General features: G+C 66.8%; 200 protein-coding genes and 1 CRISPR repeat array (1 of these 201 running past the window's edge). Of the genes, 137 read left to right on the top strand and 63 right to left on the bottom strand.

All coding sequences use genetic code 11. The features are described 5' to 3' along the window. Positions 1-688, bottom strand: partial view of a 3-hydroxybutyryl-CoA dehydrogenase gene (locus ACF8LI_RS01280; protein WP_016446551.1) — the 5' portion only. It extends 161 nt beyond the left edge of the window; only the first 688 of its 849 coding nucleotides appear in the window; it begins with the start codon at positions 686-688; the stop codon falls past the left edge of the window. A 157-nt stretch (positions 689-845) separates the two neighbouring features. Between ACF8LI_RS01280 and ACF8LI_RS01275 the strand changes: the two genes are divergently transcribed. After that, complete coding sequence (locus ACF8LI_RS01275; protein ID WP_392411765.1) at positions 846-2,438, top strand: GMC family oxidoreductase; 1,593 nt, start codon at positions 846-848, stop codon at positions 2,436-2,438. 14 nt (positions 2,439-2,452) lie between these two features. On the opposite strand, the gene ACF8LI_RS01270 is transcribed toward ACF8LI_RS01275, so the two are convergent. The 8 genes from ACF8LI_RS01270 to ACF8LI_RS01235 form a co-directional block, all read right to left on the bottom strand. Then, the gene (locus ACF8LI_RS01270; protein ID WP_016446549.1) at positions 2,453-3,274 is read right to left on the bottom strand and encodes an ABC transporter permease; all 822 of its coding nucleotides are present in this window, start codon (positions 3,272-3,274) and stop codon (positions 2,453-2,455) included. Between the two features lie 6 nt (positions 3,275-3,280). Further along, entirely contained in the window at positions 3,281-4,222 is a 942-nt protein-coding gene (locus tag ACF8LI_RS01265; protein ID WP_016446548.1) for an ATP-binding cassette domain-containing protein, read from the bottom strand. 24 nt (positions 4,223-4,246) lie between these two features. Continuing rightward, complete coding sequence (locus tag ACF8LI_RS01260) at positions 4,247-5,530, bottom strand: GGDEF domain-containing protein (RefSeq protein ID WP_392411762.1); 1,284 nt, start codon at positions 5,528-5,530, stop codon at positions 4,247-4,249. Positions 5,531-5,592: 62 nt separating this feature from the next. Continuing rightward, positions 5,593-7,089 (bottom strand): AMP nucleosidase, encoded by a 1,497-nt coding sequence (locus ACF8LI_RS01255; RefSeq protein WP_016446546.1) that lies wholly within the window; start codon positions 7,087-7,089, stop codon positions 5,593-5,595. A 3-nt stretch (positions 7,090-7,092) separates the two neighbouring features. Next, entirely contained in the window at positions 7,093-9,165 is a 2,073-nt protein-coding gene (locus ACF8LI_RS01250; RefSeq protein WP_392411759.1) for a putative bifunctional diguanylate cyclase/phosphodiesterase, read from the bottom strand. A 210-nt stretch (positions 9,166-9,375) separates the two neighbouring features. Next, positions 9,376-9,879 carry a heme-binding protein gene (locus ACF8LI_RS01245; RefSeq protein ID WP_392411756.1) on the bottom strand — a complete coding sequence of 168 codons (504 nt, stop codon included), beginning with the start codon at positions 9,877-9,879 and terminating at the stop codon, positions 9,376-9,378. Positions 9,880-10,039: 160 nt separating this feature from the next. Next, positions 10,040-10,681 (bottom strand): response regulator transcription factor, encoded by a 642-nt coding sequence (locus tag ACF8LI_RS01240; RefSeq protein WP_013804314.1) that lies wholly within the window; start codon positions 10,679-10,681, stop codon positions 10,040-10,042. Beyond that, positions 10,678-12,243, bottom strand: a complete 1,566-nt coding sequence (locus ACF8LI_RS01235) for a sensor histidine kinase (protein ID WP_392411754.1) — start codon at positions 12,241-12,243, stop codon at positions 10,678-10,680. Before ACF8LI_RS01235 ends, ACF8LI_RS01240 begins: the two co-directional genes overlap by 4 nt. Positions 12,244-12,316: 73 nt before the next feature. Between ACF8LI_RS01235 and ACF8LI_RS01230 the strand changes: the two genes are divergently transcribed. The 5 genes from ACF8LI_RS01230 to cas3f all read left to right on the top strand — a co-directional run bounded on the left by ACF8LI_RS01230 (position 12,317) and on the right by cas3f (position 20,345). Further along, positions 12,317-13,309, top strand: a complete 993-nt coding sequence (locus ACF8LI_RS01230) for a cation diffusion facilitator family transporter (protein WP_392411752.1) — start codon at positions 12,317-12,319, stop codon at positions 13,307-13,309. Next, the gene (gene dtd / locus ACF8LI_RS01225; RefSeq protein WP_392411750.1) at positions 13,306-13,776 is read left to right on the top strand and encodes a D-aminoacyl-tRNA deacylase; all 471 of its coding nucleotides are present in this window, start codon (positions 13,306-13,308) and stop codon (positions 13,774-13,776) included. Before ACF8LI_RS01230 ends, dtd begins: the two co-directional genes overlap by 4 nt. A gap of 122 nt (positions 13,777-13,898) precedes the next feature. Continuing rightward, on the top strand, positions 13,899-15,722 hold the full coding sequence (locus tag ACF8LI_RS01220) for a dipeptidase (RefSeq protein ID WP_392411748.1): 1,824 nt from the start codon (positions 13,899-13,901) through the stop codon (positions 15,720-15,722). 115 nt (positions 15,723-15,837) lie between these two features. Then, on the top strand, positions 15,838-16,860 hold the full coding sequence (gene cas1f, locus ACF8LI_RS01215; RefSeq protein ID WP_392411745.1) for a type I-F CRISPR-associated endonuclease Cas1f: 1,023 nt from the start codon (positions 15,838-15,840) through the stop codon (positions 16,858-16,860). Then, the gene (gene cas3f, locus ACF8LI_RS01210) at positions 16,857-20,345 is read left to right on the top strand and encodes a type I-F CRISPR-associated helicase Cas3f (RefSeq protein WP_392411743.1); all 3,489 of its coding nucleotides are present in this window, start codon (positions 16,857-16,859) and stop codon (positions 20,343-20,345) included. The genes cas1f and cas3f overlap by 4 nt, the downstream gene beginning before the upstream one ends. A gap of 3 nt (positions 20,346-20,348) precedes the next feature. Here cas3f and ACF8LI_RS01205 read toward each other — a convergent pair whose 3' ends face one another. Continuing rightward, positions 20,349-20,660: a HigA family addiction module antitoxin gene (locus tag ACF8LI_RS01205; protein ID WP_016451884.1), complete on the bottom strand. Its 312-nt coding sequence runs from the start codon at positions 20,658-20,660 to the stop codon at positions 20,349-20,351. 503 nt (positions 20,661-21,163) lie between these two features. Here ACF8LI_RS01205 and csy1 point away from each other — a divergent pair. Genes csy1 through cas6f form a run of 4 tightly spaced genes read left to right on the top strand, consistent with a single transcriptional unit; the run spans position 21,164 to position 25,340 of the window. After that, positions 21,164-22,570, top strand: a complete 1,407-nt coding sequence (gene csy1, locus ACF8LI_RS01200; RefSeq protein ID WP_392411741.1) for a type I-F CRISPR-associated protein Csy1 — start codon at positions 21,164-21,166, stop codon at positions 22,568-22,570. Beyond that, positions 22,567-23,685, top strand: a complete 1,119-nt coding sequence (csy2, locus tag ACF8LI_RS01195; protein ID WP_392411739.1) for a type I-F CRISPR-associated protein Csy2 — start codon at positions 22,567-22,569, stop codon at positions 23,683-23,685. Before csy1 ends, csy2 begins: the two co-directional genes overlap by 4 nt. 54 nt (positions 23,686-23,739) lie before the next feature. Continuing rightward, entirely contained in the window at positions 23,740-24,768 is a 1,029-nt protein-coding gene (gene csy3, locus ACF8LI_RS01190) for a type I-F CRISPR-associated protein Csy3 (protein ID WP_071954293.1), read from the top strand. Positions 24,769-24,773: 5 nt separating this feature from the next. Then, positions 24,774-25,340: a type I-F CRISPR-associated endoribonuclease Cas6/Csy4 gene (cas6f, locus tag ACF8LI_RS01185; RefSeq protein ID WP_034366869.1), complete on the top strand. Its 567-nt coding sequence runs from the start codon at positions 24,774-24,776 to the stop codon at positions 25,338-25,340. Positions 25,341-25,469: 129 nt separating this feature from the next. Continuing rightward, positions 25,470-29,880: a CRISPR direct-repeat array (repeat unit 28 nt; unit sequence GTTCGCTGCCGCGTAGGCAGCTCAGAAA). 194 nt (positions 29,881-30,074) lie between these two features. Here the strand turns inward: cas6f and ACF8LI_RS01180 are convergent. Then, the gene (locus tag ACF8LI_RS01180) at positions 30,075-30,497 is read right to left on the bottom strand and encodes a hypothetical protein (protein ID WP_373807528.1); all 423 of its coding nucleotides are present in this window, start codon (positions 30,495-30,497) and stop codon (positions 30,075-30,077) included. A gap of 162 nt (positions 30,498-30,659) precedes the next feature. Between ACF8LI_RS01180 and ACF8LI_RS01175 the strand changes: the two genes are divergently transcribed. Beyond that, the gene (locus ACF8LI_RS01175) at positions 30,660-31,142 is read left to right on the top strand and encodes a helix-turn-helix domain-containing protein (RefSeq protein WP_392411735.1); all 483 of its coding nucleotides are present in this window, start codon (positions 30,660-30,662) and stop codon (positions 31,140-31,142) included. Between the two features lie 212 nt (positions 31,143-31,354). Here the strand turns inward: ACF8LI_RS01175 and ACF8LI_RS01170 are convergent, their stop codons facing one another. Both ACF8LI_RS01170 and ACF8LI_RS01165 read right to left on the bottom strand, forming a co-directional pair. Beyond that, complete coding sequence (locus tag ACF8LI_RS01170; protein ID WP_392411733.1) at positions 31,355-32,113, bottom strand: sulfite exporter TauE/SafE family protein; 759 nt, start codon at positions 32,111-32,113, stop codon at positions 31,355-31,357. A gap of 190 nt (positions 32,114-32,303) precedes the next feature. Then, a complete protein-coding gene (locus tag ACF8LI_RS01165; RefSeq protein WP_034390154.1) occupies positions 32,304-33,248 on the bottom strand; it encodes a LysR family transcriptional regulator in 945 nt (314 codons plus the stop codon). Positions 33,249-33,366: 118 nt separating this feature from the next. On the opposite strand from ACF8LI_RS01165, the gene ACF8LI_RS01160 reads away from it, so the two are divergent. Genes ACF8LI_RS01160 through ACF8LI_RS01150 form a run of 3 tightly spaced genes read left to right on the top strand, consistent with a single transcriptional unit; the run spans position 33,367 to position 36,645 of the window. Beyond that, the gene (locus ACF8LI_RS01160; protein WP_392411731.1) at positions 33,367-34,338 is read left to right on the top strand and encodes a Bug family tripartite tricarboxylate transporter substrate binding protein; all 972 of its coding nucleotides are present in this window, start codon (positions 33,367-33,369) and stop codon (positions 34,336-34,338) included. Positions 34,339-34,360: 22 nt separating this feature from the next. Continuing rightward, positions 34,361-35,617, top strand: a complete 1,257-nt coding sequence (locus tag ACF8LI_RS01155; protein WP_392411728.1) for a CaiB/BaiF CoA transferase family protein — start codon at positions 34,361-34,363, stop codon at positions 35,615-35,617. Between the two features lie 41 nt (positions 35,618-35,658). Next, positions 35,659-36,645, top strand: coding sequence for an MDR family oxidoreductase (locus tag ACF8LI_RS01150; RefSeq protein ID WP_392411726.1), 987 nt, complete (start codon positions 35,659-35,661; stop codon positions 36,643-36,645). A 14-nt stretch (positions 36,646-36,659) separates the two neighbouring features. Here the strand turns inward: ACF8LI_RS01150 and ybeY are convergent, their stop codons facing one another. Together ybeY and ACF8LI_RS01140 are read right to left on the bottom strand one after the other, a co-directional pair. After that, positions 36,660-37,118 carry an rRNA maturation RNase YbeY gene (ybeY, locus tag ACF8LI_RS01145; RefSeq protein ID WP_016446534.1) on the bottom strand — a complete coding sequence of 153 codons (459 nt, stop codon included), beginning with the start codon at positions 37,116-37,118 and terminating at the stop codon, positions 36,660-36,662. A gap of 70 nt (positions 37,119-37,188) precedes the next feature. After that, positions 37,189-38,160, bottom strand: a complete 972-nt coding sequence (locus ACF8LI_RS01140; RefSeq protein ID WP_016446533.1) for a PhoH family protein — start codon at positions 38,158-38,160, stop codon at positions 37,189-37,191. A gap of 125 nt (positions 38,161-38,285) precedes the next feature. Between ACF8LI_RS01140 and ruvA the strand changes: the two genes are divergently transcribed. Then, positions 38,286-38,858: a Holliday junction branch migration protein RuvA gene (gene ruvA / locus ACF8LI_RS01135; protein ID WP_016446532.1), complete on the top strand. Its 573-nt coding sequence runs from the start codon at positions 38,286-38,288 to the stop codon at positions 38,856-38,858. Positions 38,859-38,865: 7 nt separating this feature from the next. Continuing rightward, positions 38,866-39,951, top strand: a complete 1,086-nt coding sequence (ruvB, locus tag ACF8LI_RS01130; RefSeq protein ID WP_016451874.1) for a Holliday junction branch migration DNA helicase RuvB — start codon at positions 38,866-38,868, stop codon at positions 39,949-39,951. Between the two features lie 7 nt (positions 39,952-39,958). Here the strand turns inward: ruvB and ACF8LI_RS01125 are convergent, their stop codons facing one another. From ACF8LI_RS01125 to ACF8LI_RS01105, 5 genes are all read right to left on the bottom strand, one after another. Next, positions 39,959-40,675, bottom strand: a complete 717-nt coding sequence (locus ACF8LI_RS01125; protein ID WP_012203158.1) for an MgtC/SapB family protein — start codon at positions 40,673-40,675, stop codon at positions 39,959-39,961. A gap of 40 nt (positions 40,676-40,715) precedes the next feature. Beyond that, positions 40,716-43,475, bottom strand: coding sequence for a magnesium-translocating P-type ATPase (mgtA, locus tag ACF8LI_RS01120; RefSeq protein WP_392411724.1), 2,760 nt, complete (start codon positions 43,473-43,475; stop codon positions 40,716-40,718). Between the two features lie 18 nt (positions 43,476-43,493). Then, positions 43,494-43,904, bottom strand: a complete 411-nt coding sequence (locus ACF8LI_RS01115) for a hypothetical protein (protein WP_392411722.1) — start codon at positions 43,902-43,904, stop codon at positions 43,494-43,496. A 215-nt stretch (positions 43,905-44,119) separates the two neighbouring features. Then, positions 44,120-44,356 (bottom strand): hypothetical protein, encoded by a 237-nt coding sequence (locus ACF8LI_RS01110; RefSeq protein WP_016446528.1) that lies wholly within the window; start codon positions 44,354-44,356, stop codon positions 44,120-44,122. A 290-nt stretch (positions 44,357-44,646) separates the two neighbouring features. Then, entirely contained in the window at positions 44,647-46,482 is a 1,836-nt protein-coding gene (locus ACF8LI_RS01105) for a lysoplasmalogenase family protein (protein ID WP_392411721.1), read from the bottom strand. A 236-nt stretch (positions 46,483-46,718) separates the two neighbouring features. On the opposite strand from ACF8LI_RS01105, the gene ACF8LI_RS01100 reads away from it, so the two are divergent. After that, positions 46,719-47,723, top strand: a complete 1,005-nt coding sequence (locus ACF8LI_RS01100) for a Bug family tripartite tricarboxylate transporter substrate binding protein (protein WP_392411719.1) — start codon at positions 46,719-46,721, stop codon at positions 47,721-47,723. 24 nt (positions 47,724-47,747) lie between these two features. Here ACF8LI_RS01100 and ACF8LI_RS01095 read toward each other — a convergent pair whose 3' ends face one another. Then, a complete protein-coding gene (locus tag ACF8LI_RS01095) occupies positions 47,748-48,389 on the bottom strand; it encodes a histidine phosphatase family protein (protein ID WP_016446525.1) in 642 nt (213 codons plus the stop codon). A gap of 147 nt (positions 48,390-48,536) precedes the next feature. After that, positions 48,537-49,028, bottom strand: coding sequence for a DUF2501 domain-containing protein (locus tag ACF8LI_RS01090; protein WP_016446524.1), 492 nt, complete (start codon positions 49,026-49,028; stop codon positions 48,537-48,539). Between the two features lie 354 nt (positions 49,029-49,382). Between ACF8LI_RS01090 and ACF8LI_RS01085 the strand changes: the two genes are divergently transcribed. The 4 genes from ACF8LI_RS01085 to ACF8LI_RS01070 are packed head-to-tail and all read left to right on the top strand — an operon-like array spanning position 49,383 to position 54,606. Beyond that, a complete protein-coding gene (locus ACF8LI_RS01085) occupies positions 49,383-50,975 on the top strand; it encodes an ABC transporter substrate-binding protein (protein ID WP_046238591.1) in 1,593 nt (530 codons plus the stop codon). 6 nt (positions 50,976-50,981) lie between these two features. Further along, positions 50,982-51,947 (top strand): ABC transporter permease, encoded by a 966-nt coding sequence (locus ACF8LI_RS01080; protein WP_016446522.1) that lies wholly within the window; start codon positions 50,982-50,984, stop codon positions 51,945-51,947. Next, a complete protein-coding gene (locus ACF8LI_RS01075; RefSeq protein ID WP_012203172.1) occupies positions 51,944-52,882 on the top strand; it encodes an ABC transporter permease in 939 nt (312 codons plus the stop codon). The genes ACF8LI_RS01080 and ACF8LI_RS01075 overlap by 4 nt, the downstream gene beginning before the upstream one ends. Beyond that, positions 52,879-54,606, top strand: a complete 1,728-nt coding sequence (locus tag ACF8LI_RS01070) for a dipeptide ABC transporter ATP-binding protein (RefSeq protein WP_392411715.1) — start codon at positions 52,879-52,881, stop codon at positions 54,604-54,606. Before ACF8LI_RS01075 ends, ACF8LI_RS01070 begins: the two co-directional genes overlap by 4 nt. A 27-nt stretch (positions 54,607-54,633) precedes the next feature. On the opposite strand, the gene ACF8LI_RS01065 is transcribed toward ACF8LI_RS01070, so the two are convergent. The 6 genes from ACF8LI_RS01065 to ACF8LI_RS01040 all read right to left on the bottom strand — a co-directional run bounded on the left by ACF8LI_RS01065 (position 54,634) and on the right by ACF8LI_RS01040 (position 58,418). After that, positions 54,634-54,957 (bottom strand): DNA-binding protein, encoded by a 324-nt coding sequence (locus ACF8LI_RS01065; RefSeq protein WP_012203174.1) that lies wholly within the window; start codon positions 54,955-54,957, stop codon positions 54,634-54,636. Beyond that, a complete protein-coding gene (locus ACF8LI_RS01060; RefSeq protein ID WP_392411713.1) occupies positions 54,954-55,313 on the bottom strand; it encodes a type II toxin-antitoxin system RelE/ParE family toxin in 360 nt (119 codons plus the stop codon). Before ACF8LI_RS01060 ends, ACF8LI_RS01065 begins: the two co-directional genes overlap by 4 nt. 146 nt (positions 55,314-55,459) lie before the next feature. Further along, on the bottom strand, positions 55,460-56,155 hold the full coding sequence (locus ACF8LI_RS01055; protein ID WP_013804283.1) for a DUF4136 domain-containing protein: 696 nt from the start codon (positions 56,153-56,155) through the stop codon (positions 55,460-55,462). Between the two features lie 77 nt (positions 56,156-56,232). Further along, positions 56,233-57,225, bottom strand: a complete 993-nt coding sequence (gene ttcA / locus ACF8LI_RS01050; RefSeq protein WP_043825704.1) for a tRNA 2-thiocytidine(32) synthetase TtcA — start codon at positions 57,223-57,225, stop codon at positions 56,233-56,235. After that, the gene (locus ACF8LI_RS01045; RefSeq protein ID WP_013804281.1) at positions 57,219-57,590 is read right to left on the bottom strand and encodes a dihydroneopterin aldolase; all 372 of its coding nucleotides are present in this window, start codon (positions 57,588-57,590) and stop codon (positions 57,219-57,221) included. The genes ttcA and ACF8LI_RS01045 overlap by 7 nt, the downstream gene beginning before the upstream one ends. 42 nt (positions 57,591-57,632) lie before the next feature. After that, positions 57,633-58,418: an SDR family oxidoreductase gene (locus tag ACF8LI_RS01040; RefSeq protein WP_012203180.1), complete on the bottom strand. Its 786-nt coding sequence runs from the start codon at positions 58,416-58,418 to the stop codon at positions 57,633-57,635. A gap of 116 nt (positions 58,419-58,534) precedes the next feature. On the opposite strand from ACF8LI_RS01040, the gene ACF8LI_RS01035 reads away from it, so the two are divergent. Then, positions 58,535-59,548, top strand: coding sequence for a class I SAM-dependent methyltransferase (locus ACF8LI_RS01035; protein ID WP_392411710.1), 1,014 nt, complete (start codon positions 58,535-58,537; stop codon positions 59,546-59,548). 27 nt (positions 59,549-59,575) lie between these two features. Here ACF8LI_RS01035 and ACF8LI_RS01030 read toward each other — a convergent pair whose 3' ends face one another. Next, positions 59,576-60,472: a hypothetical protein gene (locus tag ACF8LI_RS01030; RefSeq protein WP_238003706.1), complete on the bottom strand. Its 897-nt coding sequence runs from the start codon at positions 60,470-60,472 to the stop codon at positions 59,576-59,578. A 145-nt stretch (positions 60,473-60,617) separates the two neighbouring features. Here ACF8LI_RS01030 and ACF8LI_RS01025 point away from each other — a divergent pair, with 145 nt between their 5' ends. Next, on the top strand, positions 60,618-60,812 hold the full coding sequence (locus tag ACF8LI_RS01025) for a DUF2905 domain-containing protein (protein WP_012203183.1): 195 nt from the start codon (positions 60,618-60,620) through the stop codon (positions 60,810-60,812). A gap of 74 nt (positions 60,813-60,886) precedes the next feature. Next, positions 60,887-61,321, top strand: a complete 435-nt coding sequence (gene trxC, locus ACF8LI_RS01020; RefSeq protein WP_349335504.1) for a thioredoxin TrxC — start codon at positions 60,887-60,889, stop codon at positions 61,319-61,321. 42 nt (positions 61,322-61,363) lie between these two features. Here trxC and ACF8LI_RS01015 read toward each other — a convergent pair whose 3' ends face one another. After that, on the bottom strand, positions 61,364-62,047 hold the full coding sequence (locus tag ACF8LI_RS01015) for a response regulator transcription factor (protein WP_016446511.1): 684 nt from the start codon (positions 62,045-62,047) through the stop codon (positions 61,364-61,366). Between the two features lie 73 nt (positions 62,048-62,120). Between ACF8LI_RS01015 and ACF8LI_RS01010 the strand changes: the two genes are divergently transcribed. Continuing rightward, the gene (locus ACF8LI_RS01010) at positions 62,121-64,073 is read left to right on the top strand and encodes a 7TM diverse intracellular signaling domain-containing protein (protein WP_392411707.1); all 1,953 of its coding nucleotides are present in this window, start codon (positions 62,121-62,123) and stop codon (positions 64,071-64,073) included. Positions 64,074-64,098: 25 nt separating this feature from the next. On the opposite strand, the gene ACF8LI_RS01005 is transcribed toward ACF8LI_RS01010, so the two are convergent. Beyond that, on the bottom strand, positions 64,099-65,352 hold the full coding sequence (locus ACF8LI_RS01005; protein WP_392411705.1) for a multifunctional CCA addition/repair protein: 1,254 nt from the start codon (positions 65,350-65,352) through the stop codon (positions 64,099-64,101). Between the two features lie 212 nt (positions 65,353-65,564). After that, positions 65,565-66,257 (bottom strand): glutathione S-transferase family protein, encoded by a 693-nt coding sequence (locus ACF8LI_RS01000; RefSeq protein ID WP_016446508.1) that lies wholly within the window; start codon positions 66,255-66,257, stop codon positions 65,565-65,567. Between the two features lie 88 nt (positions 66,258-66,345). On the opposite strand from ACF8LI_RS01000, the gene queC reads away from it, so the two are divergent. Further along, complete coding sequence (gene queC, locus ACF8LI_RS00995; protein WP_061287150.1) at positions 66,346-67,104, top strand: 7-cyano-7-deazaguanine synthase QueC; 759 nt, start codon at positions 66,346-66,348, stop codon at positions 67,102-67,104. Between the two features lie 141 nt (positions 67,105-67,245). Here the strand turns inward: queC and ACF8LI_RS00990 are convergent, their stop codons facing one another. Next, complete coding sequence (locus tag ACF8LI_RS00990; RefSeq protein WP_016446506.1) at positions 67,246-67,818, bottom strand: 5-formyltetrahydrofolate cyclo-ligase; 573 nt, start codon at positions 67,816-67,818, stop codon at positions 67,246-67,248. 15 nt (positions 67,819-67,833) lie between these two features. Here ACF8LI_RS00990 and ACF8LI_RS00985 point away from each other — a divergent pair, with 15 nt between their 5' ends. Together ACF8LI_RS00985 and ACF8LI_RS00980 are read left to right on the top strand one after the other, a co-directional pair. Continuing rightward, positions 67,834-69,813, top strand: coding sequence for a lytic transglycosylase domain-containing protein (locus ACF8LI_RS00985; protein ID WP_016446505.1), 1,980 nt, complete (start codon positions 67,834-67,836; stop codon positions 69,811-69,813). A 108-nt stretch (positions 69,814-69,921) separates the two neighbouring features. Further along, entirely contained in the window at positions 69,922-70,485 is a 564-nt protein-coding gene (locus ACF8LI_RS00980; RefSeq protein ID WP_047326228.1) for a DUF4124 domain-containing protein, read from the top strand. Between the two features lie 14 nt (positions 70,486-70,499). Here the strand turns inward: ACF8LI_RS00980 and ACF8LI_RS00975 are convergent, their stop codons facing one another. From ACF8LI_RS00975 to ACF8LI_RS00960, 4 genes are all read right to left on the bottom strand, one after another. Further along, entirely contained in the window at positions 70,500-71,180 is a 681-nt protein-coding gene (locus ACF8LI_RS00975; protein WP_016446503.1) for a Fe2+-dependent dioxygenase, read from the bottom strand. A 110-nt stretch (positions 71,181-71,290) separates the two neighbouring features. Beyond that, complete coding sequence (locus ACF8LI_RS00970) at positions 71,291-73,591, bottom strand: catecholate siderophore receptor Fiu (RefSeq protein WP_392411703.1); 2,301 nt, start codon at positions 73,589-73,591, stop codon at positions 71,291-71,293. Between the two features lie 663 nt (positions 73,592-74,254). Beyond that, positions 74,255-75,214, bottom strand: coding sequence for an MBL fold metallo-hydrolase (locus ACF8LI_RS00965; protein WP_392411701.1), 960 nt, complete (start codon positions 75,212-75,214; stop codon positions 74,255-74,257). Positions 75,215-75,299: 85 nt separating this feature from the next. After that, positions 75,300-77,000 (bottom strand): AMP-binding protein, encoded by a 1,701-nt coding sequence (locus tag ACF8LI_RS00960; protein ID WP_126311293.1) that lies wholly within the window; start codon positions 76,998-77,000, stop codon positions 75,300-75,302. A 200-nt stretch (positions 77,001-77,200) separates the two neighbouring features. On the opposite strand from ACF8LI_RS00960, the gene ACF8LI_RS00955 reads away from it, so the two are divergent. Next, positions 77,201-78,190 carry a triacylglycerol lipase gene (locus ACF8LI_RS00955; protein WP_047217748.1) on the top strand — a complete coding sequence of 330 codons (990 nt, stop codon included), beginning with the start codon at positions 77,201-77,203 and terminating at the stop codon, positions 78,188-78,190. On the opposite strand, the gene phhA is transcribed toward ACF8LI_RS00955, so the two are convergent. Together phhA and ACF8LI_RS00945 are read right to left on the bottom strand one after the other, a co-directional pair. Then, a complete protein-coding gene (gene phhA, locus ACF8LI_RS00950; RefSeq protein WP_016446498.1) occupies positions 78,124-79,035 on the bottom strand; it encodes a phenylalanine 4-monooxygenase in 912 nt (303 codons plus the stop codon). The two genes, ACF8LI_RS00955 and phhA, sit on opposite strands and share 67 nt — an antisense overlap. A gap of 64 nt (positions 79,036-79,099) precedes the next feature. Then, positions 79,100-80,227 (bottom strand): Bug family tripartite tricarboxylate transporter substrate binding protein, encoded by a 1,128-nt coding sequence (locus tag ACF8LI_RS00945; protein ID WP_392411699.1) that lies wholly within the window; start codon positions 80,225-80,227, stop codon positions 79,100-79,102. A gap of 374 nt (positions 80,228-80,601) precedes the next feature. Between ACF8LI_RS00945 and ACF8LI_RS00940 the strand changes: the two genes are divergently transcribed. The 10 genes from ACF8LI_RS00940 (at position 80,602) to rfbC (ending at position 90,166) form a co-directional block, all read left to right on the top strand. Next, complete coding sequence (locus ACF8LI_RS00940) at positions 80,602-81,084, top strand: Lrp/AsnC family transcriptional regulator (protein ID WP_016446496.1); 483 nt, start codon at positions 80,602-80,604, stop codon at positions 81,082-81,084. 135 nt (positions 81,085-81,219) lie between these two features. After that, positions 81,220-81,945 (top strand): GNAT family N-acetyltransferase, encoded by a 726-nt coding sequence (locus ACF8LI_RS00935; RefSeq protein WP_016446495.1) that lies wholly within the window; start codon positions 81,220-81,222, stop codon positions 81,943-81,945. A 106-nt stretch (positions 81,946-82,051) separates the two neighbouring features. Beyond that, positions 82,052-82,933, top strand: a complete 882-nt coding sequence (locus tag ACF8LI_RS00930; RefSeq protein ID WP_016446494.1) for an HlyC/CorC family transporter — start codon at positions 82,052-82,054, stop codon at positions 82,931-82,933. Between the two features lie 91 nt (positions 82,934-83,024). Continuing rightward, on the top strand, positions 83,025-84,632 hold the full coding sequence (lnt, locus tag ACF8LI_RS00925) for an apolipoprotein N-acyltransferase (protein WP_392411697.1): 1,608 nt from the start codon (positions 83,025-83,027) through the stop codon (positions 84,630-84,632). Positions 84,633-84,810: 178 nt separating this feature from the next. After that, the gene (gene fabA / locus ACF8LI_RS00920) at positions 84,811-85,335 is read left to right on the top strand and encodes a bifunctional 3-hydroxydecanoyl-ACP dehydratase/trans-2-decenoyl-ACP isomerase (RefSeq protein WP_016446492.1); all 525 of its coding nucleotides are present in this window, start codon (positions 84,811-84,813) and stop codon (positions 85,333-85,335) included. Beyond that, entirely contained in the window at positions 85,332-86,555 is a 1,224-nt protein-coding gene (gene fabB / locus ACF8LI_RS00915) for a beta-ketoacyl-ACP synthase I (protein ID WP_016446491.1), read from the top strand. The genes fabA and fabB overlap by 4 nt, the downstream gene beginning before the upstream one ends. Positions 86,556-86,719: 164 nt before the next feature. Continuing rightward, entirely contained in the window at positions 86,720-87,790 is a 1,071-nt protein-coding gene (gene rfbB / locus ACF8LI_RS00910; RefSeq protein WP_016446490.1) for a dTDP-glucose 4,6-dehydratase, read from the top strand. Then, complete coding sequence (rfbD, locus tag ACF8LI_RS00905; RefSeq protein ID WP_374006164.1) at positions 87,787-88,689, top strand: dTDP-4-dehydrorhamnose reductase; 903 nt, start codon at positions 87,787-87,789, stop codon at positions 88,687-88,689. Before rfbB ends, rfbD begins: the two co-directional genes overlap by 4 nt. A 41-nt stretch (positions 88,690-88,730) precedes the next feature. After that, positions 88,731-89,621 carry a glucose-1-phosphate thymidylyltransferase RfbA gene (gene rfbA / locus ACF8LI_RS00900; protein WP_088166014.1) on the top strand — a complete coding sequence of 297 codons (891 nt, stop codon included), beginning with the start codon at positions 88,731-88,733 and terminating at the stop codon, positions 89,619-89,621. Further along, entirely contained in the window at positions 89,618-90,166 is a 549-nt protein-coding gene (gene rfbC / locus ACF8LI_RS00895) for a dTDP-4-dehydrorhamnose 3,5-epimerase (RefSeq protein ID WP_392411695.1), read from the top strand. Before rfbA ends, rfbC begins: the two co-directional genes overlap by 4 nt. A gap of 6 nt (positions 90,167-90,172) precedes the next feature. Here rfbC and ACF8LI_RS00890 read toward each other — a convergent pair whose 3' ends face one another. Next, positions 90,173-91,054, bottom strand: coding sequence for a LysR substrate-binding domain-containing protein (locus ACF8LI_RS00890; protein ID WP_034398134.1), 882 nt, complete (start codon positions 91,052-91,054; stop codon positions 90,173-90,175). Positions 91,055-91,263: 209 nt separating this feature from the next. Between ACF8LI_RS00890 and ACF8LI_RS00885 the strand changes: the two genes are divergently transcribed. The 6 genes from ACF8LI_RS00885 to ACF8LI_RS00860 all read left to right on the top strand — a co-directional run bounded on the left by ACF8LI_RS00885 (position 91,264) and on the right by ACF8LI_RS00860 (position 98,688). Further along, on the top strand, positions 91,264-92,715 hold the full coding sequence (locus ACF8LI_RS00885; RefSeq protein ID WP_392411694.1) for an NCS1 family nucleobase:cation symporter-1: 1,452 nt from the start codon (positions 91,264-91,266) through the stop codon (positions 92,713-92,715). A 10-nt stretch (positions 92,716-92,725) separates the two neighbouring features. After that, positions 92,726-93,466 carry a GntR family transcriptional regulator gene (locus ACF8LI_RS00880; protein ID WP_392411692.1) on the top strand — a complete coding sequence of 247 codons (741 nt, stop codon included), beginning with the start codon at positions 92,726-92,728 and terminating at the stop codon, positions 93,464-93,466. A 178-nt stretch (positions 93,467-93,644) separates the two neighbouring features. Further along, positions 93,645-94,688: a putative 2-aminoethylphosphonate ABC transporter substrate-binding protein gene (locus ACF8LI_RS00875; RefSeq protein ID WP_126311299.1), complete on the top strand. Its 1,044-nt coding sequence runs from the start codon at positions 93,645-93,647 to the stop codon at positions 94,686-94,688. Between the two features lie 14 nt (positions 94,689-94,702). Continuing rightward, entirely contained in the window at positions 94,703-95,776 is a 1,074-nt protein-coding gene (locus ACF8LI_RS00870; protein WP_016446482.1) for an ABC transporter ATP-binding protein, read from the top strand. After that, positions 95,773-97,539, top strand: coding sequence for a putative 2-aminoethylphosphonate ABC transporter permease subunit (locus tag ACF8LI_RS00865; RefSeq protein WP_374006161.1), 1,767 nt, complete (start codon positions 95,773-95,775; stop codon positions 97,537-97,539). Before ACF8LI_RS00870 ends, ACF8LI_RS00865 begins: the two co-directional genes overlap by 4 nt. A gap of 33 nt (positions 97,540-97,572) precedes the next feature. Further along, on the top strand, positions 97,573-98,688 hold the full coding sequence (locus ACF8LI_RS00860; protein ID WP_046985768.1) for a TIGR03364 family FAD-dependent oxidoreductase: 1,116 nt from the start codon (positions 97,573-97,575) through the stop codon (positions 98,686-98,688). 16 nt (positions 98,689-98,704) lie between these two features. Here ACF8LI_RS00860 and ACF8LI_RS00855 read toward each other — a convergent pair whose 3' ends face one another. Both ACF8LI_RS00855 and ACF8LI_RS00850 read right to left on the bottom strand, forming a co-directional pair. Further along, positions 98,705-99,880 (bottom strand): zinc ribbon domain-containing protein, encoded by a 1,176-nt coding sequence (locus ACF8LI_RS00855; protein WP_392411689.1) that lies wholly within the window; start codon positions 99,878-99,880, stop codon positions 98,705-98,707. Positions 99,881-99,953: 73 nt separating this feature from the next. Then, entirely contained in the window at positions 99,954-101,066 is a 1,113-nt protein-coding gene (locus ACF8LI_RS00850; protein WP_016446478.1) for an SPFH and helix-turn-helix domain-containing protein, read from the bottom strand. A 357-nt stretch (positions 101,067-101,423) separates the two neighbouring features. Between ACF8LI_RS00850 and glyQ the strand changes: the two genes are divergently transcribed. The 6 genes from glyQ to ACF8LI_RS00820 all read left to right on the top strand — a co-directional run bounded on the left by glyQ (position 101,424) and on the right by ACF8LI_RS00820 (position 107,627). Beyond that, the gene (gene glyQ / locus ACF8LI_RS00845; RefSeq protein WP_016446477.1) at positions 101,424-102,362 is read left to right on the top strand and encodes a glycine--tRNA ligase subunit alpha; all 939 of its coding nucleotides are present in this window, start codon (positions 101,424-101,426) and stop codon (positions 102,360-102,362) included. 34 nt (positions 102,363-102,396) lie between these two features. Next, entirely contained in the window at positions 102,397-104,508 is a 2,112-nt protein-coding gene (gene glyS, locus ACF8LI_RS00840; protein ID WP_392411687.1) for a glycine--tRNA ligase subunit beta, read from the top strand. 181 nt (positions 104,509-104,689) lie between these two features. Next, positions 104,690-105,259 (top strand): HAD-IIIA family hydrolase, encoded by a 570-nt coding sequence (locus ACF8LI_RS00835; protein ID WP_016451836.1) that lies wholly within the window; start codon positions 104,690-104,692, stop codon positions 105,257-105,259. 150 nt (positions 105,260-105,409) lie between these two features. Next, complete coding sequence (locus ACF8LI_RS00830; RefSeq protein ID WP_016451835.1) at positions 105,410-106,150, top strand: 1-acyl-sn-glycerol-3-phosphate acyltransferase; 741 nt, start codon at positions 105,410-105,412, stop codon at positions 106,148-106,150. A 13-nt stretch (positions 106,151-106,163) separates the two neighbouring features. Next, the gene (locus ACF8LI_RS00825) at positions 106,164-107,096 is read left to right on the top strand and encodes a M48 family metallopeptidase (RefSeq protein ID WP_392411684.1); all 933 of its coding nucleotides are present in this window, start codon (positions 106,164-106,166) and stop codon (positions 107,094-107,096) included. A gap of 90 nt (positions 107,097-107,186) precedes the next feature. Continuing rightward, the gene (locus ACF8LI_RS00820) at positions 107,187-107,627 is read left to right on the top strand and encodes a rhodanese-like domain-containing protein (protein ID WP_016446472.1); all 441 of its coding nucleotides are present in this window, start codon (positions 107,187-107,189) and stop codon (positions 107,625-107,627) included. A 22-nt stretch (positions 107,628-107,649) separates the two neighbouring features. On the opposite strand, the gene ACF8LI_RS00815 is transcribed toward ACF8LI_RS00820, so the two are convergent. Continuing rightward, positions 107,650-108,585, bottom strand: coding sequence for a LysR family transcriptional regulator (locus ACF8LI_RS00815; protein WP_016451833.1), 936 nt, complete (start codon positions 108,583-108,585; stop codon positions 107,650-107,652). A gap of 105 nt (positions 108,586-108,690) precedes the next feature. Here ACF8LI_RS00815 and ACF8LI_RS00810 point away from each other — a divergent pair, with 105 nt between their 5' ends. Continuing rightward, complete coding sequence (locus tag ACF8LI_RS00810; protein ID WP_016446471.1) at positions 108,691-109,665, top strand: tripartite tricarboxylate transporter substrate binding protein; 975 nt, start codon at positions 108,691-108,693, stop codon at positions 109,663-109,665. A gap of 1 nt (position 109,666) precedes the next feature. Then, positions 109,667-110,425, top strand: a complete 759-nt coding sequence (locus ACF8LI_RS00805; protein ID WP_016451831.1) for a maleate isomerase — start codon at positions 109,667-109,669, stop codon at positions 110,423-110,425. Between the two features lie 169 nt (positions 110,426-110,594). Here ACF8LI_RS00805 and lysM read toward each other — a convergent pair whose 3' ends face one another. After that, positions 110,595-111,065: a peptidoglycan-binding protein LysM gene (gene lysM, locus ACF8LI_RS00800; protein WP_012203227.1), complete on the bottom strand. Its 471-nt coding sequence runs from the start codon at positions 111,063-111,065 to the stop codon at positions 110,595-110,597. Between the two features lie 185 nt (positions 111,066-111,250). Here lysM and ACF8LI_RS00795 point away from each other — a divergent pair, with 185 nt between their 5' ends. The 21 genes from ACF8LI_RS00795 to ACF8LI_RS00695 all read left to right on the top strand — a co-directional run bounded on the left by ACF8LI_RS00795 (position 111,251) and on the right by ACF8LI_RS00695 (position 132,629). Continuing rightward, positions 111,251-112,063, top strand: coding sequence for a type III pantothenate kinase (locus ACF8LI_RS00795; RefSeq protein ID WP_016446468.1), 813 nt, complete (start codon positions 111,251-111,253; stop codon positions 112,061-112,063). A gap of 190 nt (positions 112,064-112,253) precedes the next feature. Further along, positions 112,254-113,960, top strand: coding sequence for a type II secretion system ATPase GspE (gene gspE, locus ACF8LI_RS00790; protein WP_016446467.1), 1,707 nt, complete (start codon positions 112,254-112,256; stop codon positions 113,958-113,960). Next, positions 113,953-115,170 (top strand): type II secretion system F family protein, encoded by a 1,218-nt coding sequence (locus ACF8LI_RS00785; protein WP_016446466.1) that lies wholly within the window; start codon positions 113,953-113,955, stop codon positions 115,168-115,170. Before gspE ends, ACF8LI_RS00785 begins: the two co-directional genes overlap by 8 nt. A 32-nt stretch (positions 115,171-115,202) precedes the next feature. Beyond that, positions 115,203-115,643: a type II secretion system major pseudopilin GspG gene (gene gspG / locus ACF8LI_RS00780; RefSeq protein ID WP_392411681.1), complete on the top strand. Its 441-nt coding sequence runs from the start codon at positions 115,203-115,205 to the stop codon at positions 115,641-115,643. Between the two features lie 52 nt (positions 115,644-115,695). Then, positions 115,696-116,142, top strand: coding sequence for a GspH/FimT family pseudopilin (locus tag ACF8LI_RS00775; RefSeq protein WP_252651506.1), 447 nt, complete (start codon positions 115,696-115,698; stop codon positions 116,140-116,142). Then, positions 116,142-116,546: a type II secretion system protein gene (locus ACF8LI_RS00770; RefSeq protein ID WP_043789915.1), complete on the top strand. Its 405-nt coding sequence runs from the start codon at positions 116,142-116,144 to the stop codon at positions 116,544-116,546. The genes ACF8LI_RS00775 and ACF8LI_RS00770 overlap by 1 nt, the downstream gene beginning before the upstream one ends. After that, complete coding sequence (locus ACF8LI_RS00765; RefSeq protein WP_052013879.1) at positions 116,546-117,217, top strand: prepilin-type N-terminal cleavage/methylation domain-containing protein; 672 nt, start codon at positions 116,546-116,548, stop codon at positions 117,215-117,217. Before ACF8LI_RS00770 ends, ACF8LI_RS00765 begins: the two co-directional genes overlap by 1 nt. Further along, entirely contained in the window at positions 117,214-117,984 is a 771-nt protein-coding gene (locus tag ACF8LI_RS00760; RefSeq protein ID WP_392411678.1) for a type II secretion system minor pseudopilin GspK, read from the top strand. Before ACF8LI_RS00765 ends, ACF8LI_RS00760 begins: the two co-directional genes overlap by 4 nt. A gap of 117 nt (positions 117,985-118,101) precedes the next feature. Continuing rightward, entirely contained in the window at positions 118,102-119,220 is a 1,119-nt protein-coding gene (locus tag ACF8LI_RS00755; RefSeq protein ID WP_392453847.1) for a PilN domain-containing protein, read from the top strand. Then, the gene (gene gspM, locus ACF8LI_RS00750) at positions 119,217-119,810 is read left to right on the top strand and encodes a type II secretion system protein GspM (protein WP_353178769.1); all 594 of its coding nucleotides are present in this window, start codon (positions 119,217-119,219) and stop codon (positions 119,808-119,810) included. Before ACF8LI_RS00755 ends, gspM begins: the two co-directional genes overlap by 4 nt. After that, positions 119,807-120,469 carry a hypothetical protein gene (locus tag ACF8LI_RS00745; RefSeq protein ID WP_198820487.1) on the top strand — a complete coding sequence of 221 codons (663 nt, stop codon included), beginning with the start codon at positions 119,807-119,809 and terminating at the stop codon, positions 120,467-120,469. The genes gspM and ACF8LI_RS00745 overlap by 4 nt, the downstream gene beginning before the upstream one ends. 20 nt (positions 120,470-120,489) lie before the next feature. Then, positions 120,490-122,946 (top strand): type II secretion system secretin GspD, encoded by a 2,457-nt coding sequence (gene gspD / locus ACF8LI_RS00740; RefSeq protein ID WP_392411674.1) that lies wholly within the window; start codon positions 120,490-120,492, stop codon positions 122,944-122,946. 66 nt (positions 122,947-123,012) lie between these two features. Then, positions 123,013-123,441 carry a hypothetical protein gene (locus ACF8LI_RS00735; protein ID WP_392411672.1) on the top strand — a complete coding sequence of 143 codons (429 nt, stop codon included), beginning with the start codon at positions 123,013-123,015 and terminating at the stop codon, positions 123,439-123,441. Between the two features lie 284 nt (positions 123,442-123,725). Beyond that, complete coding sequence (locus ACF8LI_RS00730; protein WP_198820484.1) at positions 123,726-125,237, top strand: cell surface protein; 1,512 nt, start codon at positions 123,726-123,728, stop codon at positions 125,235-125,237. A 106-nt stretch (positions 125,238-125,343) separates the two neighbouring features. Beyond that, entirely contained in the window at positions 125,344-126,273 is a 930-nt protein-coding gene (locus tag ACF8LI_RS00725; RefSeq protein ID WP_233094563.1) for a peptidylprolyl isomerase, read from the top strand. Positions 126,274-126,492: 219 nt separating this feature from the next. Beyond that, the gene (locus ACF8LI_RS00720) at positions 126,493-127,293 is read left to right on the top strand and encodes an ABC transporter permease (RefSeq protein WP_198820483.1); all 801 of its coding nucleotides are present in this window, start codon (positions 126,493-126,495) and stop codon (positions 127,291-127,293) included. After that, positions 127,290-128,570, top strand: a complete 1,281-nt coding sequence (locus ACF8LI_RS00715; protein ID WP_392411671.1) for an ABC transporter ATP-binding protein — start codon at positions 127,290-127,292, stop codon at positions 128,568-128,570. The genes ACF8LI_RS00720 and ACF8LI_RS00715 overlap by 4 nt, the downstream gene beginning before the upstream one ends. Before the next feature lie 54 nt (positions 128,571-128,624). Beyond that, on the top strand, positions 128,625-129,521 hold the full coding sequence (locus ACF8LI_RS00710; protein ID WP_392411669.1) for a class I SAM-dependent methyltransferase: 897 nt from the start codon (positions 128,625-128,627) through the stop codon (positions 129,519-129,521). 42 nt (positions 129,522-129,563) lie between these two features. Beyond that, positions 129,564-130,424, top strand: coding sequence for a bifunctional 2-polyprenyl-6-hydroxyphenol methylase/3-demethylubiquinol 3-O-methyltransferase UbiG (locus ACF8LI_RS00705; protein WP_043789924.1), 861 nt, complete (start codon positions 129,564-129,566; stop codon positions 130,422-130,424). 7 nt (positions 130,425-130,431) lie between these two features. Further along, positions 130,432-131,475 (top strand): acyltransferase family protein, encoded by a 1,044-nt coding sequence (locus tag ACF8LI_RS00700; RefSeq protein ID WP_392411667.1) that lies wholly within the window; start codon positions 130,432-130,434, stop codon positions 131,473-131,475. Between the two features lie 11 nt (positions 131,476-131,486). Beyond that, the gene (locus tag ACF8LI_RS00695; RefSeq protein WP_017405932.1) at positions 131,487-132,629 is read left to right on the top strand and encodes an acyltransferase; all 1,143 of its coding nucleotides are present in this window, start codon (positions 131,487-131,489) and stop codon (positions 132,627-132,629) included. Here the strand turns inward: ACF8LI_RS00695 and ACF8LI_RS00690 are convergent. Next, a complete protein-coding gene (locus ACF8LI_RS00690) occupies positions 132,552-136,343 on the bottom strand; it encodes a methyltransferase domain-containing protein (RefSeq protein ID WP_392411665.1) in 3,792 nt (1,263 codons plus the stop codon). The genes ACF8LI_RS00695 and ACF8LI_RS00690 overlap by 78 nt on opposite strands. Positions 136,344-136,691: 348 nt before the next feature. On the opposite strand from ACF8LI_RS00690, the gene ACF8LI_RS00685 reads away from it, so the two are divergent. From ACF8LI_RS00685 to slmA, 6 genes are all read left to right on the top strand, one after another. After that, positions 136,692-137,465 carry a glycosyltransferase family 2 protein gene (locus tag ACF8LI_RS00685; protein ID WP_392411663.1) on the top strand — a complete coding sequence of 258 codons (774 nt, stop codon included), beginning with the start codon at positions 136,692-136,694 and terminating at the stop codon, positions 137,463-137,465. A 5-nt stretch (positions 137,466-137,470) separates the two neighbouring features. Further along, complete coding sequence (locus ACF8LI_RS00680) at positions 137,471-138,574, top strand: glycosyltransferase family 4 protein (RefSeq protein WP_126311348.1); 1,104 nt, start codon at positions 137,471-137,473, stop codon at positions 138,572-138,574. Between the two features lie 109 nt (positions 138,575-138,683). After that, the gene (gene argB, locus ACF8LI_RS00675) at positions 138,684-139,574 is read left to right on the top strand and encodes an acetylglutamate kinase (RefSeq protein WP_012203251.1); all 891 of its coding nucleotides are present in this window, start codon (positions 138,684-138,686) and stop codon (positions 139,572-139,574) included. 121 nt (positions 139,575-139,695) lie between these two features. Beyond that, positions 139,696-140,415: a response regulator transcription factor gene (locus ACF8LI_RS00670; protein ID WP_016446445.1), complete on the top strand. Its 720-nt coding sequence runs from the start codon at positions 139,696-139,698 to the stop codon at positions 140,413-140,415. 37 nt (positions 140,416-140,452) lie between these two features. Next, entirely contained in the window at positions 140,453-141,940 is a 1,488-nt protein-coding gene (locus ACF8LI_RS00665) for a sensor histidine kinase (RefSeq protein ID WP_016446444.1), read from the top strand. A gap of 82 nt (positions 141,941-142,022) precedes the next feature. Next, positions 142,023-142,718 carry a nucleoid occlusion factor SlmA gene (gene slmA / locus ACF8LI_RS00660; RefSeq protein WP_012203254.1) on the top strand — a complete coding sequence of 232 codons (696 nt, stop codon included), beginning with the start codon at positions 142,023-142,025 and terminating at the stop codon, positions 142,716-142,718. A 102-nt stretch (positions 142,719-142,820) separates the two neighbouring features. Here the strand turns inward: slmA and ACF8LI_RS00655 are convergent, their stop codons facing one another. Further along, complete coding sequence (locus ACF8LI_RS00655; RefSeq protein ID WP_047217721.1) at positions 142,821-143,333, bottom strand: Mor transcription activator family protein; 513 nt, start codon at positions 143,331-143,333, stop codon at positions 142,821-142,823. A 146-nt stretch (positions 143,334-143,479) separates the two neighbouring features. On the opposite strand from ACF8LI_RS00655, the gene ACF8LI_RS00650 reads away from it, so the two are divergent. The 19 genes from ACF8LI_RS00650 (at position 143,480) to ACF8LI_RS00560 (ending at position 165,028) form a co-directional block, all read left to right on the top strand. Further along, the gene (locus tag ACF8LI_RS00650; RefSeq protein ID WP_026062523.1) at positions 143,480-144,094 is read left to right on the top strand and encodes a S24 family peptidase; all 615 of its coding nucleotides are present in this window, start codon (positions 143,480-143,482) and stop codon (positions 144,092-144,094) included. Positions 144,095-144,535: 441 nt separating this feature from the next. Continuing rightward, complete coding sequence (locus ACF8LI_RS00645) at positions 144,536-145,021, top strand: hypothetical protein (protein WP_017405922.1); 486 nt, start codon at positions 144,536-144,538, stop codon at positions 145,019-145,021. Positions 145,022-145,151: 130 nt separating this feature from the next. Further along, positions 145,152-146,078 carry a phage tail tube protein gene (locus tag ACF8LI_RS00640; protein ID WP_047474647.1) on the top strand — a complete coding sequence of 309 codons (927 nt, stop codon included), beginning with the start codon at positions 145,152-145,154 and terminating at the stop codon, positions 146,076-146,078. Positions 146,079-146,121: 43 nt separating this feature from the next. Next, entirely contained in the window at positions 146,122-146,577 is a 456-nt protein-coding gene (locus ACF8LI_RS00635; protein WP_012203259.1) for a hypothetical protein, read from the top strand. Between the two features lie 29 nt (positions 146,578-146,606). After that, a complete protein-coding gene (locus ACF8LI_RS00630; RefSeq protein ID WP_392411660.1) occupies positions 146,607-146,897 on the top strand; it encodes a DUF1799 domain-containing protein in 291 nt (96 codons plus the stop codon). A gap of 70 nt (positions 146,898-146,967) precedes the next feature. After that, positions 146,968-151,524 carry a tape measure protein gene (locus tag ACF8LI_RS00625; protein WP_392411659.1) on the top strand — a complete coding sequence of 1,519 codons (4,557 nt, stop codon included), beginning with the start codon at positions 146,968-146,970 and terminating at the stop codon, positions 151,522-151,524. Continuing rightward, complete coding sequence (locus tag ACF8LI_RS00620; protein ID WP_392411657.1) at positions 151,521-152,462, top strand: hypothetical protein; 942 nt, start codon at positions 151,521-151,523, stop codon at positions 152,460-152,462. The genes ACF8LI_RS00625 and ACF8LI_RS00620 overlap by 4 nt, the downstream gene beginning before the upstream one ends. Then, positions 152,440-153,141 carry a hypothetical protein gene (locus tag ACF8LI_RS00615; protein ID WP_016446436.1) on the top strand — a complete coding sequence of 234 codons (702 nt, stop codon included), beginning with the start codon at positions 152,440-152,442 and terminating at the stop codon, positions 153,139-153,141. Before ACF8LI_RS00620 ends, ACF8LI_RS00615 begins: the two co-directional genes overlap by 23 nt. After that, on the top strand, positions 153,141-154,241 hold the full coding sequence (locus ACF8LI_RS00610) for a hypothetical protein (RefSeq protein ID WP_392411655.1): 1,101 nt from the start codon (positions 153,141-153,143) through the stop codon (positions 154,239-154,241). Before ACF8LI_RS00615 ends, ACF8LI_RS00610 begins: the two co-directional genes overlap by 1 nt. Beyond that, positions 154,238-154,780, top strand: coding sequence for a hypothetical protein (locus ACF8LI_RS00605; protein ID WP_392411653.1), 543 nt, complete (start codon positions 154,238-154,240; stop codon positions 154,778-154,780). The genes ACF8LI_RS00610 and ACF8LI_RS00605 overlap by 4 nt, the downstream gene beginning before the upstream one ends. Positions 154,781-154,929: 149 nt before the next feature. Beyond that, on the top strand, positions 154,930-155,637 hold the full coding sequence (locus ACF8LI_RS00600; protein ID WP_047217715.1) for a TetR/AcrR family transcriptional regulator: 708 nt from the start codon (positions 154,930-154,932) through the stop codon (positions 155,635-155,637). A 62-nt stretch (positions 155,638-155,699) separates the two neighbouring features. After that, on the top strand, positions 155,700-157,505 hold the full coding sequence (locus tag ACF8LI_RS00595) for an acyl-CoA dehydrogenase C-terminal domain-containing protein (RefSeq protein WP_017405915.1): 1,806 nt from the start codon (positions 155,700-155,702) through the stop codon (positions 157,503-157,505). 80 nt (positions 157,506-157,585) lie between these two features. Next, positions 157,586-158,026 (top strand): DUF2147 domain-containing protein, encoded by a 441-nt coding sequence (locus tag ACF8LI_RS00590; protein ID WP_016446431.1) that lies wholly within the window; start codon positions 157,586-157,588, stop codon positions 158,024-158,026. Between the two features lie 54 nt (positions 158,027-158,080). Continuing rightward, the gene (locus ACF8LI_RS00585; RefSeq protein ID WP_392411650.1) at positions 158,081-160,483 is read left to right on the top strand and encodes a 3-hydroxyacyl-CoA dehydrogenase NAD-binding domain-containing protein; all 2,403 of its coding nucleotides are present in this window, start codon (positions 158,081-158,083) and stop codon (positions 160,481-160,483) included. Between the two features lie 168 nt (positions 160,484-160,651). Beyond that, the gene (locus ACF8LI_RS00580; protein ID WP_017405913.1) at positions 160,652-161,848 is read left to right on the top strand and encodes an acetyl-CoA C-acyltransferase; all 1,197 of its coding nucleotides are present in this window, start codon (positions 160,652-160,654) and stop codon (positions 161,846-161,848) included. A 104-nt stretch (positions 161,849-161,952) separates the two neighbouring features. Then, positions 161,953-162,855 carry an alpha/beta fold hydrolase gene (locus ACF8LI_RS00575; RefSeq protein ID WP_016451807.1) on the top strand — a complete coding sequence of 301 codons (903 nt, stop codon included), beginning with the start codon at positions 161,953-161,955 and terminating at the stop codon, positions 162,853-162,855. A gap of 37 nt (positions 162,856-162,892) precedes the next feature. Then, positions 162,893-163,723, top strand: a complete 831-nt coding sequence (locus tag ACF8LI_RS00570) for an acyl-CoA thioesterase II (RefSeq protein ID WP_016446427.1) — start codon at positions 162,893-162,895, stop codon at positions 163,721-163,723. A 16-nt stretch (positions 163,724-163,739) separates the two neighbouring features. Next, complete coding sequence (locus ACF8LI_RS00565; RefSeq protein ID WP_392411645.1) at positions 163,740-164,534, top strand: enoyl-CoA hydratase; 795 nt, start codon at positions 163,740-163,742, stop codon at positions 164,532-164,534. Continuing rightward, a complete protein-coding gene (locus ACF8LI_RS00560; RefSeq protein WP_012203274.1) occupies positions 164,528-165,028 on the top strand; it encodes a thioesterase family protein in 501 nt (166 codons plus the stop codon). The genes ACF8LI_RS00565 and ACF8LI_RS00560 overlap by 7 nt, the downstream gene beginning before the upstream one ends. A 41-nt stretch (positions 165,029-165,069) precedes the next feature. On the opposite strand, the gene ACF8LI_RS00555 is transcribed toward ACF8LI_RS00560, so the two are convergent. Then, on the bottom strand, positions 165,070-166,449 hold the full coding sequence (locus ACF8LI_RS00555; RefSeq protein WP_392411643.1) for an MATE family efflux transporter: 1,380 nt from the start codon (positions 166,447-166,449) through the stop codon (positions 165,070-165,072). After that, entirely contained in the window at positions 166,446-166,913 is a 468-nt protein-coding gene (locus ACF8LI_RS00550) for a MarR family winged helix-turn-helix transcriptional regulator (protein WP_013804191.1), read from the bottom strand. The genes ACF8LI_RS00555 and ACF8LI_RS00550 overlap by 4 nt, the downstream gene beginning before the upstream one ends. Positions 166,914-167,131: 218 nt before the next feature. Between ACF8LI_RS00550 and ACF8LI_RS00545 the strand changes: the two genes are divergently transcribed. Next, on the top strand, positions 167,132-167,797 hold the full coding sequence (locus tag ACF8LI_RS00545) for a polymer-forming cytoskeletal protein (protein WP_047217710.1): 666 nt from the start codon (positions 167,132-167,134) through the stop codon (positions 167,795-167,797). Between the two features lie 75 nt (positions 167,798-167,872). Here ACF8LI_RS00545 and ACF8LI_RS00540 read toward each other — a convergent pair whose 3' ends face one another. Then, positions 167,873-168,349: an acyl-CoA thioesterase gene (locus ACF8LI_RS00540; protein WP_012203278.1), complete on the bottom strand. Its 477-nt coding sequence runs from the start codon at positions 168,347-168,349 to the stop codon at positions 167,873-167,875. Positions 168,350-168,390: 41 nt separating this feature from the next. Between ACF8LI_RS00540 and ACF8LI_RS00535 the strand changes: the two genes are divergently transcribed. Beyond that, positions 168,391-170,217, top strand: coding sequence for an ABCB family ABC transporter ATP-binding protein/permease (locus tag ACF8LI_RS00535; RefSeq protein WP_392411641.1), 1,827 nt, complete (start codon positions 168,391-168,393; stop codon positions 170,215-170,217). A gap of 52 nt (positions 170,218-170,269) precedes the next feature. On the opposite strand, the gene ACF8LI_RS00530 is transcribed toward ACF8LI_RS00535, so the two are convergent. After that, a complete protein-coding gene (locus tag ACF8LI_RS00530) occupies positions 170,270-172,162 on the bottom strand; it encodes a S9 family peptidase (protein ID WP_126311349.1) in 1,893 nt (630 codons plus the stop codon). A gap of 229 nt (positions 172,163-172,391) precedes the next feature. Here ACF8LI_RS00530 and ACF8LI_RS00525 point away from each other — a divergent pair, with 229 nt between their 5' ends. From ACF8LI_RS00525 to ACF8LI_RS00495, 7 genes are all read left to right on the top strand, one after another. Continuing rightward, positions 172,392-173,150 (top strand): GntR family transcriptional regulator, encoded by a 759-nt coding sequence (locus ACF8LI_RS00525; RefSeq protein ID WP_016446420.1) that lies wholly within the window; start codon positions 172,392-172,394, stop codon positions 173,148-173,150. 126 nt (positions 173,151-173,276) lie between these two features. After that, the gene (locus tag ACF8LI_RS00520; protein ID WP_012203282.1) at positions 173,277-174,368 is read left to right on the top strand and encodes an aromatic ring-hydroxylating dioxygenase subunit alpha; all 1,092 of its coding nucleotides are present in this window, start codon (positions 173,277-173,279) and stop codon (positions 174,366-174,368) included. A gap of 96 nt (positions 174,369-174,464) precedes the next feature. Next, complete coding sequence (locus ACF8LI_RS00515) at positions 174,465-174,938, top strand: MarR family winged helix-turn-helix transcriptional regulator (protein WP_016446419.1); 474 nt, start codon at positions 174,465-174,467, stop codon at positions 174,936-174,938. Between the two features lie 254 nt (positions 174,939-175,192). Then, positions 175,193-176,545: an MFS transporter gene (locus tag ACF8LI_RS00510; protein WP_016451801.1), complete on the top strand. Its 1,353-nt coding sequence runs from the start codon at positions 175,193-175,195 to the stop codon at positions 176,543-176,545. Positions 176,546-176,575: 30 nt separating this feature from the next. Further along, the gene (locus ACF8LI_RS00505; protein ID WP_212645062.1) at positions 176,576-177,652 is read left to right on the top strand and encodes an aromatic ring-hydroxylating dioxygenase subunit alpha; all 1,077 of its coding nucleotides are present in this window, start codon (positions 176,576-176,578) and stop codon (positions 177,650-177,652) included. Between the two features lie 36 nt (positions 177,653-177,688). Then, positions 177,689-178,651, top strand: a complete 963-nt coding sequence (locus ACF8LI_RS00500; protein WP_046986253.1) for a PDR/VanB family oxidoreductase — start codon at positions 177,689-177,691, stop codon at positions 178,649-178,651. Between the two features lie 79 nt (positions 178,652-178,730). After that, positions 178,731-179,678, top strand: coding sequence for a 2-hydroxyacid dehydrogenase (locus ACF8LI_RS00495; RefSeq protein ID WP_016451798.1), 948 nt, complete (start codon positions 178,731-178,733; stop codon positions 179,676-179,678). 8 nt (positions 179,679-179,686) lie between these two features. On the opposite strand, the gene ACF8LI_RS00490 is transcribed toward ACF8LI_RS00495, so the two are convergent. Further along, on the bottom strand, positions 179,687-180,127 hold the full coding sequence (locus tag ACF8LI_RS00490) for a hypothetical protein (RefSeq protein WP_392411637.1): 441 nt from the start codon (positions 180,125-180,127) through the stop codon (positions 179,687-179,689). A 116-nt stretch (positions 180,128-180,243) separates the two neighbouring features. Between ACF8LI_RS00490 and ACF8LI_RS00485 the strand changes: the two genes are divergently transcribed. Next, complete coding sequence (locus ACF8LI_RS00485) at positions 180,244-180,900, top strand: TetR/AcrR family transcriptional regulator (RefSeq protein WP_192367238.1); 657 nt, start codon at positions 180,244-180,246, stop codon at positions 180,898-180,900. A 157-nt stretch (positions 180,901-181,057) separates the two neighbouring features. Here the strand turns inward: ACF8LI_RS00485 and ACF8LI_RS00480 are convergent, their stop codons facing one another. Genes ACF8LI_RS00480 through ACF8LI_RS00470 form a run of 3 tightly spaced genes read right to left on the bottom strand, consistent with a single transcriptional unit; the run spans position 181,058 to position 183,968 of the window. Beyond that, positions 181,058-182,101 (bottom strand): DctP family TRAP transporter solute-binding subunit, encoded by a 1,044-nt coding sequence (locus ACF8LI_RS00480; RefSeq protein ID WP_392411635.1) that lies wholly within the window; start codon positions 182,099-182,101, stop codon positions 181,058-181,060. 32 nt (positions 182,102-182,133) lie between these two features. Further along, positions 182,134-183,432, bottom strand: a complete 1,299-nt coding sequence (locus ACF8LI_RS00475) for a TRAP transporter large permease (protein ID WP_016451794.1) — start codon at positions 183,430-183,432, stop codon at positions 182,134-182,136. Continuing rightward, the gene (locus ACF8LI_RS00470; protein ID WP_016450270.1) at positions 183,429-183,968 is read right to left on the bottom strand and encodes a TRAP transporter small permease; all 540 of its coding nucleotides are present in this window, start codon (positions 183,966-183,968) and stop codon (positions 183,429-183,431) included. Before ACF8LI_RS00470 ends, ACF8LI_RS00475 begins: the two co-directional genes overlap by 4 nt. A gap of 327 nt (positions 183,969-184,295) precedes the next feature. Here ACF8LI_RS00470 and ACF8LI_RS00465 point away from each other — a divergent pair, with 327 nt between their 5' ends. The 8 genes from ACF8LI_RS00465 to ACF8LI_RS00430 all read left to right on the top strand — a co-directional run bounded on the left by ACF8LI_RS00465 (position 184,296) and on the right by ACF8LI_RS00430 (position 193,494). Then, positions 184,296-185,231 carry a LysR substrate-binding domain-containing protein gene (locus tag ACF8LI_RS00465; protein WP_193615942.1) on the top strand — a complete coding sequence of 312 codons (936 nt, stop codon included), beginning with the start codon at positions 184,296-184,298 and terminating at the stop codon, positions 185,229-185,231. A 441-nt stretch (positions 185,232-185,672) separates the two neighbouring features. Beyond that, positions 185,673-186,572, top strand: a complete 900-nt coding sequence (locus ACF8LI_RS00460) for a transporter substrate-binding domain-containing protein (protein WP_016450272.1) — start codon at positions 185,673-185,675, stop codon at positions 186,570-186,572. A gap of 113 nt (positions 186,573-186,685) precedes the next feature. After that, the gene (locus tag ACF8LI_RS00455; protein ID WP_016450273.1) at positions 186,686-187,438 is read left to right on the top strand and encodes an amino acid ABC transporter permease; all 753 of its coding nucleotides are present in this window, start codon (positions 186,686-186,688) and stop codon (positions 187,436-187,438) included. A 1-nt stretch (position 187,439) separates the two neighbouring features. Beyond that, the gene (locus ACF8LI_RS00450; protein ID WP_016450274.1) at positions 187,440-188,111 is read left to right on the top strand and encodes an amino acid ABC transporter permease; all 672 of its coding nucleotides are present in this window, start codon (positions 187,440-187,442) and stop codon (positions 188,109-188,111) included. A gap of 25 nt (positions 188,112-188,136) precedes the next feature. Continuing rightward, positions 188,137-188,874 (top strand): amino acid ABC transporter ATP-binding protein, encoded by a 738-nt coding sequence (locus ACF8LI_RS00445; protein ID WP_016450275.1) that lies wholly within the window; start codon positions 188,137-188,139, stop codon positions 188,872-188,874. A 181-nt stretch (positions 188,875-189,055) separates the two neighbouring features. Then, positions 189,056-189,676, top strand: coding sequence for an RNA polymerase sigma factor (locus ACF8LI_RS00440; protein ID WP_016450276.1), 621 nt, complete (start codon positions 189,056-189,058; stop codon positions 189,674-189,676). Further along, positions 189,673-190,719 carry a FecR domain-containing protein gene (locus ACF8LI_RS00435; RefSeq protein ID WP_046987577.1) on the top strand — a complete coding sequence of 349 codons (1,047 nt, stop codon included), beginning with the start codon at positions 189,673-189,675 and terminating at the stop codon, positions 190,717-190,719. The genes ACF8LI_RS00440 and ACF8LI_RS00435 overlap by 4 nt, the downstream gene beginning before the upstream one ends. A 360-nt stretch (positions 190,720-191,079) precedes the next feature. Further along, positions 191,080-193,494 carry a TonB-dependent siderophore receptor gene (locus tag ACF8LI_RS00430; RefSeq protein ID WP_392411633.1) on the top strand — a complete coding sequence of 805 codons (2,415 nt, stop codon included), beginning with the start codon at positions 191,080-191,082 and terminating at the stop codon, positions 193,492-193,494. On the opposite strand, the gene ACF8LI_RS00425 is transcribed toward ACF8LI_RS00430, so the two are convergent. Then, entirely contained in the window at positions 193,487-194,434 is a 948-nt protein-coding gene (locus tag ACF8LI_RS00425; protein ID WP_016450279.1) for a MurR/RpiR family transcriptional regulator, read from the bottom strand. The genes ACF8LI_RS00430 and ACF8LI_RS00425 overlap by 8 nt on opposite strands. Before the next feature lie 77 nt (positions 194,435-194,511). Here ACF8LI_RS00425 and ACF8LI_RS00420 point away from each other — a divergent pair, with 77 nt between their 5' ends. From ACF8LI_RS00420 to ACF8LI_RS00410, 3 genes are all read left to right on the top strand, one after another. Beyond that, positions 194,512-195,681: a M20 family metallopeptidase gene (locus tag ACF8LI_RS00420; protein ID WP_392411632.1), complete on the top strand. Its 1,170-nt coding sequence runs from the start codon at positions 194,512-194,514 to the stop codon at positions 195,679-195,681. Between the two features lie 14 nt (positions 195,682-195,695). Beyond that, entirely contained in the window at positions 195,696-196,712 is a 1,017-nt protein-coding gene (locus ACF8LI_RS00415) for a Bug family tripartite tricarboxylate transporter substrate binding protein (protein WP_392411630.1), read from the top strand. A gap of 76 nt (positions 196,713-196,788) precedes the next feature. Beyond that, positions 196,789-197,817 (top strand): Bug family tripartite tricarboxylate transporter substrate binding protein, encoded by a 1,029-nt coding sequence (locus ACF8LI_RS00410; RefSeq protein WP_392411628.1) that lies wholly within the window; start codon positions 196,789-196,791, stop codon positions 197,815-197,817. A gap of 4 nt (positions 197,818-197,821) precedes the next feature. On the opposite strand, the gene ACF8LI_RS00405 is transcribed toward ACF8LI_RS00410, so the two are convergent. The 7 genes from ACF8LI_RS00405 to ACF8LI_RS00375 are packed head-to-tail and all read right to left on the bottom strand — an operon-like array spanning position 197,822 to position 207,107. Beyond that, positions 197,822-198,811 carry a Bug family tripartite tricarboxylate transporter substrate binding protein gene (locus ACF8LI_RS00405; RefSeq protein WP_392411627.1) on the bottom strand — a complete coding sequence of 330 codons (990 nt, stop codon included), beginning with the start codon at positions 198,809-198,811 and terminating at the stop codon, positions 197,822-197,824. 51 nt (positions 198,812-198,862) lie between these two features. Next, on the bottom strand, positions 198,863-200,116 hold the full coding sequence (locus ACF8LI_RS00400; RefSeq protein WP_392411625.1) for an alkyl sulfatase dimerization domain-containing protein: 1,254 nt from the start codon (positions 200,114-200,116) through the stop codon (positions 198,863-198,865). Continuing rightward, positions 200,113-201,468, bottom strand: coding sequence for a DUF1254 domain-containing protein (locus ACF8LI_RS00395; protein ID WP_392411622.1), 1,356 nt, complete (start codon positions 201,466-201,468; stop codon positions 200,113-200,115). The genes ACF8LI_RS00400 and ACF8LI_RS00395 overlap by 4 nt, the downstream gene beginning before the upstream one ends. 8 nt (positions 201,469-201,476) lie before the next feature. Next, positions 201,477-202,862: a DUF1254 domain-containing protein gene (locus tag ACF8LI_RS00390; protein ID WP_126311322.1), complete on the bottom strand. Its 1,386-nt coding sequence runs from the start codon at positions 202,860-202,862 to the stop codon at positions 201,477-201,479. 25 nt (positions 202,863-202,887) lie between these two features. After that, positions 202,888-203,910 (bottom strand): Bug family tripartite tricarboxylate transporter substrate binding protein, encoded by a 1,023-nt coding sequence (locus tag ACF8LI_RS00385; protein WP_392411619.1) that lies wholly within the window; start codon positions 203,908-203,910, stop codon positions 202,888-202,890. Then, positions 203,907-206,033 carry an acetate--CoA ligase family protein gene (locus ACF8LI_RS00380; protein ID WP_392411617.1) on the bottom strand — a complete coding sequence of 709 codons (2,127 nt, stop codon included), beginning with the start codon at positions 206,031-206,033 and terminating at the stop codon, positions 203,907-203,909. The genes ACF8LI_RS00385 and ACF8LI_RS00380 overlap by 4 nt, the downstream gene beginning before the upstream one ends. Before the next feature lie 9 nt (positions 206,034-206,042). Next, complete coding sequence (locus ACF8LI_RS00375; protein WP_154835735.1) at positions 206,043-207,107, bottom strand: porin; 1,065 nt, start codon at positions 207,105-207,107, stop codon at positions 206,043-206,045. Positions 207,108-207,260: 153 nt separating this feature from the next. Between ACF8LI_RS00375 and ACF8LI_RS00370 the strand changes: the two genes are divergently transcribed. From ACF8LI_RS00370 to ACF8LI_RS00335, 8 genes are all read left to right on the top strand, one after another. Next, positions 207,261-207,998, top strand: a complete 738-nt coding sequence (locus tag ACF8LI_RS00370; protein WP_310035855.1) for a Crp/Fnr family transcriptional regulator — start codon at positions 207,261-207,263, stop codon at positions 207,996-207,998. 6 nt (positions 207,999-208,004) lie between these two features. Continuing rightward, the gene (pyrC, locus tag ACF8LI_RS00365; protein ID WP_047469741.1) at positions 208,005-209,045 is read left to right on the top strand and encodes a dihydroorotase; all 1,041 of its coding nucleotides are present in this window, start codon (positions 208,005-208,007) and stop codon (positions 209,043-209,045) included. 33 nt (positions 209,046-209,078) lie between these two features. Continuing rightward, positions 209,079-209,987 (top strand): NYN domain-containing protein, encoded by a 909-nt coding sequence (locus ACF8LI_RS00360; RefSeq protein ID WP_043789946.1) that lies wholly within the window; start codon positions 209,079-209,081, stop codon positions 209,985-209,987. Then, on the top strand, positions 209,984-210,793 hold the full coding sequence (locus ACF8LI_RS00355; protein WP_313282783.1) for a DUF3025 domain-containing protein: 810 nt from the start codon (positions 209,984-209,986) through the stop codon (positions 210,791-210,793). Before ACF8LI_RS00360 ends, ACF8LI_RS00355 begins: the two co-directional genes overlap by 4 nt. 82 nt (positions 210,794-210,875) lie before the next feature. Then, on the top strand, positions 210,876-211,754 hold the full coding sequence (gene htpX / locus ACF8LI_RS00350) for a protease HtpX (protein WP_013804154.1): 879 nt from the start codon (positions 210,876-210,878) through the stop codon (positions 211,752-211,754). 153 nt (positions 211,755-211,907) lie between these two features. Then, positions 211,908-212,165: a type II toxin-antitoxin system Phd/YefM family antitoxin gene (locus ACF8LI_RS00345; RefSeq protein ID WP_034365031.1), complete on the top strand. Its 258-nt coding sequence runs from the start codon at positions 211,908-211,910 to the stop codon at positions 212,163-212,165. Then, entirely contained in the window at positions 212,165-212,590 is a 426-nt protein-coding gene (locus ACF8LI_RS00340) for a type II toxin-antitoxin system VapC family toxin (RefSeq protein WP_392411611.1), read from the top strand. The genes ACF8LI_RS00345 and ACF8LI_RS00340 overlap by 1 nt, the downstream gene beginning before the upstream one ends. 128 nt (positions 212,591-212,718) lie before the next feature. Next, positions 212,719-213,078, top strand: coding sequence for a YXWGXW repeat-containing protein (locus ACF8LI_RS00335; protein ID WP_151020250.1), 360 nt, complete (start codon positions 212,719-212,721; stop codon positions 213,076-213,078). 1 nt (position 213,079) lies between these two features. Here the strand turns inward: ACF8LI_RS00335 and ACF8LI_RS00330 are convergent, their stop codons facing one another. Further along, a complete protein-coding gene (locus tag ACF8LI_RS00330) occupies positions 213,080-213,991 on the bottom strand; it encodes a LysR family transcriptional regulator (protein WP_267178189.1) in 912 nt (303 codons plus the stop codon). A 289-nt stretch (positions 213,992-214,280) separates the two neighbouring features. Between ACF8LI_RS00330 and ACF8LI_RS00325 the strand changes: the two genes are divergently transcribed. The 9 genes from ACF8LI_RS00325 to ACF8LI_RS00285 all read left to right on the top strand — a co-directional run bounded on the left by ACF8LI_RS00325 (position 214,281) and on the right by ACF8LI_RS00285 (position 225,458). Beyond that, entirely contained in the window at positions 214,281-216,410 is a 2,130-nt protein-coding gene (locus ACF8LI_RS00325) for a 3-hydroxyacyl-CoA dehydrogenase NAD-binding domain-containing protein (protein ID WP_392411607.1), read from the top strand. Positions 216,411-216,582: 172 nt separating this feature from the next. Further along, on the top strand, positions 216,583-217,779 hold the full coding sequence (locus ACF8LI_RS00320) for an acetyl-CoA C-acyltransferase (RefSeq protein ID WP_012203324.1): 1,197 nt from the start codon (positions 216,583-216,585) through the stop codon (positions 217,777-217,779). 10 nt (positions 217,780-217,789) lie between these two features. Further along, entirely contained in the window at positions 217,790-218,986 is a 1,197-nt protein-coding gene (locus ACF8LI_RS00315; RefSeq protein WP_016450299.1) for an acyl-CoA dehydrogenase family protein, read from the top strand. A 20-nt stretch (positions 218,987-219,006) separates the two neighbouring features. Continuing rightward, on the top strand, positions 219,007-220,143 hold the full coding sequence (locus ACF8LI_RS00310) for an acyl-CoA dehydrogenase family protein (protein ID WP_046240841.1): 1,137 nt from the start codon (positions 219,007-219,009) through the stop codon (positions 220,141-220,143). 16 nt (positions 220,144-220,159) lie between these two features. Beyond that, the gene (locus ACF8LI_RS00305) at positions 220,160-220,960 is read left to right on the top strand and encodes an oxepin-CoA hydrolase, alternative type (RefSeq protein ID WP_013804147.1); all 801 of its coding nucleotides are present in this window, start codon (positions 220,160-220,162) and stop codon (positions 220,958-220,960) included. A 42-nt stretch (positions 220,961-221,002) separates the two neighbouring features. Next, positions 221,003-222,259 carry a CaiB/BaiF CoA-transferase family protein gene (locus ACF8LI_RS00300; protein ID WP_016451775.1) on the top strand — a complete coding sequence of 419 codons (1,257 nt, stop codon included), beginning with the start codon at positions 221,003-221,005 and terminating at the stop codon, positions 222,257-222,259. Positions 222,260-222,377: 118 nt separating this feature from the next. Then, positions 222,378-223,397, top strand: a complete 1,020-nt coding sequence (locus ACF8LI_RS00295; RefSeq protein WP_016450303.1) for a tripartite tricarboxylate transporter substrate binding protein — start codon at positions 222,378-222,380, stop codon at positions 223,395-223,397. Positions 223,398-223,462: 65 nt separating this feature from the next. Next, the gene (locus tag ACF8LI_RS00290) at positions 223,463-224,476 is read left to right on the top strand and encodes a Bug family tripartite tricarboxylate transporter substrate binding protein (RefSeq protein ID WP_392411603.1); all 1,014 of its coding nucleotides are present in this window, start codon (positions 223,463-223,465) and stop codon (positions 224,474-224,476) included. Positions 224,477-224,483: 7 nt separating this feature from the next. Further along, positions 224,484-225,458, top strand: coding sequence for a nitronate monooxygenase family protein (locus ACF8LI_RS00285; RefSeq protein ID WP_013804143.1), 975 nt, complete (start codon positions 224,484-224,486; stop codon positions 225,456-225,458). The last annotated feature ends 150 nt before the right edge of the window (positions 225,459-225,608 follow it).

Here is a 225,608-nt window from a genome sequence, read left to right as displayed (position 1 = left end):
CCAGCGGGCCGATGGGCTGGTTGCAGCCCAGCTTCATGCCGGCGTCAATGTCCTCGGCCGATGCCAGGCCTTCGGCCAGCACGAAGAAGGCCTCGTTGATCATGGGCACCAGGATGCGGTTGACCACGAAGCCGGGGGCATTCTTCACGGTGATGGGGCTCTTGCCCAGGCGCTCGGACAGTTCCTTGACCGTGGCGTGCGTCTCGTCGCTGGTCTGCAGGCCGACGATGATCTCCACCAGCGCCATCATGGGCACGGGGTTGAAGAAGTGCATGCCGATGAACTTGTCGGCACGGCCCGTCACGGCGGCCAGCTGGGTGATGGAGATGGACGAGGTGTTGGTGGCGACGATGACGTCGGCATCCAGCAGGGCGTCCAGCTGCTTGAGGATCTTGACCTTGAGCTCGTAGTTCTCGGTGGCGGCCTCGATGACCAGCTGCGCGCCCTTGAGCGCCGCGTAGTCGGTCGATGTCTTGATGCGGGCCAGGGCGGCGGCCTTGTCGGCCTCGGTCAGCTTTTCCTTCTTGATCAGGCGGTCCAGGCTGCCCGAGACGGTGGCCACGCCCTTCTGGACGGCGGCATCGGAGATGTCCACCATGACCACGTCGATGCCCGATACCGCGCAGGCCTGCGCGATGCCGTTGCCCATGGTGCCTGCGCCGATGATGCCTACGGTTTGAATTGCCATGACTGTCAGTCTCCTCAAACGAACAAAGTGAATGCGAACGTGAATGCGATCCAGCGATCGTAGCGGGATTCGGAGCATCCACCGGGTTTGCCCCGGCTTGCGGCGCCGCGCAGGCGACTGCAACAGTGGATGGCTACACCGCAGGGGAGGGGGAGGCATGCTGGACTACATCGTGATCGGAGGCGGCTCGGCGGGCTCGGTGCTGGCCGGGCGGCTCAGCGAGGATGCGCAGACGCAGGTGGCGCTGCTGGAGGCCGGGCCGGCCGACTCCAGCGTGCTCATCCACTGTCCGGCGGGCATGGCCGCCATGGCCAAGGGCGGGCGCCACAGCTGGGGCCTGTCCACCGTGCCCCAGCCGGGCCTGGGCGGGCGGCGTGGCCACCAGCCGCGCGGCAAGGTGCTGGGCGGCTCCAGCGCGGTCAACGCCATGGTCTATGTGCGCGGCCAGCCGGCCGACTACGACCACTGGGCGGCCCAGGGCAACCCGGGCTGGAGCTGGAGCGAGGTGCTGCCCTATTTCCTGCGCGCCGAACACAACGAACGCGGCGCCGATGCCTGGCACGGCACGGGCGGGCCGCTGAACGTGGCCGAGCTGCGCGATCCCAACCCGTTGTCCCGGGCCTTCGTGCAGGCGGGCGTGCAGGCCGGCCATGCGCACAACGCGGATTTCAACGGCCAGGCGCAGGAGGGCGTGGGCCTGTACCAGGTCACCCAGCGCGACGGCGAGCGCCACCACGTCGCCAAGGCCTATCTGGCGCCGCACCGTGCCAGGCCCAATCTGCGCGTGGAAACGGGTGCCCAGGTGCTGCGCATTCTGTTCGAGGGCCGGCGCGCCGTGGGCGTGGAGTACCTGCAGGGCGGTACGGTGCAGCAACTGCACTGCCGGCGCGAGGTGCTGCTTTGCGGCGGCGCACTGCTGTCGCCGCAGCTGCTGATGCTGTCTGGCGTGGGGCCGGGCGATCACCTGCGTTCGCTGGGCATCGATGTGGTCCACCACCTGCCCGGCGTGGGCGCCCATCTGCATGACCACCCGGATGTGGTGCTGGTGGTCGATGGCGCGCAGCTGACCGACAGCTTCGGCCTGTCACTGGGCGGTGCGCGCAGATTGCTGGCCGCCGTGGGCCAATGGCGCAGCCAGCGGCGCGGCATGCTGACCACCAACTTTGCCGAGGCGGGCGGCTTCATCCGCAGCAGCCCTGGCGAGGCTGCGCCCGACCTGCAGCTGCACTTCGTGGTGGCCAAGCTGGTGGACCATGGGCGCAAGACGGTCTGGGGCCACGGCTATTCCCTGCATGTCTGCGTGCTGCAGCCGGCCAGCCGGGGCAGCCTGCGCCTGGCCAGTGCCGACCCGCTGGCCCTGCCGCTGGTGGATCCGGCCTTTTTCTCCGACGCGCAGGACCTGCGGCGCATGGTGAACGGCGTGCGCCGCGCCCGCGAGATCCTGGCCCAGCCGGCGCTGGCGGCCCTGGGCGGGCGCGAGATGCCGGCCTCGGCCGGCGCGCAGGACGATGCGGGCATCGAGGCCTTCATCCGCAGCCATGCCGACACCATCTACCACCCCGTGGGCAGCTGCCGCATGGGGCCGGGGCCCATGGACGTGGTCGATGCGCAGCTGCGTGTCTACGGCCTCAAGGGCCTGCGCGTGGTCGATGCCTCGGTCATGCCGCGCATCGTCAGCGGCAACACCAATGCGCCCACGGTGATGATCGCGGAGAAGGCGGTGGAAATGATCCGCGCCGCAGCGCGCTGAAGAACGGCCGGATCTCAGGCCCTGAAGCGCCTGCGCGTCATCGCCAGCGCAAACCAGTAGGCCGCCACCGTGGTGGCGGCCAGCACCAGGCCGTGGCGCAGCGGGTGGGCCGGCCACTCGTCCATGAACAGCGGGCGCACCAGCTCCACGGCATTGGTCAGCGGCAGCCAGTCCGAGGCCAGGCGCACGGCCTCGGGCAGCTGCTCGCGCGGGAAGAACACGCCGGACAGGAACATCATGGGCGTGAGCACCAGGGTGAAGTAGTAGGTGAAGAAGTCATAGCCCTTGGCCAGGGCGTTGAAGATCAGCGCGATGCTGGAGAACATGATGCCCACGCACAGCAGCACGGGCCAGGCCACCAGCAGCCTGGGCGAATGGCTGATGCCCAGCGCCAGCATCACGCCCAGGATGGCGGTGACCGTGAACAGCGCCTTGAAGGCGGCCCAGAGCATCTCGGCCAGCAGCACGCTGTCCAGGCTGATGGGCGCGTTCATGATGCCGTCCCAGGTCTTTTGCACATGCATGCGCGAGAAGGCCGAGTACAGCGCCTCGAAGCTGGCGGCATTCATGGCGCTCATGCAGATGGAGCCGCTGGCCAGGAACAGGATGTAGGGCACCTGCCGGCCCGTGGTGCCCACGGTGACCTCGCCCACCAAGGCGCCCATGCCGTAGCCGAAGGCCACCAGCCACATCAGCGGCTCGGCGATGTTGCCGATCAGGCTGGGCAGGGCCAGCTTGCGCCACACCAGCAGGTTGCGCAGGAACACCGGCCACCAGCGCAGCGACAGGTCGGGGGGGCGCCAGATGCTGGGGGTGTCCGATGCGGGTTCGGTCATGGTGGTTCAGCCGTCGGTTCTGATCTGTCGGCCGGTGAGCTTGAGGAACAGGTCCTCCAGGTTGGCCGGGCGGTGCAGGGTGCGCAGGTGGCTGTGCGCGGCCAGCGCCTGCAGCAGCGGGCGCGCGTCGTGCGTATAGAAGAAGACGGTGTCGCCACTGACCTCGGTGCGCCCGGCCAGGGGGCGCAGTGCCGTGTCATGCGCCAGGCCCAGGGCGCCGTTGCCGTAGGCCTCGACCACTTCGGGCTCCAGGTGCTCGGCGATGAGTTCGCGCGGGCGGCCTTCGGCGATCTTGCGGCCGTGGTCCAGCACCAGCAGCCGGGAGCACAGGCGCTCGGCCTCGTCCATGAAATGCGTGGTCAGCAAGATGGCCTTGCCCTGCTGCAGCAGCCACTGCAGACGCTCCCAGATCAGGTGGCGTGCCTGCGGGTCCAGGCCCGTGGTGGGTTCGTCCAGCAGCAGCAGGCGCGGGTCGTTGACCAGGGCGCGCGCCAGGGACAGGCGCCGTTTCATGCCGCCGGACAACTCGCCCGGCCTGGCCGCGGCCTTGTGCGACAGCGCCGCGAAGTCCAGCAGCTGCGGTATGCGGTCACGCATCTGCGCCGTACCCAGTCCGAAGTAGCGCGCGTAGACGCCCAGGTTTTCCGCGCAGCTGAAGTCGGGGTCCAGCGTGTCGTTCTGCGAGACCACGCCCAGCCGCGCCTTGATGGCCAGTGCATCGGCAGGCATGTGCAGCGGCGGCGAGCCGTCTTCGGGGTGGTAGAGAACATGGCCCGCATCGGGTGCCGTCAGGCCCAGGCAGATGCGCAGCGTGGTGGTCTTGCCCGCGCCATTGGGGCCGATCACGCCCAGGCATTCGCCGGGAGCGATGGAAAAGGACAGGTCATCGACCACCGTGGTGTCGCCGTAGCGCTTGCGCAGGTTCAGGGCGTCGAAGAGCGCGGGCATGGAGCGTTTTCCTGGGGTCCGGGGCTAGCGCGCAGGCTTGGCGGCCAGTGCGGGCCTGGCCGGCGCATCCGGCGTCTCCGGCGTCTCCGATACAGCTGGCGCATCGGCGCAGGCCTGCTGCTGCGGCGGGCTCAGCCGCACCTGCGTCCAGCAGTCACGCCCGCGGCGCTTGGCAGCGTAGAGGGCGGCATCGGCGGCGGGCAGCAGCATTTCCAGGCGCAGGCCGTCCCAGACCTGGGGCGCGTGGGCGCAGCCGGCACTGAAGCGGACTTCGAAGCCCAGCGTCTGCGTCGAGGCCTGCAGCAGCGCGGACTGCAGCCGGGTGCACAGGGTGTCCACACCGTCGTCCGTGGTGTAGAGCAGCAGGCAGAACTCCTCGCCGCCCCAGCGCGCAGCGATTTCGTCACTGCGCAATTGCTGCTGCAGCAGGCGGGCGAAGAGGCACAGCGTACGGTCGCCCGTGGCATGGCCGTATTCGTCGTTGACATGCTTGAAGTGGTCCAGGTCCAGCATCACCAGGGCCAGGGCCTGCCGGTGGCGCTGGGCATGCGCCAGCATGGCGGGGGCGCGCTCCAGCAGGGCGCGGCGGTTGGGCAGGCCGGTGAGCATGTCCTGCAAGGCCATGTCGCGCAGCTGCTGGTTGGTCTCGTCGCGCCAGGCCACCAGCACGGCCACCATCAGCAGCGTGCTGCTCAACGTGACCAGCAGGGCGAATATCTGGTTGGCGCCGCTGTCGGCCGTGAAGCTGGGCAGGAAGGGCGTGGCCAGGGCCAGGTAGCTGCGCACCAGAAGTACCAGCCCCATGAAGACGGCCACGCCGCACATCAGATAGCGCCAGCTGCGTGCCACGGGGCGGCGTGGCGCCAGGCACAGGCCGGCCAGCGCCAGCAGGCTCAGTCCGTGGGCGGCGCTGAACCAGCCGGTGCGCAAGGACAAGTGGGGCAGCAGCAGGGTGAAGCCCAGCGGCCCCAGAAAGCACAGCGCGATCAGGCCGCGTTCCAGCCAGGGCGGCCGGGTCCCCAGCCATTCGCGCAAGGCGCGCGCCATCTGCCACTGTGCCGATGCCGCGCAGGCTGCTGCGCCCAGCGACAGCAGTTCGCGCGAGAGCAGGCCTTGCGGCAGGCGGCTGGCGATGAGGATGAAGATCCAGGCCCCGGCCTGGATCAGGAAGAAATGCTGGGCATGGCGCGCGGCACCGCTGACGCGCCGCCCCATGGCCAGCGGCAGGGCGGCCGACATGGCCATCATGTTGAGGGCCACGACCGAGGTCATGGAGAAAAAATCCAGGGTGGGCAGCGTGGATGGCATGTGCGTCCCTGGATGGCGGTGCGAAGCGGGGCCCTTGGAAGAAGGTGGCCGGTGGCGGGGCGCTACTGGAACGCCACCTCCGCGAAGCTGCGCAGCTTGCGGCTGTGCAGGCGCTGGGTGCCGCCCTCGCGCAGGATGTCGATGGCGCGCATGCCGATGCGCAGATGCTGGTCCACGCGCTCGCGGTAGAAGTGGTTGGCCATGCCGGGCAGCTTGATCTCGCCGTGCAGCGGCTTGTCGGACACGCACAGCAGCGTTCCATAGGGCACGCGGAAGCGGAAGCCGTTGGCCGCGATGGTGGCGCTTTCCATGTCCAGCGCCACGGCGCGGCTCTGGCTGAAGCGCAGCTGGGGCAGGTTGTTGGGCAGCAGCTCCCAGTTGCGGTTGTCGGTGCTGGCCACGGTGCCGGTGCGCATGATGCGCTTGAGGTCGGGCCCGTCCATCTGCGTGACGTCGGCCACGGCCTGCTGCAGGGCCAGCTGGATCTCGGCCAGCGCGGGAATGGGCACCCACAGCGGCAGCTCCTCGTCCAGCACATGGTCCTCGCGCACATAGGCGTGGGCCAGCACGTAGTCGCCCAGCTGCTGGCTGTTGCGCAGGCCCGCGCAGTGGCCCAGCATCATCCAGGCGTGCGGGCGCAGCACGGCAATGTGGTCGGTGATGGTCTTGGCATTGGCCGGCCCCACGCCGATGTTGACCATGGTGATGCCGCTGTGGTCGGCGCGCACCAGGTGGTAGGCCGGCATCTGCGGCAGGCGCGGCGGCGGCGTGCCCAGCTCGTCATTGGGCTGGGCCGGCAGGCCGGTGCGGCGCGTGACCACGTTGCCGGGCTCGATGAAGGCCACGTACTCGCTGTCCTCCCGGGCCATCTCGGCGTGGCCCAGGCGGATGAACTCGTCGATGTAGAACTGGTAGTTGGTGAACAGCACGAAGTTCTGGAACCACTCCGGCTGGGTGCCCGTGTAGTGGCGCAGCCGGTGCAGCGAATAGTCCACGCGCGGGGCCGTGAACAGCGACAGCGGCAGGGCCTCGCCCGGCTGGGGGCGCCAGGTGCCGTTGGCGATGCCGTCGTCCATGGCCTCGAGGTCGGGCAGGTCGAACACATCGCGCATCAGCTGCCGGCGCTCGCGCGACAGCGTGCCTTCGATGTGGTCGTTCTCGGCAAACGAGAAGTGGATGGGGATGGGCTTGTCGCTCAGGCCCACTTCCAGCGGCACGCCGTGGCTCTTGATCAGCAGGCGGAACTGCTCGGCGTAGTAGCGCGAGAACAGGTCGGGCCGCGTGAGCGTGGCCTCGTGCGTGCCCGGCCCCTCGACAAAGCCGTAGGCCAGCTGCGTGTCCGCGCGTGACACGGTGGCCGTATGCATGCGCACGAAGGGGTAGTAGGCGTGGACGGGGGCGGCCGGGGTTTCACCGGAGACGAAGCGCTGCATGTTCGTGCGCAGGTGCTCTATCTGCTCGCGGTAGATCTGCTGTACATGCTCCAGGGCCCGCTGGGGGTCGGTGTGCAAGGTGGCTGCGGCCCTTGAGGCCTGCGAGGGGTTGTGAAGCGAAACCATGGGCTATTGTCGTTGGACTGGATGACTGTTGTGCAACTGCCAGGCGCGCGCTCTGTCGGCCGGCATGGGCGGCGCCACAAGGTACCCCTGCATCATGCCGCAGCCCAGGTCGCGCAAAAGCTCCAATTGGGCAGGTGTTTCCACGCCTTCAGCGACGATGTCCAGATGCAGGCTGTGGCCCATCTGCACGATGGCGGTGACGATGGCCGTGTCGTCCTCGCTATCGGGCACGTCGGCGATGAAGGACCGGTCTATCTTGAGCTGGTTGATGGGGTGGCGGCGCAGATAGGCCAGCGAGGAATAGCCGGTGCCGAAGTCGTCGATGGCCAGGCCCACGCCCAGGGCCTGCAGCGCCTGCAAGGTGTCCTGCACCTGGCCGCTGGTGTGCATCAGCGTGGACTCTGTCAGCTCGATGTGCAGCCAGCGCGCTTCCAGGCCGGTTTCCTCCAGCACCAGGGCCACCTCGCGCGCCATGTTGCGCTGGCGAAATTCCAGCGCGGAGACATTCACGGACAGGGGTACGGGCCGCAGCCCCTCGTCCTGCCACTGGCGAGCCTGGCGGCAGGCCTCGCGCAGCACCCAGTGGTCTATGGCCGAGATCAGGCCGCGCGCCTCGGCAAAGCCGATGAACTCGCCGGGCAGCACCAGGCCGCGCTGCGGGTGGCGCCAGCGCACCAGGGCCTCGAAGCCCGCCAGCCGGCCATCGGCCGTGAAGGTCTGGGGCTGGTAGTGCAGCTCGAACTCGCCGCGCTCCAGCGCGCCGCGCAGTTGCTGCTCCTGCATCAGCATCTGGGTGGCCTGGCCGCCGTGGGCGGGTGCGTAGAACTGCAGGTTGCGCCGGCCGCTGTCCTTGGCCGTGTGCGTGGCGCTTTCGGCGCGGTTGAGCAGTTCCTCGGCGCTTTTTCCGTCGCCCGGGTACATGGCGATGCCCATGCATGGCGAGACCACCAGCGGCGTGCCGTCGATGGTGCAGGGTGCCTCGATGATGCGTTGCAGGTGCCTGGCCTGGGTCTCGGTCTCCTGCGGATCGGGATCATCGGTGAGCACGACCACGAATTCGTCGCCGCCCACGCGCGCCACCAGATCATGGGCGCGCACGCTGCCGCGCAGGCGCTGGGCGACCTCGCACAGCAGCAGGTCGCCGGCCTGGTGGCCCAGCGAGTCGTTGATGGTCTTGAAATGGTCCAGGTCGATGAGGAGCACGGCCAGCGTGCGCTGCTTGACCGAGGCCAGCGACAGCGCCTGGCGCAGCATCTGGATCAGGCGCACCCGGTTGGGCAACTGGGTCAGCTGGTCGTGCTGGGCCAGGAAGTCCATGCGCTCCTGGGCCAGCTGGCGCAGCGTGATGTCGCGCACCAGCACGATGCGGTAGGGCCCGCCCTCGGCCGGCATGGTCTTGGCCTCTATCTCCACGGGGATGCGGTGGCCGTCCTTGTGCTGGATGGCGCCGTCGAAACGGTCCTCGCGGCCGCTGCGCATGTACTGCAGCGCGTAGAGGCGGAATTCCGGGCAGATGTAGTCGAGGATGGGGCGGCCGATCAGCTCGTCCAGCGTGTAGCCGGCCAGGCGGGACAGGGCCTCGTTGCCGTCGATGATGAGGCCGTCGCGGTGCATGACGATGGCCTCGGTCGTGACCTCGGTGAACTTGCGCATGCGCTCTTCGCTGTCACGCACCTTCTGCGCCACATGGTGGTGGTGGCTCACGTCGGTGATCTGCACCACGGCGCCCTGCAGCCGGCCCTGCTCGAAGTGCGGCATCAGCAGCGACTCGATATGGCGCGGCGGTCCATCCGGCTGGGGCACTTCGCGCTCGTAGCGCACATGCTCGCCGTGCAGGCCGCGCTCCACCTGCGGCGCGATGAGCTGCCACACGGCCTCGCCCACGATCTCGCGCACGGTCTTGCCCACGGCCTCGGCGGGCGTCAAGCCGAAATTGCGTGCGTAGTTGATGTTGGCGAAGCGGCAGCGCAGCGTGCGCGCATCGAAATAGGCCAGCATGGCCGGAGCCGTGTCTGCTATCAGCCGCAACAGCGCATCATCGGGCCCCGTGTCTTGCGCATCGATGTTCTCTGGCATGCGTCCCCCTCGCTGGGGATTTATAGCGGAATCGCAGAGATTTTGATAGCGCTCTTGTGCGAGGGTGAGCGGCCGCTGACGCGTGGGGGCGCGTGCGGCTGTCGGGCATCAGGGGCCGCCGTGGCGGCCTGTCTTTTTTTTGCAGCGCCGCATCAAGGGCAGGCGCGGCCGGGCGCGGTGCGGCGCAGTGTGGTAGCCCTTGCGGGCGCCTTACTTGAGCAGTTCCTGCACCTGGCCCAGCGCGGCCTGGGCGCATTTGTCGTCCAGGTGGCCGCCAGGCGCGCCGCCGATGCCCACGGCGCCGATCACCTCGTTGCCCACCTTCACCGGCAGCCCGCCGCCCAGCAGCAGGTAGCCGGGAATGTTCACCAGGTTGGCGGCGCCGGGGTTCTTCTGCGCGCCTTCCATGATGGCCAGCGTGCTGTTCTTGGCCGATGCGGCCGTATAGGCCTTCAGACGGCTGGCCTCCAGCGTGTGGGGGCCGGCATTGTCGGCGCGCTGCACGGCGCGCACGGTGCCGGCACGGTCCACCACGGTGGCGGTGACGGCATAGCCGTCGGCGGCGCAGGCGGCCACGCTGCGTGCGGCGATCTGGTTGGCCAGCTCCAGCGACATGTTCTTTTCCGTGCGCACGGCCTCGGCCTGGGCGGCGGTGGCGATCAGGCCCAGGGTCAGGGCAGCGAGGGTGGCGAGCTTGGTGGCGTGGCGTTGCATGGTCTTCTCCTTGGGGGTCGGTACGGCCCGGGCCACAAGCCCGGACGGCATGCATGCACTGTAGAAAATGCCGCCGCCGCGCACCATTCGGACGGCTACGCGCGGCGCTGCGTAGAAATACGGAGAAGCCAGGCGCGCTGCTGGGCGAGGAGGTGGCGCTTCAGGCGCCTGCCGCCGTGTCCGCCAGGCTGGCGTAGCGGCGTATGAGCTGGGCCAGGCTGGGCGCCTCCAGCTTGGCGAAGAGGTTGGCGCGGTGCGTTTCCACCGTGCGCGGCGACAGCTCCAGGCTGCGGCCTATCTCCTTGTTGGTCAGGCCCTGCACGATCAGCGCCAGCACCTCGCGCTCGCGTGCCGAGAGCTGGGCGAAGCGCTGCTGCGCATCGCGGTCGGCCTGCTGGCGTTCGCGCGACTGCACATGCTGGCGCACGGCGCCTTGCAGCGCGTCGATCAGCACCTCGTCGTCCACGGGCTTTTCCAGGAACTCGGCCGCGCCGGCCTTGAAGGCGCGCCGGCACATGTCCACCGTGCCATGGCCGGTGAGCATGATCACGGGCTGGTCCACGCCCTGCTCCACCAGCCGGCCCAGCAGGGCCAGCCCGCCGATGCCGGGCATGCGCACGTCCATCACGATGGCGCCTATGCCCTGACGGTCCAGCCCTTCGAGAAAGGCCAGCGGATCGGCCCAGCACTGCACGCGCAGGCCCACGGTGCCGATCAGCAGGGCCAGGCTGTCGCGCACGGCCTCGTCGTCATCGACCAGATGGATCAGCGGGGACAGGTCTTGGGCAGGCGCGGCAGTCATGGGTTCGGTGGTGGTGGTGTGGATGCGGTGGGGGCGGCGCGTGCCGTGGATGCATTGGCGCATGCACTGGCGCACGCCGCAGGCAGCAGCAGCTCGAAGCGGGCTCCGCTGCCCGGTCCCGAGGCGGCCAGCTCCAGGCTGCCGCCCATGGATTCGGCCAGGCTCTGGCTCAACGTCAGGCCCAGGCCCAGCCCCTGGGCGCGGCCCGTGGCAAACGGGGTGAACAGGCGCTGGCGCATCTCGGGCGCCACGCCGGGTCCGCTGTCCTGCACCGCCACCAGCAGGCGGGTGTCGCGTCGTTCCAGTTCCACCCGCAGATGGCGTGTTGCGGGCGGCTGCTCGTCCATGGCCTGCAATGCATTGACCAGCAGGTTGTGCAGTATTTGCTGCACGGCCACGGGGTCGGCCTGGGCGGCGGGCAGATCGGCGGCCTGCACTTTCATCTGCACCTTGACCTGGACCTGGCGGCGCCGCAGCTCGGGCTCCAGCAGATAAAGCGCTTCGGCAACGGCCTGGTTCAGATCCAGCGGCTCGGCCTGGGGCGCAAGCCCCGGTTGCTCCACCAGGCGGCGCAGCCGGCCTACCACGGCGGACGCACGCTTGGCCTGCTCGGCCGCCTGCGTCATGGCCTGGCGGGCGGCGTCCATCTCGGGCGGGTCCTCGGCCAGCAGTCGGCGCGCGGCCTGGCTGTTGGACAGCACGGCCGTCAGCGGCTGGTTCAGCTCATGCGCCATGCCTGCGGCCAGTTCGCCCAGCGTATTGAGCCGCGCCACCTGGCCCAGCTGCAGCAACTGCTCGGCGCGGCGGCGGGCCACGCGCTGGCGCAGCAGGGCGCGCAGCGCGGCCACGGCCAGCGCACAGCCCAGGGCCCAGCCCAGCATGGCCGTCCAGGGCAGCACCGAGGCGTCCAGCGGCTGGCGCAGGTACAGCACCAGCGGCTGGCTGGGTGAGGCCAGGGTCTTGCTCACCTCCCAGGACCATGTGTTCCAGCCTGGCGAGCCGGTGTTGCCTGGCTGGATCAGGAATTCCTGCCCACCCAGGGCCAGCCAGGCGCGCACCGGACTGGTGGCCGGTGGCATGGGCCATTCGTCGGCGGGAATGGTGGCTCGCAGGTCCAGCAGCAATGCATAGCTGGCCGGCAGCCCGGCCTGCACCAGGTACAGGCGGCCCCGGGCCAGATCGGCCAGGGCCAGTTCGGCATGGCCGCTGGCCTGGGAGCGGCGCTCGGCCTCGGCCATGCCGTGCGGCCAGGGCGCGGGCCAGGACTCGCCTGCGGCGGCCGAGCGGCGCGCCACATCCAGCACCTGCGGATACAGGCGCGGCAACTGCTTCCACGAGGCCTGGTCGGGCGCGGGCTGGCGCGGCTGCAGCAGCGCCAGCGTGCCCAGGATGGCATCGTGCTGCACCATGCGCTGGCTCAGCAGCCGGTGGGCAATGCGGGCATCGGTATCGAAGACCTCGCGCAGCGACTGCAGGCGAGCGTGCGCCAGCCAGGCCGCGCCGCAGCCTGCGGCCACGGCCCAGGCCAGCACCCACCCCGCTGATCGCTGCCATCCATTCATGGCGCGGATTCTGGCATGCGGCCCGCGCAGGCAGTGGTCTAATCCGCAGCACCCCCACCTATCGCAGCGCAGCATGGCCGAGTCCACTCCATCCACCGCCAACGCACCCGACTGGATGGCGCCGCACAGCCTGCTGCGCATCTCGGTCGTTGTGGCGCTGCTGACCATCGTGCTCAAGACCCTGGCCTGGTGGCTCACGGGCTCGGTGGGCCTGCTGTCGGACGCGCTCGAATCCTTCGTCAACCTTGCCGGTGCCGTGTTCGCCCTGACCATGGTCACCATCGCCAAGCGGCCGGCCGACACCGATCATCCCTATGGGCACCACAAGGCCGAGTACTTCTCTGCGGGCTTCGAGGGCATCCTGGTCATCGGAGCCAGCCTGGCCATTGGCTGGGCGGCGCTGGCGCGGCTGTGGAACCCGCAGCCGCTGGAGCAGCTGGGCTGGGGCCTGGCGCTGTCCGTGGCCAGCTCTGCCCTCAACGGCCTGCTGGCCGTGGCCATGCTGCGCTCGGCGCGCCAGCACCGCTCCATGGCGCTGGAGGGCGATGCCCGCCATCTGCTCACCGATGTCTGGACCTCGGCCGGCGTGGTCATCGGCCTGATGGGCGCAGCGCTCACAGGCTGGCTGTGGCTGGACGCGGCCGTGGCCATGGGGGTTGCGATCAACATCTGCGTGCAGGGCGCGCAACTGGTCTGGCAGTCTTCCCAGGGCCTGATGGACCAGGCCCTGGACGCGCCCGAGCGCCTGCGCATCGACGCCGTTCTGGACCGCCATGCGCACCGCGCGCATGGCGTGGTCTTTGACAACATCTCCAGCCGGCGCGCCGGCGAGCGCAGCTTTGCCGACCTGCACATGCATGTGCCCGGCGACTGGAGCGTGGCCCGCGCCGCGCGGCTGCGCACCGAGATCGAGGCCGAACTGCTGAAGGCCGTGCCCGGCCTGTATGCGCGCATAGAGCTGCTGCCCCTGGGCATGCAGACCGCCATGGAAGCCGCCATTGAGGCGGCAGGCCAGGCGGACACTTCTTCCCCATCCACCGACAAGAACCCGAACCCCGAACCATGATCAGCATCCTGCAGCGCGTGAAACAGGCCCGCGTGGAAATCGATGGCCAGGTCGCCGGCAGCATAGGCCCCGGCCTGCTGGCCCTGGTCTGCGCAGAGCGCGGCGACACCGAGGCCGAGGCCGACAAGCTGCTGGCCAAGATGCTCAAGCTGCGCATATTTGCCGACGACGCGGGCAAGATGAACCGCAGTGTGCAGGACCTGGACGGGCAGGGCGGCTGCGGCGGCCTGCTCATCGTCAGCCAGTTCACGCTGGCGGCCGACACCGGCGGCGGCAACCGCCCCAGCTTCACGCGCGCCGCGCCACCGGCCGAGGGAGAGCGCCTGTACGACTACATCGTGCAGCGGGCGCGCGCCCTGCACCCGGAAGTCGCCACGGGCCGCTTCGGCGCCGACATGCAGGTGCACCTGCTCAACGACGGGCCCGTGACCATCCCGCTGTCGATAGCTCCGGCCACCGCGGCATAGCGCGCCGCAGACCTGCTGTTCTGGGGCGGATTCTGGCGCGATCTGCGAGCGCGGCCTGGTCGGAACATGCCTGCAAAGCCCGTATTCTTGCGGCCTCAGCATTCATCGACAGACCGACGACCATGAAGAACCATCCGTTCAAAGCCTCCACCCTGGCCCTTGCCATGAGCATGGCCCTGGCGTGGAGCGGCGCGGCCGGCGCCGACACCCTCAAGAAGCCCGCGCTGGACGCGCTGGCCCAGGCGCAGCCGGCACCTACCGACTTCGCCAGCTTCCTGAAGCAGGCCGCGGCCGCGCAGCCTGCCATCGCCCAGGCCGTGCAGCGCCATGCCGCAGGCGCCGCGCTCACGGGGGATGAACTCAACCACATCGCCCGCCTGCTGGGCCTGTACACGCGGCTGACGCAGGAGCGGGCCGTGTTGGCCAGCATCGAGCGCATGGTCGCCCTGCCCACGGTGCGCGACCCCAAGGTGCCGCCGCACGAAAGCCCGGCCATCCTGGCTTTCGGCGAACTGGTGCAGCAGATGGCCAAGGACTTCGGCCTGCAGTACCGCAACGTGGACAACCGCATCTTCGAGGTCACCCTGCCTGCGAACGCAGCGAACGCGGGCACCGATGAATTCGGCATCCTCACCCATGCCGACGTCGTACCTGCCGTGGCCGCCGAATGGGTGCTGGACGGCAAGCAAATCAACCCATTCGAGGTTACCTTTGTGCCCGGCAACAGCGGGATCACCCTGATGAGCCATCCCCCTGTGCTTGTCCCACCCATGCCTGATCGGATCTACGGGCGCGGCACCATCGACGACAAGGGCTCCATCGCCACCGTGCTGTTCGCCATGAAGGCCGTCAAGGACAGCGGCCTGCCCCTGTCGCGCGGCATACGCCTCATGATCGAGACCACCGAGGAAACCGGCGGCGATGCCATGAAGTACTACCAGGGCAAGACCACGCTGCCCGCCTACAACATCGTGCTGGACAGCAAGTACCCCGCCGTCGTCGCGGAAAAAGGCTCGGGCGCGCTCAAGGCCGTGTTCGACGACGTGAAGACCGACCCCGCCCGCCCGGCCATCACCGCCATGGCCGGCGCCGCCTCGGCCAACGCCATTGCCCAGACCGCCACCGCCACCATCACGGCCAGCGACGAAGCCGCCATTGCCGCCATCGCCGCGCGCCTGCAGGCGGCCAAGGGTGACTTCACCACCAGTTATGCCGGGCAGGGCGGGCCGTTCACCATCGACATACAGCACAGCGGCGCGACGGCCACCGTCAAGGTCACGGGCACCTCGGCCCACGGCTCCCGCCCCGAGGAAGGCGTCAACCCCGTGCCGCGCCTGACGCTGTTCCTGCAGCAGGTGCTCATGCCCACCGATGGCGTGGCCCTGGTCCAGCCCAATGCCTACAGCAACGCCCTGCGCTACATCAACGGCGCCTTCGGCCTCGACTACCTCGGCAAGCAGCTGGGCGTTGCCTATGCAGACGACTTCATGGGCCCGCTGACCCTGTCGCCCAACCTCATCAAGGCGGCCGACGGCAAGCTCGAAGTCACCACCAACGTGCGCATGCCGCGCGGCAAGACGCCCGAGCAGCTGCGCACCGAAGTCGAGCAGCGCATCACCCGCTGGAGCGAGGCCGCCAAGGTTCCCCTCACCCTGCAGTACACCCAGGGCAACTGGATGGCGCGCGATCCCAAGGGCGCCTGGCTGTCCACCCTGCTCAACATCTTCGGCGACACCACGGGCCTGGACGCCAAGCCCGTGCCCACGGCCGGCAGCACCACGGCCAAGCTCATGCCCAACGCCATCAACTTCGGCCCCGCCATGCCCGGCAAGAAGTACACGGCGCACAACGCGCTCGAATACAAGGAACTGCCCGACCTGCGCGCCGACATGCAGATGTTCACGGAAATGCTGGTGCGCATCGGGAATCTGAAGCAGATGCAGTGATCATTCACTGGGATGTAAAGAAAGGCGCCTTGTGGAAGCAAGGCGCCTTTTTATTCCTGGGGCAGGCCATTGAAGGGGATTGGCAATTTGATACAACTGCCTGCGGGAGGCAGCAATGCAGGATATCAAGGGCCAGGATCTCAAGACCATTCTCCATTCCAAACGCGCCAACATCTATTACCTTGAGCACTGCCGTGTCCTGGTCAATGGCGGGCGGGTGGAATATGTGACCGATGCCGGCAAGCGCAGCCTGTATTGGAATATTCCCATTGCCAACACCACCAGCATCCTGCTGGGCACCGGCACCTCCATCACGCAGGCGGCCATGCGGGAGCTGGCCAAGGCTGGGGTGCTGGTGGGCTTTTGCGGCGGCGGCGGCACGCCTTTGTTCAGCGCCAATGAAGTCGATGTGGAAGTCGCCTGGCTCACTCCGCAAAGCGAGTACCGCCCCACTGAATACCTGCAGGCCTGGGTCCAATTCTGGTTTGACGATGAACTGCGCCTGCATGCCGCCAAACAATTGCAGGCTTTGCGATTGCAGCGGCTGCAGCAGGAATGGAGTGCACGTGCCTTGCATGAATCCGGCTTTGCCGTGGACATGGAGCGCCTGAAGGCGCTGGTGCAGCAATTTGCGGCGCTGATGGCCAATGCGCCCGATGTCATGACACTGCTGACCGATGAGGCACGGCTGACCAAGGCCTTGTTCAAGCTCGCCGTGGACGCCGTGGGATATGGCGAATTCACACGCGCCAAGCGCGGCACCGGCACCGATGCAGCCAACCGCTATCTGGACCATGGCAACTACCTGGCCTACGGACTGGGCGCCACGGCCACATGGGTGCTGGGCCTGCCCCACGGCCTGGCCGTGCTGCATGGCAAGACGCGGCGCGGCGGCCTGGTGTTCGATGCGGCCGATCTGGTCAAGGATGCCGCCATCCTGCCCCAGGCCTTCCTGTCGGCCATGCGCGGCGACGACGAGCCGCAATTTCGCCGCCAATGCATAGAGGCCCTTACGCGCAGCGAATCGCTGGACTTCATCATCGACACGCTCAAGCGCATTGCCGTTGACACGGCGCGCATGGCCGGCGCGCCCACCACGCCCACAACGCCCGGCGCTGCGCAAGAGGGCGGCACATGAACGTGCTCTTCGTCTCCCAGTGCAGCAAGCGCGCCCTCACCGAAACGCGCCGCATCCTCGACCAGTTTGCCGAGCGGCGCGGCGACCGCACCTGGCAGACACCCATCACGGCGGCCGGGCTCGATACCGTGCGCAAGCTGCTGCGCCAGAGCGCGCGCAAGAACACCGCCGTGGCCTGCCACTGGATACGCGGACGTGACCACAGTGAACTGCTGTGGATCGTAGGCGACGGGCGCCAGTTCAACGCCGAAGGCGCCGTGCCCACCAACACCTCGGCCAGCAACGTGCTGCGCGCCGAAGATGAAAGCCACTGGCACCACCTGCCACTGATCACGGCGCTGGCCGCTTTGGCGGCCCTGGTGCATGACCTGGGCAAGGCCACCCAGGCATTCCAGGACCGGCTGAAGAATCCTGGCCTGCGCGAGCGCAACCACTACCGCCATGAATGGGTGTCGGTGCGGCTGTTCCAGGCTTTCGTGGGCGGCGACGGCGACGCGGCATGGCTGCAAAGGCTGGCAGCCTGTGTGGATGAGGCCGCCGATGCCCGGGCCTTTGAGGCGCAATGGCTGGATCACCGCAGCGGCCGCCTTCTGCGCGATGGCCTGGACGAGCCGCAGGCCAGCCAGCATCTGCCGTTCAAGGCGCTGCCGCCGCTGGCCACCGCCGTGGCCTGGCTGGTTCTGACACACCATCGGCTGCCCTGCATGCCGGTCGCTGCAGGCCGGCAGGAGTCCGACGACGAGCTGGAGCCCGACCGCCGCCAATGGTGCCGCTTCGGCGCGCGCCCGCGCTTCGTCAACAGCAATGAGATCGAGCAGCTGCTGCAGCGCATCAGCGCCGACTGGAACGAGCCGCGCGAGAAAGCCGACCCGGCGAAAGTGCGGACCCATTGGGATTTCCCGCAGGGCCTTCCGGTGGCCACGGCCGCCTGGCGCAAGCAGGCGGCGCGCTATGCGCTCAAGCTGCAGGAGCTGGCGGGCCGGTCGCTTGACGCAGCAAGCCTGGGCGATCCGTTCACGCTGCACCTCTCGCGCCTGTGCCTGATGCTGGCCGACCACCACTACTCCAGCATCGAGGACGAAGCGCGCCGCCGGCCTTTCCGCAATGCGACCTACCCGCTGCATGCCAACACCTTGCGAAAAAGTGCTGCGCCAGGCATCTCGGCTGCGTTCAACCAGACACTGGACGAACACCTGCTCGGCGTGCAGGCCCATGCCACGCTGGTGGCGCGCTCGCTGCCCACGCTGGCGCGCAGCCTGCCGGCCCTGCGTAGCCATCGCGGCCTCAAGAAGCGCAGCAGCAACGCGCGCTTCCAGTGGCAGGACAAGGCCGCCGACCTGGCTGCCAGCGTGCGCCACCGGGCCGCCAGCCAGGGCGGCTTCATCGTCAACATGGCTTCCACGGGCTGCGGCAAGACGCTGGGCAATGCCCGCATCATGAACGCGCTGGCTGACCCGGGCGTGGGCATGCGCTGTGCCTTCGCCATCGGCCTACGCACGCTCACGCTGCAGACGGGGCGGGTGTTCCAGAGCGACCTGGGACTGGGCGACGACCAGCTCGCCATCAAGGTCGGCGGCGCGGCCAGCCGCGCGCTGTTCGAGTACTGGGAAGCGCAGGCCGAGGCCACGGGTTCGGCCTCGCGCCAGGCGCTGCTCGACGAAGGCGGGCAAGTCCTGTTTGACGGCAATGACCAGCACCCACTGCTGCAGCGCCTGACCGACGATGCGCAGGTGCGCTCGCTGATCGCCGCGCCCGTGCTGGCCTGCACCGTGGACCACCTCACGCCCGCCACCGAAAGCCTGCGCGGCGGCCGCCAGATCGCGCCCATGCTGCGCCTCATGACGGGCGACCTGGTACTGGACGAGCCCGATGATTTCGACATGGCCGACCTGCCCGCGCTCACGCGGCTCGTGCACTGGGCAGGCCTGCTGGGCTCACGCGTGCTGCTGTCCTCGGCCACCTTGCCGCCAGCGCTGGTGGAGGGGCTGTACCTGGCATACCGCGCCGGGCGCGAGATCTTCCAGCGCCATCGCGGCGAGCGGCCCGGCGAGCCCGTTGCCATCTGCTGCCTGTGGGTGGACGAGTACCACCAGCAGGCACTGGACTGCGCCGATGGCGCAGGGTTTCGCACAGGCCATGAAGGCTTTGTGCAAAAGCGCGTGGCCCAGCTCGCCCGGGCCGAGGTGCGGCGCCTGGCTGCCATCGCTCCCCTGCCTGCCGGCTGGCAGGGGCTTGACCCGGCCGCGCGGCGTCGGGATTTTGCGCGCATCGCGCTGGAGCATGCATGGCAGCTGCACCAGCAGCCGGGCAACCATGGCATTGACCCCGCCAGTGGCAAGCGTGTGAGCTTCGGCCTCATCCGCATGGCCAATATCGAGCCGCTGTTCGACGTGGCCGTGGCCATGTATGGCCAGGGCGCTCCTGCACCGGGCGTGCGTGTGCACCTGTGCGTCTACCACTCGCAGTTTCCGCTGCTGGTGCGTTCCAGCATTGAGCGGCACCTGGACACCGTGCTGGACCGCCGCTCCCCCGACGGCGCAGACCCCATCTTCCAGAGGCCGGCCATCCGCGCATTGCTTGATGCCAACGATGAGGTCGAACACCTCTTCATCGTGCTCGGCTCCCCCGTCACCGAAGTGGGCCGCGACCACGACTATGACTGGGCCGTGGTCGAGCCCTCGTCCATGCGCTCGCTGATCCAGCTGGCCGGACGCGTGCGGCGCCACCGGCCGGGTGCGGTGCAGGAGGCCAACATGCGGGTGCTGGACAGCAACCTGCGCGCTTTCGAGCATCCAGGCCGGGCGGCATTCTGCAAGCCGGGTTTCGAGATGGAGCCGGTGGATGACAAGGCGGATACGGCGCGGTACTTCCACCTGCGCTCGCATGACCTGCAATCGCTGCTGGCCAAGCACACCAAGGGCGAGCCCCTCTGGCCCGTGGATGCCCGCGCCCGCATCGAAGTGGCCAGGGAGCAGTTCCACCCGGCCAGGAACCTCGTGGACCTGGAACACGCCCGCATGCACGACACCATGCTGCCGCGCCCCGCAGACAGCCCGGATGCCACGCCGGTGCTGCGCGCCGCCAGCCTGCACTGGGCCAGCCCAGCCCGCTTCTGGCTCACGGGCCTGCTGCCGCAGTTCCAGCGCTTTCGCTACGACCCGCTGCCGCGCGTGGATGTGGTGTTTCTGCCGGACGAGGAGGAAGAGGGCCTGCAACTGCACCGCGTGGTCGATGGCCAGCGGCGGGGTGACAAGCTGTATGTGCTGGTGCAGGACAGCCTGCTGCACCGGGAGCCATTGGACCCACGGAAGGGGTCTGTCACTGCATGGGGGCAGGCCGACCTGATGCATGAACTGCTTGCCCTGGCGCAGGGCAAGGGGCTGGCGCTGGATGCCTGTGCAAGCAAGTACGCCACGGCCAGCCTGCCCGACAAGGCACAGGGCTGGCGCTGGCATGGCGCGCTGGGCTTTGTGGGCCGGGCCTGAGGATCAGGCGGTATGCAGCTGCATCGGATGAACTTGCCTCACGGACGCCTGCAACTCCGCGTTCAGCTCTGCCGTGCGCAGGTCGTAGGCGGTCTGAAGGTTCAGCCAGGACTGCGCGTCGCCCCCAAAGAAGCGGCTCAGCCGCAGCGCCGTGTCGGCCGTGATGCCGCGCCGCTCCAGCACGATGTCGTTCACGCGCGAGGCGGGAACGTGCAGGTGCCTGGCCAGCGCGTTGGCGCTCATGTCCATGGGCTTCAGGTAGTCCTCGCGCAGGACTTCACCTGGGTGTATGGGGCGCATCTCTGCTTTGATCATCCAAACTCCAACTCCATGAAGGCGAGTCGATTTCGGCTATCTGTGTTGCACGGATTGGCAGTGCCGCTTGATCTTTGGGTTGGCAAGGTTGCCACTTGGCAGCCTGTTGAAGCACTTCAGTGGCAAAGGCGCTGCTTGTTCAGCAGAAATGTGGCGGTCATCTTGAAGAGGTGACTTTTCTGAGCTTCCTGTTCGAAAGCGGTTGCGAAGATACCACGTAGCGGCTACGATCCAGCTGCCAAGTTGGTTATTTAAACCTGCGGTTTATCGTGAAGAGTTGACTGGTTGGAATTATGGAATGCCACCACCTGCTGCGCTAACAACAGGTGGTGACTGTGTCAACAACGTGCTCTCAAGGCGCTAACCAAGAAAGAGAGGTCACAGTGGCTAGCAATCACGCGCTCAGAAGAGCGTTATGACGACTTTCCAGTCGCAACATCAAGTTCCTCGGTCAGTTCGTTGACCGAGGAATTATCTTTCATTTCTCACGAAAGGTGATCCCTATGTCCAACGCCCCGGCAACAGGGCGCAAGGCAGGTTTTCGTGCGGCAATCGACCAGTTCCTGCAAGAACGATTGCAATCCAAGCTCGAAAAGCTCAAGCCTGACGATCCTCAGCGTGACGAACTCGTCGCATCATTCCTGCGTGATACCTGGGTGGCCAGTGCTGCCAAGCGCGTCGATCAAATCCAGGCCGTCACCCACTCCCTCAAGCCCATACATCCCGATGCGCGCGGCACCAATCTCTATGTGGAGCCGGCCGGCCTGCCCGTGCTGCAGGAACTGGGAAGCCATGCGCTGGGGCAGTCCTTCTCTGGCGATGTGGTGGGCAATGCGGCGGCGCTCGACGTCTACAAGTTCCTCAAGGTCGAGGTGGACGGCACCAGCCTGCTGGCCGCGCTGCTGGCGCAAGACCCGGGCGCGCTCCAGGCCTTGCATGAGGACCCGCAGCAGGCCATGGGCTTGCGCGATGCCTTCGTCGGCCTGACCCAGCCGCGCGCGGGCATACCCAGTTCGCACACGCGGGCCAAGCAGTTGTACTGGCTGACGGGCAGCGATGCCTGTGCCGATGAAGGCTATGAATTGCTGGCGCCGTTGTTTGCTACCTCGCTGGCGCATGCCGTGCATGCGCAGGTGCAGGAAGACCGCTTTGGGGAAAGCAACAAGGCGGCCCGGCAGGCGCGGCGCGAGCGCAAGGCGCATGACGGCGTCTTCCATGACTACCCGGGGCTGGCCGTCCAGAAGATGGGAGGGACAAAGCCACAGAATATTTCCCAGCTCAACAGCGAGCGTGGCGGGGTCAACTACCTGCTGGCTTCGCTGCCACCGGTCTGGCGCAGTAGCGATGTACGGCTGCCGGTGCATGCCAGCTCCGTGTTCGACAAGCTGTTCATTAGCCGTCCCGAGGTGCGCAGCACGGTGCGCAAGCTGCGTGCCTTCCTTGCGACCGACCCGGAGCCCAACCTGCAAACGCGCGAGCGCCGCGAAGCCTTCGTCGATGCGCTGATCGATGAAATGGTCTCGCTCGCCGGCGAAGTGCAGCAGGCCCTGCCAGCTGGCTGGAGCTGCGACTCGGAACGCTTCGGCAAGCTGGTGCGCGAAGAGCAACTGTGGCTGGACCCATTGCGGGCCGAACTGCGCGATGAAGCAGATTTCGCCCGCGAATGGCTTTGGATGGACTGGCCTGCCGAGGTAGGCAAACGCTTTGCCAACTGGCTCAACAGCCAGCTGTTCGGCCAGTTGCCTGTGGGCGACGCCGAGGCGCGTGTGTGGCGGAAAGAGCTGCTGACCGATGAGGATGGTTTTGTGCAGCAGTTGCGTGAACTGCGCAAAAGGCTGGACGCCCCGGCCTATATCCCTATCCGCAAAACGCATGATGAACTGGTGATGCACAGGGGGGGCGTGGTATGAGGCAATCCCCACAACCGCAGGCCATCCTGACCTTCCCCCATCTGCGCGTACAGAACGCCAACGCCATCTCCAGCCCGCTCACCCATGGCTTCCCCTCCATCACCGCCTTCACCGGCCTGATGTGGGCGCTGGAGCGCAAGCTGGCGCAGGCCGGCATCCCCTTGCGCCTGCACGCAGTGGGCGTGGTCTGCCACCACCATCAGGAGCAGGTCAGAGGTTCAGGGAAGTTGTACGACCCTCACACTTTTCATTTGCGCAAGCCTTACGTTGCTACCGCAGACCAAGCTAGAAAGTTGGAGGAAGGTACCCCTCCTTCTATCGTCGAGGAAGGCCGCATCCACCTCGACATCTCCCTGGTCTTCGCCGTTTCGGAAAAACGCGCCGCAGGCGCTGCGGCCACGTTGGTGCAGAGTGCCGGGCCGCAGATGCAGCAATGGGCCGATGAAGCCGGGCAAATCCTGTCGCAAATGCGCGTGGCCGGCGGCAGCCTGCTGCCATCACGCGCCGCGCCCGGCAGGCGCGTGCGCCCCAGGCTGTCCGTGCTGGCAGAAGACGCCACGGAGCGCAGCCGCCAGTTCCGCGAATGGCGGCGCCAGTGGCTGCCGGGCTTCGCCCTGGTGGGGCGTGACGATCTGCTGGCCGACCGCCTGCACAGGCTGCGCGACAAAGCGGCGCACACCACGCTGCTCGACGCCTGGCTGCATGCATCGCGCTTCAACCATGAGCCCGTGGCAGCGGCCGAAGGCCAGCCCCCGCCTGCCGATGGCAAGCAGCCATGGGCAGACCCCTGGCGCGGCCCGGGCAGCGGGTGGATCGTGCCTGTGCCCGTGGGCTACGCGGCACTCTCGCCATCACATGTCGCGGGCGAAGTGCTCAACGCCCGCGATGCCGCCACGCCGCTGCGCTTCGTGGAGTCGGTCTATTCGCTGGGCGAATGGATCAGCCCGCACCGCCTCACCCATCTGGAGCAACTGCTGTGGCATGCGCACACCGATGAAAAGCGGGGCCTTTACCGCTGCCGCAGCGGCTACGTGCCAGACCCCGCAGCCGTGGCCGACCCTGATGACGCCGCAGCCCAGGAGCAGGAAGACGACGACAGCTATGCATACACCTGACCAGCGTCCTTGCACCGCCGCCTTTCACACCGTATTGCCAAAGGATTGAACACCATGTCCAGCACCCTCAAGACCGCATCCGTCCTCGCCTTCGAACGCAAGCTCGACCCCTCCGACGCTGTCTTCCACGCAGGCAACTGGGATGACCGGGCGGCCTCCGCCTCCTGGCCCTCCGTCAAGCTGCGCGAGAAATCCGTGCGCGGCACCATCTCCAACCGCCTCAAGACCAAGGACCAGGACCCGGCCAAGCTCGACGCCGCCATCGAGAACCCCAACCTGCAGACCGTGGACGTGGCAGCCCTGCCCGCCGATGCCGACACGCTCAAGGTGCAGTTCACGCTGCGCGTGCTGTCTGGCGCGGGCACGCCGTCTGCCTGCAACAGCGCCGAATACCAGGCCAGGCTCGCGCAGACCGTCCAGACCTATGCCTCGGCCCAGGGCTTTGCCGAACTGGCCAACCGCTATGCGGCCAACCTGGCGAACGGGCGCTTTCTGTGGCGCAATCGCGTGGGCGCGGAAAGCGTGCAGGTGCAGGTGGTGCAGCTCAAGGATGGCAAGGCCGGGCAGGCATGGTCGTTCGATGCGCTGGCCCACAACCTGCGCACGCTGGAGCGGCCTGACGAGAAAGTGGCTGCGCTGGGCAGCGTGATCGCGCAGGGGCTTGAGGGCAAGGCCCATGTGCTGCTGCAGATCACCGCCTTTGTGCGCCTGGGCGCGGGCCAGGAAGTCTTCCCCTCGCAGGAACTGATCCTCGACAAGGGCAGCACCAAAAAGAGCAAGACGCTCTACCAGATCGGTGAAAAAGGCCAGGAGGTCGCCGCCATCCACTCCCAGAAAATCGGCAACGCCCTGCGCACCATCGACACCTGGTACGACGGCGCGCAGGACCTGGGACCCATCGCGGTCGAGCCCTACGGCTCCGTCACCACCCAGGGCAAGGCCTGGCGCCAGCCCAAGCAAAAGCAGGACTTCTACACCCTGCTGGACGACTGGCTGCTCAAGGACAAGGTGCCGCCCGTCGAGCAGCAGCACTTCGTGATGGCCGTGCTGATCCGCGGTGGTGTCTTCGGCGATGCGAGCTGATGGCCATGACCTCGCACTACATCGACATCACGCTGCTGCCAGACCCGGAATTCAGCCACGCCCACCTGCTGGGCGCGCTGGTCGCCAAGCTGCACCGCGCGCTCGTGCAACTGGGCAGCGCGGACATAGGCATCAGCTTTCCCGGCTACAGCCTGCGTCCACGCACTCTGGGCACCATCCTGCGCCTGCATGGCAGTGAAGCCGCGCTGCGCGGCCTGATGGAACAGCCCTGGCTGCAGGGCATGCGCGATCACGTGCACTGCACGCCGCCAGCTTTGGTGCCAGAGGGCGCCGTGCCCTACCTGGTGCAGCGCCGGCAGTTCAAGACCAGCCCCGACCGCCTGCGCCGCCGCCGCATGCGGCGCAAGGGAGAAACCGCTGAACAGGCCGCGGCCGCCATCCCCGACAGCGTGGAGCGCACCCCGGACCTGCCCTACGTTCAACTGCGCAGCGCCAGCACCGGCCAGCCGTTTTGCCTGTTCGTGGAGCAGAAAGCGGTGCAGGGAACGGCGGGCCAGGAAGGCTTCAACACCTACGGGCTGAGCCTGGGAACTGCTGTTCCCTGGTTCTGACCCTTTTTCTGGAGGCCTGAAGACAGCCTTGTAAATCAACAGCTTGGCAGATACCCCGGAATTTGGGGTGTTTGCCTGCTGGAGGTGAAAGCTCTTTCAAAATCAATGGATTGGAGAATTTTTTGCCTAGTTCGCTGCCGCGTAGGCAGCTCAGAAAACCAGGAAGATCAGCACTGGACTGGGCAACGCGTTCGCTGCCGCGTAGGCAGCTCAGAAATCGAAGACCAGGGAGGCCATGTTGGCCATGGTGTTCGCTGCCGCGTAGGCAGCTCAGAAATACGAGATGTACGCAACCCGCTGGCCTGAAGCGTTCGCTGCCGCGTAGGCAGCTCAGAAAATCCCCGATGCCGCGTACTGCGCCCTGCAGTATGTTCGCTGCCGCGTAGGCAGCTCAGAAATTGCGCGCGCCTGCTTCGCCATCGATGAAGCCGTTCGCTGCCGCGTAGGCAGCTCAGAAAAGCGAGGCCGTGTTGATAGTCACCCCATCGGAGTTCGCTGCCGCGTAGGCAGCTCAGAAATGCTCCGTCAGCTCGTTGACCAGCGCATCGGAGTTCGCTGCCGCGTAGGCAGCTCAGAAATCAACGCCTGGCGCACCAAGCAGTAAAGGAGGGTTCGCTGCCGCGTAGGCAGCTCAGAAAACGACGACGCGCAGTTCGGCGAGCGCGCGATCGTTCGCTGCCGCGTAGGCAGCTCAGAAAATGTCGATGGCGGCCTGCAGAGCCTCGGGGAAGTTCGCTGCCGCGTAGGCAGCTCAGAAAAACTGGCGGACGAGACGCGCCGCCGCACCAACGTTCGCTGCCGCGTAGGCAGCTCAGAAATTTTCAGCGCCAGCCGCGTGGTGCACCTGGACGTTCGCTGCCGCGTAGGCAGCTCAGAAAATTGGGAGCGCCTGTGATGGCGGCGATGCGCAGTTCGCTGCCGCGTAGGCAGCTCAGAAAGTCATGGCTGGCGCGAGGGGTCGGCTCCCCAAGTTCGCTGCCGCGTAGGCAGCTCAGAAATCCAGGTGGACCTTCAGGCTGATGCAGAAGCGGTTCGCTGCCGCGTAGGCAGCTCAGAAATGATCCAGAAGGATCGCCGGGATATCGAGGCGGTTCGCTGCCGCGTAGGCAGCTCAGAAAGGCTGCAGCCAGGCAGAAGCTCAGGAGCCCCAGTTCGCTGCCGCGTAGGCAGCTCAGAAATGCCGGCCCTGGTTTGGCGATCAGTCGCCGCGGTTCGCTGCCGCGTAGGCAGCTCAGAAAACTCGGTGCCCGGAATCAGGTACGCAGCTATGGTTCGCTGCCGCGTAGGCAGCTCAGAAAAACCGTGACGCGCAGTACCTGATCGACCATGTGTTCGCTGCCGCGTAGGCAGCTCAGAAAATCAGCCGGAACTCGGCCAGGGCAGGGTGGCGGTTCGCTGCCGCGTAGGCAGCTCAGAAATTCACGCCGCGCTCTTTGGCCAGGGCGTGCAGGTTCGCTGCCGCGTAGGCAGCTCAGAAAGAACCAGCGGAATACATCGCCGTGGTCTGTGAGTTCGCTGCCGCGTAGGCAGCTCAGAAATTGCGGCCCGCAGGCCAGAAACGAAAAAGGCCGTTCGCTGCCGCGTAGGCAGCTCAGAAAAGCTCGGGCGGGTCATCGCGCCAGGCCTCCAGGTTCGCTGCCGCGTAGGCAGCTCAGAAATGCTGGGTGAGGCCAAGACGCTTGCGAATGGGGTTCGCTGCCGCGTAGGCAGCTCAGAAATGCTCGAAAGCCAGACGCGATGCCTGGGCTTGGTTCGCTGCCGCGTAGGCAGCTCAGAAAGTTCACCAGCGAGTCGTCGCTGGCTTCCAGGGAGTTCGCTGCCGCGTAGGCAGCTCAGAAATGCAGTCGTATCAGCTCGCTGGCGGCGGCCTCGTTCGCTGCCGCGTAGGCAGCTCAGAAAACGGTGGCAGTGGGAGTGCTGGAGAGCTACCTGTTCGCTGCCGCGTAGGCAGCTCAGAAAAGGACAAACAGGCATCGCAGCGCCGCCTGATGGTTCGCTGCCGCGTAGGCAGCTCAGAAAAACCTGCGGCCCCAAGCCCAGCAATACGCAAAGTTCGCTGCCGCGTAGGCAGCTCAGAAAGCCAGTGAAAGCCCATGCGCATACGCACGCGAGTTCGCTGCCGCGTAGGCAGCTCAGAAATGGACTTCAGCTGAAGTTAGGAAGTCAGGTAAGTTCGCTGCCGCGTAGGCAGCTCAGAAAGACTGAAAAGGCCCGTCCGGTCTTTGCTGGCCGTTCGCTGCCGCGTAGGCAGCTCAGAAATGCTGCCCGATGGCGCCTGCCTCGCCATGCACGTTCGCTGCCGCGTAGGCAGCTCAGAAAAAACAACAACGTTCCCGAGCCTCCTATGTCGTGTTCGCTGCCGCGTAGGCAGCTCAGAAAAAATCCATGTCCAAGAAACACGCCCGCCTATCGTTCGCTGCCGCGTAGGCAGCTCAGAAATGGTACGTCTGGACGGGCGTGTACTGGCGCACGTTCGCTGCCGCGTAGGCAGCTCAGAAATGCTGGACCAGATCGTGGCCTTGCTGCGCGCCGTTCGCTGCCGCGTAGGCAGCTCAGAAAATCAACGCTGACGCGCACCCGCTGATGAGCCGGTTCGCTGCCGCGTAGGCAGCTCAGAAATGCAGGATCGCCAGACCTGCCGGCAAATCCGGGTTCGCTGCCGCGTAGGCAGCTCAGAAAGTCCCCGCGTGCTGCGGACGGCCACATGGGCAGTTCGCTGCCGCGTAGGCAGCTCAGAAACAGCGCGGCAATGGCCTGGGACTCGCTGACTTGTTCGCTGCCGCGTAGGCAGCTCAGAAATGGTGGAACTGGCGCCCTGACGAAGCGAGTGAGTTCGCTGCCGCGTAGGCAGCTCAGAAAAACCAGCTCTCCGAAATGGACTTCGATGCCCAGTTCGCTGCCGCGTAGGCAGCTCAGAAAAAGCGGGCCGAGTGGATCAACAAAGGAGTGGGGTTCGCTGCCGCGTAGGCAGCTCAGAAATGCGCGCGCCGCCGATCTGGGAGCCGCAGTTCGTTCGCTGCCGCGTAGGCAGCTCAGAAACTGGAGGCTTGCATTGCGGAGGCCGTGGCTGCGTTCGCTGCCGCGTAGGCAGCTCAGAAAATCCACGGCACCATCATGAATCCCCACTCCAGGTTCGCTGCCGCGTAGGCAGCTCAGAAATGGAAAAGAGCCGCTACCTCACCATTGGCGCCGTTCGCTGCCGCGTAGGCAGCTCAGAAATTCATGGTGTCTGCATCGCGGATCTCGCCAATGTTCGCTGCCGCGTAGGCAGCTCAGAAAAATCAGTTTCAGGTGCGATAGCAGGGGCCGGGGTTCGCTGCCGCGTAGGCAGCTCAGAAAATGCAACACGCCACCACCGCCATGCGTACCTATGTTCGCTGCCGCGTAGGCAGCTCAGAAAAAGGCCACCGGGAGCACGCCATGAACGCCCGCGTTCGCTGCCGCGTAGGCAGCTCAGAAATGACCCTGCTGATGGCGCCCCACTCCCTGAACGTTCGCTGCCGCGTAGGCAGCTCAGAAACGCCACCCTGTACAGAGTGCGCGGAGCATACCGTTCGCTGCCGCGTAGGCAGCTCAGAAAAGACCCGGCACACCTACGCGACGATGCTGCTGGTTCGCTGCCGCGTAGGCAGCTCAGAAACAGGGGAACATTGGCTACTACGAGCACGGGCAGTTCGCTGCCGCGTAGGCAGATCAGAAATTCATGGCCCGGATGGCGTCAGCAGCGGCATCGTTCGCTGCCGCGTAGGCAGCTCAGAAAATCAAGGCCGTCATCGCCCTGGCCCATAGAGCGTTCGCTGCCGCATAGGCAGCTCAGAAAAGTGCGGCTGGGAGCACTGGAGCGCATTTGAGGTTCGCTGCCGCATAGGCAGCTCAGAAATGGTGTTACCGCACCCGGCCGGGTCGCCCGTCGTTCGCTGCCGCATAGGCAGCTCAGAAATGCGAACGTTCCCCTCTGGAAGGAAGCCCCATGTTCGCTGCCGCATAGGCAGCTCAGAAAAGTCCGGCCTGCTTGAGGTAGTCGATGATCGAGTTCGCTGCCGCATAGGCAGCTCAGAAAATGCAGTGGCCAGGGCGACAGTGCGCCCGGCCGTTCGCTGCCGCATAGGCAGCTCAGAAAAATGCCCGATCCCAACAACAGCGACGCTGAAAGTTCGCTGCCGCATAGGCAGCTCAGAAAATCCAGCAAACGATGGATGCCCGGCGCGAGCTGTTCGCTGCCGCATAGGCAGCTCAGAAAATGCCCCCGCCTTCGATCTCGATGCCCATCTGGTTCGCTGCCGCATAGGCAGCTCAGAAAACGCCGATGCTGCCCACGCTGACGACAGGGCCGTTCGCTGCCGCATAGGCAGCTCAGAAATGATCCCATCCAGGGGCAGAGCGCTACTAGCCGTTCGCTGCCGCATAGGCAGCTCAGAAATACAGCGATGGGACGGCCCTCATCGACATGCCGTTCGCTGCCGCATAGGCAGCTCAGAAAATTTGCAGCACATCGGAGGCCGGCTTGGCAGGGTTCGCTGCCGCGTAGGCAGCTCAGAATCCCTCAACTTTGACGACCGAGTAGTTTTTGTAGATCGCGGCGTATGGGCTGCATCAAAAATGCTCTCTGCCTAGAGTGGCAGAAGCCGCTCTGTACTCGGTCGGATCTTGCCTTGCATTGCCCGGTACGGCCCAGTCCATGGAGCCGCGCTGCTGTTTCCGCAGCTTTTTCCGCATCCGAGACCTTCTGAACCCTCATTTCATTCCCTGTTCCACAAATTCCACGAAACTCGCACCTTCATCGAACACCCTCAGGGCCAGCGACAGGCGCTTGCCGTAGACAGAGTCGGGCCGGCTGAAGGCTTGCACTGCCAGTGCAACAGCAGAGCGTGCCCGATACCACTCGCTGTCGAACTCGCTGGCACAGCCGAGCTTCATGTCCTTCATTCGCCGGATGTGATGCAGGGCGAGTTCTGCGACCAGTTCTACTTCAACATCGGTTTCGTCCCGTACGTTATCCGTGTCGGTGGTAGCAATCAGGACCTCCAGGCGGTGCTCGGCACAACGGATGGCAAGCGCCATCATTTGTTGTGAATCGGGGCATTGAGAGGTGCCGCGAGCATGGGCAGATGTGGCATGCATATCGAGTTCCTTTGTGCTCTCACGGGAGGCTTGCATGTGAAAAGGCGCGGAGCGATGGCGAAGGCGTGCACACCCCTGCCTTGGAGCGGGGCATACAATCACTCATCATCCAGATTGGTATCAAACAGTCATGAACAGTATTTTCAATACTAAAAATGACTTGTCAATACTTTTCAGGACTATCGACAAGAAAGACGTATGAACAACGCACTGGCTCAGCGGCTCATCAAGGCGCGTTCAAGTCATGGCTGGAGCCAGGCCGATTTGGCGGAGTCCAGCGGAGTAGCTGCTGCGCAGATCTCTCGGTACGAGCAAGGCCGTACTACGCCACGGCCTCCCGTTGTCGCCAAGTTGGCCAAGGCACTGGGGGTCCGATTCGAATGGCTGGCGTTTGGACAGGATGACACCGCAGGCAGGGAGCCCGGATATCCACCCGTGCAGGTCAAGCGTGTGGAGATTGAGGTGGAGGATGCCCTCCATGCGGCTGTGCAACGGTTTGCCCAACGTACAGGAATGGCCTACGAGGTGCTCTGCGTTGCGCTGATGCGGGAAATGCTGGAGCGCTTCGAGCGGCAGCCGGCTGATCTGGAGGATTTCCTGAGACGTCATCAAAGAACCCAGCTTGCGCTCGAGGGCGCAGAGCATCAGGAACTTTCAACAGCGGTCCCCGTGCCCGAGTAGCCGCGCGTGCCAGGATGAGCCACCTCGCCTGAAACGCATCTGACGCCTCGTCCCCCGCCGTAGGCTTTGCTGAGTGGGTGCTGATTCCGAGACCTCTTTGGCTTGGCGGCAATCTTCCACTTGACCCGGCCCGAGGGCTTGTGCGGCAGATGCGCTTGCCTTGGGGTGAGTTGCTGTTTACCTGCAATGCACTTGTACGCTGCAGCCCCGCCTCACTGCCGCCAGAAAAACACCCCCGCCATCGCCAGCCCCGTCAGCACGATGCCTGCGCGCAGCCATTCGGGCGGGATGCGGCGCGCCAGGCGGGCGCCGCCGTAGCCGCCTGCGGTGGCGGCAATCATCATGACCAGGGCCTGCTCCCACTGCACGACGCCACCGGCCGCATAGATGGCGACGGCAATGGCCGTGAGCAAGGCGGAGACCAGGTTCTTCATGCCGTTCATGGCATGCAGCCTGGTCTGGCCCAGCAGGCCGAACAGGGCCAGCAGCAGGATGCCCAGGCCGCCGTTGAAGTAGCCGCCGTAGATGGCCACGGCCAGCATGCCGGCGCCGGCCTTCAGGGGCGATGCATGGGCGGCATGCTCGGCGCTGCCGCGTGATGCCATGCGCCTGAGCTGGGGCGCGAAGGCGAACATGGCGGTGGCGGCCAGCAGCAGCCAGGGGACGACCTTGCGGAACAGGTGGTCGGGCGTGACCAGCAGCAGGGCCGCGCCCAGAGAGCCGCCGATGAGTGACAGCACGATGACGCCGCGCATGCCCAGGCCGGGCGGCGGCTCCATGTCCTGGCGAAAGCCCCAGGCACCGGCCATGTAGCCGGGCAGCAGGGCGACGGTGCCAGTGGCGTTGGCGGCCACGGGCGGCACGCCGGTGAAGACCAGGGCGGGCAGGGTGAGGAAGCTGCCGCCTCCTGCAACGGCATTGAGCGCGCCGGCCACGAAGGCTGCGCTCATGAGCAGTGCGATGTCCCACATGGGTGTTGTCTCCTCCTGGGGCCGGGCATCGGCAGGCCGCCGTGGCCTTGCGCGGCCAGGCCGGTGTTATAGGTCGAGGCCGATCTTAGTGCCGGACCATCGGGCGGGCTGTCGCACCGGCATGGCGGCGGGGTCAGGGCTGCTTTGCGCAAAAGGACAGGATCGCGCCGGCGTGGTGGCCGCCTGGCGACTAGGGCGGCTCCACCCCCGGGCCGGGCAGGCCCAGCGTGGCGCGCAGCAGGGCAACGCGTGGGTTGGCGACGGCGCTGCGGTAGATCAGCGCCACGGGGCCCATGGAGATGGCGGGTGTGACATGCACCCTGCGCACCCCCAGCGACCGGGGCGAGGCCTGCAGCGTGGAGTCGGGCACGGCGCTGAGCCCCAGGCCGGCCCGGACCAGTTGCAGGTTGGTGAAGGGGCTGGTGGATTCGATGACGGGCGTGGGCGCGATCACGCCTTCGCGGCGGAACACCTCTTCCATCATGCGGCGCAGCATGGAGCTGCGCGTGGGCAGGATCCATCGCTGGCGCGCCAGCTCCTCCCAGCGGTTGCTGCGCGCGTGGCCTGCAGGGTGGTCCGGCGGGGCGATGACGGTGAAGCCGGTGTCGAACAGTTTTTCGTAGCGCAGCGGCTGGCCTGCAGCCTCGGGCAGCTCGGTGGGGTAGCTGGTGATGAGGGCATCGAGCTGGCCGTCCAGCAGGCATTGCACAAGCAGAGGCACGCGTTCTTCCTTGAGCTGTACCCGCACATGGGGCTGCTGTGCGGCCAGGTCCGCCAGTACGCCGGGCAGGTAACCCTGTGCTACGAAGGGCGGGGTGCCTATGCGCAGCAAGGTGATGGCGGGCTGCTGGGCGGTCTCGCTGCCCAGATGGCGCAGCTCGGCCAGCAGCATGGCCGCGCCGCGGATGGCGATCTCGCCCTGGGCCGTGGGTTCGAGCCCGCGCGCATTGCGCAGGAACAGGGTCACGCCGAAGGCCGCCTCGATTTCGCCCAGGGCCTTGCTCAGCGCGGGCTGGGTCAAATGCATGAGGCCGGCGGCGGCACGCAGGCTGCCTCCCTGGTGCAGGGCCAGCAGGAGTTGCAGGTGCTTGAAGCGCAGCCGCGACAGCAGGCGTTGCGGGTCGAAGTCGTGCATGTTCCCGGGGGTGGAGTGATTACCGGAGGTTTGCCATCCATCCAAACATATCACTATTGGAAATGGGCCTGCCGTTCTATCGTGACCCCACGACGACAAGCGACAAGGAGACAGGACCATGGACAGACGCGTCTTTCTGGCAGGCAGCCTGGTGGCTGCCGCGCTTCCGCTGGTGCGGGCCAGCGATTTTCCGAGCCGGCCGGTGCGGGTGATTTCCCCGTATGCGGCGGGCGGGGGGCCTGATGTGCAATTGCGCCAGGCCGGCCCGGTGCTGGGGGAGATCCTGGGGCAGTCCATCGTGATCGAGAACAAGGTGGGCGCGGCCGGCGTGCTGGCCGCGCAGTATGTGGCGCAGCAGCCCGCCGATGGCTACACCTGCCTGATGGGCTCCAACACCCACCTGATCCAGAAGCTGCTGCAACCGGGCCTGCGCTTCGACCCCATCGGCGACTTCACGCCCGTCAGCAATCTGGCCTCGTCGCCCACGGTGCTGGTGGTGCGTGCCGATGCGCCCTGGCGCACGGCCCGGGAGCTGATCGCGGGGCTGAAGGCCCGGCCGGCGCAGGCCAACTACGGCTCGGGCGGCATAGGCACTTCGGCCCATCTGGCGGGCGCCACGCTGGCCTCGCTGGCGGGCCTGCAGGTCACGCACATACCGCTCAAGGGATCGGTGGAGATTGCGGCATCGCTGATCCGCGGCGATACGCAGTATGCGTTTCCGGTGGCGGGCACCGGCATCCCCCAGGTGCAGGGCGGCAAGCTGCGGGCCCTGGCGGTGACCAGCCGCAAGCGCCTGGCGCAGCTGCCCGAGGTGCCCACGCTGCAGGAGGTGCTGGGCAGCGAGCTGGCAGTGCAGGAGTCCTGGTTCGGGCTGTGGGCTCCGGCCAGGACGCCCCCTGCCGTGGTCGAGCGCCTGCACGCCGCCGTGCGCCAGGCCGCCGCCCAGCCAGCGCTGCGCGCCTCGTTCGAGGCTGTCGGCAACGAGGCCACGGCCAGCGCTTCACCGCAGGCCTTCGCCGATTTCGTGCGCAGCGAGAACCGCAAGTGGGCCGCCATCATCGAGCTGGCCGGCATCACCGCCAACAGTTGAACCAGGGAAAGGCAAGACGGGTATGGACAAGCCGCTGCAAGGAGTGCGCGTCATCGACATGTCGCATGTGATCGCGGGGCCGCTGGCCTCGCACTACCTGGCCCAGCTCGGGGCCGAGGTCATCAAGGTCGAGCCCACGCGTGGCGAGGTCATGCGCAACAGCCGGGCGCCCGGCGAGCCCGGGGGTGGCATGCCTTCAGGCTTCGTGGCGCTCAATGCGGGAAAGCGTTCGCTGGCGGTGGACATCCGCCAGCCCGAGGGTGCGGACATCGTGCGTGCCCTGGCGCGCACGGCCGATGTGTTCATCGAGAACTTCCGCCCCGGCGTGGTGGCGCGCCACGGCCTGGGCTACGAGGACATCAGGGCGGTGCGTCCCGACGTGGTGTACTGCTCCATCTCGGGCTTTGGCCAGCAGGGCGAGTGGGCCGGGCGGGGCGCCTATGACCATGTGGTGCAGGCGCTCACGGGCATGATGATGATGGCGGGGGGCGACGAGGAAGCGCCGCCCGTGAAGGTGGGCTTTCCCGTGATCGACGTGGCGGTGGGCATGCTGGGGGCGCTGTCGGTCACGGCGGCCCTGCACCAGCGCAACGCCTGGGCGCCTGGCGAGCGGCGCAGCCAGCACATCGATGCCTCCATGCTGCAGGCTTCGCTGATGCTGATGTACCCGCATGCCTGTACCTATCTCACCCATGGCGTGGAGCCGCGGCGCGTGGGCAACCGGGGCTATACGGGGAGCCCGGCGGCCGACACCTACCGGTGCGCCGACGGCTGGCTGTCCACGGCCGCCAACACGCCGCAGCAGTTTCGCAGGCTCGCCAGCGTGCTGGGGCTCGATGCCCTGTGCGAGGACGCCACGCTGCTGGACCTCGATGCCTTCAATGCGCCCGAGGGCGGCTTTGTCGCCGCGCGCGATGCGTCCGCGCTGCAGCGGCTGCAGGCATGTCTGGCCGAGGCCTTCGCCGCACGCAGCGCACGGGACATGGAAGCCCGGCTCAACGCCGTGGGCGTGCCTGCCGCCAGGGTGCGGCGCCTGGGTGAGTTCCTGGGCGAGGCCCGCGCTGCCGGCACCGTGTCACCTGTGAGCTATGGCGCCGGCGGCGCTGCGGTGGACACTCCGGGACTGGGGTTCCGGTGGATGGATGCCGAGCCCCTGCCGGGTGCGCCGGCCCCCGTCCTGGGCGATGGCAACCTTGCGCTGCTGCGGGAGCTGGGGATGGCGGACGAGGCCATCGCCTGCCTGTGCCGCAGCGGCGTGCTGGGCGCGCCGCAGTCCTGATTGCCTTTGGATTCCTTTGCCACTGCCTTGCTGGAGACCCCATGTTCAAAGCCTTGCTGCTGACCCAACCCGTACCGCGTGAAACCCGTGCCGAGTGTGTGGAGCTGGACGAAGCCAGCCTGCCCGCCGGCGCGGTGCGCGTGGCCGTCTCGCATTCCACGCTCAACTACAAGGATGCACTGGCCATCACGGGGCGCTCGCCCGTGGTGCGCCAGTTCCCCATGGTGCCGGGCATCGACCTGGCCGGCACGGTGCTGGACAGCAAGGACGCGCGTTTCCAGCCCGGCGATGCCGTGCTGCTCAACGGCTGGGGCGTGGGCGAGACCCACTGGGGCGGGCTCGCCCAGCAGGCGCGCGTGAACGGCGACTGGCTGATCCGCCGGCCCGAGGCCTTCAGCGCACGGGATGCCATGGCCATAGGCACGGCCGGCTATACGGCCATGCTGTGCGTGATGGCGCTGCAGGCGCATGGCATCACGCCCTCCAGCGGCCCGGTGCTGGTGACGGGGGCCAATGGCGGCGTGGGCAGCATTGCCGTGGCCCTGCTGTCGCGCCTGGGTTTCGAGGTGCACGCCGGCACCGGGCGGCCCGAACAGGCCGAGCACCTGAAGGCGCTGGGCGCGGCGCGGATCGTGGAGCGCAGCAGCCTGGATGCGCCCGGCAAGCCGCTGCAAAAGGAGGTCTGGGCGGCCGCCGTGGACAGCGTGGGCAGCCATACGCTGGCCAATGTGTGCGCCAGCCTGCGCTACGGCGGCTGCGTGGCGGCCTGCGGGCTGGCCCAGGGGCTGGACCTGCCGGCTTCCGTGGCACCGTTCATTCTGCGCGGCGTGTCGCTGCTGGGCATCGACAGCGTCTATGCGCCGCAGGCGCGGCGCGAGCAGGCCTGGGCGCGGCTGGCTGCCGAACTGCCGCGCGAGGTGCTGGAGCGCAATACCGAAGAGGCGGGCCTGGCCGATGCGGTTGCGCTGGCGCCCCGGCTGCTTGCCGGCCAGGTGCGCGGCCGGGTCGTCATCGATACGGCGCGCTGAGGCCCGCGCGGGGCCTACTTGGCGTAGGGGTCGGCAAAGCCCAGCTCGACCATGATCTCGGTCTCGTAGGCTTCCATTTCCTCGGCGTCCTGCTCGCTGGTTTCATGGTCCCAGCCCTGGGCATGCAGCGTGCCGTGCACCAGCAGGTGGGCGTAGTGCTCCTCCAGCGTCTTGTTCTGCTCGCGCGCCTCGCGCTCGACCACGGGGGCGCACAGCACCAGATCGGCCATGGCGGTGGGCTCCTGCTGGTAGTCGAAGGTCAGGACGTTGGTGGCGTAGTCCTTTTGCCGGTACTCGCGGTTGAGCTGCTGGCCTTCCTCGGCATCGACGATGCGCACGGTGATCTCGGCATCGACGGCCAGGGCGTGGCGTATCCAGCGCGTGACCTTACTGCGGGACAGCACGGCGCGGTGGGCGGGCGCCTCGGCAAAGCGCGCGAATTGCAGGGACAGTTGCAGTTGGTTCAGGGACATGGGGAAGTGCGTGGGCGTGAGCTTGTGCTTTGGAGCGCCCGTGGGCGGGCGTCTGCCGTGGCTGTCGGGATCAAGGCGCCGCAAGGCGCGGTGCGGCACGGCGTGCCGGGGCCTGGCCGCGTGCGTCGTAGGCGTCCACGATGCGGGCCACCAGCGGGTGGCGCACCACGTCGGCGCTGGTGAAGTGGTTGATGGCGATGCCCTTGACGCGCTTCAAGACGCGCTCGGCATCGATCAGGCCGCTCAGGGCGCCCTTGGGCAGGTCGATCTGGCTGACGTCGCCCGTGACCACGGCGCGGGCGCCGAAGCCGATGCGCGTGAGGAACATCTTCATCTGCTCGGGCGTGGTGTTCTGCGCCTCGTCCAGGATGACGAAGGCGTTGTTCAGCGTGCGCCCGCGCATGAAGGCCAGCGGCGCGATCTCCAGCACATTGCGCTCGAAGGCCTTTTGCACCTTCTCGTAGCCCATGAGGTCGTAGAGCGCGTCGTACAGCGGGCGCAGGTAGGGGTCGACCTTCTGCGTGAGGTCGCCGGGCAGAAAGCCCAGGCGCTCGCCTGCCTCCACTGCGGGGCGCGTGAGCACGATGCGCTGCACGGCGCTGCGCTCCAGCGCGTCCACGGCGCAGGCCACGGCCAGGTAGGTCTTGCCGGTGCCGGCCGGGCCGATGCCGAAGGTGATGTCGTGGCGGGCGATGTTCTCCAGGTAGGCCGACTGGTTGGCCGTGCGCGCGCGCAGGTCGGGGCGGCGCGTGGAAAGCTGGATGGCGTCCAGGGGCTGCTCGATGAGTTCGGTGTCGCCGGCCAGCATGAGCTGCAGCGAATCGTCCAGGATGGGGTCGTCGGCCATCTCGTAGAGGGCCTGCAGCAGTTCCAGTGCGTCGTTGGCCTTGGCCTTGGGGCCGTCGATCTTGAATTGCTCGTGGCGGTGGGCGATCTTGACGCCCAGTGCGATCTCGATGGTGCGCAGGTGCGCGTCGGCCGGGCCGCACAGATGGCTCAACCGGTTGTTGTCGTGGGGTGTGAATGTGTGGCGCAGGATCACGCGGATAATTCCAGAGATTCCGGGCGGCGGCCAGCGCGAGGGCGTGGTGCCATACCCTGTGAATGGGCCGGCGTTCGGTTGCGGACGGGCATGAAAAGCCGCCCCTGGGGCGGCAAAGGACACCAATGATAGGCAAATTGACAGGAACGCTGCTGGAAAAAAACCCGCCCGAGGTGCTGGTGGACTGCGGCGGCGTGGGCTACGAGGTGCAGGTGCCCATGAGCACCTTCTACAACCTGCCCGCCAGTGGGGCCAGGGTCAGCCTGCTGACGCACTTCGTGGTGCGCGAGGATGCGCAGCTTCTGTACGGCTTTGGCACGCACAGCGAGCGCCAGGCGTTCCGCGAGCTGATCAAGATCACCGGCATCGGCCCGCGCATGGCGCTGTCGGTGCTCAGCGGCATGAGCGTGGAGGACCTGGCCCAGGCCGTGACGCTGCAGGAGGTGGGCCGCCTGGTCAAGGTGCCGGGCATCGGCAAGAAGACGGCCGAGCGCCTGCTGCTGGAGCTCAAGGGCAAGATCGGCGCCGATACGGGCGCGCAGTCGCTGTTCGTGAACAACGACCAGAACGACATCGTGCAGGCGCTGATGGCGCTGGGCTATTCCGACAAGGATGCGGCCGCCGCGCTCAAGAAGCTGCCGCCCGACGTGGGCGTGACCGAAGGCATCAAGCTGGCGCTGAAGGCGCTGGCCAAGTGAGCGGCGCATGAGCATCCATACCGACGATTTCGGGCAGGGCGGCTTTCCGCAGGGCGGTTTCGCGCCCGACAAGGCACCGGAAAAGCCGCGCATGATTTCGGCAGCGCCGGTCTCGCGCGGGGAAGAGGCCATGGAGCGCGCCCTGCGCCCCAAGCTGCTGCAAGAGTACGTGGGCCAGGCCAAGGCGCGCGAGCAGCTGGAGATCTTCATCGGCGCGGCCCGAAAGCGCAGCGAGGCGCTGGACCATGTGCTGCTGTTCGGCCCGCCGGGCCTGGGCAAGACCACGCTGTCGCACATCATCGCGGCCGAGCTGGGCGTGAACCTGCGCCAGACCAGCGGCCCCGTGCTGGAAAAGCCCAAGGACCTGGCGGCGCTGCTGACCAACCTCGAAGCCAACGATGTGCTGTTCATCGACGAGATCCACCGCCTGTCGCCCGTGGTCGAGGAAATCCTCTACCCGGCGCTGGAGGACTACCAGATCGACATCATGATCGGCGAGGGGCCGGCGGCGCGCTCCATCAAGCTGGACCTGCAGCCGTTCACGCTGGTGGGCGCGACCACGCGCGCGGGCATGCTGACCAACCCGCTGCGCGACCGCTTCGGCATCGTGGCGCGGCTGGAGTTCTATACGGCCGAGGAGCTGGCGCGCATCGTGCGGCGCAGTGCAGGCCTGTTGAACGCGCCGATTGACGACGAGGGCGCCTTCGAGATCGCGCGCCGCTCGCGCGGCACGCCGCGCATTGCCAACCGCCTGCTGCGCCGCGTGCGCGACTATGCCGATGTGCGTGGCGACGGCAGCATCACGCGCGAACTGGCAGACCGTGCGCTGGCCATGCTCGATGTCGATCCCCAGGGTTTCGACATCATGGACCGCAAGCTGCTGGAGGCCGTGGTGCACCGCTTCGACGGCGGCCCCGTGGGCCTGGACAACATCGCGGCCAGCATCGGCGAGGAGGCGGGCACCATCGAGGATGTGATCGAGCCCTACCTGATCCAGCAGGGCTTTTTGCAGCGCACGCCGCGCGGGCGCATGGCGACCCAGGCGGCGTACCGCCACCTGGGCCTTCCCGTGCCGGGCGACGACGCCAGCTGACGCAGGCTCACTCCTCCGTGCCGGCGTTCCAGAAGGCCTGCAGCACGCCGGGCAGGGCCTCGATGGCGGCGATCACGCGGTCCAGCTCGTCTGAGTCCACCGAGGTGGCGTAGAGCATGGCCTCGATCTCGGTGTCCTGCGGGCCGAAGGCATGGGTTTCCACGCCGCGCACGGGGTAGCTGGCGTTCTCCAGCAGCTCCAGCATCTGCTCGCGCACATCGCCCTGGGCGCCGCGGTGGCAGATGGCATAGACGTAGTAGGTCGATTCCGTGGATTCGTCATCCACCGGGCGGCGGTTGATGCGGTTGACCACGGGGCGCAGCAAGGTGTTGCTGGCCAGCACGAACAGCGTGGCCAGGCCGGCCTCGGCCACCAGGCTGGCGCCCGCGCAGGCGCCCACGGCGGCCGAGCCCCACAGCGTGGCCGCCGTGTTCAGCCCGGTGATGTTGGCCCCTTCCTTCATGATGGCGCCCGCGCCCAGGAAGCCCACGCCCGAGACCACGTAGGCCACCACGCGCGTGGCGCCCTCGGCCCCGCCCAGGCGCACGGCCAGGTCCACGAAGACGGCCGCGCCCACGGCGACCAGGGTGTTGGTGCGCAGCCCCGCCGTGCGCTGGCGCACCTGGCGCTCCAGGCCGATGAGGGCGCCGAACACGAAGGCCGTGGTCAGGCTGACGAAGGTGTCCAGCATGGCGCCGGGGTTGAGGTTCTGCAGGGCCTGCATGGGGTTCCGGGCTTTCCTGGTGAATGGGTTGAAGGGTGCGTCACTGCCAGCCGTAGCGGCGGATGTAGACGCGCTTGAGCAGCGTGGCCAGGCAAGCGTAGCCCAGCAATATGGCAATCATCCACGGGAAGTAGGCCGCCGGCAGCGCCTGCAGCTTGAAGTAGCCGGCCAGCGGCCCCATCGGCAGGAAGATGCCGGCCGCCATCACGGCCGCCGTGGCCAGCAGCAGCGGCCAGGACGGGCGGCTTTGCAGGAAGGGGATCTTGGGCGTGCGGATCATGTGCACGATCAGCGTCTGCGTGAGCAGCCCGATGACGAACCAGCCCGACTGGAACAGCGTCTGCTGCTCGGGCGTGTTGGCGGCGAAGACGAACCACATCAGCGCGAAGGTCAGGATGTCGAACAGCGAGCTGATGGGCCCGAAGAACACCATGAAGCGGCCCAGGTCGGCCGGGTTCCAGCGCAGCGGCTGGCGCACCAGTTCGTCGTCCACGTTGTCGAAGGGGATGGCGATCTGCGAGAGGTCGTACAGCAGGTTCTGCACCAGCAGGTGCAGCGGCAGCATGGGCAGGAAGGGGATGAAGGCCGAGGCCACCATCACCGAGAACACGTTGCCGAAGTTGGAGCTGGCCGTCATGCGGATGTACTTCAGCATGTTGCTGAAGGTGCGCCGGCCCTCGATCACGCCCTGCTCCAGCACCATCAGGCTTTTTTCCAGCAGGATGATGTCGGCCGCTTCCTTGGCGATGTCCACGGCGCTGTCCACGCTGATGCCGATGTCGGCCGCGCGCAGGGCCGGGGCGTCGTTGATGCCGTCGCCCATGAAGCCGGTGATGTGGCCGTTGGCCCGCAGCGCATGCACGATGCGCTCCTTGTGCAGCGGCGTGAGCCGGGCGAACAGCTGGTGCCGTTCCACGGTCTGGCGCAGCATCTCGTCGTTCATGTGCTCGATCTGCGTGCCCAGGATGATGTGGTCTGCGGGCAGCCCCACATCGCGGCAGACCTTGGCGGCCACCAGTTCGTTGTCGCCGGTCAGCAGCTTGACGGCCACGCCGTGCGCGGCCAGGGCGGCCAGCGCCTCGGCCGTGGTTTCCTTCGGTGGGTCCAGGAAGGCGATGTAGCCGATCAGGGTCAGCTCCGACTCGTCGGCCACGCCGTAGTCGCTCTTGTGCGGCGGCACTTCCTTCATGGCCACGGCGACCACGCGCAGGCCCTCGCGGTTGAGCTCGCGCGTCACGCGGCGCACGCGGGCCAGTTGCTCCTCGTCCAGCGGGCGCGTGCCGTCGCCTTCGCGCAGGAGGGTGCAGGTGCCCAGGATCTCCTCGACCGCGCCCTTGCAGATCAGCTCGTGGTGGTGGTTGCGCTCGGCCACCACCACGGACATGCGGCGGCGCTCGAAGTCGAAGGGGATCTCATCGACCTTGCGGTAGTCCTCGGCCACGCGCATCTGGGTGTGCAGCTCCACGTGTTCCAGCACGGCATGGTCGAGCAGGTTCTTCAGGCCCGTCTGGTAGTGGCTGTTGAGGTAGGCGAAGCGCAGCGTCTCGTCGCACGGCTGGCCGAAGGCGTCGGTGTGCCGCTCCAGCACGATGCGGTCCTGGGTCAGCGTGCCGGTCTTGTCGGTGCACAGCACGTCCATGGCACCGAAGTTCTGGATGGCGTCCAGCCGCTTGACCACGACCTTGCGCCGCGACAGCACCACGGCGCCCTTGGCCAGGGTGGAGGTCACGATCATGGGCAGCATCTCGGGCGTCAGGCCCACGGCCACGGACAGCGCGAACAGGAAGGCCTCGGCCCAGTCGCCCTTGGTGTAGCCGTTGATGAACAGCACCACGGGCACCATCACGGCCGCAAAGCGGATCAGCAGCCAACTGACGCTGTTGACCCCGGTCTCGAAGGCCGTGGGCGCGCGGTCGTTGGAGGTCACCCGCGTGGCAATGGTGCCGAAATAGCTGCGGTTGCCCGTGGCCAGCACCACGGCCAGCGCCGTGCCCGAGACCACGTTGGTGCCCATGAACAGCAGGTTGCTGGCGTCCAGCACGCCGGTGCCATTCGATGCACTGGCATCGGCGCGCTTTTCCACGGGCAGGGATTCGCCGGTCATGGCGGACTGGCTCACGAACAGGTCCTTGGCGCTGAGCACGCGGCAGTCGGCAGGAATCATGTCCCCGGCCGACAGCACCACGAAATCGCCGGGCACGACCTCGCGCAGCGGCACCTCGTAGCGGCGCGCCTGCTGGCCGAAGCCGCTGTGCGGGGCGTCTGCGGAGTCGGTATCTGCCGGCGCCGTGGGGCCGCCATTGCGGCGCAGCACCGTGGCCGTACTGCTGACCATGGCCTTGAGCCGCGCGGCGGCGCGGTTGGAGCGGCCTTCCTGCACAAAGCGCAGCAGCGTGGACAGCAGCACCATGGAGGCGATGACGACCGTGGCCTTCATGTCCTCCGTGGCGTAGGAGACCACGGCCAGCAGCGTCAGCAGCAGGTTGAAGGGATTGCGGTAGCAGTACCACAGGTGCAGCCAGCCGGGCAGCGGCTTTTCGTGCTCGACCTCGTTGGGGCCGAGACGCGTGAGCGCGGCGCGGGCCTGCTCGCGGGTCAGGCCGTCCTCGCTGGAGCCGGTGCGCGCCAGCACGGCGGCAATGTCATCGCGCGAGGCGCGCAGCAGCTCGCGCGTGAGGGTCGGCGATACCGAGCGCGAGTGGTGCACGGCCGTGCCCGAGGGCAGGGCATTGCGCCGGAACAGCCCCAGGGCATGGCGGCTGCGCAGAAACGCCTGGAACAGGTGCTTGAGGCTTTTCATGGTGACCTCCCTGGCGGCTCAGGCCTGGCTCGAACGAAGGGTGGCGCGCAGCCAGTGCCAGTTGCGCTGGCAGGCGCACAGCAGGCGGCGGCGCAGCGGCGGGCGGGTCACGGTGGCCGACTGCAGCCATTGGCGCCGCGCATGGGCAGGCAGGTGGCGATAGACCTCGGCGCGCTCCTGCGCCGCCAGCAGGGACAGGACGTCGGCCTGCTGGCGCTGCGTGAGCGCCACGAGGGCGTGGGCGAAGAGATCGGGGCCGTGTTGCTGCAGCAGGGCGTGCAGTTGTCCGGTATGGCGTGCCGCAATGGCGGCTTGCAGGGCCAGCTGCAGGGTGCTGGCGCGGGAGGTGTGGCTGGCGCGTGTGGAGACGGGTTCTGTGGCGGGCGTGGTTGCCGGCGTGGTGCGCAGCGCGGTGATGACGTGTTGCATGGCGGGCTTCTTTCGTTGCGGCCGAAGGAAGCCCGGCACCTATCCGTCAATGGACGTGCGCGGGTCTCCCGGCCGGGGCCTTGGGAAGGGGCGGAAGGGCCGCAGGCATGTGCGGCCGGACCGTATCGGAGGGGTCAGGGCAAGATCGACTCGGATCGGGGTCCATGGGGGGAACTCCTTTCTGACGATGGGGCGGACAAGGCTGCGGCGCGCGCTCAGCGCGGCTGCAGGCTCAGAAAGCTGCGGATGCGGTGCGTGGGCCAGTGGGTCTGCAGGTCCAGGTGCATGGCGTGCTCCATGGCCGATGGGGCCTGGGCCTGCATCTGTGCCTGTGCCTTGGCCTGCATTGCTGCCTGGGAGGCAGCCACGCGCGTGCCGGTGGCGCCGGGGCAGGGCGCGGCAGTGGCAGGCTGCAGGCGTTGCATTGCGGGGCGAGCGAACGGTGTGGACATGGCTTTCTCCTTGGCGAACCAGGAAGACTGCCGCGGGCAGGGCCGTCAAGCAGCGTGGGCCGCGCGCTGCAACGGGGCAGGCACGGACACGCGGTCAGTGAACCACAGCAACTGGAATCTCAGGTGCAGGGGCGGCATGCCTGATGCAAGCCAAATGCCACTGCAGCGCCGGGCGGGCGCGAAGATCCAAGGGGAAACGCAGCAATGGATAGAAGCCGGCCGACATGGCCGCTCCCATCACAGGAGTCGGTCAGTCAGCCAGCAGCGTAGCCATTGCGGCGCGCTGTTTGTCACTGGTTGAACTGGCACTGTCCACGGAAGGACTCCTGAAAATGCGATCCCGCGATTGTGCCTTGCGAGCTGCCTCGGGTCAACCCTGATGTCGATGCGCCACGGGCCAGCCAGCCCTGCACGATCAGCAACTGCGCCGCGTAGTAGGTGGACAGCACGGCGGCTTGCGCCCCGTCGAAAGGCTGCACGAAGCGGTTGATGGCCAGCAGCGAGTCGCTGACCATGAAGAAGCAGGCGCCGATGGCCACGGTCCAGGCGGGCTGGCCGCCCAGGTGCCTGGCGCGGCCAAGGGCCTGCGCCGCCATCAGCGCAATGACCAGCACATAGGCGGCCACGGGCAGGCGCAGCGCGGCGGGCAGGCCGCCCTGCCAGAGCACGGCATACATGGCAACGCCCAGGGCCAGCGTGGCGGCCAGCGAGGGCCGGTGCGCAAACCAGGGCGCATCCTGGCGCAGCAGCACGATATAGGCCAGGTGGGCGAGCAGAAAGCTGGCCAGGCCCGGGATGAACAGATCGGGCAGCATCAGGAACACGTCGCCCGCCATCGAGGCCGCCAACGCCGCGGCCAGCCAGCAGGCGCCGCGCGCGGGTTTCGCCAGCGCCGAGAACGCCGCGCTGCCGCGCCACATCTGCATGACGGCGAACAGCGCAAAGACCATGGCCAGCGGCTTGAACAGCCAGTGCCAGTGCAGCATGTCCAGCACGCTGGTGGCGGTGGCCAGCGCGCCGGCCTCGATGGCCAGGGCCACCCACAGGCTGATGCGCCCCTGCATGGCCGCGCCCAGTGCCCACTGGCAGGCCAGCAGCACGCCAAACCACAGCGCATTGCGCGCCGTCGAGGACTGGTCGGCATGCCACAGGAACAGCGACACCCCGGCGATCAGCGCCACGAACTGCAGGCCCGCAAACCAGCGCAGGCTGCGCTGCATGTCGGGTGCGTAGAGCACGCGGTGCGCGTCCAGGTCGAAGGCCGGCCTGGGAAAGCGCTGCGCCACATCGGCGGGGCGCCATCCGGGCGGCTTGAGCCAGACGCGCAGCTTGTCGCCCCAGCGCCGCGCATGCCAGCTGTCATGGATGAGTTGCCGGTACACCACGGCGTTGGCCCACAGCGGATCCCAGCTTTGCAGCAGGCCGCGCGTGCCGTAGACGCAGGGCTCGCTGTCGTCCTCGGGCTTGAAGGTGCCGAACAGGCGGTCCCAGACGATGAGGATGCCGCCGTAGTTCCTGTCCAGGTAGCAGTCATTGACGGCGTGGTGCACGCGGTGGTTGCTGGGCGCGCAGAACCAGCGGTCGAACCAGCCCAGGCGCCGCACCTGCTCGGTATGGACCCAGAACTGGTAGAGCAGATCGATCAGGCCCACGATGGCAAACACCAGCGGCGGCACGCCGGCCAGCGCCATGGGAAGGTAGAACAGCCAGCCCAGCAGCGCGCCCGAGCTGGTCTGGCGCAGCGCCGTCGACAGGTTGTAGTCCTGGCTCTGGTGGTGCACGGCATGTGCGGCCCAGAGCACGGCCACCTCGTGGCCCATGCGGTGAAGCCAGTAGTAGCAGAAGTCGTAGAACAGCAGGGCCAGCAGCCAGCCGGGAATGCTGGTCCAGAAGGCATCGTTGCGCCACAGCGCCAGGTGCTCGAAGGCCAGCGTGTACAGGCCCACGCGCAGCAGCGTGGTGAAGACGGCGCTGGTCTGGCTGAGCATGCCCAGGCTGATGGAGCTGACGGCATCGGCCAGCCGGTAGGCATTGCGCCCGCGCCACAGGCTCACGCCCCATTCCAGCGCGATCAGCAGCAAAAAGGCAGGCGTGGCGAAGACAATGACTTGGCTGGGTGAGAGCATGGTCAGCCGATTCTGGGCATGGCGGCGGGGCAGCGCCTTAGGCGAGAACCCTAGGATACGGAATCACAAGGGTTGAAACGGATTGCAATAAATAGGGCTTCGTGGCAGGCGTGTGGCAGGAAAATTGCGCCCTATGGCAGAATCGCCCGCTTTCCACGCGCTGGCCGTCCCTGCCCTGCAGGCCATTGCCAGCCCGCACCGCCTTCGCCAGCATGCACCGCGCATGCCCACGCTCCATGCACCTGTCCCGACGCTCCCTGCTATCGGCTGCCGCCTCAGTGGCTGCGGCCCTTGCTGCTGCACCCGCCGCCCATGCCGCGCCGGGCGCGGGCAAGCCCTGGCCGGCAGCCGGGCCCATCACCCTGATCGTGCCCTTTGGCGCGGGCAGCGATGTGGACGCCACGGCGCGGCTGATCGCCGAAAAGCTGGGTGCGCGGCTGCGCCAGTCGGTGGTGGTGGACAACGTGCCGGCCTCTGGCGGCGTGCTGGGCGTGAGCAAGGTGGCGCGCTCGCATGCCGATGGCTACACGCTGCTGCTGGGCTTTGACGGGCCGGTGAGCATTGCGCAACTGGTGAACTCCTCCGTGCGCTATGACGCCGAGCGTGATCTGGCTCCCGTGGGCCTGACTTCGGTGGCGCCCATGGTGATCGTGGCCCGCCCTGGCCTGCCCGTGCACAACCTCAACGAGCTGATCAGCATGGCCCGCGCCCGGCCCGGCGCGCTGACCTATGCCACGCCGGGCGTGGGCACGGTGCTGCACCTGGCCATGGAGCGGCTGCAGGAGCGTGCCCGCATCCGCCTGGTCCATGTGCCCTATCGTGGCGTGGCACAGGTCACCAGCGAGGTCATGGGCGGCCAGGTCGATCTGGGCATTCTTATGACCACCGGCGCCACGCCGCTGGTGCAGCAGAAAAAGCTGGAAGGCGTGGGCGTGACCTCGGCACAGCGCATCGACGTGATTCCCGAGGTGATGAGCTTTGCGGAGGCTCCTGATTTGAAGGGCTTCGAGCTGGAAGCCTGGACCGGCCTGTTCGCCCCCGCCCGCACGCCCGAACCCGTGGTCAGCCGCCTGGCCGCCGAACTGGCCGAGGTGCTGAAGCTGCCCGAGGTCCGCAAGCGCCTGCAGGACAGCGGCGCCACGCCCGGCTCGGGCACGCCGGCCACGTTCGCCCAATTCCTGAAAAAGGAAAAGGCGAGCTACACGCAGATCGTCAAGTCCGCCAATATCCAGGTGGAATGAGGGACTGCGCTGCAGTGCGGGAGTTCAGCTGAAAACCTCGTCGCGCGCACCGCCTTCCAGGTGCTGCACATCGCCCCAGCCGACCAGGCCCAGGCCCTGGGGCGTCCACAGCAGGCGGTTGATGGCCGCGTTGCCCAGCGCCCAGGTGCGGGGTGCCTGCACTTCCTGGTGCGTGGCCAGGCGGTAGAGCACATCCATCACGCCGCCATGCGCCACGATCACGATCTGCTCGCCGGGATGGCCACTGGCCAGCCGGTTCACCGTGGCCGAGATGCGGTCGCGCAGCATCAGCAGCGACTCGCCGCCGCCAGCGGGCACGAACTCGGGATCGCGCTTGCGCCAGCGCAGCGCGTCCTCCGGGTGGGACGCCTCGATATCGTTGAAGGTCTGGCCCTCGAAGCTGCCGAAGCAGCGCTCGCGCAGGCCCTTGTCGGCCGTCAGCGTCGCCCCCGTGCTTGCGGCCACGGCCTCGGCCGTGGCATAGGCACGCAGAAGGTCGCTGCTGTAGATGGCGGCCACCGGCTCACCCGCCAGGGCCTTGCCGGCCTGGGCGGCCTGCCAAAGTCCCATGTCGTTCAGAGGAATGTCCAGATGGCCCTGGATGCGGGCGTCCACATTCCAGGCGGTTTCTCCGTGGCGGATGGCAATGATGCGCGTGGCTTGCATGAGGGGCTGGCGTGGGGTGCTGCAAAGAGGAGCAGGCATTGTCCCGCAAGCCAGGCAAGCCTGCATCGCGCGCCACCGTTGAAACTGGCGCGGCCCAACTCAGGGACGCCGAGCAAGAGCCGCCTCGCGGCGCAGCCGCTCAGGGGGTCAGATCAGCGATTTAGCGTTGTCCAGCACGAAGTCGCAGGCCTTTTCCTTGAGGTCGCCCTTGAGCTTGTCGATGCTGAAGCTCTTGCCGTTGGAGCCGGTGACCAGGCCGCCCAGGCCGTTCTGGAATCCCGTGTCCTTGGGCTCTTCCTGCTTTTGCATGCCCAGCTTGCCCAGCAACTGGTCCTTGACCTGGGCCGCCTTGTCGGCATTGAGGTAGTTGTTCTTCATGCAGTAGGAGATGACGCCTGCCGCATTGCCGGCCGTGGCCGAGGGGCTCAGGCCCAGGGCGGACAGCGCGCCCGCACCGCCTGCCCCCGCACCCAGCATGCCGCCAAGGCCGGAGCCGGCGCCTTCGCTGCTGGCGGCGGCCTTGTCACCGCCAAGGCCCGAGGCCTGGCGCAGCGAGTCGCCCAGGCCCGACGCCTGGGCAGGCAGGGCGCCCAGGCCCAGCATGGCGCACAGCAGTGCGCTGGCAATGGATGTCTTCATGGATGCTTCCTTTCCGCGGAAACCCGCAGGCTCGATACAGGGTCTGAAATTAGCACGCCGTGCGGCGCAGACCTGTGCCCGATTGCAAACCTTTGCCAGAGCGGGCCGTGTCGGTCTTTCGCGTTTTCACTAGCTGTCAAAGCCGTTGGCCTGTCCATGATGGCCGCACATCATTGGCGGGCCGCGGCGGCAGTCTTGTTATTTGGAAATGGCTTTTAAGTATAAAAATCAATTCAACAAGCTGAAAAAGTTATTTAAAGTGGGGCGCACCTATATGGCCAGCTTCTTGCGGCGCCCGGGCTGCTGCGTCGCATGGCCGCCGCCTTTCCAATCAATCCACAGGGGAGCAGACAAATGATCATGAAGATTCTGGGCAGTTCTTTGCTGGCCGCAGGCCTGTTGACCTCGGCCGCGCTGGCCCAGGCCGAGACCGTGCGCTGGGCGCGCGGCTCCGATCCGACTTCGCTGGACCCGCATGCCTTCAACGTGGGCACCAATTTCGTGCTGCTGCACCAGATCTACGAAACCCTGGTCATCCGCTCGGCCGACGGCAAGCTGGTGCCCACGCTGGCCACCTCGTGGAAGATGACCTCCGACCCGTCGGTCTGGGAGTTCAAGCTGCGCCCCAACGTCAAGTTCCATGACGGCACGCCGTTCACGGCGCGCGACGTGGTCTTCTCGCTGAACCGCGCCAAGGGCGAGAACGCCCAGGTCAAGTCCCTGCTGTCCTCGATGGAGGAGGCCAAGGCCGTTGACGATCTCACGGTGCAGGTGAAGACCAAGGGCCCGAACCTGATCTTCCCCGACAACCTGACCAATCTCTTCATCATGAGCGAGAAGTGGTCCAAGGCCAACGGCGCCGAGACCACGCAGGACACGGCCAGCAAGACCGAGAACGGCGCCACGCGCGCGGCCAACGGCACGGGCGCCTATGTGCTGGCCAGCCGCGAGGTCGATTCCCGGACGGTGATGAAGCTCAACCCCGACTATTGGGGCAAGGGCCAGTTCCCGCTGCAGGTGACCGAGCTGATCTACCTGCCCATCAAGTCCCCGGCCACGCGCGTGGCGGCCCTGCTGTCGGGCGAGGTGGACTTCGCCCAGGACATTCCCGCGCAGGACGTGGCGCGCCTGAAGCAGGACAAGCGCCTGCGCATCAATGAAGGCCCCGAGAACCGCTCCATCTTCCTGGGCCTGAACGTGGGTGCGGCCGAGCTCAAGAGCAGCAACGTCAAGGGCAAGAATCCGCTGGCCGATCCCAAGGTGCGCCAGGCCATCGAGCTGGCCATCGACCGCGATGCGATCAAGCGCTCGGTGATGCGCGGCCTGTCGATTCCCACGGGCGTGATCGCGCCGTCGTTCGTCAATGGCTACGACAAGGCCTTCGCGGCCTATCCCAAGGCGGATGCCGCCAAGGCCAAGCAACTGCTGGCCGAGGCGGGCTACCCCAACGGCTTCACCATCACGCTGAACACGCCCAACGACCGCTATGTGAACGACGAGGCCATCGCCACGGCGGTGGCCGGTTTCCTGGGCCGCATCGGCATCAAGACCGAAGTCTCGGCCCGGCCGATCGCCATGCACAGCGTCTCGCTGACCAAGGCGGACAGCGACTTCTACCTGTACGGCTGGGGCGTGCCCACCTACGACTCGGCCTACATCTTCGACTTCCTGGTGCACACGCGCGGCAAGGACAGCCGTGGCGCGCAGAACGCGACGCACTACAGCAATGCCGATGTGGATGCCAAGATCCTGTCCCTGTCCTCGGAGAGCGACAAGGCAAAGCGCGATGCCACCATCAAGAGCATCTGGGAGACCGTGCAAAAGGAGCGCTTCTACATTGCGCTGCATGACCAGGTGATCCACTTCGCGTCCGTGCCCCGGCTCAATGTGCCCGTGCACCCGGACAACGCGCTGCACTTCAAGTTCGTCAAGTTCGAGAAGAAGTAAGCGCCGATGCTGGTCCATCTGCTGCGCCGGCTGGGCCAGTCCGCCCTGGTCCTGCTGGCCGTCTCCTTTGTCTCGTTCATGGTGTTCCGCCATATCGGCGATCCCACGATCAGCCTGCTGGGCGAGGACGCGACGGTTGCCGAGCGCGAGGCGCTGACGGAAAGCCTGGGCTTCAACAAGCCCGTGCCGCTGCAGTACCTGGCTTACGTGGGCAAGGTGCTGCAGGGCGACCTGGGCATCTCCTACCGGCTCAAGCGCCCCGTGACCGAGATCATTGCCGAGCGCCTGCCCGCCACGCTGGAGCTGGCGATGACGGCGGCGCTGTTCGCCCTGGTCATCGGCGTGGCGCTGGGCGTGTACACGGCCATACGGCGCGAGGGATGGCTGAGCCGCTCGATCATGACGGTGTCGCTGGTGGGCGTGTCCCTGCCCACCTTCCTGATCGGCATCGCCCTGATCTACCTGTTTGCCGTGGAGCTGCGCTGGCTGCCGTCCTTCGGGCGCGGCGAGACGGTGAAGCTGGGCGGCTGGGAGACCGGGCTGCTGACGGCTTCGGGCTGGTCGGCGCTGATCCTGCCGGCCATCACGCTGGGCTTCTACAACATGACGCTGATCATGCGCCTGGTGCGCGCCGAGATGCTGGAGGTGCTGCGCGCCGACTACATGCGCTTCGGCCGTGCGCGCGGGCTGCGTGAGCGCGATCTGTACTTCGGCCATGCGCTGCGCAATACCCTGATTCCCGTGATCACCATTGCGGGCCTGCAGATCGGCTCGCTGATCGCCTTTGCCATCGTCACCGAGACCGTGTTCCAGTGGCCCGGCGTGGGCCTGCTGTTCATCTCCTCCATCCAGGGCGTGGACGTGCCGCTGATCGCCGCCTACCTGATGTTCATCGCGCTGCTGTACGTGGGCATCAACCTGCTCGTCGATTTCCTGTACGTGATCGTGGACCCCCGCTTGAGAAACCGATGACCGATTCCGCCAAACAAGCAATCCCTCCCACGGGCTGGCGCGCCAGCGACTCGCCGGTCAAGCGCGCGTTTGCACGCTCGCGCCTGGTGCAGGCGGCGGCGCTGGTGCTGGCGCTGATCGTGGCGGCCACGCTGCTGTCGCCCTGGCTGGCGTGGCAGAACCCCTTCGATCCGGCCAATCTGGACCTGATGGATGCCTTCACGCCGCCGGGCCAGGCGGGCACCAGCGGCACGCTGTACGCGCTGGGATCGGACGACCAGGGCCGCGATGTGTGGAGCGCCATCCTCTACGGGCTGCGCATGTCGGTGCTGGTGGGCGTGTCGGCCGTGGGGCTGTCCCTGCTGATCGGCGTGCCGCTGGGCCTGGTCTGCGGCTATGCGGGCGGCTGGTTCGACACGCTGATGATGCGCATCGCCGATGTACAGCTGACCTTTCCCGTGATCCTGGTGGCGCTGCTGGTCTTCGGCATCGCACGCGGCCTGCTGCCCGAGGGCTACCGCGACGACATGGCGGTCTTCGTGATCATCGTGGCCATCGGCCTGTCCGACTGGGTGCAGTACGCGCGCACCGTGCGCGGCGCGGTGATGGTGGAAAAGCACAAGGACTACGTGCTGGCGGCCCAGCTCATAGGCCGCAGCCGCGTGGCCATCCTGGTGCGCCACATCCTGCCCAACCTGCTGGCGCCCATCCTGGTGATCGCCACCATCAGCTTCGCGCATGCCATCGTGGCCGAGTCCACGCTGTCCTACCTGGGCGTAGGCCTGCCGCCCACCCAGCCTTCGCTGGGCACGCTGATCCGCATCGGCCAGGGCTTCCTGTTCTCGGGCGAGTGGTGGATATTGCTGTTCCCCTCGCTGGTGCTGCTGGCGCTGGCGCTGTCCGTCAACCTCGTCGGCGACTGGCTGCGCGACGCACTGAACCCCAAGCTGCAATGAGCACGACACAAGAATCCGGGCAGCCCCCTGCACAGCCTGCGGTGCTGAGCGTTCGCGGCCTGTCCGTCACCTTCGACACCTACAAGGGCCCCGTGCAGGTGCTGGACGATGTGAGCTTCGACATCGCGCCCGGCGAGATCCTGGGCGTGGTCGGCGAGTCGGGCGCGGGCAAGTCCATGACGGGCGCCGCCGTGATCGGCCTGATCGAGCCGCCGGGCCGCATCTCGGCCGGCACGGTGCAGCTGCGCGGCGAGCGCATCGACACGCTGCGCGGCGAGGACCTGCGGCGCATACGCGGCCGGCGCATAGGCTCCATCTTCCAGGACCCGCTGACCAGCCTGAACCCGGTCTATACCGTGGGCCGGCATCTGGTGGAGACCATCCGCACGCACCTGCCCGTCTCCGAGAAGGAGGCCGAGGCACGCGCGCTGGCCCTGCTCGAAGAGGTGGAGATCCCGCAGGCGCGCGAGCGCATGGCCCAGTATCCGCACCAGTTCTCGGGCGGCATGCGCCAGCGCGTGGCCATCGCCCTGGCGCTGTGCGCCGAGCCCGAACTCATCATTGCCGACGAGCCCACCACGGCGCTGGACGTGTCCGTGCAGGCGCAGATCATTGCCCTGCTGCGCCGCGTGTGCAAGGAGCGCGGCGCGGCCGCCATGCTGATCACGCACGACATGGGCGTCATCGCCGAGACGGCCGACCGCGTCATGGTCATGTACCAGGGCCGCGTGCTGGAAACCGGCCCCGTGCGCCAGGTGCTGGACGCGCCGCAGCAGCCCTACACCCAGGTGCTGATGGGCGCCATTCCCAGCGTGCACCACCGCGTGCAGCGCCTGCCCGTGCCCGATGTGGGCGGCGGCCCGGCCGCGCCCGCCGTGCCCTGGCAGCCCAGGGCCGGAGCGCAGGAGCCCGCGGCTGCCCTGCTGGAGGTCAGGGATCTGTGCAAGGAGTTCGACCTGTCCAGCGGCTGGCTGGCCCGGCTGCTGGCGCGCGAGGACAAAAAGATCCTCAAGGCCGTGGACGGCGTCGGCTTTTCGATCCGCAGGGGCTCCACCTTCGGCCTGGTCGGCGAGTCCGGTTCGGGCAAATCCACGGTGGCGCGCATGGTGGCCGGGCTGACGCCGCCCACCAGCGGCACCGTGCTGTTCGACGGCGTGGACAAGTGGAGCCCGGCCGCCCAGACCGTGGCCATGCGCCGGCGCTTCCAGATGATCTTCCAGGACCCGTATGCCAGCCTGAACCCGCGCTGGACCGTGCAGGAGCTGATTGCCGAACCCCTGCAGGTGCTGGCCCTGACGGCCGGCAAGGACGAGACGGCCGAGCGCGTGCAGGAGGCGCTGCGCCGCGTGCGCATGAAGCCCGACGATGCGCGCAAGTACCCGCACCAGTTCTCGGGCGGGCAGCGCCAGCGCATCGCCATTGCGCGCGCCCTGGCCAGCCGGCCCGAGTTCATCATCTGCGACGAACCCACCTCGGCGCTGGACGTCTCGGTCCAGGCCCAGGTGCTCAACCTCATGCGCGACCTGCAGGAGGAATTCGGCCTGACCTACCTGCTGATCAGCCACAACCTGGCCGTGATCCGCCACATGTGCGACGACATCGGCGTCATGCAGCGCGGCCGCCTGGTCGAGACCGGCGAGGCTGGCGCCGTGCTCGATGCGCCGCAGCATCCGTACACGCGCGCGCTGATGGCTGCCGTGCCTGATATGGAGCATGTGCACTGAGCAAAGTGCACTGTCATGGCCTGGCGTTCAGGTCGCGGCAACGACCCGCACGTCGAACCGGACCTGAAGCCAGTTCTTGATGGCGGCAAAGATCGCGGCAAGATTGTCCATGCTGGGGTTGCCTTTCGGCGAAAGCATGCGGTGCAGGCTCTTGCTCGGCTTGTGCGTGAGGTCGGCCAGCGTCTCGAATCCCACCGTTGCGTTGACGAGATCGCGCAGGACGAGGCGTGCCGTTTCTGGCTCACCGCTCAGAAAAAGAGTGGCCGCCTCATCAAGCAGCGCCTGTGCGAAAGCAGGGTCGCGCTCAATGCGCTGAATGACCGTTTGTTTGAAATCGCGGGTGAGCGTCATGGCTTCGTTCCTTTTTTGGCATTGGCCGAGGGGCGTTGCCTCTTGCGAGCCTTGTATTCGCTGTGCAGGGCCATGGCTTCGTCGATGGCCTTCTGCTGGCCCTTTTTCGTGCTGCCCCCGAACAGGATGATCAATCTTTCCCCGTCCTTGGCGAGATAGATGCGGTAGCCCGGGCCCCAGTCGATCTTGTATTCGCCAATACCCCGGAACCATTCGATATTGGAGGTGTTGCCCAACTCCATGCGGGCCATGGCGACGGCCACCTTGGCGGCCGCCTGGCCATCCAGCCCGTTGAACCATGTCTGGTACGCGCTGCTGCCGTCTTCGCGGATGTACTCCTGGAGCTGGATTCGCATGGATTGGATGGTAACTTATGAGTTACCAACGCTGCAAGGCGCTGTCCACATGACCTACAGCGTTCTCATGTTCCCAGGAACGAATGACAGCGATGGACCCAAAAAAGGCCTGCGGATGCAGGCCTTTGCTTCTGAGACACGATGGCTCACCGGGCGGGTGCTGGCGTGGCCGGTGCTGCCTGCGCTGCAGGCGCCGCCTGGGCCGGCGGCTGCGCCGGCGCGCCACCCTGCTGCACCGGCCCGATGGTGGTGCGCACCACGCGCGAGCCCTTGGGCGGGTTGGGGAAGCCGGTGAGCGCGGCGTCGAACAGGATGCCGAAGATGGCCGGGTCGTCGGTCCACACATCCTGGCGCTGGGCCGAGGTCTCGTAGACGATCTGCTGCGTGGTGGCGTTGCGCATCACGATGCTGACGGCGCGGTAGTACTCCAGCGGCGGGCCGTCGAACATGAAGCTGCCGCCGAAGCCCATGCCCCAGCCGCGCCCGTAGCCCACGCCCCAACCCCAGCGCGGGCCGCCCCAGCGGTCGTAGTAGGGCCAGGCGGCGTAGTCGCGCGCATAGCGTGCGTCGGCGCCGATCTGCACGATCAGGCTGGCCCGGGAGTCGTCGCGCTGCAGGCCCACGCGGCCCAGGGCCTGCTGGGCCTGGGATTCGATGGCAGCGAAATGCGTCTGCGCCTCGCGTTGCGAGGGCAGGACCTCCAGGCGGTAGGTGGGCGGCGCGGGCAGGGCGCCCAGCGTGGAATAGCTCTGGACGGTGCTCTGGACTTCGCGCACGCTGGCGCAGCCCGTAAGCAAGGCCGTGGCCACGATGGCCAGGACATGGATGCAGCGCAGCTTCATGGTGTACTCCTTGGTCGAAAAAAGGCCCGTTTGCACGGGCCTTGGTTGGAGTGGGGCGATTGTTATAGGTTCAGCCGTCAGGACGACAGTTGTACCACCTGCAGACCGGGCAGCGATGCGGACACTGGCATCTCTTCATGGTCGAAGGCCATGTCGCCGTTGGGGTCGGCAATGCCGGTGGCCTTGGCGTTCTTGAAGTCGTGCAGCTCGGGATCCATCATGTGCGTGGTCACGATGTGGCCCATGGCGCGGAACATGCTTTCCACGCGGCCCGGGAATTTCTTGTCCCACTCGCGCAGCAGCTCGCCCACGGCCACGCGCTGCAGGCCGTCCTGGCTGCCGCAGAGGTTGCAGGGGATGATGGGGAAGTTCTGGTACTGGGCCCAGCGCACGGTGTCCTTCTCGGGCACGTAGCACAGCGGGCGGATCACCACATGCTTGCCGTCGTCCGAGACCAGCTTCGGGGGCATGCCCTTCATGCGGCCGCCGTAGAACATGTTGAGCATCAGCGTCTGCACGATGTCGTCGCGGTGGTGGCCCAGGGCCACCTTGGTGCAGCCCAGCTCGTCGGCCACCTTGTACAGGATGGCGCGGCGCAGGCGCGAGCACAGGCCGCAGGTGGTCTTGCCCTCGGGCACGACGCGCTTGACCACGCTGTAGGTGTCCTGCGTTTCGATGTGGTAGTCCACGCCGATGCTCTTGAAGTACTCGGGCAGCACATGGTCGGGAAAACCGGGCTGCTTCTGGTCGAGGTTCACGGCCACCAGCTCGAATTTGACGGGCGCGCGCTTTTGCAGCTTGCGCAGCACGTCCAGCATCGTGTAGCTGTCCTTGCCGCCCGACATGCAGACCATGATCTTGTCGCCTTCCTCGATCATGTTGAAGTCGGTGATGGCGCGGCCTACTTCGCGGCACAGGCGCTTTTCCAGCTTGACCTGCTCGCGCTCGATCTTGATGCGGTTGCCGTTCGCGGTATTGGCTTGGGCATCCGCATCGGCGGCGGCGGTTTCGGGGGCGGCTTCTTCGGCCAGCCAGGGGTTGTCGGTCACTGCATTCATGGGGTTCACCATTGTCCGGTTTCTATGCGAATGGCCACTTCGCAGTCTTCAAAGATTTCCAGCTTGGCGATTTTCACGCGCACGCCCAGCACGCCGGGCAGCTGCATCAGGCGCTGGGCCAGCTTGCCGATCAGGCTCTCCAGCAGGTTGACGTGCTCGGCCGTGCATTCATCGATGATGATCTGGCGTACCTTGCGGTAGTCCAGCACATGCAGGATGTCGTCGTCGCGCGGCGCCAGCGGTTGGGTGCCCAGGCTCAGCTCGGCATCGACCTGGATGGGCTGGGGCATCTGTTTTTCGTGGGCGAGGATGCCCAGGTTGGCGTCGAAGCGCAAACCCGTGAGCGTCAGGATCTGTTGTCCGGTGGCGGAGTGCATGGGGAAAAGCCGTGGAGTGTTTGGGGTGGCGCGCGCAGGCGCCTACATCATGGAAAAGTCGCGCTCGAAGCGCTGCAGGTGCTGGCCGCCATCGACCAGCAAGGTGGTGCCGGTGATGGACTGGTTGTCCAGCGCAAAGCACACGGTGGCGGCCACGTCGGCCGCGCTGGACGAGCGGCCCAGCGGGCTGAGGCGGTGCAGCGACTCGAAGCGCTCCTGGCTCAGCATGTGGCTGGTCAGCGTCAGGCCCGGGGCCACGCCGACGACGCGCACGCGCGGTGCCAGCGCCAGCGCCAGCATGGTGCCGGCGGCCTCGAGAGCCGCCTTGGACAGCGTGTAGCTGAGGAAATCGGGGTTCTGGTTCCAGAGCTTCTGGTCCAGCATGTTGATCACGGCGCCGCTGGCATGCTCCTCGCCGGCCGCCACGCGGTCCTCGATATGGGCATGCAGCGCCTGGGCCAGCAGGATGGGCGCGCCGGTGTTGCTGCGCAGGTGGGCTTCCAGGGCCACGTAGCTGAAGCTGCCTGCATCGTCGTGCTCGAACAGCGAGGCGTTGTTGACCACGGCATCCAGGTGGCCGAAGTGCGCCACGGCGCGCGGCACCAGCGAGCGCACCGAATCCTCGTTGAAGAAATCGGCATCCAGGGCGGCGCTGTCGCCGGCCAGTTCAGCGCAGGCGGCGGCCGTCTCCAGCGCCTCGTCGTGCGAGTCGCGGTAGTGCACGGCCACTTGCCAGCCGGCGCTGGCAAGCGCGAGCGCGATGTCGCGCCCCAGGCGGCGGGCCGCGCCGGTCACCAAAACGGTGCGTGTTCGGGCAGGTGTGGACATTCGAGGACAATGTACGGATCGTGACGACAGAACCCTCAATTTTAACGGCCGCCCTGCAATCCCGTGTTGCGCAAGAGATTGCGTCCTCTGGAGGCTGGCTGGCTTTCGACCGTTTCATGGCCCTGGCACTGTACGAGCCGGGCCTGGGCTACTACGCCAATGACACCGCCAAGTTCGGGCTTATGCCATCGTCGGGCAGCGATTTCGTGACCGCGCCCGAGATGTCCCCGGTCTTCGGCCAGCTGCTGGCCGCCCAGGTGGCCGAGGCGCTGCAGCGCACGCATACCCGCGAAGTCTGGGAGTTTGGTGCCGGCACGGGCGCGCTGGCGCTGCAGGTGCTGGACGAGCTGGCCGCCCTGGGCGTGCTGCCGGACCGCTACACCATCGTCGATCTGTCGGGCACGCTGCGCGCGCGCCAGCAGCTCAGGCTGGTGAAGTACGAAGGACTGGTGCACTGGGCCGATGCCCTGCCCGAGCGGCTCGAAGGCGTGGTCATCGGCAACGAGGTGCTGGATGCCATGCCCGTGCAACTGCTGGTGCGCAAGGCAGGTGTCTGGCACGAGCGCGGCGTGGTGCTGCAGCCGGACGGCAGTCTGGGCTGGGAAGACAGGCCCACGCAGCTGCGCCCGCCGATGGACATCGAGGGCGAGCACGATTACCTGACCGAAATCCACCCGCAGGGCGAGGCCTTCATTCGCACGCTGGGCGAGCGCATGGCGCGCGGCGCGGCATTTTTCATCGACTACGGCTTTGGCGAATCCGAGTATTTCCACCCGCAGCGCCACATGGGCACCCTGGTGTGCCACCGGCTGCACAAGGTGGACGACGACCCGCTGGCCGAGGTCGGCCTCAAGGACATCACGGCCCATGTGAACTTCACGGGCACGGCCGTGGCCGCGCAGGAGGCCGGCTTCGAGGTGCTGGGCTATACCTCCCAGGCCCACTTCCTCATCAACTGCGGCCTGGGACCCAAGCTCGACGCCCTGGCCCAGGGGCCGCGCGCCATGGCCACCAAGCTGATGATGGAGCACGAGATGGGCGAGCTGTTCAAGGTCATCGGCCTGGCCAAGGGCGTGGAGCCCTGGGACGCCATGGGCTTTGTGCGCGGCGACCGCACGCACCGCCTGTAGCCGCCGGCCAGAGCTCCGCCCCGGGCCTCAGCGCTGGACGCTGCGGCCGTTGCTCACCTCGTAGGCCGTCTGGTCCTTGAGGTTGATGCGGTAGATCTCGCGCGTGACGTTGCCCGAGAAACCCAGCTCCACGATGGACAGGTTCTCGAACGTGGTCGTGAAGCCGCTGGGCAGGATGCGGTTCAGGCGCGCGGCGGTCTCGCCCATGGCGCGCTCGATCTCGGGCGTGAAGGTGGCTTCGCTGTAGACCAGGGTGTTGTGCGGGTTGTGGCTGCGCACCTCCTTGCCGGCCTGCACCTGGTTGATGCCGCTGACGCCCACGCTTTGCACCATGGTCTTGGCCGAATCGTTCATGCGGGCATAGACGGGCCCCGTCACGCGCGGCAGCGGGCCGTCGCGCAGCGGTGCCATGGCGGCGGTGGCGCGGGTGTTGAAGTCCATCATGGCCTCGTAGGCCGGGCCGGACTTGACGATGCCCAGGTCCAGCCACCACGGCTTGCCGGCGCCCTTGGCGGCCTCGGTGGTGTAGAAATTCTTCAGGTGCACGTCCTGCAGCACGGGCGGCAATGCCGGCAGGGCGGCCAGCATCTTGCGCGGCGTGGACGGGTCGGCGCTGTGGATATGCACTACGGTGACATGGGGCAGGTTGAAGGTGTTGGCCTCGGCCACCAGCTTCAGGCGCAGCAACTGCTCGTGCACCACGGGCGTGACCTGGCTGTCCATGATGGCCGTGGCATCGGCCGGCAGGCGATATACCAGGCCATAGGTGGCCTGATGGGTGCGGAAATCGCTGCGCTGCAGGGCGCTGTTGTCGATGGCGCCCGACGCTGCGGCTGCCGTGGTGGGGGCCGGAGCGCTGGCGCAGGCCGCCAGCAGAGCGGCAGGCAGGATGGCGAGAAGAAGGCGCCTGGATGTGTGTTGCATGGTGGGGTTGTCTTGTTGCGGCATGGAGCCATGGAAGAAGGGGGCTTGTCGCGAATGGTCCCGAAGCCTCCCGCCACGGGACTTTCCCAATGTAGGGCGCCCATGTGTCCCGCCCATGACGCGCCGCCGCCGTACACTCGGCGCCATGATCCGCTGGCTCCTCGTCATCTTCCTGGCCCTGCTGCTGTTCAATGGCCTGCACGCCTGGCTGGAGCGCATAGGCCTGGGCCGCCTGCCGGGCGACTTCCGCTTTCGCCTGTTCGGCCGCGTGATTTTTCTGCCCATTGCCAGCACCGTGTTGCTCAGCGTGATTGCCGCCCTGATCGCCAAGCTGGTCTGAGCATGGCTTGAAGCACGGGCGCGCCGCCCGTATATGCAGGCATTGCCCCATGACTTCCGAACAAGAGGCCGCCCATGTCCGACAAGCTGCATTTCGTCTGCCCCCATTGCCACACCACCAACCGCATTGCGGCCGACCAGCTCGGCAGCGCGCCTGACTGCGGCAGCTGCCACCAGCCGCTGGTCACCGGCCAGCCCGTGGCGCTGGATGCGCAAAGCTTTGCCAGGCATGTGGGGCGCAGCCAGGCGCCGGTGGTGGTGGACTTCTGGGCGCCCTGGTGCGGCCCCTGCCGCATGATGGCGCCGGCCTTCGAGCAGGCGGCGCAGGCGCTGGCGCCCGGCGTGCAGCTGGCCAAGCTCGATACCGAGGCGCACCCCCACGCTGCCGCGCCCTGGAACATCCGCAGCATCCCGACCATGGTGGTGTTCAAGGAAGGACGCGAGATCGCCCGTGTCTCCGGCGCGCTGCCTGCCGGCGAGATCGTGCGCTGGGTGCGCTCGGTCGTCTGATGGTTGCCAGGCCGCAAGGACCGGGCGCCTTCAGGCCCTTCCTCAGGCCTGCACTTCACCCGGCAGATAGAAGCAATAGCCGCTGTTGCGCAGCGTCTTGACAGGCAGCTGCTGGCCGCTGGCCTCTTGCACCTTGCGCCTCAGCCGGCGCATCTGGGTGTCCAGGCGGCGCTGGTCGTAGACCAGATAGTCTCCACCCAGCGCCTGCACGATCTGGCGGCGGCTGACGCTGGCCCCTGCCTTGCCCATCAGGCAGTGCAGCACCAGCAGGTCCTGGTGTGACAGCGCCACAGGGGGCGAGGCGGGGGGCTGCAGGCGGCTGGGGCCAAGCTGCAGCAGCCACGGCGCCTGGCGCTGCTGCAGGCCCAGGCGCCGCACCAGGGCGGCCAGGGTGGCTTCCAGCTCGTCGAGATCGCAGCCTTTGCCCAGGTAGTGGTCGGCGCCGATCTCCAGGCCGTCGATGCGGTTGGCGCTGCTGTTGAGCGCGCTGAAGACGATGATGCCCAGTTGCTGGCCCTGCTGGCGCAGGCGCTGGATCAGCGCCAGGCCGTTGCCGTCGGGCAGGCCGATGTCGATGATGGCCAGCCGGTGGCGCCGCGCATCGAAATGGCGGTCGAACTCCTGCAGGCTGGCCACGCACTGCGGTGCATAGCCCAGGGATTCGAGGAACTCGCCCAGTTCATGGCGCAGCACGGGCTCGTCTTCGAGCAGGATCACATCAAGCATGGACTGGGAGGAGGGCAGGCGGGTGACAGCGCAGACAGCTGGTGTACGCTGGCGGCCCCGTGGTGGACTTCAGATGCGATATTACCGTGCAACCCTCATCGTGCTGGCCTGGCTGCTGTGCCCACTGCTGCTCCAGGCCCGGACCCTCGTGCTGGACCCCGATGTGCCCATGCAGGAGACCGCAGGGCAGTGGCAGCGGCTCGATGACGCTTCGGGCCTGCTCGATGTCCGGCAGGCCGACCTGGCGCCCGGGTGGAAGGCGATGCCAGGGCACCTGAACGCCAGCTTCACGCAGGCGGCGGTCTGGTTGCGCATGCCGCTGCAGGTGCAGCAGCCCGGCAGCTGGATGCTGTTGCTGGGCAATGCCCTGCTCGATGAGGTGGAGGTCCATGTGCGCCGGCCTGGCGACCCCTGGCAGCTGCTGGGGCGCAGTGGCGAAGAGATTTCGCGTCACGCCTGGCCGGTGGACTACCGCAGTCCCGCATTCCAGTTCGAACCTGCTGCCGCCGGGTCATACGAGTTGCTGGTGCGCCTGCGTGCGCGCAACGCGCTCGTCACCCGTATCGATCTGTGGCAGCGACTGGCGTTCGACAACCATACGCGGCGCGAGGCCCTCTCGTTCGGCCTGTACTTCGGGCTGTACCTGCTGTTGATTGGCGTGCAACTGGTGTTCTGGCTGGGCACGCGGGCTCCGGTGAGCGGCCTGTTTCTGGCCTATCTCAGCGTCTGCGTGCTCAATGAGGTGGTATCGCTGGGGCTGGTGCAGCAGTTGACGGGCCTGCCGGGTTTCTGGAGCGACCGCCTGCTGGGATGCGGCATTGCCGGCGCCCTGGCGATCTCCATGCAACTGGCCTGCAGGCAGTTGGAGCTGGCATCGCTGTATCCGCGGCTGGTACGCCAGAGCGTGCCGCTGCTGTGGCTGTTCAGCCTGTGCTGCATGCTGTTGGTGGTGTCGGGGCACTACTCGGCGGGCATGGTCCCGGTGCAGGCCATGACCCTGCCGCTGACCGTGGGCTTTCTCGCATTCGCCCTTTGGCTGTGGCGGCGCGGCCACGCCCCGGCACGGTTCTTCATGCTGGCGTTCGGCATCTTCTATGCCGGCGTGCTGATCTCTTTCCTGCGCAACCTGGGCTGGCTGCCCATGAACGCGCTGACCGCGCTGGTGTCCACGCATGCGTCCGCGCTGGGCACCATGGCGCACATGCTGCTGCTCAGTGGCTGGATCATCGGCGGATACGAGCGCAGGCGCCGCATTCGAGAGCACGAGCAGGTCCGGCTGGAGGCGGAACTGCGGCAGCGACAGTTGCGCGAAAGCGAACTCAGCGAGGCGCTGGCGCTGGAGCGCAGGGTGCGCCAGGAGCAGCGCGACTTTGTCGCCATGGTCTCGCACGAGCTGCGCACGCCGCTGGCCATCATCCTGACCAGTGCGCAGCAACTGGCGCGCAATCTGGCTGCACCGCCCGACAAGACGCTGGCACGCAGCCGCAACATCCGCGAAGCCGCCCAGCGCCTGCTGGCCCTGGTGGACGACTGCCTGGCCGACGACCGCATGGCCGACCCCCAGCCCCATGCCGAGCCGCGCCTGCAGCCGTGCGACCTGCATGCGCTGGTGGATGGCTTGTGCCTGGACTTTGCGCCCGGCCGCATCGTCTGCCAACTGGGCGGGGGCACGCAGCAATTGATCACCGATGCCGGCCTGCTGCGCATCGCGCTGCGCAATCTGCTGGCCAATGCAGACCGCCACACGCCCGAGGGCGAATCGGTCCGCCTGGACGTGACCAGGCAGGGCGAGGGTCTGGAGATCCAGGTCTCGAATCCGGCAGAGCCCATTGCCCAGGCGGACCAGGACCAGCTGTTCGAAAGGTATTACCGTGGCCGCAACGCCCAGCACCGGCCCGGCGCCGGGCTGGGGCTGTACCTGGTGCGGCGCATCGCCGAGCGGCTGGGCGGCAGCGTGGCCTTGTTGACGGCAGGAGGCGAGCAGCCCGTGTGCCTGCGACTGGTCCTGCCCGTGGCGCGAGCCTGATTCCCGTGTGTGGCGGCCTTTGCGCTCAGGCCGCCTGCGCCAGCCAATCTGCCACGGCCTGCGCGCGCGCCGCCTGCACGGCTTCGCCGATGGCCTTGCCCTGCTTGCCGCGCGCAGCGGCCTGGGCGGCGATGTCAGAGGTGGAGACGGACAGCGCTGCGGCCAGCGCTTCGCGCAGGCGGGCACGCTGGGGATAGGGCCGGTCTTCGAAACCCAGTCTTCCGCGTGCATCGCACTCACAGGCCATGAGCGCCTGCTCGAAGCGCGCGGGCTTGCGGATGGCGTCGCAGCGCTCCAGCAGGCGGACGATGGCGGCGCCGTTGAGTTCGCCGCTGCGGTGGATGTTGCCGTGCTCGCGCGCCACCACGTCGCCCAGTTCGCGGCAGTCCGTGGGCACGCGCAGACGCTCGCCCACTTTCTCGGCCAGCCGGGCGCTGCGCTGCTCATGGCCTATGTGGCGCGGCAGCACATCGGCCGGCGTCGTGCCCTTGCCCAGGTCGTGCACCAGGCAGGCGTAGCGCACGGGCAGCGGGGTGTCCAGCTGCGCGGCCATGTCCAGCACCATCATGGCGTGCACGCCGGTATCGACCTCGGGGTGGTACTCGGCGCGCTGGGGCACGCCCCACAGTCGCTCCAGCTCGGGCAGCAGCACGGCCAGCGCACCGCACTCGCGCAGCAGCTCGAACATGCGCGAGGGGCGGCGCTCCATCAGGCCACGGCTGATCTCCTGCCACACGCGCTCGGGCACCAGGGCATCCACCTCGCCGGCGGCCACCATCTCCTGCATCAGGGCCATGGTTTCCGGCGCCACCGTGAATTCGTGGAAACGTGCCGCGAAGCGCGCCACGCGCAGGATGCGCACCGGGTCTTCGCGGAAGGCCCCGGTCACATGGCGCAGCACCCGGGCCTGAAGATCGGCCTGGCCGTGGTAGGGGTCGGTGATGGCGCTTTCACCATCCCAGTCCGCAGGAGCGGCCATGGCATTGATGGTCAGGTCGCGCCGGGCCAGATCCTGCTCCAGCGTGACATCGGGCGCCGCCTGCACGACGAAACCCCGGTACCCCAGGCCGCTCTTGCGCTCGGTACGCGCCAGCGCGTATTCCTCGTGCGTCTCGGGATGGAGGAAGACCGGGAAGTCCCGCCCCACAGGCAGAAAGCCGCGCGCGGACATTTGTTCGGGCGTGGCGCCGACCACCACCCAGTCGCGGTCATGCACGGCCCGCCCCAAAAGACGGTCGCGCACCGCGCCGCCCACCATGTACACCTGAAATTCGCTCATGCCGCAATGGTAGGGCCTGGGCGGTGACATGATGGCGGGCTGCCTCCACGCACCGATGGAGTGCCGAGCGCATGCTTTCTTCCGGATTCTTTCTGGAGACACACTCAAGCAGCACCAGCCGGACGGCCGCTGCAATGGCTCCGCAACCGCGGCATTGCGCAGGCCGCGCCCACCCCAGCGCAGCAGTGCTCCGACTTTTGCTGGTGCGCCGCTCAGCCGGCCGCAGGCGCGCTGCGGTAGGGTTCCTCGAACGGCCGGAAATCGTGCTCGGCCAGTGCGCCCTGCACCCAGTCCTGCACGCCCGGCAAGGCGCGCACGCGGCGCACGTAGGCGTCGATGGCCGGGGCCAGCGGCAGCTCGTAGGTCGTCAGGCGCATGCACACGGGCGCGAAAAAGGCATCGACGATGCTGAACTGGTCATACAGCATGGGGCCGCTGGCCGTGGACAGCAGCGGCTGCCACAGCTCGGACAGGTGCTGGACATCGTCACGCAGGTCCGCGCGCTCGGCCCACAGCCGCGCGCCGACCTCGGGCAGCTGGGCCTCGATGTTCATGGGGCACAGCGAGCGCAGCGCGCCGAAGCCGCTGTGCATCTCGGCACAGAGGCTGCGCGCGCGGGCGCGGTTCAGGGCCAGGGTCGGCCACAGGTGTTTTTCAGGGAATTTCTCGGCCAGGTACTCGCAGATGGCCAGGCTGTCCCAGATGGCCATGCCTTCGTCCATGAGCACGGGCACGCGGCCCGAGGGAGACAGCGCGCGGGCGCGCTGCTTGAAGGCGGACTGCTCGTCGAAGCTGTCAAAGCGCAGCATGACTTCTTCGAAAGCAATGCCGGCCTGGCGCATCAGCACCCAGGGGCGCATGGACCAGGATGAGTAATTCTTGTTGCCGATATAGAGCGTGAGCATGGCCGCAACCTCCGCGATAGGCCCTACAGCTTAGCAAGCATGGCAGGAAAACCCATGTAGGAGCCGGGCGCTGCCTGGGCGCGCTCTAATGCGTGCCATGCAAAACGATAGCTCTTCCCCCCAGGCGCCAGCGGGGCGCCACACGGCTGCGCTGGTCCTGTTTTCCGGCGGCCAGGATTCGACCACCTGCCTGGCGCAGGCACTGTCGCTGTACGAGCGCGTCGAGACCCTGGGTTTCGACTACGGCCAGCGCCACAGCGTGGAAATGCAGGTGCGCCAGCAGGTGCGCGAGCGGCTGGCCAGGGACTTTCCCCAATGGGCACCGCGCCTGGGTGACGACCATGTTCTCTCGCTGGACGTGCTGCAGCAGATCGGCGGCTCCTCCCTGACCGAAGACGTGGCCTTCGCCATGCAGGCCGACGGCCTGCCCAACACCTTCGTGCCCGGCCGCAACCTGCTGTTCCTGACCCTGGCCGGCGCGCTGGCCTACCGTCGCGGCCTGTCGGTCATCGTCACCGGCGTCTGCGAGACCGACTACTCCGGCTACCCCGACTGCCGTGACGACACCATGAAGGCCATGCAGCTCGCCCTGAACCTGGGCCTGGAGCGGCGCCTGCGCATCGAAACCCCGCTCATGTGGATAGACAAGGCCCAGACCTGGCAAATGGCCCACGACCTGGGGGGCGACACCCTGGTGGACCTCATCCAGCGCGACACCCACACCTGCTACCAGGGCACGCGCGAGACGCTGCACGACTGGGGCTACGGCTGCGGAACCTGCCCCGCCTGCGACCTGCGAGCCCGCGGCTGGCATCAATGGCAGGCGCAGCGCGAGACAGCAAACTAAAGAAGCACAGCGCTAGAAACCGGCGCGGCCAAAAGCGAGGGACACCGAGCAAGGGCCGCCCCGCAGTGAGGGTGTCGTCCCCCTCCCCCGCGAAGCGGGCAGAGAGGGGGAAGGCGCGCAGCGCCTCAGGGGGTGCTTGTTCTACACCGGCCAGACGACTCCGTGGTCGTTCAAGATGGCGTCCAGGGGCAGGTCATGCGGCTCGGGCTCGAACTCGTCCACATAGCCGCAGCCGTAGCCCAGGCCCACGGTGAAGGGCCTGGGCTGCAGCTCGGCCAGGGTGCGGTCGTAGAAACCGCCGCCATAGCCCAGGCGGTAGCCACCGGCCGCGTAGCCCACGCAGGGCACGAACAGCAGGGTGGGGGTCAGGGTTTCGGTGTCCTTGGGCTTGGGAATGCCGTAAGCATCCTCTTCCATGGGACAGCCCGGGTACCAGGCGTGAAAGCTGAGTGTCTTACGCTGCTTGTCGATCACGGGCAATCCGATGCGGCGTCTTTGTGGGGTACCCTGTAGCTCGCCATCTTCCTTCCACCGGTGAAGCGCTGGCAGCGGGTCGAACTCCCCCTTGATCGGCCAATAGGCGCCGATGATGCTGTCGGGCCGCTGTATCAGCCAAAAGCGCATGACCTGCTGCAGCGCGTCGGCGCGCTGCAATCGGTCGGGAAGGTTGAGGCGCTGGTCTATCAAGCTGCGGCGCAGGGCTGCTTTGTCCATCAGATAATTTCCTCCATGCACTGGCTGAAGATTTTGACACCGCTTCTGGCGGCTTCCCTCTGGACCACCGCAGCCACGCCTGCGCTGGCGCAAAACCGTGGCGACGACGTCCTGCTGGAAATGCAGCAGGCCTTTCGCAAGGGCGACAAGGCCAAGCTCACGCAGCTGCTGCCTTCTGCGCGTGGCCATGTGCTCGAACCTTGGGCCGCCTATTGGGAACTCAAGGCCCGGCTCGAAGAAGCCAGTGCCGACGAGATTCTGGGGTTTTTCAAGCGCTGGCCCGGCACCTACCAGGAAGACCGGCTGCGCAATGACTGGCTGCTGCTGCTGGGGCAGCGGCGCGACTGGGGCATGTTCGATCAGGTGCACGGGGCGTTTCGCATGCGCGATGACCGTTCCGTCAACTGCTATGCCCTGCTGATCGACAACCTCAAGGGCCAGCCTGCCGCCAATCTTGGCCAGCAGGTCCGCGACCTGTGGTGGGCCCAGCGCGACGCCGACGACGGCTGCACCTATGCTGCCGGCGAGCTGTACGCAGCCAAGCAGATCAGCGAGCCCGAAGTCTGGCGCAAGGCACGCCAGTCGGCCGAGGCCAATCGCCAGAAGGCCACGCGCGATGCCGTGGCCATCGTCGCGCCCGAGGCCCTGCCCCAGGTGGCGCAGGTATTCGCCTCGCCGGCGAAATACCTTGCCGGGCAGACGCGCGTGCGCGGTGCCGTGCCCAAGGAACTGGCGCTGCTGGCGCTGATCCGCATGGCGTCCAGCGACCCGGCGGCGGCGGCCACCCAGCTGGAAGGCGGCTGGGGTGCCCGGCTGACGGCCGAAGAGAACAACTGGGCCTGGGGCGTGATCGGCAAGCAGGCCGCGCTCAAGCTGCAGCCCGAGGCTGCGGCCTATTTCGGCAAGGTGCGCAAGGACGGCGATCTCAGCGACGAACTGCTGGGTTGGAAGGTGCGTGCCGCGTTGCGTGCAGGCGACTGGCGCACGGTGCGCCGTGCCATCGACGCCATGGGGCCTGAGCGCACCGAACACACATGGACCTACTGGAAGGCCCGCGCCCTGCTGTCGGGCCGCCCCAGCGAGCAGGAGCGCTCCGAGGCGCGCCAGCTGCTGGAGGACATGGCCGGCCCCGGCAGTTTCTACGAGCAGCTGGCGCTGGAGGACATCGGCCAGCGCGTGACGGCCCCACCGCCGCCTGCGCCGCCCACGGCACAGGAGAAGGCCGCCGCCCGCGCCAACCCCAGCCTGGTGCGCGGCCTCTACGCCATCCAGAACGGCCTGCGCAGCGAAGGCGTGCGTGAATGGAACTACGCCACCAACCTGCACCAGGCCGGCGGCATGAACGACCGCGAACTGCTGGCCGCCGCCGACCTGGCCTGCCAGCAGCAGGTCTGGGACCGCTGCATCAACACCAGCGAGCGCACCCGCAGCTTTGCCGACTGGAGCCAGCGCTTTCCCATGCCCTTCCACGACACGGTGCTGGCGCGCTCGCGCTCCATCGGGCTGGACCCGGCCTACGTCTATGGACTGATCCGCCAGGAAAGCCGCTTCATCATGGATGCGCGCTCGGGCGTAGGCGCCTCGGGCCTGATGCAGGTCATGCCGGCCACGGCCCGGTGGACGGCGCGCAAGATCGGCATGACGGACTTTTCTCCGTCCATGATCAATGACCGCGATGTGAATATCACCATAGGCACCGCCTATCTGAAGCTGGCGCTGGACGATTTCGACGGCTCCATGGCGCTGGCTGCGGCCGGCTACAACGCCGGCCCCGGCCGCCCGCGCAACTGGCGCAACGGCCCGGTGCTCGACGCCGCCATCTGGGCCGAGAACGTGCCCTTCACCGAGACGCGCGACTATGTGAAGAAGGTGCTGTCCAACACCACCAACTACGCGGCGCTGATCACGGGCCAGCCCCAGTCGCTCAAGAGCCGCCTGGGCACCATCGGCCCGCGTGATGCGGCCACGCCCGACCCCAGCAAGGACCTGCCCTGAGCCGCACTTGACATTCCTGCGGGGTGCGGCGATGCCTGTCGGCGCTACACTTGGTTACCGACTGGCGGGCCGCATGCCGCGGCCCCGGATACCGCAGGGGTTTCAAGAATGACAACAACAGGGAGCCGCGCGGCCTGGGTCGCGCTGGGTCTTGCATGGGCGTGCACGGCGGCGGCGCAGCCCGTCTACAAATGGGTGGATGCCGAAGGGCGCACGCACTACGGTTCGCAGCTGCCCGTCGACCAGGCCGATGCCGGCCAGATCAAGGTCTCGCCCAATGGCAGCTCGGGCGCAGGCTCGGGCCGGTTTGGCGAAGAGCGCAATCCCGACGGCACGAAGAAGCTGCCCAGGCAGGTGCGCGAGTTGGCGGACGGCGTGGCCAAGGGCCTGAGCAAGGTCGATTCCAAGGAGGTGCCGCTGAACTGCGCAGCCGCCGTGGACAACATCCGCAGCCAGGTGGACACCATGGTCGAGAACGGCCAGAAAAACCTCAAGGGCGGCTACATCACGCAGGCGCAGTTCGATGCAACCGCGGGCAAGTTCCGCGAGGCGCGCACGCACGCCACGGTGGCCGACTGCCAGGCCTCCACGGGCCGCTCCAAGGCCATGTACCAGTGCATGTCCAACAGCTACAACCACCTGATCGGCTGCGCGGAAAAGCACAAGCCCTGAAGCGATCCGATCCCTCAGGTCTCGGCCCACATGCGCAGGAGGTTGTGATATTGGCCCGCGAGGCTGAGGGTTTCATCGGTCTCGCCCAGTTTTTCGCGCAGGCGCTGGATGGTCTGGTCCATCTCGAACAGCATGGCCCGGCGTGTGTCGTCGCGCACCATGCTTTGCGCCCAGAAGAAGGCGCACACGCGCTCGCCCCGGGTGACGGGCTCCACGCGGTGCAGGCTGGTGGAGGGATAGAGGATCAGGTCGCCGGCCGGCAGCTTGACCTCGTGCGTGCCGTAGGTGTCCACCACGACCAGCTCGCCGCCATCGTAGTCCTCGGGATCGCAGAGGAAGAGGGTGCAGGACACATCGGTGCGCATCCACTGCTGCGCGCCTGGCAGGCGCCGCGCCGCACCGTCCACGTGCAGGCCATAGGTTTCACTGTCCGCGTAGCGGTTGAACAGCGGCGACATGGTGCGCGCGGGCAGGGCGGCACTGAAGTACAGCGCATTGGCCGCCAGCGCCTGCTCGATGGTGCGGCCCTGCTCCAGTGCCACGGGCGAGTCTTCGGGCAACTGGCGGTTGCGCTTGACCCGGGCGCCTTGGCTGCCCGCCGTGGCACGGCCATCCACCCAGTCGGCGGCATCGATGGCTGTGCGGATCGCAGTGACCTGCTGGCGCGTGAGCACGTCGGGAATGTGCAGCATCATGGTGCGGGTCCTCCTCGCATGGAAAAAGCCCCGGCGGGGCCGGGGCGGTACTGGGATTGTCGGCGCTCTGCGCGCTGCAAGGCCGGCGCGGCGGCCCGTCTTGCATTCACTCAGAAGCGGAAGTTCGCGGACACGCGCACGGAGCGCGGCGTGCCCGGGAAATAGCGGTAGCCGCTCTTGTTGATGGCGCCCACATACTCCTTGTCGAACAGGTTGTAGAAGTTCAGCTGGATGTCGGCGTTCTTGTTGATGCGGTAGCTGGCCATGGCGTCGAAGACCCAGTAGGCATCGGTGAAGTTGGGCGTGCCCACGGCGCCGTCGGTGCCGCGCTTGAGTCCGCCCGAGTAGCGCGCCCCGCCAGCCAGCGTCAGGCCGAACGGGAACTGGTAGCTGGTCCACAGCGAGAAGGCGTTCTTGGGCGTATAGGTCAGGCCGCTGGAGCCGTCCTGCGCCACGGTGGCGCCCGTGTCCACCTTGGTGTCCTGCAGTGTGTAGCCGGCAGTCACGCCCCAGGCGGGCGTGATCTGGCCCGTGGCGCCCAGCTCCAGGCCCTGCACGATCTTCTTGCCGGTCTGTCCCACGGTGCCGTCAGGGTTGGTGACGATCTCGTTGGTGATCTCGGTGCGGAACAGCGCGCCTGTCAGCAGCAGGCGCTTGTCCATCAGCTCCCACTTGGTTCCCAGTTCGGCGGTCTTGGCCTTTTGCGGGTCCATGTTGGGGTTGTTGGCGTTGTTGGCGGCCGTGGACAGCGTGAAGTTGGCACCGCCCGGTGGCTGCTGCGACAGGGCGTAGTTCACGTACACGCTGCCATTGGGCGCGGGCTTGTAGAGGCCGCCGATCTTCCAGCTCAGCAGGGTGTCGGAGGCCTCCAGGCCCACGGCGCTGGGCAGCACGGTGCCTGCAGGATTGCTGCCGCAGGCCGGGCCGCTGCGGCCGCCGCAGACGGCGCGTGCGTCGTACTGCGTCTTGTAGCGGTCCAGGCGCAGGCCGGCGTTGGCCTGCCATTGCTCGTTGAACTTGAGCGTGTCGAAGGCGTACAGCGCGAAGGTGTCGGTCGAGCCCTTGCTGTCGGCGCCGTTGCGCGACCAGTTCAGGCCGGAGCTGGGCACCTGCGGGTCATAGAGGCTGGCATTGGGCCAGGCGCCCGTGGTGCCCGTGCCGTAGTTGCTCTGCTTTTCGCGCGTGATCTCCACCCCGGTGCTCAGCTCGTGCCGCACGCTGCCTGTCGCCAGCTTGGTCGTCAGGTTGGTCTGGTTGGTGACGATGTCGTTGACCTGGTTCTTGAAGGTCGGCAGGCTGCGTGACACGGTCCAGTCGGCGGGATTGCTGCTGTTGTTGCTGGACAGCGTCATGAAGGCCGTGAGCAGGTAGTCCTGCTTGGTGCGGCCCCAACGCGTGGTGTTGCGCAGCGTGGTGTCGGGCGTGAAGTCGTGCTCCACGCGCAGCGTGACCATGTCGGCCGTCACGTCGTCGTGGTCGGCGCTGGTGCCGTAGAAGCGGCTGGGGTCCACGGGGCGGCCCGCGTTCAGGCGCGCATCGGTGTTGCTGTAGCCGGGCAGGCCGATGGTGGGCACGCCGCCGTCCGGCACATTGCTTTGCTTGACGTGCAGCACGTTCAGATAGGTGCGCGTGTCGGTGTTCAGTCCGAAGGCGAACGACGGTGCGATGCCCCAGCGGTCATTGGCCACGCGGTCGCGGCCGGCGACGCCGGCGTCCTGCACCATGGCGTTGAGCCGGAAGGCCGCGCCGCCCATCCCGGTCAGGCTCTTGTTCCAGTCCACGGTGGAGCGCTTGTAGCTGCCCGAACCCGCGCCCACCGAGGCGCCGAAGCTGTCGGCCAGGCTGGGCTGCTTGGTGACCATGTTGATGGCGCCGGTGGGCGCGCTGCGGCCGTAGTCGGTGCTGGCCGGGCCCTTGGTGACTTCCACCTGCTCGGTGTTGAACACGTCGCGCGAGATGGAGCCCACGTCGCGCACGCCGTCCACATAGATGCTGTTGGAGGTGTCGAAGCCGCGCATGTAGATGGCATCACCCGTGCTGGTGTTGCCGTTCTCGCCCGCGTAGAAGGTGCCGGCGCCGGGCACGTTGCGCAGCGCCTCGGTCAGCGTGGTGGCGCCTTGTTCCTGCAGCACCTGCTCCTTGATGACGGAGATGGTCTGCGTCGTGTCCACCAGCGGCTGCGTGAACTTGGGGGAGGAGACCTGTGCGGGTTCGTAGCCGGTGCTGCGCGAGCCTTCGACGGTCACTTCCTTGAGGCTGGGCGCGGTCCTGGCGCTGGGCGTCTGTGTCTGGGCCACGGCCGGCAGGCCCAGGGTGGCCAGGGCCGCGGCTGCAGCGATGATGCCGGCCGACGGCGAGCGGCCAGCGCTGTCGTGTTTGCGGCTTTTGATGTACGAGTTGGAGTTCGCCATGGTTGAACGGAAAGCGGGATGGGCAGTGAACATGCTGGCTTGCTGGCCGGCGTTGCGCGGGCGGCTGGAGAGCTGTCTTGGCTTGCCGGTGCTGGCTGGATCAGGCAGTTTTGCCTGGATTGAGAATGGTAATGATTCCTAATAAAAATATAAGAATAATCTGATAAGTGAATGGATGGCCGTTGCCGCCCAGCAACAGCCCGGTCTCGGAACTTCAGCGTGGCGACCAGCCTGGCCGAGCGCGCCCCGCCCGGGATGTGGCGCGCGCCGCCGCTGTTCAGGCTGGCGATGTAACGCTGGTTGGCGAGGTTGTAGACGTTCAGCTGCAGGCTCAGGTTCGCGCTGAGCTCCCAGGCCATGAAGGCGTACAGCGCAAGGGTCTTGGTGTGGCCTTCGTTGATCTGGCCGGCATAGCGGATGTCCTGGCCCGTGATCGCATCGCTGACGCCGGGATCGTAGAGATTGGCGGGCGCCAGGGCGCCTGCGCCCGTACTCGGAACCCGAGGCGCCCTTGACGATCTCGATGTTGAAGGTGTCGCGCATCGGGCTGCCCAGGTTGCGCACGCGGTCGATGAAGATGCTGCCCGTGGTGCCGCAGCTGCGCAGTGCTTGCGGCCGGTGATGTGATTGGCGTGGTTTGCGCCTATCGCAGATCTGTTTCGTTCAGGCGTTGTGAACCCATTCGCCCTCGCGCTGCGCCGCGCCCGATTGCACCAGCGCATCCACCAGCGTGCGGCTCCAGTGCTCGGCGGTCTCGTGGCTGAAATAGCCTGCATGCAGCATGCCGAAGTAGGGCGTGGCGTCCAGCCAGGCCAGCAGTTCAGTGGTGCGCACGCGCTGCCAGTCCAGCAGCCGGTACTTGAGCAGCACCTTGGCCGCGTAGAGGGCATGGCGCTCGGGGGCGCGCACAAAGCCGTCCAGGCGGCGGCGCGCCGTGTCCAGCGCCGCGGCCACGCCCGTGAAAACGCCGCCGTGGCCGGGGACGATGGTGAGCGGGGCCAGGGCCTCGATCACATCCAGCGTGGCGGCCACTTCCTCGAAGGCCTGCAGGCCCTCGATTTCGGGAAACACCACGCCGAAGCCGTTTTCCCAGAGCGCATCGGCCGAGATCAGTGTGCGGCTGGCAGGCTCGAACAGGATGAGGGAGTGCGGGTCATGCCCCGGCGCGGCATGGATCTGCCAGTCGCGCCCGGCCAGCCGCACGCTGGCGCCGGGCTGCAGTACGCCAGTCAGCGCAAATGGCGGGCATTCCTGGCCGGTGGGTGTGTAGCTCAGCGCCTCGGGATTCCAGTGGCGCACGAATTCGGCCTGGCCCGGCGCGACATAGGTCCGGGCCTGCGGCCAGCGCGCCTGCAGTGCGGCATTGCCGCCGCAGTGGTCGCTGTGCAGATGGGTGTTGAGGATGCGCGCCAGCGGCTGGCCAGCCAGCGTCTGCTCGATCAGCAGCACGGTCTGATCGGCATGGCTGACGTAGCCGGTATCGACCACGGCCGCGCCGTCGTCCTGCGGATCGGCAGGGTCGGCCGCGAAGACGATGTTGTTGGCCGACAGCCAGCCGCGCTCCAGCACGGTCATGCCGGGGGGCAGCGCGGCGCTGTCGCTGGTTGGGGCGGAGGTTGTCATGAGGAGGTGGGCAGCTTTTGCCCGAGGCTAACAGCCGCAGGCAGCCACGGCTGACGCGTGGGCTACAGCTGCGGCCGTGCGGGTTTCAGGCGGGATCGCGCAGGGCGCGCCTGAGGATCTTGCCTACGTTGGTCTTGGGCAGTTCGTCGCGGAACTCCACCGTGCGCGGGCGCTTGTAGCCGGTGAGCTGGTCATGGCAAAAGCGCATGACCTGGTCCTCGGTCAGCGCCGGGTCGCTGCGCACCACGTAGACCTTGATGGCCTCGCCCTGGCGCTCGTCGGCCACGCCCACGGCCGCGCATTCGAGCACGCCGGGGCACATGGAGATCACGTTCTCCAGTTCGTTCGGATAGACGTTGAAGCCGCTGACCACCATCATGTCCTTCTTGCGGTCGATGATGCGGGTGTAGCCTTCCTGGTCCATCACGCCGATGTCGCCGGTACGCATGTAGCCGTCGGCCGTGAAGGCCTTGGCGGTCTCGTCAGGCTGGTTGTAGTAGCCGCGCATGACGTTGGGGCCCTTGATGCACAGCTCGCCGGCCTCGCCGGCCGGGAGATCGCGGCCTTCGTCGTCCTTGATGGCGATGGAGATGCCCGGCAGCGGCAGGCCGATGGTGCCGCTGAAGGCCGTGGCGGTGACGGGGTTGTTGGTGCCGATGGCGCAGGTCTCGCTCATGCCCCAGCCCTCGATCATCACGCTGCCCGTGACCTGCTGCCACTGGCGCGCCGTGCCCTCGCTGGCGGCCATGCCCCCGGCCTGCGACACGCGCAGCTGCGAGAAGTCCAGCTCGCGGAACTGGGCGTTGTTGAGCAGGGCGTTGAACAGGGTGTTGACGGCCGGCAGGATGTGGAAGGGCCGTTTCTGCAGCACCTTGACGAACTTGGGGATGTCGCGCGGATTGGGGATCAGGCTCAGGCTGGCCCCCATGCGCATGGCGAACAGGCTCACCGTGAGGGCGAAGATGTGGTACAGCGGCAGCGCCGCGATGATGTGCGTGTCCTGCGCGCTGACGCGCCCGTGCAGGGCCGGCGTGAACCAGGCATGCGCCTGCAGCGTGGCGGCCACGATGCAGCGGTGGGTGAGCACGGCACCCTTGGACAGCCCGGTGGTGCCGCCCGTGTATTGCAGGAAGGCCACCGAATCCAGTCCCGCCTGGCTGGGGCGCAGCTCTTTCTGGGCGCCGCGTGCCAGCGCCTGGGAAAAGGTCGTGACCTCGCGCACGGTGCCGCCCTCACCGTCCAGCGGCAGGCTGTAGGCCGGCACCATCTTGGCCAGGTGGCGCACGGCGAAGGTGATCCAGCTGCCATACATGCCGCCCAGCAGATCGCCCATGGCGGTGACGCAGACATGGCGGATGGCGCTGCGCTCGATCACGTCGGCCAGGGTGTGGGCGAAGTTCTCCAGGATGATGATGGCCGTGGCGCCCGAGTCCTTGAGCTGGTGCTCCAGCTCGCGCGGCGTGTACAGCGGATTGACGTTGACGCAGGTGTAGCCGGCGCGCAGCACGGCCGCCATGCTCACGGCGAACTGCGGCACATTGGGCAGCATGATGGCCACCCGCGCATCGGGCTCCAGCCCCAGTCCCTGCAGCCAGGCGCCCAGGCGCGTGGACAACTGGTCCAGCTCGCGGTAGCTCATCCAGCGGTCCATGCACACCGAAAAGGGCAGGTCCGCATGCTGGGTGAAGGCCTCCTCCAGCAGGTGTGTGAGCGAGCGGTATTGCTCGGGATGCACCTCGTGGGGCACATCGGCGGGATAGTTCTTGAGCCAGGGCGCAGCGTCCATGCAGGGTACCTTGGGTTGCTGGTGAGACAGGGGAACGGCAAAGGGGCAGGCGCCGGTCGGCCGGCCACCGCTGCGGCTGATTCTGGTCAGGCGGGTGCTTTGCGGTCTACGCGGGGTTGTCCTAGGCAGGGGCCGGCGTCCCCACGAAAGTGCGGCCGCTCTGTGCTACGTTGGCGTTTTTTCAGGGAGGGCGGGCTGCCGTGAACGCACGCATTCTGCAAATGGTGGCGCTGGGCACGCTGGCCGGCGCCATGGCCTGGCTGGCATGGTGGTGGCCGGAATCGCGCGGGCTGGCGCTGGCAGGAGCGCTGCCGGGCCTGTGCTGGCCGGGCCTGCACTTGGGCCTGCAGATGGTGTTGATGCGCCGCGTGGTGCGCAAGGCCGGCGCACCCGTGCCCGCCTGGCGCACGGTGGCGGCAGCCTGGCTCGCCGAGTGGGCATTGGCCGTGCAGGTGTTTGGCTGGCGCCTGCCCTTCCGGGTCCATGCCGAGGCCGATGGCTGGCCAGGTGACCCGGCCGCAGGACAAAACGCAAGCCCGGTCACAGGCCAGGTCGGCATGGTGCTGGTCCACGGTTTCTTCTGCAATCGCGCGGTCTGGGCGCCATGGCTGCGGCGGCTCAAGGAACGCGGCATTGCCTGCGCGGCCATGACGCTGGAGCCGGCGCACGGCGCATCCATCGACGCCATGGTGGCCGACCTCGATGCCTGCGCACGCCGCATGGCCCAGGCCACGGGGCGGGCGCCGCTGATCGTGGCCCACAGCATGGGCGGACTGGTGGTGCGTGCCTGGCTGGGCCGGTTGTCCGCGCAGGAGCGCCGGCAACTGGCTGCCCATGTGGTGACCCTGGCCACGCCGCACCGCGGCACCTGGATGGCGCGCTTCGCCCATGGCCTGCCGGCGCTTCAGATGCGCGAGGACAGTCCCTGGCTTCAGCGCCTGGGGCCGCCGCCGCCCGAGGTGGCCTTCAGCTGCTGGTGGAGCTGTTGCGACAACATCGTCTTTCCCTTCCCCGTGGCCACGCTGCCAGGGCAGCACGCGCACCGCCTGGACGACGTGGCCCATGTGCAGCTGGTGTTCGACGAGCGCGTCTGGCGCTTTTGCCTGGAGCTGCGCGAGCGGCTTCAGGACGCGGAAGTCTGCAGGGCCACTTCACCGGGCAGCAGCGCATCGGCCGCGATGGTCGGCTGATCGCGCAGCTGGCGGTACAGCGGCTCGAAATCGGCGGCCGTGAGGTCGAACAGCTGCTGCAGGTCGTCGATCACGAAGTAGGTGTGCTGGTAGGTGTCGATCTTGTAGAGCGTGCGCATGGCGCGCTCCAGCGACAGCGGCAGGCGCTGCGGCTCGGGGCTGCGCACCGAGTAGTTGAGCTCGCCCGAAGAACTCAGAATGCCCGCGCCGTAGGCGCGCAGGCCGCCCTGCTCGCGGATCAGCCCGAACTCGATGGTGTACCAGTACAGGCGCGACAGCATCTCGCAGGCGCCCAGCTCGGCGGCCTTGAGCCCGCCCTGGCCATAGGCCTGGATGTAGTCGGCGATGACGGGGTTGAACAGCAGCGGCACATGGCCGAAGAGGTCATGGAAGACATCGGGCTCGACGATGTACTCGAACTCCTCGGGCTTGCGGATCCAGTCCGTGACCGGGAATTTGCGGTTGGCCAGCAGCGAGAAGAAGGGCACCTCGGGAATCAGGCCCGGCACGCCGACGATCTCCCAGCCCGTGGCGCGGCGCAGGCGCTCGTTGACTTCCTCGAAGCGCGGAATGCGGTCCTTGGCGCCCAGCGAGGGCAGGGCGTCGATGAAGTGCTGGCTGGCCAGTCCCGGCAGCAGGGCGGACTGGCGTTCGTACAGGCGCCGGTAGGTGTCGTGGTCGGCCTCGGTGTAGGCGTCGTAGTCCTGCGCGCAGGTGTAGTCGTCGCTGGCGCGGCTGTAGTCGCCGCGCGGGGGGCGGTCGGCCTGGCCGTAGACCACGGGTGCCACACCGGGGGCGTGGGCGGGGGCGTGGGACGAGGTGGGGGTCGCTGCGGTGCTCATCATGGTGCTCTCCAGGGATCTTGTCATTGCTGCCCCGGGCCGGGGGCAGGCAAGGCACCTGCGCGGCTCAAAGCTGGCGGATTCGGGCGGCCTGCACCAGCAGGCCGTATTTGCTGTGCTCGGAGCGCACAAAGCGCGCGAACTCCTGCAGCTGAAGGTCTTCGGGCAGCACGCCCATGGCGGTCAGCGTTTCCTGCACCGGACTGCTGCGCATGGCCTTCGAGAACACGGCGGCATGGCGCTGGGCCAGGTCGGCGGGCCAGCCGGCAGGCGCGAACAGGCCGAACCAGTTGGCGAGGTTGAAGCCCGGTACCGTGTCGTTGAGGCTGGGCACCTCGGGCAGCAGCGGCACGCGTTCCAGCGTGGTCACGGCCAGGGCCTGCAGCCGGCCTGCACGGATGTGCGGCAGCGAGGACGCCAGGCTGTCGAACAGCAGATCGGCCGATCCGTCGAGCAGGGCCGACAGCGCCGGCTGCGTTCCGCCAAACGGCAGATGCAGCAGCGGCAGCCGCGTGAGCATCTGGTACATCTCGCCCGACAGGTGCCCGCTGCTGCCCGGCCCGCCCGAGGCATAGCGCAGCGGCTGGCGGTGCTTGGCAAGAAAGCGCTGCAGGTCCAGCGCCGTGCGTATGCGCCACTGGCGCGCCAGATCGCTGCGCATCACCAGCACATTGGGCATGCGCGCCACCAGCACCAGCGGCTGGAAGTCGCGCAGCGGGTCGTAGCCCAGCTGGGGCTGCAGCCAGGGCAGCACGGCGTGCGTGGCGGCCGCGCCCATCAGCAGCAAGCGGTCCTGGGCCGTGGCCTGGGCCACCATGTTCGAGCCCTTGGCGCCGCCGTCGCCCGGCACGTAAAGAATGTGGATGGCCCCCAGCTTCGCGGAGCTGGCCTCGACCAGAGGACGCGCCGTGCGGTCCAGGGGCCCGCCGGCTGCATAGGGAACGATCAGGGTCAGGGCGTCGGATTTCGCGTCGCGCGCCGGGGCTGTCAAGGCTGTCGAGGCTGTCGGGGGCGGCTGGGGCGGCTGGGGCTGTGCCGAAGCCGGCAGCCAGGGCAGGGCGGCCAGGGCCGCCAGCAGGCTGCGCCGCGCCATCCGGGCCGACGGCTGCGGGCCGGCTGCCGCAGGTGCACGTACTGGCGCAGATGCACGGGCATGGCGTGGCATGGCGCGGGTGGCGTCGTGGCGGGGCGTCATGGCGTGAAGCGAAATGGAGGCGATCCCCGCAGTATAGGCAGCGCCGACTGCCGCTGAGGCCGCACGCGCCCATGTCCTGCGCGCGCCGGGCCGTCTGTGCGCGGGCGGGGAACTGGGCCAGGTTCAGCGGGGCTTTCATGGGGGTCTCCGGCCTTTTCGTGCAGGACAGTGTTTCGGGCGCCCCAGGCATGGCCTGCGGGCTTGCGATCAGTGCTGTCACTGTAGGCGGGAGGGGCTTCAGCTTTTTGCCGTTTGCCCTTGGTGGGAAAATGCAGAATGCATGAAAATTGCGGGATTCTTTCGTTTATCGCAATTTAACTGGTTAATTCGGGTTAACCCTGAAGAAATCCGTACTTATTTACGAGTCCACCGCCATGAGCGCCACGCACACCATCGACAAACTGGATCGGGCCATTTTGCGCCGCCTGCAGGCCAACGGCCGGGAAACCTATGACGTCATCGGGGAGCAGGTCGGCCTGTCTCCCAGTGCCGTGCTGCGCCGGGTCAAGCGCCTGGAAGACAGCGGCGTGATCGACCGCTATGTGGCCCTGGTCCAGCCGGAGACCGTGGGCCTGGGGCTGACCGCCTATCTCAACGTGCGCCTGGAGAAGTACACCGAGACCAGCAAGCGCAACCCCATGGACGTGTTCCGCGCCAGCGTGCAGACTTGGCCCGAAGTGGTGGAGTGCGTGTCGCTGACCGGGGAGATGGACTATCTGATGCGTGTGGTCGTGGCCGACATGCAGCACTACACGCGCTTCGTCATGGACACCTTGCTCAAGCATCCCAGCGTGCAGGATTGCAAGACCAGTTTCGTGATGGACCGCGTCAAGGTGACCACGGCCGTGCCTTTGTAGCCTTCGGGCTCGACAGGCGCCAGGCCGTTGGGTGTTGCAGGGAGGGGGAATTGGTTTGCATGCCAAAACCTTACGGTTTTGTTGCATTGCAATATCTTCGTTGCTCGACCTCGGGTTTTTACCTATATTTGAGCCATGAATGCATCCAAAGACTGGTTGAAGGCGTCCTGGCAGGCCGGCCGGGACATGTTGCGTGCGAGCGCAGGCCAGCCGCACCGTCCCGATGGGCGCTCCGCGTCCATGGTGCCCATTCGTTCGCTGGGCCCGTCCCACCGCGAACGCGTGGTGGCGCATTTGCTCAAGCTCGATGAAGGCGACCGCTACCTGCGCTTTGGCTATGCGGCCAGCGACGAGCAGGTTCGCCGCTATGCGATGCAGCTTGATTTCGAGCGCGACGACATCTTCGGCATCTACAACCGCCGGCTCGAGCTGATCGCCATGGCGCATCTGGCCTTTGCCTCGCATCCCGAGCACAAGAGCTGCGCCGAATTCGGCGTTTCCGTGCTCAAGCAGGCACGCGGCCGCGGCTACGGCGGGCGCCTGTTCAACCGCGCGGTGATCCATGCACGCACCAAGGGCGTGTCCATGATGTTCATCCACGCGCTGTCGGAGAACACGGCCATGCTCAAGATTGCGCGCAAGGCCGGCGCCACCATCAAGCGCGATGGCTCCGAGTCCGAGGCCTACCTGCAGCTGCCGCCCGCCGGCATCGACACGCACATGGCGTCGCTGATGACCGAGCACATCGGCGAGGTGGACTACCAGCTCAAGAAGCAGGCCAAGCAGTTCTGGGATTTCCTGGCCGACGTGCAGGAAATCCGCCGTGGCGTGCAGGATGGCCGCCACCAGGCCGGCGAATAGGCGCAAAACGCCGCAAAGGGAATTGGCGCAGCGCATGCAGGGGTGACGGAGCAATCCGCTATCCTTGCGGCTTGTTTCACTACCGCACGTCCTGCACTCCAAGACAGTGTCCGACCCCCATCCTGCGCGCTCTTCCGAGAAGGAAAGCAAGCGAAGCTTCCTGCAAAAGGTGGCCGAGTTCATCCACCCGGCCCCTGACTCTCCTGACGAGCTGATCGAGACCCTGGCCGACGCCGAGGACAACCAGGTCATCGGCCCCGAGTCCCGCGTCATGCTCGAACGCGTGATACGCATGGCCGACATGACGGCCGGCGACGTCATGGTCGCAGCCCCTCGCATGGACCTGGTCAACATCGACGCTCCGTTCGATGAACTGCTGCACCAGGTCATCACCACTGCACATTCGCGTTTCCCGGTCTACCAGGGCGAGCGCGAGAACATCATCGGCATCCTTCTGGCCAAGGACCTGCTCAAGCTGCAGCGTTCACCGGACCTGAACATCCGCGCCCTGCTGCGCCCCGCCGCCTTCGTGCCGGAGAGCAAGGGCCTGAATGATCTGCTGCGCGAGTTCCGGGGCAACCGCAACCATCTGGCCGTGGTCATCGACGAGTTCGGCCGCGTGGCAGGCCTGGTGACCATCGAGGATGTGCTGGAGGAAATCGTCGGCGAGATCGAGGACGAGTTCGACATCCCCGAGGACGAGGGCGACATCTTCGCCCTGGCCGACAACAGCTACCGCGTGGCGGGCGACACCACCATCGAGCATGTGAACGAAGCCTTCGAGGTCGCCCTGCATGCCCGCGATCCCGAAGATGAGTTCGACACCATCGGAGGCCTGATCGCCCACGAAATGGGCCATGTGCCCAAGCGCGGCGAGCAGATCCATCTGGCCGGCCTGGAATTCACCGTGCTGCACACCAAGGGCGGCGCCGTGCGCTGGTTCAAGGTGGTGCGCGATCCCGCAGCCGACAGTCTGCTGCGCAGCTGAGGCTGCCCCTTTCTATCCCCACCGACATCTCTCCCGTACCTGGCCGATGCCCCTGTCCAGTTCTTCCGCTTTTTCGCAAGACGGCCGGCGCATGAGCCGGCTCGCCGTGGGCGTGCTGCTGCTGCTTGCGGGTGCAGCCCAGGCCCTGTCGCTGGCCTGGCCCTGGGCGCGCGGCCAGGGCGACGGGCCGCTGAGCCTGGTCGGCGGCTATGGCCGCCCGCTGTGGTGGCTGCAGATTCTGTCGCTGGCCGTGCTGGCACGCGCCCTGCAGACGGCACAGCGCCCGGCCCAGGCGGCGGGGCGGGCCATGCTCTATGCCACCGCCTGGCTGGTGGCCACCTTCTGGTGGCTGTTCATCTCCATGCATGTCTATGGCGGCCTGCCTGCGCCGCTGGCCGTTGCCGCCGTGCTGGCGCTTGCGGCCTTCCTGGGCAGCTACTACGCGGTGGCCGCCTGGGGCTGGCACAAGCTGCGCCCCACCAGCACGGCGGGCGGCGCCTTGCTTTTCGCCGCCGTCTGGCTGCTGGCCGAATTGGCGCGTGGCTGGCTGTGGACCGGCTTTCCCTGGGGCGCGGGGGGCTATGCCCACGTCGAAGGGCCCCTGTCGGTGCTGCCGCGCTGGATCGGCGTCTACGGCACGGGGGCGGTGGCGTCCTGGCTGGCATATTGGCTGGCCGCCTTGGCGGCCGGTTCGCGGGGCGGACAAGCCCTTCGGCCTGCACGGTGCGCGGCCACTGTGGCGGCCCTGGTTCTGGCCTGGGGCGGGCTGTGGTGGCTTCGCGATGCCGCCATCAATGCACCATCGGCCGAACGGCCAGCGCTGAGCGTGGCCATGCTGCAGGGCAATATCCCGCAGGATGAGAAGTTCGAGGCCGGCAGCGGCATTCCGCTGGCCCTGGGCTGGTACGGGCGGGAGCTGCGCGCGGCCACGGCGCAGCTGGTGGTCGCACCCGAGACGGCCGTGCCCCTGCTGCCCCAGCAGTTGCCCGAGGAATACCTGGACCTGCTGCGCGAACCATATCTGAAGAAGGATGGCCGGCAGGCGGCGCTGCTGGGCATCCCGCTGGGCTCGGAAGAGGCCGGCTATACGAACTCGGTCGTGGGCTGGCAGCCTGGCCAGATCCAGGACTACCAATACGACAAGCACCATCTGGTGCCCTTCGGGGAGTTCATCCCGCCGCTGTTTCGCTGGTTCACGCAGATGATGAACATACCGCTGGGCGACTTCAACCGCGGCGCGCTGGGCCAGCCTTCCATGGCCTGGGCTGGCGAGCGGCTGTCACCCAACATCTGCTACGAGGATTTGTTTGGCGAAGAGCTGGGTGCACATTTCGGCAATGCAGCGACGGCGCCCACGGTGCTGGTGAATTTCAGCAACATCGGCTGGTTTGGCGACAGCGTGGCGATCGACCAGCATCTGGCCATCAGCCGCATGCGGGCGCTGGAGTTCGAGCGCCCCATGCTGCGCGCCACCAATACCGGCGCCACGGTGGCCATCGACCACCGGGGCGTGGTGACGCACGCGCTGGTGCCTTACGAGCGCGCGGTGCTTGAGGCCAGTGTGCAGGGCCGCGAGGCCTTGACACCGTTTGCGCGCTGGGTGAATGCAGCAGGCCTGGTCCCGCTGTGCGCCGCTGCTGCGGCGGTGCTGCTGGTGGCCTGGATCGGCCGCCGCAGGGCCTCGGTTCAGGGGCTGTAGCCAAGTCCCGCGACCTGGGTCGGCGTGGCTTTTGTGGCAGAGTTTTGATGCGGCCTCGGGGTTTTGTTGCAGTCTGGCAACGTTCAGCCCCGATAATGCGCGGCTGCATGGTCCGCTGCGGGCCGCACCCATTCAGAGATAGAGGTGGCGTCAGTGCCGCCGTGGAGCAAGTTAGACAATGGCCGATTCTTTTTCGTATGAGCAACTGATCGCTTCGGGCGAAGGCAAGCTGTTTTCCGCAGACAGCGGGCGTCTGCCACTGCCTCCCATGCTGATGTTCGACCGCATCACGCACATCGACACGGATGGTGGCGCCCACGGCCTGGGCAAGATCGTCGCCGAACTCGACATCAAGCCTGATCTCTGGTTCTTCGACTGCCATTTCCGGGGCGACCCCGTCATGCCCGGCTGCCTGGGTCTGGACGCCATGTGGCAACTGATCGGCTTTTACCTGACCTGGCTGCGCCTTCCCGGCCGGGGCCGTGCGCTGGGCGCCGGCGAAGTCAAGTTCACGGGCGAAGTGGGTCCTGACGTCAAGCTCGTGACCTACGAAATCGACATCAAGCGCGTGATCAAGCGCAAGCTCAACATGGCCATCGGCGATGCACGCCTGCTGGCCGACGGCAAGGAAATCTACGTCGCCAATGACCTGCGCGTGGGCCTGTTCCTGCGCGAGGGTGAAGGCCAGGGAACGGCAGCATGACCAAACGTCGCGTAGTCATCACCGGCGCGGGCATTGTCTCGTGCATCGGCAACGACCTCGATACCGTGGAGACCTCGCTGCGCGAGGGGCGCACGGGCATCAAGGCCATGCCGAAGTTCACCGAACTGGGCATGCGCAGCCAGGTGGCCGGTGTGCCGGAGATCGACGTCGAGGCACGTATCGATCGCAAGCAGCTGCGCTTCATGGGCGATGCCGCTGCCTATGCGCAGATCGCGCTGGAAGATGCCATCGCCCAGGCCGGCCTGGCTCCCGAGCAGGTCAGCCATCCGCGTACCGGCCTGATCATGGGCTCGGGCGGCGGATCGCCGGCCAACCAGATCGAGGCGGCCGACACGCTGCGCGAAAAGGGCATTCGCCGCGTCGGGCCCTACCAGGTCACGCGCTGCATGAGCTCCACGGTGTCCGCCTGCCTGGCGACCAACTTCAAGGTCAAGGGCATCAACTACTCCATCACCTCGGCCTGCTCCACCTCGGCGCACTGCATCGGCGCAGCGGCGCAGCAGATCGCCTGGGGCATGCAGGACGTGATGTTTGCCGGCGGCGGCGAAGAGCTGTCCTGGGGCATGGCACTGCTGTTCGACGGCATGGGGGCCATGTCCAGCAAGTACAACGACCAGCCCGAAAAGGCTTCGCGCGCCTATGACGCCCACCGCGACGGTTTCGTGATCGCAGGTGGCGGCGGCGCGGTGGTGCTGGAAAGCCTGGAGCACGCCCAGGCCCGGGGTGCGAACATCCTGGCCGAAGTCGTGGGCTTTGGCGCCACCAGCGATGGCGAGGACATGGTCGCGCCCTCGGGCGACGGCGCCATTGCCTGCATGCAGCAGGCCCTTGAAGGCCTCGAAGGCGGCGTGGACTACATCAACACCCACGGCACCTCCACGCCCGTGGGCGACATGCAGGAAGTGCGCGCCATGCGCGCGCTGTTCGGCGACCAGGTGCCGCCGTTCTCCTCCACCAAGTCGCTGACCGGCCACTCGCTGGGCGCCACCGGCGTGCAGGAAGCCATCTACTGCATGATCATGATGAACAAGGGCTTCATCGCGGGTTCGGTCAACGTGGACACGCCCGATCCCGCGCTGAACGACATGCCCCTGGTCACGCGCACACGCGATGCCCAGTTGAACACCGTGCTGTCCAACAGCTTCGGCTTCGGTGGCACGAACGCCTCGCTGGTGCTGCGCCGCTGGCAGGGCCAGTGAATACGCCCTGGTGTGTAAAAGGCGTGTCCTGAAGGAAAAAGCCCGCCTCCTGCGGGCTTTTTCACTGGTGAACGCCGACAATGCCCAGGTCGCGCGGGAGGCAGCACTGCAGGCTGCTGCCTGAACCCCGAACCAAGAACAATGAAATTTTGCAAGGTTGAACCATGATTCTTGTCACAGGCGGCGCCGGCTTCATCGGCGCCAATTTCGTGCTGGACTGGCTGGCTGCCGGCGATGAGCCGGTGCTCAACGTGGACAAGCTCACCTACGCGGGCAACCTCAAGAGCCTGGAGAGCCTGCAGGGCGATGCGCGCCATGTCTTCGTGCAGGCCGACATCGGCGATGGCGAAGTCCTGGCCCGCCTGCTGGCCGAGCACCAGCCGCGCGCCGTGGTCAACTTTGCGGCCGAAAGCCATGTGGACCGTTCCATCCACGGCCCAGAGGACTTCATCCAGACCAACGTGGTCGGCACCTTCCGCCTGCTCGAGGCCGTGCGCGGCTACTGGAGCGCGCTGGATGCCGAGGCCAGGGCGGCCTTCCGCTTCCTGCATGTCTCCACCGACGAGGTCTATGGCAGCCTGGCGCCAGCGGCACCGGCCTTCACCGAAGACCATAACTACGAACCCAACAGCCCGTACTCGGCCAGCAAGGCCGCCAGCGACCACCTGGTGCGCGCCTGGCATCACACCTACGGCCTGCCCGTGCTGACCACCAACTGCAGCAACAACTACGGCCCGCTGCATTTCCCCGAGAAGCTGATCCCCCTGATGATCGTCAACGCCCTGGCCGGCAAGCCTTTGCCCATCTATGGCGATGGCATGCAGGTGCGCGACTGGCTCTATGTGCGCGACCATTGCAGCGCCATCCGCCGCGTGCTGGAGGCCGGCAAGCTGGGCGAGACCTACAACGTGGGCGGCTGGAACGAAAAGCCCAACGTCGAGATCGTGAACACCGTCTGCGCGCTGCTCGACGAGCTGCGCCCCAAGGCCGATGGCACCAGCTACGCTGCCCAGATCACCTATGTGAAGGACCGCCCCGGTCACGACCGGCGCTATGCCATCGACGCGCGCAAGCTCGAGCGCGAACTGGGCTGGAAGCCCGCGGAGACCTTCGAGACCGGCATCCGCAAGACCGTGCAGTGGTACCTGGACAATCCCGAGTGGGTGGCCGATGTGCAGTCCGGCGCCTACCGCGAATGGGTCAGCCGCCAGTACACGGAGGGAGCCGGCGCATGAAGCTGCTGCTGCTGGGCCGCAATGGACAAGTGGGCTGGGAGCTGCAGCGCAGCCTGGCGCCGCTGGGCGAGTTGGTCGCGCTGGAGCGCCAGGGCGACGCCGGTGGCCAGGGCCTGTGCGGCGATCTCTCTCGCCTCGATGAACTCGCAAGGACCGTGCGCGCTCTGCGTCCCGATGTCATCGTCAATGCCGCCGCCCACACGGCCGTGGACAAGGCCGAAAGCGAGCCGGAACAGGCGCGGCTGCTCAATGCGCTGGCTCCCCAGGTGCTGGCCCGCGAGGCGGCGCAGACCGGCGCGCTGCTGGTGCACTACAGCACGGACTACGTCTTCGACGGCAGCGGCAGCGCTGCGCGCACGGAGACCGAGGCCACGGCGCCGCTGTCCGTCTATGGCGGCAGCAAGCTCGAAGGCGAGCAGCTGATCCAGGCTTCGGGCTGCCGCCACCTGATCTTTCGCACCAGCTGGGTCTATGCGGCGCGCGGCGGCAACTTCGCCAAGACCATGCTGCGCCTGGCCCAGGAGCGTGAAGCACTGAGCGTGATCGACGACCAATGGGGCGCACCGACGGGCGCGGACCTCATCGCCGACGTCACGGCCCATGCCATTCGCCAGCTGCAGCGCCAACCCGGCGACCAGGGCCTGTACCATCTGGTGGCCGGTGGCGAGACCACCTGGCATGCCTACGCCAGCCATGTGATCGCCCGCGCCCGCGAACTCGCGCCCGACCGGCCCTGGAAGGTGCAGCGCATAGCTGCCGTGCCCACCAGCGCCTTTCCGACCCCGGCGCAGCGTCCGCACAATTCCCGCCTGAACACCGAGCGGCTGCAGCAGACCTTCGGCCTGCGCCTGCCGCACTGGCAGGCCGGCGTGGACCGCATGCTGCAGGAAATCATCTGAGCGCGGTCTCGCGACTCAGCACGAACGACAGGACCCACCCCATGAACGCGCAACGCAAAGGCATCATCCTCGCTGGCGGCTCCGGCACCCGCCTTCACCCTGCCACGCTGGCCATCAGCAAGCAGCTGCTGCCGGTCTACGACAAGCCCATGATCTACTACCCGCTGAGCGCCCTCATGCTCGCGGGCATCCGCGAGATCCTCGTGATCAGCACCCCGCAGGACACGCCGCGCTTCGAGCAATTGCTGGGCGATGGTTCGCAATGGGGCCTGAAGCTCGAATATGCAGTCCAGCCCAGCCCGGATGGCCTGGCCCAGGCCTTTTTGATCGCCGAAGACTTCCTGGCCGGCGCCCCCAGCGCCCTGGTGCTGGGCGACAACATCTACTACGGACACGATTTCCCCCGCCTGCTCGAACGCGCTGACGCGCGCAGCGAAGGCGCCACGGTGTTTGCCTACCATGTGCAGGACCCGGAACGCTATGGCGTGGCCGAGTTCGATGCCCAGGGCCGGGTTCTTTCCCTGGAGGAAAAGCCCAAGCAGCCCAGGAGCAACTACGCGGTCACGGGCCTGTATTTCTACGACAACCAGGTCGTTGAGCTGGCCAAGTCCATCAAGCCCTCGGCGCGCGGCGAGCTGGAAATCACCGACCTCAACCGCCTGTACCTGGACAAGGGCCAGCTCAATGTGGAACTCATGGGCCGTGGCTATGCCTGGCTGGACACGGGCACGCATGACAGCCTGCTGGAGGCTGGCCAGTTCATTGCCACCCTGCAGCAGCGCCAGGGCCTGAAGGTCTCCTGTCCGGAGGAGATCGCCTTCCGCCAGGGCTGGATAGATCGCGCCCAGCTCGAGACGCTGGGCCAGGCCTTGGCCAAGAATGGCTACGGCCAGTACCTGCTGCAGATCCTCAAGGAAAAGGTGCACGCATGAAGGCAACACCCCTGGCCATCCCCGAGGTGATGCTGATCGAGCCCAAGGTGTTTGGTGACGATCGCGGCTTCTTCCTCGAAAGCTTCAACCAGCAGGCCTTCAACCAGGCCACGGGCACGGACCACCAGTTCGTGCAGGACAACCACAGCCGCAGCAAGAAAGGCGTGCTGCGCGGCCTGCACTACCAGCTGCCGCCCCATGCCCAGGGCAAGCTCGTGCGCGTGGTGCGCGGCGCCGTGTTCGACGTGGCCGTGGACATCCGCAAGGGCTCGCCCACCTTCGGCCAATGGGTGGGCGCCGAACTGACGGAAGACAACCACCGCCAGCTGTGGGTGCCCCCAGGCTTTGCCCACGGTTTCGTGGTGCTCAGCGACAGCGCCGACTTCCTCTACAAGGCCACGGCCTTCTACGCGCCCCAGGCCGATCGCGGCATTGCCTGGGACGACCCGGCCATCGGTGTGCAGTGGCCGCAGCTCGATGTGGAGCTGTCGCTGTCGGACAAGGATCTCAAGCAGCCGCTGCTGGCGTATGCCGAGCTGGCCTGAGCCGGTTCACATCTGGTCCGGCAGCACCCCGCCCGGCACGGCTTCCTCCAGAAAGCCGGCGATCAGCCGGGCCTGGCGGCGTTCGCGCAGGCAGTACAGGTATTCGGGCAGGCGCGGCACGGGGCCTGCGAAGGGCAGGACGACGATGTCGGGGTGGGCCGAGGCTTCATGCCGGGCGAAGACGCTGATGCCCATGTCGCGGATCACGGCCTCGCGGATGGCTTCGCGGCTGGCGATTTCCATGATGTGGCGCGGTGCCAGGCCGGCGGCGGCCAGCATCTGTTCGGTGAGCTGGCGCGTCATGGAGCCGCGCTCGCGCAGGATCAGCGTGTCGTGCACCAGATCGGACGCCTGCACCATGGTGCGCTGCGCCAGCCGGTGGCTGCGGTGCACCAGCAGGGCCAGCGGGTCCTGGCCCAGCTCCACGCGCAGCAGGCGCGGATCGCTCTCCAGGTGTGACGAGGTTGCCAGGTCCACCTGGTAGTCCACCAGCGCCTGCACCATCTGGCGCGAGTTGCCGCCCACGATGGCCACTTCCACCCGCTCGAAGCGCCGCTGGTAGCGCTTGACGATGTCCAGCACGTAGTAGGGCGCCGTCGCGCCTATGCGCAGCTGGCCCTGGCTGGCATCGCCCGAATGGCGCAGCGCCGACTCCAGCTGGATGGTCTGCAGCAGCAATTGCTCGACCTGGGGCAGCAGGCGCAAGCCGGCATCGGTGATGGACAGCCGTCCGCCCTGGCGATGGAACAGCTCCACGCCGTAGTGCTCTTCCAGCGCGCGGATCTGGGTGGTCACGGTGGGCTGACTCAGTGCGAGCTGGCGCGCGGCTTGCGTGATGCTGCCAAGGCGGGCGACCCAGAAAAAGGACTTGAGCTGCGTGACGAACATGGCGGGGTTGGAGGCAGGGGGCGGCTCCATATTTCACCATGTCGCCGCAGCCTGAAGGCCTGCGGTGGCCGGGTATGTCCCGGGAAAAAACTCCTGCGCCCAAAGGCACACTTCTTGCATACCAGTTTGCGTGCCAGTTTGTGTGCCAGCTGATCATGGTTTTCGGCTGGTCTTGTGTCAGTGATTACTCGTGGTCAAGGAGCGCATCAATGGACATCCGCAACCCCTCGCCAGGTCTCTACACCGAAGATCTGGCGCCCACCAGGGACCGCCGCTGGGGCGCCTTCAGCATCTTCAACGTCTGGACTTCGGACGTGCACAGCCTTTGGGGCTACTACCTGGCGGCCAGCCTGTTTCTGCTGTGCGGCAGCTTCGTCAATTTTCTGATCGCCATCGGCATCAGCTCCCTGGTCATCTTTTTTCTGATGAACCTGGTGGGCTATGCGGGCGAGAAGACCGGCGTGCCCTATCCGGTGCTGGCGCGCGCCTCGTTCGGGGTCTGGGGCGCGAATCTGGCGGCGCTTGTGCGCGCCGTCGTGGCCTGCTTCTGGTATGGCGCGCAGACGGCGGCCGCCTCGGGCGCCATGGTGGCGCTGCTGGTGCGCAATGACGCCCTGCTGTCCTTCCACCAGACCACGCACTGGCTGGGCCATTCGGGGCTGGAGGTGATCTGCTACGTGGTCATCTGGGCCTTGCAGCTGCTGATCATCCAAAGGGGCATGGAGACCGTGCGGCGATTCCAGGACTGGGCCGGGCCTGCCGTGTGGATCGCCATGCTGGTGCTGGCCATCGGCCTGTGCGTGAAGGCCGGCGGCTTCAGCTTCGACCACGGCATTCCCATGGACGTGCTGCTGGACAAGACCAAGGATGCGGGGGTGAGCGGCGCGCCGGGCAGCTTCTGGGCGCTGATGGCCGTGGGCGCGACCTGGATCACCTACTTTGCGGCGCTGTACCTGAACTTCTGCGATTTCTCGCGCTATGCGAAGAACAAGGAGGCGGTGGCCAAGGGCAACCTCTGGGGCCTGCCCGTGAATCTGATCGCTTTCTCGCTGGTGGCCGGCATCACCACGATTGCGGCCTTCAAGGTCTATGGCGAGGTGCTGCTGCACCCCGAGCAGATCTCGGCCAAGTTCGACAGCTGGGTGCTGGCCCTGCTGGCCGCCGTCACCTTTGCCGTGGCCACGCTGGGCATCAACGTGGTGGCCAACTTCGTCTCGGCGGCCTTCGATATTTCCAACGTGTTTCCCAAGCGCATCGACTTCAAGCGCGGCGGATACATCGCCGCACTGATCGCCCTGGCTCTCTACCCCTTTGCACCATGGGAGGGCGGCGCTGCCCACTTCGTGAACGCCATCGGCGCCACCATGGGGCCGCTGCTGGGCATCATCCTGGTGGACTACTACCTGGTGGCCAAGGGCAACATCAACGTGGCCGCGCTGTATGACGAACATGGCGAGTACCGCTACGAGGGCGGCTGGAACGTCAACGCGCTCATCGCCACCGGCATCGGCAGCGTGTTCTCCACCATCCTGCCCAACTTCACCAGCCTGCTGCCGGTCTGGTGGGGCACCTACGGCTGGTTCTTCGGCGTGCTGATCGGCGGCGGCGTGTACTGGGTGATGGCCACGCTGCGCCCGCGCCGCATTCCGGCCGTGGCCTGAGGAGGCCGCCATGTCCGAGCCGCAGGATGCGCCGGCCACCGGGCCGGCCTTGATCGCCGAGCGCGTCATGCGCTCCATCGTCGAGCGCAAGCTGCGTCCTGGCGAACGCCTGGGCGAAAAGGAACTGGCCGAGGTCTTCGGCGTGAGCCGCACCATGGTGCGCGAGGCGCTGATGCAGCTGCAGGCGCGCGGCTTCGTCGAGGTGCGCTCGCGCCAGGGCTGGTACGTGGTCGAGCCCTCGTTCGAGGAAGCCCAGGAAACCTATGCCGCGCGCCGCGTGCTGGAGTCCGGCATGCTGCGCGACGCGGGCCGGCCGCTGCAGGCGGCCATACGCACGCTGCGCGAGCATGTGGCCCAGGAGCGCGGCGCCATCGCCGAGGCCGACAACGCCGGCCAGCGCAGCGTGCTGCTGGCCGACTTCCACGTCTGCCTGGCCGAGCAGATGGGCAACCGCTTTCTCACGGCCATGATGGCCGACCTCTCGGCGCGCACCACCCTGGTGTCTGCGCTGTACCAGTCGCAGACCGAGGCCCAGCACTCCAATGCCGACCATGAGGCCATCGTCGATGCGCTGGCCGCCGGCGACATGGCGCGCGCCGAGCAACTGATGCGCGATCACATCGACGCGCTGGCCGCGCGGCTGGACGAGGACCTGGCACACCGCGCGCGCCTGCAGGACCGGCTGCTGGATGCGCTGCAGCCGCAGACGGCCCAGGCTGAGCGCCCGGGCAGGGTAAAGCCGCGCCGCTGAAGAAGGCGGGAGCGGGGCGAGGGGGCGCCGAGGGGCGGAGGGCACCCAAATCCGCCAATACCCGCTTCGCTAAATTTCCGTTGTGTGACACGGACGTTTCACCTGCGCTTTCTACAGTGGGTGTCAGAGGTGGCGACCCTGCCGCCTGTCCACGAACCCACAACGGAACTGACACGCCATGCGCCACACCCTTGCCTCCCTGGGCCGCCGCCTCGCCATTGCCTCTGCGGCGCTGACCGTCGCCTCCTTCGCCTCCCTGGCCCACGCGGCCAAGACCGAGCTGCTGGTCTACAGCGCGCTGGAGGCCGACCAGATCAAGGCCTACAAGAGCGGCTTCGAGAAGGCCCATCCCGAGATCGAACTCAAGTTCGTGCGCGACAGCACGGGCATCATCACGGCCCGCCTGCTGGCCGAGAAGGCCAATCCCCAGGCCGACGTGATCTGGGGCGTGGCCGCCACCTCGCTGATGCTGCTGGACAAGCAGGGCATGCTCCAGCCCTACGCGCCCAAGGGCCTGGACAAGGTGCGAGCCAACATGCGCGATCCGCGCGCCCAGCCGACCTGGGTGGGCATGGACCTGTGGTCCTCGGCCATCTGCTTCAACACCGTGGAGGCCGGCAAGCGCAAGCTGCCGGTACCCGCCAGCTGGGCCGACCTGGTCAGGCCCGAGTTCAAGGGCACGATCACCATGCCCCACCCGGCCTCCAGCGGCACGGGCTACCTGATGGTCGCGGCCTGGCTGCAGATCATGGGCGAGGACAAGGGCTGGGCCTACATGGACGGCCTGCACCAGAACATGGGCGTGTACACGCACAGCGGCTCCAAGCCCTGCCGCCAGGCAGGGGCCGGGGAGTTTCCCGTGGGCCTGAGCTTCGAATACCGAGCCAGCAAGACCAAGAAGGACGGTGCGCCCATCGACATCGTTTTCCCCCGGGAAGGCCTGGGCTGGGATGTGGAGGCCACGGCCATCCTCAAGACCAGCAAGAAGCAGGAAGCCGCCAAGGCCCTGGCCGACTGGGCCGTCACGCCCGAGGCCAACAAGCTCTACGCCGCCAACTTCGCCGTGCTGGCCTTGCCCGAGGCGCAGGAAAAGCTGGAGTTCATTCCTGCCGACCTCGAAAAGCGGCTGGCGAAGAACGACTTCGATTGGGCCGCGGCCAACCGCGAGCGCATCCTGGCCGAGTGGAGCCGCCGCTACGAAGCCAAGGCAGAGAAAAAGTAAGCCGGAGCCACGCCATGCTGCGCATAGACCATATCGCCAAGCGCTACCGCGAGCAGCAGGTGCTGCGCGGCATTGACCTGAACGTGGAGGCGGGCGAGTTCGTCAGCCTGCTCGGCCCTTCGGGCTGCGGCAAGACCACGCTGCTGCGCATCGTCTGCGGCATCGACATGCCTGACGAGGGCAGGGTGCTGTTCCAGGGCGATGACATCACGCGCTGGCCGGCCGCGCGCCGTGGCTTCGGCGTGGTGTTCCAGAGCTATGCGCTGTTTCCCAACCTGACGGCCGCGCAGAACGTGGCCTTCGGGCTGAACGGGCAGCCTGCGGCGCAGGCGCGCGAGCGCGTGGCCGAGATGCTGTCCCTGGTGGGTCTGGGCGCGCAGGCCCAGCGCTACCCGGCCCAGCTGTCGGGCGGCCAGCAGCAGCGCGTGGCGCTGGCCCGCGCGCTGGCGCCCCGGCCGCGCCTGCTGCTGCTCGACGAGCCGCTGTCCGCGCTCGATGCCCAGGTGCGCACCGAGCTGCGCAGCGAGATCCGCCAGCTGCAGCGCCAGCTGGGCATCGCCTCCATCATGGTCACGCACGACCAGGAAGAGGCCTTGTCCATGGCCGACCGCGTGGTGCTCATGCACCAGGGCCGCATCGAGCAGCAGGGTTCGCCCGAGCAGCTCTATGCCCAGCCCGTGAGCCAGTTCGCGGCCGGTTTCGTGGGCCGCATGAACCTGCTGCCGGCCACGGCCGAGGGGGCGGACCAGGTGCGCATCGGCGAAGCCAGCCTGCGCTGTGCGCTGGCCGGCTTCGAGCGTGGCGACGCGCTGCTGGTCGGCGTGCGTCCGGAAAGCGTGGTGCTGCACCCGGCCCAGCCCACGGCGTTGCCCAACCTGTTGCGCGCCCGCGTGGTGGAGACCTCCTTCCTTGGATCGATGGCCCTGGTGCGCCTGTACAGCCCCACGCTGCAATGCCAGGTTGACGCCCAGTGGCCCCTGCGCCACGACGTGGGCCTGCCCGACTGGCTGCAGGGCGAGGTGCTGATGGAGTTGCCCGCCGCTGCGCTGCAGCCGTTGGCGGCGCCCGACGCGAGGAAGGCCGCATGAGCGCGCATCCCATGGACACGGCCGTTTCCGTGCCGGTGCCGGTGGATCGCTCCGCTTGCGCCCGCCGCAGCGCGCCTGCAGGACCCGTGCGTCCGCAGGGGCGCAGCGCAGGCTGGGAGCGCTGGTGGCTGGGCGCCCTGGTGCTGGGCGCACTGGCCTGGCTGCTGGCCACCATCGCCCTGCCGGTGGCCAGCCTGCTGGGCAGGAGTTTCTGGGACGACACGGGCCGCTTCACGGGCCTGGCCCAGTTCATCACCTATGCGCGCATGCCGGGCGTGGCGCAATCGCTGTTCAACAGCCTGTGGCTGTCGGCCGTGAGCAGCACGGTCTGCGTGCTGCTGGCCTATGCCTACGCCTATGGCGTGGTGCGCAGCTGCATGCCGCTGGCGCGCTGGTTCCGCGCGCTGGCCCTGGTGCCGCTGCTGGCGCCCTCGCTGCTCATGGCCATCAGCCTGATCTACCTGTTCGGCAGCCAGGGCCTGCTCAAGGGCTGGCTGCAGGGGGGCTCGGCCTACGGGCCCTTCGGCATCATCGTGGGCTCGGTGCTCTGGACCTTTCCGCATGCGCTGATGATTCTGTGCACCACGCTGGCCTCGGGCGATGCGCGCCTGTACGAGGCGGCCGCCACGCTGGGCGCCAGCCGCTGGCGCAGCTTCCGCCAGGTCACGCTGCCGGCCAGCCGCTACGGGCTGATGATTTCGTGGATCGTGGTTTTCGTGCTCGTGGTGACCGACTTCGGCGTGCCCAAGGTCATTGGCGGCAACACGGCCATGCTGGCCACCGACATCTACAAGCAGGTCATCGGCCAGCAAAACCTGTCCATGGGTGCGGTGGTGGCCATGCTGCTGCTGGTGCCGGCCGGCCTGGCCTTTGCGGCAGAGCGCCATCTGCGCGTGCGCCAGGCGGCCACCATGGGCGTGCGCTCCGTGCCGCTGGTGCCCCAGCCCCATGCGCCGCTGGACCGCGCGCTGTTCGCCTACTGCGCGCTGGTGGCGCTGGCGCTGCTGGCCGTCATGGGCACGGCCGTGCTGGCCTCCCTGGTCAGCTACTGGCCGTACAACCTCACGCTGACATTCAAGAACTACCGCTTCGACATGATGGACGGCGGCGGCTGGGCCAGCTATGGCAACTCGCTGTCCATGGCGCTGGCCACGGCCGTGCTGGGCGCGGTGCTGAGCTTTGTGACCGCCTACCTGGTGGCCAAGCCCGTGCGCTGGGCACGCACGCGCCAGTGGCTGCATGCCGTGGCCACGCTGCCCATGGCCGTGCCGGGGCTGGCGCTGGGCCTGGGCTACATCCTGTTCTTCAATGCCCAGGGCAATCCGCTGCACTTCCTGTACGGCAGCATGGCCATCCTGGTGCTGTGTTCGGTGGCGCATTTCTTCTCGGTGGCGCACATCACGCAACTGGCCGCGCTGCAGCAGCTCGATGCCGAGTACGAGCGCGTGGCCGATTCCATGGGTGTGGCCTTCTGGACGCTGCTGTGGCGCGTGCACCTGCCGGTATGCCTGCCCGTGGTCATGCAGGTGGCCGGCTATTTCTTCGTCAACGCCATGACCACGGTGTCGGCCGTGGTGTTCCTGTACTCGCCCGAGACCACGCTGGCCTCGGTGGCCGTGCTGGCCATGGACGACGCGGGCGACACCGCGCCGGCCGCCGCCATGGCCACGCTGATCTTTGCCACGGCCGCTGCGGGCCGGCTGCTGATCGCGGCGCTGGATGCCTGGGTGCAGCGGCGCACGCAGCGCTGGCGCCAGCGCTGACTTTTTTCCTTTCCCTCTCCTCTGTTTTCTCCCATGAAGAACTACGACCTGATCGTGGTGGGGGCCGGCATTGTCGGCCTGGCCCACGCCTATGCGGCTGCGCGCCGTGGCCGCAGCGTGCTCGTCATCGAGCGCGATGCGGCCTGCATCTCCGCCTCCATCCGCAATTTCGGCTTTGTCACTGTCACGGGGCAGCAGGCGGGCGCCCACTGGCAGCGGGCCATGCGTTCGCGCGATACCTGGGCCGAGATCGCGCCGCAGGCCGGCATCGAGGTCGTGCACCGCGGCCTGTGGCTGACGGCGCGCCGGGCCAGCGCCGAGGCCGTGCTCCACGCCTTTCTGAGCACCTCCATGGGCGAGCGCTGCGAGCTGCTCACGCCGGCCCAGGCCGCCGAACGCCACCCGGCACTGCGCACCGAAGACCTCAGCGCCGTGCTCTACAGCCCGCATGAGCTGCGCGTGGAGTCGCGCACAGCCATTGCCAGGTTGGCGCAGTGGCTGGAGCAGGCCATGGGCGTGGATTTCCGCTTTGGCGAGGCCGTGCTCGAGGTGGCGGCACCCCGGGTGCGCAGCGCCCGCGCCAGCTACCACGGCGAACGCGTGGTGGTCTGCAACAACGCCGACCCGGGTGGCCTGTTCGCCGGCCTGTGGGCGCCGCACCGCATCCAGCTGTGCCAGCTGCAGATGCTGCGCGTGCGGCCGCAGCCGGGCTTGCAGCTCAAGGGCTCGGTCATGGGGGACCTGAGCATGGTCAGATACGAGGGCTACAGCGCCCTGCCCGAAGCCGCCGCGCTGCGCGCCGAGCTGGAGCGGGAGGAGGGCGAGAGCCTGGCCCACGGCATCCACCTGATCGCCGTGCAAAGCGCCGACGGCAGCCTGGTGGTGGGCGACTCCCACCACTACGGCGCAGCGCCCCCGCCCTTTGCCAGCGAAGCCGTGGACCGGCTGATGCTGCGCCACATGAACGAGGCCTTGCACTTGCGCGATGCGCAGGTGGTGGAGCGCTGGGTGGGCGTCTACCCGAGCGCGCAGGACGCGCCCTGCGTGGTGCATGCGCCCGACGAGGCCACGCGCGTGGTCGCTGTGACGGGTGGGTCCGGCGCAAGCACGGCGTTCGGTCTGGCCGAGGAGGTCTGGAGCGCGTGGTGAGCGGCAGCCGGCCTACTTACTGGCCGAACATCACCCACAGCAGCGCCAGCACCATGATCGTGGCCAGCACGGCCAGCGTGATCTTGAGGGCGCTGTAGGGGCGCTCGCCCGCGATCTGGCCCGTGTAGCCGTTGGCGATGATCTGGAAGGTCTTGCTGCCGTAGGTGTAGCCCACCAGCCAGACCGGCACGAGGATGTGCTTGAAGGTGCGGCCCTGGTACTCGCGCTGCATCTGCAGGTTGCGGTAGGTGTCGCCGGGCACCTGGCGCGCGCACAGGGCGCGCAGCTGCTCGTCCATGTCCTGCACGTTGACCTGCGCGGCCTTGCCCAGGTCGATCTGGTAGCGCTCCACGGTCCAGCCGCGCACGAACTCGGGCGTGTAGGGCTTGAGGTCGGTGGTGGTGGGGAAGGGCTCCACCTGGCGCAGCAGGTTGGCGTGCACGCCCACGGTGCCGGGCACCAGCTCGTCGTCGAAGAAATGGGCGAGGCTGCCCGAGGCCGGCTCCCAGCGCACATGGCGCACCTGGCGCGTCTGCACGTTGCCGTTGCTGTCGCGGTAGGACTCGGTGGTGTAGTAGTAGAAGCCCGCCTCGGCCTGCCAGTCGGCGCTGGCGTGGGCGTCGAAGGTCCAGTACGGCAGGTACACGCCGTGCAGCGTGTCGGTCAGCGCGGCGGACTTCAGGCGGTTGGGCGCGAACCAGCGGCTGCCGTACCACTGGCGTATGCGGTCGCGGATCTGGCCGTCGCTGATCTTGAAGGGCAGGATGCTCTGCGGCGTGATGGCATCGCCCTGGCCCTCGTGGGCCACGATGGAGGGCGAGCCGCAGAAGTCGCAGCGCTGGGCCACGGTGCGGTTGACGAAGACCGAGATCGCGCGGCAGTTCTGGCACTGGACCTCGTAGCGGTCCTCCGTGCCCCAGCCCCGGCCGGACTTTGGGTTGCGCAGCGCCTCGGCCAGGTCCTGCTCGACCACATCGCGGCCCAGTTCCTCGCGCGTTTCCTCGCTCCAGGGCACCGTGGTGCCGCAGTACGGGCACTTGAGCGCCTGGGCCTGGGCATTCCATTCGAGGTTGGCGCCGCATTCGGGGCAGGGGTGCTTGCGCACCATGGCCGGCGCGGCGGCAGCGGCCTCCCAGGAACCGGAGGCGGGGGAAGTCGAGGTGCTGGAGGAACTGGAGGAGGGCGCGCTCACGGCATCGGTCCTGGAAAACGGGACGCGGCGCCAGGCAGGGCCTGGCGCCGCAAAGGGTCAAACCACGGAAATGTCAGCCGCGCAGGAAGTCATCGAGTGCGGCTTGCGCAATGCGCCACTGGCTGCCGATCTGGCGCGCCTTGAGGTTGCCGGCCTGGATCTCGGCCAGCACATCGGCCTCGCTGACACCCAGCACCTGGGCCGCCTGTGCCGGAGTCAGCACCTGCAGGCCACCGGCGGCGGGTGCTGCCGGCGCCTGGGCGGCCTGGGCGGCGGCAGGCGAGAACGGGTCGGAGGCCTGGCCGGCCGGTGCGCCACCGGCGCCGCCGCCGTTTTGCATGCTCTTCATCATCTCCTGCGCCATGCCGAAGCCCATGGCCATGGTGGCGGGCAGGGTGGCTGCGGCAGCGCCTTCGCCGCCCGTGGTCATGGCCTGGCCCATCTGGTACTTGACGTAGTCGTTGAGGTTGCCGATGGCCGTCATGCTGGAGCGCTTGTCGATGGCCTGCTCCACCTCGGGCGGCACGGACACGTTCTCCAGCACGAAGCTGGTGATCTCCAGGCCGTACTTGTCCGTCATGGCCGGGTTGATCAGCGGCAGCAGCGCATCGCCCAGCTCGCCATAGCGCTGGGCCACGTCCAGCACGGGCACCCGGGCCTTGGCCAGCGACTCGGTGAACACGCTGATGATGCGCGAGCGCATGGTGTCGGCGAACTCGTCGATGCGGAAGTTCTGGTCCGTGCCGGCCACTTCCTTGAGGAACTTGGCCGGCTCGACGATGCGGAAGTCATAGGTGCCGAAGGCGCGCAGGCGTACGGCGCCGAAGTCCTGGTCGCGCACCATCACGGGGTTGGAGGTGCCCCACTTGTTGCCCGTGAACAGCCGCGTGTTGATGAAGTAGACATCGCACTTGAACGGCGAGTTGAAGCCGTACTTCCAGCCCTGGATGGTGGACAGGATGGGAATGTTCTGCGTGGTCAGCGTGTGCTTGCCGGGGCTGAACAGGTCGGCGTACTGGCCGGCCGAGACGAACTGCACCTGCTGCGACTCGCGCACGATGAGCTGGGCGCCGTTCTTGATTTCCTTGTCGTCGTCGGGCCAGCGGTAGGAGAGCGTGTCGCGCGAGTCATCGGTCCACTCGATGATCTCTATCAGTTGCTTGGTGATGATGTTCATCAGGTTCATGGCAGGCTCCGAAACGGTGTTGGTCCACGACAAAAAGGTCAATGGGCCATTCTAGGCGGCGTGCATGGCGGCGGGGAGAACGGCCACCGGCCGCTGCCCCGGTGAATTGTCAAAAAATGATCCGGATGCGTCGTGCAAGGCGGGCTTTCAGGGCTTCGCGCGCCACGGCCTTTGCCGGCATGTGTCGCCTGCTCCGTTTTTTGATGCAGATCGCCCTGTGGAGCGTCTGCCGTGGGGCCGCAGGCCCGCGCCACGGCGCAGGGCCGGGCGGCGCCTTAAAATCGTCGTTTGCGCGGCGCGAGCCGCCTCTCATTCACCGGCGCGGCCCCGGCCTGCGTGCGACGCCTGAAACAAGTCATGCTCACTTTCCAACAAATCATCCTCAAGCTGCAGTCCTACTGGGCCGACCAGGGCTGCGCGCTGCTCCAGCCCTATGACATGGAAGTGGGCGCGGGCACCTCGCATACCGCCACCTTCCTGCGCGCCCTGGGTCCCGAGCCCTGGAAGGCCGCCTACGTGCAGCCCAGCCGCCGCCCCAAGGACGGCCGCTACGGCGACAACCCCAACCGCCTGCAGCACTACTACCAGTTCCAGGTCGTGCTCAAGCCCGCGCCCGACAACATCCTGGAGCTGTACCTGGGCTCGCTCGAGGCCCTGGGGTTCGACCTGAAGAAGAACGACATCCGCTTCGTCGAGGACGACTGGGAAAACCCCACGCTGGGCGCCTGGGGCCTGGGCTGGGAAGTCTGGCTCAACGGCATGGAGGTGACCCAGTTCACCTACTTCCAGCAGGTCGGCGGCATCGACTGCAAGCCCGCCACCGGCGAGATCACCTATGGTCTGGAGCGCCTGGCCATGTACCTGCAGGGCGTGGACAACGTCTACAACCTGACCTGGACCGACGGCCTGAGCTACGGCGACGTCTACCACCAGAACGAGGTGGAGCAGTCCACCTACAACTTCGAGCACTCGGACGCCGACTTCCTGTTCACCGCCTTCAGCGCCCACGAAAAGCAGGCCAACCACCTGATCGGCGAACAGCTGGCGCTGCCGGCCTACGAGCAGGTGCTCAAGGCCGCCCACACCTTCAACCTGCTCGATGCGCGCGGCGCCATCAGCGTGACGGAGCGTGCCGCCTACATCGGCCGCATCCGCAACCTGGCCCGCGCCGTGGCCAAGGCCTATATGGACAGCCGTGCGCGCCTGGGCTTCCCCATGGCGCCCAAGGCCCATGCCGACGAAGTGCTGGCCGAGCTGGCCAAGGCCGCCGAACAACAGGGCAAGAAGGCCGCCTGAGGCGGACACCGCTGCACCGAGAGAACACCAGACCATGAACGCATCGAATCTTCTTGTTGAACTGTTTGTCGAAGAGCTGCCCCCGAAGGCGCTGCAAAAGCTGGGCGACGCCTTTGCCGGCGTGCTGTTCGAGCAGCTCAAGGCCCAGGGCCTGCTGGCCTCCAGCGAAGCGCGCCTGACGGCCTATGCCTCGCCGCGCCGCCTGGCCGCCCACATCACCGAAGTGCTGCCCCAGGCCGAGGACAAGGCCGTGTCGCAAAAGCTCATGCCCGTCTCCGTGGGCCTGGACGCCGACGGCAAGCCCACGCCCGCACTGATCAAGAAGCTGGCCGCCCTGGGCGCCGGCGAAGAAGCCGTTGCCAGCCTGACCCGCCAGGGCGAAGGCAAGGCCGAGGCCCTGTTCCACGCCTCCACCGTGCGCGGCGTGATGCTGGCCGACGGCGTGCAAAAGGCGCTGGACGAAGCCATTGCCCGGCTGCCCATCCCCAAGGTCATGCGCTACCAGCTGGCCGACGGCTGGAGCAGCGTCCATTTCGTGCGCCCGGCCCACGGCCTGGTGGTGCTGCACGGCACCGAGGTGCTGATCGGCGTCAAGGCCCTGGGCCTGACGGCCGGCACGGCCACGCATGGCCACCGCTTCGAGGCGGCGGTCGATCCCGTGGTCATCCGCTCCGCCGATGACTACGCCGCGCAGCTGCGCGAGGAAGGCGCCGTCATCGCCAGCTTCGCCGAGCGCCGTGCCGAGATCGCGCGCCAGCTGCAGGCCGCTGCCGAGCGCGTGGGCGGCGGTGTCCGTCCCATCGAGGACGAGGCACTGCTGGACGAAGTCACGGCCTTGGTCGAGCGCCCCAATGTGCTGGTCTGCGAGTTCGAGAAGGAATTCCTCGACGTGCCGCAGGAATGCCTGATCCTCACCATGAAGGCCAACCAGAAGTACTTCCCGCTGCTGGACGCCGCCGGCCGGCTGACCCACCAGTTCCTGGTGGTCAGCAACATCAGCCCCCAGGATGCCAGCGCCGTCATCGGCGGCAACGAACGCGTGGTGCGCCCGCGCCTGGCCGACGCCAAGTTCTTCTTCGACCAGGACCGCAAGAAGACCCTGGCCTCGCGCGTGGACGGGCTGGGCAAGGTGGTCTACCACAACAAGCTCGGCACCCAGGGCGAGCGCGTGGAGCGCGTGCGCTCCATCGCCAAGAGCATTGCCCGCCAGCTGGGCGACACGGGCCTGGCCCAGCAGGCCGACCTGGCCGCGCAACTGGCCAAGACCGACCTCGTGACCGACATGGTGGGCGAGTTCCCCGAACTGCAGGGCACCATGGGCCGCTACTACGCGCTCAACGACGGCCTGGACGTGGCCGTGGCCGATGCCATCGAGGACCACTACAAGCCCCGCTTTGCGGGCGACGAACTGCCTCGCGGCAACGCCGGCGTGGTCGTTGCCCTGGCCGACAAGCTGGAAACCCTGGTCGGCATGTTCGGCATCGGCAACCTGCCCACGGGCGACCGCGACCCCTTCGCGCTGCGCCGCCACGCCCTGGGCGTGATCCGCATGCTGGTCGAGAAGGACCTGGCGCTGGACCTGGAAACCCTGCTGGTCAGCGTGCTGCCCGCCTTCGGCGACAAGATCGAGGACGCCATGCCCCAGCTGGCCGACTTCATCTACGACCGCCTGGCCGGCAACCTGCGCGAGCAGGGTTTCTCGGCCCAGGAAGTGGACTCCGTGCTGGCCCTGCGCCCGCAGCGCCTGTCCGACGTGCAAAAGCGCCTGGAGGCCGTGCGCGCCTTCGGCGAGCTGCCCGAGGCACCGGCCCTGGCCGCCGCCAACAAGCGCGTGGGCAACATCCTCAAGAAGGCCGACCAGGCGGTGCAGGCCCAGGTCAACGCGGCCGTGCTGGCCGAGGTGGCCGAGAAGGACCTGTACGCAGCCCTGCAATCGGTGGCGCCCAAGGCGCAGCAGCAGTTTGCTGCCGGCGACTACACGGCCAGCCTGCAGACCCTGGCCGCGCTGCGCGCCCCGGTCGATGCCTTCTTCGAGCATGTGATGGTCAACGCCGAAGACCCGGCGCTCAAGGCCAACCGCCTGGGCCTGCTGGCCACGTTGCACGAAGCCATGAACCGCGTGGCGGACCTTTCGCGACTGGCGTGAATGGAGCACCCCCTGAGGCGCTTCGCGCCTTCCCCCCGTGGCACGGCGCCTCTCTACTTGCTTCGCAAGGGAGGGGGACGGCACCCTCGGTGCGGGGCGGCGCGGCCGGCCTAGGCCCTTCCTCGGTGTCCCTCGTCTTGGGACGCGCGCAATTGAGTTCTGACATTCTTGGGACCCGACCATGAAAATTGCGATCCTGGACCGTGACGGAACCCTCAACCAGATCGGTGAAGAGGGGTTCATCGGCTCGGCCGAGGCCTGGAAGGCCCAGCGCGGTGCGCTGGAAGCCGTGGCGCGCCTGAACCGGGCGGGCTGGCATGTGGTGGTCGCCACCAACCAGCCAGGCCTGGGCCGGGGCCTGTTCGACGTGACCGAGCTCAATGCCGTGCACGCGCGCATGCACCGCGAAATGGCGGCGGCAGGCGCGCGCGTCGATGCGGTTTTCTACTGCCCCCATGCCCCGGACGAGGAATGCCATTGCCGCAAGCCCGGCACGGCGCTGTTCGAGCAGATTGCCGAGCGCTTCGGCGTCGAGGGGCAGCAGCTGTGGGTCATAGGTTCCTGCGTGGCCCACCTGCAGGCCGGTGCAGCCATGGGCGCGCGCCTGCACCTGGTCTGCACGGGGGCCAGCGCCGGAGTGTCTCTGGATGGGGCGCTGCCGCCTGGACTGCCGCCCGGCACCCAGCGCCATGCCAGCCTGGCCGCGCTGGCCGATGCGCTGGTTCCGGCAGATGCCGCACCCGCTCCCTGAACGCCTGAACGCCCGAACGGCGCTTTGCCCATGCGCCGCCGGCCTGCCGTCCTGCGCACAATGCTATCTTTGTGAATTCCGATTCCTGAGGGCGCAAGGCCCGGGCCTGCCGCCCGGCCGCCGCGCCGCTTTCTGCACCACACTGCCGCCATGTCCCTGATCCGCTCCACCCTCCACATGCTCTGGATGGGCATCACCGTGATCCCCTACACCCTGGTCGTGCTGCTCACGCGCTGGCTGGGCGGCGGGCCGCGCCGCGTCTATGCCGTGGCGCGCGCCTGGCTCAAGCTGTCGGTGGACAGCGCCCGCGTCATCATGGGCGTGCGCCACCGCGTGCAGGGCATGGAGAACCTGCCCACCGATCCCAAGCAGGGCGTGGTGCTGCTGGTCAAGCACCAATCCACCTACGAAACCTTCCTCATGCCGGCGATCATGCCGCGCCCGCTGGCCTATGTGTTCAAGAAGGAACTGCTCATGGTGCCCTTCTTCGGCTGGTCCATCGGCAGCATGGACATGATCCATATCGACCGAAAGCACGGCTCGCGCGCATTCCACAAGGTCGTGGAGCAGGGCCGGCGCCTGCTGGCCCAGGGCACCTGGGTCATCATGTTCCCCGAAGGCACGCGCATCCCGCGCGGCGAACGCGGCGAGTACAAGACCGGCGCCACGCGCCTGGCCATCATGACCGGCGTGCCCGTGGTGCCCATTGCCGTCACCTCGGCCAAGTGCTGGCCGCGCAAGGCCTTCATCAAGACCCCGGGCGTGGTCGATGTCTCCATAGGCAAGCCCATCCCTTCCGTGGGCCGCAAGCACGAGGAGCTGATGGTGGAAGTCGAAAACTGGATCGAATCCGAGATGCAGCGCCTCGACCCCGAGGCCTACCGCGCCTGAGGCAGGAGTCGGCATGGCGGACACGGCACAGCGTTCCTGGGACTGGTTGGTGCCGCCCGCCGTGGAAAGACAGGACGGCGGGCTGAGGCCGCGCCGTGAGCGATCCGCTCAACCCGAAGCGCCGCAGGCTTTGCCTGCACCTGCACCTGCACCTGCACCCACCCCGCCCGCCGGCTCCGCGCACAGTTCCTTCGTTCATCCGCAAGCCAACCAGCAGGCGGTTCTCCAGGGGCAGGTGCTGCACTATCGGTTGCAGCGGTCGCGCCGGCGCACCATAGGCTTCACCATCGGCACGCAGGGGCTGGTGGTCAGCGCGCCCGCATGGGTGAGCATGACGGCCATCGGGCAGGCACTGGATGCGAAGTCGGGCTGGATACTGCGCAAGCTCCAGGAGGCCGGGCAGCGCCAGCGGGCCCAGCAGTCGGCACGCATCCGGTGGGAGCACGGCGGCGAGATCGACTATCTGGGGCGTCCCCTGGCACTGCTTCTCACCGGTGGCGAAGCCCAGCCGCTGCGCACCCGCCAGGTCCACCGCGAACAGGCGGCCGACGGCAGCCAGTCCCTGCACCTGCCCCTGGCGCCAGACGCATCGGCTGCCGAGGTGCGTGCCTGCGTGCAGGCCTGGATGCTGCGCGAGGCCCGCTCCTGGTTCACGGCCAGCCTGCAGCGCCATGCGCCGCTGCTGGGCGTGCAATGGACCAGCCTGCGCCTGACCAGCGCGCGCACGCGCTGGGGCAGCGCCAACACTGCAGGGACCATCCGCCTGAACTGGCGGCTCATGCAGCACACGCCCGAGGTCATCGACTACGTGGTCGTGCACGAGCTGTCCCACCTGCGCCACATGGACCACAGCCCGCGCTTCTGGGCCACGGTGGCCAGCGTGATGCCGGGCTGGGAGGCGCAGCGCCAGGTGCTGCGCGACAGGCTGCTGCCGCCCTGGGAATAGGCGACTTGGGCACCGGCGAGGCGGCGCCGGTCGGGCTGGACGGTTATTCTTGCCGGGCACACAACCGCGTCCTATCAAGAAAGCCCATCCATGTCCGCAAACGCTCCCGTTCCCGCAGCCATTCCCCTGGCCGTCCAGCCCGCACAGGGCTATGCCGGCGACATTCCTCCCGAACTTGCCTGGCAATGGCTGCAATCCGGTGAAGCCGCGCTGGTGGACGTGCGCACCGATGCCGAGCGCGAGTGGGTGGGCCGCGTACCCGGCGCCGTGGCCGTGGCCTGGAAGCAGTGGCCGTCCATGGCCATGAACCCCGATTTCGATAGCCAGCTGCGCGCCGCCGTGCCTGAGGGCGGCAAGGTGGTCCTGCTGTGCCGCAGCGGCGTGCGCTCGGTGGCCGCTGCCCAGCGCGCAGCGCAACTGGGCATCGAGGCCTACAACATCCTCGAAGGCTTCGAGGGCGATGTGGACGCCAGCGGCCAGCGCGGCCATGTCGGCGGCTGGCGCCTGCGCGGCCTGCCCTGGCGCCAGTAAGCCGGCGCCAGCCTGTCGTCGCTCAGCGCTGCGGCTGCGCGAACCCCAGCGCCGCCGCCCGGGCGGCCACCATGTCCACCAGGGCCTGGGCCGGTCCCGACAGCGTGGCCTGCGAGCGCATGGCCAGCAACAGCCGGCGCCGTGTGTTGAGCGCCCCCAGCGGGCGCAGCCGCAGTGCCCGCGCGGCCAGGTGCGGCGCGGTGGCCGCGCGCGGCAGGATGGCCAGGCCCAGACCCACCGAGACCATGTGGCACATGGCATCGAAGCTGCGCACCTGGATGCGGATCCGCACCGGCCGGTTGATGGACTCGGCCTCAGCGGCAATGCGCCGCATCAGCGAGGTGGAGCGGGCCAGGCTCACGAAGTCGTGGTCCAGCACGGTGGCCAGGGGCACGGGGGAGTCGTCGTCCGTGTCCAGCGCATGGCCGCGCGGCATGACCAGCACCAGTTCGTCCACATCGCAGACCTGGGTGCTCAGCCCTTCCAGTGGCGTGTTCTCGCCAATGATGGCCAGTTCGGCCACGCCGCTGAGCACGGCCCGCACGGATTCCTCGCTCAGCGCGTCCTCCAGGTCCACCGAGACACCTGGGTGGGAGGCCATGAAGTCGGCCAGCAGCCGCGGCAGAAAGCCTGCGAACGCCGAGTTGTTGGCCCACAGGCGCAACTGGCCTGTGGCGCCGCTGCGAAAGTCGTCCATGGCCAGGGCCAGATGCTCCAGCCGGGCCACCACGTCCACGGCATGGTGGTACATGCTCTGGCCGGCGGGCGTGGGCGTGACGCCGCGCTTGCTGCGCACCAGCAGGGTCACGCCGCAGTGCTGCTCCAGCTCGGCCACGCGCTTGCTGGCGGCTGCCAGTGACAGCCCCAGCGTGCGCGAGCCGGCCGTCAGGCTGCCGGCATCGACCACGGCCACATACAGGCGCAGTGTCAGCAGATCGAAGCGGTGGAGGTTGATCATTCCCATCCTCCACCAGAGACGAAGGATGGATCAACGAGATACGGCTGTTCGACCGCGAGCAGGCCCGCAAGAATGCGCCGGTACAAAGAGAACATGGAGACAAGCATGAATCGACGCATTGTGCTGCAGGCCGCCGGCCTGGCAGCGGCAGCCCTGCTGGGCGCAGGAACCGTCCAGGCCCAGGCCTTTCCAGCCAAGTCCATCACCCTCGTGGTCCCCAATCCGCCCGGAGGCGTGGTGGACACGGCGGCACGCCTGGCGTCCGATCCGATGTCGCGCCTGCTGGGGCAGTCGGTCGTGGTGGACAACCGGGGCGGGGCCAGCGGCAACATTGCCTACCAGATGGTGGCCAGGGCACCCAAGGACGGCTACACGCTGCTGGCTTCGTATTCGGCCTACCACGTGGGCAATCCGGCGCTGTTTCCCAAGCTGCCCTGGGCCCAGTCCGAGCTGGTGCCCGTGGGACTGATCGTGGCCGCCACCAATGTGATCGCCGTCCATCCTTCGGTGCCGGCGAACAGTCTGCAGGAATTCATTGCCTACCTGCGCAAGAACCCGGGCAAGGTCAACTATGCGTCGCAGGGCAATGGCTCGCTGTCGCACGTGGGCACGGCCGTGTTCGCCCAGGTGACCCAGACCCAGATCACGCATGTGCCCTACAAGGGGTCCGGCCCGGCCATCCAGGACGTGCTGGGCGGCCAGGTGCAGATGTTCATCACCACGCCGCCTTCGGTGCTGGGCCATGTGCAGACGGGCAAGCTCAGGGCCCTGGCCGTGACCAGCAAGACGCGCCATCCCATGCTGCCCGATGTGCCCACCACGGCAGAAGCGGGCCTGCCGGGCTTCGAGCTGGAGGCCTGGGTCGGCCTGTTCGCGCCTGCGGGCACACCGCCCGACGCCATCGCCAGGCTGTCGGACGCGCTCAAGACCTCCCTGGAGTCGCCTGACGTGCAAAAGCGCGCGGCCCTGCAGGGCGTGGAGCCGCGATTCCTCGGCCCGCAGGCGCTGGCCGCCCTGGTCCAGCGCGAGACGGACCACTGGGGCAAGGTCATCAAGGCCAACCACATCACGATGGATTGACATGACAGCCAAAAACCATTTCCGTATCGGGCAGATCGTGCCCAGCTCCAACACCACGATGGAGACCGAGATCCCCGCCATCCTGCGGGCCCGCGAGGCCCTGGCGCCCGAGCGTTTCACCTTTCACTCCAGCCGCATGCGCATGAAGCATGTGACCAAGGAGGAGCTGGCTGCCATGGACGGCGACAGCGACCGCTGCGCGCTGGAACTGTCGGATGCGCGTGTCGATGTGCTCGGCTATGCCTGCCTGGTGGCCATCATGAGCATGGGGCGCGGCTACCACCGTGTCTCCGAGACGCGCCTGCACCAGCGCACCGTGGACAACGGCGGCCCCGCGCCTGTGGTCACCAGCGCCGGCGCCCTGGTCGATGGCCTGCACGCCATCGGCGCGAAGAAGGTGGCGCTGCTGGCGCCCTACATGAAGCCGCTGACGCAGCTGGTCATCGACTACATAGAGAACGAAGGCATCGAAGTGGTGGACAGCATCTCGCTGGAGATTGCCGACAACCTGCAGGTGGGCGCCCAGGATGCGCGCGCACCCATCGAGATCACGCGGCGCCTGAACACGGCCAATGCCGACGCGGTCATCGCCTCGGCCTGCGTGCAGATGCCCTCGCTGGCCTCGGTGCAGCCCATCGAGGACCGCGTGGGCCTGCCGGTACTGTCTTCCTCGGTGGCCACGACGTTCATGATGCTCAAGCGCCTGGGCTTGCCGACAGCCGTTCCGGGATTCGGTGCGCTGTTGAGCGGTAAATACTGAATCTTTCATTGAGAAAGGCCGCTATTGCGGCCTTTCTCGGAGCGGGGTAGGTCTAATTCGCGGCATCCAGAACTGGCATGAGCCAGGTCAGAGACACCGAGCAAGGGCCGCCCCGCCGCGAGGGTGTCGTCCCCTTCAGGGGGAAGCGGCGACGCCGCTCAGGGGGGGCTTAGATTGCCGGAATGCGCAGCTTCTGGCCGGGGTAGATCTTGTCGGGGTGGCTCAGCATGGGCTTGTTGGCCTCGAAGATCACCGGGTACTTGTTGGCATCGCCATAGAACTTCTTGGCAATGGCCGACAGCGTGTCGCCGCGCACCACGTCGTGGTACTGGGCTTCGGGCTCGGGGTTGGTCACCGTCATCTGGTTGTCCACGGACTGCACGCTGGAGACGTTGCCGCAGCACAGCGTCACCTTTTCCTTGACCGCCTGGGTAGGTGCCGTGCCCAGCACCGTGACCTTGCCCTGCGAGCCGTCGAACTGCACCTTCACGTCACTGACGCCCAGGTTCTGCGTGCCGATATAGGTCTCGATGGCCTTGGCCGCCTTGGCATTCAGGTCTTGCGCAGGCTCGGCTGCCTGTGCGGCGCTGCCGCCGAACAGCTTTTCGCCGGCTTCCTTGATGAAACTGAAAAGTCCCATGGGTGACTCCTGTTGGTGGGTGGAAAAACGGAAAGGCCAATGTAACGCCTAACAGTGGCAGCGCGCGCTGCCGGGCAGGAGCGCTCCCGGATTTTTGACATTTGCGCCATTCTTGCGTTCACGTCCTCACTCAGTTGTCGTCCATGGCTGACGCTATCCTCCGGAAAACTCCGATAATCCCGCCCATGACTTTTTTGGCCATAGACATCGGCAACACCCGCTTGAAATGGGCGATGTACGACGCGCATCGGCCTGGCGCTGCCCTGCTGGCGCACGGCGCCGAGTTCCTTGAGCACATCGAGCACCTGGCCGAAGGGCCGTGGAGCGACCTGCCCACGCCCACGCGCATGCTGGGCTGCGTGGTGGCTGGCGACACGGCGCGACGGCGCGTGCACGACCAGATCGACATGATGCTGGGCTGGGATTTCGAGCCGCAGTGGGCCGTGCCCAGCGCAGCCGAGGCCGGCGTCACCAATGGCTACGATTTTCCGTCGCGCCTGGGTGCGGACCGCTGGGTGGCCATGATCGGTGCGCGCCAGCACATCCTGCAGCGCGGCCCCGAGCGGCCCCTGATCGTGGTCATGGTCGGCACGGCTGTCACCGTGGACGCGCTGGACCAGCATGGCCACTTCATGGGCGGGCTGATTCTTCCGGGCCACGGCATCATGCTGCGCGCGCTGGAAAGCGGCACGGCCGGCCTGCATGTGCCCACGGGCGCGGTCACGCCATTTCCCACCAACACCAGCGACGCCCTGACCAGCGGCGGCACCTACGCCATCGCCGGTGCCGTGGAGCGCATGTACCAGCATCTTTACATGCACTGCAGCATGGAGCCTGCCTGCGTCATGGCCGGCGGCGCCGGCTGGAAGATGGTGCCCAGCATGACGCGGCCTTTCGAACTGGTGGACAACCTCATCTTCGAGGGGCTGCTGGTCATGGCCCAGCGCCGTTGGGGTGATGCCAGCGGCCTGCCCGCGGAGGCGGTGAAGGCGGCTTGAAGCCGCCTTGAACCACCTGACAACGCCTGAGGCCACTTTTCATCGTGCAGCGCAGCATCGCTGCCGCACGATTGCGCGCGTAACAGTTGATGACGGGAAGGCGGCGCCCCTGGGTGTCGCATGCTATGCCTTTGGCGGGGGATGCGGCGACAGTGGATAATCCGCGGCAATGTCTTCCACCAATCACCTCATGGAACCGATTGCCGCTGTCGAAGCCCCGATCAAGGGGCGGCTGGGCGAACGCCTCCTTTCCGCCGGCAAGCTGAACGAGCGCGATCTGCAAAACGCCCTGCAGGCGCAGCAGGAGTTGGGCGGCTACCTGGGCCAGGTGCTGGTACAGCTGGGTGTGGTGGCGGAAACCGACGTGGCCCAGGCGCTGGCCGAGCAGCTGCAGATGCGCTGGCTGCGTGCGGAAGAGTTTCCCGACCTGCTGCCCGACGTGCCGGGCCTGCTGGCCAGCTTTCTGGATGCGCAGTGCGTCTGCCCCATTTCACTGCAGGACGGCGTGCTCGAAGTGGCCATGTCCGTGCCTCAGGACCCCTTCATCACCAAGGCGCTGCGCCTGGCCACGGGGCTGCAGATCAAGCCCGTGCTGGCGCTGGAGGCCGACATCCGCAAGGCACTGTCCGAAGCAGGCCAGGAACCCGAAGGGGAAGAAGGCCAGGACTGGGAATCGGACGCCACGGGTGGCGACTTCGTCGAACATCTGAAGGACCTGGCCAGCGAGGCGCCCGTCATCCGCCTGGTCACAGGCATCATTTCCCGCGCCATCGAGCTGCACGCCTCCGACATCCACCTCGAGCCCTTTGAAGCCGGCCTGCAGGTGCGCTACCGCATGGACGGCGTGATCCACGCGGCCGAACTCGTGCCGCCCCGGCTGAGCGCGGCCGTCGGCTCGCGCGTCAAGCTGCTGGCCCATCTGGACATTGCCGAGCGCCGCCTGCCGCAGGACGGCCGCATCAAGACCCGCGCCAAGGGCCGCGAACTGGACCTGCGCGTCTCCACCGCGCCCACGGTGCATGGCGAGAGCATCGTCATGCGGGTGCTGGACCGCGCCAGCGTGAGGCTGCGCCTGGAAAGCATGGGCTTCGAGGCGGACACGCTCGAGAAATTCAACACGCTGCTGGCCAAGCCGCACGGCATTGTGCTGGTCACGGGCCCCACGGGCTCTGGCAAGACCACCACGCTGTATGCAGCCCTGTCCAAGATCGACGCGGTTTCCAACAAGATCATCACCGTCGAGGACCCGGTCGAATACCAGCTCGACGGCATCAACCAGATCCAGGTCCATCCCCAGATCGACCTGACCTTCGCCAACGCCCTGCGCTCCATCCTGCGCCAGGACCCGGACATCATCATGATCGGCGAAATGCGTGACGGAGAAACCGCGCAGATCGCCGTGCAGTCCGCCCTGACAGGTCACCTGGTGCTGTCCACGCTGCACACCAACACCGCCGCAGGCGCAGTCACCCGCATGCGCGACATGGGGGTGGAGAGCTACCTGATCACCTCCTCGGTCAACGGCGTGCTGGCCCAGCGGCTGGTGCGCACGCTGTGCTCGCGCTGCAAGCAGCCCGACACACTGCCGACGGCCGCCATCGAGGGCAGCGGCCTCAAGCGCTTTCTGCGCGAGGGCTCGCCCATCTACCGCGCCGTCGGCTGCGAGCACTGCCGCGGCACGGGCTACAAGGGGCGTACCGGCATCCACGAACTCATGGTCATCGACGAGCCGCTGCGCCGCGCCATCATCGAAGGCCAGGATGCCAACGCCCTGCATGCCATGGCCGCCAAGAGCGGCATGCTGAGCCTCTATGACGACGGCCTGCGCAAGGTGGCTTCGGGCGTCACCACGCTCGACGAAGTGCTGCGCGTGACCCAGGACCAGAGCGATGCCTGATTACAGCTGGGAGGCCGTGGACAGCCGCGGTCAGATGGTCAAGGGCACTTTTTCCGCTGCGGCCGTGGCCGAGGTGGTGGTGCACCTGCGCAAGAGCCGCCTGTCGCCCATCAAGGTCGAGGAAGCCGCAAGCCTGGGCAATGTGCCGCTGGCGGCGCGTGCGCTCAAGAAGGGCCGCATCAAGGCCGACGACATCCAGGGCATGACCACCGAACTGGCCATCATGATGCGTGCCGGCCTGTCGCTGGACAATGCGCTCAAGGTCCTGGTGGAGATGAGCCACAAGGTGCAGATGCAGGCCATGCTCCAGTCCGTGCTCGACAGCGTCAAGGCCGGCATGCCGCTGAGCCAGGCGCTGGGCAAGCACCATGACCTGTTCGGCGACTTCTATATCAACATGGTGCGCTCGGGCGAGGCCAGCGGCCAGATGTCGGGCGTGCTCAACCGGCTGGTGGAACACATGGCGCGCCAGCGTGCCCTGCGCGACAGCGTGGTCTCGGCCACCATCTATCCGGCCATCCTGCTGGGCGTGGCCGTGCTGTCCCTGGTGGCCATGCTGGGCTTCGTGGTCCCGCAGTTCGAGCAGCTCTTCAACGACATGGGCGACGCGCTGCCCCTTCCCACGCAGTTCGTGATGGGGTTGGGCCATGCGTTTCGCAGCTACGGCTGGGCGGTGTTCATCGTGCTGGGAGCGCTGGGCTGGGCCTTTTCCCGCTGGGCCAAGAGCCCCAAGGGCCGCCAGACCTGGCAATCGTGGCTGCTGGGCCTGCCGGGCCTGGGTGGCGTGGTGCGCAAGTACCAGCTCACCTTGTTCAGCCGATCGCTGGGCACGCTGCTGGGCAACGGCGTCACGCTGCTGACCGCACTGCGCATTGCCAGCGACACGGTCTCCAACGTCGCCATCCGCGAGCGCCTGGAAAAAATGGGTCCCATGGTCAAGGAAGGCCATCGCATGGCCCATGCTGCCCAGAAAACCGGAGAATTCGAGCCCCTGGCCCTGAATCTGGTGCGGGTGGGCGAGGAAACCGGCCGCCTGGGCGACATGATGCTGGAGCTGTCCAACATATTGAACCGCGAGGTCGAAAACGCGATCAAACGCCTCCTGACCATGCTGGAGCCGGCGCTGATCCTGGTCCTCGGTATCCTTATCGCCTCCATCATCGTGTCGATCCTGCTCGGAATCCTGTCCGTCAACGATCTGGCCGTCTGATGAATCTGAATTGTCTGAAAGGTATGTAGAAGATGATGCGCATGCAAAAGCAACTGTCCTCCCGCGCCCGCAAGCGTGGCTTCACGCTGATCGAACTGTTGGTCGTGCTGGCCATCCTGACCCTGCTGGCCGGCCTGGTCGGCCCCAAGGTGCTGAACCAGTTGGGCGGAGCCAAGACCAAGACGGCCGGCGTGCAGATTGCCGACATCGAAAAGGCGCTGGAGCTGTACAAGCTCGACGTGGGCCGCTATCCCACCTCGCAGCAAGGCCTGGACGCGCTGGTCAAGCAGCCCGCTGGCGTCGCCGGCTGGGCAGGCCCTTACCTGAAGGGTGGCGTGCCGAATGATCCCTGGAACAATCCTTACCGCTACACCTATCCGGCTGCCAATGGCGACCTCGAGATCCTCTCGCTGGGCTCCGATGGCACACCCGGCGGAGAAGGTGAAGCTTCCGATATCCGCAACACCAGGTAAGTTGCTGGTCTGACGCCTCAGTGCAACGCTGCCTCCGTGCCGGGAATGAGTCTTGAAGCGCGCCCATGGTTTCACGCTGATCGAGTTGCTGGTGGTCTTCGGCATCCTTGCCGCGATCATCGGCATCGTGCCGCCTGCCATGGGCAAGCTGCGGGATGCCGTGGCCTACCGGCAGACGGTGCAGGACGTGACGGCCCTGCTGCGCAAGGCGCGCCAGCAGGCGACGCTGCAGGGCATGCCCGTGGCGTTCGCCTTCAACACGGCGAGCCAGCAATACGGTATTGCCGGGCAGGGTTCTGCCAAGGTTCCCGACGGCCTGAAGGTGCAGCTTGTCACGGCGGCTGGTGCCGCACTTGCCGACGGCAGTCAGACCATTGTTTTCCTGCCCGAGGGAGGCGCGACGGGTGGCAGCATCTCGTTGATACGGGGTGAAAGCGGTGGTGGCGTGCGCTTGCGGGTGGACTGGCTGTCCGGCCAGGTCACCAAAGAAACACTGTGATGCCGCAACGCTCTGGCTCCCGCGCTGCGGTGCGGGGTATGACCCTGCTGGAACTGCTGGTCGCCCTGACCATCATGGCCATATCGGTCGCTTTGATCTATCGCGCCGTTGGTGGTTCTGCGCGTGGCGTGGCCAAGCTGGAGCAGACCCAGGGCGTGGCCATGTTGGCCGAATCGCTGATGGACGCTTTCCCCATGGTCGATCCTGGCGGAAACCAAGCCTCCGGGCAGGATGGCGCCTATGCCTGGCAGGTCATTTCAGCCCCATTTTCGGCAGGTGATTTGCCGGAAACGGCGGCTCCTTTGCACGCCTTGCGCATCACCATACTCTCTGAGGGGCGCAGCTGGGTGTTCGAGACACTTCGTCCCCAGCGGCCGCTGCAACCTGGCGAGGTGACAAGGTGATGAGGATGTTTAGGGCACCTCGCGCCCGCGCGCAAGGTTTTACGCTGGTAGAGCTTCTCGTGGCCATGGTGCTGCTGTCCATGCTTACCCTGGGATTGGCCTCGGTCATGTCAACAGTCTCGCAGACGCAGGAACGTGTGGATGCCCGGCTTGACCGCATGGACCATCAGCGGGTGTCGATCGGGTTCTTGCGCTCTGTGCTGGGGCAGATTTCCGCTGCCCAGAGGCAGACCGGTATGCGAAAGCAGGGAGAGAGCGAGTATTTCTTTGAAGGCGGGCCCAAGGGAATGCAGTGGCTGGGAATCATGCCGGCCCGGTTTGGCATGGGTGGGCGAACCCATTTCCAGTTGGCCTTGGACGGTGACGCTTTGGTGCTGCGCTTCGCTCCCTGGAAGGGGGTGGACGTCGCTCCTGACTGGGGGCAGGGCCAATCCTATGTTCTGGAGCGGGCCGTCACGGCCTTCGTGCTGAGCTACCAGAACGCGAAATCGGGCGTTGCGCAATGGCAGCCGCAGTGGGTTGATGACAAGGAGCTGCCTTCTGCGGTTCAGATTCAGTTGCAATCGGCCGGCGGTGCCTGGCCCTTGATGGCGATTGCTTTCTACACTCCTCCTGCCACGAACCGAAGCTCTGGCAGCGGTGGCGCCGTATTCGGCGGGAGTCGCCGATGAGCCGGCAACTGGCAGGAAAGATGCACGCAAGCCGGGGCATGGCGTTGGTGCTTGTGCTGTGGATTGTTGCAGCACTTTCCATTTTTGCCACCAGTCTGGGAAAAGTGGTTCGCCAGGAGGCGTCGGTGGTGGGTGTCACGCGCAACTTGTCCGTCGGACGAGCCCAGGGAGAAGCAGCCATCTATCAGGTTTTGCAGCAGATTGCACTCAAGCCCCAGGAATTCAGCGAACGTAGGGTGGAGCAGGTTCCATGGGGGGGACAGATAATAGAGGTCGAAATCCTGCCATGGAGTGGCCTGGTCAATATCAATGCGGCTTCGCCGGAATTGCTGGGCTCACTGTTCACACGCATGGGCTTGGGGCAGGGCGCGGCGCTTGCGCAAGCCTTGGTCGAGTTCCGCCAGGCAGGAAAAGGGGTGGTCAATAGCGTGGCGTGGGAGGCGCCCGAAGATCTGCTGCAGATTCCCGGGGTGACCTATGGCATCTACGCACAGATTCGACCTTTCATCGTTGCAGATACCGATGGGCGCACTGGCATCAACCCCAAGGCGGCACCTGCTGCTCTTTTGGCCGCGCTGGACGGCGCCGGCGGTGCAGCCTTTCAGGAGAGTCTTTCCAGTCCCCGCTATCGTCTGACCGCACGGGTGGTGTTCGATGGTGGATCGGTCATGGTGGTGCGGGATGCCGATGTCATCGGCGGTGGCAGTCGGGGCTCGTTGCCCTGGACGTTGCTTTCGGCCACGCAGTCCTGGGTGGGTCGTATATAGCGAGGCTTTGGGCATTTCCTTGGGGTAGGCGCTGCCAGGTGCCTGTTTCAATGGTGCTGCAGGAGCAAGAAGGAAGAAAGAATTGAAAGCAATGTTGTTCAACGGATGCGGCGTTTTATGGGACTGATGACATCCGATGCCAAGCTGTTTGGGCTGGATCTGCGCGAACTGACTGCGGAGCTGCACGATGCGTTCCACAAGCTGGTGCGCCTGCCCTGGCTGCGCAGAGCCATGCCCTTTACCCTTGTGAAGGTGGCTGGCGATGCAGCAACCATCGCTGGCGCCAGAGCCCAGGGTATGCACATCGAATGGACCGATTTGTCCAGCGATGTGCTCGAGCGCGTCACTCATACCGCAGTTCTGCTGGATTCCGAGCAGGTGTTGCAGCGTTCTCTGACGCTGCCTCCGATGGCACCGGCAGCCCTGCGCAGCGCCATTGAACTCGACGTGCAGACCATGACGCCATTTGCGCCCCAGGACACGCTCTGGTCATATGTCCAGCATCCTCTGGCGAAAGCTCAGGGTCGGCAGCGGGTCGAGGTGGTGATCGCATCGCGAAATCAGGCGGAGCAGGCGCTGCGACTGCAGTCAGCAAGGTTGCCTGGAGATGGCCATCCTGAAGTCTGGGCTCCTGCCGGCGCGGAACTGGTTGTCTTGCCGGGCTTTGGCGAGCCTGCGCGCCTGCGCAGCGAAGCCAAGCGACGCAACTGGATCTTGATGGGCCTGGGCATCGTGCTGGCATTGGGCGTGGCATTGGCTGTTACTCCATCACTGCAACTGAGGATGAGGGCCATCGATGCCAGTCAGCAGTTGGCCGCATTGACAAAGACATCGGCCGAGGTCATGGCCCAGCGCCAGGCGCTGGTCGAAGGTGGGGCGAATCTTGGCAAGCTGCAGGAGCGACTGCAGCAACAACTGAACCATCTGCAGGTGCTGGCCGTGTTGACCAAGGTGCTGCCCGATGATTCAGCGGCCCAGCGCGTAGTGCTCCGAGGAACCAAGTTGACGGTCCAAGGCCTGACCAGCAACGCATCCAATGTCGTGGCCTTGCTGGCCAAGACTCCTGGGTTCCTGGATGTGCGTCTGCCCACGGCGGTGACGCGTGCACCAGGATCGGGCAAGGAGAATTTTGTGCTTGAAGCCAACATTGATCCCAATGTGCTGGGCCTGCTGGCCAAGGCTGCAGAGGAAAAACCGTCTGTTGAGGGCGATGCGGATCCCAAGGAGGCGCAATGACCGCCGGTTCGCAGAAACTCACGCCTCGCCAGTGGTTGCTGCTGGGAGGACTCGGCTTGATTCTGATTGTGCCGCTGGCCGCCTTGGGCTCCTGGGTTTACTCCAAGCATGTATGGGCCCAGGAGCAAGTGGAGACCCTGGAGCCCCGCTACGCAAGACTTGCCGGTATTCAGGAGCAGGCGCAGGAAATCCAGGAGGCGCTGGAGCAGATAGAGACCGTGAAGGCGCTGCACATCTATCCAGCAGAGCAAGACAGCACGCAAACGGGCAATGCGGTGCAGCAGCGACTGCGGGCGCTTCTCGACAAGGCGGGCCTTTCTGTGGTGAGCAGCCAGGTACGGCCCTCCTCGGAGTCGGAAGACCAGAGTCAGAGCCTGGGTCCGTATGAGCGCATAGCAGTTTCCATGACGGCGGAAGGTGGATGGCCTGCAATCCAGCTGGCCTTGCTGTCCCTGCGGGACGTCTCCCCCACCGTGTGGCTGGATGACTTGCAGCTAAATCTGCTGGGCAATCTTGAAAGCAACAATCCCAAGGTGGCGCCAAAGCTCAGCGCGCAATTCACTTTCAGCATTCTGCGGAGCAAGCCGTGAACCAGCGCATTCTTTGGACCACGGGACTGGCTCTGCCTGCGGCGTTGCTGGGGGGAGCGCTGACCTGGGCATGGCTGACGCCTGAGTTGCAACTGAAAAACATTGCGTGGATACCGCCGCAGCCCCTGAAGGCGGACATCAAGGCGCTCGTTCCTCCTGCAAACGTACCTGAAGACCAGAGCAAGCGCGACGACCAGCAATTGCTGGAAATGCAGGAGCGGCCGCTCTTCGCCATCAGCCGCAAACCACCACCACCTCCGCCACCGCCAGCTCCAGAGAAAAAAGCGCAACAAGAAGTGCCTGATATCTGGCAACAGGCCCGCGTCACTGGAATTTTTGAAGGGCAGGTCAGCGGAATCATTTTCTCGCTGGACGGCAAGGAGCGGCGTTTGCTGCTCAACCAGAATTTTGCTGGCTGGAAGTTGCAAAGCCTGCAGGGCCGCAATGTCGTTCTGGAAAGCAACGGACAGACGCGTACGTTGCAACTGGTGAAGGCTGCTGTGGACAAAGGACCTAACATCCCTGCCGGCATGAGGATGCCACCCGTGCTGCGGGTCCCCGTTCAGGCCCAGGAGCCTGAGGGCGCCTCCGATACCTCAGCCAAGCCCGAGGAGCCGCAAGCCGTCTTTGGCGGAACCAGTGTGCCCGCCAAAAAATGAGAAAGACTGGTCAAGAAACCATGAAATTGCATAACCGTCCCATCCGTACCGCAATGGCGTTGGCAGTCTGTCAAATGCTGCTGGCATGCGCCCAGCCCGCCAAGAATAATTTCGTCAGCCACTTCGGAGCGGACGCCTCGCAGAGCTATGTTTTCAACGAGGAAGCTCCTCCCAAGGACAACTCTGTCAAAGAGGACAAGGCGGAGCCGCGTATCCTGACAGGTACTGGAAAACTGCTGGGAGAGGCCAAGCCGGTGCCAGCAGTGAAAGAAGCCTCGGTCAAGCTGAGCTTCGAGGATGCCCCCCTTTCGCAGGTCGTACGCACCGTGCTGGGCGACATCCTTGGTTTGGACTACGTACTGCATCCGCCCATCGGTGGCACAGTGACTCTTAGCACGCAGAAGAACATTCCGGGTGACCAGGCCCTCTATCTGTTGGAGACTGCCTTGCAGGCCAATGGCTTGGCCATGGTCCGTGATGCCAGGGGCACCTATCACGTGGGACGGGCCGACGTGCTCAAGAGCCTGGGTGCATCGGTGCGGCAGGCTTCCCAGTCCACTGCGCTGGCTCCTGGTTTTGGAGTCATCGTTATTTCTCTGAACTATATCGGGGCCAACGAAATGGCCGCCATCCTGCGGCCCATGGTGCCGGCCGATGCCATATTGCGCGTGGATGCGGTGCGCAACGTTCTGGTGATGTCCGGTTCGCGTGCCCAGGCCGAAGGCTGGCTGGAAATGGTGCGCACCTTCGACGTGAACTTGCTGGAAGGCATGTCGGTCGGGGTATTCCCGCTCAAGTATGTATCCATTCAGGAAGTCAGCACGGCGCTGCAGTTGATGAGCGGCGGCGGTGGGGCGGCGGCTCAACCGGGAGCTTCCGTGCCAGGGGCCGCATCCGCGGGCAGGCCTGCTGCCGCGGGCGCTGCGCCTGCAGCAGCGGCTCTGGGGGAGGGGAACCCCTTGTTCGGAGCATTGCGCATCATGCCGATCGAACGGCTCAACAGCATTCTGGTCATCACGCCGCGCGCTGCGTATCTGGATGAGGCACGCCGCTGGATTGCCAAGCTTGATCAGCCTGGATCGGGCGGTGCGCTACCGCAACTGAACATCTATCGCGTGCAAAACGGGAACGCCAGGCATCTTGCAAGCGTGTTGTCCGGCATTTTTGGTGGAACAGGTAGTGGCACCACGGCCAATAGCGGCGTCGCTCCTGGCCTGGGCACCTCCACCATGGGGACAAGCGGGTTCGGGAGCAGCAACACTTTCGGCAGCACCAGTGGCTTCGGCAATACCAGCGGTTTTGGCAACAGTGGCTTTGGCAGCAGCGGTAGTTTCGGCAACAGTGGTTTCGGCAACAGCGGTTCCGGCACGCGCTTTGGCAGCACCGCCTTCGGGCAGTCCGGGACGATGGGCCAGACTGGTGGTGTGCAAGGTGCATCTCCTGTGGCGGCCAGTATCGGCAGCATCCGCGTCATGGCCGACGAGCTCAACAACTCCGTGCTGGTCTGGGGTACATCTGCGGAGTTCGAGCGTATCGAGGCTGCTTTGAAGAAGCTTGATCTGCCACCGACCCAGGTGTTGATCGAGGCTAGCATCGTGGAAGTGACGCTCAACGACACTCTGCGGTATGGCCTGCAATGGGCATTCAGTGGTGATGTGGGCAACAAGGGCTATACAGGCAATGGCGGGCTTTTGGGGGCCGGAGGCACGGACGCCCCGCCCGGGGCTTCCTCTCTGACCGACAGTGGAGGGTTAGGGGGAATTAAGCTCGGTCAAGGCTTCAACTACACGCTCAAAAACTCTTTGGGAAACATCAAGGCTGTTCTGACCGCCCTGGCGGGCAAGACTCAGGTCAAGGTGGTGGCGAGCCCTACACTGATGGTGCTGGACAACCATCAGGCTGCAATCTCTGTCGGCACACAGCAACCCTACCAATCTGGAACCACGGTGGTTGGCACGTCGGGAACTCCGATCAACAACTATGCATACAAGGACACGGGTGTGAACCTGCAGGTCACTCCGTCGGTTAATGCTGGCAATCTGGTCACCATGACAGTCAACCAATCCGTGACCGATGTTGGAAGCAAGGATGAGGTGACCAGCCAACGCTCTTTCCTGCAGCGCCAGATATCGAGCCGAGTGGCTGTTCGCTCGGGCGAATCCATTGTCATGGGGGGGTTGATACAGGAAAACTCAAGTTCTGGGCGCTCCGGAATTCCCTATCTGTATGACTTGCCGGTCGTGGGCAATCTGTTCGGTACTACCAACAACTCGGGCGCTCGCACTGAGTTGATAGTGATCATCACGCCACGCGTGGTGCGTACCGATATCGATGTGCGTGAGGTCAGCGATGATCTGCGGGAGAAGATGCGCTCCCTGACGCCCATGCTGAAGACGCCAGCATCAGCGCCTGCTCCTTTTGATGAAGGCGGCAAGGCCTCCGTGGAAATCGGTCCCCTCACGCCCGAGCGGCGTTAAGGCACGCATAGGCCGGAACATTCGGCCTTAAAGTTGTTCCAACGTTTTTTTGGAGTTCAAATACATATGAGCAAGTCGACAAAGCATGCTGTGCCTTCGCGCCCGCACTGGCTGACGTGGGGCCTCGGCCTGGCCTGTGCTGCCGTCTTGGCAGGCTGCGCCTCCATGGGCAGCACGACGCCTGAAGAAGCCGTGACCCAGCGGTCAAACGCTTTCTGGAAGGCACGCATGGCCGGCGACGTGCCAAAGGCGTACGCGTTCACGTCGCCTGGTTACCGTGCCGTGAATGATCAGGAAAGGTATCGCCTTGACCATGGCGTCATTCCTGCGCTCAAGGGCGGCGAGATCACATCGGTGACATGCGAGCAGGAACGCTGCGAGGTGCGCAAAGACTTCACCACATCCACCCCGATGATGCGAGGTGCTCGCATCCCGATCTCCATCGGAGAGGTGTGGATCAAGGAGGATGGACAGTGGTGGCTGTTCGTTCAATAGTAGCTCTGGCAAGCCACGTCTGATGGTGGCTTGACGTTCAGTATTTCGCGTGTCGGCATCGTTCGGCGCTGCGGAAGATCGGGCGGGATAGGCGAAGCAGGCAATGTTTGTGATAATGCGCCGTCCCTGACCCGGTGCTCGCCAGGGAAGTGTTGTTTTTTTTCAAAACAACGCTTCGGCGCCTCCAGAAAGCGGTATGGGGGCACGATTGGCTGTGCTACGATTCCCTGGCGATCAATCGTGGTGGTTGCAACTACCTTATCTTTTTACTGGAGATAGTTCTTATGAAGAAAAATGTTCTGGCCCTGAGCATTGCTGCCATGGTTGGTGGCCTGGGCTTTGCAGGCGCTGCTGCTGCTGCTCCTACGTTCGCTGTGAACGAGAGCGGCACGGGCCACATTCTGCTGGCTCCTTACTACAACGCCCAGAATGGCAACATGTCCGTGTTCCACCTGACCAACACCGACACCGTCGGCAAGGCTGTCAAGGTGCGTTTCCGCGGCGCTTCCAACTCCGACGACGTGCTTGACTTCCAAGTCTTCATGTCGCCTGGCGACGTCTGGACTGCTGCAGTGACTGCAGACGCTAGCGGCCTGGCCCAGCTGGTGACTTCTGACAACACCTGCACGCTGCCCCGCATCGCTGCTGGCACGCCCGTCAAGTTCGTGACTGACCGTCTGTCCAAGAAGGACTGGACTGCTGCCGACAAGGCCGCTCAGACCCGCGAAGGTTACGTCGAAGTGCTGGCTATGGCCAACATCAAGACCGACAGCGAACTGTACAAGGCCATCAAGCACGTGGACGGCAAGGCTCCTTGCACTTCCACCGCCCTGAATGCAACCCTGAACTACACCCCCGGCACGGACAACGCTAACATCGGCGCTCCTACTGGTGGTCTGACGGGTGCTTGGTACGTGATGAACGTCGCTCAAACCACGACGTTCTCCGGCTCCATGGCTGCTATCGTTGCAACGGGTGACGCTCCTGTGAACGTCTTCTCGCCGCAAAAGACCGGTACCGCAGCTCTGAAGACTTCGGATCCGCTGATGGTTGGCAACGTGATCACGGCTCAGCACTATGACGTGCCTGACCTGTCCACGCCTTACACCGTTGCAGCTCCTGCTACTCAGGCTGATGCCGATGCACAGGCCAAGGCTCTGACTGATGCAATCGCTCGTACCTCGGTGATCAACCAGTACGCGACCGATAGCACCATCTCGGCCAAGACCGACTGGGTGTTCTCGATGCCTACACGCCGCTACTCCGTGGCTGCCAACTATGCTGCTGGTACGGCGCAAGCTGCTTCCAACAATCTGGGTTGGGACGTGAAGGCTCCTGGTGCTTCGTTCGGTGGTGGTAACGATGCCGGTACTTCGTACCGTCTGTTCAACACGGCTGTGTCGGACAACATCTTCACCGCTAGCTCCAGCAACACCACGGTCAACACTGCTGGTCAGATCTGCGTGGAAGCTTCGGGCCAAACCTTCTATGATCGCGAAGAGCGTTTCCAAGAAGACGGCGCAGTGTTCTCGCCTGGCCAGATCACCAAGACGCAGCTGTGCGGTGAAGTGAACGTTCTGGGCTTCTCGACCGACAACTCGGCTCTGGCCGCATCGGTTGCTCGCCAGTCCGTGGCTGCTCCTTACATGAACGGCTGGGGTCAAGTGAACTTCTCCGCTCCCACTCCGGTGCTGGGCGCTGCGTTCATCAAGCTGACCAACCCCGAAGCTGCTCCTGGCACTTCCGGCACGTACGGCATCACATGGCCCCACGCTTACAGCGGTTCCGCTCAGTAATCGGGCACTTTCACGCGCAAGTGTGATCCAAGAAAAGGCGGGAGGAAACTCCCGCCTTTTTTGCTTTTATCGATGTATAGGACTTATGACTGTTTCCATCCAACGTATGAGTGCCGTTTCCCTGGTGCTGGCTGTGTCTTTGTTGGGCTCAGGCGTACAGGCGGCGGACAAGAGTGCAAAAGCAACTCAGCCGGCCGCTCAGCCTTCGGCCGAGCCCGCCGCGTCTGCTGCGCTCGTCGAAGGCAAGGGGCTTGCCATCACTGGGTTTGACATACAAGCCGATGCCCAGCGCATTCCACCCGAAGTGCGTAACTCCATCCTTGTCCGCCCTACGAATGTGCAAAGAATGGCGTCCGACCTCTTTGTTTTTCGTAGCATGGCGCAGATGGCTCACGAGCAGGGCCTGGATCGTGATCCCAAGGTGAAGGCGGCGATGCAGGTGGCACGCGACCGTGCGCTGGCCGAGGCCTGGATGGCGGCGTTGGATGAAAAGAACCGGCCTGATGCCGCATCTGCGGAGAAGCAGGCGCGCAGTCTCTACCTGGCTAAGCCTGAGCGTTTCAAAGTGGATGAAAGTGTCCATGTCCGGCATATCTTGATTGGCGGCAAGGATGCTGATGCGCGGGCAGCGGCAGACAAGCTGCTGGAAGAGCTCAAGGGTGGCGCCGATTTTGCGACCTTGGCCAAGGAACGCTCCAGTGACAAGGGAAGCGGGGCGCGAGGTGGCGACCTGGGCTTCTTCGAACGAGGCCGCATGGTGCCTGAGTTCGAGAAGGCGGCTTTTGCGTTGAAGCAGCCCGGTGAACTCAGTGGCGTGGTGGAATCGCAGTTCGGCTTCCATGTTATCCAGTTGGTGGAACTTCGCCCTGCGGGCACCAAGCCCTTTGAGGAAGTGCGAGACGAGTTGGTCAAGGAAATCCAGGCATCGGCGACGCAGAATGCACGATCTGTGGCTGCGGAGAAAATTCGCAAGGATGCGAAGACCAATGACGCGGCTGTAGAAGCCTTTGTGTCCGGGAACACCTCGAAGCCTTGATCGAGGATTGTCCGGCCTGAGAGCTTTGGCTCCTATACAGCCTGCCGCACGGATGCTTGATGCATCTTCTGCGGCGGGCACAGGACTTCTGTTGCAAGCATTTGCAAGCTTTTCCTTGATTGGCTGGCGCGTTGCGCCCCGATGCGCGAGAATGCCAGGTTTGGCATGAACTGAAGTGCTGCTGCCGAGGTGAAGCTGCGGCACTTTTGCATACGACGCATGTACTCTTTGTTTGGCGAATGCCACGCGCTCTGGCAGGCCCGCAGCCTGTTGTGGGTGATGACCCGGCGTGAAGTGGCAGCTCGCCATGCTGGCACGGCCGCTGGCGTGCTTTGGCCCTACCTGCAGCCATTGCTGACCGTGGCGGCCTACTACCTCGTGTTCGACGTGGTGTTTTCGATGCGCCTTGGCGACAACGCTCCCACGCATGCCGTGGGCGCGTTTCTTGTTGTGGGCGCCTTGCCGTGGATGGCGTTTTGCGATGCTACGGCACGTGGCATGAACAGTCTGGTCGAGGCGGGTGGCATTCTGCAAAAGAACCCTTTGCCGCCGGTGCTGTTTCCCATGCGGGCGGTACTGGCCAGCAGTGTGATCTTCGGACCCTTGCTGTTGCTGGTGGCGTTGGCTTATCTGCCCCAGCACGGCTTGACCTGGTCGCTTGTGGCACTCATCCCCCTGTTGCTGGGTCAGCTGCTGCTGTGCGCCCTGCTGGCTTATGCGCTGGCTATTTTGACGGCGGCACTGCGCGATGTGGGGCAGCTTGTGACCTTCTTTCTGTCTGTCGGTATCTATCTCTCGCCCATTCTTTTTCCGCTGGCCTTGTTCCCTGAGCGCTGGCGCTGGGTGCTATGGGCCAATCCCATGACGGCGTTGGTTCTTGGCTACCAGAATGTGCTGCTGCAGGGGCTGTGGCCTCAAATGGCGGTCTGGGCGGCTTTGGGCCTCTGGATTCTGGTTTTGGCGGTGCTGCTCAATGGCTTGGTGCGACGCAGCCGTGATCAACTGGTGGACTGGCTATGAACGCCAAGCATGTCGAATTGCCTGATGACCTGGTACTGCGTGTGCGCAATCTGGGTAAGGAATACAAACTTTATCCCTCGCCGCGAGCGCGCTTCAAAGCCCTGCTGACCGGGGTTGCCACGCACCGAAGCCATTGGGCATTGCGGGATGTGTCATTCGAATTGCGCCGCGGCCAGTGCATTGGTGTGATTGGCGACAACGGCGCAGGCAAGAGCTCGCTGCTCAAGCTGCTGGCTGGCACGTTGCAGCCCAGTTGCGGGCAAATAGAGCGTGTGGGTCGGGTCACGGCCATTCTGGAGTTGGGAGCGGGATTTCACCCTGATTTCAGCGGGCGCGACAATCTGTATTTCGGTGGCAGCCTGATTGGTATCTCCCCTGAGCGCATGCGTGAGCTGGAGCCCGAAATCGCAGTCTTTGCGGAGTTGGGCGAAGCACTGGAGCGGCCGGTCAAGACCTACTCTTCGGGGATGGCTGTGCGCCTAGCTTTTGCACTGGTGACGGCCGTGCAGCCCGATGTGCTGATCATTGACGAGGCGCTCGCTGTAGGCGACCAGCATTTCCAGAAGAAGTGCATTGAGCGCATCATGGCCTTCCGCAACAGCGGCTGCACCATCCTGTTTTGTTCCCATAGCCCTTATCACATCCGACATCTTTGCGATGCAGCCCTGTGGCTGCGCGGCGGGCATGTGGCGCAGTTTGGTGCGACCGAGCCAGTGCTGGCCGCCTACGATGCACATACCCGCGAGCGCCAGGAGCGCGAGCAAAGGGCTTTGTGCGGCGAGATGCTGCCTGCTGAAGGAGAGCCCGCTGTGTCAGCGCCAGCTGCGGATGAAGCGCCTCCCGCGCCGGTCGCTGCCGTGGACAGCGGCACAGCCTGCATCCTGTCCGTCGATGTCAAGGATCTGGCTGAACCTGTGGGTGACCAGCCAGGGTTGCTGCAGAGCCAGGACCTGGTTGTGACCATTACTGCGAGAGGACGTGGCAACGAGCGGCCGCACATCGGCTTCATGATCGAGCAGTCCAAGGGCGTGGGCATCACTTCGCTGGCAACACATGAGGATGGTGCAGCACCGCGGCAATTGCCAGACGGAAGCTGGCAGACTGTGCTGACCTTTCCCGAGTTGCCTCTGCACAGCGGAGACTATGTGATCAGCGCCTTTCTGTTCGATGAAACCGGGCTGGCCGTCTATGACGAATGGTTCCAGTTCCTGCACCTGCGCTTTATTTTCCCCAAGCCCCTGCCTGGACTGGTGCGCCTGCCTCACCACTGGAGCTGAGCGGCTCCGCCACGCCCGCGCAAGCGGCTCGGCTGTCTCCCTATTCCATACCCCATGACATCTGACAATTCTTCTACTCCCATCAGCGATGGGCAGCGTTTGCTGAATGAAGCCCTGCAATTGCTGGCAAGCGGCGACCGGGCTGGTGCGGCACAGGTCCTGGCTCGTGCCCGCGAAATGGACGACAGCCTGTTGGAGGCGCATTCCCTGATCGAGGCAAATGGTCTGGTGGGCTCGTTTTCCAACATGACGGGACTCGATTGCCGGATTTCTGCGCAGGACGATATCTTCGGCTTCTTCCGTGGCCACCCTTCCAGCGTCAATCCCCTGCGCGACTACTTCGCCGACGGTTGGCGCACGCTGTCGGAACTGATGCTGCTGCTGGAAGCCGTGGACAAGCCTTTGCTGCGCACAGCCAGCGTCCTGGAGTTCGCGAGTGGTCACGGCCGCTTTACGCGACACCTGGTCAAGGCGCTGGGGGCGGAACGGGTCACGGTCTCGGACATCGTGGTCGATGCTGTGGATTTTTCGCAGCAGACCTTCGGCGTGAAGGGCTTTGCGTCGGCCAGCCTGCCGGAGCAGGTACGCTGGCCGCAGCAGTACGAACTGGTGTTCGTGCTCTCGCTGTTCAGCCATCTGCCGCGCTCGACCTGGACGCGCTGGCTGCAGGTGTTGCGCGATGCGGTGGCTCCTGGCGGGTTGCTGGTTTTCAGCACGCACGGCATGAAGGCTGCGGATTTCGACAGCGTGAAGCTGGATGACGAGGGATTTTTCTTTGCCCCGTCCAGCGAGTCGAATGCCATCGATGCCAATGAGTATGGAACGGCGTTCACTTCCGAGCAATTCGTCCTGGACCGTATTGCCGAGACCTGGGGCACCGATGCGCTGCGCCATCGATCACTTGTGCATTTCTGGAACCACCAGGATGCCTATGTGCTTCAGCGGCTGTGAGCGTGTTGACAGGGTTGTAGACAGAATAGAGAGGACGATTGCATGAGTTGGATGCTGCGTTTGCAGGAACGGCTGTTGGGCCTGGCGCCATGGGACGCCGGCAAGATCACCGATGAGTGGTTTCGTGCGCATTTCAACTATGCAGCGGATCTGGCCCATGACTGGCTCGGACAGTCATTGGATTTGTCCAAGGCCAGGTTGCTGAATTTCGGTTGCGGCGATGGCATCACCGATCTGGCTTTGGTGCTGCGCCATGGCGCAACCTCCATCCATGGCATCGATATCCGTCAGGAATACGCCAAGCTGCCCCGCATTGCACGCGAGCAGTTGGGCATGTCGCGCATTCCCGCTGCGCTGAGCTTCGAGACCATCGTGCCGAATTCGCCATTGGCCGGCCGGCATGCGAACTATGACGGATTGCTCAGCTGGTCCACCTTCGAGCATGTGCAGCGCGACAAGGTGCTGCCGATCCTGTCCGACCTGCATGCCTGCCTGCGCCCGGGGGGCGTGTTCTTCCTGCAGATCGAGCCCTTGTTTCATTCTCCCTGGGGCTCGCACCTGCGCCGCTACGACGATGTGCCCTGGCACCACTTGCTGGCGTCGGAGGAGGAGCTGTGGAGCATCATCGAAAAGCATGAGGGTCCGCTGGACGCCGCCGAGGTGGACTTCGGCTTTGCCGATTTCGGTGTCGATGGCTACAAGCGCTTTGTCTTCAAGGAGTACCAGGCGCTGAACCGGTTGACGGCAGACGAGCTCGTAGATATTGCTCGTCAGGCCGGCTTTGAAGTGTTGCGCGAGGAGCGGCGCCAGGTGGACATGGCCATTCCCGAGGCGCTGGCGGGGCGCTACCCTGAGGAGTGGCTGCGCAACAACGAGATTTTGCTGTTGCTGGGCAAGAGCTGACACAGCCATGCAGGAGCCGGGCCCCACGATCTCTTCACCCGTGCGGTCTGCATATTCCAATGGCTTTGATGCACTGCGCATAGTCGCTGCATCTGCAGTCATTTACAGCCATCATTTCCATATCACGGGCACCATACCGCCATCGTGGCTGCATGCGGACATGGTGGGCGGCGTGGCAGTGATGACTTTCTTCACGATCAGCGGCTTTCTTGTCACGCTGAGTTGGCTGCGCGATCCCCGTGCCACGGCCTTCATGGTCAAGCGTCTGCTGCGTTTGTGGCCGGGCATGCTGGTGGCTGTCGTGGCTGGCGTGCTGCTGTTTGGCCCGGCTTTTACTTCATTGCCGTTAAAGGAGTTTTGGCGTCATCCGCAGACACTGGATCACTGGCGCAATCTGCTGCTGGTCAAGGACTACGCCTTCATGCCGGGCGTGTTTTCCTCCAACCCGCTGCCAGGGTTGATGAATGGCCCGTTGTGGACCATACCCATCGAGCTGACGTGTTACGTTGTGCTCGCTGCACTAGGCCTATCGGGCATGCTGCGGTCAAGGTTTCTTGCCAGCTTGGCTGTGGCTGGATATTTGTTTTTTTTCCTGACGCAGCGAAACGCCGATGTGGCCGGAGCCATGTTCCATTGGTTCGAGTACCCGGCCTATTTCGCCTATGGCGCGCTGATCGCGCTGTTCCAGCCAGTCTTTGCTGCCCATGGTCGGAGCTTGCTGTTGATCCTGGCACCTGTGGCTGCGTTGCTGTTCTTTGGCCTGAAGCTGGAGCACTCAGCCGGCCTGCTGCTGCTGCCGCCTCTGCTTATCCACTTGGGCTCCATGCGTTCTAGGGTGTTTTCCGGGTTGCATCGACTCGGAGATCCTTCTTATGGTGTCTACGTGCTGGGTTGTCCCATCCAGCAGGCGGTTCAGGCACTGTGGCCTCAACTGCCATTCCACTCCAGTCTGGCGCTTGCATGGCTGCTTGCGCTGGTTGCTGGCTATGCGTCCTGGCACTTGGTCGAGTCGCCGATGCTAAGGCTCAAACGCTTGGTGTACCGCACCTAGAAGGGAGTGCCATGCGCAGTGTTGAAGAGAGGGCAAACCGCTTTGACATGCTGCGCTTGACGGCTGCGCTCGCAGTGTTTGTGGCCCACGGAGAGTTTCTTTACCGCCTGCGTCTTGCCGAGCCCTTTGCTGGCCACAGCCTGGGGTCGCTCGCGGTCTATGTATTCTTTTTCATGAGCGGCTATCTGGTGTGCCAGAGTTGGATGCGCGAGCCTGTCTGGCAGGCTTTCTGGATTAGGCGGCTGATGCGGATTTTTCCCGGCCTCATCATGGCCGTGGTTTTCTCTGTTTTCGTCATCGGCTGGGCGATGACCTCGCTTGATTCGCTGCAGTACTGGCAGTCACCGCAAACCTGGAGTCATCTGCTCAACAACATGACAGGGCAGGCCACGGTTCAGATACTGCCGGGCGTATTCGAATCCAATCCCTTTGCCTATACGGTCAACGGGTCCCTGTGGACTTTGCGGTACGAGCTGGCGATGTACCTTGTGCTGGCGACGTTGGCATGGTTGGCAAGAGGCAAGCGCTGGATCCATCCCCTGATGGCTGGCGTGCTGGCAATCCTGTGGCAGGTGGCCAGGCTCAGGGGGTGGGATCAAGGCCTGGACGCCATTCACACTCCGCTGGTCGATATGTTTCGCTGGCGGGATTTCTGCGGATTTGGTGTCCCTTTCTTTCTGGGAAGCACGATGGCTGCGTATGGAATACGCCATCGTGCATGGATGGCCGTTGCCGCGCTGATGCTGGCTGCATGTGCATTGCTTACAGCCAGCACATGGATGCGCCAGGTTGCAGTCTGGGGATTGGTGGCCTGTGCAAGTTTTTATCTTGCACATGCAGGCCACGTGGCTGCAAGCCAACGTTGGCGCGCCGATCTGTCTTACGGCGTCTACATCTATGCTTTCCCTGTGCAGCAGGCCATGACAGTCATTTGTCTGCGCGAGGGCTGGTCACTGGGCATTTGCATGCTGTTGTCGCTTGTCCTGACACTGGGTCTGGCCTTGATGTCATGGTTTGGCGTGGAGCGGCCCTGTATCCGGATGGCGCAGCGATGGCGCGCGTTGCCGGGGCCACGCCTAGGCCTGCAGCCAATTCTTGACCCGTCGTTGCCAGTGCGCGGGAATGCGCCTGGCCACGCCGCGCAGGATGGGTAGCGAGCGCAGATGGGCCAGCAGGATCAGTGCTCCCGATCTTGCAGCATGGTCATGACGTTGCAGGCGGTGTACGCCCAGGAAAGCCGCATCCAGAGGCTGTAGCAAGGCCAGATCACGTGGCTGCAGTCCCTCCAGATAAGCGTCGCCATAGAAAGCCGCTCCCGGCTGGGCGGCGGCACTCCCTGTTGCGGCCGGTTGCTGCGGCAGCTGTCCTTCAATGAAGTGGCGTTCGCGTATTTGCGCGAAGAAGTCCAGCCATTGGGCGGTGCTGGCGTCCCAGGGCATGACCCAGGACCAGTCGCGGCCTGCCAGCCTTTCGGGGAAGGCCCCTATGTCGGGCGCGACGATGGGCAGTCCGGCGGCCAGGCAGGCGCTGAGCGTGTAGCTGTAGGTCTCCGGCCATTGGGCGGGGAACCAGGCCAGGTCGGGCTGCAGCCACTCCAGCAGCGCAGGCAATTCCTCTTCCTTGTAGCCACCATGCACCGTCAGGCGTGCGCGTGGCTGGGTCTGCAGGCTGCGGTAGCCATAGCCGAGCAGATGGAATTCCACAGGAGCTCCGCGTTTGGCGGCTTCGATAGCCACGGCTTCAAGCACGTCGGCCCCCTTGATGGCACTCATGGCTCCCAGCACGACGATCTTGAGTGGGGCCGTGGCGGCCAATGTGCGTGCCGTTGGGGTCGGCAACTGTGCCGGCATGTCGGTGTGGGCAACGGCCTGGACGCGTGCCCCGGGCACGAAGCCGGCGATCCGGCTGGCTGTGTCCTGGCTGGGGGCCAGCACATGGCGCGCGTTGTTCAGCAGCAGCGCATTGCGGTGGCGCCACTGGGCCACGGTGCCGGCATAGGGGGCTGTGTCCGTTGGTTCGCAGCAGCCGCATTCGCCCGCGCGGGGCGGCACGATGTAGCGGTTGTCGATGCCGGTCAGCGAGATATTCTTGCAGTAGGTGTAGAAATCATGGGCCGTGAAGTCATGGGCCGTTCCCAGGCGTGCGGGCAGGTCCAGGATGGCTTCGCTGTGGCCCAGGAGATGCTGGTAGTGCACGTGCACCACGCCCAGCTGGCGCAGGGCCTGCACCAGCTCCTCCATCTGGTCGTTGATGCGGAAGGCGAGCTCGAAGGCTTCCTTCTCTTCGGCACGGCGCAGGACCACGACTCCACCTGCGGCTGGGGACAGCATGAGGAACAGTGCCTTGCCTTGCAGGAACTGCGCCAGTTCGCGGACATGGCGCACGGTGCCGCCCGCCCGATCGTGGAGCACGGCCAGCACCACGGGCTGCTGCGCTGCCTCGGCCTGCAGGCGTGCCACATCCAGCGCCAGGCGTGCCGTGCGCGCAGGGTCGGCCTGGACGAAGGCCATGACATCGGCTTCGTAGCGCGGATGCAGGCGGCGCAGGGTTTCCATGGCGGCACGTTCACGCGGGCTCTTGCTTTCTCCGAAGCTCACGCCGCCTGTGTGCAGCACGAAGGTGTCCAGCAGATGCAGGTTGCGCCAGCCAGCGGCTGCGGCACGCTGGCAGAAGTCGTTTTCCTCACCATAGCCCTTGCCGAAGTGCTCGGTGTCGAACAGGCCGACGGCGTTCAGGCTGTCGCGGCGGATGTACATGCAAAAGCCCACGCCGGTCGGCACGTCCACCACCTGGCCGGGGTTGGTGCGCGCGCACAGTGCGTCGATGGCGGCCGTGTCCATGCCGGGCGGCAGGTCGTTGCCCTCGCAAAAGCGCGGGTAGCTGCAGATGGTGGCGTTGTTGGAAAACGGCGTGACGGAGGCGATGCGTGCATCGCCGTAGGCAGCCTGGCGGATGCGGTCCAGCCAGTCATTGGCAACCACGGTGTCGCTGTTGAGCAGCAGCACGTCATGGGCGGTGTTCAGCGCCATGCCGCGGTTGACGGTGCCGACGAAGCCGAGGTTCTCCTCGTTCTCCAGCAAAGTGATGCGGTGCTCCTGCGCAGCCTTCTCGCGCAGCCAGGCCGTGACTTCGGGCTCCGGGCTGGCATCGTTGATGACCACGAGTTGCCAGTGCGTGCGGCAGGGGCTGGCCAGAACGGATTCGATGCAGTTGCGCGTGTCGTCCAGGCCGCGGTACACGGGCACGATCACATCGACGGGTTGCTGCGGCATCGGCTGGGGCACGGGTGTGTGGAGGACAGGGGCAGGCACGGGCGTGCGGCCCAGCAGGCGGTCAATGCGCATCTTGGCGTGGACGAGAGGGCGCGTGGCCCGGAAGACGGTGGAGTTCTCGATATCGCGCAGGTGCTGCTCCAGGCGCGCGAAGTCCCGCTGCACGCGGGTGGCCTCTTGCTGCCAGATGGCGCGCTCCTTGCTCTGCGACTGGTGGCTGTCTTCCAGGAGGGCGTTGCGGTGCTGCAGCCTATGGATCGCAGCGCTTCGCTCTTCCAGTTGCTGGACATCCTGCGCGTGCTGCTGCTCAAGCCGCATGCGCTGTGTGTGCCACTGATCCTGCAGATCATTGGCCCGGCTGCGCTCCTGCGCGATCTGCCGTTCAAGCGGCTGCACGGCGCCCGCCAGCGCCAGATAGTCGGCCGACATGGGCCATCCCATCTCGATCTCCAGCGAGGCGCCACGCAGTGCAGCCAGGGTTTCTGCGGGAATGGGCAGTTCGAACCAGGGGTCATCTCCGGTCAGAAGCAGCATCAGCGAGAAGGCGCCTGCCGGATGAAGTCCATTCCACACGAGCTGATGATGAGGGCGTTGCCCCAGCAGGGCGGCGTCCGAATCCTCGGGCAGCCATTGCCAGACGACGGCGCCTTGCGCATCGAGCAAGGCCAGCCGGTGCAGGTGTATGAAGCCCGGCCGGTCGGCCAGGTCCAGACGCAGATGGCTCAGTGAAGTGTTGTGGTCGGGCAGCGCAAAGCGCAGTGTCTGGCGTGCCTGGCCAATGATGCCCGTGGTGGAGAGCTTGCTTTCTTCGTCATAGCGGCCAGCGCGTGCCATGTAGAGCTGTGCCGTGAATAGGGCATGTGCCTGTGGATAGTTCACCGGCGGCTCGATGGCCTGTGCCTGGGCCACCGGGGCGGCACTGGCGATGAACTGGTAGGCCAGTGCATCGGGTGTGGCCAGCAGGTGGCGGGCAACGGCAGGGGGCAGGCTGTCGTAGGCGACGCGGAATTCGGATTCGGGGAGCGCCCGTTCGATGGTGTCGATGTCGTCCACCTGCCAGCCTTGCTCGGCCAGAAAGCGCGACAGCGAGCGCCGCGTAAAAAAACGCAGGTGGGTGCGGTCCAGCAGGCCTTCTTCGCGGTAGCGGAATTCGCCATGCAGCAGTTCTGCCACCAGGCCGCTGTAGCCTGCATTGGGCACGGAGATCAGCAGACGGCCTTCGGGCGTCAGCCGCTTGCGGCATGCAGCCAGGATGCGCTCGGGCTGGCGAAGGTGCTCCAGCACGTCGGCGCAGACGATGTAGTCATAGCGCGCATCGCCGAAGAGCTGGTCCAGATCGCAATCCTCCAGGTCGGCCATATGGACATGGCGGTAGAAGGGCGCTGCATGGCGGGCTTCTTCCTGGCTCAGGGTGACGCCATCGCAGACGCATTGCTTGTGCTCGGCGAGAAAGGCTCCAAGTGCACCGCTGCCGCAACCCAGATCCAGTATGTGCGCCTGGGCCCGGACATGGCCGGCCAGCACGGACAGCGACGTGCGCTCGTTCAGATCGACAGTGCGCAGGTAGACGTGGGGATCGGGAATGGGTGTGGTCATAGGAAAAGGGGTGCCGGGCAATCTCTCCGCTGGGAGCAGGTGCCGCGGCCATATTCATTCACGCCAGACGGCCTTGGCCAGTCCGCAGCGGGCAGCAAGCTGCGCCCACGTCAGGGCGCAAAAAATCCCGGAAGTCCGGGCGGCAGATTGTCGCGCATCATAATGCCGGCCACTGCAGTGACTGCATGGCATGGCCGGGTAATGACATATTGCGCGGCTGTTGCATTTTTTTGCATTACGGCATGGCCGCTGACGCTTGACGAAGGCCGTCGGCGGAATACTCTGTGCCGCCGTTTCTGCGGCGCGTGATTCCCGTGCGGGAATTTGAAGATCTGAAGGGCGGCATTGATGGGTTCATCGTTGGTCGTGTCGGTGGTGAGCCACGGACATGGCGCTCATATCCAGAGGCTGCTTGAGTGCCTGGCTTCGGCGCGCCTTGCTCCGGTGTCCCGTGTGGTGTTGACGCTCAACATTCCCGAGGCGGAGCCCCAGGCGCCCGTGGCCGGCTGGCCCTTTGCTCTGGAGATCCGGCGCAATGCGCAGCCTCTGGGGTTCGGCTGCAACCACAACCGGGCGCTGGCGAGCGCACGGGAGCCGTTTGTCTGCGTGATCAATCCCGATGTGTTCTGGAGCGAGCAGGAGGAGCCGTTGCAAGACCTTCTGGCGCTGGTGGCCCGTCCGGGACTGGCCCTGGCCTATCCCCCCCAGATCGGTGAAGACGGCGCGCTGCAGGATTTCGAACGGGAGCTGCCATCGCTGTGGAATTTGCTGCGGCGCAAGCTGCGCGGGCGCGTGGAGCGGCATGTGGAATGGGTGAATGCGGCCTGCTTGGTGCTGGGCCGGGACAGCTGGCTGCGACTGCGTGGGTTTGACGAAGGTTTCTATATGTATTGTGAGGATGTGGATCTGTGCCTTCGCCTGCGGGTGCTGGGCGGAGAACTCAGGCGCGGTGGTTTGCCTGTGGTCCATGCGGGCCAGAGGGCGAGTCGGCGCAGCCTGCGCCACGGCGCATGGCACGTGGCCAGCCTGCTGCGGCTGTGGAGCCGCCCGGCCTACCGAAAGGCCAGGGCCCTGCCGCAGGCAGCGCTCTCGCTGCGCAGCCTGCGTGGAGAACCATCGTGATCTGGATGTCGGTACTGGCCTTCATGGTCTCCTTCATCGGCTGTGCGCTGCTGCTGCGCTGGGCCCGGCGGTCCGCAACGTCCTCCTACGGATACGACAAGCCGCAGCGTTTCCACATGGGCGAGGTGCCCCGGCTGGGGGGCGTGCCCATGTACCTCGGGCTGGCTGTCTCCTGGGGAGTCGGCACCTGGCTGAGCATGCGCGGAGATCCTTCGTCGCTGCGCATGCAGCTGTGGGTCGTCGTATGCCTGGCTGCCATGCTGCCGGCCGTGGTCGGCGGCGTCATCGAGGATGTCTCGCAGCGCCTGAGCGTGCGCTACCGGCTGGTGCTGACCCTGCTGAGCGCCGTGCTGGCTGTTTTGCTGTGCGGCCTCACCGTGCCCCGGCTCGGCTGGCCCTGGCTGGAACAGGCGCTGGGTCCTGCCATGCCCTGGCTGGGCATGGGCCTGGCGGTGCTGGCTCTGACGGGCCTACCCCATGCCTTCAATATCATCGACGGCTACAACGGGCTGGCGGGCATGGTGGCCACCATCATCTGCCTGGCGCTGGCCCATGTGGCCTTGCAGGTGGGCGACCGCACGCTGGCCGCCATGCTGGTGACGCTGGCCGCCGCCACCTGCGGCTTTCTGGTCTGGAACTACCCGCGCGGCATGATGTTTGCCGGCGATGGCGGAGCCTATGTCTGGGGCCTGGCGATTGCCCTGGCCAGCATCGCCCTGGTGCAGCGCAATTCCGCAGTCTCTCCATGGTTTCCCATGCTGCTGCTGATCTATCCGGTCTGGGAGACGGTGTTCTCCATCTACCGCAAGCTGATGCGCGGCATGTCGCCGGGCATGGCGGATGCCCTGCATTTCCACCAGCTCATCTATCGGCGCATCGTGCGCGGCGTGTTCGACGATGATCTGGCCCGGCGCATGCTTCGCCGCAATAACCGGACCTCCCCCTATCTGTGGGCCTTCACGCTGCTGACCGTGGTGCCGGCATTGCTGTTCTGGAGCAACACGCCCGTTCTGGTGGGTTTTTGCCTGTTGTTCGTGGTCAGCTATGTGATCGCCTATCTGGCCATCGTGCGCTTCAAGCTGCCGGGCTGGATGCAGAACAATGGATGATGGCCGGGCGCCATGGGCGTTCCGTCATCCGGGCATGCAACACTGCCGCGCAGTTGCGGCACAATGCCCGCCTTGTTGTTGACTACTTCCACGCCCCAGGGCTAGCACCATGAACGATATCCTCTCGATTGCCCCCCGCGACAAGGCCGAAATCCTCGCCCAGGCCCTGCCCTACATCCGCAAGTTCCACGGCAAGACCATGGTCATCAAGTATGGCGGCAACGCCATGACCGATCCGGCCCTGCAGGCCGACTTCGCGGAAGACGTGGTGCTGCTGAAGTTGGTGGGCATGAATCCGGTGGTGGTGCATGGCGGCGGGCCGCAGATCGAGACGGCCCTGAACCGCCTGGGCAAGAAGGGCGAGTTCATCCAGGGCATGCGCGTGACCGATGCGGAGACCATGGAAGTCGTGGAATGGGTGCTGGCCGGCGAGGTGCAGCAGGACATCGTGGGCCTGATCCACCAGGCCGGTGGCAAGGCCGTGGGCCTGACAGGGCGCGATGGCGGCCTGATCCGCGCACGCAAGCTCAAGATGGTCGACAACAAGGATCCGAACATCGAGTACGACGTGGGCCAGGTGGGCGACATCGTCTCCATCGACCCCAGCGTGGTGCGCGCGCTGCAGGATGACGCCTTCATCCCCGTGATCAGCCCCATCGGCTTTGGCGAGGAAAACGAGAGCTACAACATCAACGCCGACGTGGTCGCCAGCAAGCTGGCCACGGTGCTGCAGGCCGAAAAGCTGGTGCTGCTGACCAACACCCCCGGCGTGCTGGACAAGGCCGGCAGCCTGCTGACCGACCTCACGGCGCGCGAGATCGACGCCCTGTTCGCCGACGGCACCATCTCGGGCGGCATGCTGCCCAAGATCAGCGGCGCCCTGGATGCCGCCAAGGCCGGCGTCAACGCCGTGCACATCATCGATGGCCGCGTGCCGCATGCCATGCTGCTGGAAATCCTGACCGACCAGGCCTACGGCACCATGATCCGCAGCCATTGAGGCCCGATGGCGCGGACTTTGCGGTTCGCGTTACCATCGCGCATGGCCCGGGCGTGGTCTGACGGCCTGGGCCGGTCTGTTGCAAGCCGCCTTTGGGCGGCTTTTGTTTTTTAGGTTTGATATGCGTTTGCTTCTTGTGGAAGACGATGTGATGGTGGCCAGCGGCATCAAGCTGGGGCTGTCCGATGCGGGGTATGCCGTGGACTGGGTCGGCAGTGCCGAGCGCGCCTTGGAGGTGCTTGCCCAGGAAGCCTTCGACCTGGCCGTGATCGACATCGGCCTGCCCGGTATCGACGGGCTGGAGCTCACGCGCCGCCTGCGCAGCAGCGCGGTGGAGAGCTCGGCCATGCCCGTGCTGATTCTGACGGCGCGCGACGCGCTGCAGGACCGCGTGCAGGGCCTGGACCAGGGCGCCGACGACTACATGGTCAAGCCCTTCGAGCTTCCTGAACTGCTGGCCCGGCTGCGCGCGTTGCTGCGCCGATCACAGGCAGCCACATCGGCCGTCCTCAGCTTCGGTCCCATCGAGCTGGACACGGCAGGCCGCCGCGCCGGCGCGCGCCAGCCTGCGCAAGACGATGAGAGCGAGGGAAAGCTGCTGCCCATCGACCTGGGCCCGCGCGAATGGACCGTGCTGGAATACCTGCTGATCCACGCGCCCAAGCCCGCCAGCAAGGACAAGCTGCTGCAGGCGCTCACGGGCTGGGACCGAGAGATCACGCCCAATGCGGTCGAGGTCTATGTCTCTCGCCTGCGCAGCAAGCTGGAGCCGCACGGCGTGGCCCTGCGCTCCATCCGGGGCTTCGGCTATCGGCTGGAACTCTCGCATACCGTTGCCTGATGCGGACATGGCGCATGGCCCCAGGCGCTGACCGCCCATGACAGCCAATCTGCGACTTCGCCTGCTGGTGCTGCTGGTGGTGCCGCTGACGCTGCTGGCGCTGATGGGCGGCTGGTTCGGCTACCGCTCGGCAGACGAGGCCTCCACCCAGCATGACCAGCGCCTTTTGCGCCTGCTTCCCGCGCTGGCCGACTCCGTGCTGGCACCGTCGATTGCCGAGGGAACGCCGCCGCTGGTCGCGCTGACGCCCGCCATCGAGGAAGTCTTGCGCCAGCGCGGCAACGACGTCGGATATGCCGTGGGCGACCTGCAGGGCCATGTCGTTGCCGGCGACACCTGGATCCGCTTCGATGTGCCTTCCACGCCGCTGGCCGAGTTCCACAGCCAGGAGCATGACGGCCTGACCTACCGCGTGGCCGTCATGCGCGCCGAAACCTATGGCGCCGGTGAAATGGTGCTCGTGCTGGCCGACGGTGGCGACGTACGCCAGCAATGGGTGCGCCAGTTGCTGCTGCATGTGCTGCTGCCCAGCGTGTTGCTGATCGCGGGCGCTGGCATCGCCATCTACTGGTCGGTCAGCCGGGCCTTCCGGCCGCTGTTGACCCTGACCCAGGCTGTGGAGCGGCGCTCGCCGCGCGACCTCAGTCCCATCTCGGAGCACAGCTCGCCGGCCGAGGTCCGCCCGCTGGTGCGCTCGCTCAACCGATTGTTTGCACTGGTCAACGCCCAGGCCGAAGGCCAGCGGCGCTTTGTGGCCGATGCCGCCCATCAATTGCGCACGCCTCTGGCGGCCTTGCAGGCCCAGGTCGAGGCCTGGGCGCTGAGCGCGCAGGCTGCCCAGGCCGAAGCGAGGCGCAAGGGCACCGAGGCCCAGGTGGTGCTCAGCGTGACGCAGATCGAGCAATTGCGCGACGCCACGCGGCGTACCTCGCAGCTGGCACGCCAGCTGCTGGCGCTGTCACGTGCCGACGCCCGCAATGCCGAAGTCCAGCCGCTGCAGCAGGTGGACCTCAAGGACCTGTGTGAAAGCATGCTGGAAATGTTCTTCGACCAGGCCAGCGCCAAGGGGCTGGACTTCGGCCTTGACGTTGCTCCGGCCAGTGTCTGGGGCCACAGCTGGCTGCTGCGCGAACTGGTGTCCAATCTCGTGGACAACGCCATCAAGTACACGCCGCCCGGCGGCAGCGTCACGCTGCGCTGCGGCATGTACCATGGCGCGGGGCAGTCCGCGGATGAGCCGCCAGGGTGGGCCTTCCTGGAGATCGAGGACGATGGCCCCGGCGTGCCCGAGGCTGAGCGCTCGCAGATCACGCAGCGCTTTTACCGCGCCCAGGGTGCGTCCGGCGATGGAACGGGGCTGGGATTGGCGATTGCCGATGAAATAGCCCTGTTGCACCAGGGCACTCTTGCCTTTGGCGCCGGCGCGCAGGACAAGGGCCTGCTGGTACGCTTGGAGCTTCCATTGCAAATGCCGGCCGTGCTCTCGGAAACAGTAGCAGCGCAGCCAACAGGGACGCGATCCTGACGGTTGCGCTCATGGGGACAGCTTTGTGCGGAGTTGCCGCCGAGGGCTGTGAGAGAATTACTTACAAATAGTTGATCTGCTTATGTCCGAGTCTGAAGTCCTGTCGCCTTTATCCGCTCCTGGCGCTGATGTCGTTTCCGACGAAGCCGCCTCCGCTTCCGCCCCCACGCCTGCGCGCAAACGCCCCAAACCCGGGGAGCGGCGCGAGCAGATCCTGCAGGCGCTTGCGGCCATGCTGGAAAAGCCCGGCGCAGAACGCATCACCACGGCAGCGCTGGCCGCTCACCTGGGCGTCAGCGAGGCGGCCCTGTACCGCCACTTCGCCAGCAAGGCACAGATGTTCGAAGGCCTGATCGAGTTCATCGAGCAATCCGTCTTCACGCTGGTGCAGCAGATCGTCGGGCGGGATGTGCCGGAGGAAGAGCGGCCCGCAGTGGATGGCATGCGCCAGGCCAGCCGCGTGATCTCGCTGGTGCTGCAGTTCGGCGAGCGCAACCCCGGCATGGTGCGCGTCATGGTGGGCGATGCCATCGTCTTCGAGCACGAGCGCCTGCAGGCCCGCATGAACCAGTTCTTCGACCGCATCGAATCCACGCTGCGCCAGTGCCTGCGCCCCGCCGCCGGTGCGCTGGGCTCCTCCGCCCCGACGGTCGATGCCCAGGTCGCCGCCAGCGTGCTGACGTCGTTCGCGCTGGGCCGCCTGCAGCGCTACGCACGCTCGGGTTTCCGCCGCCTGCCGACCGAGCATCTGGAAGCCAGCCTGGCCTTGATGGTCTGAACACGGCCCAGCGGACCCCAGGGTCCGCTCTGCAGCAAAGCCACCCGCTTGCGCCGGTGGCTTTTTTGCGACCAGGGCCTTGCTTCTTCGCGGTGGCAGTGCTCAGCCGGCAAGATTGCGCCGTCGCCTGGCCGGTGCTGTCACGCCCAGCGCCGCAACGATGCGCCCCACCTGGCCTTCCGTAATACCATGCTCGGCAGCCAGTTGCCGGGCCGTCTTGTCCGTGGCGTAGTCTGCGGCGATACGCTGGTTGCGTAATGCCTGCAGTGCGCGCGCTGCCCTGGGCAGCTGGAAGTGGGGCAGGCCTCCATACTCACGGGCGAGCTGGAGCAAGGCTTTCACGCCTATGGTGGCCGCATAGGGATGCTCGGGTGTGACCTTGTCCGGCGTGGGAACGTAGATGCGCAGCCCACCCCAGCGCTGCACCAAGGCCATCGTGGGCTGCAGTCCGATCAGGCGCTCGAAGTCCTGCAGCAGGGGCGGGAGCAGATCACTGCAAGTGCCATGGCGCGGGTCAATGGCAGCTGCTGCGGGCGTGGGTATGCCGATGGTGGGGGGCAGGGCAGCAGGCCGAAAGCCCTGGGAGACAGGTGCCGGATGGTGTTCGGAATGCATTTTGGCTGTACGCTCTTGGTTCAAAAGGAAACGGTTCAATTTGAACCATATTCTTGGTCCATAACGAACCACTGTCAAGATTCGCCATGCCTGCAAAACCTGTGACTGATGCGCTTACATCCAACGTTGATGAGGTACTGGCGCGCATGGCTGAAGCCTTGGGACCCGACTGGATGGCCGGCATGGAGGTTCAGCCTGAAACGGTGCGGACATGGCGCAAGCGCGGGGAAGTGCCAGCACGGCAACTGCTGCGGGCCTCGCAGCGAGCGGGCCGGCCGCTGGAGTATTTCAACGGCACGGGCGCGGCGAAGCCTGTCGCTCGGCATGGTGGGGCGGCCGAAGACGAGTTCACACAGATCGAGATGCTCGATGCGCACGTCAGCGCAGGGCATGGGGCCGTCAATGGCCCCGACGAGGTGATAGGCCGCTTCGCCTTCCGTTCGTCCTGGCTGCAGTCCAAGGGACTGGGCAGGCACAACGCCAAGATCGTGCGTGCCCGTGGAAGATCCATGGCGGACCGCATCAACGACGGCGACATCCTGCTGGTCAACACCTCGGTCGATACGCTGACCCAGGATGGTGTCTATGTGATCGAGCTGGAGGGTGAGAACTACGTCAAGCTGCTGGAGCGCGACTTCAGCACGGGCGGTGTGCGCATCGTCAGCTACAACCCCGCCTATCCGCCCCAGGTTCTGGAAGGCGAAGCGGCCAACCGGCTGCGCATCTGCGGCCGGGTCCTCTGGCACGGCGGAGAACTCTAGCCCCCGGGCCGCGCCGCCCGGCATCGCTCCAGAGACTTTGCCGCAGGCCTGAGGCCAGCCTGCGCGCTTCCGTCTTCTCCCAGCCTTTCTCGTCCTCCTCTTTCGTGCATCCGTGCCTGCCGGAGCGGCAGGACGTTTGCGCTTGCCTGGCCGTTGGGATGTGCCGGGCCAAGGCACATGTGCCTGGCATCCAGGTCCGCTGCGCCTGAGAAGGCGCGCGCCTGTGGACGCTGAAACCGGGCCTGCATATGCAGGCCTTATTCATTTTTGCCTGCCTCGGCACAGTCACTCCATCGCAACGACGCATCTTTTTCTGCGTCCCCCAACGGAGTGACCCATGTACGCCATCGCACAACTGTTCCTGCTCTTTGCCGCTCATCTGCGGCCCATCGTGGCCGAGGCTGCGGCGAGCGTGGCAGCGGCCTTTCCGGTGCTGCGCCCATGAATGCACTGGCCCAGCATCGCAACGCCATCGTGTCCGTCCTGGCCTCGGTGCCGCAGATCGGCGTTGTGCAGGACCGCGAACGCCATGCCGCCAGCGATGCCGAGCTGGCCGCCCTGTTCACGTACACGCCGCCTGCAGCAGGCACGGCCCATGTCCGCGGCTGGTGGCTGCGCAGAAGCAGCACGGTCGAGCACGGCAGCAGCACGGCCCGCACGGTAAGCGTGCACCAATGGACGCTGCATGGCTACCTGGCCATCGCCGACGCCCAGGCCAGCGAGTTGCTGCTGGACGACCTGGTCGAGCAGTTCCGCGCCCTGGTGCGAGCCGATCCGACCCTGGGTGGCGTGTGCCAGCCCGGTCCCCTGGCAGGCAGCGACGACAGCACCGATGGCGTGCAGGTCATGCGTGCCGAGCCGGTGGATTTCGCGGGAGTGCGTTGCCACTCCGTTGTCCTGCAACTCAGAACCTGGAGCTACCTGTGACCTGCACACCACCGAACCGGGCCTAGACCGGACACCTCGCAACTTTCCCGCAACCCCTGTGGCCCGCGGCGCTGGAGAACGACGCCCAAGGTCGCGAAACATCTCTTCATCTCTTCAAAGGATTTTCCAAATGGCAGCAAAGATCATGCGCAAGATGGCCCTCCTGGCCCTGGTTGAAACCGTTGTCGGCACGGCCGTCGTACCGCTGGCGGCCAATGCCATGCTGGTCAGCGACGTGACCCTGACCCCCATCGAGGGCGACGTGGTCGAGCGCAACAACATCCGTCCCTTCTTCGGCTCCAGCGGCAGCACCCTGGTCACCGAATACCAGAAGGTGTCGTTCTCCGTGGAATTCGCGGGTGTGGCCGCAGCGGGTGAGCGTCCCGGCGTGACCGACCTGTTGCGTGCGTGCGCCGCCAGCGCCAGCACCGAGACTGGCGTGAAGACAGTCTTCTCTCCCGTGACCGACGGCATCCAGAGCGTGACCATCTACGGCAACGTGGACGGCACCCTCTACAAGATGCATGGTGCACGCGGCGAGGTGGAGTTCAGCACCGATGCCAAGGCCATTCCCAAGTGGAAGTTCGAGTTCACGGGCTCCTTTGTCCCCGCCGTGGATGAGGCCCTGCCGGCTGTGGACTACAGCGACTTCGTCGCTCCTCTGGGCGTCAACAAGACCAACACCCAACTGACCCTCGATGGCCTGGCGGTGGCCTGCAGCGCCTTCAGCTTCAAGTGCGGCAACCAGGTGGTCAAGCGAGACCTGATGAACGTGGACACCGTGGAAATCACGGACCGCAAGTCCACGGGCAGCGTCACCTTCGAGAACACCAGCGTGGCCACCAAGGACTGGATCGGCCTGGCGCGCGCCAGCGCCATCGTGCCCGTCACGCTCAAGCATGGACCGGGCGCCACCAACACCGTCAGTTTCAAGAGCGCGCGCGCCCAGATCGGCAAGCCGACCTACAGCGACAGCGATGGCGTGCAGATGATCACGATCCCCCTGTCGTTCATTCCCTCCGACGCGGGCAACGACGAGTGGTCCATCGAGATCTGACGCCGTACCTCCCTGCCCGACAACTACGCATCCAAGGATCACCATGGCCGTCAAGATTTCCGGGCTCAAGCCCACCATCTCCGTTCCCGCAACGCTGTACCTGCCCGTCGATGAGGGCAGGTTCGGAGCCCATCACTTTGCCGTTGTGTTCAAGCGCCTGGGCAAGGCGCGGCGCGACGAGATCAATGAACTCATCGTCGTCGGCAAGCCCGCCACGCAGCCCGATGGCTCGCAGGAGGTACGGCGCATGACCATCCCTGAACTGCTCGACGAAGTGGTTGTGGGCTGGGAGGGGATGCTGGGCGACGAAGGAACACCCGTGCCCTACAGCCGCGACGAACGCTTGGCGGCCGAGGAGGCCTACCCGGGACTGGAGCAGGCCATGGCCGTAGCCTGGTTCGACGGACTCAACGTGCACCAGCGGGATGCCGCCACAAAAAACTCCGTGGCGCTGTCCGGCATCACCTCGGCCTCGACGGCGCAGACCGCTATCTCGTAGACGACGAGCTGCGTGCCCAGTGCGCGCAGATGGGGATCGACCCCGACCGGATGGTGCCCGGCGATCTGCAACGGCAGCACCCCGAGGACTACGAACTGTGGCCGGAGCATGCGATGGCCTGGAGCGTGTACCTCGGCTGCTCCACCCAGTGGCGCAGGACGGCCACGCCCTGGGGCCAGTGGCACTGGGACGGGCTGGATTACGGCGGGGTCGAGATCGTGATGCGCCGCTACGCGGTGCCCGCCGCGCAGCGCGGCGAGGTCTTCGCGCAATTGCAGGTACTGGAGGCGCAGGCGCTGCGCCAGCTCAACCGGGGCTGAGGCATAGGGGCCTCGGCTCCGGCCTTTCAAGACAAACACAAGCGGTCAAGCATACCGAACAGAGATCAGCATGAGTACAGCCGTCACAAGCATTGGTCCTGCCACATTGCAGACCATTGCAGATCTGAAAACACTCGCTGGACAGCTTCAGCAGGCTGGTGCAGCTGCGGAGAGTCTGCGCGCGCGTCTTGACCTGGCTACAGGTGGCAAGGGTGCGCAGGAAATGGCCTATGTCACGGCGCTTGCGGACCGGCTTGGCCTCCAGCTGGAATCCACGGGCCAAGCCTATGCCGACTTTCTCACCAAGGCGCGTGGCACGGCACTCGAGGGGGAGCCTGTGCGAGCCCTGTTCACTGGCATAGCCAAAGCCAACGTGGCCATGCATTTGTCGGCGGAACAGAGCAGCGCTTCACTTGCCGGCGTGCTTGATCTGATGGGACGAGGTGCGATCAGCGTTGCCGATTTCAACGAGAAGCTGACCCGCATTCCTGCATCGGCACAGATCGGGGCCCAGGCACTCGGCGTGACGAAGGATCGTTTCACGGCGATGCTGCAGGCAGAACAGGTGCTTGCCGATGACTTCCTGCCGCGCTTTGCCGTCGCTCTGCAGCAAACCTTGGGCAATAGCGCCGAGCGCACAGCGGACCGGGTGGGTGCCGGGGCCACGCGCATGGAAAATGCCTGGGGCAAGTTCAAGGCGGCGGTCGGTGATTCTGGTGTGAACCGGGTGATCTCCGTCGGCATGAATGGCATCGCTTATGACATGAATGCCGTTTCCGAGGCGATGTCCAGGGCACGGGACAATGGGTCCGGATTCTTCGGTCAGGTCAACCAGGGCTTGGCCATCCTGATGGGGCGGGCGGTAGGGCTCAACTACGTCAGCATGGCCTTCCAGTCCAACGGGGAAAGGGCCGCCTACCTTGCCAAGGAGCTGCCAAAGGCCGCTGCTGAACTGGAGGCGCTGCAGGCCAGAGGCGCAGCCACCTCGGAAAACATCTATCTGCGCAGTTCGTACTTCGATTTGCTGAAGTACGTTGCCAAACTCAAGCAGGCGCAGCAGGAGCAACTGGCACTGGAAGGCAGACGTGACACAGGCGGTGGCCGGGGATTCATCAATCCGCCTTTTGCGGGCCCTGCTACCCCTTCCGAAGTGATCCCCCGTACGTGGGAAGAACCTCCTAGGGTCAAGGCTGCTCCGGTGGGCAAGGCCACGATTTTGCGGCCATCCCAGGGGGCAGGTAAATCTTCTGGTCAAGACCTTGAATCCTTGGATTTTGCTAAGGCCGCCGCCGATCTCGAAAAGCTGATAGAGACCCATGAGAGCAAAGCCCGCGCCATTCAGGAGAACATTCGACTGGCGCAGCGTGAAACCGAGGAAATCGGACTGACGGGAGCGGCTCTCGAAGAGTTACGTCAAAAACGAGTGGAAGAAGCCGCCAGCCAGCTGGAGGCTCAAGCCATGGTGATGCAAGGCATCGACCTTTCCGGAAGGGCGACCCAGGCATTGTTGGAAGAGGCCAAGGCCATTCGTGATCAGGCCAAGGTCAAAGGCTACAACGAGTCTGCGCGCATGGTGGCTGAGTACGCGAAAAACGTGCAGGTGGCCAACGATGAAGTGCAGTTTGAGCAGTCGCTCGCTGCCATGTCGCAGCGCGACCGCACGATTGCGATCGAGCAGCGAAAGATCGAACTTGATTTGCAGATCAAGCTGGCGGAGATCAACGCCAGGAACAGGGCCGACCCCGAAGAGGCCCGGCGGCTGAGGGAAGAGGCCACGGCCACAGCCAATCAGGCCAAGGCGAATGTCGCCGAGCGCACCCGCGTAAAGGAGACCCAGGCGTCGGTCGACCAGATGGACGAGATGTTCCGCAAGGGCTTCACAGACATGCTGGCCAACGGTACCGAGGGCTGGCGCACGTTCACGAAGAACCTGAGCGCAACGTTCAAGGCTTCGGTTGCCGATGAAATGTACAAGGCGTTTGCGCGGCCATTTATCGTGCCTGTGCTTGCACAGGTACGAGGCATGCTTGGTAACGTAACAGCCAATCTCGGGGTGGGCGGATCTGGCGCTGCCAATGGTGGAGGTTTTCTGAGTCAGGCCGGCAGCGCTTCCGGAGTGCTGGGGCTCGGTGGCGGTACCTTTGGCATGGGCCTGAACGCAGGCGTAGCTGGCATCTTTGGTGAGGCGGGCATTCTGGGGACGCTGGATGCAGGAATCACGGCACTTGGGGCAGGCAACCTTCTGGGGGGGCTCGGAACCTTGATGGGGGCGGCAAGCCCATTTGTGCTGGGTGCGATTGCCATCAGCTCCCTGTTTGGAGGCTTCGGCTCCCGCGGCCCCAACCACGGCGGCGCCGCCTACAGCACCGCTGGCGTCGGCAACGACAAGGCAGCCGAACAGCTGTTCGGCCGTGCGGCCGGAGACTGGTATGACGACCTGACGCAGCGCCACAGCGCTGCCGTCGAAAAGCAGCTCAAGACCAGCCTGGACGGCCTGGCCTCGGTCTATGGGTCCCTCAGCAAATACGCGACGGGTAGCGCGCGCGGCATCGACCTGGTCGGCGGCTTTGCCGTCAACGGCCGGTACAGCGACGAGGACGCCTACGGCTACGCCAAGATCATCGACAAGACGACCGGCGTGATTCTGGCCGGCTTCGAGAACCGCTCGCTGGGCAACAACCCGGAAGAGGCCTACAAGGCCTTCCTGGGCCAGACCGGTTCCCTCCTGGTGTCCGAACTCAAGAAGGCGGATCTGCCCAGCTGGATGCGCACCACGCTGGACTCGCTGGGCGAAGCGCCCAATGTCGAGGCGTTGCAGGCAGCCTTCCAGACCATCGACCTGGTCGGCCGCTCCTTCGAGGAACTGGGCAAGAAGATCACGGGCTTTGCCGACCTTACCGACCTGGCCTTCGAGTCCCTGATCAAGGCTTCGGGCGGCATCGAGGCGCTGAACGCCAACGCCGGCAGCTTCTACCAGAACTTCTACAGCGAGGATGAGCGCAAGACCATCGCCAAGCGCGAGATGGGCAGCAAGCTCAAGGACTTGGGCGTGGACATCGACCTGGATGCCGACGACGCCCAGGCCCGGTTCCGCAAGCTGGTGGAGGACAAGCTCAAGGCAGCCAACTCCGAGGAGGCAAATGCCAAGGTATTGAAGGACGCCATCTCCAAGGTCCAGGGCACGCAAGGCCTCAAGGACATGGCCAAGAATGGTGCCTTCAAGGACTGGGCCAGCTCCACCCTGGGAGAAGGTTCGGGCGATATCGGGAAACTCGCGGCTGATCTCGAGAACCTGGCAAACACCAGCACGTCGCTGGCCGACTTCACTGCCGGTATGGATAAGCTGATCGGCAATATCGGCGGCACCGGCAAGTCTTCGGCCGAGACCGCTGCCGAGCTGCTCAAGCTCAACGACACGTTCAAGGCCGTTACCAAGACGTCCGAGGATGCTGCGGCGGCTTCGGCCAAACAGGCGGAGGAAACCAAGCGCAAGCAGGAGGAGCAGGCGCAGGAGGCGAAGAAGAACGAGGCCGATACGGATGCGGCGTGGAGCCTGCTGCAGCGTTCCGTCGATGCGGAGCGCTCGGCCATACAGGCACGCATCGATGTCGCGCAGGAGCGCGTGGATACCGAGCGCGCCCTCATGGACACCTTGCGCGGGCATGTCGTCGAACTGCGCGGCCAGATCGAGAGCACCCAGGCCATGGCCTTGGCCAGAGCCAACGAGGTCATTGACCAGGCACTGGCTGCGTACCGGCGCACGGGCTATCTGCCCGAATCGGCTGACATCGGCGAGGCCGTCTCGGCTGCGCGCGGCGGTATTTCCTCGGGCAACTTCCGCTCGCGCCTGGACTATGAGGCCGCGCAGTTGATCCTGGCCAACAAGCTCGAAGTGCTGCATGACGCGGCGGGCGAGCAGCTGTCTGCCGATGAATTGATTCTGGAGCAGGAAAAAAGCCAGGTCGATGCGTTGGACCGGCTGCTCAAGACCGAGAAGGAGGCGCTGGACATAGCGCGTGGCATCGACACGCGGCTGCTGTCGTCCGATCTCGCATGGGCGGAATTCCGCGCGGCACTGCTCAAGGAGAGTGTAGGCCATGGCAGCGCAGGCGATCTGGACGGGGCTGACGGCAAGAGCGAAAGCGGCTTCGGCCCTGGCGGTGGAGATGGTTCAGGCGCTGATCGGGCAAAGCGCATCGCTGAGACCTATCGCAGGTACGAGGGGACTGGGGATGTCGCAGGCTTGGTGCGAGATATCAAGGCGGCTGGCGGGACGGCAAAAGATATCGCGAATCTGGGAGGCTATGCGCTGGGCGACGTGAATGCTGTTCTAGACCAGATGGGAATCCCCCGATTCGCGCGAGGTGGAGATCACGCCGGAGGCGTGCGCATGGTCGGCGAATTGGGGCCTGAGCTGGAATTCACCGGCCCATCGCGCATCTACAGCGCACAGAGAACCCAGCAACTGTTCGCCGGAATGGGGGGCGGTGAAACATCCAGGCAGATCCAGGCATTGCATCAGTTGATCTTTGACATAGGCCGTCAGCAGATTGTGCTGTTGCACAGCATGGAGGGCTTGGCACGCAAGGCCGATGCGTTGGGTATCAAGCGGAGGGTCGCAGCATGAGCACGAATGGCGCATTCACGAAAGGCATGGGCTTTCTGCCTCCCATCGCCGTCACGCTTTCCAATATGACAACAAACGTTGCACCCAGTGAACTGGCGCCCTGGATGGTCAACAAGACGTATGCCCTGGGTGACGAGATCATTGACGTCACAGGACTCATTTGGCGATCCCTGGTCGCAGGCAATACGGGCAATGCTCCAGCAACGTCCGAAGGGAAATGGCAACGGCGCGGTGTGGAAAACCGCTTGCGCATGTTCGATGCAAGTCTGGGTTCCTACACGGAGGCTGACGACCTGATTGAGGTGCAGATCAAGCCAGGCTGCATCGTGACGGATATCGAGCTGCTGGGTATTCAGGCTCACACGGTCCAAGTGCTGATGCGCGATCCCGTTGATGGCGACGTATTCGACAGTGGCGCGCAACTCATGCTCAAGCCGTCGGGCAACTCCCACTGGAACTATTTCTTCGCCCCCATCGCTCGCGAACGCAAGTTCTCCCTTACGGGTCTGCCGGCATACACCCAGGCCACCATAACGATTCGCATCAGCAACCGTGGGGCTAAGGCGCGCTGTGCGGAGGCAGTCATCGGTCGTGCCGTGTGGCTGGGCAACACACAGTGGCGACCCTCCATCAGTTTTGACGACTGGAGCCTCAAGAAGCGCGACGACTGGGGGGGCTGGGTAGCCGAGCCCGGCGCATACAGCGATCGCCTGAAGCTGCAGGTACTCGTTCACGGCACGCAGTACGAGCGCGTGCGCAACGAAATCTTGGCGTACCGCGCCAGGCCGGTCGTATGGATAGGTGCGCGAGGCTACAGCGTGCTCACCACCTATGGCTACATCACGGGCTTCGACCAGGTACTGGTGGCCCATGGCTTCTCCGATTGCAACCTAACCATTGAAGGACTGGAAGACGATGAACTTCACGCAACCACCTGATCCACCGGATGAAGGAGTGTCGATACCCAACCGACGAACCGACCCGCAGGATGTATTCGACGTCAAGACTGATGTCTACCTGAATTGGCTTTCCGGCTTCAGAAGCTGGACAGCGGGTCTGGCCGGTTGGCTGAAGACCTTTCTTGCGGAACTAGTCCAGGCCCTGCAGACAGTTGAAGCCAATAAGAACGCCGCCCAGGCTGCCGCCGCAGCTTCGGCCACTAGCGCACAGAACGCCGCCTTGGTCGCCGGGGCGCAGCGCTGGGAGCCGGGCAACTATGCCCAGGGCGATGCAGTCTGGTCGCCTATCTCGCTGCTGACCTATCGGCGTGTACAAGTGGGGCTCTCAGCCAGCGCCATTGACCCCGCACAGGACCCTGCCGGCTGGCGGCTGTCAGGCTCCCCCATGTCGATGCCGCAGCAGGATCTGACCTCAGCTGGGCCGCACCAGCTCATCGTCGGCATGCACTATCTGGTCACGCATCCCCTGTGCGTGTGCCTGATGCCTGCAGGCGCCGCGCCTCAGGACCAGTTGCGCGTCACCAACCGCTCCAACGCCCTGACGCCCGTGCTGCGCCGCAACGGCGGCAAGTTCTCCGGCATCGAGGACGACCTGGTGCTGGATTCGCGCTTCGCCGACCGGACCTTTACACAAACCGCAACCCTGGGGTGGATCTGATGCTTTCGTTCAATACCTTGTATGGCCAACCGGCTGCGCTCATGCGCCGGCGCATCTGGAGCGGCGAGGAGCGCAAGCTGCCTGGCGCCAGCGTGCGCGTGGAAAATATGTTCAAGGCTCATCAGGGCTTCCTGCCGGCTCTTCCGTTGTGGGTTCCGAATCGGGCAGTGTGGAACGGCCGCGTGTATGCCATCGCCACTGCCACGACGCTCTACACGACACCGGACCTGCGCACCATCACGTCCCGGTTTGTGACGACCGGGACGATCCAGGGCTTGGCACAGCACAACGGCACCATCGTCGTCAGCTATGTCGAGGGATCGCAATACGGCCTGCGCGCGAGCACGAATGATGTGTCGTTCACGGCGCCCGCTGGCGCTCAAGCCGTGGCCGCGATCAGCCGTGCGGGTGGGTTCTTTTTTGGACAGCAGACCTCCAACAGCTTTTCCTACTGCTACAGGTCCGTCGCCGGGACAGATACCTGGCTTTCCACCCCCATGCCTTCGGGAGACGCATGGACGACTTTCCTTTTCAACGGGTCGGCCTATCTGGCGCTGTCTCCAGGGAACGCTATCTGGCTCTACGCAGCAGTGTCTGACTCTGGCGCGTCGTTCATCAGTTCCACAAGCTATGCCGCGCTGCGCAATACGGTGTCAGCAGCAGCGGGCGCACTCAATCAGGGCGTCGTTGTCGGCACAAAGTTCGTGCTGTGCGGTGCCACCGGGAAACGGCTGTGGACAGCAACCTCCGAAGATGGCCACAACTTCGAGCTGCGCACCCACCTGCTGCCCCTGCTGGATGGCGAGGAAGTCCAGAGTCTCACAAGCGCCATCGTGCTGGACGGCGTGATCTATGCGCGGGCCGTGACGCTCGACAACGCCAATGCGAGCCGCTTACGCCTTGTGGCCTCATACGACGCTGGGGCGAACTGGCGGTTGTTCCCCCCAGCATTCGTCCCTCGAACAGGGGTAGTCGATGTGACAACCCCCATCTTTGCCCTGGAGCCTGGTAAGGGCTTGTTTCTCGGGACCCAAGGCATGGGACTGCTATCCGACGTCGACAACGACCGTGAGTTCTACTACGAACAGGGGGCCGCATGAATTACGAATATGACCTGTGGGGTTGGTATGTGGGCATGGCCACGTCGCCCAGCGAGCGCACGACCACGCTGCCGCCTGACAACATGCAGACCCACGACGCACCGGGCCGTCCGCGCAGCAACTTCACGGGCCTGGCCTGGGTCGAACTGCCTTATGAGGCCCCGCCCGAGCCGGTGCCCGAACCCGCGATGCCGGAGATCGTCATCACCGGCATCGCGGCCGACAAGGAGGACTTTGTACATACTCCCGACTTCACCGATGCGACGGTGCCGGTGGGTGCTACGCTGACCTTCTCTGCCGAACTGCGGGCCGGCGATCAGGTGCTGACGCTGGACGACAGCTTCCGGCTGCCCATCCGGTCGCGCGATGGCCGCGAGCGCGTGGTGCTGGCCTCCATGGCCAAGGGCTTCATCCGTTTCTCTGTCCACTTCGAAGACAGTCGGGTCTGGGAAGTGACCGAAGCCATGGTCAATTCCGACCTTCCTCCCGAACGCCACATGCGCTTCAAGGGCATCAAGGTATTTGCCGTGGAGGCATGACTTGGTCTGAGGCGTGACAACCAACCAAGCCGGCACCTGCCGGCTTTTTTGCGCCTGCCCACAAGCTAGGTGTTTTCCCCCGCATGTCTTCGCCGCGACAAGCTTTCCATGCAAAATAGCACGAACGTTCGTTTTAACAAGAATTTCGCATGTCCAGCGTTTCCGCCCCACGCCGCACCGCCCGCTCTCCGGCCAACTCCAATGCCGATCCCAAGGCCGGCTCTTCCGTGCACGAAGCTGCCGCACCGGCGCCGCGCCGCGCGCTGCACAAGGGTCAGCAGACCAAGGCCACCATTGTGGAGGCTGCCCTCAACCTGGCCACGCACATCGGCCTTGAGGGCCTGTCCATAGGCGCTCTGGCCGAGCTGACGGGCATGAGCAAGTCGGGCGTGTTCGCGCATTTTGGCTCGCGCGAGGAGCTGCAGATTTCCGTGGTGCATGAGTACCACGACCGTTTCGAGCAGGAAGTGTTCTTTCCCGCGCTTCAGGCGCCGCGCGGCGTGGCGCGTCTGCGGGCGCTGTTCGACAACTGGATGAAGCGCACTTCGATCGAGCTGGACTCGGGCTGCATCTATATCAGCGGCGCCGTGGAGTTCGACGACCGCACGGGGCCGGTGCGCGATGCGCTGACGGCTTCGGTGCAGACCTGGCACGCAGCCATGCGCCGCACCATCGTGCAGTGCCGCGAATGCGGCGACCTGCGTGCCGACCTGGACGAGAACCAGCTGCTGTTCGAGATCCACGGCCTGATCCTGGCCCTGCATTACGAGGCGCGCTTCCTGCGCAACGAAGGCTCCATGCAGCGCGCCATCGACGGCTTCGAGAGCATTCTGGCGCGCTACGCCAGCCCGACCTGATTTTTCAGTTTCACCGTTTTCACCGCATCCACTGCAAACCCCGCCAACACAGGAGAAGACAAATGCCCAGCTACAACCCGCCCCTGCGCGACATGCAATTCCTCATGCACGAGGTGTTCAAGGTCACGGATGACTACCGGCAGATGACGGCGCATGCCGAGGTCGATGCCGACACCATCAACGCCGTGCTGGAAGAGGCGGGCAAGTTCGCGGCCAATGTGACGTTTCCGCTGAACATCAGCGGCGATGCCGAGGGCTGCGTGCTGAACAAGGAAACCCACGAGGTCACCACGCCCAAGGGCTTCAAGGAGGCCTACCAGAAGTACGTGGAAGGCGGCTGGCCTTCGCTGTCCTGCGACACGGCCTATGGCGGCCAGGGCCTGCCCTTTGCGGTGAACTCGGCGCTGTACGAGATGCTCAACAGCGCCAACCAGGCCTGGACCATGTACCCCGGGCTGTCGCACGGCGCCTACGAGGCCCTGCATGTGCATGGCACGGAAGAGCAAAAGAAGCTGTACCTGCCCAAGCTGACCAGCGGCGAGTGGACCGGCACCATGTGCCTGACCGAGCCCCATTGCGGCACCGACCTGGGACTGCTGCGCACCAAGGCCGAGCCCGTGGCCGGCGCGCCCGAGGGCACCTACAAAATCACCGGCAACAAGATCTTCATCAGCGCTGGCGAGCACGATTTCACAGAGAACATCGTCCATCTGGTGCTGGCCCGCCTGCCCGATGCGCCCCCGGGCTCCAAGGGCATCAGCCTGTTCGTGGTGCCCAAGTTCGTGGTCAAGGCCGATGGCTCGCTGGGCGAGCGCAACCCCATCTTCTGCGGTGCGCTGGAGCACAAGATGGGCATCCATGGCAATGCCACGGCTCAGATCAATATCGACGGCGCCATCGGCACCCTGGTGGGCCAGCCGAACAAGGGCCTGCAGGCCATGTTCGTGATGATGAATGCCGCCCGCCTGGGCGTGGGCAACCAGTCGCTGGGCCTGACCGAGGTGGCCTACCAGAACGCCCTGGCCTATGCCAAGGACCGCCTGCAGATGCGCAGCCTGTCGGGCACCAAGGCCAAGGACAAGCCGGCCGATCCCATCATCGTCCACCCCGACGTGCGCCGCATGCTACTGACGGCCAAGGCCTATGCCGAAGGCGGCCGCGCGCTGGTGACCTACTGCGCCTTCCTGATCGACAAGGAGTTCAACCACCCCGACGAAAAGGTGCGCAAGGACAGCGCCGAGCTGGTGGCGCTGCTGACGCCCATCGTCAAGGCCTTCATCACCGACAACGGCTGGACGGCCACCACCATGAGCCAGCAGGTCTATGGCGGCCATGGCTTCATCACCGAGTGGGGCATGGAGCAGTTCGTGCGCGATGCGCGCATCAACATGATCTATGAAGGCACGAACGGCATCCAGGCGCTGGACCTGCTGGGCCGCAAGGTGCTGGGCAACCAGGGCGCATCGCTCAAGAAGTTCGGCAAGCTGGTGGCGCAACTGGTGGAGGAAGAGGGCGTCAACGAGAAGATGGCCGAGTTCATCAATCCCATCGCCTACCTGGGCGACCAGATGACCAAGTTCACCACCGAGATCGGCTTCAAGGGCATGCAAAACCCCGACGAGGTGGGCGCCGCCTCTGTGGACTACCTGCGTGTGGCGGGCCACCTGGTGTTCGGCTACTTCTTCGCCCGCATGGCCCAGGTGGCGCTGCGTGAAATCGCCAAGGGCAACACCGACCCGTTCTACCAGGCCAAGCTGCAGACCGCGCGTTTCTACTTCGCCAAGCTGTTCCCCGAGACCGCGACGCTGATGCGCACGGCCCGCGCGGGCAGCAAGTCCCTGATGGACACGGACGCGGCGCTGGCCTGAACGGCTTCACTCCAATATGGGAGCACGGGCTGTGCGCATCAGCGTGGCCTGTGCGCCTTTCTAGGCGAAAGGGGTTTGAAATGAAGGCATATCAAGCACTGGCAGCAATGGTGCTGGGCCTCACGGCCGTCGCGGCGCAGGCGCAGATGACGCCCGTGGGCCTGTGGAAGAGCGTGGACGACAAGAGCGGCGAAGCCAAGTCCGAGATCCGCGTGGCCGAGAACGACGGCGTGGTCACGGGCCGCATCGAGCAGATCCTGCGCAAGGGCGCCGATCCGGCCGCCACCTGCACCGAGTGTTCTGACGACCGCAAGGGCCAGCCGCTCAAGGGGCTGGAGATCATCCGCGGCGCCAAGAAGGCCGAGGGCAAGGACGTCTGGGAAGGCGGCAAGATCCTCGACCCCGAAAACGGCAAGACCTACACCCTGCGCCTGACGCCCATCGAGGGCGGCGCCAAGCTCGAGGTGCGCGGCTCCATCGGCCCCTTTGGCCGCACCCAGACCTGGGTGCGCGTGCAGTAAACCATTCCGGAAGGCGGCCGCAGCGGCCACCTCCCTCCCACTTGTGGAACATCCATGTCCCGATTCAATGTGAAGAAAGTCGCCGTGCTCGGCGCTGGCGTGATGGGTGCGCAGATCGCGGCCCATCTGGTCAATGTCAAGGTGCCCGTGGTGCTGTTCGACCTGCCTGCCAAGGAAGGCCCGAAAAGCGGCATCGCCGAGCGCGCCATCGCCAACCTCAAGAAGCTCAAGCCGTCGCCCATCGGCGTGGCCGAGGACGCGGACCTGATCCAGCCCGCCAACTACGAGGAGCACCTCAAGCTGCTCAAGGGCTGTGACCTGATCATCGAGGCCATTGCCGAGCGCATGGACTGGAAGCTCGACCTGTACACCAAGATCGCGCCCCATGTGGCCAAGCACGCCATCGTGGCGTCCAACACCTCGGGCCTGTCCATCACCAAGCTGTCCGAGGCGCTGCCCGACGCGATCAAGCCGCGCTTTTGCGGCATCCACTTCTTCAACCCGCCGCGCTACATGCCGCTGGTGGAGCTGATCGCCACGCCGACCACGCAGCCCGTGGTGCTGGACCAGCTCGAAGCCTTCGTCACCAGCGGCCTGGGCAAGGGCGTGGTGCGCGCCAAGGACACGCCCAACTTCATCGCCAACCGCATCGGCATCGCCGGCATGCTGGCCACGATGAAGGAGGTCGAGAACTTCGGCCTGACCTTCGACGTGGTCGATGACCTCACCGGCAAGAAGCTGGGCCGAGCATCCAGCGGCACCTTCCGAACGGCCGACGTGGTGGGCCTGGACACCATGGCCCATGTGATCAAGACGCTGCAGGACAACCTCAGCGCCGAGACCGATCCCTTCTACGCCAGCTTCGGCACGCCGCCCGTGCTGGCCAAGCTGATCGAGTTGGGCAACCTGGGCCAGAAGGCGAAGAAGGGCTTCTACAAGAAGGTCGGCCGCGACATCCTGCAGTTCGAGCTGGACAGCGAGGACTACGTGCCCGCAGGCGGCAAGGCCGACGAGGTCTATGGCCGCATGCTCAAGAAGCCCGCTGCCGAGCGCCTGAAGCTGCTGCGCAATGCCGAGGGGGCGCAGGGCCGCTTCCTGTGGGCCATCCTGCGCAACAGCTTCCACTACGCGGCCATCCACCTGGAGAGCATTGCCGAGTCCGCCCGCGACGTGGACCAGGCCATGCGCTGGGGCTTCGGCATGAAGCAGGGCCCGTTCGAGCTGTGGCAGGAAGCCGGCTGGCTGGAAGTGGCGAAGATGGTCCAGGAGGACATCGATGCCGGCAAGGCATTGAGCAAGGCGCCCCTGCCCAAGTGGGTCTTCGAAGGCCCGGTGGCCGAGGCCGGCGGCGTGCACACGGCGCAGGGCTCGTGGAGCCCCGCACTGGGCCAGTTCGTGCCCCGCCGCGTGCTGCCCGTCTACGAGCGCCAGATCTTCCCCGAGAAGCTGCTGGGCGAAGACAGCCTGCCCGACTGGAAGACGGCAGGTACCACGATCGCCGAATCCAAGGCGCTGCGCACCTGGACGCTGGACGGCCAGATTCTGATCGCCAGCATCAAGAACAAGATGCACGCCATCAGCCCCGAAGTCATGGAAGCGCTGATGGAGGCCGTGGACGTGGCCGAGACCGACTTCCAGGGCATGGTCATCTGGTCGGGCGATGCGCCGTTCAGCGTGGGCGCCGACCTGGAAGCCACCATGCCGGCCTTCGTGATCGGCGGCGCCGACGCCATCGAAAGCGTGGAGCAGGAGCTGCAAAACCTCATGCTGCGCATCCGCTACGCCCAGGTGCCCGTGGTTGCGGCCATCCATGGCATGGCGCTGGGCGGCGGCTGCGAGCTGGCCGTCTACAGCGCACGCCGCGTGGCGCACATGGAAAGCTACATCGGCCTGGTGGAAGTCGGCGTGGGCCTGGTGCCCGGCGCGGGCGGCCTGACCTACATCGCGCGCCGCGCGGCAGAGAACGCCGCCACCAGCACGGGCAAGGACCTGCTGCCCTTCCTGACCGAAGGCTTCACGGCCGCGGCCATGGCCAAGGTGGGCACCAGTGCCATCGAGTCGCGCAAGCTGGGCTACCTGCTGGACAGCGACCTCATCGTGCCGCACAAGGACGAGCTGCTCTTCGTCGCCATCAACGAGGCCAAGTCCATGGCCGCAGGCGGCTGGCGCGCGCCGCTGCCGCGCAGCTTCCCCGTGGCGGGACGCAGCGGCGTGGCCACCATCAAGGGCTCGCTGGTCAACATGCGTGACGGCGGCTTCATCAGCGAGTTCGACCAGCATGTGGCCAGCCTGATCGCCAACGTGGTCTGCGGCGGCGACGTGGATGCGGGCACCCTGGTGGACGAGGCCTATCTGATGAAGCTCGAACGCAAGGCGTTCTGCCACCTGATCGGCCATCCGAAGACCCATGAACGCATTCTCGGAATGCTGAACACCGGCAAGCCCGTCCGGAATTGATATGTCCCCCCTGAGTCGCTTCGCGCCTTCCCCCCCAGGGGGACGACAGCCTCGCGGCGGGGCGGCCCTTGCTCGCTGTCCCTGGTCTGGAGCACGCCAGTTGTCTGGGGCGCGCCCTTTTCGGGGGCTGCGGGGGTGATGAATAACTGAGATCGAGGAGCAATCTCCATGAAACAAATCCAAGACGCCTACATCGTCGCCGCCACGCGCACGCCCATCGGCAAGTCGCACAAGGGCTTTTTCCGCAACTACCGTCCCGACGACCTGCTGGCGACCACGCTGAAGGCCGCGCTGGCCCAGGTGCCGGGGCTGGACCCGGCTGCCATCGAGGACATCATCTGCGGCTGCGCCATCCCCGAGGCCCAGCAGGGCCTGAACGTGGCGCGCATCAGCGCCGTGCTGGCGGGCCTGCCCACCAGCGTGGGTGGCATCACCGTGAACCGCTTCTGCGCCTCGGGCCTGTCGGCCGTGGCCATGGCGGCGGACCGCATCCGCGTGGGCGAGGCCGACGTGATGATCGCGGCCGGCGTCGAGAGCATGAGCATGGTGCCCATGATGGGCAACGCGCCCTCGCTGTCGCCGTCCATCTTCGAGCGTGATGGCGACGTGGGCATTGCCTACGGCATGGGCCTGACGGCCGAGAAGGTGGCCCAGCAGTGGAAGGTCTCGCGCGATGCGCAGGACGCCTTTGCGCTGGAGTCGCACCGCCGTGCCCTGGCCGCGCAGCAGGCCGGTGAGTTCAAGGACGAGATCACGCCCATCGAGGTCACTGACCGGAGCCTGGACCTGGCCAAGGGCGAGCCCGTGGTGCGCACGCGCACCGTGGAGCTGGACGAGGGCGCACGCCCCGACACCAGCCTCGAAGGCCTGGGCAAGCTGCGCACCGTGTTCGCGGCGCGCGGCTCGGTGACGGCCGGCAACAGCTCGCAGACCAGCGATGGCGCAGGCGCGCTGATCCTGGCCAGCGGCGCCGCCGTGCAGCGCTTCGGCCTCACGCCGCTGGCGCGCTTCGTGAGCTATGCCAGCAAGGGCGTGCCGCCGGCCATCATGGGCATCGGCCCCATCGAAGCCATCCCGGCCGCGCTGCGCTATGCGGGTCTCAAGCAGGACGACATCGACTGGTTCGAACTCAACGAAGCCTTTGCCGCCCAGTCGCTGGCCGTGGTCAACACGCTGGGCCTGGACCCCGCCAAGGTCAATCCCATGGGCGGCGCGATTGCCCTGGGCCACCCGCTGGGTGCCACAGGCGCCATCCGCTCGGCCACCGTGGTGCATGCGCTGCGCCGCAAGCAATTGCGCTACGGCATGGTGACGATGTGCGTCGGAATGGGCCAGGGCGCCGCCGGCATCTTCGAGCGGGTCTGACCGTTGCTCAAGGCCCCGTTCGCGGGGCTTTGTCTTTTTCGCTCATCCCATTTTTTCCCATCCATGCGAGCCGGCACAGAAACGGCACCGACCAGGAGACAGCCATGGAACAACACCAACTCAGCAGCGACGGCGCCACGCTGGCGCTGCGCGTCTACACGCCCGCTGGCCCGCCGCGCGCCAGCGTGGTCATCGGCGGGGCCATGGGCGTGCGCCAGGCCTTCTACGAGGCCTTTGCCACCTGGCTTGCGGGCCAGGGCTATCGGGTGACCAGCTTTGACTACCGGGGCCATGGCGATTCCCTGCAAGGCTCTTTGCGCCAGGTGCGTGCCGACCTGTGCGACTGGGCGCGCGACTACGAGGCAGTCATCGCCCATGCCAAGGCGCAGTTGCCGGACCAGCCGCTGTTCCTGATCGGCCACAGCCTGGGCGCCCAGCTGCCGGGCCTGCTGCGCTCCCCGCAGCTGGTGGACGGCCTTTTGAGCATTGCGGCCGGCAGCGGCTACTGGCGCGACAATGCGCCCCGCCTCAAGCGCATGGTTCCCTATTTCTGGCATGTGCTGGTGCCCGTGGCCACGCGCCTGTGCGGCTACTTTCCGGGCCGGCGCCTGCGCAAGGTGGGCGACCTGCCGGCCGGCGTCATGCTGCAGTGGCGCCGCTGGTGCCTGAATCCGCGCTACAGCGTGGGTGCCGAGGGCGAGGCCGCCGCGCGCAGCTACGCCGCCGTGCGCTTTCCGGTGATGGCGCTGTCCATGAGCGACGACGAACTCATGACCTGGCGCGGCACCGAGCACCTGTTCGCGCTCTACGCCAATGCCCCCAGCCGCATCGAGCGCATCGAACCCAAGGCCCTGCAGTTGCGGCGCATAGGGCATTTCGGCTTCTTCCGCGCCGATATGCGCGACGCGCTCTGGGGCCGGGCCGTGGACGTGTTCTCGGGCTGGACCAAGGCGCCGGCCGCCGCGGCCCACCCGCGCTTTCCCTCACCCGCAGAGTCGCCGGCTTGACGGACGCGGGCGCCGCTTGCCATCACACTCGTTTGCCATGAGCACAGACATCCATCCTCTCGACCAGGCCGTGGCGCTCACGCCCACCGGCGCCGTGGGCCACTACCAGGGCCAGACCACGCAGGACTACTGGAACATGGTGGGCCCGTACGGCGGCATCACCGCTGCCGCGCTGGTGCGGGCCATCCAGCAGCATCCGCTGTGCCTGGGCGATCCGCTGTCCATCACCGTCAACTACGCGGCCGCGCTGGGCGCGGGGCGCTTCGACATCGAGGCCCGCCCCGTTCGCACCAACCGCTCCACCCAGCACTGGCTGCTGACCATCACCCAGCCCGACCAGGATGGCGATGCCCAGGTCGTCACCACGGCCACGGCCGTCACGGCCGTGCGGCGCAGCACCTGGGGCGGTACCGACCTGGCCATGCCCGAGGTGCCGTCGCCTGCCGCCGTGCCGCGCGTGCCGCCGCTGGGCGGCGTGGAGTGGCTCAACCGCTACGACATGCGCTTTCTCGACGGCATCATTCCCCAGACCTGGGATGGCCGCGAGACCGACAGCCTCACGCGCCTGTGGGTGCGCGACGAGCCGCCGCGCGCACTGGATTTTTGCGCGCTGGCCGGCCTGGCTGACGTATTCTTCCCGCGCGTGTGGCTGCGCCGCGCACAGCGCACCCCGGCGGGCACGGTGTCCATCACCGTCTACTTCCATGCGGGGCGCGAGGAACTGGCTGCCGCAGGCACGGGCCACCTGCTGGCCCAGGCGCGCGGCCAGGAATTTCGCAACGGCTTCTTCGACCAGAGCGCCCAGCTGTGGAGCGAGGCCGGCGTGATGCTGGCGAGCAGCCACCAGATCGTGTATTTCAAGGAATAAGCAAGGCAAGACCATCATGAGCGAAACCACCCAGGACATCCTCGTGCACACCGAAGCCGGTGTCTGCACCATCACCTTCAACCGCGCAGACAAGAAGAACTCCATCACCGAGGCCATGTACGCCAGCATGGCCGATGCGCTGGCCCAGGCCGGCGAAGACGCCGCCGTGCGCTGCGTGGTCTTCCAGGGCGACATGGCCATCTTCAGCGCGGGCAACGACATTGCCGACTTCCTCAAGCAGTCGGCCGGCGTCGCCGCCAGGCCGGAGGGCGAGCAGCGCCCCGTCTGGCGCTTCCTGCACAACATCGCCGCCTTTCCCAAGCCCGTGATCGCCGCCGTCTGCGGCCCGGCCGTGGGCATCGGCACGACCTTGCTGCTGCACTGCGACCTGGTCTATGCGGGCGACAACGCGGCTTTCTCGCTGCCCTTCGTGAACCTGGGCCTGTGCCCCGAAGCGGCCTCCAGCCTGCTGCTGCCCCAGATGCTCGGCTACCACCGCGCGGCCGAGGCCCTGCTGCTGGGCGAGCCCTTCCTGGCCGAGGCCGCCCTGGAAGTGGGCCTGGTCAACCGCGTCGTGCCGCCCAGCGAATGCAATGCGCTGGCCCAGGCCCAGGCCAGGAAGCTGGCCGCCAAGCCGCTGTCGGCCCTGATCGAGACCAAGCGCCTCATGAAGGCCGGCCAGTCCGGCCTGGTGCGCGAGCGCATGGCCGAGGAGGGCGCGAGCTTCGGCAAGCTGATGGGCGGGCCTGCTGCCAAGGAGGCGTTCACCGCGTTCATGGAGAAGCGCAAGCCGGACTTCAGCCAGTGCTGAAATCCACGAAGGCCTCCGAGGCCTCCGAGGCGCCCGTGCAGTTCGAGCCCGAGTTCATCGCCGGGCTGCGCGAGGTGTTCGAGCGCCAGATCGCCTTCAACCAGGTGCTGGGCCTGCGCATCACCGAAGTGCTGCCCGAGCGGGTTGAAGGCCGCATCACCATGCGGCCCGAGCTCATAGGCCACGCCGCCTACCAGCGCATCCACGGCGGCGTGATCAGCGCCGGCCTGGACTCCATGGGCGGCCTGGCCGTCATGGCGGCCATCGGCGCCAAGCACATGGACGACGCACCGCTGCAGCGCCTGCACCGCTTCTCGCGCCTGGGCACCATCGACCTGCGCGTGGACTACCTGCGCCCCGGCATCGGCAGCGAATTCATCCTGCGCGCCGAGGTGCTGCGGCTGGGCTCGCGCGTGGCCAACACGCGCATGGAATTCCTGGGGGCCGATGGCAGCTTGCTGTCCACGGGGACGGCGGCGTACATCGTTTCTTGATGCATGGCCCGCTGACTGCGGGCCTTCTTTTTTGCGTGTCTTCACCCCCAGCGCGCGCGCCACACGGCCCAGGCCGTGCCTGCGCCATAGGCGGCCATGGCCACGGCGACCAGGATGAACAGCGACTGGGCACTGCCCAGGCCGCTGGACATGAGCCAGCCGCCGCCCACCACCACGATCAGCAGGCGCACCGTGCCGGCCAGCACGGGTGCCCAGACGCGGCCTGCGCCCAGGGAGGCGAAGTACAGCACCAGTCCCAGGCCGAACAGCCCGAAGGCCGGGCCCACGGTGCGCAGGTAGAGGTCGGCGTAGGCGCGCACGGCCGGGTCGCCGGTGAAAATGCCCGACCACAACTGCGGCCAGACCATGACCACCAGGCCCAGTACGCCCAGCAGGGCCGCTGCCATGGCGCCGCCCGACCAGGCCACGCGGCGCGCGCGCGCCACTTGGCCGGCGCCCATGGCCATGCCCACCATGGGCACGGCGGCCATGCCGACGCCGAAGGCCATGGGGATCAGCAGGAACTCCAGCCGCTGGCCAATGCCGTAGCCGGCCAGTGCCAGCGGGCCCAGGCGGGCGACCATGCCTGTCAGCAGCAGCGCGGCCAGCGCCGTTTGCACGGGGGACAGGCAGGCGAGGGCGCCCACGCGCAGGATGTCGCGGAACATGGGCCAGGCCAGGCGGGGCCTGCGCCAGTCCAGTTGCAGGCGCTGCTGGCCCCAACGCAGATAGGCCAGGAAGACTGCGACGGCCAGTGCCATGGCCACGATGTTGCCCACGGCCACGCCCGGCATGCCCCAGCGCGGCATGGGTCCCAGGCCCAGCCCCAGCGTGCCGCCCACCACGATCTGCACCAGCGAGGCCGCAAAGATCACGGCCGACGGCATGCGCATATTGCCCGTGCCCCGCACCACCGATGCCAGCGTATTGCACAGCCACACCAGGATGGCGCCGCTGAACAGCACGGCGCCAAAGCCTGTGGCCGCTGCCAGCACCTCGCCGCGCCCGCCCAGCCAGCTGTAGAAGGTGGCGCCGCAGAGCACGAAGATGAGCGAGTACAGCAGGCCTGCGATGGTGCCGATGACGATGGCGTGCAGGGCCAGTGCCGAGGCACGCGCGCCGTCGCCCGCGCCCAGCGCGCGGCTGATGGCCGAAGACACGCCGCTGCCCATGGCACCGTTGCTCATCATCTGCGTGAGCATGGCCAGCGGAAACACCAGGGCCATGGCCGCCAGCGATACGGTTCCCAGCTGCCCTACGTAGTAGGTCTCGGCCACGGCGACCAGCACCGACATGCTCAGCGCCACCATGTTGGGCACGGCCAGGCGCACCAGGGTGGAGGCGATGGGGCCACTGACCAACGGATGCGCGGACCCGCTGGCCGCAGCGCCAGGGGCTGCGGAGGACAGGGCGGCGCTCATTCCGCGCTCTCCTGCGTGGCGGTTTCCAGCACGGGCAGCATGCCCAGCACCAGACTTTCCAGCGCGCCGATCTGCTCGCTGCCGCACAGCTCGCGCACGCGCTGCTGGGCCTGGCGCCACAGGGCGGCAGCCTCGCGGATGCGGGCGCGGCCTTCGGGCGTGACCACCACGCAGCGGCTGCGCGCATCCGCGCCGGGAACCAGGTCGATGAAGCCGGCCTGCTGCAGCGTGCGCAGATTGCGCGTCATCGTCGTGCGGTCGGTGTGCAGCTGCTCGGCCAGGGCCGAGACCGTGGGCGGGCCGTCGGGCGCATTGCGCGCCTGCACCAGCAGGCTGAACTGCGTGCCGCGCAGGCCGCTGGGCGCGAGCGTGTCGTCATAGAGCTGGGAGATCTTGCGCGACAGGCTGCGCACCATGAAGCAGGTGCAGACCGGACTGGCGGCGCTTGAGGTGGAGGAGGTCATGGGGCGTGGGGCAGGTGGCCTGGAATGGAAATGAGTGTAGATGCACCTATTGATTTGCGCATGTCCGCTGCGCGACCTGCGCATGCGCGGTGTGTGATCGAGAAAGGCTTGCAAGCACATGAAACGGGAGAACCATCTGGTTACTTTTCTTGCGAGATGCCGGCATTTGTTGCCAGTTCGTGTGCGTAGCATCGGATTTTTCCGAAGGAGACCCACCCATGGCTGTTCAGAACCCGTTCTTTGGCAAGCGCGACAACGATGCTTTCACCTCCCGCAACACCCTGGGCAGCGGCATAGGCGCCACCGGTACGGGGGGCAGCCCCTCCGGTGCCGTCACGCCCAGCTCCAGCGTGACAAGTCCGTCGACCGCCCAGCGCCAGGCATCGGCCGTGGCTCAGGACTCCCAGGGCAGCAAGCTCACCGTAGGCCCCAATATCAAGCTCAAGGGCGTGGAGATCACCGACTGCGACACGCTGGTCGTCGAAGGCACGGTGGAAGCCACCATGGACTCGCGCGTGATCCAGATCGCCGAGCAGGGTGCCTTCCACGGCACGGCCGAAATCGACATCGCCGAGATCCATGGCGTGTTCGACGGCACGCTGACCGTGCGCGAGAAGCTGGTCATCTACGGCACGGGCAAGGTCAGCGGAAAGATCCGCTACGGCAAGGTGGTTATCGAAGAGGGCGGCGAGCTCACGGGCCAGATCGAGGCCGGCTCCTCGCCGCGTTCATCTTCGGGTTCGGCCGTGGCGTCCAGCGCCTCCAGCCTGTCCTCTTCCTCGTCGGCCGTCTCCAGCGACAGCGCCGCCAGCAGTTCCGCGGCCCTGGCTGCGGCCACCGCAGCGGCCTCGCTGCAGCCGCGCGTCACGCCGTCGCTGGCATGAGCGATCTCTGCTGCCGGAAATGAAAAAGCGACCTGCAAAGGTCGCTTTTTTCATGGCTGCAGAAGTGGGGCGGGTTCAGCCGGCCTGCTGCTGCTTGCGTTCTGCATTGCGCTCGGCCGCTGCGCGCCAGGAACGCACCTGGTCGTTGTCCGGCAGCGACTGGGGCTTGCCCTGGCCGTCGATGGCCACGTAGGTCAGCAGGGCCTCGGTCACCTTGACGAAGCGGCCCTGGTCGGCAAAGCGCTCGGCATAGACCTCGACATCGACCGTGACCGAGGTGCGGCCCACGCGCTGCACGCTGGAGTAGAACGACAGGATGTCGCCCACACGCACGGGCTGCTTGAAGATGAACTCGTTCACGGCCACGGTGACCATGCGGCTCTGGCCCAGGCGCGAGGGCAGCACCGAACCTGCCAAGTCGACCTGCGCCATGACCCAGCCGCCGAAGATGTCGCCATTGGCGTTGACATCGGCGGGCATGGGAATGACCTTGAGAACCAGCTCCTTGTCTGCGGGCAAGGGATGGGGCGGGAGGTCTGGGCGGGGTGGCATGGGCACAATCGGGTCAATATAACAACCGAGAATTGTCTTTCATGCGACGCGAGAGCGCTTCCCCTACGGATTTACCCTTAGTCCCAACCCCGGCACCGTCGCGGGACTGGAACGCGCTGCGGCGCCTGCTGCCCTACCTGTGGCAATACAAGTGGCGCGTGCTGGCGGCGCTGGGCTTCATGATCGGGGCCAAGCTCGCCAACGTGGGCGTGCCGGTGTTGTTGAAGCACCTGGTCGATGCGCTGGATCTGAAGGCCGGCGATGCCCGCGCGGTGCTCGTCGTGCCCGTGGCCCTGCTGCTGGTCTACGGGCTGCTGCGCTTTTCCAGTTCGCTGTTCACCGAGCTGCGCGACCTGGTCTTTGCCAAGGCCACGCAGGGTGCCTCGCGCGCGATTGCGCTGTCCACCTTCGAGCACCTGCATGCGCTGAGCCTGCGCTTTCACCTGGAGCGCCAGACCGGCGGCATGACGCGCGACATCGAGCGCGGCGTGCGCAGCACCGAGTCGCTGATCTCGTATTCGCTCTACAGCATCCTGCCCACCTTCATCGAGATGGCGCTGGTGCTGGGCATCCTGGCGCTGCGCTTCGACATCTGGTTCGCGGCCATCACGCTGGCGGCGCTGGTGTTCTACATCACGTTCACGGTCACGGTGACCGAGTGGCGCACGCGCTTTCGGCGCGAGGCCAATGCCCAGGAGTCGGCGGCGCACACCAAGGCCATCGACTCGCTGCTGAACTACGAGACCGTCAAGTACTTCGGCAACGAGGGCTTCGAGGCGCGGCGCTACGACGAGAACCTGGAGGCGCTGCGCCGCGTGCGCCTCAAGAGCCAGAGCACGCTGAGCCTGCTCAACTGCGGGCAGCAGCTGATCATCGCCACGGCCCTGGTCGCCATCCTCTGGCGGGCCACGCAGGGCGTGGTGGATGGCCGCCTGTCGCTGGGCGACCTGGTCATGGTCAACGCCTTCATGATCCAGCTCTACATTCCACTGGGCTTTCTGGGCGTGATCTACCGCGAGATCAAGCAGAGCCTGACCGACCTGGAGCGCATGTTCACCCTCATGGACAAGGAACGCGAGGTGGCCGACGCGCCCGGCGCCCAGCCGCTGCAGACCCATGGCGCACCGCCCGAGCTGCGCTTCGAGCATGTGGACTTCGCCTATGACCCCGAGCGGCCCATCCTCAAGGACGTGAGCTTCACCATTCCCGCCGGCAAGACCGTGGCCGTGGTCGGCCCTTCGGGCTCGGGCAAGAGCACGCTGGCGCGGCTGATCTTCCGCTTCTACGACGTGCAGTCCGGCCATGTGCGCATCGCCGGGCACGACCTGCGCGAGCTGACCCAGGACAGCGTGCGCGGCGCCGTGGGCATCGTGCCGCAGGACACGGTGCTGTTCAACGACACGGTGGAATACAACATCGCCTACGGCCGCCCTGGCGCCAGCCGCGAGCAGGTGGTGGCGGCCGCGCGCGCCGCGCGCATCCACGACTTCATCGAGGCCACGCCCCAGGGCTATGCCACGCGCGTGGGCGAGCGCGGCCTGAAGCTGTCGGGCGGCGAAAAGCAGCGGGTGGCGATTGCGCGCACCCTGCTCAAGGACCCGCCCATCCTGATCTTCGACGAGGCGACGTCGGCGCTGGACTCGGCCAACGAGCGCGCCATCCAGGCCGAGTTGCAAAGCGCCGCGCGCAACAAGACGGCGCTGGTGATTGCCCACCGCCTGTCCACCGTGGTCGATGCGCACGAGATCCTGGTCATGGAGGCGGGCCGCATCGTCGAGCGCGGCACCCACGGCCAGCTGGTCGCGGCGGGCGGGCGCTATGCGGACATGTGGGCGCTGCAGCAAAGCGGGGAGCCCGCCGTGCTGTAGCGCGGGGCGGCCGAGGGACTGGGTGGCCGGGTGGCCGGGCGCCTGGACGGCTTCAGGGCTTGAGGTGCGTGACCAGGAACTGCTCCATGGCCTCGTAGAACTCGAACTTGTTCTCGTCGTTGTGAAAGCCGTGGCCCTCGTTGTCCTTGACCATGTACTGCACCTCGACGCCGCGCTCGCGCAGCGCCTTCACCACCTGGTCGCTCTCGTCCTTGTTCACGCGCGGATCGCGCGCGCCCTGGGCGATGAACAGCGGCGCCTTGATGCGGTCCACATGCAGGGCCGGCGAGGTGGCGGCCAGGCGCTCCCTGTCGCGCTCGGGATCGCCCACCATGGCGTGCATCTGGTCCAGCAGCGGCTTCCAGTAGGGCGGAATGGTCTTCATGAAGGTGAACAGGTTGGACACGCCCACATAGTCCACGGCCGCCGCATACAGGTCGGGCGTGAAGGCTACGCCGGCCAGCGTGGCATAGCCGCCATAGCTGCCGCCGTAGATGCCGATGCGCGCAGGGTCGGCAATGCCCTGGTCGATCAGCCAGTGCACGCCATCGGTGATGTCGTCCTGCATCTTCAGGCCCCATTGGCCGAATCCCGCTTCCCAGAACGCGCGGCCATAGCCCGTGGAGCCCCGGAAATTCACCTGCAGCACGCAAAAGCCCCGGTTGGCCAGGAACTGCACCTCGGGGTTGTAGCCCCAGCCGTCGCGGGCCCAGGGGCCGCCGTGCGGGTTGATGATGCAGGCCAGGTTCCTGGGCTCGCGGCCGGCCGGCAGGGTCAGGTAGCCGTGGATGGTCAGGCCGTCGCGGCTGGTGTAGCTGACGGGCTGCACGCGCGACATGGCGGACTCGGGGATGGCCGGGTTGATGTCGGCCAGCTTGGTCAGCGCATCGGCGGCCGCGTCGTAGATGTAGCGCGCGCCCGGCGTGCGGTCGTTGAAGGCGGCGACGATGAACTTGTCCTCGGCGCGGTTGGCGCCCTGGATGGCGAAGTCGTAGCCCGGCAACTGCGCAGCCAGCCGGCCGTACAGGGCTTCGGTCTCGGCATCGAAGAAGCGGTACTGCGGCTTGTCGGTCTGGTAGGCGGCCAGGGTCAGCACGCGGCGCTTGCGCGAATAGGCCGCCGCGCCCAGATCGACTTCCTCGGGCACGAAGATTTCCTCTTCCTCGTCAGGCCGGGCCGGGTCGATGACCACCAGGGCCAGCTTGTCGCGGCCCCGGTTGGACAGGGCGTAGAGCTTTTGGTCGTCGAAGGTGAAGAAGGCCGGGCTGACGCTGGTGCGGTAGTCGGTGGTGATCAGGGGCTGGAACTCGCCGGCCTCGTCGTCGCGGTAGAGCAGGGCGCTGTTCAGGCCGTCGCTGGCCACGGCGGCCCGCACGCGGCCTGCGTGGTCGGTCTGCCAGCCGACGATGTTGCCGGGGTTCTGCGCCACCAGTTGCGCCGCCCCCGTGTGCACGTTCACGCGGTACACGTCGAAGACCTCGGCATCGCGCCGGTTGTGGCTGATCAGCACATGGTCGGGGTCGTCTTCCAGGTCGTCCTCGATGCTGGCGCGCACGCCTTCCCAGGGCGTCAGGTCGGTGGCTTCGCCGCTGCGCGCGTTGACCGCCAGCACATGGAAGTTCTCGTCGCCGCCGAAGTCCTTCTGGTAGAGCACTACATCCGGGCCCTTCCAGAAGAAGTTGCTGATGTCGCGCTCGGTCTCGGCCGTGATGCGGCGCGGCTCGCCCACAGGGGTGCTGCCCTCCAGCGCCTGCACATGGATATTCATGCGCGCCGGATGGCCGTCCACGCTGACGGGCTGCATGAAGCCCAGCATGCTTCCGTCATCGGCCAGGCGGAAGAAGCCGCGCTCCGGATTGCGGAAGAAGTCCTTGATCGGATAGGCCTGCGGAGCCTGCGCATCGGCGCTGGCATCCCGTGCCAGGTTGAGGATGTGGGCGGCCATGGCGGGGTGTCGGGAAAACGTCGGCAAGGGTGACCTCCTGGGTTGCAGCGGCAGGGGAAAAGGGAGCCGGCCATGATGCCATGGCGCTGTATACAAACAGGCGGGCCACTGTCTTTGATGGGATTGGTTGTATACATTTGATTGGTGTTTTCCCGTGTTTTTGCGGAAAAGTGCACCATGAATCGCCTTGGATGTATACATTCACGCCATTCCATCCAGACAAAGCCCCATGAGCCCCCAGCTTGCCCCCGCCGCCTCCGAACCGGAAAGCCATTCCCAGGTCATCAAGGCCCAGCTGCAACTGCGCGAGATGATTCTTGCGGGCGAACTGCCCGCAGGCGAGCGCATCGCCGAGCTGACCGTGGTGCAGCGCCTGGGCATCTCGCGCACGCCGGTGCGCGCCGCGCTGATGCGGCTGGAGCAGGAAGGCCTGCTCGAAGCCATGGCCGGCGGGCGCGGCTACCGCGTGCGGCTGTTCTCCGAGGCCGATGTGGCCGATGCCATCGAACTGCGCGGCACGCTGGAAGGCCTGGCCGCGCGCTGGGCGGCCGAGCGCGGCGTGGCCGAGCCGCTGCTGGCGCAGGCCGGCCGCTGCCTGGATGCCATCGACCGCGTGCTGGAGACGCCCGACTGGGGCGATGAGGCCTTCTCGCGCTATGTGGCGCTGAACTCCGAATTCCACGACCTGCTGCATTCCATGGCCGGCAGCAGCGTCATGCAGCGCGAGCTGGAGCGCGTGGTGCGCATGCCCTTCGCCTCGCCTTCGGGCTTTGTGCTGGCGCGGGCCGAATCCCCGCGTGCGCGCCACAGCCTGATGGTGGCCCAGGACCAGCACCGCCAGGTGCTGGACGCCATTGCCGCGCGCGAGGGCGCGCGGGCCGAGGCGCTGATGAAGGAGCACTCGCGCATTGCGCGCCGCAACCTGCGCGAAGCCGTGAGCGAGCCCGGCAGCCATGCGGTTCCTGGCGTGCAGTTGATCCGAGCCTGATTCGAGTCTGACCCGCGCTTGATCTGCGCTTGATCTGCCCTTGATGTGCGCCGGCGGCCTCGGCCGCCTGCGCCCCAGCCACCGCAGCGCCAAGGACTGCGGACCCCACCCATAAAGGAGACCCCCATGAGCACATTTCCCAAGAACACCTGGTACGTGGCCGCCACGTCCGATGAGATCCAGGACAAGCCGCTGGGCCGTCGCATCTGCGGCGAGCGCATCGCGTTCTACCGCGCGCAGCACGGCATTGCCGCCGTGGAGGATTTCTGCCCGCACCGCGGCGCGCCCCTGTCGCTGGGCTTTGTCTGCGAGGGCAAGCTGGTCTGCGGCTACCACGGGCTGGAGATGGGCTGCGACGGCAAGACCATTGCCATGCCGGGCCAGCGCGTGCGCGGCTTCCCCGAGATCCGCAGCTATCCCGTCGAGGAGCGCCATGGCTTCATCTGGGTCTGGCCCGGCGACAAGGCGCTGGCCGATGCCGCGCTCATCCCGAAGCTGCCCTGGCACGACAACCCCGAATGGGCCTATGGCGGCGGCATGTTCCACATCCAGGCCGACTACCGGCTGATGATCGACAACCTCATGGACCTGACGCACGAGACCTATGTGCACGCCAGCTCCATCGGCCAGGCCGAGATCGACGAGACGCCCTGCAAGACCGAGACGCGCGGCGAGGGCGCCGATGTCGAGGTGGTCACCAGCCGCTTCATGAACGACATTCCCGCACCCCCGTTCTGGAAGATGGCGCTGCGCAGCAACGGCCTGGCCGACGATGTGCCCGTGGACCGCTGGCAGGTCTGCCGCTTCACCCCGCCCAGCCATGTGCTGATCGAGGTCGGCGTGGCCCACGCAGGCCACGGCGGCTACGACGCGCCCGACGAGCACAAGGTCTACAGCATGGTGGTGGACTTCATCACGCCGGAGACCGAGGAGTCCATGTGGTACTTCTGGGGCATGGCGCGCCGCTTCAATCCGGGCGATGCCGAGGTCACCGACCGCATACGCGAGGGCCAGCACAAGATCTTCAGCGAAGACCTGCAGATGCTGGAGCTGCAGCAGCGCAACCTCAGTGCCCACCCCGACCGCAAGCTGCTCAAGCTCAACATCGATGCGGGAGGCGTGCAGTCGCGCAAGGTCATCGACAAATGGATTGCGCAGGAACAGCAGGCGGCGGCGGTGGCCGCAGCAGCGGCCCAGCCTGCCGCCGCGGTGGCCTGAGGCCGGCCATGGCCCGGCGCGCATCCAGGACCGGCGCCGGGGATGGGGTAATCTCGGCGGGCTTCAACCCCAGGGCCGCAAGGCCTGCCGCCACCGATGGTCCACTCCGCCTCCGATCCGCTTTCCATCGACCTCTACGACCAGCCGGGCCACCTGATCCGGCGCGCGCAGCAGATCGCGGCGCAGCTGTTCCGCGACGTGCTGGGGCCGGACGTGACGCCCGTGCAGTACGCCATCCTGCGCATGCTGCAGGAAAAGCCGGGCATCGACCAGGTGACGCTGGCGCGGCTGGTGGCGCTGGACAACTCCACCACGGCCGACATCGCGGCGCGACTGGAGGCCAAGGGCTGGGTGCTGCGCGAGATCCTGCCCCGGCGCCAGCGGCGCCTGACGCTCACGGCCGAGGGCGAGGCCATGCTGGGCGGCTTCGTGCCGAATGTGCACGAACTGCACAACCGCATGCTGGCCGCGCTGGAGCCCGAGGAGCAGGCCGAGTTCAAGCGCCTGCTGCGCAAGTTCGTGCAGTTGCACGACGCACGCGACGCCCTCGACGCTTCCTCATCCGACTGACAGCGGCCCGGCCGCCTCCGCGTCCGAGACTGCGCGGCCCCGCCTGATCGGGGAAATCCCGGTATCTGGCGCCAATTTTCATTCAGTAAACTGAATCACATTCAGCATACGTAATGATGTGCTGAGAACACAAGAAAGCTTCCACAGAGCTTCAACCCAAGGAGACCCACGATGACTGCCTCTATCCCTGTCCCATGGCTGCAGCGGCCTTGCGCCGCCGCATCGTCCAACTGTCCGTTGCGGGAGCTGCGGCCATGAGCGCCGACCTGCGTGCAAGCGTCGACCAGCGGCCCATGACGCGCTTCCAGTGGTCGGTCATAGCCCTGTGCATGGTGCTCAACATGATCGACGGCTTCGACGTCCTGGTCATGGCGTTCACGGCCTCGGCCGTGTCGGCGCACTGGCAGCTCAGCGGCGCCCAGCTGGGCTTTCTGCTCAGTGCGGGCCTGTTCGGCATGGCGGGCGGATCGCTGCTGATCGCGCCCTGGGCCGACCGGCTGGGCCGCCGGCCGCTGATCCTGGCCTGCCTGGCCCTCTCGGGCGTGGGCATGCTGGGCTCGGCCTTCAGCCAGAGCGCCACGCAGCTGGCGGCGCTGCGCGTGCTCACGGGCCTGGGCGTGGGCGGCATCCTGGCCTGCAGCAACGTGATCGCCAGCGAATACGCCTCGCAGCGCTGGCGCAGCCTGGCCGTCACCCTGCAGTCCACGGGCTACGCGCTGGGCGCCAGCATTGGCGGCTCCATCGCGGTGTGGCTGCTGGGGCGCCATGACTGGCGCGCGGTCTTCCTGTTCGGCGGCTGCGTGACGCTGGGCGTGCTGGTCCTGGCCTGGTGGCGACTGCCCGAGTCCATGGACTTCCTGCTGGCGCGGCGCCCGGCCGGCGCGCTGCAGCGGCTCAACGCCCTGGTCGGGCGGCTGGGCCTGCCCGCATTGGCTGCGCTGCCGCCTGCCGCGCCCGCATCGGCGGGGCCGGCGCGGCGGGGCCCGCTGCAGCTGTTCGCACCGGGCCTGCGCCGGCCCACGCTGCTGGTCTGGCTGTCGTTCTTCGCGGTGATGTTCGGCTTTTACTTCGTCATGAGCTGGACGCCCAAGCTGCTGGCCGCCTCGGGCCTCACGCCCGAGCAGGGCGTGACCGGCGGGGTGCTGCTGAGCCTGGGCGGCATCCTGGGCGCCACCTTGCTGGGCCTGCTGGCGGCGCGCTATCCCGTGCACCGCGCGCTGGCCGGCTTCATGCTGGCCACGGCCGTGCTGCTGTGCTTCATCGTGAGCAATCCGGGCTCGCTGCTGCTGTCGTATGCGCTGGCTTTTCTGATCGGCGTCTTCGTCAACGGCTGCGTGGCCGGGCTCTATGCCATCGCGCCCATGGTCTATGGCGGCGAGGTGCGCGTGACCGGCGTGGGCTGGGGCATAGGCATAGGGCGCATCGGCGCCATCGTCTCGCCCATGGTCGCGGGCTCGCTGCTGGACGCCGCGTGGTCGCCCAGCCAGCTCTATGTGGGCTATGGCCTGGCCTTCGTGTTCGCGGCCTGCATCGTGTCGCTGCACCGGCTGCAGGGGCCCGAAGCCGGCAGGCCCGCAGCCACGGGCCGCACGCTGTCGGCGCATTGAGCGCGACTTGCAGACAAGAAGGAGAACTCCATGACCGAATGCACCACCATTGCACCTGCCTCCACACCTGCCTTCCCGCTGGACCAGTGGTATGTCGCCGGCTTTGCCTGGGAGCTGCAGGACGCGCCACTGGCACGCACCCTGCTGGGCCGGCCCGTCGTGCTGTTTCGCACGCTCGATGGCAGCGTGGCCGCGCTGGAGGACCGCTGCTGCCACCGCGAGCTGCCGCTGTCCTGCGGCACGGTGGAGGCGCGCGGCCTGCGCTGCGGCTACCACGGCCTGCTGTTCGACCGCGCCGGCCAGTGCCTGGAGATTCCGGGCCAGCAGCGCATACCGCCCAAGGCCTGCGTCAAGTCCTTCGACCTGCGCGAGCGTGACCAGATCCTCTGGATCTGGATGGGCGCCACGCCCGATTCCGTGCCCGCGCAGGAGCCGCCCGCCTATCCCGTGCACGGGGATGCGCGCTACCGCTTCGGCGGCGATGTCTACCACTACGACGCGCCCTACCAGCTCATCCACGACAACCTGCTGGACCTCAGCCACCTGGGCTATGTGCACCTCAAGACCATTGGCGGCAATGCCGGCATCCACATGAATGCGGAGCTGCAGGTCCGCCAGGACGGGGACAGCGTCACCGTGCTGCGCTGGATGCCCGACTCCGACCCGCCGCCCACCTATGCGGCGGCCTGGCCGTTCGCGGGCCGCATCGACCGCTGGCAGGAGGTGGAGTTCCACCCCTCGCACGTGTGCATCTGGACCGGCGCCATGGACGCAGGCAGCGGCCGGCTCGACGATCCGCAGCGCGAGGGCTTTCACATGCGGGGATTTCACGGCGTGACGCCGGAGACCGAGCATTCGGCCCACTACTTCTGGACCATTGCCACCAACCCGCATCCCGACATGCAGGACACCACGCGCCTGGTGATCGACCAGACGGCTGCCACCTTCGAGGAGGACAAGGTCGTCATCGAGGCCCAGTTCCGCAACCAGCAGCGCTTTGGCGCGCGCCCCGTCATCGATATCCACGTGGACGCCGGCCCCAACCGCGCGCGCCGCGTGATCAGCCGGCTGCGCGAGGCCAGCGCCCGGGCGCTGGCGGCGGCCTGATTTTTCCGAACCCATCCCTTTCCGCGATTTCTTCCCATGCAAGCCAACCCCATCCTCCAGGTGCGCGTCGCGCGCAAATGCGCCGAGGCGCAGGACATCTGCAGCCTTGAACTCGTGCCGCTGGACGGCGAAAGCCTGCCCGCCTTCACGGCCGGCTCGCACATCGACCTGCACCTGCCCGGCGGCCTGGTGCGCCAGTACTCGCTGTGCAACGACCCGCAGGACACGGGCCGCTACGTGGTCGGCGTGCTGCGCGAGGCCGCCTCGCGCGGCGGTTCGGCCGCCGTGCACGAACAGGTGCAGGAAGGCCAGCAGATCGCCATCGGCGCGCCGCGCAACCACTTCGCGCTGCATGCGGGCCAGCCCGCACGGCATCTGCTGCTGGCCGGCGGCATAGGCATCACGCCCGTGCTGGCCATGGCGCGCCAGCTGGCGCGCGAGGGTGCCGACTTCGAACTGCACTACTGCGCGCGTTCGCGCGAGCGCATGGCCTTCACGGCCCTGCTGCAGTCCATGCCCTGGGCCGACCGCGTGCACCTGCATGTGGATGGCGAGGGCGCGCTCGACATGGCGCAGCTGCTGGGCGCCCCGCAGGCGGGCCTGCACCTGTATGTCTGTGGCCCACGCGGCTTCATGGACGCGGCCCTGGGCATGGCTCGCGCATCGGGCTGGAGCGAGGACCGCCTGCACTACGAGTTCTTTGCAGGCGAGGCCGTGCAGCGCGAGGGCGATGCCGGGTTCGAGATCGAGATCGCCAGCACCGGCCAGGTGGTGCGCGTGGCGCCCGAGCAGACCGTGGTCCAGGCGCTGGCCGGCATCGGCGTGGAGGTGCAGACCTCGTGCGAGCAGGGCGTGTGCGGCACCTGCCTCACGCGTGTGCTCTCGGGCGAGCCCGAGCACCGCGACATGTACCTGACCGAGGACGAGCAGGCCGCCTGCGACCAGTTCCTGCCCTGCTGCTCGCGCGCCAAATCCGCCCGGCTGGTGCTGGACCTGTAGCGCTGGACCCGGCCGGCCGGCGCACAATGAGGTTTTCCCCCAAGGCCCGCCCTGTGGCGGCGGGCGCCGCCTTCCTGCCATGCAACCTGCCCTGCTCGTCCTCAACTTCAATACCGAGGCCCATCTGCGCCAGATGGCCCAGGCCTTTCCCTCCTTCGACCTGCTCTACGCGCCCGACGCCGCCCAGTGCGAGGCCGCCATCGCCGAGCACGGCACGCGCATACAGGCCGTGCTGACCATTGGCTCCATCGGCCTGTCGGCCGCGCAGATGCAGCGCATGCCCGCCCTCAGGCTGGTCTGCGCGCTGGGCGCGGGCTACGAGAACATCGATGTCGCCCATGCGCAGGCCCACGGCATTGCCGTGGGCAATGGCGCAGGCACCAATGACGACTGCGTGGCCGACCATGCCATGGGCCTGCTGATCGCCTCCGTGCGCGGCCTGGTGCGCCTGGACCGCGCCACGCGCGACGGCGTCTGGCGCACCGCCATGCCGCTGCCGCCCAATGTCTCGCACAAGCGCCTGGGCATCCTGGGCATGGGCGCCATCGGCGCCAAGATCGCCCAGCGCGCGCTGGGCTTCGAGATGGAAATCGGCTACCACAACCGCAGCCCGCGCAGCGGGCTGCCCCACCGCTACTTCGGCGACCTGCTGTCCCTGGCGCAGTGGGCCGATGTGCTGGTGGTCGCCACGCCGGGCGGCCCGGGTACGCGCCATCTCGTCAACGCCCAGGTGCTGGACGCACTGGGCCCGCAGGGTCACCTGGTCAATATCGCGCGCGGCAGCGTGGTCGATACCGCCGCCCTGGCCGCCGCCGTGCGCGAAGGCCGCCTCGCTGGCGCGGGCCTGGATGTCTACGAAAGCGAACCTGCGCCACCGGCCGAACTGCTGGACCTGGACGCCGTGGTGCTCACGCCCCATGTGGGCGGCTGGTCGCCCGAAGCCGTGCAGGCCTCGGTGGACCGCTTCATCGCCAACATGCGCTGCCACCTGGAAGGCCGCCCGCTGGTCTCGCCGGTCACGGCCTGAGGCCGGATTCAGCCCTGTGCCATCCCGGCAACTGCTGCCAGGTGCAGCAGTCCCATGACCAGGCAGATGGCCGAGGACACATGCCAGAAGCGGTCGCTGTTGTCCGGGAACCGCGGCTTCAGCCACGGAAAGGCCGCGGCCCGCGCCACCAGCACCAGGCCGGCCCCGGTCAGCACCGGGCGCATGAAGGGCAGGGGACCCAGCAGGCCCGCGCCTGCCAGCGCATACCCCGCCAGCAGCGACAGCACCACGCCGATGGCCGCCGACACCAGCGGCGGATACCAGTGCCCGGCCTCGGCCATGCGCGCCATGCGCTCGCCGGCACCCATGAGCCGCAGCCCACGTCCCCCCCAGACGATGCAGGCGAAGTGGGCCAGCGCGGCCGCCGTGTCGAACAGGGCGGCGGCCAGGGCCAGCAGTTGCACGCCCTTCACGGCAGGGCTTCCCACGCGCCGGTGTGCTGATGCTTCTTCATGGTGTATTCCTTGGGATTTGCTGCAATGGCCGGCCACTGTAGTGCTTAAACTCCGGGCAGAAAACTCGCCTTGTGCTCAGGTTTTGCCGCATGCCCTCCCATACCTCCGCTACCACTGAATCCCAGAGAAGAAGACAGCCCGTACAGGCCCGTGCGCAGCGCACGCTGCAGGCCATTCTTCAGGCAGCAGCTCAGATTCTGGTCAAGGAGGGCGAAGCCGCGCTCACCACCAACCGCATTGCCGAGCGCGCAGGCGTCTCCATCGGCACGCTCTACCAGTACTTCCCCGACAAGCAGGCTGTCTTCCGTGCCATGGTCGATGGCCAGCGCCGTGCGGCCGTCGCGGCCATCGAGGCCTGGCTGGAGCAGGCGTCGGAGCAGGGCCTGCCGCGCGAGGCCGTGGCGCGCGGCGTGGTCGCCTGCATCGTCGAGGGCTTTGCGGGCCGTACGCCCGCGCGGCGCAAGCTGGCGCGCTTTGCCTGGCGCCAGGATGGTGATGAGCGCATTGCCCTGTCCATGCGCGAGACCGCCGAGCGCATGGCCGCCCACCTGCAGCGCTGGGGCGGCCCCTCGCTGTCCTATGCGCGCCTTTACGTGGCCACGCGGGCCGTGCTGGGCACGGTGCGCTTCGCCTCGCTGGAGGCCTCGCCGCTGATTGCCTCGGGCGCACTGGAGGAACTGCTGTGCGAGATGGGGACAGACATGTTGCTGGGTGGCGTGCAGGGCGCCGGCGCTGCTGCCTCATAGAGGCTGTTCCATTCGCCGAGGCCATCATGGGGGCAAGGCGTTCGTTGATGGCGTGCCGGAGGCCCGGGCCGTTCCTGCGCAGGAGGAGGGCGAAAAAAAGGCCCCGCAGAGCGGGGCCTTTTGCTTCTACCGGAGTGTGCGATCAACCGATAGCATTCTAACGAGTTCGCGCGGCAATGGCTTTCTCCGCCACATCCACCAGGTCGGCGCCGACCTGCTGCTTCCACTTGTCGTAGACGGGGCGCGTGGCCTTGACGAAGGCTTCGCGCTCGGCCGGCGTGAGCTGGGTCACGGTCACGCCGTTGGCGGCCAGGTCCTTGAGCAGGGGCTTGTCGGCCTCGATCATGCCCTTGCGCGCGATCATGACCTGCTCCTTGGCCGCGTCCACGGCGGCCTGGCGCACGATGTCCTGGTCTTCCTTGGTCCAGGTGGCCCAGATGTCCTTGTTGACCACGAAGATCAGCGGATCGTTGATGTAGCCCCACAGCGTCAGATGCTTCTGGCCCACGGACTGCAGCTTGGCGGCCATGTAGACCGAGACGGGGTTTTCCTGGCCGTCCACGGCGCCGCTGGCCATGGCGGGCTGGGCATCGGCCCAGCTCATCTGCGTGGGGTTGGCGCCCAGCGCGGTGAAGGTGTCCAGGAACAGCGGCGAGCCCACGACGCGGATCTTCAGGCCCTTGAGGTCGGCAGGGGTCTTGATGGCGTGCTTGGAGTTGCTGATCTCGCGGTAGCCGTTCTCGCCCCAGGCCAGCGGCACCACGCCGGCCTTGTCCAGGCGCTGGAACAGGCGCTTGCCGGGCTCGCCATGCGTGAGCGCGTCGGCGGCCGCGTAGTCGGGCATCAGGAAGGGCAGGGCGAACAGGTTCAGCTCCTTGATCTGGGGCGACCAGTTCAGCGTGGAGCCCACGGCCATGTCGATCACGCCCTGGCGCAGCGCGCTGAATTCGCGCGTCTGGTCGCCCTGGATCAGGGACACGCCCGGGTAGAGCTTGATGTTGATGCGGCCGTTGGTGCGCTCGCGCACCTTGTTGGCCCAGATCTCGCCGCCCTTGCCCCAGGGAAAGGCCGTGCCCAGCACCAGCGACATGCGGTACTCGCTCTTGTACTTGGCCGGTGTCTGCGCCACTGCGGAAGCGGACGAAAGGGCCAGGGCCGCCGCTGCGGCCAGGCCGCTGGCGAGGAAAGTGCGAAGTTTCATTGCGAAGGTCTCCTTGTTGAATTTTTGGGAAATCAGTAGCCCAGGCGTGCTGGGAGCCAGAGAGCCAGCTGCGGGAAGGCGATCACGGCGATCATCACCAGGAACATGGCCAGCAGCATGGGGCCGACCCAGCGCACGGTGGACTCCATGCGCACGCCCGCGATGCGGCAGGACACCATCAGGTTCACGGCCAGCGGCGGCGTGAACTGGCCCAGCGCCACCTTGAGCGTGAGGATGACGCCGAACCACACCGGGTCCCAGTGGTAGTGCTGCATGATCGGCAGCAGCAGCGGCACGAAGATCAGGAAGATGGAGATGCCGTCCAGGAACATGCCCACGGTGATCAGCAGCAGGATCAGCAGCGCCATCACGCCGTACTCGCCCAGGCCCGATTCCACGATGGCCTTGGCCACCGGATCGATCACGCCCAGCGTGGACAGCGAGAACGCGAAGATGCCGGCCAGCGACACCACCAGCAGGATCACGGCCGACAGCTCGCCGGCCTCGCGCAGGATGGGATACAGGTCGCGCAGCGTGATGGTGCGGTGGATCACCATGCCCACGAACAGGCCGTAGAACACGGCCACCACGGCGGCCTCGGTAGGGGTGAACCAGCCGGCGCGCATGCCGCCCAGGATCAGCACCGGGGCGGCCAGGCCCCAGGAGGCCTCGCGCAGGCTACGCCAGAACGGCGGGCGCGGCATGGACGATTCCAGCGCACCCATCCTGTGCCTGCGCGACATCCACACGGCCGGAACGATCAGCGCCACGCCGGCCAGGATGCCGGGGATCATGCCGGCCGCAAACAGCGCCGGCACCGAGGCGCCGGGCACCAGCACCGAGTAGATGATGAAGGCCACGGACGGCGGGATCAGGATGTCGGTGGCCGCAGCCGCGCCCACCACGCTGGCCGAGAAGCTGCCGGGATAGCCGGCGCGGCTCATGGCCGCGATCATCACGCCGCCCACGGCAGCGGCATTGGCCGGGCCCGAGCCCGAGATGCCGCCCAGGAACATGGCCACGGCAATCGCCACCAGGGGCAGCATGCCGGGGCCACGGCCCACGATGGCCACGGCGAAGTTCACCAGGCGCAGCGCCACGCCAGAGCGGTCGAAGATCGAGCCCACGAGCACGAACATCGGAATCGCCAGCAGCGGGTACTTGCCCAGGCCGGCATAGAAGTTCTGCGGCACGGCCAGCAGGCCGAACCACTGCGTGTCGGGGCTGGCCAGCGCGATGGCGGCCGCTCCTGCCAGGCCCAGGGCCGCGCCGATGGGCACGCCCAGGAGCATCAGGCCCAGGAAGGCGATGAAGAGCAGGGTCGCGATCATGGCGCCTTCTCCTCGTCCACGAATGCGCCGGGGCGCCCCTGGCGCAGGAACAGTTGCAGCGCACGCAGCGTGATCAGCGCCGAGCAGATGGGCAGCCACATCGAATACCACCACTGCGGCACGCCGATGCCGGGCGAGGTTTCCTCGAAACGGTAGTCGTCCCAGACCACGCGCACGCTCAGTGCGGCGATCACCGCGAACAGCAGGGCCACCATCAGCGTGCCGAAGCGCGCCAGGCGCTTCCTGCGCAGGGCGCTGCCGCCTTCGGCGAAGTATTCGATGCGGATGTGGGCGTTGCGCGCCACGGCCGCCGAGCCCGCGACCATGGCCAGCAGGATCATCAGGAAGACCGAGATTTCCTCGGTCCACGCGAAGGAAGAGGAGGTGAAGTAGCGCACCAGCACATTGGCGAAGGTGATCAGGGCCAGCAGGGCCATGATGACCACGGTGAGCCAGTCCTCGATGCGCAGCGAACGCGGCTCGTCCGGCTGGGAAGGCGTCTCAGCGGCGCCGTTTTCGGTGGGAGGGGATGACATGGACGCGGGGAGTCAGAAAATTACACATGGCGGGGCAGATGCAGTCACTGAGCTTCCTCGGCGTCGTGTGCCGGGGGCCGTGAGGAAAAAATGTCACATTGGGTAAATGCGGCGCAGCGCCATTATGTGCGCATACGAGCGCCGCATCAGATGGCGGTTTCCTCAGTGTGGCGGCCCATGCGGGACGTTGATACGGGCATGCCCCGGCGTGGAGGCACCGAGGAAGGGCCGCCCCGCACCGAGGGTGCCGTCCCCCTCCCGGAGAGAGAGGGGGAAGCGGCGTAGCCGCTCAGGGGGTGCCTTCCATCACAGCGGATAATGGCGGGCATGGAAACCAAATGGCTAGAAGATTTCGTCAGCCTGGCTGAAACACGCAGTTTCAGCCGCTCCGCCCAACTGCGGCATGTGACGCAACCTGCGTTCTCGCGCCGCATCCAGGCACTGGAGGCCTGGGCCGGCACCGACCTTGTGGACCGCAGCTCCTACCCGACCCGGCTCACGCCGGCCGGCAAGACCATGTATGACCAGGCGCTGGAGATGCTGCAGTCGCTGCAGAGCACGCGCACCATGCTGCGGGCCCACGTCAGCGCGGGCAAGGGCATGGTGGGGTTTGCCGTGCCGCACACGCTGGCCTTCACCTTCTTCCCGAACTGGGTCTCCAGCGTGCAGGCCAAGTTCGGGCCGTTCCGCAGCCGGCTGTTCGCGCTCAACGTGCACGACGCCGTGATGCGCCTGGTCGAGGGCGGCTGCGACCTGCTGATCGCCTACTTCCATCCGTCCCAGCCCTTCCAGCTTGACCCGGCGCGCTACGAGATGGTCAGCCTGGGCCATGAGGTGCTCGCCCCCTACGCCAAGCCCGACGCCGACGGCCTGCCGCTGCACCAGCTGCCGGGCCGCCAGGGCCAGCCGCTGCCTTATCTGGGCTATGCGCCCGGCGCCTATCTGGGCCGGGTGACGGAGCTCATCCTCAAGGAAGCGGCCGAGGCCGTGCACCTGGAGCGCGTCTACGAGACCGACATGGCCGAAGGCCTCAAGGCCATGGCGCTGGAAGGCCATGGCGTGGCCTTTTTGCCATTCAGCGCCGTGCGCAACGAGTTGGAGGCCGGCCGCCTGGTCAGCGCCGCACCTGCCGGTGACGACGGTTTCCGCATGGACATGGAAGTGCGTGCCTACCGCGAAAAACCCACCAGCAAGGATGCGCCCCAGGGCGTGGCCGGCGCGCTGTGGAACTTCCTGCTGGAGCAGGGCGAGACCATCGGCTGACACGCCAGGCGGCACACATGAAGACAAAGGGGCTCTCGAGCCCCTTTTTGCTGCACGCTGGTGCATGGCAAAGCCCGTCAAGAGACCGACTTGGTGCATGGGTTATGCCTAGGGTAAACACCTATTATGCATGGCATGCATAAGGGTTTCTGCAAACGGCATTGGCTGTGCTGCCACGCATGGCATTAGAGTGCGCGCACAGCAGCCACGCCGTGTGCAGGCCCGCAGGCGCGCTGGATCGGGCAAAAAACGCGTGCCATGGCACGGCAGTTGCTTACCTGAATCTGGCTGACGTGCTGGAAAGCCCTAGCACGTGTCGGTGCTCCAGCACCGTGCGTGATTGCACAATATGTGTCACATCGTTGATAGTTCGAGCCAGCCCACAAGGCGACTCGACCGTTCTCATCAAGACCGTTTTCGTTCTCATCTCAGGAGACCCGTATGAAGAAGCATTTGTTGGCCATCGCCGTGACCGCCCTGGCTGCAGGCAGCGCTTTTGCGCAGGCTGGCGACACCCTGGCCAAGATCAAGTCCTCCGGCGCCGTGACGCTGGGCGTGCGTGAATCCTCGGGCCTGGGCTACACGCTGGGCAATGGCAAGTACGTGGGCTTCCACACCGAGATGGGCGAGCGCGTGCTGGCCGACATCCAGAAGCAGCTGGGCCTGGCCAAGCTGGACATCAAGTACCAGCCCGTCACCTCGCAGAACCGCATCCCCCTGGTGACCAATGGCACCGTGGACATCGAGTGCGGCTCCACCACCAACAGCCAGGCCCGTCAAAAGGATGTGGCCTTCGCCGTGACCACCTATGTGGAAGAAGTGCGCATCGCCGTCAAGGGCAACTCCGGCATCACCGGCATCAAGGACCTGAACGGCAAGACCATCGTCACGACGACGGGCACCACCTCGGTGCAGACCCTGCGCAAGAACAAGCGCGCCGACGGCCTGACCTTCAAGGAAGTCATGGGCAAGGACCACGCCGACAGCTTCCTGATGCTGGAAACCGGCCGTGCCGACGCCTTCATCATGGACGGCTCCATCCTGGCCGCCAACATCTCCAAGTCCAAGGCACCTGCCGACTACAAGATCGTCGGCGAAACCCTGTCGGTCGAGCCCATCGCCTGCATGCTGCGCAAGGACGACCCCGCCTTCAAGAAGGCCGTGGACGACTCCATCAAGCGCCAGATCGCCGACGGCTCGCTGGCCAAGCTCTATGACAAGTGGTTCATGCAGCCGATTCCCCCGGCCAACGTGAAGGTCGGCCTGCCGCTGTCCGACGCCACCAAGGACGCATGGGCCAACCCCAACGACAAGCCCATGGAGTCGTACGAAGTCAAGTAAGCACCAGCTGAATGCCGCCCCTTCTGCCATGCGGTTGGAAGGGGCGTTTTTTGTTGCGGCGCCGTTTTTGCCGGTAGTGCATTTTTCAAGAATCTGAATAAAGAGGTGCTCCTATGAGTTGGGATTGGCAGGTGTTCTGCCAGGACACCATTACCCAAGAGGTCGGTCAAAGCTGCTTCGGCAAGAACGGCGACATCACCTACCTCGACTGGATGCTGTCGGCCTGGGGCTGGACCATTTCCGTGTCGCTGCTGTCGCTGTTGATCGCATTGATCGTCGGCTCGCTGATCGGCACGCTGCGCACGCTGCCCGACCGGCCGTGGATCGTGCGGCTGGGCAATGCCTGGGTCGAACTGTTCCGCAATATTCCGCTGCTGGTCCACATCTTCATGTGGTACCACGTGGTGCCGTCCATCTTCCCCGCGCTGAAGTCCCTGCCGGGCTTCGTGCTCGTGGTGCTGGCGCTGGGCTTCTTCACCTCGGCCCGTATCGCCGAGCAGGTGCGTTCCGGCATCCAGGCGCTGCCGCGCGGCCAGCGCTATGCGGGCATGGCGCTGGGTTTCACCACGTTCCAGTACTACCGCTACGTGCTGCTGCCCATGGCGTTTCGCATCATCATTCCGCCGCTGACCAGCGAGACCATGAACGTGTTCAAGAACTCGTCCGTGGCGTTTGCCGTGTCCGTGGCCGAACTGACCATGTTCGCCATGCAGGCGCAGGAAGAGACTTCGCGCGGCATCGAGATCTACCTGGCCGTCACCGGCCTGTACGTGGTCTCCGCCTTTGCCATCAACCGCATCATGGCCTTCATCGAGAAGCGCTCGCGCGTCCCGGGCCTGATCGCTGCCAGCGGCGGAGGACACTGACATGAACCTGCAAATCGACTGGTCGTTCTTCACCTGGGACCTGTTCAGCAACTTCGTGCTGAAGGGCCTGTACTTCAGCCTGACGCTGACCGTCATCGCCACCATCGGCGGTGTGCTCTTCGGCACGCTGCTGGCGCTGATGCGCCTGTCGGGCAAGAAATGGCTCGATGTGCCCGCCACGCTCTACGTCAACGGCATGCGCTCCGTGCCGCTGGTGATGGTGATCCTGTGGTTCTTTCTGCTGATGCCGCTGATCATCGGGCGGCCCATCGGCGCCGAGGTCTCGGCCATCATCACCTTCATCGCCTTCGAGGCGGCCTACTTCAGCGAGATCATGCGCGCGGGCATCCAGTCCATTCCGCGCGGCCAGGTCTTCGCGGGCCAGGCCATGGGCATGACCTATGGGCAGAACATGCGCCTCGTGGTGCTGCCCCAGGCCTTCCGCAACATGCTGCCCGTGCTGCTGACGCAGACCATCATCCTGTTCCAGGACACCTCGCTGGTCTATGCCATCGGTGCCTACGACATGCTCAAGGGCTTCGAAGTGGCCGGCAAGAACTACGGCCGTCCCATCGAATCCTATCTGGCCGCTGGCGTGACCTACTTCGTGCTGTGCTATTCGCTGTCCTGGGCAGTGAAGCGCCTGCACAAGAAAATTGCCATCATTCGATGAGCCAGCACCCCATTGAGGAATTGCAATGATTGAACTCAAGAACGTTTCCAAGTGGTACGGCAGCTTTCAAGTGCTGACCGACTGCTCCACCAACATCCAGAAGGGTGAGGTCGTGGTGGTCTGCGGCCCGTCGGGCTCGGGCAAGTCCACGCTGATCAAGACCATCAACGCGCTGGAGCCCTTCCAGAAGGGCGAGATCTTCGTGGACGGCGTGGCCGTGCACGATCCCAAGACCAACCTGCCCAAGCTGCGCAGCCGCGTGGGCATGGTGTTCCAGCACTTCGAGCTGTTCCCGCACCTGTCGGTGACCGAGAACCTGACGATCGCCCAGGTCAAGGTGCTGGGCCGCAGCGCGGACGACGCCAGGAAGCGCGGCCTCAAGATGCTGGACCGCGTGGGCCTGACGGCGCACAAGGACAAGTTCCCGGGCCAGCTGTCGGGCGGCCAGCAGCAGCGCGTGGCCATTGCGCGCGCGCTGTCCATGGACCCCATCGTGATGCTGTTCGACGAACCCACCTCCGCGCTGGACCCCGAAATGGTCGGCGAAGTGCTGGACGTGATGATCGGCCTGGCCAACGAAGGCATGACCATGATGTGCGTGACCCACGAAATGGGCTTTGCGCGCAAGGTGGCCAGCCGCGTGATCTTCATGGACGTGGGCGGCAAGATCCTGGAGGACTGCTCCAAGGACGAATTCTTCGGCAACCCGGAAGCGCGCCAGCCCCGGACCAAGGAATTCCTCAACAAGATCCTGCAGCACTGAACCGGTGCGGCCCTTGCGGGCACGGCAATCAAGGGGGCGCTTCGGCGCCCCTTTTTTGTGGCCGCGGCGAGACGATGATGAGAATCGTTCTCGATACAATCGCCGGCTCAGCTGTTTGCACCGTGCTCCAGATCCCGCCCCCATTTCCCCGCCACCGGACAATTTCCACGTCCGCCGTGCCATGCCTGCCATGAAGCGCGACGACGCCCCGGGAGAGCCCGGTGGCCATTCCCGCAGTCTCTACACCCGCTGGCGCAAGCCGCTGCAGCGCATGCTGGCGCGGTACTTCAAGAGCCCGGCCGATATCGAGGATGCCTCCCAGGAAGTCTTCGTGCGCATGCTGTCGGCCGACAAGCGCCTGCCTGTGGACGAAGAGCGGCCCTATCTGCATCAGGTCGTGCGCAGCGTGGCGGCCTTCGCGCACCGCACGGCGCCGCAGCAGGCCGGTGTGCGGCTGGTGTCCGTGGAGGATTGCCGCGACGAGGTCGAGGCCCTGCCGGCCCGCGACGGAGCCGACCATGCGCTGGACGATGAGCGCCGCCAGCGCCTGGCCCGGCTGCGCGATGCCCTGAACGAGCTGCCCGAGCGCCAGCGCCAGGCCTTCGTGCTGCACCGCGTGCAGGAACTGACGCTGGAGCAGACGGCCGAGCGCATGGACATCACCGTGCGCATGGTCTCGCGCCACCTGAGCCGGGCACTGTCCTATTGCGAGATCCGCGTACGCTACGCCAGCGCCGAGCAAATGCGTGCCCTGCTGCGCGCAGACGAGCAGCGGCCGGGCGCCGCAGAGAACACACGATGAGCAACGAACTTCCCCCGGGCGTTTCGCCGCAGGAGCTGGTGGGGCTGCATGACAGGGCGGCCGACTGGTTCGTGCGCCGCCAGCAGCCGGACTGGACGGGCGCCGATGAGCGCGCGCTGGATGCGTGGCTGGGCGCCCACCCGCTGCACCGCAGCATCTTCGAAGGCATGTCGCGCCACTGGCATGGCGCGCCACAGCTCAGGGAATTGTTTCCCGATGAGTTCGGCGCAGCGGTGCCGCCCGCCGCGCCTGCCGTCTGCGCTGCACCAGCGGCCGCGCCGCCGCGCCAGCGCGTTCTTGCCCGCTGGCCCGGCCGCCCTGCGGCGGCCCTGTCCGTGCTGGCGGTGGTCTCGCTGCTGGCCTGGGGTGGCTGGTACCGCTGGGACCACACGCCAGGCTATACGCTGCAGGCCCGCACGGCGCCCGGGCAGACGCAGAGCATCGAGCTGCCCGATGGCTCGCGCGTGGCCCTCAACGTGGACAGCGAACTCCAGGTGCGCTACTACCCGCGCCGCCGCGAGGTGGTGCTGGATCGGGGCGAGGCCTTCTTCGAGGTCACGCCCGGCCCGGACAGGCCTTTCACCGTGGACTCCGGCGCCAGCCGCGTCCGGGTGGTGGGCACCGCGTTCAATGTGCGCGCCGGGCCGCCGCGGCTGGTGGTGAAGGTGCTGGAGGGCAAGGTGCAGCTGCGGCCCGAGCGTGACCGGGCTGGGGGCGATGTCCTGCTGCTGGCGGCAGGCGCGGGCGTGGCTGTGGACGGCGCCGGCCGGCACAGCACCGTGGTGGCCGATGCGGACAGCGTGGGCGACTGGCGCACGGGCCAGGTGCGCTTCAGCGGCACGCCGCTGGCGGAGGTGGCGCAGGAGCTGTCGCGCTATCTGGGTGCGCCCGTGGAGCTGGGCGACGAGTCGCTGGGCCGCCTGCGTGTCTCGGGCCTGCTGGCCACGGCCGCGCCCGAGCGCTTTGTGCGCGCGCTGCCGGCCTTGATTGCGGTGCGCGTGCAGCCGCGCAGCGGCGGAGGTTGGCTGATCGTGCGGGGATGAATCGAAGGTTGAGAAACAATTTGTTTCAAACTGACGGCCAACCCCAGGTTCCAGCTTTGCACCGGTTTTGGCTTCTATAGGGGCAGGGGCGTGGATTTTCCAGGCCCGCACGGCTGCCAGCCAAGGACCACCGAGGGCGCTCGTCCCTCACGCCCCAGCCAACGGCCGCAACACCTGACGCGCATGCGCGGGTGGGCTGGCATGGCTTGTCCGACGCGGTTCCTGATCGCCCGCGACGGCTGCCTGCGGCCTGCCCGTCGCGTGCCCGTGCAACGGCACAGCAACGGAGTGGCAATGAGAGCGCAAGAAGCAGCAGGCAGGGAATTCGCAGGCAGGGGCACACATGCCCGACGCAGGAACATGAAGGAGCAGGGCGCCGGCCCGCAGGCCAGTCCGCGCCTGCTGGCGTGGCTGGTGGCCGGTGCCGTGGCCGGCATGGGCGCCGCGCCGTCCGCCCGTGCGCAACAGCTTCAGCAGCCGGCCGCCTCTTCACCGATGCCGTCATCCGGACAGCGGCTGGCCTTTGACCAGCCGGCCCAGCCGCTGATCAACGCGCTGCGCGCCTTCGGCCGCCAGACCCAGTTCCAGGTGCTGTACGACGAAGCCGTGCTGGGCGGCCGCCAGGCGCCGGCCCTCCGGGGCAGCTTCACGCCGCAGGAGGCCATGGACCGGCTGTTGGCCGGCACCGGCGTGACCGCGCACAGCACCGAGCAGGGCACGTTCACGCTGCGAAAGGCGCCTGCGCCTGAGCCTGCGCCGCAGGCGTCGGCGGGCACCACGCTGTCCACGGTCAACGTGACCTCGCAGCGCATGGCCGCGCCGGGCAGCTACGTGGGCAGCGGCAGGAGCGCCAGCACCAAGCTGGACACGCCGCTGATCGAGACGCCGCGCTCCATCTCCATCGTCACCCAGGAGCAGCTGCAGAACCAGGCGCCCAAGAGCATCGAGCAGGCCCTGTCGTACACGGCCGGCGTGTCCACCGAAGTCACGGGCGCGGACCTGCGCATGACGGGCGCCATCATCCGGGGGTTCAGCGATGGCAGCTCCTACTACAAGGACGGGCTGCGGCAGTTCTCGGCCGGCACCTATGGTTCGTGGAACGACGAGATCGACGAGCTGGACAGCATCGAGGTCATCAAGGGCCCGGCCTCCGTGCTCTTTGGCCAGGGGCGGCCGGGCGGCGTGATCAACGTGGTCTCCAAGAAACCCGAGGCCGACCATGTGAACAGCGTGGGCCTGTCCTATGGCCGCTACCAGCGCGCCCAGGCCACGGCCGATCTGGGCGGCGCGCTGGATGCCTCGGGCGACCTGCTGTACCGGCTCAACCTCAAGGCGCGTGACAGCGACGGACGCACCGTGGGCTCGCGCGATGACCGCATCTCCATCGCGCCCTCGCTGCGCTGGAACCTCTCCGGCCGCACCCACCTGACCGTGCTGTGCAGCTACTCGCGCGAGCGCGGCACGCCCAAGTCCTGGTGGCCCAGCCTGTTCACCTACCCGCAGATCAAGGACCTGCCCGCGCACCTGACGGCCGGCGACCCGTCCTTCGACCGCTTCGACCGCGACACGCGATCGCTGGGCTACGAGTTCTCGCACCAGACCGACAGCGGCTGGCAGCTCACGCAGAACCTGCGCTACTCCACCATCGACATCGACTACCGCCACATCTACGCCATGGACGTGCTGGCCGACGGCCGAAGCGTCTCGCGCGCCAGCCTGGCCCAGCGCACCAAGGGCCGCACGCTGGCGCTGGACACCCGCCTGGACAAGGACCTGCGATGGGGCGGGCTGCAGCACCGGATGGCCTTCGGCATGGACCATGTGAAGTACAGGGAGCGCGGCGGCCTGGGCTTTGGCTGGGATGTGCCCGACCTGGACATGCTCGACCCCGCCTATGGCCAGTCCATCGCCTATCCAGAGCTGGAGGACAGCCGCACGGACCTGCGCCAGACCGGCATCTACACGCTCAACCAGTTCAAGTGGGACCGCTGGGTGGCCAATCTCAGCCTGCGCCATGACCAGGCGCGCACCACGCAGAACAGCAGCACCCAGCCGCGCATGAGCGACAGCGCCACCACCGGCAGCGCGGGCCTGCTCTACCTGTTCGACAGCGGCTGGGCGCCCTATGCGAGCTATGCGACCTCCTTCGATCCGGTCACGGGCCTGCAGTACGACGGCAATCCGTTCGAGCCCCGGCGCGGCAAGCAGTACGAGGCGGGCGTGAAGTACCAGCCTCCGGGAAGCACCTCGCTGATCACGGCCTCGGTCTTCGACCTGCGCCAGACCAACGTCACCACGCTGGACCCCGACCACCCGCGCTTCAGCATCCAGACGGGCGAGGTGCGCTCCACGGGGCTGGAGCTGGAAGGCCGCTTCGCGCTCACGCGCGAGCTGAACGCGCTGGCCAGCTACACCTACCTGGACCCGCGCACCACGCAGAGCAACCGGCCCGCCGAAATCGGCCGCCAGACCATACAGACCACACGCCACATGGCCAGCCTGTGGCTGGACTACCGCCCGCGCGCGGTGCCGGGCCTGATGGTGGCCGGCGGCCTGCGCTACAAGGGTCGCTCTCCCTACAACGTGGCGGCGGACGGCACGCTGAACATCAACGACTCCGCCACGCTGGCCGACCTGGCGCTGGCCTACGAGACGCCGCAGTACCGCATCGCGCTGAACATCAACAACCTGTTCAACCGCAAGTACTTCGCAGGCATCTTCCGCGGCGTGGATCGCGAGGCCACGCTGAGCTTCAAGTACTACTGGTCTATGTAGAAGACCTGCGCGCGGGTGGCTTGCGCGCGGCGCGAGCCGGCCCGCGCGGCTCGGGCGTCCTGATCAGCTGGTGGTTGAACTCCCTCCACAGCGCGTCGCGCCGGGCCAGCGCCTCGGACACATCGGCATGGCGCAACTGGGCCACGGCCGAGACCAGGGCATTGCACAGGTAGAAGGCGGCCGTGTAGGAGTGAAAGGGCGAGGCATTGGCCGTGCGCACCTGCAGCCAGTGGTGGGCCACGGTGGCCAGGGGGGCCGTGGGGCTGTCGGTGATGGCCAGCACCCGGGCGCCGGCTTCCGAAAATCGCTGCGCCACTTCGTAGGTGCCGCGTGAATACTGGCTGACGCTGAAGGCCAGCAGCGTGTCGGTGGGGCCTACCCACAGCAGCTGGTCGGCCGGGGCGATGGCGCCTGCATCCAGCTGCTGCACGCCGGGGCGGCACATGTTCAGGTGCAGGGCCAGCCAGGCGGAGACCGGCGAGCTGTTGAGCTGGGCCAGCACGAACACCCGGCCCTCGTCCTGCGCGAGCTGCCGGGCCATGGCCTCGAAGGCCGCCATGTCCAGCCCTTCGCGCGTGGATTGGATGTTGTGCTGGTCGTGCAGCAGTGCATCGTCCACGCACTCGCTCAGGCTGCGCTGCGCGCCCAGCAGCACGGGCGCGCGCTGGGCAGCCGTCTGCAGCAGCGCCGTCACCTCGCCGCGCGCCTCGCGCTGGGCCTCGGCATAGCTGGCATAGCCGAGCTTGGCGAACAGGCGCACCACGGTCGAGGCGCTGGTGCCTGTGCGCGCTGCCAGGGCGGTGGCCGATTCCAGCAGCGCATGCGGATAGTCGCTGCCCAGGGTCTGGGCCAGCGTCTGCTCGCTGGCCGTCAGTTCCGCGCCCTGCTGCGCCAGGCGCTGCGGCAGCAGCAGCGCGGCTTTTTGCAATGGTGATTTCATGTTTTTCTTGTATATGCAACGTGTGTTGCAAAATAGGGGGTCGCGTGCAACACTGCATGCACTCTGGAGATTCCACCATGCACGATACCCTCGAACAAAGCCGCGTGCAGCAGCGCGCGAGACTGCTGGACTGGCTGGGCGGCCAGCAGCAGGCCATGCAAGATCTGTTGCACAGGATTGTCGATATCGACAGCGGCAGCCGCGATGAAGCCGGCATCCTGGCCGTGGCCCAGGCCCTGCGCGAGCGGCTGGAGGCGGCCGGCGTGGCCGTGCGCTTCGAGGACGTGCCCGGCTACGGCGTGCTGCTGCATGCCGACGTGCCCGGGCCCGGCGAGGGCGCGCCCATCTATCTGATGGGTCACATGGACACGGTTTTTCCGGCCGGCACCGTGGCGCGCCGCCTCTTCCGCGTGGAAGAAGGCCGGGCCTACGGTCCCGGCGTGGCCGACATGAAGTCGGGCCTGGTGCTCAACGTCTTCGTGGCCGAGGCCTTTGCGCGCTGCGGCGGCCTGGGCGCGCCGCTCAAGCTGTTCTTCTCGTGCGACGAGGAGATCGGCTCGCCCGCCACGCGCCAGACCATCATGGACACGGTGCGCGGTGCGCGCGCCGTCTTCAATGCCGAGCCCGGCCGCGTCAGCGGCAACCTGGTGACCAGCCGCAAGGGATCGATGGCCGTGGAGTTCGAGGTGCAGGGCGTGGCCGCCCATGCGGGCATCAACCACGCGGCCGGCGCCAGCGCGCTGGAGGCCATGGCGCGCAAGCTGCTGGCCCTGCATGCGCTGACCGATCCCGCCACGGGCACGACCACCAATGTGGGCGTGCTGCAGGGCGGCATCGTGCCGAACATGGTGGCGCCCCACGCCAAGGCCGAGCTCGATGTGCGCTACACGGCCCAGACCGATCCCGATGCGCTGATGGAGCGCATCCGCGCCATCGTGGAGGAAGAATCCGTGCCCCGCACCCAGGGCCGCGTCACCGCCGTGCGCCGCACCCTGCCCATGGCGCCCACGCCCGATGCGCTGCTGCAGCTGTACCGGCGCGGCGCGCAGTCGCTGGGCTTCGATGTGCAGGGCGAGTTCACGGGCGGCGCGGCCGACAGCGGTCTGACCGCCTCGGTGGGCGTGCCCACGCTGTGTGCCACCGGCCCCGTGGGCGGCCATGCCCATACCGAGCGCGAGTACTGCGAGCTGGCCACCTTCGTGCCGCGTGCGCAGGCCGTGGCCCTCGCCATCTTTGATCACCCCTGATTGCGCTGATACCCATGAAAAACCTGTCCGTGAACCCCTCCCTGAACACCCGCCGCAAGCTGCTGGGCGCAGGCCTTGGCCTGGCGGGCCTGTCCGCGCTGGCGCCGCTGGCCGCACGCGCCGATGACAAGTACCCCTCGCGCCCGATCACGCTGGTCGTGCCGTTTCCGCCCGGCGGTTCGGTGGACATCATGGGCCGACAGTACGCCGAGCCCCTGTCGCGCATCCTGGGCGCGCCCATCGTGGTGGAGAACCGGCCCGGCGCGGGCGGCTCGGTCGCCACGCAGTACGTGTCGCGCGCCAAGCCGGACGGCTACACCCTGGTCGTGTCCTCGCAAAGCAGCCACCTGGCCAATCCGCTGACCCAGCCCAAGATCGGCTACGACCCCATCAAGGACTTCGAGAACATTGCCATCCTGGGCCGCCAGCCCAATGCGCTGATGGTGCATTCCAGCCTGCCCGTGAAGAACTTCCAGGAGTTCATCGAGTACGTGAAGAAGCGCCCCGGCCAGGTCAACTACGGCAGCGGCGGCATCGGCAGCATGGGCCAGCTCAATGTGGAAATGCTCAAGGCCGCCACGGGCATCTTTGCCACGCACATCCCCTACCGTGGCGGCTCGCCGCTGGTCACGGCGGCCATCGGCAACGAGGTGCAGTTCATCCTCGACAACCTGGTCTTCATGCTGCCCCATGTGCAGTCGGGCAAGGTGCGCGCCCTGGTCGTGGCCTCCGAGCAGCGCCTGCCCATGCTACCCGACGTGCCCACCATGGCCGAGGTCGGCTATCCCCAGCTCAACATGAGTTCCTGGACCGGCATCGCGGCGCCTGCGGGCACGCCCGACGCCATCGTGCAGACGCTGCACAAGGCCGTGCGCCAGGCCGCCACCGCGCCTGCCATGGTGGCCAGCCTCAAGGAGCGCGGCGTGGTCGCGCCCGAGGAGATGAGCCCTGCCGCGTTCGAGAAGATGATGGCCGAGCGCCTGAAGCTCTTCGGCGAGGTGGTGCGCAAGGCCCATATCGTGGCCGAGTAAGCAGGGCACGCCCAGGGCGCCCCCAGGGCGCCCCGGATGGCCGGGCGCAGCCGAGGTATTTCCATAAGGAGGAGACATGAGCATGACCCCTATCGCCCGCCAGGCTGCCAGCCGCCCTTCCCGCCGCCGCGTGCTTGGCGCGGGGCTGGGCCTGGGTATGCTGGCGCCGCTTGCGGCGCTGGCCGCCGAAGGCAAGGCCGCTGGCTACCCCTCGCGCCAGATCAGCTTCATCGTGCCGTTCCCTCCGGGCGGTTCGGTGGATGCCATGGCACGCCAGTACGCCGAGCCCATGGCACGCATCCTGGGCGTGCCCATCGTCGTGGAGAACCGGCCCGGCGCGGGCGGCTCGGTGGCCGCGCTGGCCGTGGCGCGCGCCAAGCCGGACGGCTACACCCTGGTCGTGTCCTCGCAGAGCAGCCATCTGGCCAATCCTCTGACCCAGCCCAAGGTGGGCTACGACCCCATCAAGGACTTCGAAAACATCGCCATCCTGGGCCGCCTGCCCAATGTGCTGGTCGTGCCCGCGAGCCTGCCCATCCGCAGCTTTGCGGAGTTCATCGCCTATGCCAAAAAGCACCCTGGCCAGCTCAACTACGGCAGCGGCGGCACGGGCAGCATGGGCCAGCTCAACATGGAGATTTTCAAGGCCGATGCGGGCCTGGACATCACCCATGTTCCCTACCGGGGCGGCACGCTGCTGGTCACCTCGGTGCTGGCGGGCGAGGTGCAGGTGTTCTTCGACAACCTCATCTCCATGCTGCCCCACATCCAGGCGGGCAAGGTGCGCGCCCTGGCCGTGGCCTCCGAGCAGCGCGTGGCACAAATTCCCGATGTGCCCACGCTGGCCGAGGTCGGCTACCCGCAGCTGAACATGAGCTCATGGACCGGCCTGGCCGCGCCGGCCGGCACGCCAGCGCCCGTGGTGCAGGCCCTCTTCAAGGCCGTGCGCCAGGCCGCCACGGCGCCGGCCATGGTGGCCAGCCTGCAGGACCGTGGCGTGACCCCGCCCGAGGAAATGAGCCCCGCCGCCTTCGAGGCCATGATGTCCGAGCGCCTCAAGCGCTTTGGCGAGGTGGTGCGCAGGACGGGCATCGTCGCCGAGTGAGCTGCTAGTCCAGCTGCACGCCCACCTCGCGCACCAGCCGGCCCCAGTCCGCCAGGTCCTGGCGCAGCGTGTCGGCGAATTGCGCGGGCGTGGTCCGGGGCAGGTCGGTCAGGTTGAGCTCGCCCAGCTTTTTGGCCGTGGCCGGGTCCTGCAGCAACTGGTTGATGGCGGCGTTGAGCTTGTCCACGATGGGTTGCGGCGTTTTGGCGGGCGCGAAGACGCCGTACCAGGAATAGTTGTGGAACGGGTAGCCCGCCTCGGTCAGGCTGGGCAGGTCCGGCTGGCTGGGAATGCGCTTGTCGCCGCTGTGGGCGATGGCGCGCACGCGGCCCGCACGCACCAGCTCCACGGTGGAAGAGGTGTCCGCAAACGCCGCTTGCACCTGCCCGCCCAGCAGGCCCTGCACACAGGGGCTGCTGCCCTTGTAGGGCACATGCTGCATCTGCAGGCCGGCCTGCTTGAGCAGGAATTCCATGGTCAGGTGCCCGCCCGAGCCCTGGCCCCAGGAACAGTAGCTGAGCTGGCCGGGCCGGGCGCGCACATGCTCCACGAACTCCTTGAGCGAATGCACGGGCAGATCGCGCGAGACCAGCAGCAGATTGCCGGCGCGGCCGATCTGCGCAATGGGCGCAAAGTCCTTGATCGGGTCATACGGAACCTTGCGGTAGAGGCTGGGGTTCACGGCCATGGACGCCGTGTAGGTGAACAGCAGCCGGTAGCCGTCCGGCGCGCCGCGCGCGGCCTGCTCCACGCCGACCAGGCCGTTGGCGCCGGGCCGGTTGTCCACCACGAAGGGCTGCCTGAGCAGCCGGGTCAGGCCTTCGGCAAACACCCGCGCGATGGTGTCCGTGCCGCCGGCGGCGGCCGTGGGCACGATCAGCGTGGCGGGGCGGGCGGGGTAGTTGCCGGCATCCTGTGCCGGCTGGGCGTGGCCTGTGCAGGCCATGGCCAGCAGCAGTGCCAGGGCCATGCCGTGCTTCTTCATCGTCTTCATGCACTTGTCTCCTTGTGTCGCCGTGTGTCGCCTTGCCTGTGCGCGGCCCCGTCAGCGCAGCCCCAGGCGCGCCTGCCGGCCCTGCTCGATCATGTCGGCCCCCACGCGGTAGAGGTTGCGCGAGACATAGCTGTCCACCTCGCGCGCACGCTCGCGCAGCCAGGCGGCCTTGAGGCTGCGGGCCTGGCCGATCTCGGGCGCGTCGCCGGCCGCCGTGGCCAGCACGTCGATCACATGCAGGGCCAGCTGCCACTGGCCCGCGTCGGCCAGCGCCTGGGCGCTGGCCACCAGGCCGGGCTTGTCGGTGATGGCCTGGGCAATGGCGGCGCCTGCGGCCTCGGGCGGGGCCGGGTGCAGCGTGGTCGGGTTGCGGTCCCACCAGCCGTTTTCCGAACGGTAGATGTCGCGCACGATGTAGCTGGGGTCGCCATAGGTGGGCTTCATCCACTCCACGCCGAACAGCTCCTGCGGATAGTCCATGGCCGCGAGCACCTGCTGCTCGTTCAGGCCCTCGTTCATCAGGCGCACGACTTCGGCGCGCAGCCAGCGCAGCGCCTGTGCGGTGTGCAGCAGCACCTGCTGCACGGCCTGCTCGCCCTCGATCACGGGACCGAACTCGCGCACGGCCTTGAGCGGGCGCAGCGCGGCCATGGCCTGCAGCGTGTCGGCCCAGCGCACGGTGTCGCGCAGCGTGCGAAAGGGCGTGCCGATGTTGGGGATGGAGTCCAGCAGCGCCGCGCCGCCGTACAGCACGCGCTGGCCGGGGCTCCACAGCGCGATGGCGTCGTCGGTCTCGGACGGCGCCCAGAACAGCTCGATGCGGCTGTCTCCGCTGCCTATCTCCAGCCGCGTGTCGAAGGTTTCGGTGGGCTCGTGCATGTCCAGCCGGTGCTCGAAAAAGCCCGCGCTGCGGTTGAACTGGATCTCGGCCATGCGGTGCTGCAGCGCCCGGGTCTCGCGGTAGCGCGCCTGGCGGCGCGGCAGGTTGCGGTGCGCGATGAGGCGCGGCACAGGCTCTCCGCGCGCGGCCGCATGCTCCAGCCAGGCGGGCACGCCCGCGTTGTAGCCGATGTGGCCGTGGCTGTAGCACAGCGCATGCACGGGCGCATCGCTGAGCTGGCGCAGGCTGGCGATCATGTCCTGGCTGACCTTGCCGCCGGGGCCGGCGTCGATCACCACCAGGCCCGCGTCGGTCTCGGCCACGAAGGACTGCCCCTGGCCGCGCAGTATGTGCAGGCCCGGCGCCACGGTTTCGCTGCCGGTGCCCACCAGCAAGAAGGGCTTGTCGTCGTCTCTGGCGTTCATGGGGTCTCCGGGTCTGGTTCGATGGGGGGCAGGGCGTAGCGGCCGTCCAGCAGTTCGGGCCGTGGCATGTAGGCGCGCAGGCACAGGTAAAAGCCTTCGCGCGGCGCGGGCAGCCAGTTGGCGCGGTGGTCTTCGCTGGCCGGCGGCGCGTGGCTGATGTGGATAGTCAACCCGCCATCGCCATCGCCATCGCCATCGCCATCAGCGTCGGGGCGCAGGCCCGGCGTGCGGTCGCCGATGGCATAGCGGTCGATGGGGTTGTCCACCAGCATGCAGTCGTGGGCGCCGTAGAGGGTCAGGGACCAGAAGGCCTGCACGGGCGGCAGCGCGCCTGGGGCAAAGCGCAGCCGGTAGCGGCGGCTGCCGTGCAGGGGCAGGCCCTGGGCGTCATGCCAGGCCAGCGGGTAGATGGCCTCGCGGCTTTCCAGCATGCCGATGTACTTGAGCGCAATTTCGGCGCGGGCCTGGAAGTCGTCGCCAAAACTGCCTTCGACCAGGGCGGGGAGTTCCCAGCCCGAGTCCAGGCGCCGGCCCGTGCTGGCCGCGCGCAGCCGGGGCAGCACGCTGTCCAGGGCGCGCTGCAGTGCGGCTTGCTGTTCCGCATCGGGTGCGCCCAGCCCGGCGCCCAGGCCCACGGCCGCAAAGCGCGCGACCCGTGCGGTGTGTTCCTCTGGTGGCGGGTTGTCGCGCAGCGCGGCATTGACCTGGGCGGCGTAGTACGCAGCGTTGGGCACGGCGTTGGGTGCGGCCTGGGGATCGCAGTCCGGGTCGAAGGCGCGGGCCTGCGAGGGAGTGCCCGCCTGCCAGTCGGCCAGCGGGCGCACCGCAAAGCCGTCCTGCAGCGCGTGCACGGCGGGCAGGTCATGCTCGCCATCGACCAGGATGCGGCCTATCACCCACAGCCAGGGAGTGGGCGCGGCAATGTGTGCGCCGGGCGCATCGAACGGTGGCGGCAGCGCCCCCTGCCAGCCGGGCGGCGTGATCAGGAAGGAGCGCGCAGCCGTGCCCGTCAGGCGCTGGCCCAGGTGGGCGAAGGGGTTGGTGAAGAAGTCCAGCAGGCCCAGGACGTAGTAGCGGCCCGCCGTGTCGGGCACGTCGATCACCAGCGGCCCGGCGCCCAGGTCCAGCCAGGCGTTGGTGTAGAGCGTGTCGTTGTTGGGCGTGACCACGCGGCTGGTGCCGGCGCGCAGCAGCTGGCGCGCATGCACGAACTGGTTGCACCAGCGCAGCGGTGCGGGCGCAGCCTCGCCGGCCGCATTGCGCCGGGGCGAGGTGGCCGCGCGCATGCGGCGCATCTCGTACAGCGGGCAGGTGTGGATGACGGCCTCTTCGGCCAGGGTGCTCAGGTCCATGGCGTGTCTCATGCGGCCACGGGCTGCAGGGGCGGAACAGGCCATTGGTGCGCGCCTGCCTGCGGGTGGTACATGCGCAGGATGAGGTAGAAGCGCCCGTGCGGCGTGGGCAGCCAGTTGGCGGCGCCCTGTGCCGGCCGGGCATGGCCCAGGTCGATCTGCAGGCTGCCGTCGGCCTCGCGCAGCAAGCCCGGCGTGCGGTCCCCTATGGAGTGGCGGCCGATCTCGTTGCCGTAGAGAAAGCGGTCGGCGTCGTACAGGGTGACGGACCAGAAGGCGTCGGCCGGCGGCATGTCGGCGGCATTGAAGCGCAGCACATAGCGCTGGCTGCCGTCCAGCGGCTGCAGGCCTGCGTCGTGGTGGGCGGCGGCGTAGATGGCCTCGCTGGTGGCCAGCGCGCCCAGGCCCAGGTAGGCGGTGCGTGCGCGGCCCAGGTACTCGCTGCCGTAGCGGCCGGTGGACGGCGTCATGGTCCAGGGCCGGGGGCGGCGGTTGCGCCCCATGGCGGCCACGGTGCGCACGCCGTCGGCAAAGCCCTCGGTCAGGCCTTCGCGCACGGGCTCCTCCAGCTGCTCCCACGCCATGTGGGCGCTGGCCACCAGGCCGGCCTGGCCGAACCAGGCCAGCAGTCCCTGGTCCTCCTTGCGGCCAGGCGCCTCGGCCAGCGCATGGCAGAGGTTGGCAAAAAAGCGCGGCGCAACCTCGGCCGCAGGCTCCTGGTTCTCGAAGGCGGCCGCCATGGCGTCCACGGGCGGGCCGACCCAGTTCGCGACGGCGGCCGGGCGGCCTCCTTTCGGCACGCCCGGCGCGGGCTCCAGCCGGATGTCGGCCTGCAGCGCGCGGGCTGCAGGCCAGTCGGGCGCATCGCCCACCACGGTGCGGCCGATCAGCCAGACCAGGTTGCTGGGGCAGTGCACCAGACGGTGGCCGGCCAGGTGTTCCGGCACCTGGCCGCCCGGCCCGACCAGGACCACGGTCTCGCCTTCGGGCGCGCAGTTGCGCGGTCCCAGGTTCTCGAAATTCTCGGTATAGGCGTCGTACAGGGCCAGCACGAAATAGCGGCCCGGATGCGCGGCGCTGGAGGGCACGGTCAGCAGGCGCGGGCCGTCGGCCAGGTGGATCCAGGCCAGCGAGTACAGCAGGTCGTTGGCGGGCGTGACCACGTCGCGGTCCTCATGGGTGGAGGGGCGCTGGCTGTGGTGCAGCGTGTCGAAGTCGCCGCGCATGTCCAGGCCCAAACCGGTAGCACGTGCGGCGCCGGCATCGGTCTGCAGGCGGCAGGTGCGGTAGGTCTCTATCAGCGGATAGCCGTAGACAAAGGCGGCCAGGCCGATGGAGCGCGCCAGGGCGCGGCGGACTTCGGGCAGGGAGGGAGGGGTCGGGTTCATGTCCATTGTTTTCTTCAGGGCAGGAGGGGGGTCAGTCGAGGGTCACGCCCGTGGAGCGCGCCAGGTCCAGCGCCACGGGCAAAAAGGCGGCGTAGGCGGCGCTGGCCTCGGCCGGGCTGTTGCCCTGGGCCTCCAGGCCCAGCGCCTCGACACGCTGGCGCACCTGGGGCTCGCGCATCACGGCGGCGACCTCGCGGCCCAGGCGTTCGACGATGGCGTCGGGCGTGCGCGCGGGCGCCATCAGCGAGATCGATCCCGTGATGGCATACACGGGCTCGCGGTAGCCCTGCTCGGCAAAGGTGGGCACATCGGGCAGGGCCTTGCTGCGGCGCGGTCCGGCCACGGCCAGGGCGCGCAGCTTGCCGGCGTCGATGAAGGGCTTGAGCGTGGCGGCCGAGCCCAGCGTCATCTGGATCACGCCGCTGACCAGGTCGATGGACATGGGCCCTTCGCCCTTGTAGGCCACGTGCAGCGACTGCAGGCCGTAGGCCTTGTCCATGAAGACCTGGACCTGGTGCGGCTGCGTGCCCGCCCCCCAGGAACCCATGGCGTACTTGCCCGGCGACTGGCGCACGGCCTCGACCAGGCCCTTGAAGTCCTTGGCCGGCACGGCCGGGTTGACGGCCATCACCATGGAGGGCGAGACCACGTCCGAGACCATGCGCAGCTCGGTGCGCGGGTCGTAGGGCAGTTTCTTGTAGAGCACCAGGTTGGCCGTGATGGGCCCGGGCACGGTCAGCAGCAGGGTGTGGCCGTCGGGCGCGCTCTTGGCCACATGCTCGGTGCCGATGATGCCGCCCGCGCCGCTGCGGTTGTCCACCACCACGGGCTGGCCCAGGCGCTTGGCCAGGCCCTCGGCCAGGATGCGCGCCACGGTGTCGGTGGAGCCGCCGGCCTGGTATTGCACGACGATGCGCACGGGCCGGGCGGGATAGCCGTCCTGGGCCAGCGCGGCGCTGCAGGCCAGGGCAAGACAGGTCAGTGCGGCGGTGCGCAGCAGGGGGGTATTCATGGTGGCCTCCGGGCGGGAGATGGAATGGGCATTGGCTTTCATGCAGCCTCCCTGCCGATGACCAGCGCATCGACGGCCACGCAGCCGCCGTCCTCGCGCGGGCGGGCGATCAGGGGATTGATCTCGGCGCTTTCCAGCGTGGCGCCTGCGCGCTGCGCAAAGCCGGCCAGGGCGCACAGCGTGTCGGCAATGCTGTCCAGGTCCACGCGGGGGCGGCCGCGCGCGCCGTCCAGCACGGCAAAGGCCCGCAGCTCGCGCACCATGGCCAGCGCGTCGTCGCGCGCGATGGGCAGCAGGCGCAGCGAGACATCGCGCAGGATCTCGGCATGGATGCCGCCCAGCCCGAACATCAGCACCGGGCCGAACACCGGGTCGCGGTGCACGCCGGCGATGCACTCCACGCCGCCCTGCACCATGGGGGCGGCCAGCGCGCCGTCGATGTGCGCCTCGGGCCGGGCCTGGCGCGCATTGGCCAGGATGCGGTCGAAGGCGGCCTGGGCGCCGGCCGCATCCGCCAGGTTCAGTGCCACGCCGCCCACGTCGGACTTGTGGGCGATGGCATCGCTGCAGACCTTGAGGGCAATGCGTCCGCCCATCTCCTGCGCGGCCTGCACGGCCTGCGCTGCCTCGGCCGCCGTGCGCACCAGCCGGTGCGGCACCACGGGCACGCCGGCCTCGGCCAGCAGGGCCATGCTGCGCTGCTCCGACAGCGTGCCCGCCGGCAGGTGCAGTGCGCTGCCTGCATCGGCCATCGCGGGCAGCGCCTGCGGTGTTTCATGCAGGCGGGCCAGCGCGCCAATGCAGCGTATGGCCGCGCCCGGGTCGGCGAACACCAGGCAGCCCAGCGCCTCCAGCGCATCGCGGCGCTCGGGCGGGCACAGCGTGCTGACGGCCAGCAGGGTATCGGGATGGTGGGTGCGCAGCGTCTGCACCAGGCTTTGCAGCACGGGCCAGAAGGCGTCGGACAGGCCGCCTGCCGCGAAGAAGCCCAGCCAGCTGTCGAACTGCCGGTCGGTCAGCATCAGGCGGGCGCTGCGCTCCAGCAGCGTCATGTCGTTGGTGACCTGGCCCGTGATGTCCACGGGGTTGCGCGGCGCGGCAAACGGCACCCATTCGCGCAGCTGGCGCTGGGCCGCATCGGACAGCGGTGCCACGTCCAGGCCGGCTGCGCTGGCGTCGTCGGCCATCATGGCGCCCACGCCGCCCGAGACCGTGAACAGTCCGATGGACCGCCCCTTGGGGGCCCGCGCGATGGAGGCACTGGCCGCCAGCGCGAAGAAGTCCGTGATGGAATGCGCGCGCAGCACGCCGTAGCGGCGGAACACCGCGTCATAGACGGCATCGTTGCCCGCCAGCGAGGCCGTGTGCGATGCGGCGGCGGCCGCGCCCAGGGCGCTGGTGCCCACCTTGCACATGACCACGGGCTTGCCGCGCTCCTGCGCCAGGGCCAGGGCCGCGCGCAGCCGGGGGCCGTCGCGGCAGCCCTCCATGTAGGCCATGATCACGTCGGTCTCGGGGTCCTGGGCCAGCCAGGCCAGGCCATCGGCCAGCTGCACATCGGCCTCGTTGCCCGTGGTGGCCCACAGCGACAGGCCCAGCCCGCGCTCGCGCGCCAGGCTGTAGGCATAGGCCCCGAAGGCGCCCGACTGGCTGACCATGCCGATGCGCCCGGGCCGCACCAGGCCGCCGCCCGGCGCGGGCGAGAACGTGGCGTAGACCTGGTGGCCGGGGCGCATGAAGCCCAGGCAGTTCGGGCCGATGAGGCGTATGCCCGCCTCCTGCGCGCGCCGCGCCAGCGCCTGCTGGGCGGCCGTGCCGTCGGAGCCGGTCTCGGCATAGCCCGAGGAAAACAGCACCATGGACTGCACGCGCGCGGCGGCCGCATCCTCCAGCACGCCGGCCACCTGCGACTGCGGCACGGCGACGATGGCCAGGTCCACCGGCGCGCCGATGGCGGCCAGCCGCTCGTGCGCGGGCAGGCCCTGCACGCGGCTGGCGCGCGGGTTCACCGCATACAGCGCGCCGCCGTAGCCGAAGCGCAGCAGGTAGTCCAGCGGAATGCCGCCGATCTTGCTGGCCTGGTCCGAGGCGCCGACCACGGCGATGGAGCGCGGCGCGAACAGCGCGTCGAGCCGGGAAGTGTCGAAGCAATGGCTGTCGGTCATGGGTGTCCCTCAGAAGTTGTGGCGCACGCCCAGCGCCAGGGACCGCACGCCGTCGCCGCTGTGGGCGGCCACCGGCACGTTGGCAATGGCGGCCGAGGCATTGGCCGCGTTGCCCAGCTGCAGCCAGCGCGCGTAGAGCACGGTGCGCTTGCTCAGCGCGTAGTCGTAGCCCAGCGTCCAGGTGTTCTGGGCGCGGTCCGTGCCGCCCACCTCGCGCCGCGCCACCGAGACCAGCAGCTTGGAGCGCGCATCCACGCTCCAATCGGCGCCCAGCTGGGCCAGCCTCGCCTTGGGTGTGCCTGCACGGTCCACGCGGTTGATGACGTAGTTGCCCGTCAGGCGCAGCCCATTCAGGGCTTCCCAGCTGGCCGACAACGCCTGGTACTGGCTGGTGGCGGGCGCGGCCACGGGTGCGGCGGCGCTGCCTTCCACGGACTTCTGGAAGCTGTAGGCCAGGAACCAGGGCTTCTGGTTCCAGCCCAGCGTGGCGCCGTAGAGGCGGCCGTTGCTGCTGTTCGGTGAAGCCGCTTCGCCGAAGGAATAGGCCAGGTCCGCCAGCCAGGGCTGGCCTGCCGGCGTGCGGTAGCGCACCAGGTTGTTGGCCCGTGCCGCAAACGGCCGCAGGCCGGCCTGGGCATCGGTGGCCGACACCAGGTTCAGCGAGGAAAACAGCGCGTTCATGCCCAGCGGATCGGCCCGGAACAGCGCGCCGAACATGGGCGTGTACATGCGGCCCATCTCCACCGCGCCCCAGCCGCTGTTCAGCCCCACCCAGGCCTGGCGCGTGAAGGCCAGGCCCGGGCCGGGAATGGTGCCCAGGCCCGTGTCCGGCGCCACGCCGGCCTCCAGCATGAACTGGGCACGCAGGCCGCCGCCCAGGTCCTCGCTGCCGCGAAAGCCGATGCGCGATGCCGCGCTGCCCCCGTCCTCCAGCCGGCTCAGGCGCGTGGCGCCCGACCTTGCGCTGTTGATGTGGACGTCGACGATGCCGAACATCTCCACGCTGCCCTGGGCCCACGCGGACGTGCCCAGGGCCGCCATGCCGCCGGCGGCCAGCCAATGCTTGTGCTTCACGAACTTGTCTCCTTGGTAGCGCCCCGGATGCTTTGCCCGGTGGCTTGCTTGCTACTATCCCGAGCGACAGGGGATGCACTCTGTCAAGCCATTGACAAATGGCGGTACATGGGCACCGGACTAACCCGGGGCCTTCGACATCGTGAGAGAACCATGCGCTCCAAGCCTGCTCCCCTGGCCGACCCTTCGGCGCTGATCCGCCGCGCCCTGGGCCTGTGCCGCATGCTGCGCAACTGGCCGCCCGAGGTGCTCGATGAGCTGACGGCGCTGTCCCGCCTGGGCCGCTACGAGCGCCACCAGCAGGTGCGCGCCGCCGACCCCAAGCGGCGCGAGGTGCTGGTGGTGGCTTCGGGCTGCGTGGAAGTGGGCGGCGTGGACGCCACGGGCTCGCGCTTCGTGCTGTCCATGCACAGCGCGGGCGACATCGTGGGCCTGGCGCGGCTGCTGGAGCACACGCAATTCGTCTACGACTACCACGCGCACCAGCCCACCGTGCTGGTGGAGATCCCCGGCGAGTCTTTCCTGGCCCTGCTCGATGCCCATCCGCTGCTGTGGAAGGACATCTGCCTGCTGGTGCTGGCGCGCATGCACGAGCTGATCGTCGTCCAGCAGCGCCACGCCTTCAGCAACATCGACAACCGCGTGGCCGAGCTGCTGGCGCGGCTGGCCCCAACGCATGGCCAGCCCGCGCCCGACGGGCAGGGCGTGGTGCTGCGCATCTCGCAGAGCGACCTGGCCGCCATGCTGTCGGTCTCGCGCCAGACCATCAACAAGGAGCTGCGCCTGCTGGAGCAGCGCGGCCTGCTGCAGGCCGCCTATGGCCGGCTGACGCTGGTCGATCTTGCCGGCCTGGGGCGCGCGGCCGCAGCCGGCCCGGCAATGGGACAATAGCGCACCATGACCGCCTCCACCGACACCCTCACGATCACCCGTCCCGATGACTGGCACCTGCACGTGCGCGATGGCGAAGCCATGCGCAGCGTGGTGCCGCATACGGCCGCGCAGTTTGCGCGCGCCATCATCATGCCCAACCTCAAGCCGCCGGTGACCACTGCCGAGCAGGCGCTGGAGTACAGGCAGCGCATCCTCTCGGCCGTGCCCGAGGGCATGGCCTTCGAGCCGCTGATGACGCTGTACCTCACCGACAACCTGCCGCCCGAGGAAATCGTGCGCGCCAAGGCGGCCGGCGTCGTGGCCTGCAAGCTCTACCCGGCTGGCGCCACCACCAACAGCGACCACGGCGTCACCGACCTGCGCAAGATCTACCCCACGCTGCAAGCCATGCAGCGCGAAGGCCTGCTGCTGCTGGTGCACGGCGAAGTCACCAGCAGCGACATCGACCTGTTCGACCGCGAGGCCGCCTTCATCGACCAGCACCTGATCCCGCTGCGCCGCGACTTCCCCGAACTCAAGATCGTCTTCGAGCACATCACCACGCGCGAAGCCGCCCAGTACGTGACCGAGGCCGACCGCTTCGTGGGCGCCACCATCACGCCCCAGCATCTGCTGTTCAACCGCAACGCCATCTTCACGGGCGGCATCCGTCCGCACTACTACTGCCTGCCCGTGCTTAAGCGCGAGACGCACCGCCTGGCCCTGGTGGAGGCGGCCACCAGCGGCCTGCCCAAGTTCTTCCTGGGCACGGACAGCGCGCCGCACGCGGCCCATCTCAAGGAACACGCCACGGGCTGCGCGGGCTGCTACAGCGCCCATGCCGCCATCGAGATGTATGCCGAGGCCTTCGACAATGCCGGCGCGCTGGACAAGCTCGAAGCCTTCGCCAGCTTCAACGGCCCGGACTTCTACAGCCTGCCGCGCAACACCGGCAAGATCACCCTGGTGCGCGAGAGCTGGACGCCGCCGGACAGCTTCGCCTTCGGCGAGGCGCAACTGAAGCCGCTGCGCTCCGGCGAAGCCCTGCCCTGGAAGCTGGTTTAAGCTGGCGGGACTGCCACCCGCCAGAGGATTGCCATGCCTGAGCCGCAACCGCGCATCGCCCTGCTGATCGACGCCGACAACGCGCCGGCCGAGATGATCGACGAGATCCTGACCGAGCTGTCGACCTTCGGCGTCATCGACATCCGCCGCGCCTACGGCAACTGGACCAAGCATTCGCTCAGCGGCTGGCAGCGCAAGCTGCTGGATTTCGCACTGCGGCCGATGCAGCAGTTCGACTACTCCAAGCACAAGAACGCCACCGACATGGCGATGACCGTGGACGCCATGGAGCTGCTCTACACCGAGCGGCCCGACGCCTTCGGCATCGTCTCCTCCGACGCCGACTTCACCCCGCTGGTGATGCACCTGCGCTCCAAGGGCGCGGCCGTCTACGGCTTCGGCATGGCGCAGACACCCCAACCCTTCGTCAATGCCTGCTCGCGCTTCCTGTACCTGGAAGCGCTGGGCGAGGCGGCGCCCGCCAACGGCAATGGCCAGGACGCCGCGCATGAGGCAAGCCAGGCGGCGGTGCCGCCCGTGGCTGCATCGGCCGCCGCCGTGCCCCAGCCGCCCAACGGTGCCGGCAAGGAACGCGCGCCGGCCCAGGCCGAGCAGGCACCTGCCTCCTTGTCCGTTCCCGAGCCGCAGCGCCCCTGCCTGCGCGTTCCTTCGCAGGAGCTGCGCCAGGACACGCGCCTGCTGAACATGCTGCGCAGCGCCGTCAACGCCACGCAGGACGAAAGCGGCTGGGCCCATGTGGGCGCCGTGGGCGCGCAGATCGGCAACAAGGCCTCGTTCGATGCGCGCAACTACGGCTATGCCACGCTCACCAAGCTGCTGGCGGCCACGCAGGCCTTCGAGATGCGCGACGAGGGCACCTCGCGCGTGGCCGTGCGTGACAAGCGCCTGGCCAAGGCGCAGTCCAGGCCGTCCGGCAATTGACGTTTCCCATCGACTGGAATGCGCCCTGGCTGCAGGGGCTGCAAACGCAGGGCAGGGCGGCCTGCCAGCGGGTGGCGCAGGGCCGGCCGGTCTGGCAGGCCCTGCAGTCACTGGCCGACGCACAGGCGCTGCCCTGGCGCTTTGTGCCCCAGCACGACCTGCCCGAAGGCATGGCCTACGAGCAATTCATCTTCGAGACGCGCTGCATCCCCACGCGCGACAACCTGCATGACTTCTTCAACGGCCTGATCTGGCTGCGCTGGCCCGCGCTCAAGCAGCGCTGCAATGCCCTGCAGGCCGGCGCCATTGCCCAGGCGGGCGTGGGCGCGCAGCGCGGGCCGCTGCGCGATGCCGTCACCGTGCTGGACGAGAACGGCGCCCTGCTGCTGGCGCCGGCCGCGCTGTGCGAGGCGCTGCGCCACCGGCGCTGGCACCAGCTCTTCGTGGAGCAGCGCGCACTATGGCGCCAGGCCAGGCTGCTGCCCATAGGCCATGCGCTGCTGGAAAAGCTGGTGCAGCCGCGCAAGCCCATCACGGCCCATGTGCTGTGCGTGCACACGGATGGTGCAGGCGCCACGGCAGGCCCCGCCACGGTGGACATCGACGCCTGGCTGGCCGGCAGCATCTGGCTGGAGGCCGACACCCTGGCGTGCAAGCCTTTTGCGCCCTTGCCGGTGCTGGGCGTGCCCGGCTGGTGGCGCGAAAACGAGAACTTTTCCTTCTATGATGACTCTCTCGTGTTCCGGGCGCCCCGTTCCGTACAAGCATCACAACAAGGAATGACAACGGCGCAGGACCCGGCTTGAAAACAGCCGGTGCGGCCCTCACTTTTCAACGCTGCAGGGCCCAGATTCTTCCCCCTTTCCCCACTTTGTGGAGAACCCACTGATGAAACGCATCGCACTTTTTCTATTGACCAACGTCGCCGTCGTGGTGGTGCTGGGCATCGTCGCCAGCCTGCTGGGCGTCAACCGCTTCCTGACCTCCAATGGCCTGAACCTCGGGGCCCTGCTGGGCTTCGCCTTCATCATGGGCTTTGGCGGCGCCATCATCTCGCTGCTGATCTCCAAGCCGCTGGCCAAGTGGAGCTCGGGCGTGCACGTGATCAACGAGCCGCGCAACGCCGATGAGGCCTGGATCGTCAACACCGTGCGCGGCTTCGCCGACCGTGCCGGCATCGGCATGCCCGAAGTCGGCATCTACGAGGGCGAGCCCAATGCCTTCGCCACCGGCGCCTTCAAGAACTCGGCCCTGGTGGCCGTGTCCACGGGCCTGCTGGAAGGCATGACGCGCGAAGAGGTGGAGGCCGTGATCGGCCACGAGGTCGCCCACATCGCCAATGGCGACATGGTGACCATGACCCTGATCCAGGGCGTGATGAACACCTTCGTGGTCTTCCTGTCGCGCGTCATCGGCTATGCCGTGGACAGCTTCCTGCGCAAGAACGACGAAAGCAGCTCGGGTCCCGGCATCGGCTACTACGTGACCACCATCGTGCTGGACATCGTGCTGGGCTTCCTGGCCGCCATCATCGTGGCCTGGTTCTCGCGCCAGCGCGAATTCCGCGCCGACGCGGGTGCCGCCCAGCTCATGGGCCGCAAGCAGCCCATGATGAACGCCCTGGCCCGCCTGGGCGGCATGCACCCCGGCGAGCTGCCCAAGAGCGTGGCCGCCATGGGCATTGCCGGTGGCATCGGCAAGCTGTTCTCGACCCACCCGCCGATCGAAGAGCGCATTGCCGCGCTGCAAAACGCGCAGAACCTCTGATTCAGGATCAGGTTCGACACGCTGGAGCCTGTCCAGTGGGGCCCGGTCATCGACTGGGCTCCGCTTTCCGAAGCCCCATCAGAAATGCTTGTCCGGTGCTGCATTTATGCGAATGTAGTAACGTACAAGCATTTTCTTTGACGGAGGTGCGTCATGCAGATTTCGACCTTCAGCAGCCGTGAATTCAACCAGCATGTTTCCGCTGCCAAGAAAGCGGCCAGTGGTGACGACGTGGTCTACATCCTGGACCGGGGGCAACCTGCCCACGTGCTGATGAGCATTGAGAAATTCCGTGAACTGTCGGGGCAGACTCGGAACATTCTTCAATTGCTGGCCATGCCCGAGGCCGCCGATATCGATTTCGACATTGAGCGCGCGAAGGATTTGCCGCGCACAGTGGACCTGTCCTGATGTATCTGTTGGACTCCAACATCGTTTCCGAACTGCGCAAGGCATCGTCCGGCCGCGCGAACGATGGCGTTGTGGCCTGGGCGCAATCGGTCGCGGCCGAGTCCCTTTTCATCAGCGCGATCACGCTGATGGAGCTGGAGAAAGGCGTGCAGTTGAAAGCCCGGCAAGACCCGATTGCCGGGCAGGTGCTGCGCCGCTGGCTGGTGGAACGCGTGTTCACGGCCTTTCAGGGACGTGTGCTGCCAGTGGATGCGATGGCGGCCATGGAAAACGCGGCCTACCACGTGCCTGCGCCGCGGCCGCTGGCCGACAGCCTGATCGCGGCCACGGCGAAGGTGCATGGCTTGTGCGTGGTCACCCGCAACATCAAGGACTTCGAGCCGTTCCAAGTTCATGGAGTGCGCGTCTTGAACCCTTGGATGTAGGGCCCGTCTCAACCCCACGTACAGCCAGACTTGATCTTTACCCAGGCTTCACAAGCCCCTGTCAACAACCGGCAGGGGCTTTTTCGTTGTATCTGCATGGCCGTACTAAGCGCGGCCAGGAGTGCATCGTGAAGCCTGTATTCATTCAAACGCCGGGCCGTCGCCTGGTTCCGGCCCTGGTCCTGGCTGCCGCTGTGGTGGCGTTGACCGGCTGCGTGGTGGCGCCTGCCTATCCCGTAGGTCCTTCGGGCGAGGTGGTCTATGCGCCCATGGCGCCGCCGCCGGTGCAGACCGAGGTCATTCCGGTCGCTCCCTCGCCGGTCCATGTCTGGATCGGCGGCTCCTGGGGCTGGGGTGGCGGCCGTTATGCCTGGCGTCCTGGTTATTGGGCGGCGCCGCCGCATCCCGGCTATGCCTGGCGCCCGCACCGCTGGGACCATGGGCCGCGCGGCTGGTACCAGCGTCCCGGCGGCTGGTATCGCCGCTGAGTCAGGTGGCGGCGGCGTCGGCGCTGCCACCCTGGCCGGCCTTGGCCAGCAGGAAGTCGATGCAGGTGCGCACGGCCCGCGTCTGGTGGCGGTCGGGCAGGTACAGCAGGTACATGTGGGTGCCGAAGATGCTCAGGCGGTACTCCTGCAGGGTCAGTACCACCTCGCCGCTGGCCACCTTGTCCTGCACCACGTAGTCGGGCACCAGGCCCACGCCCAGGCCCGCCAGAATGCCCTGGCGCAGGAAGGGGAAGTGCTCGGAGATCATGGTCGGCGCCAGCAGCACCTCCTGGCGGTCCGTTCCCTGGTAGGCCGACAGGCGCAGCTGGCGGCCCATCACGCCGGCCGTGATCAGCGGGCTGTTGCGCAGCTCGTACAGCGTGGCGGGCAGGCCGTGCTGCTGCGCATACTCGCGTGAGGCGCAGGCCACGTAGTGCACATTGCCCAGGCTGCGCGCAATCACCGACAGCGGCGGCTCCTGGATCACGCGGATGGCGATGTCCACCTCGTCGCGCAAATGGTCGGCCCGGTTCTCGAACAGCACATCCAGCACGATGGCCGGATACAGCCGCTTGAACTCGATCAGCCAGTCGCTCATCACGATCTGTCCATAGCCGCTGGGCACGCTCAGCCCCACGCGCCCTGCCATCCCCTGGCCCAGCGACGTGATCGTCTCGCGCGCCGACATCATCTCGTTCTGGATCGCGCGGCCATGCTCGTACATCCGCATTCCCACCTCGGTCGGCTCCACGCGCCGCGTGGTGCGCCGCACCAGCTGCACCCCCACCGATTTTTCGAGCTGCGTCAGGTGATAGCTCACATTGGCCCGCGTCATCTTCAGCTTGCGCGCCGCCTGGCTCAGATTGCCGCTATCGATGATTTCCACCAGCAGGGTCAGCGAGTTCAGATCCATAGGAATGTCCAGATACTTTGCTTCGCCCACAGCCTATGAAACTGGCGCGCTCCAAAGCCAGGGGCAGCGAGGAAGGGCCTACGCCGGCCGCGCCGCCCCGCACCGAGGCTGTCGTCCCCTCCCTTGCGAAGCAAGCAGAGAGGGGGAAGGCGCGCAAGCGCCTCAGGGGGTGTTCAACACTGTCAAATACTTTTTTACAGTCTGTCAATCATTCATGGGATTGTAAAGAACCATTGTCGTGGCAAGAATGGATGTTTTGAGTGAAAAACCCAAGTTCGGAGACATGCAGATGAGCGAACAAGCCCAGGCTTCCGTGGTCCAGACCCGCCTTGACGGCGCCGTGCTGGTGGTCAGCATCAACAACCCCCCCGTGAATGCCCTGGGCCAGGCCGTGCGCGCCGGCCTGCTGGCCGCCGTGGAGCAGGCCGAATCGGATGCCGCCGTCAAGGCCGTGCTCATCGTGGGTGAGGGCAAGGCCTTCATCGCCGGAGCAGACATCCGCGAATTCGGCAAGCCCGCCATGCCGCCCTCGCTGCCCGAGGTGCTCAATCGTCTCGAAGCCTCCGACAAGATCGTGGTCGCCGCCATCCATGGCCCGGCCTTGGGCGGCGGCCTGGAAGTGGCCATGTCGGCCCACTATCGCCTGGCTTTGCCGGCTGCCAAGCTCGGCCTGCCCGAAGTCAACCTGGGCCTGCTGCCCGGCGCTGGCGGCACGCAGCGCGCACCGCGCCTGATGGGCGTGAAGGCGGCCGCCGACCTCATGCTCAGCGGCAAGCACCTGTCGGCCAAGGCCGCGCTCGCCGCCGGCCTGGTGGACAAGCTGGTGGACGGCACGGATGCCACGGCCGCAGGCCTGGCCTACGCCAACGAACTGCTGGCAACCAATACCGCGCCGCGCCGCACGCGTGACATCGAGATTGCCGACAAGGCCGCCGCGCTGGCCGAACTCGACGCGCTGGCCGCCGACACCGCCAAGAAGAGCCGCGGCCTGTTCTCGCCGCTGAAGATCGTGGAATGCGTGCGCGCCGCCGTGGAGCTGCCCTTCGACGAAGGCATCGCCAAGGAGCGCGCCCTGTTCGTGGAGTGCCTGAACAGCCCGCAGCGCGCCGGCCTGATCCACGCCTTCTTCGCCGAGCGCGAAACCGCCAAGATTCCCGAAGCCAAGGCCGCTGCGCCGCGCCACTTTGCCAAGATCGCCGTCATCGGCGGCGGCACCATGGGCGCCGGCATCACGGTGTCCGCGCTGGACGCGGGCCTCACGGTAACCATGATCGAGCGCGACGCCGAGTCCATCGCGCGCGGCCAGGCCAATGTGGAGAAGGTCTACAACGGCCTGATCGCCAAGGGCCGCATGACCGAGGAGGCCAAGGCCGCCGTCATGGCGCGCTACACGCCCAGCACCTCCTATGACGACATCAAGGATGTGGACCTGGTGATCGAGGCCGTGTTCGAGGACCTCGAAGTCAAGAAGGCCGTGTTCAAGGAACTGGACCGCGTCTGCAAGCCCGGCGCCGTGCTGGCCACCAACACCTCATACCTGGACATCGACGCCATTGCCGCCGCCACCTCGCGCCCGCAGGACGTGATCGGCCTGCACTTCTTCAGCCCCGCCAACATCATGAAGCTGCTGGAGATCGTGGTGCCCGCCAAGGTGGCGCCCGACGTGGTGACCACGGCCTTCGAGCTGGCCAAGCGCATGAAGAAGGTGCCCGTGCGCGCCGGCGTCTGCGACGGCTTCATCGGCAACCGCATCCTGGCCGTCTACAAGCAGGCTGCCGACTACATCATGGAAGACGGCGCCAGCCCCTACGAGATCGACGAGGCCGTGCGCGGCTTCGGCTACCCGATGGGCCCGTTCCAGGTCACCGACCTGGCCGGCGGCGACATCGGCTGGGCCACGCGCAAGCGGCGGCGCGCGGCGGCACTGGAATCGGGCGATCCCAAGGCCCGCTACGTCGAAGTGGCCGACCGCGTCTGCGAGCGCGGCTGGTTCGGCCAGAAGACGGGCCGTGGCTTCTACCTCTACCCGCAGGGCGCACGCGTCGGCCAGCCCGACCCCGAAGTGCTGGCCATCGTCGATGCCGAGCGCGCCAAGAAGGGCGTGACGCCGCGCCAATTCACCCCTGAGGAAATCATGCGCCGCTACATGGCCGCCATGGTCAACGAAGGCGCCAAGGTGGTGGAGGAGGGCATTGCCCTGCGCCCGCTGGATGTGGACGTGACCTTCCTGTCCGGCTACGGCTTCCCGCGCTTTCGTGGCGGCCCCATGAAGTGGGCCGACATGCAAGGTCTGGACAAGGTGCTGGCCGACATCCGCGAATTCGCCAAGGAAGACGCGCTGTTCTGGAAGCCCGCTCCCCTGCTCGAAAAGCTGGTCGCCGAAGGCCGCGATTTCGAAAGCCTGAACAAGGCAGCGTAACTGATCACCCCCTGAGCCGCTGCGCGGCTTCCCCCTCTCTCGCTACGCGGGAGGGGGACGACACCCTCGGTGTGGGGTGGCGCGGCCGGCGTAGGCCCTTCCTCGGTGTCCCCGACTGAGCCGCGCCGGCAACAAGTAATAGAAATTCCCAAGAGACAAGCAAGGACCGACCATGCGCGAAGCCGTCATCGTTTCCACTGCCCGCACGCCCCTGACCAAGTCGCACCGCGGCGAGTTCAACGTCACGCCCGCCGCCCAGCTGGCGGCCTTCTCGGTCAAGGCCGCGGTCGAGCGCTCGGGCATCGACCCGGCCATGATCGAGGACCTGATCCTGGGCTGCGGCAACCCCGACGGCTTCCAGGGCCGCAACCTGGGCCGCCAGACCGTGCTGCGCGCCGAGCTGCCCCTGTCCATCGCGGGCACGACCATCACGCGCTTTTGCGCCTCGGGCCTGCAGTCCATCGCCATCGCGGCGGGCCGCATCGTGGCCGAGGGCGTGGACGCCATGCTGGCCGGCGGCATCGAGACCATCTCGGGCATCCGCCCCGGCAACAACCTGCCCACCGACATGGACCCCTGGCTGGTCGAGCACAAGCCCGCGCTGTACATGGCCATGATCGACACGGCCGACATCGTGGCGCGCCGCTACGGCATCAGCCGCGAGGACCAGGACGCCTTCTCGCTGCAAAGCCAGCAGCGCACGGCCGCCGCCCAGGCCGCCGACCTGTTCAAGGACGAAATCATTGCCTGCGCCACGCGCATGGCCGAGAAGAACAAGGACACGGGCGAGATCACCTACCGCGACGTGGTCGCCACCAAGGACAACTGCAACCGCGCCTCCACCACGTTGGAAGGCCTGGCCAAGCTGGAACCCGTCAAGGGCCCGGACCAGTTCATCACGGCTGGCAATGCCTCGCAGCTGTCCGATGGATCGTCGGCCTGCGTGCTGATGGAAGCCAGGCAGGCCGAGCGCCTGGGCCTGTCCCCGCTGGGCGCCTTCCGCGGCTTTGCCGTGGCCGGCTGCGAGCCTGACGAAATGGGCATCGGCCCCGTCTTCGCGGTCCCCAAGCTGCTGGCGCGCCACGGCCTCAAGGTCGAGGACATCGACCTGTGGGAACTCAACGAGGCCTTCGCCTCACAGGCCCTGTACTGCCAGCGCAAGCTGGGCATTCCCAACGAGCGCCTGAACGTCAACGGCGGCGCCATCTCCATCGGCCATCCCTTCGGCATGACGGGTGCGCGCCTGGCCGGCCACATCCTGCTGGAAGGCCGGCGCCGCAAGGCCCGGGACGCGTCAGTCAAGTGGGGCGTGGTCACCATGTGCATCGCTGGTGGCATGGGCGCCGCAGGCCTGTTCGAAATTTATTGAGGACACAGCAATGGATTTGCAATTTACGACTGAAGAACTGGCCTTCCGCGACGAGGTTCGCGGCTTCCTCAAGGACAAGCTGCCCGAGGACCTGTCGCACAAGGTCAAGAACGGCCTGCAGCTGACCAAGCAGGACATGGAGCGCTGGCACGCCATCCTCAACGAGCGCGGCTGGCTGGCCAACCACTGGCCCGAGCAGCACGGCGGCCCGGGCTGGAGCGCGGTGCAGAAATTCATCTTCGAGCATGAATGCGCGCTGGCAGGCACGCCGCGCATCGTGCCCTTCGGGCTGAGCATGCTGGGCCCCGTCCTGATCAAGTACGGCAACGAGGCGCAGAAGGCCCACTGGCTGCCGCGCATCCTCAATGGCGCCGACTGGTGGTGCCAGGGCTATTCGGAGCCGGGTTCGGGCTCGGACCTGGCCTCGGTCAAGACGTCTGCCGTGCGCGATGGAGATCACTACATCGTCAACGGGCAGAAGACCTGGACCACGCTGGGCCAGCACGCCAACATGATCTTCTGCCTGGTGCGCACCAACCGCGAGGCCAAGGCGCAGCAGGGCATCAGCTTCCTGCTGGTGGACATGAACTCGCCCGGCGTGGAAGTGCGCCCCATCATCACGCTGGACGGCGAGCACGAGGTCAACGAAGTCTTCTTCACCGACGTCAGGGTGCCCGTGGAAAACCTGGTCGGCGAAGAGAACAAGGGCTGGACCTACGCCAAGTACCTGCTGACCTACGAGCGCACCAACATCGCGGGCGTGGGCTTCTCGGTGGCCGGCCTGGAAAAGCTCAAGGCCGTCGCCGGCCGCATGCTGCGCAATGGCAAGCCGCTGACGCAGGACCCGCTGTTCGCGGCCCGCCTGGCCAAGGTCGAGATCGACCTGGAGAACATGAAGACCACCAACCTGCGCGTGATCGCCGCCGTGGCCGGCGGCGGCGTGCCGGGCGCCGAAAGCTCCATGCTCAAGATCCGCGGCACCGAGATCCGCCAGGAAATCCTGTCCCTGGTGCGCCGCGCCATGGGCCCCTACGCCGCGCCCTTCATCGAAGAGGCCCTGCAGGCCGGCTACGACCAGCCCGCCATCGGCGACGCGGCTGCCGCCACGGCCGCCGCCGCGTACTTCAACTACCGCAAGCTGTCGATCTTCGGCGGCTCCAACGAAATCCAGAAGAACATCATCTCCAAGATGATCCTCGGCCTCTGATCCGGCAAGGAAAACGGAACATGAACTTCGAACACACCGAAGACCGCCGCATGCTGGCGGACAGCCTCAACCGCTTCGTCTCCGAGCAGTACGCCATCGAGGCGCGCAACCACGTCGCCTATGGCGAGGAAGGCCACAGCCCGCTGCTGTACGGGCAGTTCGCGGACATCGGCGCTATCGGCGCGCTGTTCCCGGAAGACGCTGGCGGCTTCGGCGGCCAGGGCTTCGACATCAGCGTGGTCTTCGAATGCCTGGGCCGCGGCCTGGTGGCCGAGCCGCTGCTGGGCGCCCTGGTCGTGGGCCAGGCCCTGATCGCGGCCGGCAGCGATGCGCAAAAGGAACAGCTGGCAGCCATCATCGGCGGCACGTCCATTGCGGCCCTGGCCCATGACGAGCCCGGCAGCCACTACGAGCTCAACAACGTCGCCACCACGGCCGTGCGCAGCGGCGACGGCTGGGTGCTGAACGGTGCCAAGGGCGTGGTCGCCTTCGGCGAGAAGGCCGACCTGCTGCTGGTCTCGGCCCGCACCTCGGGCAGCCAGTACGACGAGGCCGGCATCAGCCTGTTCCTGGTCCCCGGCAATGCCGCAGGCATCCAAAAGCGCGGCTACAACCGCATCGAGGGCGGCCGCGCGGCCGAGCTGGTGCTGGACAAGGTGCAGGTCGGCGCAGACGCCCTGCTGGGCGAAGAAGGCCGGGGCCTGTCCCTGCTGGAACGTATCAGCGGCTACGCCGTGCTGGCGCTGACCGCCGAGGCCGTGGGCGCCATGGACGTGGCCAAGGACCAGACGCTGGAGTACCTGCGCACGCGCAAGCAGTTCGGCGTGCCCATCGGCAGCTTCCAGGCCCTGCAGCACCGCATGGCCGACCTGCTGCTGGAAGTGGAGCAGGCGCGCTCGGCCGTGATCAACGCGGCCGCCGCCATTGCGGACGAAGACCGCGTGGCGCGCGAGAAGGCCCTGTCGGCCGCCAAGTACAGCATCGGCCGCATCGGCACCCTGGTGGCCGAGGAAAGCATCCAGATGCATGGCGGCATCGGCATGACCTGGGAACTGCCCCTGGCCCACTACGCCAAGCGCCTGGTCATGATCGACCACCAGTTCGGCGACGAGGACCACCACCTGTCGCGTTACATCGCACTCGGCTCGCAACACTGAGCCAAGGAAAGCCGCCATGACCGAAGCGAACCAAGTCCTGCTGACCCGCCGCGAAGGCGCCGTGCTGGTGCTGTCCAACAACAACGTGGCCGCGCGCAATGCGCTGTCGCCCGAGTTCTACGCGGCCGTCTCGGCGGCGCTCAAGAGCGCGGCGACCGACCCCACCGTGGGCGCCGTGGTGCTCACGGGCGAGGGCGGCCACTTCTGCGCGGGCGGCGACCTGCGCCAGCTGGCCAAGCGCCGCGAGCTGCCGGTGCAGGAGCGACGTGCCAAGCTCGAAGGCCTGCATGACCTGATCCGCAGCGTGCGCGACTTTCCCAAGCCCGTGATCGCCGCCGTCGAAGGCGCGGCGGCCGGCGCGGGCCTGTCGCTGGCCCTGGCCTGCGACATGCTGGTGGCGGCGAAGAACGCCGTGTTCTCGGTCGCCTACGTCAAGGTCGGCCTCACGCCCGATGGCGGCGCCACCGCTTTCCTGGCCGAGTTCGTCTCGCGCCAGGTGCTGACCGAGCTGTGCCTGACCGGCGAGCGCATCAGCGGCGAGCGCCTGCATGCCCTGGGCCCCGTCAACCGCCTGTCCGAACCGGGCCAGGCCCAGGCCGACGCCGTGGCGCTGGCCGCCCAGGTGGCCACCGGCCCCGACCAGGCCATGGCCCTGATCAAGGACCTGTGCCGCCAGGCGCCGCGCAACACGCTGGAAGAGCAGCTGGAGCTGGAGGCGCAGTACATGGTGCGCTCGCAGGAGAGCGAGGAATCGCGCGAAGGCATTGGCGCCTTCCTCGAAAAGCGCGCTGCCGACTTCACCAAGCTGCGCGGCTGAAACCGCTCAAGACCTAAAAGACTTTCCAAGGAGACAACGCACATGGCCGACAGCCACAACGATCAGAACCAGGACATCGACTTCCCGCTGGAGGGTGTGCGCGTGCTCGACCTCTCGCGCGTGTTCGCGGGGCCGCTGTGCGGCATGGTGCTGGCCGACTTCGGCGCCGAAGTGGTCAAGGTCGAGCACCCGGGCCGCGGCGACGACACGCGCGACTGGGGCCTGCGCATCGGCAAGACCGAGACCACCTACTACAACAGCATGAACCGCAACAAGCGGTCCATCACGCTGGACCTGCAGACCCCCGAGGGCGTGAAGATCGTCCACGACCTGCTGCCCCAGTTCGACGTGGTCATCCACAACTTCAAGACCGGCGGCGCCGAGAAGCTGGGCCTGGGCTACGAACAGCTCAAGGCCATCAAGCCCGGCATCATCTACTGCGCCGTGGCCGGCTATGACAGCAGCGGCCCCGAGGCCAAGCGCCCCGGCTACGACCTGGTCATCCAGGGCGAGGCCGGCCTCATGGCGCTCAACGGCGAGGCCGGCACGCCGCCGCTCAAGTTCGGCGTGGCCGTGGTCGATCTCATGACCGGCATGTACGCGGCCCAGGCCATCCTGGCCGCGCTGTTCCGCCGCGAGCGCACGGGCAAGGGCCGCCTCATCGAGATGGCGCTGTACGACAGCGGGATCATGATCACCGGCTACTACGGCCTGGACGCCATGCAGCTCGGCCATGACCCCGAGCGCTATGGCAATGCCCACCCCTCCATCGTTCCCTACGGCATGTATGAGGCGGCCGACGGCCCGCTGATCATCGCCGTGGGCAACAACGCCCAGTTCGACAAGTTCTGCCGCCAGGTGGTGATGCGCCCCGACATCGTCGAGGACGAGCGTTTCTCCACCAACGTCAACCGCGCCAAGAACCGCCTGGAGCTGGGCCCCATGCTCAAGGAACTGATCCGCTCCTTCCCGCGCGATCTGCTGCTGGAGCGCCTGACGGCCGCCGGCATCCCCTGCGGCCGTGTGGCCGGCCTGCACGAGGCCCTGACCAGCGAGCGCACGCGCCGTGGCGGCCTGCTGCGTGACATGCCCCACCCCGTGGTCGGCACCACGCCCGTGTTCGCGCCGCCCTACCGCCTGGACGGCCAGCGCCTGCCCATCCGCCATGCACCGCCCACGCTGGGCGAGGGCACGCGCGAGGTGCTGCACCGGCTGCTGAGCCTGAGCGACGAGCAGCTGCAGCAGCTGCAGTCCAAGGGCGTGCTGACCCTGCCCGAGACCCCCGCGCAACAGGGATAAGAGGACCGATCACGCGACTGATTCCACGGGGGCCATTGATGCCCGGCTCCCGACCCGCCAGGTTTGCATGCCGCACCAAGACGGCACCCATAGACAGCAACACCCAGGAGACAAAGCCATGAGCAACCAAGTCACACGCCGCGACATTCTTCAAGGGCTGGCCGCCATCGGCGGCACCAGCCTGCTGGCCACGGGCGCCACCAGCGCCCTCGCACAGGCCGGCAAGCCGGCAGCGTGGCCCACCAAGCCCATCCGCGTGGTCGTGCCCTTCAACGCGGGCGGCGCCACCGACATCATTGCGCGCACCATCGGCGAGGCCCTGGCCAGGCGCGTGGGCCAGCCCGTGGTCATCGACAACCGCGCGGGCGCGGCCGGCATCCTGGGCACGGACGCCGTGGTCAAGGCGCCCGCCGACGGCCACACCCTGCTGGTCTCGCTCAGCACCTCCATGCTGATCAACCAGTTCCTCTACACCAAGCTGCCCTACAACCCGCAAAAGGACATCGCCCTGGTCACCCAGATCGCGGCGGCGCCCGTCACCCTGGTGGTCCATCCCTCGGTGCCGGCCAACAACATGAAGGAACTGCTGGCCTACGTGAAGGCCAACAAGGGCAAGCTCTCGTACGGCTCCTGGGGCGTGGGCTCGTATGCCCACCTGGCCGGTGCCTACATGAGCAAGACCATGGACGCCGACATGACCCACGCCGCCTACAAGGGCGAGGCGCCCATGATCCAGGAGCTGATCGGCGGCCAGCTGCAGATGTGCTTTTCCAGCGCGCTCAACACCAAGCCCTTCATCGACTCGGGCAAGCTCAAGGCCATCGGCGTCACCGGCAAGGAGCGCATGGAAATCCTGCCCAAGCTGCCCACCATCCATGAACAGGGCGTCACCGACGACGCCTACGCCATCTACGGCTGGGTGGCCATGGGCGCGCCGGCCGGCGTGCCCAAGGAGATCGTGGACCAGCTCTACGGCCACCTGCGCGAAATCGCCAAGGACCCCAAGGTGCTGGAGCGCACCGTGGGCGCAGGCTTCATGCCGCTGATGAACAGCCCGCAGGCCTTCCGCGAGAACTACCAGCGCGACATGCCCATCTGGAAGGCGCTGGTGGAGGAAGCTGGCGCAAAGCTTGATTGATTTTTCCGGCCCGCGGCAGCGGGCCGCCACCGACGACTGCTGAGACAGCTTTGAGAGGAGACTTCATGAACACGCGCAATCCCGCATCCCCGGCACGCCCCACGCGGCGCAGCGTTCTGGCCCTGGCCGCAGCCCCGCTGCTGGCCGGCCTGGCCGGCGGCGCCCTGGCCGAGACCGGCTGGCCCAGCAAGATGCTGCGGCTGGTCGTTCCCTTCCCGGCGGGCGGCCCCACCGACACGGCATCGCGCATCGTGGGCCAGAAGCTGGGCGAGCGCCTCAAGCAGACCGTGGTGGTGGAAAACCGCCCTGGCGCCTCCGGCTCCATCGCGGCCGTGCAGGTCGCCAAGAGCCCGGCCGACGGCTACACGCTGATGATGCTGGCCACGCCCACGCTGCTGGCGCCGCACCTGTACAAGAAGGCCGGCTACGACACCGTCAAGGACTTCACGCCCGTGGCCACGGTCTATGACCTGCCCATCGTCATCGTGGTCAACCCCACGCTGCTGCCCGACGTCACCGACCTCAAGAGCCTGATCGCCCACGCCAAGGCGCAGAAGGTCGCGCTCAACTACACCAGCTCGGGCGCCGGCAGCTTCGGCCACCTGAGCATGGAGCTGCTCAAGCAGATGGCCGGCTTCGACATGCAGCACGTGCCCTACAAGGGCGGCGTGCCCGCCATCACCGACACCATCGGCGGCCAGGTGCCCATCATGTATGCCGACCTCGTGGCCGCGCTGCCCCACATCCAGGCCGGCAAGCTGCGCGCCATCGCCGTGGGATCGCCCCAGCGCGTGGCCATGCTGCCCGACACCAAGACCATTGCCGAGCAGGGCATCAAGGGCTACGACGCCGTCTCCTGGGGCGGCCTGCTGGCGCCCAAGGGTAGCCCCAAGGCCGTGGTCGACCGCATCGCCAGCGAAGTGCAGCAGATCCTGGCCGACAAGGACATCCAGGAAAAGCTGCTCAACGCAGGCGCCATCGCCGCCTACCAGAACCCCGCCCAGCTGGGCCAGCGCATCCAGCAGGACTACACGCGCTGGGGCCAGCTGATCCGCGACAAGGGCATTGCAGTGGAGTGACAACGACATGAAGACACGCATCACCGAACTCTTTGGCATCGAGCACCCCATCATCCAGGGGGGCATGCACCATGTGGGCCTGGCCGAACTGGCCGCCGCTGTCTCCAACGCGGGCGGCCTGGGGCTGATCACGGGCCTGACCCAGCGCACGCCCGAGCTGCTGGCGCGCGAGATCGCGCGCTGCCGCGAGATGACGGACAAGCCCTTCGGCGTCAACCTGACCTTCCTGCCCTCGGTCAACCCGCCCGACTACCCGGGCTACGTCAAGGCCATCATCGAAGGTGGCGTCAAGGTCGTGGAGACGGCGGGCAACAACCCGCAGAAATGGCTGCCCGCGCTCAAGGAAGCCGGCATCAAGGTCATCCACAAGTGCACCTCGGTGCGCCATGCGCTCAAGGCCGAGGCCATCGGCTGCGACGCCATCAGCGTGGACGGCTTCGAATGCGGCGGCCATCCGGGCGAGGACGACATCCCCAATTTCATCCTGCTGCCGCGCGCGGCCGAAGAACTGAAGATTCCCTTCGTCGCCTCGGGCGGCATGGCCGACGGCCGCTCGCTGGTGGCTGCGCTGGCGCTGGGCGCCGAGGGCATCAACATGGGCACGCGCTTCATCGCCACGCAGGAAGCGCCCGTGCACGACAACGTCAAGCAGGCCATCGTCGCGGCCAGCGAGCTGGACACGCGCCTGGTCATGCGCCCGCTGCGCAACACCGAGCGCGTGCTGACCAACCCGGCCACCGAGCGCCTGCTGCAAAAGGAGCGCGAGCTGGGCGCGGCCATCACCTTTGCCGACATCGCGCCCGAGGTGGCCGGCGTCTATCCGCGCATCATGCATGACGGCGACATGGACGCAGGCGTCTGGTCCTGTGGCATGGTGGCCGGCCTGATCCACGACGTGCCCACGGTCCAGCAGCTGATCTCCGGCATCATGGACCAGGCCCATGCACTGATCAACGAGCGGTTGGCCGGCCTGGCCCGCTGACCGCCCATCTTCACAGGGCTTACGCAAACAGGATGCGACAACGTGCTGCGCCCCATGGCAAGCCGCTTGCCTTGTTCCTTCTTGCGTAAGTCGTACTTCAAAACCAGGAAAGAGCTTTCTCATGAAAATCCTTGTACCCGTCAAACGTGT

Source organism: Delftia sp. WSY_12 (assembly GCF_043104645.1).
Classification (GTDB): Bacteria; Pseudomonadota; Gammaproteobacteria; order Burkholderiales; family Burkholderiaceae_C; genus Comamonas; species Comamonas tsuruhatensis.
This window is presented reverse-complemented; position numbering and strand designations above follow the sequence as displayed.

Bases quoted from the DNA above. Each gene is read 5' to 3' on its own strand.
- ACF8LI_RS01275 (WP_392411765.1), top strand. From the start codon at position 846: ATGCTGGACTACATCGTGATCGGAGGCGGCTCGGCGGGCTCGGTGCTG.
- ACF8LI_RS01270 (WP_016446549.1), bottom strand. From the start codon at position 3,274: ATGACCGAACCCGCATCGGACACCCCCAGCATCTGGCGCCCCCCCGAC.
- ACF8LI_RS01265 (WP_016446548.1), bottom strand. From the start codon at position 4,222: ATGCCCGCGCTCTTCGACGCCCTGAACCTGCGCAAGCGCTACGGCGAC.
- ACF8LI_RS01260 (WP_392411762.1), bottom strand. From the start codon at position 5,530: ATGCCATCCACGCTGCCCACCCTGGATTTTTTCTCCATGACCTCGGTC.
- ACF8LI_RS01255 (WP_016446546.1), bottom strand. From the start codon at position 7,089: ATGGTTTCGCTTCACAACCCCTCGCAGGCCTCAAGGGCCGCAGCCACC.
- ACF8LI_RS01250 (WP_392411759.1), bottom strand. From the start codon at position 9,165: ATGCCAGAGAACATCGATGCGCAAGACACGGGGCCCGATGATGCGCTG.
- ACF8LI_RS01245 (WP_392411756.1), bottom strand. From the start codon at position 9,879: ATGCAACGCCACGCCACCAAGCTCGCCACCCTCGCTGCCCTGACCCTG.
- ACF8LI_RS01240 (WP_013804314.1), bottom strand. From the start codon at position 10,681: ATGACTGCCGCGCCTGCCCAAGACCTGTCCCCGCTGATCCATCTGGTC.
- ACF8LI_RS01235 (WP_392411754.1), bottom strand. From the start codon at position 12,243: ATGAATGGATGGCAGCGATCAGCGGGGTGGGTGCTGGCCTGGGCCGTG.
- ACF8LI_RS01230 (WP_392411752.1), top strand. From the start codon at position 12,317: ATGGCCGAGTCCACTCCATCCACCGCCAACGCACCCGACTGGATGGCG.
- dtd (WP_392411750.1), top strand. From the start codon at position 13,306: ATGATCAGCATCCTGCAGCGCGTGAAACAGGCCCGCGTGGAAATCGAT.
- ACF8LI_RS01220 (WP_392411748.1), top strand. From the start codon at position 13,899: ATGAAGAACCATCCGTTCAAAGCCTCCACCCTGGCCCTTGCCATGAGC.
- cas1f (WP_392411745.1), top strand. From the start codon at position 15,838: ATGCAGGATATCAAGGGCCAGGATCTCAAGACCATTCTCCATTCCAAA.
- cas3f (WP_392411743.1), top strand. From the start codon at position 16,857: ATGAACGTGCTCTTCGTCTCCCAGTGCAGCAAGCGCGCCCTCACCGAA.
- ACF8LI_RS01205 (WP_016451884.1), bottom strand. From the start codon at position 20,660: ATGATCAAAGCAGAGATGCGCCCCATACACCCAGGTGAAGTCCTGCGC.
- csy1 (WP_392411741.1), top strand. From the start codon at position 21,164: ATGTCCAACGCCCCGGCAACAGGGCGCAAGGCAGGTTTTCGTGCGGCA.
- csy2 (WP_392411739.1), top strand. From the start codon at position 22,567: ATGAGGCAATCCCCACAACCGCAGGCCATCCTGACCTTCCCCCATCTG.
- csy3 (WP_071954293.1), top strand. From the start codon at position 23,740: ATGTCCAGCACCCTCAAGACCGCATCCGTCCTCGCCTTCGAACGCAAG.
- cas6f (WP_034366869.1), top strand. From the start codon at position 24,774: ATGACCTCGCACTACATCGACATCACGCTGCTGCCAGACCCGGAATTC.
- ACF8LI_RS01180 (WP_373807528.1), bottom strand. From the start codon at position 30,497: ATGCAAGCCTCCCGTGAGAGCACAAAGGAACTCGATATGCATGCCACA.
- ACF8LI_RS01175 (WP_392411735.1), top strand. From the start codon at position 30,660: ATGAACAACGCACTGGCTCAGCGGCTCATCAAGGCGCGTTCAAGTCAT.
- ACF8LI_RS01170 (WP_392411733.1), bottom strand. From the start codon at position 32,113: ATGTGGGACATCGCACTGCTCATGAGCGCAGCCTTCGTGGCCGGCGCG.
- ACF8LI_RS01165 (WP_034390154.1), bottom strand. From the start codon at position 33,248: ATGCACGACTTCGACCCGCAACGCCTGCTGTCGCGGCTGCGCTTCAAG.
- ACF8LI_RS01160 (WP_392411731.1), top strand. From the start codon at position 33,367: ATGGACAGACGCGTCTTTCTGGCAGGCAGCCTGGTGGCTGCCGCGCTT.
- ACF8LI_RS01155 (WP_392411728.1), top strand. From the start codon at position 34,361: ATGGACAAGCCGCTGCAAGGAGTGCGCGTCATCGACATGTCGCATGTG.
- ACF8LI_RS01150 (WP_392411726.1), top strand. From the start codon at position 35,659: ATGTTCAAAGCCTTGCTGCTGACCCAACCCGTACCGCGTGAAACCCGT.
- ybeY (WP_016446534.1), bottom strand. From the start codon at position 37,118: ATGTCCCTGAACCAACTGCAACTGTCCCTGCAATTCGCGCGCTTTGCC.
- ruvA (WP_016446532.1), top strand. From the start codon at position 38,286: ATGATAGGCAAATTGACAGGAACGCTGCTGGAAAAAAACCCGCCCGAG.
- ruvB (WP_016451874.1), top strand. From the start codon at position 38,866: ATGAGCATCCATACCGACGATTTCGGGCAGGGCGGCTTTCCGCAGGGC.
- ACF8LI_RS01125 (WP_012203158.1), bottom strand. From the start codon at position 40,675: ATGCAGGCCCTGCAGAACCTCAACCCCGGCGCCATGCTGGACACCTTC.
- mgtA (WP_392411724.1), bottom strand. From the start codon at position 43,475: ATGAAAAGCCTCAAGCACCTGTTCCAGGCGTTTCTGCGCAGCCGCCAT.
- ACF8LI_RS01115 (WP_392411722.1), bottom strand. From the start codon at position 43,904: ATGCAACACGTCATCACCGCGCTGCGCACCACGCCGGCAACCACGCCC.
- ACF8LI_RS01110 (WP_016446528.1), bottom strand. From the start codon at position 44,356: ATGTCCACACCGTTCGCTCGCCCCGCAATGCAACGCCTGCAGCCTGCC.
- ACF8LI_RS01105 (WP_392411721.1), bottom strand. From the start codon at position 46,482: ATGCTCTCACCCAGCCAAGTCATTGTCTTCGCCACGCCTGCCTTTTTG.
- ACF8LI_RS01100 (WP_392411719.1), top strand. From the start codon at position 46,719: ATGCACCTGTCCCGACGCTCCCTGCTATCGGCTGCCGCCTCAGTGGCT.
- ACF8LI_RS01095 (WP_016446525.1), bottom strand. From the start codon at position 48,389: ATGCAAGCCACGCGCATCATTGCCATCCGCCACGGAGAAACCGCCTGG.
- ACF8LI_RS01090 (WP_016446524.1), bottom strand. From the start codon at position 49,028: ATGAAGACATCCATTGCCAGCGCACTGCTGTGCGCCATGCTGGGCCTG.
- ACF8LI_RS01085 (WP_046238591.1), top strand. From the start codon at position 49,383: ATGATCATGAAGATTCTGGGCAGTTCTTTGCTGGCCGCAGGCCTGTTG.
- ACF8LI_RS01080 (WP_016446522.1), top strand. From the start codon at position 50,982: ATGCTGGTCCATCTGCTGCGCCGGCTGGGCCAGTCCGCCCTGGTCCTG.
- ACF8LI_RS01075 (WP_012203172.1), top strand. From the start codon at position 51,944: ATGACCGATTCCGCCAAACAAGCAATCCCTCCCACGGGCTGGCGCGCC.
- ACF8LI_RS01070 (WP_392411715.1), top strand. From the start codon at position 52,879: ATGAGCACGACACAAGAATCCGGGCAGCCCCCTGCACAGCCTGCGGTG.
- ACF8LI_RS01065 (WP_012203174.1), bottom strand. From the start codon at position 54,957: ATGACGCTCACCCGCGATTTCAAACAAACGGTCATTCAGCGCATTGAG.
- ACF8LI_RS01060 (WP_392411713.1), bottom strand. From the start codon at position 55,313: ATGCGAATCCAGCTCCAGGAGTACATCCGCGAAGACGGCAGCAGCGCG.
- ACF8LI_RS01055 (WP_013804283.1), bottom strand. From the start codon at position 56,155: ATGAAGCTGCGCTGCATCCATGTCCTGGCCATCGTGGCCACGGCCTTG.
- ttcA (WP_043825704.1), bottom strand. From the start codon at position 57,225: ATGGTGAACCCCATGAATGCAGTGACCGACAACCCCTGGCTGGCCGAA.
- ACF8LI_RS01045 (WP_013804281.1), bottom strand. From the start codon at position 57,590: ATGCACTCCGCCACCGGACAACAGATCCTGACGCTCACGGGTTTGCGC.
- ACF8LI_RS01040 (WP_012203180.1), bottom strand. From the start codon at position 58,418: ATGTCCACACCTGCCCGAACACGCACCGTTTTGGTGACCGGCGCGGCC.
- ACF8LI_RS01035 (WP_392411710.1), top strand. From the start codon at position 58,535: ATGGCCCTGGCACTGTACGAGCCGGGCCTGGGCTACTACGCCAATGAC.
- ACF8LI_RS01030 (WP_238003706.1), bottom strand. From the start codon at position 60,472: ATGCAACACACATCCAGGCGCCTTCTTCTCGCCATCCTGCCTGCCGCT.
- ACF8LI_RS01025 (WP_012203183.1), top strand. From the start codon at position 60,618: ATGATCCGCTGGCTCCTCGTCATCTTCCTGGCCCTGCTGCTGTTCAAT.
- trxC (WP_349335504.1), top strand. From the start codon at position 60,887: ATGTCCGACAAGCTGCATTTCGTCTGCCCCCATTGCCACACCACCAAC.
- ACF8LI_RS01015 (WP_016446511.1), bottom strand. From the start codon at position 62,047: ATGCTTGATGTGATCCTGCTCGAAGACGAGCCCGTGCTGCGCCATGAA.
- ACF8LI_RS01010 (WP_392411707.1), top strand. From the start codon at position 62,121: ATGCGATATTACCGTGCAACCCTCATCGTGCTGGCCTGGCTGCTGTGC.
- ACF8LI_RS01005 (WP_392411705.1), bottom strand. From the start codon at position 65,352: ATGAGCGAATTTCAGGTGTACATGGTGGGCGGCGCGGTGCGCGACCGT.
- ACF8LI_RS01000 (WP_016446508.1), bottom strand. From the start codon at position 66,257: ATGCTCACGCTCTATATCGGCAACAAGAATTACTCATCCTGGTCCATG.
- queC (WP_061287150.1), top strand. From the start codon at position 66,346: ATGCGTGCCATGCAAAACGATAGCTCTTCCCCCCAGGCGCCAGCGGGG.
- ACF8LI_RS00990 (WP_016446506.1), bottom strand. From the start codon at position 67,818: ATGGACAAAGCAGCCCTGCGCCGCAGCTTGATAGACCAGCGCCTCAAC.
- ACF8LI_RS00985 (WP_016446505.1), top strand. From the start codon at position 67,834: ATGCACTGGCTGAAGATTTTGACACCGCTTCTGGCGGCTTCCCTCTGG.
- ACF8LI_RS00980 (WP_047326228.1), top strand. From the start codon at position 69,922: ATGACAACAACAGGGAGCCGCGCGGCCTGGGTCGCGCTGGGTCTTGCA.
- ACF8LI_RS00975 (WP_016446503.1), bottom strand. From the start codon at position 71,180: ATGATGCTGCACATTCCCGACGTGCTCACGCGCCAGCAGGTCACTGCG.
- ACF8LI_RS00970 (WP_392411703.1), bottom strand. From the start codon at position 73,591: ATGGCGAACTCCAACTCGTACATCAAAAGCCGCAAACACGACAGCGCT.
- ACF8LI_RS00965 (WP_392411701.1), bottom strand. From the start codon at position 75,214: ATGACAACCTCCGCCCCAACCAGCGACAGCGCCGCGCTGCCCCCCGGC.
- ACF8LI_RS00960 (WP_126311293.1), bottom strand. From the start codon at position 77,000: ATGGACGCTGCGCCCTGGCTCAAGAACTATCCCGCCGATGTGCCCCAC.
- phhA (WP_016446498.1), bottom strand. From the start codon at position 79,035: ATGATGAGCACCGCAGCGACCCCCACCTCGTCCCACGCCCCCGCCCAC.
- ACF8LI_RS00945 (WP_392411699.1), bottom strand. From the start codon at position 80,227: ATGACGCCCCGCCACGACGCCACCCGCGCCATGCCACGCCATGCCCGT.
- ACF8LI_RS00940 (WP_016446496.1), top strand. From the start codon at position 80,602: ATGAGCGCCACGCACACCATCGACAAACTGGATCGGGCCATTTTGCGC.
- ACF8LI_RS00935 (WP_016446495.1), top strand. From the start codon at position 81,220: ATGAATGCATCCAAAGACTGGTTGAAGGCGTCCTGGCAGGCCGGCCGG.
- lnt (WP_392411697.1), top strand. From the start codon at position 83,025: ATGAGCCGGCTCGCCGTGGGCGTGCTGCTGCTGCTTGCGGGTGCAGCC.
- fabA (WP_016446492.1), top strand. From the start codon at position 84,811: ATGGCCGATTCTTTTTCGTATGAGCAACTGATCGCTTCGGGCGAAGGC.
- fabB (WP_016446491.1), top strand. From the start codon at position 85,332: ATGACCAAACGTCGCGTAGTCATCACCGGCGCGGGCATTGTCTCGTGC.
- rfbB (WP_016446490.1), top strand. From the start codon at position 86,720: ATGATTCTTGTCACAGGCGGCGCCGGCTTCATCGGCGCCAATTTCGTG.
- rfbD (WP_374006164.1), top strand. From the start codon at position 87,787: ATGAAGCTGCTGCTGCTGGGCCGCAATGGACAAGTGGGCTGGGAGCTG.
- rfbA (WP_088166014.1), top strand. From the start codon at position 88,731: ATGAACGCGCAACGCAAAGGCATCATCCTCGCTGGCGGCTCCGGCACC.
- rfbC (WP_392411695.1), top strand. From the start codon at position 89,618: ATGAAGGCAACACCCCTGGCCATCCCCGAGGTGATGCTGATCGAGCCC.
- ACF8LI_RS00890 (WP_034398134.1), bottom strand. From the start codon at position 91,054: ATGTTCGTCACGCAGCTCAAGTCCTTTTTCTGGGTCGCCCGCCTTGGC.
- ACF8LI_RS00885 (WP_392411694.1), top strand. From the start codon at position 91,264: ATGGACATCCGCAACCCCTCGCCAGGTCTCTACACCGAAGATCTGGCG.
- ACF8LI_RS00880 (WP_392411692.1), top strand. From the start codon at position 92,726: ATGTCCGAGCCGCAGGATGCGCCGGCCACCGGGCCGGCCTTGATCGCC.
- ACF8LI_RS00875 (WP_126311299.1), top strand. From the start codon at position 93,645: ATGCGCCACACCCTTGCCTCCCTGGGCCGCCGCCTCGCCATTGCCTCT.
- ACF8LI_RS00870 (WP_016446482.1), top strand. From the start codon at position 94,703: ATGCTGCGCATAGACCATATCGCCAAGCGCTACCGCGAGCAGCAGGTG.
- ACF8LI_RS00865 (WP_374006161.1), top strand. From the start codon at position 95,773: ATGAGCGCGCATCCCATGGACACGGCCGTTTCCGTGCCGGTGCCGGTG.
- ACF8LI_RS00860 (WP_046985768.1), top strand. From the start codon at position 97,573: ATGAAGAACTACGACCTGATCGTGGTGGGGGCCGGCATTGTCGGCCTG.
- ACF8LI_RS00850 (WP_016446478.1), bottom strand. From the start codon at position 101,066: ATGAACCTGATGAACATCATCACCAAGCAACTGATAGAGATCATCGAG.
- glyQ (WP_016446477.1), top strand. From the start codon at position 101,424: ATGCTCACTTTCCAACAAATCATCCTCAAGCTGCAGTCCTACTGGGCC.
- glyS (WP_392411687.1), top strand. From the start codon at position 102,397: ATGAACGCATCGAATCTTCTTGTTGAACTGTTTGTCGAAGAGCTGCCC.
- ACF8LI_RS00835 (WP_016451836.1), top strand. From the start codon at position 104,690: ATGAAAATTGCGATCCTGGACCGTGACGGAACCCTCAACCAGATCGGT.
- ACF8LI_RS00830 (WP_016451835.1), top strand. From the start codon at position 105,410: ATGTCCCTGATCCGCTCCACCCTCCACATGCTCTGGATGGGCATCACC.
- ACF8LI_RS00825 (WP_392411684.1), top strand. From the start codon at position 106,164: ATGGCGGACACGGCACAGCGTTCCTGGGACTGGTTGGTGCCGCCCGCC.
- ACF8LI_RS00820 (WP_016446472.1), top strand. From the start codon at position 107,187: ATGTCCGCAAACGCTCCCGTTCCCGCAGCCATTCCCCTGGCCGTCCAG.
- ACF8LI_RS00815 (WP_016451833.1), bottom strand. From the start codon at position 108,585: ATGATCAACCTCCACCGCTTCGATCTGCTGACACTGCGCCTGTATGTG.
- ACF8LI_RS00810 (WP_016446471.1), top strand. From the start codon at position 108,691: ATGAATCGACGCATTGTGCTGCAGGCCGCCGGCCTGGCAGCGGCAGCC.
- ACF8LI_RS00805 (WP_016451831.1), top strand. From the start codon at position 109,667: ATGACAGCCAAAAACCATTTCCGTATCGGGCAGATCGTGCCCAGCTCC.
- lysM (WP_012203227.1), bottom strand. From the start codon at position 111,065: ATGGGACTTTTCAGTTTCATCAAGGAAGCCGGCGAAAAGCTGTTCGGC.
- ACF8LI_RS00795 (WP_016446468.1), top strand. From the start codon at position 111,251: ATGACTTTTTTGGCCATAGACATCGGCAACACCCGCTTGAAATGGGCG.
- gspE (WP_016446467.1), top strand. From the start codon at position 112,254: ATGGAACCGATTGCCGCTGTCGAAGCCCCGATCAAGGGGCGGCTGGGC.
- ACF8LI_RS00785 (WP_016446466.1), top strand. From the start codon at position 113,953: ATGCCTGATTACAGCTGGGAGGCCGTGGACAGCCGCGGTCAGATGGTC.
- gspG (WP_392411681.1), top strand. From the start codon at position 115,203: ATGATGCGCATGCAAAAGCAACTGTCCTCCCGCGCCCGCAAGCGTGGC.
- ACF8LI_RS00770 (WP_043789915.1), top strand. From the start codon at position 116,142: ATGCCGCAACGCTCTGGCTCCCGCGCTGCGGTGCGGGGTATGACCCTG.
- ACF8LI_RS00765 (WP_052013879.1), top strand. From the start codon at position 116,546: ATGAGGATGTTTAGGGCACCTCGCGCCCGCGCGCAAGGTTTTACGCTG.
- ACF8LI_RS00760 (WP_392411678.1), top strand. From the start codon at position 117,214: ATGAGCCGGCAACTGGCAGGAAAGATGCACGCAAGCCGGGGCATGGCG.
- ACF8LI_RS00755 (WP_392453847.1), top strand. From the start codon at position 118,102: ATGGGACTGATGACATCCGATGCCAAGCTGTTTGGGCTGGATCTGCGC.
- gspM (WP_353178769.1), top strand. From the start codon at position 119,217: ATGACCGCCGGTTCGCAGAAACTCACGCCTCGCCAGTGGTTGCTGCTG.
- gspD (WP_392411674.1), top strand. From the start codon at position 120,490: ATGAAATTGCATAACCGTCCCATCCGTACCGCAATGGCGTTGGCAGTC.
- ACF8LI_RS00735 (WP_392411672.1), top strand. From the start codon at position 123,013: ATGAGCAAGTCGACAAAGCATGCTGTGCCTTCGCGCCCGCACTGGCTG.
- ACF8LI_RS00730 (WP_198820484.1), top strand. From the start codon at position 123,726: ATGAAGAAAAATGTTCTGGCCCTGAGCATTGCTGCCATGGTTGGTGGC.
- ACF8LI_RS00725 (WP_233094563.1), top strand. From the start codon at position 125,344: ATGAGTGCCGTTTCCCTGGTGCTGGCTGTGTCTTTGTTGGGCTCAGGC.
- ACF8LI_RS00720 (WP_198820483.1), top strand. From the start codon at position 126,493: ATGTACTCTTTGTTTGGCGAATGCCACGCGCTCTGGCAGGCCCGCAGC.
- ACF8LI_RS00715 (WP_392411671.1), top strand. From the start codon at position 127,290: ATGAACGCCAAGCATGTCGAATTGCCTGATGACCTGGTACTGCGTGTG.
- ACF8LI_RS00710 (WP_392411669.1), top strand. From the start codon at position 128,625: ATGACATCTGACAATTCTTCTACTCCCATCAGCGATGGGCAGCGTTTG.
- ACF8LI_RS00705 (WP_043789924.1), top strand. From the start codon at position 129,564: ATGAGTTGGATGCTGCGTTTGCAGGAACGGCTGTTGGGCCTGGCGCCA.
- ACF8LI_RS00700 (WP_392411667.1), top strand. From the start codon at position 130,432: ATGCAGGAGCCGGGCCCCACGATCTCTTCACCCGTGCGGTCTGCATAT.
- ACF8LI_RS00695 (WP_017405932.1), top strand. From the start codon at position 131,487: ATGCGCAGTGTTGAAGAGAGGGCAAACCGCTTTGACATGCTGCGCTTG.
- ACF8LI_RS00690 (WP_392411665.1), bottom strand. From the start codon at position 136,343: ATGACCACACCCATTCCCGATCCCCACGTCTACCTGCGCACTGTCGAT.
- ACF8LI_RS00685 (WP_392411663.1), top strand. From the start codon at position 136,692: ATGGGTTCATCGTTGGTCGTGTCGGTGGTGAGCCACGGACATGGCGCT.
- ACF8LI_RS00680 (WP_126311348.1), top strand. From the start codon at position 137,471: ATGTCGGTACTGGCCTTCATGGTCTCCTTCATCGGCTGTGCGCTGCTG.
- argB (WP_012203251.1), top strand. From the start codon at position 138,684: ATGAACGATATCCTCTCGATTGCCCCCCGCGACAAGGCCGAAATCCTC.
- ACF8LI_RS00670 (WP_016446445.1), top strand. From the start codon at position 139,696: ATGCGTTTGCTTCTTGTGGAAGACGATGTGATGGTGGCCAGCGGCATC.
- ACF8LI_RS00665 (WP_016446444.1), top strand. From the start codon at position 140,453: ATGACAGCCAATCTGCGACTTCGCCTGCTGGTGCTGCTGGTGGTGCCG.
- slmA (WP_012203254.1), top strand. From the start codon at position 142,023: ATGTCCGAGTCTGAAGTCCTGTCGCCTTTATCCGCTCCTGGCGCTGAT.
- ACF8LI_RS00655 (WP_047217721.1), bottom strand. From the start codon at position 143,333: ATGCATTCCGAACACCATCCGGCACCTGTCTCCCAGGGCTTTCGGCCT.
- ACF8LI_RS00650 (WP_026062523.1), top strand. From the start codon at position 143,480: ATGGCTGAAGCCTTGGGACCCGACTGGATGGCCGGCATGGAGGTTCAG.
- ACF8LI_RS00645 (WP_017405922.1), top strand. From the start codon at position 144,536: ATGAATGCACTGGCCCAGCATCGCAACGCCATCGTGTCCGTCCTGGCC.
- ACF8LI_RS00640 (WP_047474647.1), top strand. From the start codon at position 145,152: ATGGCAGCAAAGATCATGCGCAAGATGGCCCTCCTGGCCCTGGTTGAA.
- ACF8LI_RS00635 (WP_012203259.1), top strand. From the start codon at position 146,122: ATGGCCGTCAAGATTTCCGGGCTCAAGCCCACCATCTCCGTTCCCGCA.
- ACF8LI_RS00630 (WP_392411660.1), top strand. From the start codon at position 146,607: ATGGGGATCGACCCCGACCGGATGGTGCCCGGCGATCTGCAACGGCAG.
- ACF8LI_RS00625 (WP_392411659.1), top strand. From the start codon at position 146,968: ATGAGTACAGCCGTCACAAGCATTGGTCCTGCCACATTGCAGACCATT.
- ACF8LI_RS00620 (WP_392411657.1), top strand. From the start codon at position 151,521: ATGAGCACGAATGGCGCATTCACGAAAGGCATGGGCTTTCTGCCTCCC.
- ACF8LI_RS00615 (WP_016446436.1), top strand. From the start codon at position 152,440: ATGAACTTCACGCAACCACCTGATCCACCGGATGAAGGAGTGTCGATA.
- ACF8LI_RS00610 (WP_392411655.1), top strand. From the start codon at position 153,141: ATGCTTTCGTTCAATACCTTGTATGGCCAACCGGCTGCGCTCATGCGC.
- ACF8LI_RS00605 (WP_392411653.1), top strand. From the start codon at position 154,238: ATGAATTACGAATATGACCTGTGGGGTTGGTATGTGGGCATGGCCACG.
- ACF8LI_RS00600 (WP_047217715.1), top strand. From the start codon at position 154,930: ATGTCCAGCGTTTCCGCCCCACGCCGCACCGCCCGCTCTCCGGCCAAC.
- ACF8LI_RS00595 (WP_017405915.1), top strand. From the start codon at position 155,700: ATGCCCAGCTACAACCCGCCCCTGCGCGACATGCAATTCCTCATGCAC.
- ACF8LI_RS00590 (WP_016446431.1), top strand. From the start codon at position 157,586: ATGAAGGCATATCAAGCACTGGCAGCAATGGTGCTGGGCCTCACGGCC.
- ACF8LI_RS00585 (WP_392411650.1), top strand. From the start codon at position 158,081: ATGTCCCGATTCAATGTGAAGAAAGTCGCCGTGCTCGGCGCTGGCGTG.
- ACF8LI_RS00580 (WP_017405913.1), top strand. From the start codon at position 160,652: ATGAAACAAATCCAAGACGCCTACATCGTCGCCGCCACGCGCACGCCC.
- ACF8LI_RS00575 (WP_016451807.1), top strand. From the start codon at position 161,953: ATGGAACAACACCAACTCAGCAGCGACGGCGCCACGCTGGCGCTGCGC.
- ACF8LI_RS00570 (WP_016446427.1), top strand. From the start codon at position 162,893: ATGAGCACAGACATCCATCCTCTCGACCAGGCCGTGGCGCTCACGCCC.
- ACF8LI_RS00565 (WP_392411645.1), top strand. From the start codon at position 163,740: ATGAGCGAAACCACCCAGGACATCCTCGTGCACACCGAAGCCGGTGTC.
- ACF8LI_RS00555 (WP_392411643.1), bottom strand. From the start codon at position 166,449: ATGAGCGCCGCCCTGTCCTCCGCAGCCCCTGGCGCTGCGGCCAGCGGG.
- ACF8LI_RS00550 (WP_013804191.1), bottom strand. From the start codon at position 166,913: ATGACCTCCTCCACCTCAAGCGCCGCCAGTCCGGTCTGCACCTGCTTC.
- ACF8LI_RS00545 (WP_047217710.1), top strand. From the start codon at position 167,132: ATGGCTGTTCAGAACCCGTTCTTTGGCAAGCGCGACAACGATGCTTTC.
- ACF8LI_RS00540 (WP_012203278.1), bottom strand. From the start codon at position 168,349: ATGCCACCCCGCCCAGACCTCCCGCCCCATCCCTTGCCCGCAGACAAG.
- ACF8LI_RS00535 (WP_392411641.1), top strand. From the start codon at position 168,391: ATGCGACGCGAGAGCGCTTCCCCTACGGATTTACCCTTAGTCCCAACC.
- ACF8LI_RS00530 (WP_126311349.1), bottom strand. From the start codon at position 172,162: ATGGCCGCCCACATCCTCAACCTGGCACGGGATGCCAGCGCCGATGCG.
- ACF8LI_RS00525 (WP_016446420.1), top strand. From the start codon at position 172,392: ATGAGCCCCCAGCTTGCCCCCGCCGCCTCCGAACCGGAAAGCCATTCC.
- ACF8LI_RS00520 (WP_012203282.1), top strand. From the start codon at position 173,277: ATGAGCACATTTCCCAAGAACACCTGGTACGTGGCCGCCACGTCCGAT.
- ACF8LI_RS00515 (WP_016446419.1), top strand. From the start codon at position 174,465: ATGGTCCACTCCGCCTCCGATCCGCTTTCCATCGACCTCTACGACCAG.
- ACF8LI_RS00510 (WP_016451801.1), top strand. From the start codon at position 175,193: ATGAGCGCCGACCTGCGTGCAAGCGTCGACCAGCGGCCCATGACGCGC.
- ACF8LI_RS00505 (WP_212645062.1), top strand. From the start codon at position 176,576: ATGACCGAATGCACCACCATTGCACCTGCCTCCACACCTGCCTTCCCG.
- ACF8LI_RS00500 (WP_046986253.1), top strand. From the start codon at position 177,689: ATGCAAGCCAACCCCATCCTCCAGGTGCGCGTCGCGCGCAAATGCGCC.
- ACF8LI_RS00495 (WP_016451798.1), top strand. From the start codon at position 178,731: ATGCAACCTGCCCTGCTCGTCCTCAACTTCAATACCGAGGCCCATCTG.
- ACF8LI_RS00485 (WP_192367238.1), top strand. From the start codon at position 180,244: ATGCCCTCCCATACCTCCGCTACCACTGAATCCCAGAGAAGAAGACAG.
- ACF8LI_RS00480 (WP_392411635.1), bottom strand. From the start codon at position 182,101: ATGAAACTTCGCACTTTCCTCGCCAGCGGCCTGGCCGCAGCGGCGGCC.
- ACF8LI_RS00475 (WP_016451794.1), bottom strand. From the start codon at position 183,432: ATGATCGCGACCCTGCTCTTCATCGCCTTCCTGGGCCTGATGCTCCTG.
- ACF8LI_RS00470 (WP_016450270.1), bottom strand. From the start codon at position 183,968: ATGTCATCCCCTCCCACCGAAAACGGCGCCGCTGAGACGCCTTCCCAG.
- ACF8LI_RS00465 (WP_193615942.1), top strand. From the start codon at position 184,296: ATGGAAACCAAATGGCTAGAAGATTTCGTCAGCCTGGCTGAAACACGC.
- ACF8LI_RS00460 (WP_016450272.1), top strand. From the start codon at position 185,673: ATGAAGAAGCATTTGTTGGCCATCGCCGTGACCGCCCTGGCTGCAGGC.
- ACF8LI_RS00455 (WP_016450273.1), top strand. From the start codon at position 186,686: ATGAGTTGGGATTGGCAGGTGTTCTGCCAGGACACCATTACCCAAGAG.
- ACF8LI_RS00450 (WP_016450274.1), top strand. From the start codon at position 187,440: ATGAACCTGCAAATCGACTGGTCGTTCTTCACCTGGGACCTGTTCAGC.
- ACF8LI_RS00445 (WP_016450275.1), top strand. From the start codon at position 188,137: ATGATTGAACTCAAGAACGTTTCCAAGTGGTACGGCAGCTTTCAAGTG.
- ACF8LI_RS00440 (WP_016450276.1), top strand. From the start codon at position 189,056: ATGCCTGCCATGAAGCGCGACGACGCCCCGGGAGAGCCCGGTGGCCAT.
- ACF8LI_RS00435 (WP_046987577.1), top strand. From the start codon at position 189,673: ATGAGCAACGAACTTCCCCCGGGCGTTTCGCCGCAGGAGCTGGTGGGG.
- ACF8LI_RS00430 (WP_392411633.1), top strand. From the start codon at position 191,080: ATGAAGGAGCAGGGCGCCGGCCCGCAGGCCAGTCCGCGCCTGCTGGCG.
- ACF8LI_RS00425 (WP_016450279.1), bottom strand. From the start codon at position 194,434: ATGAAATCACCATTGCAAAAAGCCGCGCTGCTGCTGCCGCAGCGCCTG.
- ACF8LI_RS00420 (WP_392411632.1), top strand. From the start codon at position 194,512: ATGCACGATACCCTCGAACAAAGCCGCGTGCAGCAGCGCGCGAGACTG.
- ACF8LI_RS00415 (WP_392411630.1), top strand. From the start codon at position 195,696: ATGAAAAACCTGTCCGTGAACCCCTCCCTGAACACCCGCCGCAAGCTG.
- ACF8LI_RS00410 (WP_392411628.1), top strand. From the start codon at position 196,789: ATGAGCATGACCCCTATCGCCCGCCAGGCTGCCAGCCGCCCTTCCCGC.
- ACF8LI_RS00405 (WP_392411627.1), bottom strand. From the start codon at position 198,811: ATGAAGACGATGAAGAAGCACGGCATGGCCCTGGCACTGCTGCTGGCC.
- ACF8LI_RS00400 (WP_392411625.1), bottom strand. From the start codon at position 200,116: ATGAACGCCAGAGACGACGACAAGCCCTTCTTGCTGGTGGGCACCGGC.
- ACF8LI_RS00395 (WP_392411622.1), bottom strand. From the start codon at position 201,468: ATGGACCTGAGCACCCTGGCCGAAGAGGCCGTCATCCACACCTGCCCG.
- ACF8LI_RS00390 (WP_126311322.1), bottom strand. From the start codon at position 202,862: ATGGACATGAACCCGACCCCTCCCTCCCTGCCCGAAGTCCGCCGCGCC.
- ACF8LI_RS00385 (WP_392411619.1), bottom strand. From the start codon at position 203,910: ATGAAAGCCAATGCCCATTCCATCTCCCGCCCGGAGGCCACCATGAAT.
- ACF8LI_RS00380 (WP_392411617.1), bottom strand. From the start codon at position 206,033: ATGACCGACAGCCATTGCTTCGACACTTCCCGGCTCGACGCGCTGTTC.
- ACF8LI_RS00370 (WP_310035855.1), top strand. From the start codon at position 207,261: ATGCGCTCCAAGCCTGCTCCCCTGGCCGACCCTTCGGCGCTGATCCGC.
- pyrC (WP_047469741.1), top strand. From the start codon at position 208,005: ATGACCGCCTCCACCGACACCCTCACGATCACCCGTCCCGATGACTGG.
- ACF8LI_RS00360 (WP_043789946.1), top strand. From the start codon at position 209,079: ATGCCTGAGCCGCAACCGCGCATCGCCCTGCTGATCGACGCCGACAAC.
- htpX (WP_013804154.1), top strand. From the start codon at position 210,876: ATGAAACGCATCGCACTTTTTCTATTGACCAACGTCGCCGTCGTGGTG.
- ACF8LI_RS00345 (WP_034365031.1), top strand. From the start codon at position 211,908: ATGCAGATTTCGACCTTCAGCAGCCGTGAATTCAACCAGCATGTTTCC.
- ACF8LI_RS00340 (WP_392411611.1), top strand. From the start codon at position 212,165: ATGTATCTGTTGGACTCCAACATCGTTTCCGAACTGCGCAAGGCATCG.
- ACF8LI_RS00330 (WP_267178189.1), bottom strand. From the start codon at position 213,991: ATGGATCTGAACTCGCTGACCCTGCTGGTGGAAATCATCGATAGCGGC.
- ACF8LI_RS00325 (WP_392411607.1), top strand. From the start codon at position 214,281: ATGAGCGAACAAGCCCAGGCTTCCGTGGTCCAGACCCGCCTTGACGGC.
- ACF8LI_RS00320 (WP_012203324.1), top strand. From the start codon at position 216,583: ATGCGCGAAGCCGTCATCGTTTCCACTGCCCGCACGCCCCTGACCAAG.
- ACF8LI_RS00315 (WP_016450299.1), top strand. From the start codon at position 217,790: ATGGATTTGCAATTTACGACTGAAGAACTGGCCTTCCGCGACGAGGTT.
- ACF8LI_RS00310 (WP_046240841.1), top strand. From the start codon at position 219,007: ATGAACTTCGAACACACCGAAGACCGCCGCATGCTGGCGGACAGCCTC.
- ACF8LI_RS00305 (WP_013804147.1), top strand. From the start codon at position 220,160: ATGACCGAAGCGAACCAAGTCCTGCTGACCCGCCGCGAAGGCGCCGTG.
- ACF8LI_RS00300 (WP_016451775.1), top strand. From the start codon at position 221,003: ATGGCCGACAGCCACAACGATCAGAACCAGGACATCGACTTCCCGCTG.
- ACF8LI_RS00295 (WP_016450303.1), top strand. From the start codon at position 222,378: ATGAGCAACCAAGTCACACGCCGCGACATTCTTCAAGGGCTGGCCGCC.
- ACF8LI_RS00290 (WP_392411603.1), top strand. From the start codon at position 223,463: ATGAACACGCGCAATCCCGCATCCCCGGCACGCCCCACGCGGCGCAGC.
- ACF8LI_RS00285 (WP_013804143.1), top strand. From the start codon at position 224,484: ATGAAGACACGCATCACCGAACTCTTTGGCATCGAGCACCCCATCATC.